This is a genomic window from Pseudomonadales bacterium (genome assembly GCA_024234435.1).
Taxonomy (GTDB): Bacteria; Pseudomonadota; Gammaproteobacteria; order Pseudomonadales; family Porticoccaceae; genus JACKOF01.
Genome location: JACKOF010000002.1, coordinates 288,358 through 519,043 on the forward strand (window position 1 = coordinate 288,358; position 230,686 = coordinate 519,043).

Annotated in this window: 241 protein-coding genes (2 of these 241 running past the window's edge); 140 read left to right on the forward strand and 101 right to left on the reverse strand. The window is 50.6% G+C overall.

Annotated features, from left to right (window positions below):
* Positions 1-258, forward strand: partial view of a 2-polyprenyl-3-methyl-6-methoxy-1,4-benzoquinone monooxygenase gene (gene coq7, locus H7A02_11240; protein MCP5172824.1) — the 3' end only. It extends 387 nt beyond the left edge of the window; only the last 258 of its 645 coding nucleotides appear in the window; the start codon falls outside the window, past its left edge; the stop codon is at positions 256-258.
* A 15-nt stretch (positions 259-273) separates the two neighbouring features.
* Here the strand turns inward: coq7 and H7A02_11245 are convergent, their stop codons facing one another.
* Positions 274-1,224, reverse strand: coding sequence for a LysR family transcriptional regulator (locus H7A02_11245; protein MCP5172825.1), 951 nt, complete (start codon positions 1,222-1,224; stop codon positions 274-276).
* 750 nt (positions 1,225-1,974) lie between these two features.
* Positions 1,975-2,391 (reverse strand): OsmC family protein, encoded by a 417-nt coding sequence (locus tag H7A02_11250; protein ID MCP5172826.1) that lies wholly within the window; start codon positions 2,389-2,391, stop codon positions 1,975-1,977.
* Positions 2,392-2,529: 138 nt separating this feature from the next.
* On the opposite strand from H7A02_11250, the gene crp reads away from it, so the two are divergent.
* Complete coding sequence (crp, locus tag H7A02_11255) at positions 2,530-3,246, forward strand: cAMP-activated global transcriptional regulator CRP (GenBank protein MCP5172827.1); 717 nt, start codon at positions 2,530-2,532, stop codon at positions 3,244-3,246.
* Between the two features lie 89 nt (positions 3,247-3,335).
* Here the strand turns inward: crp and trpC are convergent, their stop codons facing one another.
* The 5 genes from trpC to rpe form a co-directional block, all read right to left on the reverse strand.
* Positions 3,336-4,151 carry an indole-3-glycerol phosphate synthase TrpC gene (trpC, locus tag H7A02_11260; protein MCP5172828.1) on the reverse strand — a complete coding sequence of 272 codons (816 nt, stop codon included), beginning with the start codon at positions 4,149-4,151 and terminating at the stop codon, positions 3,336-3,338.
* Between the two features lies 1 nt (position 4,152).
* Positions 4,153-5,178 carry an anthranilate phosphoribosyltransferase gene (trpD, locus tag H7A02_11265; protein ID MCP5172829.1) on the reverse strand — a complete coding sequence of 342 codons (1,026 nt, stop codon included), beginning with the start codon at positions 5,176-5,178 and terminating at the stop codon, positions 4,153-4,155.
* Positions 5,178-5,771 (reverse strand): aminodeoxychorismate/anthranilate synthase component II, encoded by a 594-nt coding sequence (locus H7A02_11270; GenBank protein MCP5172830.1) that lies wholly within the window; start codon positions 5,769-5,771, stop codon positions 5,178-5,180. Before H7A02_11270 ends, trpD begins: the two co-directional genes overlap by 1 nt.
* A gap of 11 nt (positions 5,772-5,782) precedes the next feature.
* Positions 5,783-7,273, reverse strand: a complete 1,491-nt coding sequence (locus H7A02_11275) for an anthranilate synthase component I (GenBank protein MCP5172831.1) — start codon at positions 7,271-7,273, stop codon at positions 5,783-5,785.
* Positions 7,274-7,545: 272 nt separating this feature from the next.
* A complete protein-coding gene (gene rpe / locus H7A02_11280) occupies positions 7,546-8,223 on the reverse strand; it encodes a ribulose-phosphate 3-epimerase (GenBank protein MCP5172832.1) in 678 nt (225 codons plus the stop codon).
* Between the two features lie 172 nt (positions 8,224-8,395).
* Between rpe and H7A02_11285 the strand changes: the two genes are divergently transcribed.
* On the forward strand, positions 8,396-8,686 hold the full coding sequence (locus tag H7A02_11285; protein MCP5172833.1) for a DUF1244 domain-containing protein: 291 nt from the start codon (positions 8,396-8,398) through the stop codon (positions 8,684-8,686).
* A gap of 29 nt (positions 8,687-8,715) precedes the next feature.
* On the opposite strand, the gene H7A02_11290 is transcribed toward H7A02_11285, so the two are convergent.
* On the reverse strand, positions 8,716-9,111 hold the full coding sequence (locus tag H7A02_11290) for a DUF2784 domain-containing protein (GenBank protein MCP5172834.1): 396 nt from the start codon (positions 9,109-9,111) through the stop codon (positions 8,716-8,718).
* Between the two features lie 95 nt (positions 9,112-9,206).
* Here H7A02_11290 and ubiD point away from each other — a divergent pair, with 95 nt between their 5' ends.
* The 3 genes from ubiD (at position 9,207) to H7A02_11305 (ending at position 11,968) form a co-directional block, all read left to right on the forward strand.
* Positions 9,207-10,673 (forward strand): 4-hydroxy-3-polyprenylbenzoate decarboxylase, encoded by a 1,467-nt coding sequence (gene ubiD, locus H7A02_11295; GenBank protein ID MCP5172835.1) that lies wholly within the window; start codon positions 9,207-9,209, stop codon positions 10,671-10,673.
* Positions 10,674-10,771: 98 nt separating this feature from the next.
* On the forward strand, positions 10,772-11,194 hold the full coding sequence (locus H7A02_11300; GenBank protein ID MCP5172836.1) for a CBS domain-containing protein: 423 nt from the start codon (positions 10,772-10,774) through the stop codon (positions 11,192-11,194).
* Positions 11,195-11,242: 48 nt separating this feature from the next.
* Positions 11,243-11,968 carry an ABC transporter permease gene (locus tag H7A02_11305; GenBank protein MCP5172837.1) on the forward strand — a complete coding sequence of 242 codons (726 nt, stop codon included), beginning with the start codon at positions 11,243-11,245 and terminating at the stop codon, positions 11,966-11,968.
* Here H7A02_11305 and H7A02_11310 read toward each other — a convergent pair.
* A complete protein-coding gene (locus tag H7A02_11310; GenBank protein MCP5172838.1) occupies positions 11,965-15,081 on the reverse strand; it encodes an efflux RND transporter permease subunit in 3,117 nt (1,038 codons plus the stop codon). The two genes, H7A02_11305 and H7A02_11310, sit on opposite strands and share 4 nt — an antisense overlap.
* A complete protein-coding gene (locus tag H7A02_11315; protein MCP5172839.1) occupies positions 15,078-16,256 on the reverse strand; it encodes an efflux RND transporter periplasmic adaptor subunit in 1,179 nt (392 codons plus the stop codon). The genes H7A02_11310 and H7A02_11315 overlap by 4 nt, the downstream gene beginning before the upstream one ends.
* A 208-nt stretch (positions 16,257-16,464) precedes the next feature.
* On the opposite strand from H7A02_11315, the gene H7A02_11320 reads away from it, so the two are divergent.
* The 5 genes from H7A02_11320 to rsd all read left to right on the forward strand — a co-directional run bounded on the left by H7A02_11320 (position 16,465) and on the right by rsd (position 20,033).
* Positions 16,465-16,704 carry a hypothetical protein gene (locus H7A02_11320; GenBank protein MCP5172840.1) on the forward strand — a complete coding sequence of 80 codons (240 nt, stop codon included), beginning with the start codon at positions 16,465-16,467 and terminating at the stop codon, positions 16,702-16,704.
* A 21-nt stretch (positions 16,705-16,725) separates the two neighbouring features.
* A complete protein-coding gene (locus H7A02_11325) occupies positions 16,726-18,315 on the forward strand; it encodes a glutamate--cysteine ligase (GenBank protein ID MCP5172841.1) in 1,590 nt (529 codons plus the stop codon).
* Positions 18,316-18,323: 8 nt separating this feature from the next.
* Positions 18,324-18,941: a DUF479 domain-containing protein gene (locus tag H7A02_11330; protein MCP5172842.1), complete on the forward strand. Its 618-nt coding sequence runs from the start codon at positions 18,324-18,326 to the stop codon at positions 18,939-18,941.
* 21 nt (positions 18,942-18,962) lie between these two features.
* A complete protein-coding gene (locus tag H7A02_11335; GenBank protein MCP5172843.1) occupies positions 18,963-19,457 on the forward strand; it encodes a disulfide bond formation protein B in 495 nt (164 codons plus the stop codon).
* 108 nt (positions 19,458-19,565) lie between these two features.
* A complete protein-coding gene (gene rsd, locus H7A02_11340) occupies positions 19,566-20,033 on the forward strand; it encodes a sigma D regulator (GenBank protein ID MCP5172844.1) in 468 nt (155 codons plus the stop codon).
* A gap of 73 nt (positions 20,034-20,106) precedes the next feature.
* Here rsd and H7A02_11345 read toward each other — a convergent pair whose 3' ends face one another.
* From H7A02_11345 to ftsY, 9 genes are all read right to left on the reverse strand, one after another.
* Positions 20,107-20,841, reverse strand: a complete 735-nt coding sequence (locus tag H7A02_11345; GenBank protein ID MCP5172845.1) for an FKBP-type peptidyl-prolyl cis-trans isomerase — start codon at positions 20,839-20,841, stop codon at positions 20,107-20,109.
* Between the two features lie 53 nt (positions 20,842-20,894).
* A complete protein-coding gene (locus tag H7A02_11350; protein MCP5172846.1) occupies positions 20,895-21,434 on the reverse strand; it encodes a TIGR02444 family protein in 540 nt (179 codons plus the stop codon).
* Positions 21,431-22,087, reverse strand: a complete 657-nt coding sequence (elbB, locus tag H7A02_11355; GenBank protein MCP5172847.1) for an isoprenoid biosynthesis glyoxalase ElbB — start codon at positions 22,085-22,087, stop codon at positions 21,431-21,433. Before elbB ends, H7A02_11350 begins: the two co-directional genes overlap by 4 nt.
* An 82-nt stretch (positions 22,088-22,169) precedes the next feature.
* On the reverse strand, positions 22,170-22,859 hold the full coding sequence (gene trmB / locus H7A02_11360; GenBank protein MCP5172848.1) for a tRNA (guanosine(46)-N7)-methyltransferase TrmB: 690 nt from the start codon (positions 22,857-22,859) through the stop codon (positions 22,170-22,172).
* Between the two features lie 45 nt (positions 22,860-22,904).
* Positions 22,905-23,297 (reverse strand): DUF423 domain-containing protein, encoded by a 393-nt coding sequence (locus H7A02_11365; GenBank protein MCP5172849.1) that lies wholly within the window; start codon positions 23,295-23,297, stop codon positions 22,905-22,907.
* Positions 23,298-23,386: 89 nt separating this feature from the next.
* Positions 23,387-24,241 carry an RNA polymerase sigma factor RpoH gene (gene rpoH / locus H7A02_11370; GenBank protein ID MCP5172850.1) on the reverse strand — a complete coding sequence of 285 codons (855 nt, stop codon included), beginning with the start codon at positions 24,239-24,241 and terminating at the stop codon, positions 23,387-23,389.
* Positions 24,242-24,365: 124 nt separating this feature from the next.
* A complete protein-coding gene (gene ftsX, locus H7A02_11375; GenBank protein MCP5172851.1) occupies positions 24,366-25,370 on the reverse strand; it encodes a cell division protein FtsX in 1,005 nt (334 codons plus the stop codon).
* Entirely contained in the window at positions 25,360-26,037 is a 678-nt protein-coding gene (gene ftsE, locus H7A02_11380; GenBank protein ID MCP5172852.1) for a cell division ATP-binding protein FtsE, read from the reverse strand. Before ftsE ends, ftsX begins: the two co-directional genes overlap by 11 nt.
* Before the next feature lie 6 nt (positions 26,038-26,043).
* Positions 26,044-27,258 (reverse strand): signal recognition particle-docking protein FtsY, encoded by a 1,215-nt coding sequence (ftsY, locus tag H7A02_11385; protein ID MCP5172853.1) that lies wholly within the window; start codon positions 27,256-27,258, stop codon positions 26,044-26,046.
* Between the two features lie 233 nt (positions 27,259-27,491).
* Between ftsY and rsmD the strand changes: the two genes are divergently transcribed.
* Positions 27,492-28,106 (forward strand): 16S rRNA (guanine(966)-N(2))-methyltransferase RsmD, encoded by a 615-nt coding sequence (rsmD, locus tag H7A02_11390; protein MCP5172854.1) that lies wholly within the window; start codon positions 27,492-27,494, stop codon positions 28,104-28,106.
* Positions 28,107-28,187: 81 nt separating this feature from the next.
* Complete coding sequence (coaD, locus tag H7A02_11395; protein MCP5172855.1) at positions 28,188-28,685, forward strand: pantetheine-phosphate adenylyltransferase; 498 nt, start codon at positions 28,188-28,190, stop codon at positions 28,683-28,685.
* Here the strand turns inward: coaD and mutM are convergent.
* Positions 28,676-29,491 carry a bifunctional DNA-formamidopyrimidine glycosylase/DNA-(apurinic or apyrimidinic site) lyase gene (mutM, locus tag H7A02_11400; GenBank protein MCP5172856.1) on the reverse strand — a complete coding sequence of 272 codons (816 nt, stop codon included), beginning with the start codon at positions 29,489-29,491 and terminating at the stop codon, positions 28,676-28,678. The genes coaD and mutM overlap by 10 nt on opposite strands.
* A gap of 128 nt (positions 29,492-29,619) precedes the next feature.
* On the opposite strand from mutM, the gene H7A02_11405 reads away from it, so the two are divergent.
* Positions 29,620-30,033 carry a biopolymer transporter ExbD gene (locus tag H7A02_11405; protein ID MCP5172857.1) on the forward strand — a complete coding sequence of 138 codons (414 nt, stop codon included), beginning with the start codon at positions 29,620-29,622 and terminating at the stop codon, positions 30,031-30,033.
* Between the two features lie 110 nt (positions 30,034-30,143).
* Here H7A02_11405 and rpmG read toward each other — a convergent pair whose 3' ends face one another.
* The 3 genes from rpmG to radC all read right to left on the reverse strand — a co-directional run bounded on the left by rpmG (position 30,144) and on the right by radC (position 31,458).
* Positions 30,144-30,311 carry a 50S ribosomal protein L33 gene (gene rpmG / locus H7A02_11410; protein MCP5172858.1) on the reverse strand — a complete coding sequence of 56 codons (168 nt, stop codon included), beginning with the start codon at positions 30,309-30,311 and terminating at the stop codon, positions 30,144-30,146.
* 13 nt (positions 30,312-30,324) lie between these two features.
* The gene (rpmB, locus tag H7A02_11415; GenBank protein MCP5172859.1) at positions 30,325-30,561 is read right to left on the reverse strand and encodes a 50S ribosomal protein L28; all 237 of its coding nucleotides are present in this window, start codon (positions 30,559-30,561) and stop codon (positions 30,325-30,327) included.
* Positions 30,562-30,780: 219 nt separating this feature from the next.
* Positions 30,781-31,458: a DNA repair protein RadC gene (gene radC, locus H7A02_11420; GenBank protein MCP5172860.1), complete on the reverse strand. Its 678-nt coding sequence runs from the start codon at positions 31,456-31,458 to the stop codon at positions 30,781-30,783.
* A gap of 79 nt (positions 31,459-31,537) precedes the next feature.
* On the opposite strand from radC, the gene coaBC reads away from it, so the two are divergent.
* The 4 genes from coaBC to slmA are packed head-to-tail and all read left to right on the forward strand — an operon-like array spanning position 31,538 to position 36,717.
* Positions 31,538-32,767, forward strand: coding sequence for a bifunctional phosphopantothenoylcysteine decarboxylase/phosphopantothenate--cysteine ligase CoaBC (coaBC, locus tag H7A02_11425; protein ID MCP5172861.1), 1,230 nt, complete (start codon positions 31,538-31,540; stop codon positions 32,765-32,767).
* Positions 32,748-35,174, forward strand: coding sequence for a phosphomannomutase/phosphoglucomutase (locus H7A02_11430; protein MCP5172862.1), 2,427 nt, complete (start codon positions 32,748-32,750; stop codon positions 35,172-35,174). Before coaBC ends, H7A02_11430 begins: the two co-directional genes overlap by 20 nt.
* A gap of 29 nt (positions 35,175-35,203) precedes the next feature.
* The gene (gene argB / locus H7A02_11435; protein ID MCP5172863.1) at positions 35,204-36,118 is read left to right on the forward strand and encodes an acetylglutamate kinase; all 915 of its coding nucleotides are present in this window, start codon (positions 35,204-35,206) and stop codon (positions 36,116-36,118) included.
* Positions 36,115-36,717, forward strand: a complete 603-nt coding sequence (gene slmA, locus H7A02_11440) for a nucleoid occlusion factor SlmA (GenBank protein ID MCP5172864.1) — start codon at positions 36,115-36,117, stop codon at positions 36,715-36,717. Before argB ends, slmA begins: the two co-directional genes overlap by 4 nt.
* Here slmA and H7A02_11445 read toward each other — a convergent pair.
* The 3 genes from H7A02_11445 to rph form a co-directional block, all read right to left on the reverse strand.
* Positions 36,626-37,363 (reverse strand): hypothetical protein, encoded by a 738-nt coding sequence (locus H7A02_11445; protein ID MCP5172865.1) that lies wholly within the window; start codon positions 37,361-37,363, stop codon positions 36,626-36,628. The two genes, slmA and H7A02_11445, sit on opposite strands and share 92 nt — an antisense overlap.
* The gene (pyrE, locus tag H7A02_11450) at positions 37,363-38,004 is read right to left on the reverse strand and encodes an orotate phosphoribosyltransferase (GenBank protein ID MCP5172866.1); all 642 of its coding nucleotides are present in this window, start codon (positions 38,002-38,004) and stop codon (positions 37,363-37,365) included. Before pyrE ends, H7A02_11445 begins: the two co-directional genes overlap by 1 nt.
* 82 nt (positions 38,005-38,086) lie before the next feature.
* Positions 38,087-38,809: a ribonuclease PH gene (gene rph / locus H7A02_11455; GenBank protein ID MCP5172867.1), complete on the reverse strand. Its 723-nt coding sequence runs from the start codon at positions 38,807-38,809 to the stop codon at positions 38,087-38,089.
* Positions 38,810-38,984: 175 nt separating this feature from the next.
* Here rph and H7A02_11460 point away from each other — a divergent pair, with 175 nt between their 5' ends.
* The 5 genes from H7A02_11460 to H7A02_11480 all read left to right on the forward strand — a co-directional run bounded on the left by H7A02_11460 (position 38,985) and on the right by H7A02_11480 (position 43,479).
* Positions 38,985-39,848, forward strand: a complete 864-nt coding sequence (locus H7A02_11460) for a YicC family protein (GenBank protein ID MCP5172868.1) — start codon at positions 38,985-38,987, stop codon at positions 39,846-39,848.
* 25 nt (positions 39,849-39,873) lie between these two features.
* Positions 39,874-40,491, forward strand: coding sequence for a guanylate kinase (gene gmk / locus H7A02_11465; protein ID MCP5172869.1), 618 nt, complete (start codon positions 39,874-39,876; stop codon positions 40,489-40,491).
* Between the two features lie 114 nt (positions 40,492-40,605).
* A complete protein-coding gene (gene rpoZ, locus H7A02_11470; GenBank protein MCP5172870.1) occupies positions 40,606-40,932 on the forward strand; it encodes a DNA-directed RNA polymerase subunit omega in 327 nt (108 codons plus the stop codon).
* A gap of 18 nt (positions 40,933-40,950) precedes the next feature.
* Positions 40,951-43,050: a bifunctional (p)ppGpp synthetase/guanosine-3',5'-bis(diphosphate) 3'-pyrophosphohydrolase gene (locus H7A02_11475; GenBank protein ID MCP5172871.1), complete on the forward strand. Its 2,100-nt coding sequence runs from the start codon at positions 40,951-40,953 to the stop codon at positions 43,048-43,050.
* A gap of 45 nt (positions 43,051-43,095) precedes the next feature.
* The gene (locus H7A02_11480) at positions 43,096-43,479 is read left to right on the forward strand and encodes a RidA family protein (protein MCP5172872.1); all 384 of its coding nucleotides are present in this window, start codon (positions 43,096-43,098) and stop codon (positions 43,477-43,479) included.
* Positions 43,480-43,485: 6 nt separating this feature from the next.
* Here the strand turns inward: H7A02_11480 and H7A02_11485 are convergent, their stop codons facing one another.
* Positions 43,486-44,373, reverse strand: a complete 888-nt coding sequence (locus tag H7A02_11485; protein ID MCP5172873.1) for an NAD-dependent epimerase/dehydratase family protein — start codon at positions 44,371-44,373, stop codon at positions 43,486-43,488.
* 57 nt (positions 44,374-44,430) lie between these two features.
* Here H7A02_11485 and H7A02_11490 point away from each other — a divergent pair, with 57 nt between their 5' ends.
* From H7A02_11490 to H7A02_11505, 4 genes are all read left to right on the forward strand, one after another.
* The gene (locus H7A02_11490; GenBank protein ID MCP5172874.1) at positions 44,431-45,333 is read left to right on the forward strand and encodes a LysR family transcriptional regulator; all 903 of its coding nucleotides are present in this window, start codon (positions 44,431-44,433) and stop codon (positions 45,331-45,333) included.
* 13 nt (positions 45,334-45,346) lie between these two features.
* Positions 45,347-47,425 (forward strand): ATP-dependent DNA helicase RecG, encoded by a 2,079-nt coding sequence (gene recG, locus H7A02_11495; protein ID MCP5172875.1) that lies wholly within the window; start codon positions 45,347-45,349, stop codon positions 47,423-47,425.
* A gap of 84 nt (positions 47,426-47,509) precedes the next feature.
* Positions 47,510-48,190, forward strand: a complete 681-nt coding sequence (locus H7A02_11500) for a TIGR00153 family protein (protein MCP5172876.1) — start codon at positions 47,510-47,512, stop codon at positions 48,188-48,190.
* A 22-nt stretch (positions 48,191-48,212) separates the two neighbouring features.
* Positions 48,213-49,487, forward strand: coding sequence for an inorganic phosphate transporter (locus H7A02_11505; protein MCP5172877.1), 1,275 nt, complete (start codon positions 48,213-48,215; stop codon positions 49,485-49,487).
* Between the two features lie 85 nt (positions 49,488-49,572).
* Here the strand turns inward: H7A02_11505 and H7A02_11510 are convergent, their stop codons facing one another.
* The gene (locus H7A02_11510) at positions 49,573-50,865 is read right to left on the reverse strand and encodes a dicarboxylate/amino acid:cation symporter (protein ID MCP5172878.1); all 1,293 of its coding nucleotides are present in this window, start codon (positions 50,863-50,865) and stop codon (positions 49,573-49,575) included.
* A 230-nt stretch (positions 50,866-51,095) separates the two neighbouring features.
* Between H7A02_11510 and H7A02_11515 the strand changes: the two genes are divergently transcribed.
* Complete coding sequence (locus H7A02_11515) at positions 51,096-52,028, forward strand: lipid A deacylase LpxR family protein (protein ID MCP5172879.1); 933 nt, start codon at positions 51,096-51,098, stop codon at positions 52,026-52,028.
* Between the two features lie 49 nt (positions 52,029-52,077).
* On the opposite strand, the gene H7A02_11520 is transcribed toward H7A02_11515, so the two are convergent.
* The 3 genes from H7A02_11520 to H7A02_11530 form a co-directional block, all read right to left on the reverse strand.
* Positions 52,078-52,467, reverse strand: a complete 390-nt coding sequence (locus H7A02_11520) for a hypothetical protein (GenBank protein ID MCP5172880.1) — start codon at positions 52,465-52,467, stop codon at positions 52,078-52,080.
* A gap of 76 nt (positions 52,468-52,543) precedes the next feature.
* Entirely contained in the window at positions 52,544-52,969 is a 426-nt protein-coding gene (locus tag H7A02_11525) for a nuclear transport factor 2 family protein (GenBank protein ID MCP5172881.1), read from the reverse strand.
* A complete protein-coding gene (locus H7A02_11530; protein MCP5172882.1) occupies positions 52,969-53,661 on the reverse strand; it encodes a class I SAM-dependent methyltransferase in 693 nt (230 codons plus the stop codon). Before H7A02_11530 ends, H7A02_11525 begins: the two co-directional genes overlap by 1 nt.
* A 208-nt stretch (positions 53,662-53,869) precedes the next feature.
* On the opposite strand from H7A02_11530, the gene H7A02_11535 reads away from it, so the two are divergent.
* On the forward strand, positions 53,870-54,718 hold the full coding sequence (locus H7A02_11535) for a UDP-2,3-diacylglucosamine diphosphatase (protein MCP5172883.1): 849 nt from the start codon (positions 53,870-53,872) through the stop codon (positions 54,716-54,718).
* A 28-nt stretch (positions 54,719-54,746) separates the two neighbouring features.
* On the opposite strand, the gene H7A02_11540 is transcribed toward H7A02_11535, so the two are convergent.
* Together H7A02_11540 and H7A02_11545 are read right to left on the reverse strand one after the other, a co-directional pair.
* Positions 54,747-55,826: a glycosyltransferase gene (locus tag H7A02_11540; protein MCP5172884.1), complete on the reverse strand. Its 1,080-nt coding sequence runs from the start codon at positions 55,824-55,826 to the stop codon at positions 54,747-54,749.
* A gap of 97 nt (positions 55,827-55,923) precedes the next feature.
* Complete coding sequence (locus H7A02_11545) at positions 55,924-56,445, reverse strand: phosphatase PAP2 family protein (GenBank protein MCP5172885.1); 522 nt, start codon at positions 56,443-56,445, stop codon at positions 55,924-55,926.
* A 104-nt stretch (positions 56,446-56,549) separates the two neighbouring features.
* On the opposite strand from H7A02_11545, the gene H7A02_11550 reads away from it, so the two are divergent.
* From H7A02_11550 to H7A02_11570, 5 genes are all read left to right on the forward strand, one after another.
* Positions 56,550-57,185: a chorismate lyase gene (locus H7A02_11550; protein ID MCP5172886.1), complete on the forward strand. Its 636-nt coding sequence runs from the start codon at positions 56,550-56,552 to the stop codon at positions 57,183-57,185.
* A gap of 18 nt (positions 57,186-57,203) precedes the next feature.
* The gene (gene ubiA, locus H7A02_11555; GenBank protein MCP5172887.1) at positions 57,204-58,073 is read left to right on the forward strand and encodes a 4-hydroxybenzoate octaprenyltransferase; all 870 of its coding nucleotides are present in this window, start codon (positions 57,204-57,206) and stop codon (positions 58,071-58,073) included.
* A 140-nt stretch (positions 58,074-58,213) separates the two neighbouring features.
* Entirely contained in the window at positions 58,214-58,927 is a 714-nt protein-coding gene (gene phoB, locus H7A02_11560) for a phosphate regulon transcriptional regulator PhoB (GenBank protein ID MCP5172888.1), read from the forward strand.
* Positions 58,928-58,973: 46 nt separating this feature from the next.
* Positions 58,974-60,251, forward strand: coding sequence for a phosphate regulon sensor histidine kinase PhoR (gene phoR / locus H7A02_11565; protein ID MCP5172889.1), 1,278 nt, complete (start codon positions 58,974-58,976; stop codon positions 60,249-60,251).
* Between the two features lie 117 nt (positions 60,252-60,368).
* Complete coding sequence (locus H7A02_11570) at positions 60,369-60,902, forward strand: hypothetical protein (GenBank protein MCP5172890.1); 534 nt, start codon at positions 60,369-60,371, stop codon at positions 60,900-60,902.
* Between the two features lie 4 nt (positions 60,903-60,906).
* Here the strand turns inward: H7A02_11570 and H7A02_11575 are convergent, their stop codons facing one another.
* The 3 genes from H7A02_11575 to yaaA are packed head-to-tail and all read right to left on the reverse strand — an operon-like array spanning position 60,907 to position 62,592.
* On the reverse strand, positions 60,907-61,137 hold the full coding sequence (locus tag H7A02_11575) for a TIGR02647 family protein (protein MCP5172891.1): 231 nt from the start codon (positions 61,135-61,137) through the stop codon (positions 60,907-60,909).
* Between the two features lie 26 nt (positions 61,138-61,163).
* Entirely contained in the window at positions 61,164-61,871 is a 708-nt protein-coding gene (locus H7A02_11580) for a DUF938 domain-containing protein (GenBank protein ID MCP5172892.1), read from the reverse strand.
* Entirely contained in the window at positions 61,804-62,592 is a 789-nt protein-coding gene (gene yaaA / locus H7A02_11585; protein MCP5172893.1) for a peroxide stress protein YaaA, read from the reverse strand. Before yaaA ends, H7A02_11580 begins: the two co-directional genes overlap by 68 nt.
* 90 nt (positions 62,593-62,682) lie before the next feature.
* Here yaaA and H7A02_11590 point away from each other — a divergent pair, with 90 nt between their 5' ends.
* Positions 62,683-64,230 (forward strand): M48 family metalloprotease, encoded by a 1,548-nt coding sequence (locus tag H7A02_11590; GenBank protein MCP5172894.1) that lies wholly within the window; start codon positions 62,683-62,685, stop codon positions 64,228-64,230.
* An 84-nt stretch (positions 64,231-64,314) separates the two neighbouring features.
* Here H7A02_11590 and can read toward each other — a convergent pair whose 3' ends face one another.
* The 6 genes from can to H7A02_11620 form a co-directional block, all read right to left on the reverse strand.
* Complete coding sequence (gene can / locus H7A02_11595; protein MCP5172895.1) at positions 64,315-64,980, reverse strand: carbonate dehydratase; 666 nt, start codon at positions 64,978-64,980, stop codon at positions 64,315-64,317.
* A 94-nt stretch (positions 64,981-65,074) separates the two neighbouring features.
* Positions 65,075-65,764: a phosphate signaling complex protein PhoU gene (gene phoU, locus H7A02_11600; protein MCP5172896.1), complete on the reverse strand. Its 690-nt coding sequence runs from the start codon at positions 65,762-65,764 to the stop codon at positions 65,075-65,077.
* A gap of 35 nt (positions 65,765-65,799) precedes the next feature.
* Entirely contained in the window at positions 65,800-66,663 is an 864-nt protein-coding gene (locus H7A02_11605; protein ID MCP5172897.1) for a phosphate ABC transporter ATP-binding protein, read from the reverse strand.
* A gap of 32 nt (positions 66,664-66,695) precedes the next feature.
* Positions 66,696-67,982 carry a phosphate ABC transporter permease PstA gene (gene pstA, locus H7A02_11610; GenBank protein MCP5172898.1) on the reverse strand — a complete coding sequence of 429 codons (1,287 nt, stop codon included), beginning with the start codon at positions 67,980-67,982 and terminating at the stop codon, positions 66,696-66,698.
* Positions 67,975-69,363, reverse strand: a complete 1,389-nt coding sequence (gene pstC, locus H7A02_11615; GenBank protein MCP5172899.1) for a phosphate ABC transporter permease subunit PstC — start codon at positions 69,361-69,363, stop codon at positions 67,975-67,977. Before pstC ends, pstA begins: the two co-directional genes overlap by 8 nt.
* Before the next feature lie 127 nt (positions 69,364-69,490).
* Positions 69,491-70,594 carry a PstS family phosphate ABC transporter substrate-binding protein gene (locus H7A02_11620; protein MCP5172900.1) on the reverse strand — a complete coding sequence of 368 codons (1,104 nt, stop codon included), beginning with the start codon at positions 70,592-70,594 and terminating at the stop codon, positions 69,491-69,493.
* Positions 70,595-70,963: 369 nt separating this feature from the next.
* Between H7A02_11620 and H7A02_11625 the strand changes: the two genes are divergently transcribed.
* From H7A02_11625 to H7A02_11635, 3 genes are read left to right on the forward strand one after another with little or no spacing between them, the layout of a single operon-like run.
* Positions 70,964-71,512 carry a TRAP transporter small permease subunit gene (locus tag H7A02_11625; protein ID MCP5172901.1) on the forward strand — a complete coding sequence of 183 codons (549 nt, stop codon included), beginning with the start codon at positions 70,964-70,966 and terminating at the stop codon, positions 71,510-71,512.
* A complete protein-coding gene (locus H7A02_11630; GenBank protein ID MCP5172902.1) occupies positions 71,512-72,888 on the forward strand; it encodes a TRAP transporter large permease subunit in 1,377 nt (458 codons plus the stop codon). The genes H7A02_11625 and H7A02_11630 overlap by 1 nt, the downstream gene beginning before the upstream one ends.
* A 13-nt stretch (positions 72,889-72,901) precedes the next feature.
* Positions 72,902-73,297, forward strand: a complete 396-nt coding sequence (locus H7A02_11635) for an acyl-CoA thioesterase (protein MCP5172903.1) — start codon at positions 72,902-72,904, stop codon at positions 73,295-73,297.
* A gap of 6 nt (positions 73,298-73,303) precedes the next feature.
* On the opposite strand, the gene H7A02_11640 is transcribed toward H7A02_11635, so the two are convergent.
* The 4 genes from H7A02_11640 to H7A02_11655 form a co-directional block, all read right to left on the reverse strand.
* A complete protein-coding gene (locus H7A02_11640; protein MCP5172904.1) occupies positions 73,304-73,567 on the reverse strand; it encodes a GrxA family glutaredoxin in 264 nt (87 codons plus the stop codon).
* 129 nt (positions 73,568-73,696) lie between these two features.
* Positions 73,697-74,872 (reverse strand): class I SAM-dependent RNA methyltransferase, encoded by a 1,176-nt coding sequence (locus tag H7A02_11645; protein MCP5172905.1) that lies wholly within the window; start codon positions 74,870-74,872, stop codon positions 73,697-73,699.
* 100 nt (positions 74,873-74,972) lie between these two features.
* Positions 74,973-75,605: a DUF2959 domain-containing protein gene (locus H7A02_11650; GenBank protein MCP5172906.1), complete on the reverse strand. Its 633-nt coding sequence runs from the start codon at positions 75,603-75,605 to the stop codon at positions 74,973-74,975.
* A 32-nt stretch (positions 75,606-75,637) separates the two neighbouring features.
* Positions 75,638-76,510: a lysophospholipid acyltransferase family protein gene (locus H7A02_11655; GenBank protein MCP5172907.1), complete on the reverse strand. Its 873-nt coding sequence runs from the start codon at positions 76,508-76,510 to the stop codon at positions 75,638-75,640.
* 127 nt (positions 76,511-76,637) lie between these two features.
* Between H7A02_11655 and glyQ the strand changes: the two genes are divergently transcribed.
* From glyQ to H7A02_11680, 5 genes are all read left to right on the forward strand, one after another.
* Positions 76,638-77,585, forward strand: a complete 948-nt coding sequence (gene glyQ, locus H7A02_11660) for a glycine--tRNA ligase subunit alpha (protein MCP5172908.1) — start codon at positions 76,638-76,640, stop codon at positions 77,583-77,585.
* A gap of 17 nt (positions 77,586-77,602) precedes the next feature.
* Positions 77,603-79,702, forward strand: a complete 2,100-nt coding sequence (locus H7A02_11665) for a glycine--tRNA ligase subunit beta (protein MCP5172909.1) — start codon at positions 77,603-77,605, stop codon at positions 79,700-79,702.
* Between the two features lie 10 nt (positions 79,703-79,712).
* Entirely contained in the window at positions 79,713-80,276 is a 564-nt protein-coding gene (gene gmhB / locus H7A02_11670; protein ID MCP5172910.1) for a D-glycero-beta-D-manno-heptose 1,7-bisphosphate 7-phosphatase, read from the forward strand.
* A gap of 10 nt (positions 80,277-80,286) precedes the next feature.
* Positions 80,287-81,000 (forward strand): 1-acyl-sn-glycerol-3-phosphate acyltransferase, encoded by a 714-nt coding sequence (locus H7A02_11675; GenBank protein MCP5172911.1) that lies wholly within the window; start codon positions 80,287-80,289, stop codon positions 80,998-81,000.
* Between the two features lie 64 nt (positions 81,001-81,064).
* Positions 81,065-81,235, forward strand: a complete 171-nt coding sequence (locus H7A02_11680) for a hypothetical protein (GenBank protein ID MCP5172912.1) — start codon at positions 81,065-81,067, stop codon at positions 81,233-81,235.
* A gap of 66 nt (positions 81,236-81,301) precedes the next feature.
* Here the strand turns inward: H7A02_11680 and gyrB are convergent, their stop codons facing one another.
* From gyrB to H7A02_11730, 10 genes are all read right to left on the reverse strand, one after another.
* Complete coding sequence (gene gyrB, locus H7A02_11685; GenBank protein MCP5172913.1) at positions 81,302-83,716, reverse strand: DNA topoisomerase (ATP-hydrolyzing) subunit B; 2,415 nt, start codon at positions 83,714-83,716, stop codon at positions 81,302-81,304.
* Between the two features lie 18 nt (positions 83,717-83,734).
* Complete coding sequence (recF, locus tag H7A02_11690; protein MCP5172914.1) at positions 83,735-84,850, reverse strand: DNA replication/repair protein RecF; 1,116 nt, start codon at positions 84,848-84,850, stop codon at positions 83,735-83,737.
* Between the two features lie 32 nt (positions 84,851-84,882).
* Positions 84,883-85,983, reverse strand: coding sequence for a DNA polymerase III subunit beta (gene dnaN, locus H7A02_11695; protein ID MCP5172915.1), 1,101 nt, complete (start codon positions 85,981-85,983; stop codon positions 84,883-84,885).
* Between the two features lie 56 nt (positions 85,984-86,039).
* Positions 86,040-87,458: a chromosomal replication initiator protein DnaA gene (dnaA, locus tag H7A02_11700; protein ID MCP5172916.1), complete on the reverse strand. Its 1,419-nt coding sequence runs from the start codon at positions 87,456-87,458 to the stop codon at positions 86,040-86,042.
* Between the two features lie 482 nt (positions 87,459-87,940).
* Positions 87,941-89,320: a tRNA uridine-5-carboxymethylaminomethyl(34) synthesis GTPase MnmE gene (gene mnmE, locus H7A02_11705; protein MCP5172917.1), complete on the reverse strand. Its 1,380-nt coding sequence runs from the start codon at positions 89,318-89,320 to the stop codon at positions 87,941-87,943.
* Between the two features lie 85 nt (positions 89,321-89,405).
* Complete coding sequence (gene yidC / locus H7A02_11710; protein MCP5172918.1) at positions 89,406-91,097, reverse strand: membrane protein insertase YidC; 1,692 nt, start codon at positions 91,095-91,097, stop codon at positions 89,406-89,408.
* Positions 91,098-91,099: 2 nt separating this feature from the next.
* On the reverse strand, positions 91,100-91,336 hold the full coding sequence (gene yidD / locus H7A02_11715; GenBank protein ID MCP5172919.1) for a membrane protein insertion efficiency factor YidD: 237 nt from the start codon (positions 91,334-91,336) through the stop codon (positions 91,100-91,102).
* Positions 91,333-91,716, reverse strand: coding sequence for a ribonuclease P protein component (gene rnpA / locus H7A02_11720; GenBank protein ID MCP5172920.1), 384 nt, complete (start codon positions 91,714-91,716; stop codon positions 91,333-91,335). The genes yidD and rnpA overlap by 4 nt, the downstream gene beginning before the upstream one ends.
* A gap of 58 nt (positions 91,717-91,774) precedes the next feature.
* Positions 91,775-91,909: a 50S ribosomal protein L34 gene (gene rpmH / locus H7A02_11725; protein MCP5172921.1), complete on the reverse strand. Its 135-nt coding sequence runs from the start codon at positions 91,907-91,909 to the stop codon at positions 91,775-91,777.
* Positions 91,910-92,088: 179 nt separating this feature from the next.
* Positions 92,089-92,268: a DUF2892 domain-containing protein gene (locus tag H7A02_11730; GenBank protein ID MCP5172922.1), complete on the reverse strand. Its 180-nt coding sequence runs from the start codon at positions 92,266-92,268 to the stop codon at positions 92,089-92,091.
* A gap of 619 nt (positions 92,269-92,887) precedes the next feature.
* On the opposite strand from H7A02_11730, the gene mnmG reads away from it, so the two are divergent.
* The 15 genes from mnmG to glmS all read left to right on the forward strand — a co-directional run bounded on the left by mnmG (position 92,888) and on the right by glmS (position 107,830).
* Positions 92,888-94,801, forward strand: coding sequence for a tRNA uridine-5-carboxymethylaminomethyl(34) synthesis enzyme MnmG (gene mnmG / locus H7A02_11735; GenBank protein ID MCP5172923.1), 1,914 nt, complete (start codon positions 92,888-92,890; stop codon positions 94,799-94,801).
* A gap of 3 nt (positions 94,802-94,804) precedes the next feature.
* Positions 94,805-95,440, forward strand: a complete 636-nt coding sequence (gene rsmG, locus H7A02_11740) for a 16S rRNA (guanine(527)-N(7))-methyltransferase RsmG (protein MCP5172924.1) — start codon at positions 94,805-94,807, stop codon at positions 95,438-95,440.
* A gap of 48 nt (positions 95,441-95,488) precedes the next feature.
* Positions 95,489-96,289, forward strand: coding sequence for a ParA family protein (locus H7A02_11745; GenBank protein ID MCP5172925.1), 801 nt, complete (start codon positions 95,489-95,491; stop codon positions 96,287-96,289).
* A gap of 5 nt (positions 96,290-96,294) precedes the next feature.
* Positions 96,295-97,200, forward strand: a complete 906-nt coding sequence (locus H7A02_11750; GenBank protein MCP5172926.1) for a ParB/RepB/Spo0J family partition protein — start codon at positions 96,295-96,297, stop codon at positions 97,198-97,200.
* Positions 97,201-97,341: 141 nt separating this feature from the next.
* Positions 97,342-97,725, forward strand: a complete 384-nt coding sequence (locus H7A02_11755) for an ATP synthase subunit I (GenBank protein MCP5172927.1) — start codon at positions 97,342-97,344, stop codon at positions 97,723-97,725.
* Between the two features lie 27 nt (positions 97,726-97,752).
* Entirely contained in the window at positions 97,753-98,616 is an 864-nt protein-coding gene (gene atpB, locus H7A02_11760) for a F0F1 ATP synthase subunit A (GenBank protein ID MCP5172928.1), read from the forward strand.
* A gap of 45 nt (positions 98,617-98,661) precedes the next feature.
* The gene (gene atpE, locus H7A02_11765) at positions 98,662-98,892 is read left to right on the forward strand and encodes a F0F1 ATP synthase subunit C (protein ID MCP5172929.1); all 231 of its coding nucleotides are present in this window, start codon (positions 98,662-98,664) and stop codon (positions 98,890-98,892) included.
* Positions 98,893-98,939: 47 nt separating this feature from the next.
* Complete coding sequence (locus tag H7A02_11770) at positions 98,940-99,410, forward strand: F0F1 ATP synthase subunit B (GenBank protein ID MCP5172930.1); 471 nt, start codon at positions 98,940-98,942, stop codon at positions 99,408-99,410.
* A gap of 26 nt (positions 99,411-99,436) precedes the next feature.
* Complete coding sequence (locus tag H7A02_11775; GenBank protein ID MCP5172931.1) at positions 99,437-99,973, forward strand: F0F1 ATP synthase subunit delta; 537 nt, start codon at positions 99,437-99,439, stop codon at positions 99,971-99,973.
* 39 nt (positions 99,974-100,012) lie between these two features.
* On the forward strand, positions 100,013-101,557 hold the full coding sequence (locus H7A02_11780) for a F0F1 ATP synthase subunit alpha (protein MCP5172932.1): 1,545 nt from the start codon (positions 100,013-100,015) through the stop codon (positions 101,555-101,557).
* 53 nt (positions 101,558-101,610) lie between these two features.
* Positions 101,611-102,471, forward strand: a complete 861-nt coding sequence (gene atpG, locus H7A02_11785; protein MCP5172933.1) for a F0F1 ATP synthase subunit gamma — start codon at positions 101,611-101,613, stop codon at positions 102,469-102,471.
* Positions 102,472-102,532: 61 nt separating this feature from the next.
* The gene (atpD, locus tag H7A02_11790) at positions 102,533-103,930 is read left to right on the forward strand and encodes a F0F1 ATP synthase subunit beta (protein MCP5172934.1); all 1,398 of its coding nucleotides are present in this window, start codon (positions 102,533-102,535) and stop codon (positions 103,928-103,930) included.
* A 31-nt stretch (positions 103,931-103,961) separates the two neighbouring features.
* Positions 103,962-104,390, forward strand: a complete 429-nt coding sequence (locus H7A02_11795) for a F0F1 ATP synthase subunit epsilon (GenBank protein MCP5172935.1) — start codon at positions 103,962-103,964, stop codon at positions 104,388-104,390.
* 169 nt (positions 104,391-104,559) lie between these two features.
* Positions 104,560-105,927, forward strand: a complete 1,368-nt coding sequence (gene glmU, locus H7A02_11800) for a bifunctional UDP-N-acetylglucosamine diphosphorylase/glucosamine-1-phosphate N-acetyltransferase GlmU (GenBank protein ID MCP5172936.1) — start codon at positions 104,560-104,562, stop codon at positions 105,925-105,927.
* Between the two features lie 73 nt (positions 105,928-106,000).
* On the forward strand, positions 106,001-107,830 hold the full coding sequence (gene glmS / locus H7A02_11805) for a glutamine--fructose-6-phosphate transaminase (isomerizing) (GenBank protein ID MCP5172937.1): 1,830 nt from the start codon (positions 106,001-106,003) through the stop codon (positions 107,828-107,830).
* 84 nt (positions 107,831-107,914) lie between these two features.
* Here the strand turns inward: glmS and H7A02_11810 are convergent, their stop codons facing one another.
* A complete protein-coding gene (locus H7A02_11810; GenBank protein ID MCP5172938.1) occupies positions 107,915-108,817 on the reverse strand; it encodes a helix-turn-helix transcriptional regulator in 903 nt (300 codons plus the stop codon).
* A 181-nt stretch (positions 108,818-108,998) separates the two neighbouring features.
* Between H7A02_11810 and H7A02_11815 the strand changes: the two genes are divergently transcribed.
* The 5 genes from H7A02_11815 to H7A02_11835 all read left to right on the forward strand — a co-directional run bounded on the left by H7A02_11815 (position 108,999) and on the right by H7A02_11835 (position 113,829).
* Positions 108,999-110,174, forward strand: a complete 1,176-nt coding sequence (locus tag H7A02_11815; GenBank protein MCP5172939.1) for a sulfotransferase — start codon at positions 108,999-109,001, stop codon at positions 110,172-110,174.
* 48 nt (positions 110,175-110,222) lie between these two features.
* On the forward strand, positions 110,223-111,410 hold the full coding sequence (locus tag H7A02_11820) for a DUF1214 domain-containing protein (GenBank protein MCP5172940.1): 1,188 nt from the start codon (positions 110,223-110,225) through the stop codon (positions 111,408-111,410).
* Positions 111,411-111,439: 29 nt separating this feature from the next.
* The gene (locus H7A02_11825; GenBank protein ID MCP5172941.1) at positions 111,440-112,216 is read left to right on the forward strand and encodes an SDR family oxidoreductase; all 777 of its coding nucleotides are present in this window, start codon (positions 111,440-111,442) and stop codon (positions 112,214-112,216) included.
* A gap of 104 nt (positions 112,217-112,320) precedes the next feature.
* A complete protein-coding gene (locus H7A02_11830) occupies positions 112,321-112,728 on the forward strand; it encodes a nuclear transport factor 2 family protein (protein ID MCP5172942.1) in 408 nt (135 codons plus the stop codon).
* Positions 112,729-112,827: 99 nt separating this feature from the next.
* Positions 112,828-113,829, forward strand: coding sequence for an NAD(P)-dependent alcohol dehydrogenase (locus H7A02_11835; GenBank protein ID MCP5172943.1), 1,002 nt, complete (start codon positions 112,828-112,830; stop codon positions 113,827-113,829).
* Between the two features lie 252 nt (positions 113,830-114,081).
* Here the strand turns inward: H7A02_11835 and H7A02_11840 are convergent, their stop codons facing one another.
* The 5 genes from H7A02_11840 to H7A02_11860 form a co-directional block, all read right to left on the reverse strand.
* Entirely contained in the window at positions 114,082-114,696 is a 615-nt protein-coding gene (locus tag H7A02_11840; GenBank protein MCP5172944.1) for a DNA-3-methyladenine glycosylase I, read from the reverse strand.
* Between the two features lie 12 nt (positions 114,697-114,708).
* A complete protein-coding gene (locus tag H7A02_11845; protein MCP5172945.1) occupies positions 114,709-114,996 on the reverse strand; it encodes a hypothetical protein in 288 nt (95 codons plus the stop codon).
* Positions 114,996-115,589 carry a TetR/AcrR family transcriptional regulator gene (locus H7A02_11850; GenBank protein MCP5172946.1) on the reverse strand — a complete coding sequence of 198 codons (594 nt, stop codon included), beginning with the start codon at positions 115,587-115,589 and terminating at the stop codon, positions 114,996-114,998. The genes H7A02_11845 and H7A02_11850 overlap by 1 nt, the downstream gene beginning before the upstream one ends.
* Positions 115,590-115,855: 266 nt before the next feature.
* Positions 115,856-116,248 carry a DsrE family protein gene (locus H7A02_11855; protein MCP5172947.1) on the reverse strand — a complete coding sequence of 131 codons (393 nt, stop codon included), beginning with the start codon at positions 116,246-116,248 and terminating at the stop codon, positions 115,856-115,858.
* A gap of 610 nt (positions 116,249-116,858) precedes the next feature.
* A complete protein-coding gene (locus tag H7A02_11860) occupies positions 116,859-117,422 on the reverse strand; it encodes a tetratricopeptide repeat protein (protein ID MCP5172948.1) in 564 nt (187 codons plus the stop codon).
* Positions 117,423-117,587: 165 nt separating this feature from the next.
* On the opposite strand from H7A02_11860, the gene H7A02_11865 reads away from it, so the two are divergent.
* Together H7A02_11865 and H7A02_11870 are read left to right on the forward strand one after the other, a co-directional pair.
* Positions 117,588-117,860 carry a type II toxin-antitoxin system Phd/YefM family antitoxin gene (locus H7A02_11865; GenBank protein MCP5172949.1) on the forward strand — a complete coding sequence of 91 codons (273 nt, stop codon included), beginning with the start codon at positions 117,588-117,590 and terminating at the stop codon, positions 117,858-117,860.
* Entirely contained in the window at positions 117,841-118,113 is a 273-nt protein-coding gene (locus H7A02_11870) for a Txe/YoeB family addiction module toxin (protein MCP5172950.1), read from the forward strand. The genes H7A02_11865 and H7A02_11870 overlap by 20 nt, the downstream gene beginning before the upstream one ends.
* A 513-nt stretch (positions 118,114-118,626) precedes the next feature.
* Here H7A02_11870 and H7A02_11875 read toward each other — a convergent pair.
* On the reverse strand, positions 118,627-118,920 hold the full coding sequence (locus H7A02_11875; GenBank protein MCP5172951.1) for a hypothetical protein: 294 nt from the start codon (positions 118,918-118,920) through the stop codon (positions 118,627-118,629).
* A 472-nt stretch (positions 118,921-119,392) separates the two neighbouring features.
* Between H7A02_11875 and uvrD the strand changes: the two genes are divergently transcribed.
* From uvrD to H7A02_11890, 3 genes are all read left to right on the forward strand, one after another.
* Positions 119,393-121,558: a DNA helicase II gene (gene uvrD / locus H7A02_11880; GenBank protein ID MCP5172952.1), complete on the forward strand. Its 2,166-nt coding sequence runs from the start codon at positions 119,393-119,395 to the stop codon at positions 121,556-121,558.
* 248 nt (positions 121,559-121,806) lie between these two features.
* Positions 121,807-122,907, forward strand: coding sequence for a TRAP transporter substrate-binding protein DctP (gene dctP / locus H7A02_11885; GenBank protein ID MCP5172953.1), 1,101 nt, complete (start codon positions 121,807-121,809; stop codon positions 122,905-122,907).
* Positions 122,908-122,937: 30 nt separating this feature from the next.
* Entirely contained in the window at positions 122,938-123,414 is a 477-nt protein-coding gene (locus H7A02_11890) for an ATP-dependent zinc protease (GenBank protein ID MCP5172954.1), read from the forward strand.
* Between the two features lie 31 nt (positions 123,415-123,445).
* On the opposite strand, the gene H7A02_11895 is transcribed toward H7A02_11890, so the two are convergent.
* From H7A02_11895 to H7A02_11915, 5 genes are read right to left on the reverse strand one after another with little or no spacing between them, the layout of a single operon-like run.
* Positions 123,446-124,894 carry a potassium transporter gene (locus H7A02_11895; GenBank protein MCP5172955.1) on the reverse strand — a complete coding sequence of 483 codons (1,449 nt, stop codon included), beginning with the start codon at positions 124,892-124,894 and terminating at the stop codon, positions 123,446-123,448.
* A 25-nt stretch (positions 124,895-124,919) separates the two neighbouring features.
* On the reverse strand, positions 124,920-126,302 hold the full coding sequence (gene trkA / locus H7A02_11900) for a Trk system potassium transporter TrkA (protein MCP5172956.1): 1,383 nt from the start codon (positions 126,300-126,302) through the stop codon (positions 124,920-124,922).
* 36 nt (positions 126,303-126,338) lie between these two features.
* The gene (gene rsmB, locus H7A02_11905; protein MCP5172957.1) at positions 126,339-127,637 is read right to left on the reverse strand and encodes a 16S rRNA (cytosine(967)-C(5))-methyltransferase RsmB; all 1,299 of its coding nucleotides are present in this window, start codon (positions 127,635-127,637) and stop codon (positions 126,339-126,341) included.
* Positions 127,634-128,659, reverse strand: a complete 1,026-nt coding sequence (gene fmt / locus H7A02_11910) for a methionyl-tRNA formyltransferase (protein ID MCP5172958.1) — start codon at positions 128,657-128,659, stop codon at positions 127,634-127,636. Before fmt ends, rsmB begins: the two co-directional genes overlap by 4 nt.
* Positions 128,660-128,680: 21 nt before the next feature.
* Positions 128,681-129,187, reverse strand: coding sequence for a peptide deformylase (locus H7A02_11915; protein MCP5172959.1), 507 nt, complete (start codon positions 129,185-129,187; stop codon positions 128,681-128,683).
* Between the two features lie 154 nt (positions 129,188-129,341).
* Here H7A02_11915 and H7A02_11920 point away from each other — a divergent pair, with 154 nt between their 5' ends.
* The 8 genes from H7A02_11920 (at position 129,342) to H7A02_11955 (ending at position 136,547) form a co-directional block, all read left to right on the forward strand.
* Positions 129,342-130,373 (forward strand): LysM peptidoglycan-binding domain-containing protein, encoded by a 1,032-nt coding sequence (locus tag H7A02_11920; protein MCP5172960.1) that lies wholly within the window; start codon positions 129,342-129,344, stop codon positions 130,371-130,373.
* 107 nt (positions 130,374-130,480) lie between these two features.
* Positions 130,481-131,581, forward strand: a complete 1,101-nt coding sequence (gene dprA, locus H7A02_11925) for a DNA-protecting protein DprA (protein MCP5172961.1) — start codon at positions 130,481-130,483, stop codon at positions 131,579-131,581.
* 63 nt (positions 131,582-131,644) lie between these two features.
* A complete protein-coding gene (gene purE, locus H7A02_11930) occupies positions 131,645-132,148 on the forward strand; it encodes a 5-(carboxyamino)imidazole ribonucleotide mutase (GenBank protein MCP5172962.1) in 504 nt (167 codons plus the stop codon).
* A 32-nt stretch (positions 132,149-132,180) separates the two neighbouring features.
* Positions 132,181-132,753, forward strand: coding sequence for a Sua5/YciO/YrdC/YwlC family protein (locus H7A02_11935; protein ID MCP5172963.1), 573 nt, complete (start codon positions 132,181-132,183; stop codon positions 132,751-132,753).
* Between the two features lie 12 nt (positions 132,754-132,765).
* Positions 132,766-133,668: an oxygen-dependent coproporphyrinogen oxidase gene (gene hemF / locus H7A02_11940; GenBank protein ID MCP5172964.1), complete on the forward strand. Its 903-nt coding sequence runs from the start codon at positions 132,766-132,768 to the stop codon at positions 133,666-133,668.
* Positions 133,669-133,729: 61 nt separating this feature from the next.
* Entirely contained in the window at positions 133,730-134,560 is an 831-nt protein-coding gene (gene aroE, locus H7A02_11945; GenBank protein ID MCP5172965.1) for a shikimate dehydrogenase, read from the forward strand.
* Between the two features lie 87 nt (positions 134,561-134,647).
* Positions 134,648-136,099, forward strand: a complete 1,452-nt coding sequence (locus tag H7A02_11950) for a YdgA family protein (GenBank protein ID MCP5172966.1) — start codon at positions 134,648-134,650, stop codon at positions 136,097-136,099.
* Between the two features lie 100 nt (positions 136,100-136,199).
* The gene (locus tag H7A02_11955) at positions 136,200-136,547 is read left to right on the forward strand and encodes a rhodanese-like domain-containing protein (protein ID MCP5172967.1); all 348 of its coding nucleotides are present in this window, start codon (positions 136,200-136,202) and stop codon (positions 136,545-136,547) included.
* 25 nt (positions 136,548-136,572) lie between these two features.
* Here H7A02_11955 and H7A02_11960 read toward each other — a convergent pair whose 3' ends face one another.
* Positions 136,573-137,118 (reverse strand): gamma carbonic anhydrase family protein, encoded by a 546-nt coding sequence (locus H7A02_11960; GenBank protein ID MCP5172968.1) that lies wholly within the window; start codon positions 137,116-137,118, stop codon positions 136,573-136,575.
* A gap of 85 nt (positions 137,119-137,203) precedes the next feature.
* Between H7A02_11960 and H7A02_11965 the strand changes: the two genes are divergently transcribed.
* Complete coding sequence (locus H7A02_11965; GenBank protein MCP5172969.1) at positions 137,204-137,440, forward strand: YheV family putative metal-binding protein; 237 nt, start codon at positions 137,204-137,206, stop codon at positions 137,438-137,440.
* Between the two features lie 34 nt (positions 137,441-137,474).
* On the opposite strand, the gene H7A02_11970 is transcribed toward H7A02_11965, so the two are convergent.
* Entirely contained in the window at positions 137,475-138,140 is a 666-nt protein-coding gene (locus H7A02_11970; protein MCP5172970.1) for a hypothetical protein, read from the reverse strand.
* A gap of 217 nt (positions 138,141-138,357) precedes the next feature.
* Between H7A02_11970 and coxB the strand changes: the two genes are divergently transcribed.
* From coxB to H7A02_11990, 4 genes are all read left to right on the forward strand, one after another.
* Positions 138,358-139,506 carry a cytochrome c oxidase subunit II gene (gene coxB, locus H7A02_11975; GenBank protein ID MCP5172971.1) on the forward strand — a complete coding sequence of 383 codons (1,149 nt, stop codon included), beginning with the start codon at positions 138,358-138,360 and terminating at the stop codon, positions 139,504-139,506.
* Positions 139,507-139,520: 14 nt separating this feature from the next.
* Positions 139,521-141,074, forward strand: coding sequence for a cytochrome c oxidase subunit I (gene ctaD / locus H7A02_11980; protein ID MCP5172972.1), 1,554 nt, complete (start codon positions 139,521-139,523; stop codon positions 141,072-141,074).
* 34 nt (positions 141,075-141,108) lie between these two features.
* Positions 141,109-141,663 (forward strand): cytochrome c oxidase assembly protein, encoded by a 555-nt coding sequence (locus H7A02_11985; GenBank protein MCP5172973.1) that lies wholly within the window; start codon positions 141,109-141,111, stop codon positions 141,661-141,663.
* Between the two features lie 71 nt (positions 141,664-141,734).
* A complete protein-coding gene (locus H7A02_11990) occupies positions 141,735-142,631 on the forward strand; it encodes a cytochrome c oxidase subunit 3 (GenBank protein ID MCP5172974.1) in 897 nt (298 codons plus the stop codon).
* A 94-nt stretch (positions 142,632-142,725) separates the two neighbouring features.
* Here H7A02_11990 and H7A02_11995 read toward each other — a convergent pair whose 3' ends face one another.
* Positions 142,726-142,989 carry a DUF2909 domain-containing protein gene (locus H7A02_11995; GenBank protein MCP5172975.1) on the reverse strand — a complete coding sequence of 88 codons (264 nt, stop codon included), beginning with the start codon at positions 142,987-142,989 and terminating at the stop codon, positions 142,726-142,728.
* Between the two features lie 62 nt (positions 142,990-143,051).
* Here H7A02_11995 and H7A02_12000 point away from each other — a divergent pair, with 62 nt between their 5' ends.
* Genes H7A02_12000 through H7A02_12025 form a run of 6 tightly spaced genes read left to right on the forward strand, consistent with a single transcriptional unit; the run spans position 143,052 to position 147,731 of the window.
* Positions 143,052-143,825, forward strand: coding sequence for an SURF1 family protein (locus H7A02_12000; protein MCP5172976.1), 774 nt, complete (start codon positions 143,052-143,054; stop codon positions 143,823-143,825).
* Entirely contained in the window at positions 143,822-144,442 is a 621-nt protein-coding gene (locus tag H7A02_12005) for a hypothetical protein (protein ID MCP5172977.1), read from the forward strand. Before H7A02_12000 ends, H7A02_12005 begins: the two co-directional genes overlap by 4 nt.
* A gap of 47 nt (positions 144,443-144,489) precedes the next feature.
* Positions 144,490-145,560 carry a COX15/CtaA family protein gene (locus tag H7A02_12010; GenBank protein MCP5172978.1) on the forward strand — a complete coding sequence of 357 codons (1,071 nt, stop codon included), beginning with the start codon at positions 144,490-144,492 and terminating at the stop codon, positions 145,558-145,560.
* Positions 145,557-146,462, forward strand: coding sequence for a protoheme IX farnesyltransferase (locus tag H7A02_12015; protein ID MCP5172979.1), 906 nt, complete (start codon positions 145,557-145,559; stop codon positions 146,460-146,462). Before H7A02_12010 ends, H7A02_12015 begins: the two co-directional genes overlap by 4 nt.
* A gap of 24 nt (positions 146,463-146,486) precedes the next feature.
* Positions 146,487-147,170, forward strand: coding sequence for an SCO family protein (locus tag H7A02_12020; protein ID MCP5172980.1), 684 nt, complete (start codon positions 146,487-146,489; stop codon positions 147,168-147,170).
* Positions 147,171-147,227: 57 nt separating this feature from the next.
* Complete coding sequence (locus tag H7A02_12025; protein ID MCP5172981.1) at positions 147,228-147,731, forward strand: DUF2721 domain-containing protein; 504 nt, start codon at positions 147,228-147,230, stop codon at positions 147,729-147,731.
* 30 nt (positions 147,732-147,761) lie between these two features.
* Here the strand turns inward: H7A02_12025 and znuB are convergent, their stop codons facing one another.
* The 3 genes from znuB to H7A02_12040 are packed head-to-tail and all read right to left on the reverse strand — an operon-like array spanning position 147,762 to position 149,840.
* Complete coding sequence (gene znuB / locus H7A02_12030; protein MCP5172982.1) at positions 147,762-148,550, reverse strand: zinc ABC transporter permease subunit ZnuB; 789 nt, start codon at positions 148,548-148,550, stop codon at positions 147,762-147,764.
* Positions 148,550-149,353, reverse strand: a complete 804-nt coding sequence (gene znuC, locus H7A02_12035) for a zinc ABC transporter ATP-binding protein ZnuC (GenBank protein MCP5172983.1) — start codon at positions 149,351-149,353, stop codon at positions 148,550-148,552. Before znuC ends, znuB begins: the two co-directional genes overlap by 1 nt.
* The gene (locus H7A02_12040; GenBank protein ID MCP5172984.1) at positions 149,325-149,840 is read right to left on the reverse strand and encodes a transcriptional repressor; all 516 of its coding nucleotides are present in this window, start codon (positions 149,838-149,840) and stop codon (positions 149,325-149,327) included. The genes znuC and H7A02_12040 overlap by 29 nt, the downstream gene beginning before the upstream one ends.
* A 161-nt stretch (positions 149,841-150,001) precedes the next feature.
* On the opposite strand from H7A02_12040, the gene H7A02_12045 reads away from it, so the two are divergent.
* Together H7A02_12045 and polA are read left to right on the forward strand one after the other, a co-directional pair.
* Positions 150,002-150,916: a zinc ABC transporter substrate-binding protein gene (locus H7A02_12045; protein ID MCP5172985.1), complete on the forward strand. Its 915-nt coding sequence runs from the start codon at positions 150,002-150,004 to the stop codon at positions 150,914-150,916.
* Between the two features lie 89 nt (positions 150,917-151,005).
* On the forward strand, positions 151,006-153,732 hold the full coding sequence (gene polA, locus H7A02_12050) for a DNA polymerase I (protein ID MCP5172986.1): 2,727 nt from the start codon (positions 151,006-151,008) through the stop codon (positions 153,730-153,732).
* A gap of 221 nt (positions 153,733-153,953) precedes the next feature.
* Here polA and H7A02_12055 read toward each other — a convergent pair whose 3' ends face one another.
* Complete coding sequence (locus H7A02_12055; protein ID MCP5172987.1) at positions 153,954-154,622, reverse strand: YihA family ribosome biogenesis GTP-binding protein; 669 nt, start codon at positions 154,620-154,622, stop codon at positions 153,954-153,956.
* 72 nt (positions 154,623-154,694) lie between these two features.
* Between H7A02_12055 and H7A02_12060 the strand changes: the two genes are divergently transcribed.
* The 4 genes from H7A02_12060 (at position 154,695) to H7A02_12075 (ending at position 158,616) form a co-directional block, all read left to right on the forward strand.
* Entirely contained in the window at positions 154,695-155,333 is a 639-nt protein-coding gene (locus tag H7A02_12060) for a cytochrome c4 (protein ID MCP5172988.1), read from the forward strand.
* A 207-nt stretch (positions 155,334-155,540) separates the two neighbouring features.
* Positions 155,541-156,182, forward strand: a complete 642-nt coding sequence (locus H7A02_12065; protein MCP5172989.1) for a thiol:disulfide interchange protein DsbA/DsbL — start codon at positions 155,541-155,543, stop codon at positions 156,180-156,182.
* 148 nt (positions 156,183-156,330) lie between these two features.
* Positions 156,331-157,443 (forward strand): phosphoserine transaminase, encoded by a 1,113-nt coding sequence (locus tag H7A02_12070; GenBank protein ID MCP5172990.1) that lies wholly within the window; start codon positions 156,331-156,333, stop codon positions 157,441-157,443.
* A 3-nt stretch (positions 157,444-157,446) separates the two neighbouring features.
* Positions 157,447-158,616 (forward strand): phosphoglycerate dehydrogenase, encoded by a 1,170-nt coding sequence (locus H7A02_12075; GenBank protein ID MCP5172991.1) that lies wholly within the window; start codon positions 157,447-157,449, stop codon positions 158,614-158,616.
* Positions 158,617-158,700: 84 nt separating this feature from the next.
* Here H7A02_12075 and H7A02_12080 read toward each other — a convergent pair whose 3' ends face one another.
* The 3 genes from H7A02_12080 to H7A02_12090 all read right to left on the reverse strand — a co-directional run bounded on the left by H7A02_12080 (position 158,701) and on the right by H7A02_12090 (position 164,530).
* Positions 158,701-161,355, reverse strand: a complete 2,655-nt coding sequence (locus tag H7A02_12080) for a response regulator (GenBank protein MCP5172992.1) — start codon at positions 161,353-161,355, stop codon at positions 158,701-158,703.
* 16 nt (positions 161,356-161,371) lie between these two features.
* The gene (locus tag H7A02_12085) at positions 161,372-162,361 is read right to left on the reverse strand and encodes a hypothetical protein (protein MCP5172993.1); all 990 of its coding nucleotides are present in this window, start codon (positions 162,359-162,361) and stop codon (positions 161,372-161,374) included.
* Between the two features lie 72 nt (positions 162,362-162,433).
* On the reverse strand, positions 162,434-164,530 hold the full coding sequence (locus H7A02_12090) for a TonB-dependent receptor (protein MCP5172994.1): 2,097 nt from the start codon (positions 164,528-164,530) through the stop codon (positions 162,434-162,436).
* Positions 164,531-164,690: 160 nt separating this feature from the next.
* Between H7A02_12090 and pdxH the strand changes: the two genes are divergently transcribed.
* Entirely contained in the window at positions 164,691-165,326 is a 636-nt protein-coding gene (gene pdxH, locus H7A02_12095) for a pyridoxamine 5'-phosphate oxidase (protein ID MCP5172995.1), read from the forward strand.
* A gap of 119 nt (positions 165,327-165,445) precedes the next feature.
* On the opposite strand, the gene rho is transcribed toward pdxH, so the two are convergent.
* Both rho and trxA read right to left on the reverse strand, forming a co-directional pair.
* Positions 165,446-166,705, reverse strand: coding sequence for a transcription termination factor Rho (gene rho, locus H7A02_12100; protein ID MCP5172996.1), 1,260 nt, complete (start codon positions 166,703-166,705; stop codon positions 165,446-165,448).
* A 244-nt stretch (positions 166,706-166,949) separates the two neighbouring features.
* Positions 166,950-167,276 (reverse strand): thioredoxin TrxA, encoded by a 327-nt coding sequence (gene trxA, locus H7A02_12105; GenBank protein MCP5172997.1) that lies wholly within the window; start codon positions 167,274-167,276, stop codon positions 166,950-166,952.
* 217 nt (positions 167,277-167,493) lie between these two features.
* On the opposite strand from trxA, the gene lpdA reads away from it, so the two are divergent.
* Positions 167,494-169,617, forward strand: a complete 2,124-nt coding sequence (gene lpdA / locus H7A02_12110; GenBank protein ID MCP5172998.1) for a dihydrolipoyl dehydrogenase — start codon at positions 167,494-167,496, stop codon at positions 169,615-169,617.
* Positions 169,618-169,671: 54 nt separating this feature from the next.
* The gene (locus tag H7A02_12115; GenBank protein ID MCP5172999.1) at positions 169,672-170,715 is read left to right on the forward strand and encodes a methyltransferase domain-containing protein; all 1,044 of its coding nucleotides are present in this window, start codon (positions 169,672-169,674) and stop codon (positions 170,713-170,715) included.
* Here H7A02_12115 and H7A02_12120 read toward each other — a convergent pair.
* From H7A02_12120 to flgA, 6 genes are all read right to left on the reverse strand, one after another.
* Complete coding sequence (locus H7A02_12120; protein MCP5173000.1) at positions 170,712-172,040, reverse strand: tRNA 5-hydroxyuridine modification protein YegQ; 1,329 nt, start codon at positions 172,038-172,040, stop codon at positions 170,712-170,714. The two genes, H7A02_12115 and H7A02_12120, sit on opposite strands and share 4 nt — an antisense overlap.
* Positions 172,041-172,204: 164 nt before the next feature.
* Positions 172,205-173,353 carry a radical SAM family heme chaperone HemW gene (hemW, locus tag H7A02_12125; protein MCP5173001.1) on the reverse strand — a complete coding sequence of 383 codons (1,149 nt, stop codon included), beginning with the start codon at positions 173,351-173,353 and terminating at the stop codon, positions 172,205-172,207.
* A 191-nt stretch (positions 173,354-173,544) separates the two neighbouring features.
* Positions 173,545-174,468 (reverse strand): GGDEF domain-containing protein, encoded by a 924-nt coding sequence (locus tag H7A02_12130; protein MCP5173002.1) that lies wholly within the window; start codon positions 174,466-174,468, stop codon positions 173,545-173,547.
* Between the two features lie 258 nt (positions 174,469-174,726).
* Positions 174,727-175,191 (reverse strand): flagellar protein FlgN, encoded by a 465-nt coding sequence (locus H7A02_12135; protein ID MCP5173003.1) that lies wholly within the window; start codon positions 175,189-175,191, stop codon positions 174,727-174,729.
* A gap of 4 nt (positions 175,192-175,195) precedes the next feature.
* The gene (flgM, locus tag H7A02_12140) at positions 175,196-175,495 is read right to left on the reverse strand and encodes a flagellar biosynthesis anti-sigma factor FlgM (GenBank protein MCP5173004.1); all 300 of its coding nucleotides are present in this window, start codon (positions 175,493-175,495) and stop codon (positions 175,196-175,198) included.
* 76 nt (positions 175,496-175,571) lie between these two features.
* A complete protein-coding gene (gene flgA / locus H7A02_12145; protein ID MCP5173005.1) occupies positions 175,572-176,324 on the reverse strand; it encodes a flagellar basal body P-ring formation protein FlgA in 753 nt (250 codons plus the stop codon).
* A gap of 189 nt (positions 176,325-176,513) precedes the next feature.
* On the opposite strand from flgA, the gene flgB reads away from it, so the two are divergent.
* The 39 genes from flgB to H7A02_12340 all read left to right on the forward strand — a co-directional run bounded on the left by flgB (position 176,514) and on the right by H7A02_12340 (position 215,108).
* Positions 176,514-176,897, forward strand: a complete 384-nt coding sequence (gene flgB, locus H7A02_12150; GenBank protein ID MCP5173006.1) for a flagellar basal body rod protein FlgB — start codon at positions 176,514-176,516, stop codon at positions 176,895-176,897.
* A complete protein-coding gene (gene flgC, locus H7A02_12155) occupies positions 176,897-177,310 on the forward strand; it encodes a flagellar basal body rod protein FlgC (GenBank protein MCP5173007.1) in 414 nt (137 codons plus the stop codon). Before flgB ends, flgC begins: the two co-directional genes overlap by 1 nt.
* A gap of 43 nt (positions 177,311-177,353) precedes the next feature.
* Positions 177,354-178,025, forward strand: coding sequence for a flagellar hook assembly protein FlgD (locus H7A02_12160; protein ID MCP5173008.1), 672 nt, complete (start codon positions 177,354-177,356; stop codon positions 178,023-178,025).
* 73 nt (positions 178,026-178,098) lie between these two features.
* Positions 178,099-179,364: a flagellar hook protein FlgE gene (flgE, locus tag H7A02_12165; protein ID MCP5173009.1), complete on the forward strand. Its 1,266-nt coding sequence runs from the start codon at positions 178,099-178,101 to the stop codon at positions 179,362-179,364.
* Positions 179,365-179,403: 39 nt separating this feature from the next.
* Positions 179,404-180,144, forward strand: a complete 741-nt coding sequence (locus tag H7A02_12170; protein MCP5173010.1) for a flagellar basal body rod protein FlgF — start codon at positions 179,404-179,406, stop codon at positions 180,142-180,144.
* A gap of 65 nt (positions 180,145-180,209) precedes the next feature.
* Complete coding sequence (flgG, locus tag H7A02_12175) at positions 180,210-180,995, forward strand: flagellar basal-body rod protein FlgG (protein ID MCP5173011.1); 786 nt, start codon at positions 180,210-180,212, stop codon at positions 180,993-180,995.
* Between the two features lie 32 nt (positions 180,996-181,027).
* Complete coding sequence (flgH, locus tag H7A02_12180; protein MCP5173012.1) at positions 181,028-181,702, forward strand: flagellar basal body L-ring protein FlgH; 675 nt, start codon at positions 181,028-181,030, stop codon at positions 181,700-181,702.
* A 37-nt stretch (positions 181,703-181,739) separates the two neighbouring features.
* Positions 181,740-182,852, forward strand: coding sequence for a flagellar basal body P-ring protein FlgI (locus tag H7A02_12185; protein ID MCP5173013.1), 1,113 nt, complete (start codon positions 181,740-181,742; stop codon positions 182,850-182,852).
* Between the two features lie 12 nt (positions 182,853-182,864).
* Positions 182,865-183,833: a flagellar assembly peptidoglycan hydrolase FlgJ gene (gene flgJ / locus H7A02_12190; GenBank protein ID MCP5173014.1), complete on the forward strand. Its 969-nt coding sequence runs from the start codon at positions 182,865-182,867 to the stop codon at positions 183,831-183,833.
* A gap of 101 nt (positions 183,834-183,934) precedes the next feature.
* Positions 183,935-185,848 (forward strand): flagellar hook-associated protein FlgK, encoded by a 1,914-nt coding sequence (gene flgK, locus H7A02_12195; protein ID MCP5173015.1) that lies wholly within the window; start codon positions 183,935-183,937, stop codon positions 185,846-185,848.
* Between the two features lie 19 nt (positions 185,849-185,867).
* Entirely contained in the window at positions 185,868-187,070 is a 1,203-nt protein-coding gene (flgL, locus tag H7A02_12200; GenBank protein ID MCP5173016.1) for a flagellar hook-associated protein FlgL, read from the forward strand.
* 540 nt (positions 187,071-187,610) lie between these two features.
* On the forward strand, positions 187,611-189,368 hold the full coding sequence (locus tag H7A02_12205) for a hypothetical protein (protein MCP5173017.1): 1,758 nt from the start codon (positions 187,611-187,613) through the stop codon (positions 189,366-189,368).
* 96 nt (positions 189,369-189,464) lie between these two features.
* Entirely contained in the window at positions 189,465-189,839 is a 375-nt protein-coding gene (locus tag H7A02_12210; protein ID MCP5173018.1) for a flagellar protein FlaG, read from the forward strand.
* Between the two features lie 133 nt (positions 189,840-189,972).
* On the forward strand, positions 189,973-192,015 hold the full coding sequence (gene fliD, locus H7A02_12215; GenBank protein ID MCP5173019.1) for a flagellar filament capping protein FliD: 2,043 nt from the start codon (positions 189,973-189,975) through the stop codon (positions 192,013-192,015).
* A gap of 17 nt (positions 192,016-192,032) precedes the next feature.
* Positions 192,033-192,431, forward strand: a complete 399-nt coding sequence (gene fliS / locus H7A02_12220; protein MCP5173020.1) for a flagellar export chaperone FliS — start codon at positions 192,033-192,035, stop codon at positions 192,429-192,431.
* A complete protein-coding gene (locus H7A02_12225) occupies positions 192,428-192,793 on the forward strand; it encodes a flagellar protein FliT (protein ID MCP5173021.1) in 366 nt (121 codons plus the stop codon). Before fliS ends, H7A02_12225 begins: the two co-directional genes overlap by 4 nt.
* Before the next feature lie 330 nt (positions 192,794-193,123).
* Positions 193,124-194,560: a sigma-54-dependent Fis family transcriptional regulator gene (locus H7A02_12230; protein MCP5173022.1), complete on the forward strand. Its 1,437-nt coding sequence runs from the start codon at positions 193,124-193,126 to the stop codon at positions 194,558-194,560.
* 112 nt (positions 194,561-194,672) lie between these two features.
* Positions 194,673-195,899, forward strand: a complete 1,227-nt coding sequence (locus tag H7A02_12235) for a PAS domain-containing protein (GenBank protein MCP5173023.1) — start codon at positions 194,673-194,675, stop codon at positions 195,897-195,899.
* Entirely contained in the window at positions 195,892-197,268 is a 1,377-nt protein-coding gene (locus H7A02_12240) for a sigma-54-dependent Fis family transcriptional regulator (GenBank protein MCP5173024.1), read from the forward strand. Before H7A02_12235 ends, H7A02_12240 begins: the two co-directional genes overlap by 8 nt.
* A 28-nt stretch (positions 197,269-197,296) precedes the next feature.
* Positions 197,297-197,620: a flagellar hook-basal body complex protein FliE gene (gene fliE, locus H7A02_12245; GenBank protein ID MCP5173025.1), complete on the forward strand. Its 324-nt coding sequence runs from the start codon at positions 197,297-197,299 to the stop codon at positions 197,618-197,620.
* 47 nt (positions 197,621-197,667) lie between these two features.
* Positions 197,668-199,335 (forward strand): flagellar M-ring protein FliF, encoded by a 1,668-nt coding sequence (fliF, locus tag H7A02_12250; protein MCP5173026.1) that lies wholly within the window; start codon positions 197,668-197,670, stop codon positions 199,333-199,335.
* Positions 199,328-200,335, forward strand: coding sequence for a flagellar motor switch protein FliG (gene fliG / locus H7A02_12255; protein ID MCP5173027.1), 1,008 nt, complete (start codon positions 199,328-199,330; stop codon positions 200,333-200,335). Before fliF ends, fliG begins: the two co-directional genes overlap by 8 nt.
* Positions 200,328-200,963, forward strand: a complete 636-nt coding sequence (locus H7A02_12260) for a hypothetical protein (GenBank protein ID MCP5173028.1) — start codon at positions 200,328-200,330, stop codon at positions 200,961-200,963. The genes fliG and H7A02_12260 overlap by 8 nt, the downstream gene beginning before the upstream one ends.
* Positions 200,964-200,965: 2 nt before the next feature.
* A complete protein-coding gene (gene fliI / locus H7A02_12265) occupies positions 200,966-202,348 on the forward strand; it encodes a flagellar protein export ATPase FliI (protein ID MCP5173029.1) in 1,383 nt (460 codons plus the stop codon).
* A complete protein-coding gene (gene fliJ, locus H7A02_12270) occupies positions 202,348-202,782 on the forward strand; it encodes a flagellar export protein FliJ (protein ID MCP5173030.1) in 435 nt (144 codons plus the stop codon). The genes fliI and fliJ overlap by 1 nt, the downstream gene beginning before the upstream one ends.
* 115 nt (positions 202,783-202,897) lie before the next feature.
* Positions 202,898-204,187, forward strand: coding sequence for a flagellar hook-length control protein FliK (locus H7A02_12275; protein MCP5173031.1), 1,290 nt, complete (start codon positions 202,898-202,900; stop codon positions 204,185-204,187).
* Positions 204,188-204,508: 321 nt separating this feature from the next.
* Positions 204,509-205,036: a flagellar basal body-associated FliL family protein gene (locus H7A02_12280; GenBank protein ID MCP5173032.1), complete on the forward strand. Its 528-nt coding sequence runs from the start codon at positions 204,509-204,511 to the stop codon at positions 205,034-205,036.
* Positions 205,037-205,056: 20 nt separating this feature from the next.
* On the forward strand, positions 205,057-206,043 hold the full coding sequence (locus H7A02_12285) for a FliM/FliN family flagellar motor switch protein (GenBank protein ID MCP5173033.1): 987 nt from the start codon (positions 205,057-205,059) through the stop codon (positions 206,041-206,043).
* Positions 206,044-206,059: 16 nt separating this feature from the next.
* A complete protein-coding gene (gene fliN, locus H7A02_12290) occupies positions 206,060-206,434 on the forward strand; it encodes a flagellar motor switch protein FliN (GenBank protein MCP5173034.1) in 375 nt (124 codons plus the stop codon).
* Positions 206,431-206,904 carry a flagellar biosynthetic protein FliO gene (fliO, locus tag H7A02_12295; GenBank protein ID MCP5173035.1) on the forward strand — a complete coding sequence of 158 codons (474 nt, stop codon included), beginning with the start codon at positions 206,431-206,433 and terminating at the stop codon, positions 206,902-206,904. The genes fliN and fliO overlap by 4 nt, the downstream gene beginning before the upstream one ends.
* A 41-nt stretch (positions 206,905-206,945) precedes the next feature.
* Positions 206,946-207,647 (forward strand): flagellar type III secretion system pore protein FliP, encoded by a 702-nt coding sequence (gene fliP, locus H7A02_12300; protein ID MCP5173036.1) that lies wholly within the window; start codon positions 206,946-206,948, stop codon positions 207,645-207,647.
* Between the two features lie 60 nt (positions 207,648-207,707).
* Positions 207,708-207,977 (forward strand): flagellar biosynthesis protein FliQ, encoded by a 270-nt coding sequence (fliQ, locus tag H7A02_12305; protein ID MCP5173037.1) that lies wholly within the window; start codon positions 207,708-207,710, stop codon positions 207,975-207,977.
* 7 nt (positions 207,978-207,984) lie between these two features.
* Entirely contained in the window at positions 207,985-208,752 is a 768-nt protein-coding gene (fliR, locus tag H7A02_12310; GenBank protein MCP5173038.1) for a flagellar biosynthetic protein FliR, read from the forward strand.
* Positions 208,753-208,799: 47 nt separating this feature from the next.
* The gene (gene flhB / locus H7A02_12315) at positions 208,800-209,927 is read left to right on the forward strand and encodes a flagellar biosynthesis protein FlhB (GenBank protein MCP5173039.1); all 1,128 of its coding nucleotides are present in this window, start codon (positions 208,800-208,802) and stop codon (positions 209,925-209,927) included.
* 57 nt (positions 209,928-209,984) lie between these two features.
* Positions 209,985-212,084, forward strand: coding sequence for a flagellar biosynthesis protein FlhA (gene flhA, locus H7A02_12320; protein ID MCP5173040.1), 2,100 nt, complete (start codon positions 209,985-209,987; stop codon positions 212,082-212,084).
* A gap of 49 nt (positions 212,085-212,133) precedes the next feature.
* A complete protein-coding gene (flhF, locus tag H7A02_12325; GenBank protein ID MCP5173041.1) occupies positions 212,134-213,288 on the forward strand; it encodes a flagellar biosynthesis protein FlhF in 1,155 nt (384 codons plus the stop codon).
* A 7-nt stretch (positions 213,289-213,295) separates the two neighbouring features.
* Positions 213,296-214,150, forward strand: a complete 855-nt coding sequence (locus tag H7A02_12330) for a MinD/ParA family protein (protein MCP5173042.1) — start codon at positions 213,296-213,298, stop codon at positions 214,148-214,150.
* 10 nt (positions 214,151-214,160) lie between these two features.
* Positions 214,161-214,865: an RNA polymerase sigma factor FliA gene (locus H7A02_12335; protein MCP5173043.1), complete on the forward strand. Its 705-nt coding sequence runs from the start codon at positions 214,161-214,163 to the stop codon at positions 214,863-214,865.
* Between the two features lie 69 nt (positions 214,866-214,934).
* Positions 214,935-215,108 (forward strand): hypothetical protein, encoded by a 174-nt coding sequence (locus H7A02_12340; protein ID MCP5173044.1) that lies wholly within the window; start codon positions 214,935-214,937, stop codon positions 215,106-215,108.
* Positions 215,109-215,130: 22 nt separating this feature from the next.
* Here H7A02_12340 and H7A02_12345 read toward each other — a convergent pair whose 3' ends face one another.
* The 4 genes from H7A02_12345 to H7A02_12360 form a co-directional block, all read right to left on the reverse strand.
* Positions 215,131-215,739 (reverse strand): PilZ domain-containing protein, encoded by a 609-nt coding sequence (locus H7A02_12345; GenBank protein ID MCP5173045.1) that lies wholly within the window; start codon positions 215,737-215,739, stop codon positions 215,131-215,133.
* Positions 215,740-215,742: 3 nt separating this feature from the next.
* A complete protein-coding gene (locus H7A02_12350) occupies positions 215,743-216,735 on the reverse strand; it encodes a flagellar motor protein MotB (GenBank protein MCP5173046.1) in 993 nt (330 codons plus the stop codon).
* Positions 216,735-217,511 (reverse strand): flagellar motor protein PomA, encoded by a 777-nt coding sequence (gene pomA / locus H7A02_12355; protein ID MCP5173047.1) that lies wholly within the window; start codon positions 217,509-217,511, stop codon positions 216,735-216,737. The genes H7A02_12350 and pomA overlap by 1 nt, the downstream gene beginning before the upstream one ends.
* Positions 217,512-217,628: 117 nt before the next feature.
* On the reverse strand, positions 217,629-218,372 hold the full coding sequence (locus tag H7A02_12360) for an SPOR domain-containing protein (protein MCP5173048.1): 744 nt from the start codon (positions 218,370-218,372) through the stop codon (positions 217,629-217,631).
* Between the two features lie 65 nt (positions 218,373-218,437).
* Here H7A02_12360 and H7A02_12365 point away from each other — a divergent pair, with 65 nt between their 5' ends.
* From H7A02_12365 to H7A02_12375, 3 genes are all read left to right on the forward strand, one after another.
* The gene (locus H7A02_12365; protein MCP5173049.1) at positions 218,438-219,556 is read left to right on the forward strand and encodes a flagellar hook-length control protein FliK; all 1,119 of its coding nucleotides are present in this window, start codon (positions 218,438-218,440) and stop codon (positions 219,554-219,556) included.
* Positions 219,553-219,834 (forward strand): EscU/YscU/HrcU family type III secretion system export apparatus switch protein, encoded by a 282-nt coding sequence (locus H7A02_12370; protein MCP5173050.1) that lies wholly within the window; start codon positions 219,553-219,555, stop codon positions 219,832-219,834. The genes H7A02_12365 and H7A02_12370 overlap by 4 nt, the downstream gene beginning before the upstream one ends.
* Before the next feature lie 123 nt (positions 219,835-219,957).
* A complete protein-coding gene (locus H7A02_12375) occupies positions 219,958-221,502 on the forward strand; it encodes a diguanylate cyclase (protein MCP5173051.1) in 1,545 nt (514 codons plus the stop codon).
* On the opposite strand, the gene rdgB is transcribed toward H7A02_12375, so the two are convergent.
* The 8 genes from rdgB to H7A02_12415 form a co-directional block, all read right to left on the reverse strand.
* A complete protein-coding gene (gene rdgB / locus H7A02_12380) occupies positions 221,429-222,043 on the reverse strand; it encodes an RdgB/HAM1 family non-canonical purine NTP pyrophosphatase (GenBank protein MCP5173052.1) in 615 nt (204 codons plus the stop codon). The genes H7A02_12375 and rdgB overlap by 74 nt on opposite strands.
* A gap of 35 nt (positions 222,044-222,078) precedes the next feature.
* Positions 222,079-222,540 carry a DUF4426 domain-containing protein gene (locus H7A02_12385; GenBank protein MCP5173053.1) on the reverse strand — a complete coding sequence of 154 codons (462 nt, stop codon included), beginning with the start codon at positions 222,538-222,540 and terminating at the stop codon, positions 222,079-222,081.
* Between the two features lie 36 nt (positions 222,541-222,576).
* On the reverse strand, positions 222,577-223,167 hold the full coding sequence (gene metW / locus H7A02_12390) for a methionine biosynthesis protein MetW (protein MCP5173054.1): 591 nt from the start codon (positions 223,165-223,167) through the stop codon (positions 222,577-222,579).
* Between the two features lie 2 nt (positions 223,168-223,169).
* Positions 223,170-224,363 carry a homoserine O-acetyltransferase gene (locus H7A02_12395; protein ID MCP5173055.1) on the reverse strand — a complete coding sequence of 398 codons (1,194 nt, stop codon included), beginning with the start codon at positions 224,361-224,363 and terminating at the stop codon, positions 223,170-223,172.
* 115 nt (positions 224,364-224,478) lie between these two features.
* Entirely contained in the window at positions 224,479-224,769 is a 291-nt protein-coding gene (locus tag H7A02_12400; GenBank protein ID MCP5173056.1) for a YggU family protein, read from the reverse strand.
* Positions 224,770-224,798: 29 nt separating this feature from the next.
* A complete protein-coding gene (locus H7A02_12405) occupies positions 224,799-225,386 on the reverse strand; it encodes a YggT family protein (GenBank protein ID MCP5173057.1) in 588 nt (195 codons plus the stop codon).
* A gap of 9 nt (positions 225,387-225,395) precedes the next feature.
* Entirely contained in the window at positions 225,396-226,217 is an 822-nt protein-coding gene (locus tag H7A02_12410) for a pyrroline-5-carboxylate reductase (GenBank protein ID MCP5173058.1), read from the reverse strand.
* 60 nt (positions 226,218-226,277) lie between these two features.
* On the reverse strand, positions 226,278-226,973 hold the full coding sequence (locus H7A02_12415) for a YggS family pyridoxal phosphate-dependent enzyme (protein ID MCP5173059.1): 696 nt from the start codon (positions 226,971-226,973) through the stop codon (positions 226,278-226,280).
* A gap of 112 nt (positions 226,974-227,085) precedes the next feature.
* On the opposite strand from H7A02_12415, the gene H7A02_12420 reads away from it, so the two are divergent.
* Positions 227,086-228,120 carry a type IV pilus twitching motility protein PilT gene (locus H7A02_12420; protein MCP5173060.1) on the forward strand — a complete coding sequence of 345 codons (1,035 nt, stop codon included), beginning with the start codon at positions 227,086-227,088 and terminating at the stop codon, positions 228,118-228,120.
* A gap of 62 nt (positions 228,121-228,182) precedes the next feature.
* Entirely contained in the window at positions 228,183-229,325 is a 1,143-nt protein-coding gene (locus H7A02_12425; GenBank protein MCP5173061.1) for a PilT/PilU family type 4a pilus ATPase, read from the forward strand.
* A gap of 20 nt (positions 229,326-229,345) precedes the next feature.
* On the opposite strand, the gene ruvX is transcribed toward H7A02_12425, so the two are convergent.
* From ruvX to H7A02_12440, 3 genes are all read right to left on the reverse strand, one after another.
* On the reverse strand, positions 229,346-229,786 hold the full coding sequence (gene ruvX, locus H7A02_12430; protein MCP5173062.1) for a Holliday junction resolvase RuvX: 441 nt from the start codon (positions 229,784-229,786) through the stop codon (positions 229,346-229,348).
* A complete protein-coding gene (locus H7A02_12435; GenBank protein MCP5173063.1) occupies positions 229,779-230,357 on the reverse strand; it encodes a YqgE/AlgH family protein in 579 nt (192 codons plus the stop codon). The genes ruvX and H7A02_12435 overlap by 8 nt, the downstream gene beginning before the upstream one ends.
* Positions 230,358-230,426: 69 nt before the next feature.
* Positions 230,427-230,686: the 3' portion of an energy transducer TonB gene (locus H7A02_12440; GenBank protein ID MCP5173064.1), read on the reverse strand. Its footprint extends 610 nt past the window's final position; the window shows 260 of its 870 coding nt (coding positions 611-870); its start codon lies off the right edge, out of view; it ends in the stop codon at positions 230,427-230,429.

Below are 230,686 nucleotides of genomic sequence, written 5' to 3' on the forward strand. Positions count from 1 at the left end.
GGCTTGATCAGCGACCGACTTAGTCTTGGCTTTGTTTCTGCCACCGAAGATCAGGTGTGTCAGCACCTTGAAAGCCACTTGGCAAAGCTACCGCCAGAAGACAAAAAAAGTCGTGCAATAGTGGAACAGATGCTTGAAGACGAAGCCAAACACTCCTGTGCCGCACTGGAAGCAGGCGGCCTTGAATTTCCACCACCCGCCAAAGCATTCATGTCACTCATTTCAAACGCTATGACCAGAACCAGTTATAAAATCTAGCTTTTCCACAATGTTTCAATCGTAAGCCTCAAGGCTTTCGATGATTTTAAATATCTGATCTTTCACCCATTGGTGAACCGGCGAATTAACGGTTCTCACATGCTGAACCAGCTCAATCGATAATGACCGTGAAAAGTCCAGTTCTTCAGGATACGGCTTGCGGATAATGTCGTAATCATTTTTTGCCAGCCTTAAATCTCTCATAGTAGCCATCATCAGGCTATCACTGTCACGCAAAGTCTCCATAGCTGTCATCAGGTGATTGGTCACCAGTGCTTTCCTGCGGCCAAGTCCTCTCTTGCCAAGCTCCCGATCAAATCGGCTATCCGCAGCCGCAGAAACCGGACCGTTCAACAAGTGATAACAGTGTACAAACGGGTATTGGAGAATTTCTTCAAGAGTCAACCTTTCCTTGTCAGCAAGCGGATGTTTATTGTGCATCCAGACAGCAGGCATAAAACTGCCAACCGGCGTACTGTGATATTCGTCACTGTGCGTCTTGGCAATCTCAATAACAAAATCCAACGACCCGTTACTAAGCTCTCTGTCCTCGGACTCGGACTCACTCACTAATGTAAGTGACAGGTTCGGTGCTTCCACAATTAGCGCCTTTACCAAAGCCGGAACCACCTGCAAAGCAATAAATTCTGCCGCCATCAGCCTGATCTCACCATGGTACGTGTGTGGATCGAACTTATTCCCGGCCACCAGTGCGGAAATACCGGCCATAACGAATGGTAATTGCTTTTCCAGCTCTTCTGCTTTTGGTGTTGTTGCCAGCGCCCTGCCACTGCGAATGAACAGGGGATCGCCAAACAACTCTCGTAACCGCTGCAAGGTTTTACTCATTGCTGGCTGGGTGACATACAGACGCTCTGCCGCGCGAGTCACACTGCGCTCTTCCAATAATACCTGTAGCGCCACCAGCAAGTTCAGGTCTGTACGGGCAAGTTGCTTCGTGTACACAATACATTCTTTCCAGTTATGACTTTCATAAAATTAATACATTTTATTTATGTTTAAGCAAGCACTATATTGACACCTGAGCATTGATAACCCAACGACAGAAGGAGAAACCCATGATTGTCAATTACGTAATGATTGTCATAGTCGCACTACTGGGGTCTCTGATCGCCTGGGACGACCTGAGGCCCATCGACAGAAAGCCCCAGGAAAACGATCAATAACCTGTTTATTTACCCCCTCAAAAACCCCTTTAGCAGCCTCCCCCAGGCTGCTTTTTTTTGTCCCGCATATGTGGATAGGTTAAAGGCCGCCGACTTTACTACGGATTTAGTGCAGCTCTTTCCCCAACTGATTTGAAGAGCCAAACAGAAAACATTCTCTCAGGTTATTATTGCCATGAAATTAATACATTTTATTTATGATTATTGAAGCCCTATATTGAACACCAAGACACTGACAACCCAACGATTGAAAGGAACCCCGTAATTATCAATTGCGCCATGATTGCCATAGCTGCGGGACCCCTGATCGCCTGAGGACGATCTGAAACTGGTCGAAAGAAAGTCTCGGGAATAGCTGTCAGTAAACTGTTTATTTACCTCTCAAAAACCCCTTTCAGCAGCCTTCCCCAGGCTGCTTTTTTTTGCCTGTTCTTTTTACTGACCTTTTTCATCTATCCTTTACAGCACGAACTAGAACTAAACAGGACCGACGGGAATAATCCGGACCTCCAGAAGCAATTGAAAATCGTTAAGGCATAATTTCGTAACTGTGGGTTATATCAACTCCTGCCTTCCCAAGCATAATTGACGCAGAACAATACTTTTCTGCAGACAATTTTACGGCACTTTTTACCGCACTCTCTTTCAACTCTTCACCGCTTATTTCGAAGTGAATATGAATTTTTTCAAATACTGCCGGAACAGCATCTACTCGCTCCGCATCGATTTTAGCAAGACATGCAGTAACCTTTTGGCGACTCTTTTTCAGAATATGGACCACATCAAACGCCGAGCACCCCCCCATGCCCATTAACAGCATTTCCATTGGACGAGGCCCCTGATTTTGCCCACCGTGATCCGCGGGACCATCCATGGTCACAGTGTGACCTGTTTCAGATTCCGCCACGAATTTGGCTTCACCCGCCCATTTAACCACTGCTTTCATATGCTCTCCATCACATTAAAAATGTGGCAAGGGTAACATAACCAACCAAAACTTATCGACAACTCACTGAAACAATTGAATTTTCGCCAGAATATTGTAAATCTCGAGGTGCCTTTTAATCACTGAGCAATAAAGATCATGGATAGCAGCTTGGCTAAAAGCCTTTTAGAAAGCATAATCACGGGTGCAAACGATTCCGAAACCTCATTGGAGGGAACTGATTTGGCTCCTGCACCTATATCACCACACATTCCGAATGTTGAAGAATTTCTGGCCCACTGCCATCGCCGCAAGTATCCAGCCAAGAGCACCATCATCTATGCTGGCGATGAAGGCGATACCCTGTCTTACATCATCAAGGGTTCCGTCACGGTTTTAATTGAGGACGATGACGGGCGCGAAATGATTGTCGCCTACCTGAATGAAGGTGACTTTTTTGGCGAAATGGGCGTTTTTGGACACACTGACCGCAGCGCATGGATTCGGGCAAAAACTGAATGTGAAGTTGGCGAAATCAGTTACACCAAGTTCAGCGAGCTATCCAGAGAAAAACCGGAATTCCTCTATGCTATTGGTGAGCAGATTGCCACTCGCCTGCGTAACACAACCCGCAAGGTTGGCGATCTGGCATTTCTGGATGTGACCGGGCGTGTAGCTCGCACACTGCTCGATCTCTGCAAAGAACCTGATGCCATGACTCACCCCGACGGCATGCAGATCAAAATTACCCGTCAGGAAATTGGCCGCATCGTCGGTTGTTCTCGGGAAATGGTTGGCCGCGTACTGAAAACACTTGAAGAGCAAGAGCTTGTTTCAGTAAAAGGCAAAACCATGGTGGTGTTTGGAACCCGTTAATCCGAAGGGTATATCGAAAAACCAACGCATTAAAAAATGCATGTACTGCAGCTGCAGTGCATGCATTTTTTGACAGATCAACACCGTTTTCAGGCAAACAATTCTCTGAGTTTGTCGCCCGGCTCATCCGCCCGCATAAACGCCTCCCCAACAAGAAACACATTTACGCCTCGCTCGCGCATCTCAGCAACATCGCTTTTGGTATGAATACCGCTTTCTGTCACAACAATACTGCCTTCGGGAATGCTCGCCAGCAGTGCATAGGTATTGTTCAGAGAAGTTTCAAAATTATGCAGATTTCGATTGTTAATTCCGATTAACCTTGTTCCCAACTGCAACGCTATCGCCAGCTCTTCCGCATCGTGAACCTCTACCAACACATCCAGACCAATTTTTCTGGCCACATCGTGCAAGAGCTTAAGCTGCTTCGGTGTCAACGCCGCAACAATTAATAAGATACAGTCCGCACCCAAGACCCTGGCTTCGTAAACCTGGTATTCGTCGACAGTAAAATCCTTGCGCAGCACGGGCAGGGAAACCACCTTCCGGGCCTGTTGCAGATACGCGTCTGCGCCCTGAAAAAAGTCTACATCTGTCAGCACCGACAGGCACGCTGCGCCGCCCTGTTCGTAGCTGACAGCAATGGCAGCCGGATCAAAGTCCTCTCGAATAACGCCCTTGCTGGGTGATGCCTTTTTAATTTCAGCAATCACGGCCGACTGGCCCTGGGAAGCTCTGGCTGTTATTGCATCAACAAACCCTCTGGTCGGAGGCTGCGCCATTGCCTTCTCTTTTAATTCATCGAGCGGAACCATCTGCTGCCTTTCCACTACTTCTTCTCGCTTGCGAGCGATAATTTTACGAAGAACTGTCGGCGCATTTTTATCCTGGCCATTTGCATCCATATCATTCACTCCCAAGGCAGGCACTGAAAGTCGCCAGCTCGCCGATTCTGGCCCTGGCCAAACCAGAACCAATTGCGTCCTGAGCCATTGCCACACCATCTTTAATTGTCACGGCTACTCCCGCAGCATAAAGTGCAGCGCCCGCATTTAGCGCCACCATATCGGATGCCGCACCGCCGTCTGGGGAAAGCGCTTTTTTAACCATTGCCAGGCTTTCGTCAGCATTCGTCACTTTCAAGTCTGACAAACTTGATCGCTTAATATCAAAATCTTCTGGAGAAAGTGAGTATTCACTTATGGTGCCGTTTTTCAACTCACACACCCATGTACCGGATGCAACACTGATCTCATCAAGACCATCTTCCGAATGCACCACCAATACATGCTTGGCACCCAGTTGTTGCATAACTTCGGCAACCGGCCGCAACCATTTCCGATCAAAAACCCCCAGCAACAGATTAGGCACACTGGCAGGATTCGTTAACGGGCCAAGCAGATTAAAGATTGTGCGAACACCCAGTTCTTTGCGCGGCCCAATGGCATGCTTCATGGCACTGTGATGATTTACGGCGAACATGAAGCCAACACCCATTTCGTTGATGCAGAGCGCCACCTCATCCGGAGAGAGATCGAGACGCACGCCAGCCGCTTCCAGCAAGTCAGCACTGCCACTCTTGCTGCTCACTGAGCGATTGCCATGCTTGGCGACTCTGGCTCCAGCTGCAGAAGCGACAAAAGCACTGGCCGTAGAAACATTGAAAATACCCGCGCTGTCACCGCCCGTGCCAACAATATCCACCAGATAGTCACCTGACACACTTACTGATGCTGCCAGCTTTCTCATCACGGATGCCGCGCCGACAATTTCGTCCACGGTCTCGCCTTTCATCCGCAAGCCAACCAGAAACCCCCCTATCTGGGCATCTGTAGCTTCTCCGGTCATGATTTGCTGCATCACCGCTTGCATCTCTTCCACACTCAGGTCGTTGCCTTCCAGCACCGCACCGATGGCTTGTTGAATATTCATCAGCGCTCCCGTACGTTTTGTGATAAAAAATTCTGCAGTAAATCGTGGCCGTATTCGGTAAGAATCGATTCGGGGTGAAACTGTACACCCTCTATTGCATATTCACGATGCCGCACACCCATAATTTCATCTACCCGGCCTTGCTCGTCTTCTGTCCAGGCAGTAATTTCCAGACAGTCCGGCAGGCTTTCCCTCTCAATCACCAGCGAGTGATAACGGGTTGCTTCAAAAGGGTTCGACAAGCCCCGAAAAACACCTTTGTCGGCGTGGTGAATAGGCGAAGTCTTACCGTGCATAACTTCTCTGGCTCGCACTATTTTTCCACCAAATGCCTGGCCAATACTCTGATGACCCAGACAGATACCCAGAACAGGCACCTGTCCGGCAAAGTGCTTAATGACGTCAACAGAAATACCGGCTTCATTGGGCGTACAGGGTCCCGGCGAAATAACAATTTTCTCTGGTGTCAGCGCAACCACATCAGCCACGCTTAACTCGTCATTGCGAACTACCCTGACATCCGCTTTCAGCTCCGCCAGATACTGAACAACGTTGTAAGTGAAGGAGTCGTAATTGTCGATCATAAGAATCATCAGCTTGCCCCTTACACGACCATCGCTGCTGCGCGGAAAATGGCGCGAGCCTTGTTCATGGTTTCTTTCCACTCCAGCTCCGGCACAGAATCGGCGACAATACCGCCACCGGCCTGGACATAAAGTTTGTTGTTTTTAATTACCGCTGTGCGGATGGCGATAGCCGTATCCATATTGCCATTCCAGCCAAGATAGCCGACAGCCCCACCATAAACTCCGCGCTTCACCGGCTCCAGTTCATCAATAATTTCCATGGCGCGAATTTTTGGCGCCCCGGACAACGTCCCGGCAGGCAATGTCGCGCGCAAAACATCCATTGCCGAGACGCCCTCGCGCACCGTGCCCTTAACGCTGGAAGTAATATGCATAACGTGCGAGTAGCGTTCAACGACCATTTTTTCGGTAACAACCACCTTGCCGGTTTTAGCAATTCGACCAACATCATTGCGGCCCAGATCAATCAGCATCAAATGCTCGGCAATTTCTTTGGGGTCCTCCAGCATTTCCTTTTCCATTGCCAGATCTTCCTCAGGGGTGCGGCCTCGTCGACGCGTTCCGGCAATAGGCCGAACGGTGACTTCGCCATCTTCCAGCCGCGCCAGAATCTCTGGAGAGGAACCCACAATATGGAAATCATCGAGGTTGAGGAAATACATATAAGGCGACGGGTTCAAACAGCGCAACGCACGATAAAGATTGATGGGTTGGGCAGTGAAGGGAATTGATAACCGCTGTGACGGCACGACCTGCATGACGTCACCCGACAGCGTGTACTCCTTAATCCGCCGGACCGCGTTTTTGTAACCTTCCTCACCCATACTGGAAACAAAATCCGCCTCTCTCAGTGTGCCACCATCAAGATTCATTTTACTCAGCGCGCCACCGAGATCAGGCACAGGTTGCCTCAGCTTTTCTTCCAGGCTGTCAAGCCGCTGCTGTGCTCGCTCCCAGGCTTGATTGTCATGCGCATCTTCGTGTACCACGAAAATGAGTTTGCCCAGCAGATTATCAAAGACCACCACTTCATCGGAGGCCATTAACAGAATATCCGGGTTGCCCAGCTCATCCGGCGGCACAGATTTTTTGAGTCGAGGCTCTACGTAGCGCACGGTATCATAACCAAAATAACCGACCAGACCGCCAGTAAATCTGGGCAAGTCAGGCAGCACCTCAGATAAATCCGGCATACGGTACAGCGCATGAAATTTTTCCACTTCCATCAGCGGGTCATCTGTCCGCCGTTCTTCAACCACCTTGCCATCGCGCTGAATAACGAGTTCGTCACCGGAAACCTTTAAAACCGTACTGCTCGGCAAGCCAATTAATGAATAACGGCCCCACTGCTCGCTACCCTGAACAGATTCAAACAAATAGGAATAAGGCCCATTGGCCAATTTAAGGTAGCTCGAAAGCGGTGTATCAAGGTCGGCCAGAATTTCCCGGATAACCGGAATCCGGTTGTAATTCTGCTTTGCCAATACTGCAAATTGTTCGGGAGTCATGCTCATTGCCCAGTCTCTTCTTAAAGAACCTGTCGCGAGACTTTGCTTGAGCCGTCGTGCGCAGGTTTTTATGGATTCTTTTTCAGGTTCAGGCCGGCAAGCCTGAAGGTGTGCCAACACCTGGCACGGAAGATTATTTGACGCGCCATCGCCAGCCAGCGAGGGCAATATCAAAGAGAGCAGAAAAGAATAATGTGCTGTTAACTGAAAACACGGTTATCTCCACAAAGCGAGTGTGAATTCTAATGCATTCACCGCTGACTGAAAAGCCGTCAGCGACTGCCAACGGCCTGCAGCTGCTCACGCATTTTACCAATAACCTCTGCATAATCAGCAGCACCATAAATAGCAGACCCGGCAACAAAGGTATCGGCACCGGCTTCAGCAATTTCGCGAATGTTAGCCACACCTACCCCGCCATCAATTTCCAACCGTATGTCGAGCCCACTTTGATCAATCAATGTGCGCGCCTCACGCAATTTCTGTAACGTCGAAGGAATGAACTTCTGCCCACCAAAACCCGGATTAACAGACATCAATAAAATCATGTCCAGCTTGTCGAGAACATATTCCATGTCACCCAGGCCTACCGCAGGATTCAGCACCAGTCCCGCCTTACATCCCGCCTGCTTGATCAATTGCAATGAGCGGTCGACATGCTTTGACGCTTCCGGGTGAAAAGTGATCCAGCTCGCCCCTGCATCAGCAAACATACCGATAAGATCGTCTACCGGCTCCACCATCAGGTGCACATCAATCGGCGCTGTAACACCGTAGTCGCGCAGCGCCTTGCACACCATTGGCCCAATCGTCAGGTTAGGCACATAGTGATTATCCATAACATCAAAATGCACTACATCTGCACCCGCTGCCAGCACCGCATCAACTTCTTCTCCAAGGCGGGCAAAGTCAGCAGAAAGGATGGAGGGGGCAATCAGATAATCAGTCATGGCGCACCAGCTTTTGTCAGGGTAATTTGTGTGCTGCAAACTATGCCCAAGAACCGTTCAGTCTGCAATGGCACAGCAATTAAAAGAAAACATGCATTGCTGCAGCAAATATGCGAAAGTTCTCAGCTGCAAAAATTTAACAGCGTAAAACTTGAACGAGTAATCAATCGCCATGGAAAAAAACACCCAGAATGAAATTGAAGCAGCCGTCTTTCAGCGGCTGATCAAACACCTGCAAGATCATACAGATGTACAAAACATCGACCTGATGATTCTCGCCGACTTTTGCCGTAACTGTCTCTCCAAGTGGTATATGGCAGCGGCGGAAGAGCGTGGAGAGAAAATGGATTACGATACAGCCCGCGAGATTGTCTACGGTATGCCCTACGAAGAATGGAAAGACAAATATCAACTACCAGCGACGCCCGAACAACAGGCCGCCTTTGAGAAACGGCACAACTAACCGTCAACAGAACACCATCTTTCTGCCGATTACTTGCTTAAAGCTTCTTTGACCAGATCCCGGTAGGCCTTGAAGTTAAACAGCACGATCAGAAGCACAATCAGCGCCAGAATAAACGGCTCTGTGCCATCCCAGCCAACCGCTGACCAAATATAGTGCTCAATAAACTCTGTCCAGTTGACCTGCTGCCCGGCCATTTTGCGCAACCAGATTTCAAGATCAGTCAGTGGGCAGCGCCAGTTCACTACCATGATCGTGATACCGTATACCGCAACAGGGAAATGCAACCAGACCAGTCTGGGCCAGCGATAACAGAGTAATCCCCCGGCAATCACAAAGGCCACGAAACTGAAGTGAAGGGCGGCAGCAATATTTGCCAGTAACAAGTAGGCTGTGCTCATCATGTTGGCTTTTTGTTGGATCACCGGCAATGTACCCGATTTTCGCCTTGCAATCACCCTTAGTTGCCGTAACACTTGGCGCAACTTTCCGGTAATTGGCACAAGTAACCAGCATTCACATGAACTGTTCTGATCTAAGAGAATTTATTACTTTTCTTGAAAACCGAGGAGAACTCAAACGCATTAGCGTTGAAGTTGACCCGGTTCTGGAAATGACCGAAATCTGCGATCGCACATTGCGTGCTGGCGGACCTGCATTGCTTTTTGAAAAACCCAAAGGCTACGACATTCCCGTTCTGGGGAACTTGTTCGGCACCCCCGAGCGGGTCGCTATGGGCATGGGGCAAAAAAGTGTTAGCGCCTTGCGTGAAGTGGGCGAACTACTGGCTTTTCTCAAAGAACCGGAACCACCCAAGGGTCTGAGGGACTTATGGGAAAAGCGGCACGACTTCAAACAAATACTCAATATGCCTGCCAAGATAATAAAAAAGGCGCCCTCGCAACAAGAGATCATCGAGGGTGATGCCGTAGACCTTGGCAAACTGCCTATCCAGACCTGCTGGCCTGAAGATGTCGCACCGCTGATTACCTGGCCACTCGTCATCACTCGTGGCCCCGAAAAAGAGCGACAAAACCTGGGTATTTATCGCATGCAGGTGATTGGGAAGAATCGACTGATTATGCGCTGGTTAAGTCATCGAGGTGGTGCTCTGGACTTTCGCGACTGGCAAAAAGTTCATCCGGGCGAACCCTTCCCGATCGCTGTTGCACTGGGCGCGGACCCGGCAACCATCCTCGGTGCAGTAACACCTGTACCGGACACTCTCTCCGAATACGCCTTTGCTGGCTTGCTGCGAGGCGGCCGCACAGAAGTTGCCGAAAGTTTGGCAGGAAATCTGCAAGTTCCTGCAAATGCCGAGTTTGTTCTGGAAGGCCATATCCACCCGGATGACATGGCTCCGGAAGGCCCCTATGGCGATCACACCGGTTATTACAACGAAGTAGATAATTTCCCGGTCTTTACTGTAGATCGCATTACCCACCGCCGAGATCCGATTTATCACAGCACCTACACCGGCCGGCCACCTGACGAACCGGCAATTTTGGGCCTGGCCTTGAATGAAGTATTTATCCCGCTTTTGCAAAAGCAGTTCCCGGAAATAGTCGATTTCTACTTGCCTCCTGAAGGCTGTTCTTACCGCTTCGCGGTGGTAACCATGAAAAAGCAATTTCCGGGGCACGCCAAGCGGGTCATGATGGGCGTATGGTCATTCCTGCGCCAGTTTATGTACACCAAATTTGTGGTGGTGACCGATGACGATGTTAATGCGCGCGACTGGAACGATGTCATCTGGGCCATCACAACACGTATGGATCCCCGTCGCGACACAGTCATTATTGACAACACCCCCATCGACTATCTGGATTTTGCCTCTCCTGTCTCTGGACTCGGCTCAAAAATCGGATTCGACGCCACCAACAAATGGCCCGGCGAAACCAGTCGGGAGTGGGGCAAGCCAATTGAAATGGACGCTGCGGTAAAACATCGAATAGATCAAATATGGGGCGATCTGGGCATCGATTAAGACATTGACTAAACCTATACTGTGCATATAAAAAGCAGACGATGTCTGCAGGTATTCAGCTGACAAGCTGAAAACCATAAATTGAGGATGAATGACATATGAAAAATGAATCCACCGTTTACGATTACATGCTGGGCGACCCGCCTATTGTCAAGCCAACCACCCCGCTGGGCGTGGTTATCAACCTGCTGGATAAACATTCGTTATCGGGCTTACCCGTGGTTGACGATCAACATCAGGTGGTCGGCTTTATTTCACAAAAAGACTGTATCAAACAAATGATTCAGAGCAGCTACCACTGCGAGGGCGCACCCAGTGCAAAAGAAGTGATGACAACGGAGCCCACATCTGTCTCACAGGATGCCGGTATTTATCAGGTCGCAGACATGATGGCCAACAGCACACGCAAGGCTTACCCGGTGGTGAACCAAGGCAAGCTGGTCGGGATAATCACCCGAAGTCATATCTTGCGCGCATTGAACGACTACCTGATGACCTGTAGTTTACCGTCAAAGCAATAAAAACTTCCGACAACAGGAATAGCGCCAACATCACCTTTTCGAACAAACATGACTGAAACCGTTCAGGCGATTCCCCTGATGAACCTCGGCATCGCCTTTCTGCCCGTTGCAGTCACTCTGGTGATTCTTTTCCGCTGGTCAGTCGGCGCAGGCCAGGCCCTCTATGCCACCCTCAGAATGCTATTACAGCTGGCACTTATCGGCTACTTCCTGGCGGCCCTGTTTAACGCCGACCACGCAGGTATTGTCATACTGGTACTGACCCTGATGGTTTTTTTCTCAAGCTGGATTGCACTGGGAACCGTGTCACTCCAACGTCGCCAGTTGCTAACCCGAGCATTTGCCGCCATTTCCATTGGTGGCGGCTTTACTCTCGCACTCACCACACAGGGAGTGCTCAAGCTCAACCCCTGGTATGACCCTCGCCTGATGATCCCCCTGGCAGGTATGATTTTTGCCAGCGCCATGAATACTGTCAGCCTCGCAGCTGAACGCATGCAATCTGAAACCCGCCGGGGCGTCGCTTTCACCGAAGCTCGCCATCAGGCACTACACGCCGCCATGATCCCGCTGATTAATACACTGTTGGCTGTTGGACTGGTGTCACTTCCGGGAATGATGACCGGGCAAATTTTGTCCGGCGTTTCTCCGCTGATTGCAGCCCGCTATCAGATCATGGTGATGTGTATTATTTTTGGTGCTTCAGGTATATCCGCGGCCTGCTTCCTGTCCTGGAGCAGAGCTGTGTTCAAACCACCACAGCTCTCAGACTAACCGGGCGTTTCCTTCTGAACACGGCGCCCTAAAGTTGAGAGTTTTTCTTTAACATGCTCACCAGAAAGATAAATAGCTGGCACCAACATTAATGTTACCGTCGTCGCAAACAACACACCAAAAGCCAGTGAAATCACCATAGGAATCAGGAACTGCGCCTGCGTACTGCGTTCCAGAAGAATCGGCATCAACCCGAAAAATGTGGTGATAGAGGTCAGGACAATGGGTCTGAAACGGTCATGAGCTGCCTGAATAATCGCTTTCGACGCCTGCCAGCCTTCTTTTCTCAAATAGTTAATCCGATCAATCAACACCAGATTATCATTCACAACCACCCCTGCTGCCGCCATAACCCCCAGCATGGAAGGCATACTGATATCTTTCCCCATAATCAAATGCCCGATAATGGCACCAGCAATACCAAAGGGGACAGCGCTGAGAATAATGACCGGCTGCCAATAAGAACGGAACTGGATCGCCAATAGCGCATAAATAGCCAGCAAAACCAGCAGCAGAAACTGCAGTAGCGCCACTTCAAACTCCTGCTGTTCTTTCTGATCGCCCTCTATCGTTAAACGCATGCCCGGAAAGTCAGATGCGATTGATGGCCACTGGTCCCTGAATAAAGCACCCACAATATCAGTCGCAGAAGCATAACCCGGCAACAGTTCCGCTTTGATTTCAACCATCCGCTGCCGGTCGTGACGCTTTATCTCGGCATACCCGGGCACGTATTCCGCTGTTGCAACCGCATCAAAGGGCAGCTCCCGCCCGTCTGCCGTGCGCACTCTCAACTCATCCAGCGTATAGACCGTACTACGCTGCTGCTCCGGGTAGCGCACCATGACTTTGACATCTTCTTTTAAACGGGGAATACGCTGCGCTTCTGCACCATAAAAAGCCTGTCGCACTTGCCTGGCGACATCAGACAAGCCAATACCCAGTGTTTCTGCAAACGGGCGCATGATTACCTCTATTTCGGGCTTTGTGTCCTGAGCCGAATCCGTAATATTATGCACACCCGGAAAACGCGCCAGTGCCTGCTGAATCTGCTGTGACGCCTTTTTCATCTCATCAATATCATGCCCCCGAAGCATCAGGTTAATGTCCTTGCTCTTCGGGATCATGGTATAGACAACTTCGAAGTCTTCCGCTTCGGGAACCGGACCAATCAGTACCTTGAGCTGCTCACCCACATAATGGGACGAGGTATTCCTGACCTCATTCCCTACCAGTTCTAACGCAACAATAACGCTGTTATCCTCGCTGCGGGACTGTAAGGCTTTGATCAGGCTATTACCCTGAGCATCCCTCATCTCCGGCTGCTGCCTGAGCGTCTCAATAGCCGCTTCAACACGTTTCATCACTGCCACTGTCTGGGTAAAACCACCGCTCTCGGGCATTTCAACGCGAACAAGCACGAATTCGCCTTCCACCCTCGGGAAAAAGCTTACTTTCAGCCAGCCGCCCGCAAATGTTGAAATCACGATAAGCAATCCACCCAGGAAACAGGCCAGTGTTACCCGGCGATTTTGCAGCGCTTTTTTCAATACTGGCCGGTAATAATAATCCGCAAAGCTCATCAATCCAGCAGATACTTTTTTCCGCGCACCGTGAATCAGCTGAAACAATTTCCAACGCGGCTCCTTTTCCGGCCTCATGTGTCGCAAATGAGCAGGCAGAATAAGAAAGGATTCCAACAGAGAAAACGCCAGCGCCAACAACGCTACCGTACCCATGTCAGCAAAAAACTTAGCTGCGTCACCAGGCAGCAGAATCAGTGGAACAAAGACCATCATGGTTGTCATTACAGCGGTGGTGACGGGCTTGGACACCATACTGGCACCAAGGGCAGCACTGGCATGGCCATCGAGACCGCGCTCGTAATGGCTGTAAACGCTCTCGCCCACAACAATAGCGTCATCAACAATAATGCCCAGTATCATCAGAAACGCAAACAGGGTCACTACATTTACGGTGAGTCCGAAATAGGGCATCAGCCAGAACGTGCCCAGATACGCAACACCCAGCCCTGCTGCAACCCAGAAAGCCAGCGCTGGCCGCAAGAACAACAACAAGATAATAAATACCAGTACCAGCCCACCTAATGCGTTTGAAATCAGCAAGTCCATTCGACTCTGCAGATACCTGGACATATCATTCCAGATCTCCACCTTAACCGACGCAGGCAGCACACTTTTCTTTTCTTCGACATAGGCTCGCAGACTTTTGGAATTGCCAAGCAAATCCGGATCCTGGGTGGTGTAAACATCAACAAATGCCGCCGGTTTGCCATTAAAGTTTGACACCAGATTCCGTTCTGCGAACCCGTCCCGAACAGTCGCGATATCACCCAGCCTGATGACGGTACCATCAAGTGCGTGGAGAACAACAATGTCTTCAAATTGCTTTCGGTTATAGGCCTGACCGCGAGCCTGCAAAGTAATGTCACCCGTTTTTTCACGAATTTGCCCCGCCGACAGATTAATCGAGGAACGGCGAATCGCGGCCACCACTTTTTCAAAACTGAGCTTGTACTGTTGCAACATATGCTCAGACAATTCAATAGCAACTTCATCGTCGCGAATGCCGGAAACCTCGGCAACACTGATACCTGGCAAACTGGCAATATCATCGCGCACCTCTTCCGTAACAGCTTTGAGCTGCTCCTCATCCATACCTCCCGATACCGCAATGCGCAGCACGCGAATACGGGAAAGCACCTCCCTGATCTGCGGGTGCTCGGAGTCCTCGGGGAAGGTGTTGATCGCATCAACTCGTGACTTCACATTATTCAGTAATTGCTGGATGTCATAGCCATCTTCGACTTCGACTTCCACCACCCCCAAATTCTGCCGGGCAAAGCTGCGGACCTCAAAGATGCCATCCAGATCGCTGATTTCCTCCTCTATACGAATACAGATCTGCTCTTCAACCTCTCGGGGCCCCGCACCCGGATAGGGAACGGCTATCTCGACAATGTCTTTGGGGATATTCGGAAACATCTCATTCTGGATGCCCGGCAGACTGGTAAATCCGCCAACCAGAATCATCACCATCAACAAATTGGCAGCGATAGGGTTATCGACAAACCAGGCTATTAGCCGATTCACGGGGTAACCACCTCTTCATGGTCTGAATCAGTCGCTTTTTCAACCAGCGGTTCTATCCGCATACCCTGGACCAGGTATCTTGGCCGCTGAGTAAGCACCACGGCGGCGGCGGGAACATCGCGAACCAGGGCCTCATCCTCGACAACCTGAAGCACCTGCACCGCCCTGATGAATAACTGATTCTGATCGTCCAGCATTAGCACATTATGTCGCTGGTATAACGCATTAACCGGCAATGCGACCACATCATCATATTCCCTGCCTTCAATCTCAACCGTAACAAATTGACCAACCATCAGGGGAAGCTGACTTTCTTGAGGGTGCCTGCCAACCTCAACCACGGCGTATCGGACACGGCTACCGGTATCGAGCGCCGCTTCCATTCTCACAATTTCTGCAGGCCTGCGGGTCACCTGACCGCCATATTCTGAAATGACGGTTGCCGGAATATGTTGCTTGTTAACATCGGTATTGCCGGGCAGCAACCCAACCTGCCCGTTCGTTAAGGGAAGGCGAATTTCCAAAATTTCCGAAGAAAACACTTTTGCCAGAGCCGTACCCGGCCCGACATACTGCCCGAGATTAACGCTGGTACTTCGCACCTGCCCCGGAAAGGGCACAGAAACACGGGTGCGCTCCAGATTTATTTCGGCTTTTTCGTGATCGGCCACAGCTGCTTCCACTGCTGCCTCAGCCGCTGCCAATTGAGGCTTTCTCAGAAACAGCTCATTGGCTTCAGCATTGCCAAGATCACGCCACTCACGCTTGGCCTGACGGGCTTTTCCCCGCTCCTGAGCAAGTAGTTGCTGCGCATCGGCAACCCGGGATGCAGCACGAACCACTTCAATCCGATAATCACGGGGGTCAATCTGTAATAATGTTTCATTCGCAGCAAACGAACCACCGCTAACAAAGTTGTCCGACACCTCTTCAATTCGACCAGCCACTAACGCGGCGAGATCTATTTCCACCTTCGGTGTCACTGTACCCTGGCTAACAATCATGGGCCTGCGTGTTTCCGCTACTGCCAACATCGCCGTTAATTTGGGCGCGTCCGGCTCAATCATGGGCACCTGGGATGGCGCAGGTTTAGATTTCCATATAAAAATAGCGGCTAATATCGCGGCCACAAAGATAGATAACGGGAATAAAATTTTATGCTCTCGAAAAGCCATCAAAATACCCTTATTACGCCTGACCGGTACAGGTGTTGAGAGAAAAATAAAATACTTTTGTTGAAAGCAGTTTACGGAGACGAACCTGACAAGACAATTATTCCATGTCGGCAATACAAAATAAGCTCTAAGGCATTATCTGAAAGTAAACTTTCCGTTACACTAGCGAACAATTTTAAACCCTTATCGAGTTTCAGCGATTTTTTCTATGACCAGTTTTCTCATTAAAAATTGCAATAGGCAGTACCTCGCCAAAGATCTGACATGGGTTCCGGCTTCTACCTGTCATAACTCGCAACCTCTGTTTCACACCCCATTCAGGGATGTCGCCCTCAATCAACTCGTTGAGCTGAATACCAAGGATTTTCAGTTGCGCGCGGAAGTAGTCAATTGTGAACTGGATGAAAAAAACCGTCCTATTATCCCTCAACAGGAGGCAGCGGCCTGACCCGCGCCTATCGAGCCTATTTTGCCATCTTTTCAACAACGTATCGCAAAACTTCAGCAAACTGACGCCAACGGTCTCTTCAAAAATATTTTGCGGGGAGTAGAGAAAGAAAGTCTTCGTGTGACCCATCAAGGCGGGCTGGCTCTCACACCCCATCCTACCGCTCTTGGGTCAACCCTGACTCACCCTCAGATCACGACAGACTACTCGGAAGCACTGCTGGAATTTATTACGCCACCGTCGACATCGGTAGCTGACGTACTGAAAACGCTTGATAACATTCACCGTTATACCTACCAGAATATCGGGGAAGAATTACTGTGGGTAAACAGCATGCCATGTCAGCTGGGCACCGATAATGACATCCCCGTGGGACAATACGGACACTCCAATATTGGCCGCATGAAAACAATCTACCGGGTCGGGCTGGGTCATCGCTACGGCCGTCTGATGCAGACCATTGCCGGTATTCACTACAATTTTTCTCTGCCCGAGATATTCTGGCAATGGCTGCAGCAGCAAGAAGCGCCGGACAGCAACCTGCAGGATTTCACTACCGAGCGTTATTTTGCCCTGATTCGGAATTTTCGCCGCTACTTTCCTCTGCTTCTGTTTTTGTTCGGTGCGGCTCCCGCGGTTTGCCGAAGCTTTGTCAAAGACCGCCAACATTCACTGGAAAGTTTTAATGGCGACCCGCACAGCCTTCACAAGCCCTACGCCACCTCTCTCCGAATGGGTGACCTCGGGTACCAGAGCAAGGCTCAAGAAACCCTCGTCGTCTGTTATAACGAGCTGGACACCTACATCCGGACACTGCGCGGCGCACTCACTGAAAGCTACCCGCCCTACCAGCAGATTGGCCTCAAAGACAGCTTCGGTGATTACCGTCAGCTGAGCACAAATCTGCTGCAAATTGAGAACGAGTTCTACAGCACAATTCGCCCCAAACGCAATGCCAATAGTGGCGAAACACCGCTCAATGCATTGCATGCCAGGGGCGTCGAATACATTGAAGTCCGCTGCCTGGATCTCAACCCGTACTTACCCGTAGGCATCAGCGAGCAACAAATTCACTTTCTGGACAGTTTTCTTGTTTTCTGCCTGCTGGAGGAAAGCCCGGCCACCGATGCCGAGGAAACGGCCAATATTCTGGAAAACCAGCGTCGCACAGTCTACTACGGCCGCGATCCGGAATTAACGCTGTTACATAAGGGCCAGGAAAAACCAATTGCCGCGCTGATAGCAGAGCTTTTCACCCGCATGGAGCCCGTCTCGGCCCTCCTCGACAGTCACCAGCAAACAACGGCGCACGGCGATGCTATCAAGGCCTTCAAGATGTTCATAAGCAAACCGGAGCTAACCGCTTCCGCACAGATACTGAATGAAATGAGAACGAAGGGGCAGACATACTTCGAGGTTGCCATGAACCACGCCAGGCAGCACCGGCAATACTTCCTCGACACACCGCCCGCCCCCGATATTGTGGAACAATACCAACAGATGGCTGTTGAATCCCTTAAACAGCAACGAGCAATTGAAGTCGCCGATGAAATTGATTTCGACACATTTCTTGCCAACTACTATCGTCAGTACGACAACCTGACCCCCTGACTGGAACAGTGAACTATCTGGCCCATATCTACCTTTCCGGAGCAACACCGGAAATGATGGTGGGCGGACTGCTCGGAGATTTTGTCAAGGGACCGTTAACCGGACAACTGCCACAACGGATAGAACAGGGGATTGCCCTGCACCGTAAAATTGACGTTTTCGTTGACCAGCAACCGGAAATACGCGGAGCCCTGTGTCGGTTTCAAACACCCTACCGCCGCTTTGCCGGTATTTATCTGGATATCTGTTTTGACCACTTTCTTGCTAAACACTGGAAAGCTTTTCACCAGCAATCCCTGGAGGATTTTTGCGTGAAGTTTTATGAACATCTGAGAAATTTTGACGAGCTCCTTCCCCCCAGGGCTCTGCACTTCAGCAAGGTTGCCCCTGTTGTGCACTGGTTGGAAAGTTATGCCGAATTTGAAAACCTGGAACTCATGCTACAGCGTATTGGGCAGCGTTTTAAAAAACAGGTGCCTCTTCATCACGGTTTCTTCATTCTGCAAAGAGATTACGCAACACTGGAGAGTGAGTTTTTGTTAACCTTCCCACAGTTTGTCGCCTTTGCCGACTCGCAACGGCAAAACCTTCAGGGCACAATACACTCCGATCAGGAAGCAGGTTAATAACACAAAGGAAAACCAGCCATGCCTTCAACGCGGATTATGAACTTACTGATATTTGTCAGCAGCGCCGCCATTATTGCGACGGCTCTCTATATGCAGCATGTTATGGAGCTGACACCCTGTTATCTCTGCATTACTCAACGGGTATTCTTCATCACTATAGGCGCGCTGGGACTGCTGGCCTTTTTACACAATCCAAAAGCTGCAGGTTCACGCATTTATGCCACACTGACAGCCTTTCTGTCCGTGGCTGGCGGCTATTTTTCCGGCAAGCAACTATGGTTGCAAAGCCTGCCTGAAGACCAGGTGCCCGCTTGCGGCCCACCGGCAGAATACCTGTTTGAAGCCTTCCCGCTGTCAGAGGCCCTGAGCATGTTGCTGCGCGGAGATGGTAACTGCGCCAAAGTACAGTGGACATTTCTGGATATCAGCATTCCCGGCTGGGCACTTGTGGCTTTTGTCGGCTTTCTGGTTGTAGCCATATTGCAAATGCTGCGCAAGGATTTGCCAACCTGATTCTGCGGTAGTAAAACAGGCTGCCATAAACCAGGTCGAATGCGCTTGCCCCGCTTTCTGTTGTTCGTTTATGCTGGATAACTCGCCAAGTGCTGAGGAGTAACAAGCATGCTAGAGGAATGCAAGACAGCCCAGGAACGCTGGGGTGGTGTTAGCAATATTATTGATCGCTGGCTTCAGGAGCGGCGTACCATGTTGGTTCAGTATACCGGTCTGGCCAATCGCAAGGACCTGGATGGCCGAATACCCGCACACTCCCAGAGTGTTCTTGAGTTCTGCCAGATTCTGGTTGACTATATTTCTACCGGTCACTTTGAAGTGTACGAACAGCTCGTCAAGGAAGGTGATGAGTTTAAAGATACAGAGGGCCTGGAAGTAGCTGAAGAGCTGTACAAAGTCATTGATGCCACCACAGAGCAGATTCTCGACTTCAATGACAAATACCAGACACCCGACGATCTGAAAACCATCGCGACCGATCTCTCACAGCTGGGCGAGCAGCTCAGTACCCGGTTCGAAGCTGAAGACTGCATGATCAATGTGTTGCATACCTCTCATGGCACGATAGCAAGCTAGCTGTATTCACAAAAACCCGGCATAAAAAAGGCTCCATTCATGACTGAAGGAGCCTTTGTCATTGGGCGCTGCTTTATTCAGCCGCGGCTTTCAATAACTCCACTTCAAAAATCAGTGTTGAGTTAGGGCCAATCAACTGACCGGCACCACCAGGGCCATAAGCCAGGGTCGGTGGAATATAAAGCTCCCACTTGGCACCTTCTTTCATTAACTGTAGCGCCTCTGTCCAACCCGGAATCACCTGGGTTACACCAAACTGGGCTGGTTGATTGCGTTTATAGGAGCTGTCAAATTCAGTGCCATCAAGCAGTCGGCCGCGGTAATGAACTTCTACACGACTTTCCAGCGTCGGCTTGTCGCCCGAGCCGGCAACAATAATCTTGTATTGCAAACCGCTTTCCGTTGTCACTACGCCTTCTTTAGCGGCGTTTTCCGCTAAAAAAGCATCGCCCGCTTTTTGATTTTCCTCACCCGCAGCAGCCATAGCCGCTTCCATTGCTTCCTGCTCCGCCTGGCTCTTCTCCATCATCTGCTTTTGCAGTTTTTCAAAGGTTTCAGCAGCCTGTTCCTGTGTGATTCGGGTCTCTGCACCCGTCGACACATCCGTAAAGCCCTGAACAAAGGCCGCCATATCAATATCTATTTCATCGATCTTGAATTGGGTGGCAATATTACTGCCCAACACATAGCTGAGTTTCTGCTCATCGGTATCCAGAGCCACCTCTTTATCGGAAGCACCTTCCTTATCGTTACAGCCCGCAAGAAGGGCGGTCAGCATTATGCCGACAAATAGCGGTTTTAAATTCATTACATTTTCCTTAGTGTTTCTGACAACCACCCCTGAGGTAGTGATCACCGTGATTAGAGGGTTTGCATATTAACCGATTTGGCCGCGCGAACAAGAGTATGCTTATTGTCGATTGGCTCTATGCCGATCAAATCCAGATATTCATTCAGATTAGAAAGCAGTCTATTGTCAGCTTCGTCACCGTTCGCACCAACTTCAGCCGATGCTGGGACCACAATCACCGCTTTCAGTTCCAGAATGCGCTGATACAGCTGATTCTGCACCATAAACTCTGCCGACATTTCAGCAGCCAGTAATTGCTGGCGCAAAGTTTGTTCCGTTTCCCCCGGTCTGTTATCAAGCTGCCGCCGCAAATGACGAATCTGACGCACGAAGCGGCGATCCAGCGGCTCTATCAACGCCTGTAGTTGCAGCAGTTCCACACGATTGATATCAACACCCTGGGCAGCAAGCCAACAACAAAGCAACAGCATATTGACGTTTGCTCCCCGGCTATCTTGCCAATCAAGACAGATCTCTTTCACCCGATCCACTGCATACAACGCCAGCGAATACTGCCAAAAGGGGTTTGACCGGGCAGAAAATTTCTTCAAACCATGTCCAGCACTTTGTCCACCAGTTTATTAATACCAGTGACGGCTTCTCCGATACGATTGGCCAGCATGTACGCCGGTGTCGTTACCAGCTTGTTAGCCTCATCCACACAGATATCTTCCACTGCACAATTCCGGTGATGGGCACCGGTTGCATCAATAGCTGCAGCGGTATCGGCATCGTTACCAATAGTGCACTGAACACCCTCACCAAACAGCACGCCAGACATCGCTGGCGCAATACACACCAGTCCTACAGGCTTTCCAGCCCCATGCATCGCTTTCACCAACGTCTGGAAATCTTCGTTCACCTTCAGGCTGGAACCATTCACTGCAAAATCAGAGAGGTTTTTTGCTGCACCAAAACCGCCAGGCACAATCAACGCATCAAAGTCCTCTGCGTTTGCTTCGACAAGACTTTTAATCTCGCCGCGCACAATCCGGGCAGCTTCTACCAGCACATTGCGCCGCTCTCCCTCAGCCACTTCTCCAGTCAGGTGGTTCACCACGTGCATCTGCTCAATATCCGGCGCGAAACACTGCACCTCTGCGCCAGCCTGATCCAGGCGCAACAGGGTAATCACCGATTCATAAATCTCAGCACCATCAAACACTCCGCAACCAGACAGCACCACTGCAACTTTTTTACTCATTGAACTTCACCTCCACATGCAAACCACAACAGCAACAAACTTTACTCGAAATATCAGTGGCAATCAGCCTTTCCCGCTTCGCCTAACCTGTCCGCTCAAACAGCAAATCCCAAACACCATGCCCCAGACGTTCACCACGTTTTTCAAATTTGGTGATGGGCCGATAATCCGGCCTCGGTGAAAACTGCCCGGCTCCGGCACGATTTTCAAAACTTTCGGCGGCGCTCAATACTTCCATCATATACTCAGCGTATGGCTCCCAATCGGTCGCCAGGTGAAATACTCCACCCACTTTCAGTTTTTGACGAATTTTTTCTACAAATACAGGTTGCACAATGCGGCGCTTGTTATGCTTTTTTTTATGCCATGGGTCGGGAAAATACAACTGCACACGATCTAACGACTCATTGACTATACAGTCATCCAGCACATCCACGGCATCCGCCAGATAAACGCGTAAATTGGTTAGTCCGTCTTTACCTGCATCACTGATCAACCGGCCGACACCGGGGGGGTGAACTTCAATACCAATGAAATCTTTATCCGGTTCAGTCGCTAGCATAGCGTGAAGTGAGGCGCCCATACCAAAACCAATCTCCAGCACCACGGGGGCCGATCGCCCAAAAATAACGCTGCTCTCAATAAGCCCGCCATGTAAACTGAGACCATACTGCGGCCAGTATTTTTCAAAGGCCGTCTTTTGTCCATCTGTCATACGACCCGCGCGTACCACATAACTGCGAATGGATTTTTTCTTGTATTCAGGGCGTATATCCAACTATCGTTTCTCCACTATTTTCACTAGGGACCGTTAACACTAAGATGGGGTTCGTTCTGCATCTGTGAATGCGACCAGAGCAAAAACAAACACCAGCCAGCCTAGCAATAAAAGCACGCCGCCTATCGGAGTGATCATGCCCAGCTGTTTTATTCCCGTCAAAACCAGAACATAGAGACTGCCCGAAAAGACAATAATACCCGCCGAAAATAAACTGCCGACCAGATATAACTTATTAGCACGTGGCTGTCGTGCCATCATGATCAATACAGCCAACAGTGCCAGCACATGAAACATTTGATACTGCACCGCAGTTTGCCAAACAGATAACAGCTGCGGCTCAACATGGCCGCGCAGTGCGTGCGCACCAAAGGCACCAAGCGCCACACCCAGAAAACCGCTGATACCAGTGAAAATTGCGAGTAGTTTCATGGCTCAATCTCAAAAAAGATAAATTGTTCATCATAAAAAAAGCCGCGAAATCTGGCATCGCGGCTTTCTTCCGGGCGGTCAGAAGCGTTTCAGGCCTCCATTACACCCCTCACTTTTTTCATGGCATTCACTTCCAGCTGGCGAATACGTTCAGCTGAAACACCGTATTTATCAGCCAGATCATGCAGGGTGGCTTTGGCATCGCTCAACCAGCGGCTCCGTAAAATATCCTGACTGCGCTCATCAAGTGTAGCCATTGCTTCGGCCATCCGGCCATAACTGTCCTGCTCTGTATCTTCCTGCTCCAGCAACAATGCCGGATCACCACTGTGATCTTCAAGGTAGTAAGCCGGAGAAAATGCGGCTCCCTCCTCATCGTCATCTGTCGGCGCATCAAAAGCGGCATCGCGCGCAGACAAGCGCTGCTCCATTTCCCGAACCTGATGTGTTTCCACACCCAGATCTTCTGCAATAGCATTGGCTTCATCGTCAGTCAGCCAAGCCAGTTTTTTCTTGGCGCCACGAAGATTGAAAAACAATTTGCGCTGGGCCTTTGTGGTGGCCACTTTCACAATACGCCAGTTACGCAGCACGTACTCGTGAATCTCCGCCTTGATCCAGTGCACCGCAAATGAAACAAGGCGCACTCCTTTTTCTGGGTTAAAGCGTTTTACGGCTTTCATCAAACCAACATTGCCTTCCTGAATCAGGTCACCCAGCGGCAATCCGTAACCGTTGTAGGAGCGGGCAATGTGTACCACGAAACGGAGGTGAGACAAAACCAGGCGCCTTGCCGCATCGAGGTCTTCACGATAGTAAAGATCCTCAGCCAGAGCCCGCTCTTCTTCAGCAGAGAGAACGGCAACAGAATTAACGCCCTGCATATAGGCAGCGATATTCGCACCTGGGGCCATCCATTCAGTTGTCTGCAGTTCTTTTTTCATGGTCATATCATCAAAATCCGGCGGATTAGTTTACCAATTTCGCATTAGATTACCAACCACCCGGCAAGTTCACTTCAATCAGTTGATTTAAAGCAAATTTCACGTGTTTTCCACGGCAGCAGTATCACTTTGGCTCAATGTCCGCAAGGTGGCGGGCTACCGCCAGCCAAGCACCCAGCAAACCCAAAACACCAGCCAACGCAGGTAGCACCAGCAATCCGCCAACGCCGAGCCCCTGCAAATTGAAACTGCTTTGATAGAGCGCGGCCAGTCTGGAAACCGAGGCATCCAGCCAGCTCAGACTGACCCAGACCAACAACCAGGCCAGCAATCCACCACCGATGCCATACCATAACCCGGTATAGAGGAATGGTCGCCGAACATAGCCATTTGTTCCCCCAACCAGCTTGACGACAACAATTTCATCCCGGCGGTTTTCAATGGCCAACCGAATTGTATTGCCAACAACCAGCAACACACCCAGCGCCAGCAATGCACCAAGCGTTAATGTTAACCGATAAAATATTTCCAGAATTCCCTGCAAGCGCTGTATCCACTTCATGTCGAGCTGGACATCATCTATCAGCGCTAACGCTTTCAACCGTTTAACCAGGGCTTCTGCAGCGGGCAAGTCGGCCTGAAAAACTGCGGCAGGCTCAATCAGCAACACCGGTGGCAACGGGTTTTCATTCAGCATGGACAGCACTTCGCCAAAGCCGGATGCGGCCTTGAACTCGGCCAGCGCCTGCTGCCGGGAAATATAAACAACCCCGGCAACATCGGTATCTTTTTCAAGTTGCTGACGCAGTTTATCGATAGCTTCCGGGCGGGCGTTGCGCTGCAAAAAGACCGTCAGCCGGGCGGTATCGTCAAAACCGTTGCCGATCTGCTGTAAATTAATTACGCCCACATACAATGCCGCAGGCAGGCCAAGCGCAATGGCAATCACCAGCGATGTCATCAACGATTGCACCGGCTCACTTACGAGGCGCTTCAATGTCAGCAGGCACACCTGCTGATGATTGAGAAAATAACCCCTCAGCCGATCTCGAACACGTATCCGTTGACCGGTAGCACCACCTTGTCGTACTTCCCGAGCCTTGCCCGATGCTTTTGATTTAGTTTGCACCTTGTGGCGCCCCTCCGCTAATCAGACGACCACCACTTAGCTGCAACTCGCGACAACCCATGCGGGCAATCAGGTCAATATCGTGAGTGGCGATAAGCACCGTAACACCCACTTCACCAAACTGACGAAATAACGTCATGATCTCTGCCGACAATTCGGGATCAAGGTTCCCGGTAGGCTCATCCGCCAGCAGAATTTTCGGCTTATGCACCACCGCCCGGGCAATACCAACTCGCTGCTGCTCACCACCGGAAAGTGCAATCGGATTTTGTTGTTCCTTGCTCAACAAACCCACTTTATCCAGCGCAGCACGCACTCGGCGACCAACTTCCTGCGGACGATAGCCCGACACCAGCAACGGCAGCGCGACATTGTCATAAACTGTGCGGTCGAATAACAACTGGTGATTTTGAAAAACCACGCCAACATTGCGCCGATAAAAAGGTATCTGGCTTGTATGAAGGCGACCCAGATTTTTGCCGTTGATCATGAGCTGGCCACCACTGGGACGTTCCATCAGCATAATTAACTTGAGCAGGGTACTTTTGCCAGCTCCCGAGTGACCAGTCAGAAAACTCAACTCACCGCCAGACATGTGGAAACTGACACCAGAAAGCGCCTCCTGTCCGGTGGTATAACGTTTGCTAACCCTGTCAAACTGAATCATCGGAAGTTATTTGCCCCCACCATCTGGTATCGATTGGCTGCTAAACAGCGCTTCAACAAATTCTTTGGCGTTAAAAATCTGCAAGTCATCAGCAGACTCGCCAACACCAATAAACCGGACTGGCACTGAAAACTTTTTGCACAAGGGAAAAATTACCCCACCCTTGGCGGTTCCATCCAGCTTGGTCAGCGCTATACCGGTCACCCCTACCGCTGAGTGAAATTCCTGCATTTGTGAAAGGGCATTCTGCCCGGTGCCTGCATCGAGAACCAGCAATACCTCATGGGGCGCGGCTTCATCCAGCTTGCCCATGACACGGGTGATCTTCTTTAATTCCTCCATCAGATTGCTTTTGTTATGCAGACGACCTGCCGTATCAGCAATTAAAACGTCAACACCTTTGGCCTTTGCTGACTGTAATGCATCAAAAATAACCGAGGCACTGTCTGCGCCGGTGTGTTGCGCGATCACCGGCACACCATTTCGCTCCCCCCAGGTTTGCAGTTGCTCCACGGCTGCTGCCCGAAAAGTATCGCCTGCAGCCAACATGACTGATTGACCTTCGGACTGAAACCGTTTGGCCATTTTGCCTATCGTGGTGGTTTTACCAACGCCGTTGACACCAACAACCAGAATCACTCGCGGCTTCCCTTCAGCGGCCAACTGCAAAGGTTGCTCACAGGACTGAACAATTTTTAACAATTGTTCCTGCAGCTTCAATCTCAGAGCCTCGCTGTCATCCAGCTCCTTGCGGCTCACACTTTCAGAAATCGAAGCAATAATATCGCCTGTTGTTTCAATCCCTACATCTGCCATTAACAACAGGGTTTCCAGCTCTTCCAGCAAATCTTCATCAATAGCAGGCTTACCCAGAAACAGGTTGCCAAAACCGCTGCCCGTGCGAGCAACACCACGACGCAAACGCTCCCTGAACCCGGCTTTAGGTGTTGGTGACTGAGGCGACTCGGTTGTCGGAGCAAGACCAACCGCGAGCTCTGCCACCGAGACATCGTCCGATGACGCTATGCTGGCGTTTGCCAAGGGCGCATTATCTGCTTCAGGCTCTTCTTTTGCTGAAGGCTCTTCTTTTACTGAAGGCTCTTGATCCGCCAATGGCTTTATCTCTGCCAAAGGCTCTTTCGCCTTTCGCAACTCGGAAAGATCGCCAGCAGGCGTGGATTGCTGATGCGGTTTCTTTGTCAAGCGGGTAGCCAGCCACATAACCACCGCAAGCAAGATCAGGGTGCCCAAAACCGTTAACCCGATTTGTACTGCACCCACGCTTTCCAGCCCCAGGATCTTCGTCAACCAGTTTTCGAGCCGATCAATCAAACTGTTCTCCACCAACAACTTCCTTCTTTCAATTAATTCTCGACACGACACTCACGCTATTTCTATCCCAGCTTTATGTCAAAGCAGTGTATGCTGTCATCAAGGGTTGAATACCATTGGGAATGTCCATCAAGTTGAAAGCTCATCGACAAAAAAGCCGCAACAGCACCATCAGTACAGGACAAAATCAGCTGCGTATTATCGGCGGCAAGTGGCGCGGGCGCAAACTTGAATTTCCACTGGTCAAAGGTCTGCGACCTACCGGCGACCGTGTTCGCGAAACCCTGTTCAACTGGCTCGCGCCGGATATCATCGACTCCCACTGCCTTGACCTGTTCGCCGGCTCCGGTGCAATGGGCCTGGAAGCACTGTCCCGGGGCGCCCACAGCGTTACCTTTGTCGAAAAAAATGGCATCGCAGCAAACGCCATACAGCGGCATTGCCTGCGCCTGCAAGCCGATAATGCCTGCGTCCTGCACGTCGATGCGCTGCAATGGCTGCGCAGCAGCACGCCAGCGACAGCATTTAATCTGGTCTTTATCGACCCACCTTTTATTGAGCAGCTGCTGCAACCGGCCATCGTCTTGCTCGAAGAAAATGGCTGGCTAGCCAACAGTGCCACAATTTACATAGAAACCGATCGCAACGCGCCGGAGCCTGAAGTACCACCAGGCTGGCAACCGTATCGATCAAAAATAACAGGGCAGGTCGCTTACCGGCTTTTCATTCGCAATTGAGTAAGACGGTCAAATTGTTTAACATCGCCGCACCCCTCGGCGGGCTGCCTGCCAGGCGACATTAATTCAGGAGTACGGTCTGTGAAAACCATTGTCTATCCGGGTACGTTTGATCCAATCACCAACGGCCACGTTGACCTGATTGAGCGAGCCAGCAGACTGTTTGACAAAATTATTGTCGCAATTGCGGTAAACGAAACCAAAGGCCCGCTGTTCAGCGTCGAAGAACGAATAGAACTGGCAAAAACCACCCTCTCACATCTGGGCAATATTGAAGTACAGCGCCTTGATTACCTACTGGTAGATTTTGTCAAAGACTGTGGCGGCGACGGTGTACTGCGCGGTCTGCGAGCCGTCTCAGACTTCGAATACGAATTTCAGCTGGCCAATATGAATCGCGCGCTGTCGCCCAATCTGGAAAGTATTTTCTTAACCCCATCGGAGAAATTCTCCTATATCTCCTCTTCTCTGGTCAGAGAGATAGCATCACTGGGCGGCGATATTTCTGCTTTTGTCCCTGCTGTTGCGGCTCAGGCCCTGAAAAACAAGTTCAGCGGCATCAAAAGAGATCAGCGCTGACAATAACGGCAAAAAACCGTACTGCGCTGCCCCAGCCTGATTTCACGCAATGCTTTTTTACAACTTACGCACGGCTCACCACCACGACCATAAACATTTAGCTGTTGCTTAAAATAACCCGGCTTGCCATCTCCCCCAACAAAATCCTTAAGTGTGGTGCCACCCTGCTCAATAGCTTTGCCAAGCACTCTTATTACATCTGAAGCCAGCTGCTGATAACGCAGCCTGGAAATTTTCCCGGCTGCCCGGTCAGGCCGGATACCACTTAAGAACAGGGCTTCATTGGCATAGATATTACCGACCCCCACCACCACTCGGCTGTCCATCAAAAATGACTTAACTGGCGCCGTCCTGCCACGAGATCGCCGAAAAAGATAATCACCACAAAAGTTACCAGCAAGGGGTTCAGGGCCCAGGTTTTTCAATAACGGGTGCTGATAGGGATCTCCATCCAGCCATAACGCGGATCCAAACCTGCGGGGGTCAGAAAAACGCAGTAAACAACCATCGTCAACACCAATATCGAGGTGATCATGCTTTCCCGGCACTTCTTCTGCGCCAACTATTCTCAAACTGCCAGACATTCCCAGGTGCATCAACAAGTGTCCCGACCGGAATTGGAACAGTAGATATTTTCCCCGGCGGGATAGCTTCAAAATTTTCTGATTCAATAACAAATCTGGTAAATTCCGGGGAATCGGCCAACGTAAACGGAACTCTCGTATCCGCACATCGTGAACCACTTTTCCTGCCAGATAAGGAGAAATTCCTCGTAAAGTGGTCTCTACTTCAGGCAATTCGGGCATTTTTCATCACTTCATGGCTTTCCATTAAATTTTTTTCTGGCATACTGACCGCCTAATCAAATTGGGAACTATTCGCGGGTGGTGACTCTCATAAGAACCATTATCCGTAGTTGTGAGGTAGAAGTATAATGGCACTAGGAAAAAGGCGGGTTGAAGAAGAGTCAGAGATTGACCTGACTCCCATGCTGGACGTCGTTTTTATCATGTTGATTTTTTTCATCGTCACCGCATCCTTTGTTAAAGAGTCCGGGCTCGATGTAAACCGCCCCCCCATTACCAATGAACCTCCACCCCCCTCCGATGAAAAGCTGAAAAATGCGGTTTTTAAGGTCACCGAAACCAACGACATCTGGCTGGAAGGACGCCGCATTGATGTTCGCTCTGTTCGCGCTAATGTGGGCCGTATTCGAGCCGAGAACCCGCAAGCCAAAGTCATTATCCAGGCGCACCCAAAATCAAAAGCCGAAATATTTGTGAAGATTACTGACCAAGCTCGCGAAGCCGGAGTCAGTGATATATCGCTTTCCACCAATAAGCGATAGGGTAGCCGGCCCCTCCGCACATAAAACGGACGGAGGAAAAATAACCACCAACAAAAAACCCGGAGGCCTTTGGCATCCGGGTTTTTTAGTGTCTTTTAAAAATCACATTGTTACTTGATTTTAGCTTCCTTGTACGGCACATGCTTGCGAATAACCGGGTCGTACTTGCTGAACTCCAGTTTTTCCGGCTGTGTGCGCTTATTCTTGGTCGTGGTGTAGTAATGACCTGTACCAGCGCTGGAAACCAGTTTGATGTTGTCGCGATTTGACTTTGCCATGATCTAGTACTCCTTATACCTTGTCGCCGCGGCCGCGGATATCCGCAAGCACGTTTTCAATACCATTTTTATCAATGATACGCATACCCTTGGTTGAAACACGCAGCTTGACAAAACGCTTCTCGGATTCGATCCAGAAGCGGTGTGTGTGCAAATTTGGCTCAAACCGACGGCGGGTTTTGTTTTGCGCGTGAGAAACATTGTTTCCTGTCATCGGGCGTTTACCAGTGACTTGACATACTTTAGACATTACTCTGCCTCTAATCTGAAAATAAGGGCGTTACTGACTAACTTGGCTAGCGAGTAGCAACACGAAAATTTCTACTTTGAGTTCCGTAGCTGGAGCGAATCAATCTGACACCCCGCAAAAGAGCCGCGTTTTATACCAGAACGCCCTTTCCAGTGCAAATAAATTTACTTTCGCATATCCATTCGCTCGCCCCTTATCCCGCTGTCCCGACAGGCCTGATCACAGCAACATACCTCTCTGTGCCAGAGAAACCGTAAAGCCACCTCCAACCACGAGATGATCCAGCACCCGAATATCGAGCAAGCCAAGTGCTTTTTGCAATTGCTGCGTGATCTGCTGATCTGCCTGACTGGGTTCAGCTACACCGGATGGATGATTATGCGCGAATATGACCGCTGCCGCATTGTGGTATAACGCCCTTACCACCACCTCGCGCGGATGAACGCTTGCTGTATCTATTGTGCCAAAAAACAGCTCTTCCCAACAAACCAGACGATGCTGGGAATCGAGAAAAAGCACGCCGAACACCTCCCTTTTACAAGACCCCAGCTTCGCCAGCAAAAATTCAGCTACTGCCTGCGGATGATTAAACACGGTATCCCGCTGCAACCGCTCGCTCATGTGTCGGCGTGCCAGCTCCATAACCGCCTGCAGCTGAGTATATTTGGCAGGCCCCAGACCTGGGGAAGAACAGAACGCTTCTTGATCAGCCGCCAGCAATGAACCAATATTGCCGAACCGGTTGAGCAGCATCCGCGCCAGATCAACGGCGCTCAACCCACAGCTTCCCGTTCGAAGAAATATCGCCAGTAACTCTGCATCCGAAAGTGCAGTGGAACCCTTTTGCAACAACTTTTCTCTGGGCCTTTCACTTGCAGGCCAGTCCCGAATAGCCATAATCACCTCCTGTGCGGCTACGCAAATCCCTGTGTCAGTGGTATCTTACCCTGATTATCATTTTCGTTCAGGAATCATCATGCGTCTTTTGACCAACAAACGTATTCTGCTGGGCATTACCGGCGGCATTGCTGCCTACAAAAGTGCAGAGCTGGTGCGTCGCCTGCAGACTATCGGCGCAGAAGTTCGAGTGGCCATGACACCCGGCGCAACCCAATTCATAACGCCCCTCACCCTGCAGGCCCTGTCAGGCAACCCGGTCCACCTTGACTTGCTCGATACCGCAGCAGAAGCCGCAATGGGGCATATAGAACTATCCCGCTGGGCGGATCTGATTTTGATTGCACCAGCATCCGCTAACTTTATTGCCAAACTTGCCAATGGCGAAAGCGGGGAGCTACTGTCAGCCATATGCTTGGCCAGCAGGTCACCACTTGCGCTGGCACCTGCGATGAACCAGGGCATGTGGCGCAACGCCAGCACACAGAAGAATGTCAAAACACTACGCTCCAGAGGCATCCATTTCTTCGGGCCTGCCGAAGGTGAGCAAGCTTGCGGTGATGTCGGCCCCGGTCGCATGTCGGAACCGGAAGACATCGCCCAACTGACTGCAGACCTGTTCGAAACCGGCAGCCTTACCGGTCGCAAGGTAGTTATAACCGCAGGTCCAACGCGGGAAGCTATCGACCCTGTCCGCTACATCACCAATCATAGTTCCGGAAAAATGGGGTATGCGCTGGCAGAAGCTGCGGTTGAAGCCGGAGCGGAAACCATTCTGGTAAGTGGGCCGGTTAACATACCGCCACCCGACCGAGTGACCATCATTCACGTCACCAGCGCCGAAGAAATGTTTGAGGCAGCCGTCAACGAGGCCAGGAATTGTGACTTGTTCATTGCTTCTGCGGCGGTGGCAGACTACAGACCCGCCACCGTATCCCGTTCAAAAATCAAAAAGTCAGCCGACACCATGACCATTGAACTGATTAGAAACCCGGACATTGTCAGTGCCGTCGCCGCACTTCCGGAACGTCCCTTTACTGTTGGGTTTGCTGCCGAAACCAGCGATGTAGAGAACTATGCTCGCAGCAAACTGGAGCGAAAGAATCTTGACTTGGTTATCGCGAACGATGTGTCTGACAAAACCATTGGTTTCAACAGTGATGACAATGAGGTGCTGGTGATAGAGAATAGTGGCGCTGAAGCAATCCCGAAAATAAACAAAGCCATTCTGGCTCGACAATTAATTGCTCGAATTGCGGAAACGTTACCGGCAAGGAAATCTGCGTCTAATGACAAAACTGGCCTCTGACGATTACAAGCCCAACCTCTTAACAGAACTGATATTGCGGTTGAAAGCCCACCCGGCAATAGCTCTGCTATTGATCGTGTTTCTGGTCGCTTCAGGCATTATCGCGTTAAAGGTTTACAATCACCTGATAACAGACAACCACCAGAAGGCTTTTTTGCAGCGCACAGAGTCCATTGCCGGTATACAGGCGGCGCGGGTTAACAGCTATATTAAGCACCAGCAGCAAAAGCTTTCATCAATTGTCGAGAGCCGACAGGTCATCGATGCCTTTATACAGGACGATACCGCGGCACTTGCCGAGCTGGAAAGTCAGCTCGTGAAACCTCGCAGCGAATCCCAGTCACTCCATCTACTGAAACCCGGTAGTAACAGACTGGATGGAACAGACAATTTTGCCGCACGGGAACTGGTGTCCCGAGCATTCAAAGGTGACACACCAAATCCTGAAGCGGTGCGCCTGCAAAAAGGTTGGCGCCTGCTATTTGTGTTACCGGTAAAGGATAACAGCGGCTCAATTGTCGGTGTCGCGCTCAGAGACATAGCAACCACCGAGCTCATTAAAAATCTGCAACCCGAGTCGGCACACGGGCAGACATTACTGTACCAGCAACTGCCAGGCTTGCAGGGTAATGCTGTTTTATCAACCGGCCTGAAGCTGGATGGCCTGCAACCTGCCAAGAAACTCACTCTGCTACCTTACTGGCAAATTCACTTTACCGGCAACCAACAGCTATTGAACAACAGGGCACCCCTCTCCAACGATGTCCTTGCTATTTTCAGCTGCCTTGTAATTGCTATTTTGCTACTGCTTTACCTGTTTTTGCGAGCGGTGCTGACTCACTACAAAAATGAGCCGTTTGTCGTGCCCCAAAAAATTCAGGCAAAGGAAAGCATGCCTTCTGATCTGGACGAAACCAGCAGTTACCTGCAAGTCATACCCTCCGGCTCCCGTTTGGCAGAACCCTCCGCCGAGGAGACCAATGCAGAAACACCCCCTGAAGCCGAACCGAATCAAACCAAAGACAGCCGGTTAGTACACTACTACCCGGAAGCTATTTTCCGCGATTACGATATTCGCGGCATATACGGTCAACAAATCAATGCAGAGTTTGCCCGTCGTCTCGGCAACTGCCTGGGCACCATGGCTCAGGAGCAGGGAGAAGCGTCTCTGGTTATGGGGTGGGACGGACGGCTCTCAAGCCCGGAGTTGAAAGCCGCTCTGCAGGAGGGAATTCTTGCCACAGGGTGCAACGTACTCAGCATTGGTGCTGTGCCCACCCCGCTATTAACCTTTGCGCTGACTCGAATAGGGGAAACATCCTCCGGCGTAATGGTAACTGCCAGCCATAATCTCGCTGCCGATAACGGTTTTAAAATCTTCTTCAAACAGCACGCACTCTGCGGAGAAGAGATTACTGCTCTTCGCGACATCATGATCGAAGGTGACTTCAAAACCGGCAAGGGTCAGCTGGAAGAACTGAGCCTTACCAGCGAATACACAGCAGCCATCGTCAAGGATATTGTGCCCGCAATGGATCTGACAGTTGTTGTCGATGCAGGCAACGGTATTGCCGGAAAATTTGCAATTGATGTGCTGGAAGGTATTGGCTGCGAAGTAGTACCCCTCTACTGCGATGTCAATGGCAATTTTCCCCACCACCCCCCTGATACAACGGTGGAAGAATATCTGCATGACCTGATTGAAGCCGTTACTGCCACCAGAGCTCAACTGGGCATCTGCCTCGACGGGGACGGTGACAGAATGGTGGCCGTAACTGCCGACGGCAAAATAGTCTGGCCGGATGAGCTAATGATGATTTTTGCCAGGGACGTGCTTTCCCGACATCCTGGCTCGGATATTGTCTACGATATCAAGTGCACCCGACGCCTCAGCCCGCTGATCCGCAGTTACGGCGGCCGCCCGGTCATGTGGAAGACCGGCCACTCACATATGCGGAATAAAATCATGGAATGCAATGCACCGCTTGGTGGGGAGTTCAGCGGGCACCTGTTTTTCCGCGATCGCTGGCACGGCTCTGACGACGGCATCTACGCATCGGCCCGCCTGATAGAAATCATGATGGTGCGCGAGCAATCGCTGGCAGGCATACTCTATGCCTACGAAAAAAGCTTCAGCACCCCTGAGATTAAAATCATTGTCCCGGACGACAAAAAGTTTGAGCTCATTAAAGCACTAGTTGAAAATTCTGATTTTGGCGACGCCCAACTCACCACATTTGACGGCTTACGAGTCGATTTCCCAACTGCCTGGGGGCTGGTACGTGCATCGAACACCAGCCCGGCGCTGACCTTGCGTTTTGAAGCTGAATCCGAAGCATCGCTGGACAAAATCCAGTCGCTTTTCAGGCAACAACTCAGTAGCATAGATAGCTCGTTAACCTTTTGACTTGAATTTTTTATATTTCGGACCTGCCCATGTCACTGTCACTGGACGCCGCTGCCAACATTGCCAATGTCCTAACTGAAGCCCTGCCCTATATCCAGCGCTTCACCGGCAAAACCATCGTCGTCAAGTTCGGCGGCAATGCCATGATCGACGATGCACTGAAAACGAGTTTCGCCAGAGATATCGTGCTGATGAAACTGGTCGGCATCAATCCTGTTGTTGTTCATGGCGGCGGCCCTCAGATTGGCGACCTACTCAACCAGCTTAATATTGAGTCCAGCTTTGTAGATGGTATGCGGGTCACCGACAGCCAGACCATGGACATTGTAGAAATGGTGCTGGGCGGGGCGGTCAATAAGGAAATCGTCAACCTCATAAATAGCGCTGGCGGTAAAGCCGTGGGTGTTACGGGCAAGGACGGCCAGTTAATTCAGGCCCGAAAACTGAAAGTCACCAGACACAGCCCGGAAATGTCGGCACCCGAAATCATCGACATCGGCCATGTAGGCGAAGTGGAAAAAGTTGATTGCGGCGTGATCAACATGCTGACCAACAGCAACTTTATTCCGGTGATCGCCCCTATCGGGGTTGGCTCACAGGGCGAATCCTACAACATCAATGCAGATCTGGTAGCCGGTAAAATAGCAGAAGTGCTCTGTGCAGAAAAACTGATGCTATTGACCAATGTGGCAGGTCTGCAAGACAAGGACGGACAGGTTCTTACCGGCCTTTCCACAGAACAAGTCAATGAATTAATTGCCGATGGCACCATTCACGGCGGCATGCTGCCAAAAATTCGCTGTGCTCTGGACGCTGTTTCAGCGGGTGTAACCAGCGCCCATATCGTTGACGGACGTGTTGATCACGCCGTGCTGCTCGAAATATTTACTGATCAGGGTGTCGGCACACTGATAACCAATCAGCCGGAACCAGACGAACCATGAACAGCCCCAGAGCACAGCAAATACTACAGGCACTGGCTCGTATGCTGGAAACGTCGGCGAATGGAAAAATCACCACCGCCGCACTAGCCGCAGAGGTGGGGGTTTCTGAAGCAGCACTCTATCGCCACTTTCCCAGTAAAACAAAAATGTACGAAGGGCTTATCGACTTTATTGAAGAAACAGTATTCAGCCGGGTAAACGCCATCGTCAACGAAGAAAGTGATGTCAAAACCAGACTGTATCGGGTTCTTTCGCTTCTGCTAACGTTCACCGAACGCAATCCCGGCATCACTCGCTTATTAACTGGCGATGCACTAACCGGCGAAACCAGTCGGCTTCACACACGGATTCAACAGCTTTTTGACCGCCTGGAAACCCAGCTTAAACAGGTCTTGAGGGAAGCCGAAATTCAGGAAGGGGCGAGAACAACACTGGTAGTGAGCGCTGCTGCCAATCTGCTTCTTTCAGCAGCTGAAGGCCGTATATCACAATATGTCCGCAGTGGTTTCAGTCGCCGTCCGACTGAGAACTGGCAGGATCAATGGCAAGTTTTGATGGATGGTTTTTTTCACCCCGAGCACCACGCTGTAAGCCTTTAAGCACCATAAATCGCTCAATATAATGCCGGTATTTTTCGCTGACCTCCCGCCGCTCACTGGCCCGAACAACTGACATTTGCTCTGCATCCTCAATCTGTTCCTCAAGATCAGAGATATTGTCCAGCAACACCCGGGGAACCACCCGGCCACTGCGCTGGTGATTAGCCGCCTGTGCACGGGAGCTCTCCAACTGCTCACGACTTTTCTCAAGGTTACTTTCAACAATGGTAATTTCCCGATCCAACAATTCCAGGCGACGATCACGAGCTTTTTCGAGGTCCGCCAGCGAACTGTAACTGCGCAGCAAAATAGTGTCTTCTTTCTTCTGAGCTTCCGCCTCTTCGCTCGATTGCTGCGCTGAAGCCTGCTCTCCCTCATCAACAACCGTGTGGGGGGGAACCACCTGCAAGACTCTGCCAGTCTTGCTTAACACCTCATAACCATTCGCCACAAATTCCGGCGGTACCTGGTAGTCAATAACAACCTCACCAGATAAATTCCGGTAGCGATAGAGATTTTCAGACGCCAGAGCCCACTGGCTGCTGAACAATACCGTTAATAAAACAGCCATTGCCTGGTTAATTTTCAACACCGCCACCCCACTATTGTCTCTCTGAACCCGTACCGAACATAAACTTTTGACCATCAAACGCCGTACTGTTCCCGATACAAATCAATTTTTTCCAACGCTTCCAGGTCTTTGCCCGTTTCATCAAGATACTGCCGCACATGATCAATATCGACGATACTGATCACAGAAATACCAAATTCTGCCTCTACTTCCTGTATTGCCGAACAACCGGTTGTACCTCGTTCCTTACGATCCAGCCCCACCACGACACCCGCTGCGCCGGCTTCATGGCTGTCCAGAATCTGCATCACCTCGCGAATCGCTGTTCCCGCTGTGATCACATCATCAACTATCAGGGCCTGCCCTTGCAACGGAGCACCCACCAGCAAACCTCCCTCACCGTGATCCTTGGCCTCCTTGCGGTTAAAACAGTAAGGAACGCTGATATCATAATCTCGCGCCAATGATACTGCCGCCGCTGTCGCCAAAGGAATTCCTTTGTAAGCAGGCCCAAATAACAGGTCAAATGGCAGACCGGAATCCACAATGGCTGCTGCATAATGTCGCCCCAGCGCAGCCAGTGCGGCACCACGGTTAAACTCGCCTGCATTAAAAAAATACGGACTTACCCGCCCTGATTTCAGGGTAAATTCGCCAAATCGCAAAGCGCCTTCGGCTATTGCCAACTCAACAAACTCTCGCTGATACGTTTTCATCTATATCAAAACCTCTTTCGTGCAACCTCGACGAACCGAGTCGCAGTTCACACTCAATGTTCACCATATACTCGCAGTAACGCTACTTTTGCGCCAACGCCATCTGCTGAACTTTCACCAGATCGGCAATACCTCGTTTTGCCAGTGCAAGCATCTGCTGAAACTCCTGCTCGGAAAATGGTGCCTCTTCAGCCGTACCCTGAATCTCGATAAATCCGCCTGTACTATTCATAACCACATTCATATCGGTTTCAGCATTAGAATCTTCCGGGTAATCAAGATCGAGTACCGGCACGCCTTTGTAGACACCAACCGAGACCGAAGCCACCAGGTGAGTCAGGGGGTCACCTTTAAGCTGGCCTTTCGATTTCATGTGTTCAATGGCATCTGCCAGCGCCACACAGGCTCCTGTTATGGATGCTGTTCGAGTGCCACCGTCTGCCTGAATAACATCGCAGTCAACCGTCACCGTGTTCTCCCCCAGCCCTTTCAAATCAACAGCCGCTCTTAACGAGCGGCCAATAAGACGCTGAATCTCCTGGGTTCTGCCGCTTTGTTTGCCACGTGCAGCTTCACGCCCCATGCGTGACCCGGTTGAACGGGGCAACATACCGTATTCAGCTGTAACCCAACCCTGCCCCTGTCCGCGCAGGAATCGCGGCACAGAGTTTTCAACACTGGCGGTACAAATCACTTTGGTATTGCCAAATTCCACCAGCACAGAGCCCTCGGCATGACAGGTGTACTGACGGGTAATCTTCACCGGGCGCAACTGCTCGGGGCGGCGTCCACTGGGTCGAGTCATATTGATTTCCTTGAATCAGAATAGCTAAAGGGTATTTTCGCAGGCGCCATTCTAACGAATTAAAGCCTATTAACACTAATTGCAGCGAATGAAATTGTCATCCTGGCAACGCACTTGCTAACATGCCCGATCTCAGCACTCCACGCTTTCCTACCGTTTACCATTGGAGAACATCATGCCCAAAAGTATGACCGCCTTTGCCCGCATCACAGAACAGTGTGACTGGGGCAATGCCAGCTGGGAAATACGCTCGGTCAATCACCGTTATCTGGAAACTCACTTTCGCATGCCCGATACCCTTCGGGAGCTGGAAATGCCGCTCAGGGAGCTAACCCGAAAGCATTTGCAACGGGGTAAAGTTGACATCAGTCTGCAACTGCAAATTTCGTCAGGTAATGATGGCCTGGACCTGAACACGGCTCTGACAGAAAAAGTGATTCAGGCCAGCGAGCAGATCACCGCAAAAATGCACAACCCCGCACCGACATCACCTTTTGAAGTATTGCGCTGGCCAGGCGTTTTACAGGAACCGGAAGTGGATCAGGAAAAACTCAAAGCCGATCTGCTGGACATGTTTGAAAACACCCTTGGACAACTGAATCAGTGTCGCCAACGCGAAGGACAAAAATTACAAACCATTATTGAGCAGCGCCTGAACGCAATTGAAGGCCAGGTCGCCACCGTTCGCCAACTACTACCGGAACTGCTCACCGCCCAGAAACAAAAACTTCAGGACCGGCTGGCTGAAGTCAGCGCTAACCTGGATAACGACCGCCTCGAACAGGAAATGGTGATTCTGGCGCAGAAATCAGACGTCGATGAAGAGCTTGACCGCCTCGACACCCATGTCTGCGAAATTCGCCGCGTACTCTCAAAGGGTGAACCCGCAGGGCGCAGGCTGGATTTTCTGATGCAGGAACTCAATCGCGAAGCCAATACACTGGGCTCCAAATCCATTTCGGGAGCAACCACTCAGTCGGCTATTGAACTGAAAGTTCTCATTGAACAAATTCGCGAACAAATACAGAATATTGAATAACCGAGCAACCAAAGGGCCAGTATCCATGTCTAGCCGCGGCACCCTGTACACAATTTCAGCACCTTCCGGTGCCGGCAAAACCAGCCTTGTTGACGCACTATTGGAGCTCGACAGGCAGGTATGTGTATCAATCTCCCACACCACCCGCCCCATTCGTCCCGGCGAAACCAATGGTGTTAATTACCACTTCATCCGTGAAGACCAATTTATCGGCATGGTCAATAACTGCGCATTTCTGGAGCACGCGCGAGTTTTCAGCAACTATTACGGCACCTCCCGCGAATGGGTTGAACAAACGCTGGCCAGCGGCAAGGACGTTATCCTTGAAATTGACTGGCAAGGCGCCGCCCAGGTAAGACGACTGGTTGATGACTGCAAGGGTATTTTCATATTACCCCCATCAAAAGAAGCGCTTGCAGAGCGACTCAACAGTCGCGGGCAGGATGACCCGGAAGTTATCGCACTTCGTCTTGCTGAAGCACAACAGGAAATGTCCCATTACGTTGAAGCGGACTATCTGGTTATCAACGACGATTTTGAAACCGCCCTCCATGATCTCGGCGCTATTTTTCAGGCACAGCGGCTTTCCCTCAACAGCCAACAGTTTAATCGCGCGGACCTGCTTCGCAACTTGTTGTCCTGATTGCTGATTTTCTGTAAACTGGCGCGTCCTGCGGCATCTGCCGCTCAAGCGTGACGCACTAATGTTACAACGCTTGATACGAAACAACCGAACAAACAAGACTGGAACTCACTCATGGCTCGAATTACTGTAGAAGATTGCCTGGAAAACGTCGACAATCGCTTTGAACTCGTCATGGTCAGCGCCAAGCGCGCTCGCCAGATCAGCACCGGCGGCAAAGAGCCTCTGGTACCCTGGGAAAATGACAAGCCTACTGTAGTCGCATTGCGCGAAATTGAAGAAGGCCTGATTACTGCGGACATTCTCACCGAAGTCGATCAATCTGACGAAGAACTGTTTGCCATGGACATGCTGGAAGCCAGTTTTGATGTCGGCACCGATGGTCAGACAGAAGGCGAAGCAGAGCTGGCTGCAAAAGCGCCCACCGAATCCAAAGAGTAGTTCCGGGAGAGGAAAGTCTTGCAAGCTATTGATGCGTTGAGCCACAAGCTTTCCTCCTACCTCAAACCGCAAGAAATCTCCAAAATTCTCCGCGCTCACAAGTTCGCCGCGAAATGCCACAAGGGCCAGTACCGCCAAAGCGGGGAACCCTACATCACCCACCCGATCGCAGTCGCACACATTCTCGCTGACATGCACCTTGATCACGAGGGCCTGATGGCAGCATTGCTGCACGATGTCATTGAAGATACACAAATTACCAAAAAACAGCTGCAATGGCGTTTTGGCAAGAATGTTGCCGAACTGGTAGATGGCGTCAGCAAACTGACAGAAATAGAGTTTGCCACCAAAAGCGAGCAGCAGGCGGAAAATTTCCAGAAAATGATTCTGGCAATGGCCAAAGACGTCCGGGTAATGCTGGTGAAACTGGCTGACCGGCTTCACAATATGCGCACCCTGTCTGTGCTCAGCCCTGTCAAGCGACGCCGTATTGCCCGAGAAACACTGGAAATTTACGCCCCCATTGCGCAACGTCTTGGCATCAATGATATCCGGCTTGAATTCGAGGACCTCGGCTTTGCCGCCCTTTACCCGCTGCGCTATAACCTGCTGCGCAAAACCATCCGGGCTGCACGTGGCAATCGCACCGAACTGATTGGCGAAATTCGCACCATACTCACTCACCGATTGACCCAGGAAGGGGTACAGGCGGAGGTGATCGGCCGGGAAAAGCACCTGTGGAGCATTTACCAGAAAATGAAGAGCAAGCACCGCTCTTTCAGGGACATCATGGACGTGTTCGCCTTTCGCATCATCACCGACTCGGTCGATGACTGCTATCGAGTGCTGGGTATTGTGCATAACCTGTTCAAGCCGGTGCCGGGCGAATTCAAGGATTACATTGCCATCCCCAAGCTTAACGGCTATCAATCCTTGCATACCGTGCTGGTTGGCATGCATGGCATTCCCATCGAAGTGCAAATTCGCACCGAAGACATGGACAACATGGCCAATGTAGGTATTGCTTCTCACTGGCTCTACAAATCAAAAGATCCCGGTAATCCGAGAACAAACCGCTGGATTCAGAGTTTGCTGGAGCTTCAAAAGCAGGCCGGCAATTCACTGGAGTTTATTGAACACGTAAAAACTGACCTGTTCTCGGACGAAGTTTATATATTCACACCGAAAGGCGAGATTGTTTCACTTCCTAGCGGCGCCACCCCGATTGACTTCGCCTACGCCGTACATACCGACATAGGCAACAGTTGTGTCGCCTCACGAATCAATGGCGAGCTGACACCTCTGTCGGAGCCCCTGCAAAGTGGCTGCAAAGTCGACATCATCACGACAAAAGATGCACAGCCAAATCCATCCTGGCTGAACTTTGTGGTCACGGCAAAAGCACGCAGCGCCATTCGGCATTTTCTAAAAACCCGACACCACGATGAATCTGTCGAACTCGGCAAACGATTGCTCGACAAGGCGCTGGAAAATTTCGGCTATGACTACCACCGCATACGGAAGTCCTGGATTAAACGGCTGCTGAAAAAAACTGGTGCAACCAGCTTTGAGTCCATTCTCGAACAGATTGGCCTCGGCAACCGAATGGCCTTTGCGGTAGCCAACCTGATGCTGCCGACATCAAAACAGCTGGACGAGGAAGAGGAGGAGCGTACCCCGATTATGCTCGACAACTCCGAGGGCCTGATTATCAACTATGCGCGCTGCTGCCACCCCATTCCCGGCGATGCCATTCTTGGCTACCTGAGCCCGGGAAAAGGAATGGTTATTCATCTCGATTCCTGCAAAAATCTCAAGGATGTACGGGGGGATGCGGCGAAGTGCATGCCCGCCAACTGGTCCGGAAAAGTGAAAGGCGAGTTTGCCGCCGAATTTAAGGTCGAGCTGTCGCCTGAACGCGGGATCATCGCTTCACTTGCCTCCCGGATCAGTGAAACCGGGGGCACCATTGAAAAAATCAATGTTGATGATCGCAGTGTACACAATGCGGTCGTAACTCTTTCGGTAGGTGTTCATGACCGTGTCCATCTGGCAGGCATCATGCGCCGTATACGCAATATGGGAGCGGTTCAGCGGGTTTATCGTGTAAAAAGCTGAACGCCATTATTATTCAATTTCCATCTACTTTCTTGAGACAAAAACATGATCAACAAAGCCATTATTCAGACAGACGATGCACCTGCCGCTATTGGCACTTACTCCCAGGCAGTAAAAGTCAACAATACGGTTTACCTGTCTGGCCAGATTGCCCTTGATCCAGAGACAATGCTGCTTGAAACGGGCGGTATCGAAGCGGAAATTCATCAGGTTTTTAAAAACCTGACCGCTGTTGGCGAAGCCGCTGGCGGCACATTGCAGAATATTGTCAAACTCAATATTTATCTGACCGACTTGAGCCATTTCCCAACTGTCAACACAATCATGGCACAGTACTTCAACGAGCCTTACCCTGCGCGCGCTGCCGTTGGCGTGAAAGAGCTGCCAAAAGGTGCCGCTGTAGAAATGGATGCGGTAATGGTCATCTAGGGCCTGTTAATCTGCTGCCTTCATTGCCGCCAATACCGCACCATAACCTTCTTTCCAAGTGGGGTATCTGAACAGATACCCGCTGTCGCAGAGCTTCTGATTACTACAACGGCGACCTTTTATCAGGGTATTCCCCGGTAGATCCGACAGCGCGTCCAATCCTGCCGGGGCCTCACCAGCCATCAATCGGGCCAGTTCCCGCTGCATGACGTGTGCTACTGTCGGCTCGTTGTCGGTAGCCAGGTAGCAATCATCCAGCGTTTCTCCGAGGCGAAACCGTTCCAGCAAATGCACCAGTACACCGGCACAATCCTCACTGTGAATACGATTTGTCCACAACGGCTCCTCTGCTGAAGGCAACTTGCCAGCACGCACATTGTTCATTAGCCTCTCGCGCCCCGGCCCGTAAATACCGGAAAACCGCACAACACAGACGGGTAAACCGCTATCATGCATCACCCGCTCGGCTTCCAGCAGGCGTTGACCACGATAATTCTGCGGTTCGGTAACAGCATCTTCATCTACCCACTCACCATTCTGCTGGCCATAGACACCTGTACTGGAAACCCAGATGACCAGAGGACTCATGGACAGACTGGTCAGAGCGCCACACAAGGATTCAGCACCGGCAACATAGCTGGCCCTGTAACCTTCGTCACTCATGGCCGCAGGTGTTAATGTCACAACCACCGCGTCAGGGCGACTTTCACACAGCACTTTTTTCAGCAAAGCCTTATCACAAAGATCACCGGAAAATGCGCTGGCCACTTCCGGCAGGCACTCGGCACGACGGCGCATTGCCGCAACATTCCAGCAATCGGGATTCATTTGCTGAATGGCCCGCGAGCCGATATCACCACAGGCTAAGAATAAAGTTTTTAATTGATTTGCCATAACTAATTTGTTTTTACTATTATTAGGACCAACACCAAAACACCTGTCGGACAAAACATGACCTTAACCGAATTGCGCTACATCGTCACCCTGGCCCAGCAACAACACTTTGGCCAGGCCGCCGATCAATGCCACGTCAGTCAGCCCACACTGAGCATTGCCGTAAAAAAACTCGAGCAGGAACTGGGGGTGGACCTGTTTGAGCGCTCCAAAAACAGTGTCCGCCCTACCCCTGTGGGAGAACAGGTCATCGCGCAGGCCCAGAAAGTGCTGGAAGAAAGCAACTCAATTTATGATATTGCTTCGGCAGGAAAGGATCAGCTTAACAGCCCACTCCATGTTGGCGCCATCTTTACCATAGGCCCCTACCTGTTTCCCAACTTTATTCCGGCGCTGCGCAAGCTGGCGCCCGACATGCCGCTCGTGGTAGAGGAAGGTTTTACTGCCACCCTCCGACACCGGCTCCGCAAAGGTGAACTGGACGTCATTATTGTTGCTCTGCCTTTCACTGAACCAGACGTCGTCACACAACCTCTCTTTGACGAACCCTTTGTCGCACTGTTGCCAAAAACGCACCCGCTGGCAAGCAACAGCATCATAAAACCGGCTGAACTCAACAATGAAAATGTATTGATGCTGGGAGAGGGTCACTGTTTTGGTGATCAGGTTCGAGAGCTTTTACCCAAGAACCGACACACTGCTGACAATTCCATTCGTACCCACAGTGAAGGCAGCTCACTGGAAACGTTGCGCCATATGGTTGCCTCCGGATTAGGCATCACCATTTTGCCTTTATCAGCCACACTGGGAACCAAATACAATGGTCTGGTGACCCGCCCGCTGCAAGCAAAAAAAGCCGCACGTACAGTCGCTCTGGCATGGCGTGCCAGTTTCCCGAGGCACAAAGCTATTGACGCCTTGCGAGCGGCTATCAAAAAACACAAGCTGCCTCATCTCTGAAGTAAACCCTCTCATGACACCCAACTCTCTGGAGCAAGCTGACGTTACCCAACTCAAAGGCGTCGGCCAGCAAGTGGCGACCAAACTGGCAAAATTGGGGCTTCACAACATTCAGGACGTGCTTTTTCATCTGCCCATCCGTTACATGGATCGCACACGCATTTCGCCAATTGGTGGGCTGCAGCCTGATAGCGATGCGGTAATAGAAGGCGAAATAAAAGCCTGTGATGTTGTCTTTGGCCGCCGCCGCAGTTTGATGTGCCGCGTTCAGGACAACACGGGCACTGTCACCTTGCGATTTTTCCATTTCAGCAGCGCCCAGAAAAACAACCTGTCTGCTGGCACCCGGCTGCGATGTTTTGGCGAAGTGCGGCGGGGAGCATCCGGACTGGAGCTTTACCACCCGGAATACCAGTTCATTGATGACCAAACGACACCATTGAGCACATCGCTCACCCCGGTATATCCAGCCGCCGAAGGCATTACCCAACAGCGGCTGAGAAGCATTGTCCAGCAGGCGCTGGCTTTATTGCGAGAAGGCTCGCTCGCTGAACTGCTGCCAGAGCAATGGCGCAACCAATATCAGGAGATGTCGCTGGTAGAAGCGATTCGATTCATTCATCAGCCCCCCGCAAATGCTGATCTGGCACTGCTTGCCGAGGGGCAACACCCTGCCCAGCAGCGCCTGATATTCGAAGAGCTGCTGGCTCACAATCTGAGCCTGTTACGTTTGCGCCAGGAAGTTCAGCAACGCGCCGCTGCACCGCTGGCAACAGATCACAAGCTGCAGAAGTCCTTTCTCTCCCGCTTGCCCTTCTCTCTGACTGCCGCTCAACAGCGCGTGAGCGAGGAAATACGCCATGACCTCAATCAATCTCACCCGATGCTCAGACTGATTCAGGGTGATGTGGGCTCCGGCAAAACAGTTGTTGCAGCGCTGGCAGCACTGCAGGCTGTCGCAAACGGCAAGCAGGCCGCGATCATGGCCCCCACCGAAATCCTCGCTGAACAGCACCTGCAAAATTTCACCGCCTGGCTAAAACCGCTCGGTATCCACCTTGCCTGGCTCACCGGCAAGGTTAAAGGCAAGGCCCGGGAGCTGCAGTTGCAGAATATCGCCACGGGCCACTCACCGATCATCATCGGCACCCATGCTCTGTTTCAGGAAGAAGTAAAATTTAACGATCTGGCACTGACCATCATCGATGAACAACATCGCTTTGGCGTTCACCAGCGTCTGGCACTGAAAGAAAAAGGCCGGGAAGATATTACACCGCACCAGTTGATCATGACCGCCACCCCCATTCCGCGCACACTGGCAATGAGTGCCTATGCTGATCTGGACTGCTCGACAATCGATGAATTACCACCCGGCAGAACACCCGTTAACACTGTGCTGGTGGATCAGCAGCGGCGCGGTGAAATTATTTCCCGAATTAACGGTGCCTGCGCCAGTGGCCGCCAGGCCTACTGGGTCTGCACACTGATTGAAGAGTCAGATGCGCTCCAGGCACAGGCGGCAGAAACCACCTGTGATGAACTGCAGCTCCAGTTACCGGAACTGACCATTGGCTTGGTTCACGGACGCCTGAAACCCGCTGAAAAAGCGCGGGTAATGGAGAGTTTTAAAAATGGCGAAACCGACTTGCTGGTAGCCACTACGGTGATCGAAGTTGGTGTGGATGTGCCAAATGCCAGCCTGATGATTATTGAAAATCCCGAAAGGCTGGGACTGGCGCAACTTCACCAGCTTCGTGGACGCGTGGGCAGAGGCACGACCGAAAGCCACTGCGTGCTGCTCTACAGTTCACCTCTGTCGCGCCACGGCAGCGAACGTCTGAAAATGATGCGTCAAACCAGTGACGGCTTCAAAATTGCGGAAAAGGATTTGCAACTTCGAGGGCCCGGCGAAGTACTGGGTACCCGACAGACCGGGGAAATGCAGTTTCGCATCGCAGATCTTCAGCGGGATGCTTATTTAATGCCTTTGGTCAACCAGGCTGGTCGGGAACTGACACAAAAATATCCTGCAAAAACAACGGCAATCATTGATCGCTGGCTAGGAAAAAATGAACGCTTTGGTCATGTGTAATATTTATGTAATATGTCGCCTCTAACGCCACTTCTTTGACTACAAAGCAGCTGTATTGCATCAGTAGCCCTTAAGGAGCAGAACATGCCCGTCAGTAACCCGCTATCCAGCCTGTTTGGTAAATCCCCCATTCGCCCCATGCAGAAGCACATGTCTGTTGTTGCTTCATGCACTGAGCAGCTCCGGGATTTTCTGAATGCCGCTATTTCTGAAAACTGGGATGAGGCCGCTGTCGTTTACCAGAATATTCGAAAGGCTGAGAATAAAGCGGATGACCTGAAAAGGAAGCTTCGTCTGCAGCTGCCAAAAAATCTGTTTATGCCTGTAGATCGCAGAGATTTACTGCATTTACTGTCTACCCAGGACCGCATTGCCAATCGCAGCAAGGATATCGCGGGCCTGATGCTTGGTCGAAAAATGGCAATCCCCGCTGAAATTCAACCGCAAATGATTGAATTCGTTGGCTCCGCCATCGCGACAACCCAGCAAGCACTGACCGCCATTAATGAACTGGACGAACTACTGGAAACCGGTTTCAGAGGACAGGAAGTCACCTTTGTAGAAGGGTTAATCGCAAAACTTGATAGTCTGGAAGACAATACCGACCAGCTGGAAATGGAGATCCGCCATAAACTGTTTGAACTCGAAGCCGATCTCCCTCCGATTAATGCCATATTCCTTTACCAAATAATCGACACTATCGGTGAAATCTCTGACCTGGCGGAAAACGTCGGCGATCGCCTGCAGCAATTACTTGCCCGCTAACCGTTAGTAAGGACCCATTATTATGACTCTGTTTGCAGAATACGGTCAGATTCTGATCATACTGGCCTGCGTGTTTGGTGTATTCATGGCCTGGGGTGTCGGCGCCAACGACGTAGCCAATGCCATGGGAACTTCCGTCGGCTCAAAAGCACTCACCGTCAAGCAGGCGATTTTTATCGCTATGATTTTTGAGTTTGCCGGTGCTTACCTGGCTGGTGGAGAGGTCACCTCCACGATACGAAAAGATATTATTGATCCCGCAGTTATCGCCGGAACACCAGAGTATCTGGTGTATGGCATGCTGTCCGCTCTACTGGCAGCAGGCACCTGGCTTTTAATCGCCAGTATCATGGGGTGGCCCGTCTCCACTACCCACTCTATCGTTGGCGCTATCGTCGGTTTCGCGGCAGCAGGTATATCCCCGGAGGCGGTCAACTGGGCCAAGGTCTGGAAGATTGTTGCCAGCTGGGTGGTCTCGCCGGTGCTGGCCGGCACCATATCCTATGCACTTTTTCGCAGCGTACAGCGTTTGATTCTGACTCAGGATGACCCCTTTACCCGCGCCAAGCAATACATCCCTTTTTATATGTTTGCCGTGGGCTTTCTGATCGCCATGGTGACCTTGCTCAAGGGCCTCAAGCACGTATTTAAAGATGTTGGAGTCAATCTCGGCTTTGCCGATAGCTTTTTTATTGCAATCGGTATCGGAATTCTGGTGGCCATTATTGGCACCATCCTGTTGCGCCGCGTGCAAAGAGATGAAGAAGCGGAAAAACTTAACCGCTTCGCCAGTGTTGAAAAAGTATTCGCGATCCTGATGATATTCACAGCCTGCGCAATGGCTTTTGCCCACGGCTCCAACGACGTCGCCAATGCCGTCGGCCCACTTGCAGCGGTTGTCGGCGTAGTGAAAACCGGCGCAGTTGAAGCCAAAACCACCATGCCCAGCTGGATTTTGTTACTCGGGGGAGGCGGCATCGTACTCGGGCTGGCCACTTACGGCTTCAAAGTAATGGGGACTATCGGCAAGAAAATTACCGAACTGACGCCAAGCCGTGGCTTTGCCGCGGAACTGGGTGCCGCAGCAACCGTTGTACTGGCCTCCGGCACGGGCCTGCCAGTCTCCACGACCCACACTCTGGTTGGCGCAGTGCTCGGGGTCGGCCTGGCCAGAGGTATTGCAGCTCTCAACCTTCGGGTAATTGGTACCATCTTTCTATCCTGGGTGATCACCTTACCCGCTGGCGCAGGACTCGCTATTGTGTTTTTCTTCTTCTTCAAAGGTGTCTTTGGGTAAAGCGAACGATCCATACATCGCAATAAAAAAGCCGGGGCACATGCTCCGGCTTTTTTCTATCGACCCACGTACTCCCAGCATCAAACTAGAAAACCGGCGCACTATTACCTGATAGAATGTTCTTCTCACCTTCGGTTTTGGCGATAACCACCGCCGCACAGGAATCACTGAACACATTAACTGCCGTGCGCATCATATCGAGGATTCGGTCAGTCACCAGCAACATACCTATGCCCTCCAGGGGCAGGCCGATCACCCCCAGTATCACAGTGATGGCCACCAGGCTGGCTGCGGGAATACCGGCAACCCCAATGGACGTCAGCAACGCCACCAGAACGATCGTAAACTGGGTAACAAGTCCCAACTCCAGCCCATAGGCCTGAGCAATAAACATGGCCGCCACGCACTCATACAATGCCGTGCCATCCATATTCACAGTCGCTCCCAGAGGCAAGACAAAAGAGCTGGTTCGGTTTGAAACACCCGCATTTTTTTCAACACATTCTATCGTCACCGGCAATGTTCCGGATGACGATGCCGTAGAAAAAGCAGTTAACATGGCTGGCAACATCGCCCGGTAATGACGCAGAGGGTTTTTAACACCTGCCGCTCGCAATATCAGCGCCAGCGTGACAAAAGCATGAAATGCAAGCGCCAGGAACACCGTAAAGAAAAAGACCAGCAGTGGCTGAAAGGCATCAAACCCGGTAGCGGCAACCGTTTTTGCCACCAGACCAAAAACACCAATTGGCGCAAACTTCATGATCAGCATGGTGATGGCCATCATGGTTTCGTAAACACCCTGCCAGAAACTTACCATTGTATCGGCGTGACGCTGGGTGATACGCGTCATCATTACCCCAAATAACAGACTGAAAAATATCAACCCCAGCATTTGCCCCTGCGCAGCAGCATTGACAATATTAACCGGCACCATTCGCAAAAATACGCCGGTGATATCACCAGCACCCCGACCCTCGACCCGCTCCAGCTGGCTGGCCACAACCTCGGGGGAACTGAGATTAAGGCGCGCACCGGCTGGCTCCCCATCAACAATACCCGGCGCAAACAGATTAACCAGTATCAAGCCAACCATAATGGCTGCCAGACTGCTGAACAGGTAAAATCCGATCGTTTTGACTCCCAGCCGCCCCAGCCCGCTGTCACTCCCCAGGCCCGCTACTCCGCAAATAATCGAGGACATCACCAGCGGTACAATGATCATTTTCAGGGCATTGAGGAACAGTGTGCCCACAAAATCGAACAGATCATAAAAAGTGACGCCAAAGACAGCCGCCTCTTTACCCACTAACAGGCCAACACCAATAGCGGCCAAAATGGCTATCAACATTTGCCAGTGAAGCTTTAATCGAGTCATTTGAGTTCCTTTTTATTATGTACCTGCAGGCAAACCTATATTGCCTGCGCTACTGTTCAGGTTCAATGTCCATTCCGCTCTTGCCCTTTTAACATTCGAACGAGGTCGTCATAATCTACCACCGGGCAGCGAACCAGGAAGCGATTCTCGTGAAATACTTTGTTATTGTTTTACTGTTGGCAGGTAACACGGCCTTTGGCCAGTCAGCAGATGATCACTGGACGCTGAATATGTATCTTGAGAACGACCTGTTTGGTGAAACCGACCAGCACTACACTAATGGCATTCGCTTTTCATGGATTTCTCCTGATCTGACCTCGTACGAAGACGACCCTCTTCTCCCCAAATGGGTTCGCGAAGCAAACAGCAAATTACGCTTTTTCCATGGCATGAAAGACGGACTTGAGCGCAACCTGGTCATCAGCCTCGGACAACTGATGTTTACCCCTTCAGATAAGAAAACCCGAACGCTGATTGAAGACGACCGCCCCTACGCAGGCTACCTGTATCTGGGTTTCGCCTACCATACCAGAGACGAAGAACAACTCGACACTATCGAGCTGAATATCGGCATGGTGGGACCCGCCTCACTGGCACAGGAAGCGCAGAATTTCATTCACAAAGAACGTGACATCGAGATCGCCGAGGGCTGGGATAATCAGCTTGAAAACGAACTGGGGTTACAACTGGTTTACGAACACAAGCACCGCTTTATTATCCGCAACCGCTGGCCTCATCAGGACTTCATTGCCCATGCCGGTGTCAGTCTCGGCAATGTCGCCACTTACCTCAATACAGGGGGTGAATACCGCGTTGGCTGGCAATTACCCAACGACTTCGGCACCTCAGCAGTGCGACCTGGTGGTGACAACAGCGCCCCCGGCCCCAGCACGTCAACATGCCAAAGCATCATCTGCGGGCTGCACGCCTTTATCAGCATTGATGGCCGTTTGGTCGCTCAGGATATTTTTCTCGATGGCAACAGCTTTAGGGACAGCCACAGCGTAGATAAACGCAACGCCGTCGCAGACCTGGCTGTGGGCTTCAGCTTTAATCTGGCTCAGTGGAAAGTGTCTTATGCAAAGGTATTCCGTACACGTGAGTTTGAGGGCCAGGAAGATCCTCATGAATATGGTTCTTTAACCTTTTCCTACAGTTGGTAAATTTCGATCCGACAGAAACCTCACCGATACCTATCGATATTTACGCCCTCTAGTCTGAGGGCAATTCGACATTTTCGACGCTTTTCATCGACTGGATTTTAGCCACTGACGGATTATTCGGCAGTATATAACCGTAGGCATCAAAAATCGGAGTCCCGTAACCACGCGCGAAATGGCCTGACCGGGCAAGCTTTTCGTTCAGCTCCTTTTGTCGCTGCCGATCCACATCAATAAAGTGTTCGGTAAACGGAATATTAGCCGCCTCTAACTGTCGACGCTTCTGTTTGCAGTATCCGCAGGTCGTCAGTGAATACATAATAAGTTCATTATGGGCTACAACCGGAGTAGAGAGCGCTTTTTCAACATCTACCCTGCTGGCATACCATTGATAGGCCACTAGCCCCAAGATCAGGGCAAGTAAAATTTTTATACCACGCATTTCAATACCTGTTATTTAATCACTCGGTTTAAGATGGTCTTCCAGGCAATTTTGGTTTGGTAATCACTTGGTCAAATCAGCGATCAGCAACCATACGGACCACCACTTTGACATGCTGAAACTTCCATTGCCCCTCAGCTTTGACATACCGTTCTTCATACTTGGCAGTCATCCACATCTCTTTACCATCTTCGCTGTTCGTCCAGGGACCAATGATGTACCAAGTACCCTCAGCGCGGTTCCCGTCTATCGCAATAATAGGATTTGTTACATTGTGCTGTGAAAAACTAAACATTTTCTGAAAGCTAATAAACTGTTGGCGGATCGCCTGATGACCAACGGCCTTACCAAAATCCGGGCATTCCCAAATAGCATCCTCTGTGAAAATTGACGTGATTCTGTCAGGGTTATGCATATCATCGCTAATCTCACAATAACGTGCTTTTAGCTGTTTAATTGCTTCAATATCTTCCAGCCGGGTTATTCGTTGCTCAAGATCCATTATTCAGCCCTCTTTCGTACCAGCGTTATGCCATCCGCAAAAGGAAGCATCACCTGATCAACACGCTCATCAGCGCTGATTTTTTTGTTCAGGTCCCGCATCGCCTGAATATCTTTTTCTGGAAACCTGGGCTTATCCCCATCGTCCAACACTGAAGAATCAACCACTGAACCAAACAGAAGAACATTGTCTATCGCCATAACCCCCCCAACCCGAAGCAGCGACAGACATTTTTCATAATAATGATCGTAATTGCCCTTGTCGGCATCGATAAACGCAAAATCAAAACTGCTTGCTTCGCCATCGTTGATCATTGCATCCAGCGTCTCAAGCGCTGCCCCCAAACGAAAATCTATCTTCTGTTGAACACCCGCCTCTTGCCAGTATTTTTTTGCGACAGCGGCCCAGTCATCGTTAATGTCGCATGCGACAAGAAGGCCTTCTTCCGGCAATGCCAGAGCCACAGACAAGGCGCTATAGCCTGTAAAAGTGCCTATTTCCAAGGCCTTCTTAATACCCAGCGCGCTGACAAGAAACGACATAAATTGCCCCTGCACAGGAGGTATTTGCATGATGGCATGAGGATTCCGGTTGGTTTCCTCTCGCAACCGCCGCAATACATCCGGCTCCCGAAGGGTTGATACAACATAATCATTCAACTCTCCTGAGAACCGGATTTCAGACTTTTTCATAACACTCTCCAATAATCATCACCTCATGACATGATAGGCGTTTACACACTATCTGAGCGTTTTTTTCTTTTACGCCCAAACCCGACCCGCCAAACCCGCTCAAAAATATCCACCATTATGGTTTGTCATAAAACCTTCTTTTCCTGTTCACATTTTTTTCATTTCATGCCGTTAGTCTGGGTACAACGTTTACTGGTTACATCCCGTTATGAAACAGAATGTTCCTCCCGAAAAGTATAAGGTGAAAACACTCTGGATTTCAGATGTTCATCTCGGCACGAAAGACTGCAAGGCTGAATATCTGCTTGATCTTCTGTCCAGACTGGAATGTGAAACCCTCTTTCTGGTGGGCGATATCATCGACCTCTGGGCCATGCAACGCCGTATATACTGGCCGGTCAGCCACAATCAGGTAATCCGCAAAATACTCAAGCTTTCAAAGAAGGGAACAAAAGTCATTTATATTCCCGGCAACCATGATTACCCGGCCAGAGAACTTGCTGGTGAAATGTTTGGCAAAGTGGAAGTGCACAATCACCACATTTACAAAACCGTCCACGGCAAAAAACTACTGATTCAGCATGGCGATGAGTTTGATGGCGTTATTCGCTTCCCCTACTTTTTGCGTTTGATTGGTGACCAGTTTTACAGCCTGCTGTTATTTCTGAACCGCTGGACAAACCGGCTGAGAACGTATTTCGGCTATTCCTACTATTCATTGGCAAGCCATATCAAAACCCGGGTGGGGAAAGCCGAACAGGCCATACGTTTATTTGAAGATGCCGCCTTTCAGGAGGTAGAGCGGCAAAATGTGGATGGTATTATCTGCGGTCATATTCATCACGCAGCCATGATCCAGCGCGGCAACAAGCTGTACTGCAATGATGGTGACTGGGTGGAAAGTTGTACTGCCCTGGTAGAAACCCGCAGTGGCTCACTGGAGCTTTTACACTGGTCTGATGAAAGGTCCTATCTCTCACAGCTGACCCGTTATTCTGCCAGTGTTGAAATCATCCACATAAATACCACAAAGAAAAAACTGAGAAAAAGCGCCTGATTTTTCCAACTGGTCACCTGAGCCTGCTCTAGGCTGCAACCGGGAACGATTCTGGTGCAGCATCGCGGCCAGTAAAAACCGTTTCACACCAGAGCTGTTCACTCAAATGCTTCACATCACTCTGCCGCCAATTACCACTTAGCACCCACTTCACTATAGCCTGAGCAACATCCGGATAACGGACCTTCTGACCACTGTTCTCGGACATTAACCAACGTTCCATCACTTCAAAGTTGAAGTCATTCATGCTTTCACCGAACCCCAGTTGCTCGAGCGCGACAGCGTTGGACATTTGCTCCATTTGTTTTTGCAGCGGTTTAACCAGAATTTTTTTCCCCAACTGCAAACACTCACTGGGCGTTTCAAAACCCGCGTTGCAAATAACACCATTGGTGGTTAGTAAATCACGGTGAAAACCACTCAATGAAATCATGCGCTGATGGATATTTCCTGTATCGGTACTCATTCCGTGCTCGGGTGAATAAACATAAAACTCATATTGAGGGAAAGACCTCAGCATGCTGGCAATTTTCCCGGGGTGATCAAACGGCAAATAAACCAGAACCTTATTCTTTTCAACTTCGCCGGATGTTAATCCCGTTGGCACAATGGGCGGCAAAATCGGGTATCCGAAGTGGTGCCAATGCAAACCCAGATGTACCGTTGATGGTGCAAAATGCTTTAACAGCAGCTCGGAGGCCAGACTGCTTTCACCTCGAGGAACTGGATAATGAAACGCAGGCTGGTGGCCAATATTGATAACTGGTTTTTTTCTTAATTTGCCAGCCCAGGCGACAACCGGGTCAAAATCACTGATCACGACATCGTAGCTATCAAGGTCTAACTGGCGGACATCTTTCAGGAACCGCAGCGGTTTACCATTAAAAACCGTTTTCAGATGCCGCACCCGACCATTGTCCACAACAAGCGTCAGCCCTTCGTTAACCTGAAAGTCTCCGAAGGCATCCATGTCAAAAAACTTTTCTCGCTGTCTTCCCGAAAAAAAATAATCTACCTGAGCACTTGTCTTGGAGAAATGCCCACACAGAGCCCTTGCCCGAGACAGATGCCCGTTGCCGGTTCCCTGCACACCAAACAGAATCTTCATACTTTGCTCCGGTTATGTTTCGAAGGCATCATGGATCATCATGGCGCTTTTACTTTTCTTCGTATTCGTCATTCATACACCGCTGACCGCACCGGCCCTAAATCAAAAAACCATGAATCTGTATTGCAATAACACTACCAAGGCATGCACCGATCAACACATCAGAGGGAAAGTGAACACCCAAAAAAATACGGGAAAATCCCACCGAGCAAGCCCAGACCAGCAAAGGGGACGCAAAACTGCCAAACCAGAGAACACAAGCCACGGCAAACATAAATGCCGCCGAGGTGTGTCCGGACGGGAAACTGAACTTATCCGAAGCGACAATCAAACTTTCAAAACCCGGAATCGCCTGCGGGGGACGCCGACGACGACAGCTTAGTTTGAGAACATAGTAAACCGGCCTTTCTATTAAGAAGCACAGGCAAAGCAATGAGGTAAATGTCTGATCACCGCCAGCATTGGCAATGTAGTAGCCCAGCGCAACGAGCACATATAAAAGACCATCTGCCGTGCGGGATATTCCCCGACAGTGCCGCGCCAACCATCCGCGATACTGCTGCAAACGGCTGAATAACCTGAGATCAGTTGCCTGAATGTTGTCGAGTATGCCTGCCATGAGCAAAAATCTAGCGCGCTGTTTTGACAATCTGATGTCATTTATCTGTCAGATTGATGACATTGCGCCACCGCTCTCGCTTTAACAATACCCGCAAGGTTAGAATGACCCCCAAATTGTTTCAGGCTGTTACCGTGCCTTCATCCCGATTTTCAAATAAAAAATTTCATCGTGAACCCGGCTGGCGAAGCTATCGCCGCACACCCGCTTGTGCGGCACCTCCGGCACTTCGCAACTGGCTGCTCGACACCGGCTCGCTAACACAACGACTGATTCAGGCAAGCAGCCATCAGTTTCGTGTAGAAGTGCTGAATCAACGTGTTGAACGCCCCTTCCTTTCAGAACTACGTGCGCTGAATATGCCGCTTGGAGCAAAAGCTCTTGTTCGGGAAACACTGCTTTACGGCAAGAATGTGCCATGGGTTTATGCCCGCAGTATCTTGCCTCTATCAACACTCACCGGGCGTCTGCGCCGGTTGCGCAAACTGGACAACAGCCCCTTGGGAGCACTGCTATTTAAAGATCCGTCTATGGTTCGCAGCCCGATAGAGGTTGCCTGTGTCACGGCACTTAACAGCCATCTTCCTGAAGCAGTACAGCATTTTTCAGAGCCGCTCTGGGGGCGTCGTTCGGTGTTTTATCTATCCGCAAAACCCCTGCTGGTCAGCGAGATTTTTTTACCGGGCTTTAAACCTTATGACAGCAAACCGTACAATCACCCTCTGAAAACGATTTATTAGGAAGGCCGTTAAATAACCATGCATGCCCTCAAAAAGCGATTACCGGATTTCCTGCAGCTGATGCGCGCCGACAAACCCATCGGCAGCCTGCTATTACTCTGGCCTGCGCTTTGGGCTCTCTGGCTTGCAGCAAACGGCTTACCCAATATCAAATTATTAATCATTTTCGTATGCGGCGTTTTTCTGATGCGCAGTGCTGGCTGTGTTATCAACGATTATGCTGATCGGGATCTGGATGGCCATGTACAACGCACCGCCCATCGCCCGTTTCCCTCAGGAAGCGTTACCCAGCGAGAAGCCATTGGGCTGTTTATCGGTTTGTGTCTGGTGTCATTTGTGCTGGTGTTATTCACCAACAAACTGACGATTCAGCTATCGTTTGTTGGTGTCGCACTGGCTTTTTGCTACCCCTTTATGAAGCGTTACACACATTTGCCGCAAGTCGTACTGGGAGCAGCATTCACCTGGAGTGTGCCCATGGCTTTTGCGGCACAAACCGGAAGCCTGCCAGTCAAGCTTTGGCCACTCTATGCTTCCGGCGTGCTATGGGCTGTTGTCTACGATACTTTTTATGCCATGGTTGACAGGGAAGATGATTTGAAAATTGGCGTAAAATCTACGGCCATTCTGTTTGGCGATATGGATATCCCCATTACTTCCACACTGCAGGTCATGGTTATTGCCGGAATGATAATGACGGGAGCCAACTTTGATCGAGGCCCGTTTTACTTTTGTGGTGTTGGCATCGCAGCTCTGCTGTTTGTACACCAGCAATACCTGATTCGCCATCGCAACCGGGAACAGTGCTTCAAAGCATTCCTGCAAAATAACCGGGTAGGTGCTGCTTTGTTTATCGGCCTGTTGCTGGACTACCACTGGCCACAATAACCGAACGCTATAAAGCGACCCCTGAATCAGAAACCCGGGCATCAACTCACTCTTTACAGAACATTCACACTTCTGTCATAAATTTGTCATTATTACTGGTGTGTAATACCCTCCTGTTCTCGAAAATTGATGAAAATGCTATGCAAGACAAGACGATACTCATTGTCGATGATGAAACGGCAATCCTCGATATGGTTGGAATCGCCCTTGAACTGGCCGGCTTTCAGTGCCTCAAGGCCGACAATGCGCAGGAAGCCCATGGCCTTATTATTGACGAATCGCCGGATCTGGTTTTACTGGACTGGATGATGCCAGGCACCAGCGGTATTGAACTCCTGCGACGACTCAAACGCGATGAACTAACCGCAAAACTGCCCGTTATCATGCTCACGGCAAAGGCCACCGAAGACAACGTGGTCCAGGGCTTGGATGTTGGCGCCGATGATTATCTGACAAAACCTTTTTCCCCCCGCGAGCTGATCGCCAGAATCAACTCTTTGTTGCGGCGCAACCAGGTTGGCATGAGCGAAGAGCGCCTGCTGGCTGGCCAGTTAACGCTGGACCCCGCAAGTCACCGGGTCAGCATTGGCGATACACCTGTTGATATCGGTCCCACAGAATACCGTCTGCTGGCATTCTTTTTGTCTCATCAGGAGCGCGTGTACAGTCGTGACCAGATTCTCGATCACGTCTGGGGGGGCAATGTCTACATGGATGAGAGAACCGTTGATGTTCATATTCGACGTCTTCGCAAAGCAATTTCCCTTGAAGGTCACGACCGCTTCATTCAGACTGTGCGCGGTGCCGGATACCGCTTTTCAACCAAAGGCGTGGATCTCGACACGGGTGAATAACGACATTTCGTTCACCACTTATCAACTCTGATTTTTGAGGGAAATCGTGCAACGGGGTCTGCGTAGCGAAATCCATCGCATTGGTATCATTGTGGTCACGCTGTCCGTGCTTGGCCTTGCCATTGGTCATTTGACCTTGACACTGTTATTGGGGTTTTCCGCTTATCTGGCCTGGACTTTCTCGCAAATTCTCAAGCTCTACCGCTGGCTGGAAAGCAATCGCGAAGAGGCTCCACCCGATGCCCATGGTGTTTGGGGAGATATTTCCGATCAACTGTATCGCCTGCAACAGGGCAATAAGCGCGCCGCATTGTTGCATCGCTCCATTATCGCCCGCATTAAAAGTATCACCACCGCACTGGATGAAGGATTGGTTCTTCTCAACAATCATCGGGAGCTGGATTGGTGGAATCCGGCAGCAGAGAAAGTATTCAATCTTGAAAGAAGTGACCGCAACCAGCCCATTACCAACCTGGTCAGGGCACCAGCGTTTGTGAATTTCATTCAGCGCGGCAGCTTTAGTAAACCGCTGGAAATCAAGGCACCCAATGACGATCAACGCAAGCTGTTAATCTCGGCTTCAACCTTTGATGAGGGCAACATTGCGCTGGTTATTCAGGATATCACTCGCCTGCGAAATATGGAGCAGATGCGTACCGATTTTGTCGCCAACGTATCTCATGAGCTTCGCACTCCCCTTACTGTCATCTCCGGTTATATTGAAACCCTTCAGAGCAACAATGGCTCGCTGCCAAAAGCCTGGCATACCGCTCTGGAGCAGATGAGGCAGCAAACCCAGCGCATGAATGCCCTGGCAAACGATCTGGTAATGCTTTCACGGCTCGAATCAATGGAAGAAAAGCCATCCAGCAACCCTGTTGAACTGCAACCTTTGCTGGAGCAAATTGTTAGGGATGCTTCCGCGCTCACAAATGAAAATCATCATATATCCCTGGATTGCAAAGAGGGCCTCACTCTGCCCGGAGAAGCAAAAGAACTCTACAGTGCGTTTTCGAATCTGGTCATCAATGCCATTAAACACAACCCCGATGGCGCAGACATTAACATCAGCGCCGAAAAGCAAAAATCTGCCATTCTGGTCCGGGTGTCGGATAACGGTATTGGTATCGACTCAAAGCACATTGGTCGGCTAACCGAGCGCTTCTACCGCACAGACCAGAGTCGCACCTCAAAAACCGGGGGTACCGGGCTGGGACTGGCGATTGTCAAACACGTACTGTTGCGTCATCACGGCACATTAAGTGTGAATAGCAAGCTGAATGCGGGCAGTACTTTCACCTGCCGTTTTGCCAAACACAAGTAACCCGGCCTCCAGAATTGATTGCCGTGACAACCGCCTTGCAACCCTGATGCTTTTCTCTGTTACACTCGCTAAAACCTGCTAACACTAATCCCCCTCATTTACAGGAGCCGGATTCAAATGAAAGTAAAACTGTTTCTCATCAGCTTGCTGATGACCGTCACATGCAGCTTGAATGCCGCCAGCAAAATTGAAATTGACGTCAATGTTGAAGAGACGCTCGAAGCTTTCTACCAGCACACAAAAGCCGGACAAAAGCTGGTCGAACAAGCCAGGGGGGTACTGGTTTTTCCGAAAGTCTACAAGGCTGGCCTGGGTGTTGGCGGTCAGTACGGCGAAGGTGCATTGCTTGTCAGGGGCAACACGGTTGGCTACTACAGCACGGCATCGGCGTCTATCGGCTTTCAGGCAGGCGTACAGCAAAAATCCCAGATTATCCTGTTTATGACCGATGACGCCTTGTCCAAGTTTCGCAACAGCGATGGCTGGGAAGTGGGTGTTGACGGCAGCGTCGCCATTGTCACGCTGGGAGTGGGAGAGAAAATTGACACCAATACTGTTCAACAACCGATTATCGGGTTTATTTTTTCGAATAAAGGCCTGATGTATAACCTGACTCTGGAAGGCTCTAAATTAAGTAAAATAAACCGTTAACGGTTTATTTAAGCAGCCCCAGCAACGCCTGCGCGTGCTTTGCCGCTTCCATCCCCAAGGTGGTGGGATACCCCCCGTCTGCCTGACTTAACAGGCCTTTTTCAAACAGTCTGGCTGTGGCTGCGATGACCGACTCAGAGGCATCCGAGTGAACCTTGATACCCTGCTGGGTGGTGCTCAAATTCAATTGTGAAAGAACATTCAGTTCTTCCAGTAATTCAGATGTATATTGCACAAAAAATCCCCTTTTATTATTTGCCGTTAACCCGTGGAATCTCGCAACCAGATTAACAACTGGTTATTCGCTGGCATCGGGTTATCTTCTTGCAGTTTAAATCCGATTTTTTCAGCCAGCTCATTTATTTTTTCAAAATCCCGAATACCCTGATGTACAGCTCTCTGTTTTAACCAGAGATCGAACGCCCGGTTACTTTCCGTCGTAAAATTACCGTTATATTTAAAAGGCCCATAAATCGCCAAAACCGCACCTTGCTCGGTTTCAGTATGCCGACCAATGCCACTGAACAGATTAACAACGCTTTCCCACGACATAATATGCAGCGTATTGGCAGAAAAAACAGCATCCACTTTTGCTACCGGCCAATGCAGATCATCGGCATTGATTGCCAGCGGACGGCGCAAATTTTGAGCGGGGCTTGCGTCAAGCCAGGCATTAATGCCTGGGTGATTCTCCGGCAAGTCACTGGTTTGCCAAATCAGATGGGGCAGGTTTTCGCTAAAGAAGGCAGCATGCTGCCCCGTGCCACTGCCAATCTCCAGTACATGGCACCGATTGGCAAAAACCCTCTTCAACACATTGATAATGGGTTGTTTGTTGTTTTCACAGGCCTGGGAAAAAGGCTTCAACGGCTTTGCCTCAGGTGATGCCGGTAAATTTCTGTCACTTTTCTTCTGCCGACTTTTCGTCACGACAAAACACCCACTCCCTTGCCGACGACATAGCCTCATTGTACTGATACCCGCCAAGATCAAATTTTTTGATTGCCTCGGCAGTTTCTATACGGTTTTTGATAATGTACTGACACATCAGGCCACGCGCTTTTTTGGCGAAGAAGCTGATCACTTTGTATTTGTCACCTTTCCAGTCCTTAAACACAGGCGTAATCACTTCTGCATTCAGAGACCCTGTTTTTACCGACTTAAAATACTCATTGGAGGCCAGATTGATCAGTGTTTCAGAGTGCTGCTGCTTTAGCTGCGCATTCAGTGCCTGCGTGATCTTTTCGCCCCAGAATTCATAAAGGTTCTTACCCCGGTTGTTGGCAAACCGGATGCCCATTTCCAGGCGATACGGTTGCATCAGGTCGAGCGGCCGCAGCACACCGTAAAGACCTGACAATATCCGCAAGTGCTGTTGCGCCCACTGCAGCTCGACCTCGCTTAACTGGTCAGCCTGTAAACCGGTGTAAACATCGCCCTTAAACGCCAGTACGGCCTGCTTGGCATTGGCCATTGTGAACGGCAACTGCCAGTTGAGGTAGCGTCCAAAATTAAGGTCGCCCAACTTGTCACTGATACCCATCAGCTCCGAGATCTGCGGAGGGGAAAGCGCTCTAAGTTTCAAAATCAGCTCTTCGGAATCCGCCAGAAAATCCGGCGTACTGTGGGCTTGTGTTGTTGGCTGTGTTTCGTAATCCAGCGTTTTCGCCGGGGAAATAACGAGTAACATAGGTTTTCCGTTTGCTGTGACATTTACAGTTGTTCGTTGTCCATTATACTCAAGACCAGAACCCACCGGGAAACTAACGAGGAGCGGGCTGTGTTCAAACCTTTACACCTACTGATTGTTGCGGCACTGGTATCACTGACAACAGCCTGTTCCGTCAACCCTGTCACCGGTAAAAACGAGTTTTCACTGGTCTCGGCACAGGATGAAGTGGCCATTGGCGCCGCTAATTACGCACCGTCCCAGCAATCGCAGGGTGGCCGTTATTATATAGACCCCAATCTTCAGGTTTACGTCGCCGAAATTGGTCGCAAACTGGCTGCCGTCAGTGACCGTCCCGGGCTACCCTACGAATTTGTTGTTCTCAACAACAGTGTTCCCAATGCCTGGGCAATGCCGGGTGGCAAGATAGCCATCAATCGCGGGCTGTTGATACATCTTGAAGACGAAGCCCAACTGGCCGCCGTGCTGGCCCATGAAATAGTTCACGCAGCCGCGCGCCACGGCGCAGCCCAGATGACCAGAGGAACACTTTTAAGTATCGGTGCGACCGCCCTGGGAGCAGTGGGAGAAAATTACGGCCTGGGACAGGCTGGCACCACGGTCGCACAGCTCGGCGCTGCAGTCTGGATGGCGAGCTACGGTCGCGAGGATGAACTGGAGTCTGATGCCTACGGCATGGACTATATGGCCAGGGTCGGCTACGACCCCTACGGCGCTGTGCAATTACAGGAAACTTTTGTCCAGCTAAACAAAAACCGTTCACAGGATTTTATCAGCGGACTGTTTGCCAGCCACCCTCCCTCCCAGGAGAGGGTAGCAGCGAACCTTGAGAAAGCGAAAACACTTCCCCGGGGGAATACCTACAAAGATCGCTATCAGCGCGCCATTCGCCAGTTAAAGCGGGACGAGCCCGCGTATGTGGCCGAAGTCGCGGCCATCAAGGCATTGAATGCCAAAGATCCGAAAACAGCACTGGCGGAACTGGACAAGGCTGTTGCCCTGCAGCCCGGCGAAGGGTACTTCTGGGAACTGCGAGGCCATGCCTGGAAAATGCAAGGCAACCCGGCCAATGCAGAAAAATCGTTTTCCACCGCTATCCAGAAAAACCCGGATTACTTCAGCCACCCCCTTGCTCGCGGCCTGCTTCGCTATAAAGAGGGTGATAAACCGGGGGCGCAGGCTGATCTGCTACGCAGCTATCAAATTTTACCGACGCCTATTGCCAGCTATCACCTCGGGGAACTCGCACTGGCCAATAACGACGAGGCTGTCGCTATCCACTATTTTCAGGGGGCTTCCAACAGCAACGGAGAGCTGGGTGAAAAAGCGCGTCAGAAACTTTCTGTGCTGGAACTGGCCAGCAATCCGGGAAAATACATCCTAAGCAAGGCCTTCATCGACAATACCGGCTATCTGAATGTGGCAGTGAAAAATACCAGCGCTGTTGCCATCAGCAATATTCGTGTACAGGTCACCGAAATGCAAAATGCCTTTCTGGCCGGGCCATCAGAGACATTTGTCTTCAACCAGTCACTGAACCCTGGACAGCAAGCCAGCTTCAAGACCACCATTGGCCCGTTTAAGGAAGCCGGTGCTGCCAGCCAATATCGCACCGCTGTGGTGGCTGTTACTCAATGAAAGTGCGTACAGTAATGAAACCGTCGTCAGAATAAGTAAGCCAAAGCTTCATCATGCACTTTACGTACAGCGAAACCGCTTTGCCTACGCTCTATCGGCATTGATGATCTTGGCTACCGCTTCCCGGTAAACAGGCCGAATCTGGTCCCTGCTGGAAATATTGATACCAAGGTCATGCAAAAGACCATCGCTGATACTGTAAATTAAACCGTGCACCCCCAGTTCCTGACCGCGTTCCCAGGCATCCTGAACAATATTGGTTTTGCAAACATTCACCACCTGCTCAACCACGTTAAGCTCGCAAACCTTATCGAGTACCTCTTTTTCATCTACTCCCTCGGACAGATAGGTCTGATGGATATATTGCACATCCTGAATATTGCGCAGCCAGTTATCAATGAGACCAAGGCGCTGTTTCCTTACTGCCGCATCGACACCACCACACCCGTAATGGCCACAGACAATAATATGCTTCACCTTGAGATACTCCACAGCATACTGCATCACTGACAGACAATTCAGGTCGGTATGCACCACCATATTGGCCACGTTGCGGTGCACAAACAGCTCGCCTGGTAACTTGCCAACAATCTCGTTTGCGGGTACGCGGCTATCTGAACAACCAATCCACAAATATTCCGGGGCCTGCTGCTTTGACAAGCGTTCAAAAAACGTTGAATCACTCTTTTTGACGCCCTCGGCCCAGGCAACATTATTTTTAAACAACTCTTTCAAAATATTCTCCCGTATAACGGCAGCACTTGACGCATCAGTTTAAGCTTATGCGTTTTCAAGGCACAAAAAGCCGGGCTTCAGCCCGGCTTATTTTGATCTAATTACGTTATTAAGCAAGACCTCCATGCCGAATATCACGCCCCTGAACCAGATAGACAATATGCTCGCAGATATTTTTGGAATGATCCCCCACTCGCTCCAGAGCACGCAGGGCCCAGAGCACATTGAGGCAGCGTGAAATACTACGGGGATCTTCCATCATATAAGTGATCATTTCGCGCAGCGCGGTGCGGTAGTCCAGATTCACCTGTTCATCTTCGCGCATGGTTGCTATTGCGGCATCGGCATCAAAGCGGGCAAAAGCCGTCAGGGAATCGTCAAGCATCTTTTGAACCCGGTCACCGATGTGCCGCACCTCTACATAGCCCTTCGGAGCGGCACCTTCTTCTGCCAGCATCACCGCCATTTTGGCTATTTTGTGGGCCTCATCACCAATACGTTCCAGGTCACGCACGGTTTTTGTGACAGCCAGAACCATGCGCAAATCGCTCGCTGCCGGCTGACGACGAGCAATCAGCGTTGTGCAGGCTTCATCGATATCAACTTCCATTTCATCAATCCGGGTTTCCGTATTGATAACCCGTTCGGCAATCCCGCTATCGGCTTCCTCTAAAGCAATAACCGCATCGGCCACCTGTGAAACAACCAGACCACCCATCTCCAGCATGCTGGTTTTTATTTCTTCCAAATCTTCATTAAACTGCCTTGAAATGTGTTGATCAAAGTTCAGCTTGTCCATTTTTCTCTCCAACCCTTTTGCCTGCTATTTCAGGCTTACCCAAACCGACCTGTAATATAGGCTTCTGTCAATTCATGTTCCGGTGCTGTAAACACCTTCTCCGTTTCATTTACTTCCACCAGATAGCCCAAATGAAAGTAAGCCGTCCGGTGGGAAACACGTGCCGCCTGCTGCATTGAGTGCGTGACAATGGCAATCGTATAATTCTCTGCCAATTCCGCTATCAATTCTTCAATTTTAGCCGTTGCGATCGGATCCAATGCCGAACAGGGCTCATCCATCAGGATCACTTCCGGACTGATGGCAATTGCCCGGGCAATACACAAGCGCTGCTGCTGACCACCAGACAAACCGGTACCCGGCTGATCAAGCCGATCCTTTACTTCGCCCCACAGTCCGGCGCGAGTAAGACTGATTTCTACCAGTTCGTCCAGCTCCACCCGGCGAGAAGCAAGCCCATGTAAACGTGGGCCATAGGCCACGTTGTCATAAATGGATTTTGGAAAGGGGTTTGGTTTTTGAAAAACCATACCTACCCGGGCGCGCAGCGCAACAGGATCCATTGCCGGGTCGTAGATATCATCACCATCCAGCATGAGCTGCCCGCTAACCCGGCAACTCTCCACCGTGTCATTCATGCGGTTAATGCTTCGTAAAAACGTCGATTTGCCACAACCGGATGGCCCGATCATGGCGATGACTTCATTTTTACCAATATCCACACTCACGTTAAAAATGGCCTGTTTGTCGCCATAAAAAACATCCACGTTGCGCATCGACATCTTCGGGTTTTCTACCAGAGGCAATCCCGTCGTTTGCTCTGGGTGCACAACTTCCAGGCTCTTTTGTTCTTCAATTCTATCCAAGGGCACATCCATTAATGTATCAGCAGTTACCATGTGATCACCATTATTCCTCTTTGACCGCCTCACTACCAGCGACGCTCCAGCTTCTTGCGCAAAATCACAGCAAGCGTGTTCATCATTATCAGGAAGGCCAGCAACACCATAATGGCCGCTGACGTTTTCTCTACAAATGCACGCTCCGGGCTATCCGCCCAGAGAAAAATCTGCACCGGCAAGACTGTGGCCGGGTCGGTAAAACCTCCCGGGATATCGACAATAAAAGCCACCATACCAATCATCAGTAACGGTGCGGTTTCGCCCAGAGCCTGAGCCATGCCGATGATCGCACCGGTGAGCATGCCCGGCATCGCCAGAGGTAATACATGGTGCAATACCACCTGCATGGGCGAAGCACCAACACCAATGGCAGCCTCACGAATAGATGGCGGCACCGCTTTAATCGCCGCCCTGCTCGAAATAATGATCGTCGGCAGGGTCATCAGCGTCAATACCAGACCACCAACCAGAGGAACAGAGCGGGGAACGTGGAAAAAATTGATAAAAATAGCCAACCCCAACAGGCCAAAAATAATCGAAGGCACCGCCGCCAGGTTGTTGATATTCACTTCAATCAAATCCGTCCACCTGTTGCGGGGAGCAAACTCTTCAAGGTACACCGCGGCAGCCACCCCAATCGGGAACGACAGAGCCAGGGTAATGATCAGAGTGAACAGAGACCCCATCGCCGCTCCCCAGATACCGGCCATTTCCGGCTCACGGGAATCACCACTGGTGAAAAAAATACGGTTAAACCGCAACTCAAGCTCACCGGCATCGGCCAGTCGCTCTACCCACGCCTGTCGCTGTTCACTCATTCGACCAACAAAGGCACCACTGTCATCATCAATCGTTTTGTAATAAGTATCGATATCGTCATCAGCCACCAGCCAGAGTGTTTCCGATTGATTGAGCAGCTCGGGATGTTGTTTCAGGCGGTCACGCAACTGATACCCGGCGCCACTGCTTATGAGCCCATAGAGCTCTCGCTTGGCTCTGCGCCCGGAAACATCTTCAAAGCGGCTGAGAAGCGCTTGTCTGACAAGTCCCTGAAAGTCTGCCAGCGCCAACTGCTGCTGATTTCCAACATCCTCTATTTCGAGGATGCTGGCGTCATAAGTCACTTCGAGTTTGATATAGGTCTGCAAAAAAGCCTTGTGCCCTTTGCTGATAATATCCGTGAACAACAACGCAACACAAAGCAGACCAAAGACAACTGCCGCTACACCGTAGAAGCGAAACCGCCGCTCTGCCCGATAACGTTTTGCCAGACTTTTCTGTATCTGCTCTACCCGAGCCTTTTCAATATCAGTCATATTGTTCTCGATATTTTTTCACTACCCGCAAAGCAATAAAATTCAGTACCAGCGTGACCAGAAATAGCATCAGGCCCAGCGCAAACGCCGCCAGAGTTTTGGGGCTGTCAAATTCCTGATCACCCACCAGCAAAGTGACGATCTGCACCGTTACCGTGGTCACCGCATCCAGTGGATTGGCCGTCATTTTCGCCGCAAGCCCGGCAGCCATCACAACAATCATGGTCTCGCCAATGGCTCGGGAAACAGCCAGTAATACACCGCCCACAATTCCCGGCAGCGCCGCCGGAAAGATAACCCGTTTAATGGTTTCCGAGCGGGTAGCACCCAAACCCAGAGAACCGTCTCGCAAACTCTGAGGCACTGCATTGATCACATCATCCGCCAGTGACGAAACAAAGGGTATGATCATCACCCCCATCACCAACCCCGCAGCAAGGGCACTTTCGGAAGATACCTGCAATCCGATATCAGCTCCTGTATTTCGCAAAAACGGTGCAACTGTCAACGCCGCAAAAAAACCATAAACGACGGTCGGGATACCAGCGAGTACCTCCAGCGCAGGTTTCGCTAACCCCCGTACCCGGGATGTCGCGTATTCAGCAAGATAGATCGCGGACATTAATCCCACTGGCACGGCCACAACCATGGCGATAAATGAAATCAGCATGGTACCCACAAATAACGGTATTGCGCCAAAGCTGCCGGAAGAGCCTACCTGGTCACTGCGAATGGCCATTTGCGGGCTCCATTCCGTACCAAACAGAAACTCGGAAGCCGGAACCATCTGGAAGAAACGCAGTGATTCAAATAGCACGGAAAGCAAAATACCAACGGTGGTAAAAATGGCCACACAGGCGCAGGCTATCAAAACACCTTTGAAAACCCGTTCGACCTCCTGGCGGGCACGCAGCTTGGGTGAAACCTTTACCCACCCCCAGCCGAGGCCAATCACCGACAGAGACAGTACTGCGGCCGTCATCAGATATTGTCCTGTGTCGCGCAAATCGTGAAGCTTTTTGGCCGCGGCAACCAGATTCGGATCGGCATTTTCTGTACGCAGGGCACCACTGGCGATATTTTCAATACTGTTAAGCAACAAATTGTGTTCTGCCGCTGTGTGCGGCTTAAGCTGTTCCGGCAGGGAGCTGATCAGTGCGGCACTGATCAGAGGCTCATCAAACATCGCCCAGATAACCAACAACAGCACTGCTGGCAGCGCGCACCAGATAGCTGCTCGCATACCGTAGAAAAACGGCAAAGAATGCAGATGACGAACACCACCCAGTGGCTGTGCCATAGCAACGGAACGACTTCGAGCTGTATAGTAAGCAATGGCGCCAAGCACCAGTAGCACAATTAACAGGTTAGCTGTTGGCATCTCACTATTACCTTCTGAATAAACACCATCGAACGGAACATTGGCACAAATTTTCCCTAGAGGAAGAAAACAAGCCCGGCTCAAAGCCGGGCTTAAATCATAACAGTATTAAGAGGGGAAAAACCCGCTACTTCAATGCTGCACCATCCATACTGGCTTGTGCTTTGATCTCGGCAGCATACTGTTTGCGTAAATCTTTCGGCATGGAAATCATGCCTTTTTCAGCCAGGTAACCTTCTTCACCCCAGGCTTTTTCACTACTAAATTCCGCCAGATAACCTTCAATACCGGGAACCACACCTATGTGGGCTTTCTTCACATAGAAGTATAACGGACGGGAAATCGGATAGGATTTGTCTGCAATGGTTTCAAATTCCGGCTCGGTGCCTTCAATAATGGAACCCTGCACCTTGTCACTGTTCTGGTCCAGGAAAGAGAACCCGAAGATACCCAGTGCATTGGGGTTCGCTTCCAGCTTCTGAACGATCAAGTTGTCATTTTCACCCGCTTCGATGTAGTGTCCATCTTCGCGAATAGCATGGGCAACTGCCTGAAAAACTTTTTTGCCTTTTTTGTTGAAGACACTGGCTGGAATACCCAGCTCTGCCATCAGGCCTGTAATCTCTGCCTTGTCGTTAGAGCCACGCAGTTGCGCCAGATTTGCAAATTTTTTGGCGCCCCCTTCCATTGCCAGCTCGGCAAACGCATCGCGCGTACCAGAAGTCGGGGGAGGGCCCAAAACCTCAATACGTGTGTTTGGCAACGTCGGATTCACGTCTTTCCAGGTTTTGTAAGGGTTATTCATCAGCTTGCCATCCGGGCCGGGGACTTTGGCAGCCAGTGCCAGAAAAAGATCCTTGCGCGTCAATTGCATTGGCGCTTTGGCTTTGGAGTTGGCAACAACAATGCCATCATAACCAATCAACACTTCGATAATATCCGTGACACCATTTTCCTGACACAGCTTGAATTCCGAGGCTTTCATGCGACGCGAAGCATTTGTGATGTCCGGGTGACTGGTACCAACGCCTGAACAAAACAGCTTCATACCACCACCGGAACCGGTTGATTCAATTTTGGGTGTAGGCGTACCTGTTGAGCGGCCATAACGCTCGGCAACAACGGTGGCAAAAGGATAAACGGTTGAAGAGCCAACGATACTTACATAATCACGGGCAGCAGCCAGAACATTTGTGCTGCCAAGAACCAGCGCGACAGCTGCACCAGCGATTGCTAATTTAGGGGTAGTTTTCACTTTCTTGCCTCCAAGGCTTCTGTTTGTAAACCAGACACAGGCTAGTATTTTCGGGTGACAACTGTATGAAAGATTTATGACATTATTATGACAGCTCGCCAAAGGGGAGGTGGGCGTCGGAGTAAAACGACGACGGGCGCAGCCTGAAGCGCGTTTACGAGCGAAATCACAAATGAGCAGAGGCCTGTTCACAGAGCATAGTAACAGCAAGACAACACACGTCGAGCCGGTGATGGTCTGTCACCACCGCTCTGGACAGAAACGTTCCCCGTGCCAAATCCTTTTAGCCCTACCACAAACCCCGTACAATTCGTTAAACGCACGGACAGGGATTTATATCGCCGAATGATCAACTTCTTTCAACATCTGGCCACCATCATCAACGCTGTTACCGAATGGCTCGGCAGAACAATAGCCTGGCTAACACTGGCAATGGTCGTGGTTACCTGCGCCGTGGTGTTCATGCGGTACTATCTGCAAGCGGGCTCCATTGCCCTGCAGGAATCGGTCACCTACATGCATGCGCTCGTCTTTTTACTCGGCGCAGCCTATACACTCAAACACGGCGGGCATGTGCGCGTGGATATCTTCTACCGGCGGTTTACGCCTCGCAAACAAGCAGTAGTGGATATCATTGGCGGGTTGGTCTTCCTTATGCCAGTTGCGCTATTGCTATTACTGTTCTGCTGGGATTATGTGGCCAGCAGCTGGGCTATTCGGGAAACGTCCGGGGAAAGCAGTGGCCTGCCTTTTGTCTACCTTTTAAAGTCTCTTCTGATTGTCATGCCAATCACCCTGTTATTGCAGGCTATCGCAGAGATCATTCAAAATATGCTGTTCGCCTGTGGTATCGGCGGGAATCACCAGCCTGCATCACTTGAAGGCGCCCTCTGATGGCGGACTATATACCACTCTTAATGTTTCTTGTTGTCTGTCTGGTACTACTCAGTGGCTACCCCGTCGCTTTTGTGTTGGCGGGTACAGCGCTTGTCTTTGCTCTGGTCGGCGTGCAAACCGGCCATTTTGACATGGCCTTTCTGCACGCTCTGCCCAGTCGGGTGTACGGCACTATTGATAACACCACGCTGATTGCTGTTCCGCTATTCATTCTGATGGGCGTAATGCTGGAAAAATCCCGCCTGGCAGAAGACCTGCTCGATAACATGGCACAACTGTTTGGCAAAATACGTGGCGGCCTGGGGATTTCAGTTGTGATGGTTGGCGCTCTGCTGGCCGCCAGCACCGGCATTGTCGGCGCAACAGTTGTCACCATGGGGCTGATGTCTCTGCCCACCATGATGAAGCGGGGTTATTCCCCTGCCCTAGCGACTGGCGCCATTTGCGCCACGGGAACACTGGGACAAATCATTCCACCATCGATTGCCCTGGTTCTGCTCGGGGATATTCTCTCAACAGCATACCAGCAAGCCCAATTGAGCATGGGTGTATTTACCCCGAAAACCGTCTCTGTCGGCGACCTGTTCATTGGCGCATTGATTCCGGGGTTGCTGCTGGTGGCGCTTTACATTTTTTATCTGATCGTTATCTCAAGGCTGAAACCTTCCTCGGCGCCGCCCCCCAACAGCAACGAGCAACTCTCTAACGGCTTCACAAAGCTGCTGGCCAGTTTGTTGCCCCCTGTTGTTCTGATTTTTGCGGTACTCGGCTCCATCCTGACGGGTGCGGCCACCCCCACTGAAGCGGCAGGTGTCGGCGCAATGGGGGCCACTCTACTGGCCCTGGCGAAGAGGCAGCTCGACCTTAAGCGATTACAGGAAGTCGTGCGCTCCACCACGCAAATTACCGCCATGGTCTTTATGATTTTGATTGGCGCAGCTATTTTCTCGCTGGTATTTCGTGGCTTTGGCGGTGAGGAACTCGTAGAGCGTATTTTCTACAATATTCCCGGCGGGGTCGTAGGCGCCACCCTGGTGGTCATGCTGGTAATATTTTTACTCGGCTTTATTCTCGATTTTATTGAAATTACGTTTGTCGTGGTGCCGATTGTCGGCCCTATCCTGTTGGCCATGGGGCTCGACCCCATATGGCTGGGCATCATGATTGCCATTAATCTGCAAACCTCTTTCCTGACCCCACCCTTCGGCTTTGCACTATTTTATTTGCGTGGCGTCGCTCCCGCCTCCATCCGAACGGGGGAAATTTATCGCGGCGTCATTCCTTTTATCGGCATCCAGCTCGCCGTAATGGTCATGCTGGCTCTCTGGCCAGGCCTTGCCACCTGGTTGCCAACTATTGTCTTCGGCCCCTAGGGATTGTTCTGCTATGTCTATTATTAATCAACCCAAAAAACCCCATGGCGAACTGATGCTGCAAACCATTGCCATGCCCAACGAAACCAATATTAATGGTGATATTTTTGGTGGCTGGTTGTTATCGCAGATGGATATCGGCGGCGGCATCCTGGCAGGCAGGCGTTGCAAAGGCCGCAACGCCACCGTAGCCGTCAGTGAAATGGTCTTTATCGAACCTGTGCCGGTAGGAGCCATTGTCAGCTGCTACTGCAAAATTGAAAAAGAAGGTCGAACCTCGGTTTCCATCAGTGTTGAGGTGTGGATCAATATCGACACAACGAACGAACCCCGTAAAGTGACCGAAGGTACCTTTGTCTTTGTCGCCATAGATGAAAATGGTCGACCGCGACCTCTACCTGCCATATAACACCGGTTACCCAATCAGGCCCTCGTTTAATAGCTGCTGTTCTTTCAAGTACCGATCCAGTTCCTGATAACCGCCAATGTAGGTTTCGCCATGAAAGATCTGGGGCACAGTGCGCACGGGCTTGCCAATAGTTTTCTCCAGATCGGCCGGAGAAATTTTTTCAGCGTGGATATCCACATAATTGAACGGCAGTTTTTTTGCTTCCAGCACATTTTTTGCCTGCACACAAAAGCCACAACCCGGACGACCAAATACAGTAAAGTGTTTCATTTGTTGTCTCCTTAATTAATCTGGAGACACTATAGCGCTACACCAATCGATAGATCTAATTAATAATATTTAGCAGGCTAATAGTTTTTTATTTTCGTCAAAGAGAGGCAAGATAATGGTACAAACTCATCAGCCTCTCACCAGGTGTGCCAGTAATTCAATATGGGGGGTGTGGGGAAACTGATCCAACGGCTGGATCTCTGCCAACACAAAACCATGTTGATAACAATATTCAACATCGCGGGAAAACGTTGCCAGATTGCATGAAATATAAAAAATGTCACTGAGTTTTTTATTATCGACGAACAACCCTTCTTTACCTTTCAGGCCATCTCTCGGCGGGTCCATAATCAGGATTTCCGTGTCTCTTTTTGCAAAAATTTTTTCAACGGATTCCGCAAGAAAAAGATTGCTGACCAACGTCTCAACACCCGGATATCTTTTATCCAACAGCGCAGCCATCGACTGTTCCGATCCTTCAACAGCCAGAATATTTCTGAAACCCACATCGGAAATAATTTCAGTAAAGTTTCCAGAACCAGCAAATAATTCCACCACCTGCGCGGTTGATTTTTTTTGTTTAAAAAGAGCCGACAGCCTTTCCCGTAGCCAGACACGCATTCTCTCATTTTGCTCACTGTTGCCCTGCCGGAACGGCTTCCGCTTACCTGGCTCAACGGTGTCAGCTGACGTTTGATCGTCAATATCGAGTGTTTGCCATTGCCTTTTATCTCGGCGTTTTCTGTTCGTCGGCCGAAAATCCTTGCGCGGTAATGTTTTGAGCAGTTGTTGCAGGGTATTGCGATTTTTTTCATTCAGAATCAGGCAATCGTCAATTGCAGCAATGCGGTTTGTCGACAAAGAAACATAACCAATTTTTTCACCATCCGTTTTGAGCTGCGCCCGGTTTCGATAGCCTGAAGTTTTCGGAGATTCCCAGATTTTTTTAATTTTTTCGGACGGTGCTTTTTCCAGTCGGGACAAGCTGTCTTCGACACGTTTTTGCTTGGCTTCAAGCTGCGCCTGATAACTCACAAACTGCCACGGACAACCACCACACTGACCTGCTGAAAACCCGTGATGAATGCATGGCGCTTCTGTTCTTGCCGTTGATGCCTGCGTCAACATCACCAGCTCGGCAAAACCATACCGACCTTTAAAGCCTGTTATCCGAAACTCACCCTGTTCTCCTCGCCAGACACCCGGCACAAAGAAAGTCTTGCCGGAAGGGTGCTCTACCACCCCGTTACCTTCGCTGGAAAGATCACGAACGGTTGCATTGAAAATCTCATTCATTTTATTCATAAAAATTCCACGTAAGCATTCGTCTGCCAACCCAACTAACGGGCCTTTGTCTGGCTAAAAATCACGATAAACTGCCTGCAGGATGGCAGCGGGGGCAATACTATTTCAAGCGGTTGATAAAGTCGTTTGCTTCATCAATCGAGCGCTGCATTTGCGCAACCAGACGGTTGACATCGGCATCAATGGATCGCAGCTCTCCTTTAAGCGAAGCGATGGCCTGCGCATTAAGATTGTGCTTCAGGTACAGCACCTGATCCTTCAAGGTAGTCAGAACCGGATAGACACTTTTTTCGGCACTGCGCATACTGGCTATCAGCTGCCGGTATTTCCGGCGGGTATCGCGAAGTTTTCGATTGCTATCATTGCGCAGACTGGCATTCTGTATTTCACCGATTTCTCGTTGCCACTCGTCAAAGAGGTCTTCCGCCACACGTTCAACCGACTCTATGTGTTTTGCGATGGCTTTCGCCGCTGCTTCACTGTCTTCGTATTCCGCACTCAGCCTGTTATACAGTTTTTCAAGATCACCACCATCAAAATTGACCACTGCGCGATATTGTTCCAGAGCATCTTTAAATTCTTCTTGCGCCTCCTGCTGGGCTTCCTGGGTATTTTCAATTCGATCTACCAGGATATCTCTTTTTTCAACACCCAGTTTTTCCCAGGCACCGTAGTAAGCTGTTTCACAACCCGCCAAGATTATTAAAACAACCCCTGCTATCAAGCGCTTCATGCTCCTGCCCTCTTTTCTTTCTGCTTCCACCGTCAGTAAACCTTTGGTTCACCTTCCGGCCGCTTTTTGAATCGCTTGTACTCCCACTGGTACTGCTCTGGAAACAGACGCACAATCTGCTCCACACAACGATTCAAAGCCGAGGCCGCCACAACCGGATCCTCCGCATAAATCTGCTGATCCGGCTCCATATAGATAATTTCAAAACCGCCAGGTACTCGCTTTGCCGCCGCCACAATTGGTGTTGCGCCAGTGCTTTTGAGAAGATTCTGAAGCAATGTCATGGTCAACGTCGGCACACCAAAGAACGGGGCGAAGACACCCGCTCCCTGCTGAGGAACCTGATCTGGTAAAATACCCGTCAACTCGCCTTCGCGCAGTGCTTTTACCAGTGCGATCACACCGCGCCGATTAGTTGGTGCCAGCTTGGTGCCGCTACGGCTTCGCGCCTTTTTAACCAACGCCTCCAGTTCCTGCTGCCGCGGTGGCTGATAGAGGCATGTCATTTGTATAATTGTGGCAATATGCAGACCAAGCGCCTCCCAGTTTCCCAGGTGCGGTGCAATCATGATAATGCCCTTGTCTCCCGACAGGCATCGGTCCATCAACTGCTGATTGGTGGAGTGGACAATATGACGACGCAACCAGTCCTCGGACCTTTGCCATACCACCGGCGTCTCAAAAAAGGTTTTACCCCATTCACGCATACTGGCGCGTACTAATCGCTGCTGTTGTCCTGCCGATAACTCGGGGAAGCAGAGCCTTATATTCGTAACCGCAACCTGAGCACCTTTGCTGTTCAGTAAGTAATTCAGCTCACCAATGAATGCTCCCAGTGCACGAGCCAGCCCCAGTGGTAATAACCCAATAATCAGAATCAATGTTTTTGCCAACAATACTTTCATGGCTGTCCGCTCTTCTTCGTGGGAGGGAGCTTACAAGAAAAACCCTCTGGACTAAACGGTAAACCCTTACTATCGGCGGGTTCGCACCTTATAATTGCCTGCTTTGTATATCCGCAGGGGATAAAAGGTGCCACAAACCACACCCGATGTTTCAACCTTTCAGGGCCTGATTCTGGCTTTGCAACAATTCTGGGCGCGCAACGGCTGCGTCATTTTGCAACCACTGGATATGGAGGTGGGCGCAGGCACCTTTCATCCGGCGACTTTTCTGCGCGCCATCGGACCGGAAACCTGGAACAGCGCCTATGTACAACCTTGTCGTCGCCCCACAGATGGCCGCTATGGCGAAAACCCCAACCGCCTCCAGCACTACTATCAGTTCCAGGTTGTGTTAAAGCCGTCACCAGCCAACATTCAGGAATTATATCTGGACTCATTGCGGGAGTTGGGTGTCGACCCAATGATTCACGATATCCGCTTTGTTGAAGACAACTGGGAATCGCCAACCCTGGGCGCCTGGGGACTGGGTTGGGAAGTGTGGCTCAACGGTATGGAGGTCACCCAGTTTACCTATTTTCAACAAGTCGGCGGACTGGAATGCTACCCGGTTACCGGGGAAATTACCTATGGCCTTGAGCGAATCGCCATGTACTTACAGGGCGTTGACAGTATTTATGATCTGGTGTGGACTTGTGGCCCCGCCGGCAAGGTAACCTACGGTGATGTTTTCCACCAGAATGAGGTAGAAATGTCAGCCTTCAACTTTGAAGAAGCGGACGTCGACTTCCTCTTTCAAAGCTTTGATACTTATGAGCGGGAAAGCCAGCGACTTATTGACAGAGGTCTGCCCCTGCCGGCTTATGAAATGGTCATGAAGGCCTCCCACGCATTTAACCTGTTGGATGCCCGCCACGCTATCTCTGTTACCGAAAGACAGCGCTTTATTCTGCGAGTACGGACCCTTGCACGCGCAGTAGCGCAAGCCTATTTTGATTCGCGGCTGGCACTTGGCTTCCCGCTGGCTCCACCGGAACTTGCCAACGAAATAAAACAGCAAGTGGAGCAACAGGCATGAACCCGGAAACAAAAACCATGAGTCACACTACCGTGCCAGGCGCAGATTTTCTCGTAGAAATCGGTACTGAAGAATTGCCACCAAAAGCCTTGTTGTCACTGATAGAGGCCTTCAGGGAATCTATCGTAAAACAACTCGCAGATTCAGGCCTGGGGTTTGCCGGGGTACAAACATTTGCAACACCCCGGCGCCTGGCTGTCATGGTTGAATCTCTCGACCAGCAAGCGCCCAGTAAAGAGGTCATCGCCTGGGGGCCGCCAACCAAAGTGGCGTTTGATGAAAGCGGCCAACCATCCCGTGCCGCTGAAGCCTTTGCCAGTAAAAACGGTATCGCTTTGGACGTGTTACTCGAATACGTCGAAAATGACGGCAAACAGGACAAACTCTGTTATCGCGCAACCGAACAGGGCCTGTCGTCGACCGTTTTGCTGCCCGGAATCATAGAGACAGCACTCGCGGCACTACCCATCCCGAAGCGCATGCGCTGGGGAGCACAACGAGAGGAGTTTGTACGCCCGGTTCACTGGGTTGTGATGCTGCTGGGGCCAGACGTTATAACAGCAACCATCATGGGGCTGGCGACAGGCAATACCTCTCAGGGCCATCGATTTCACGGCCCGGGAGAAGTCGCGATCAATTCTCCTGGCAGTTATGTAGATGATTTGCGCGCCGCCTTTGTCATTGCTGATTTTGATGAGCGCCGTGAGCGAATTCGAAACGGTATACAATCCTGTGCGGAAAGTGCTGGAGGAACGGCAGTCATTGATGAAGACCTGCTCAACGAAGTCACAGCGCTTAACGAGTGGCCCGTATCCCTGGCAGGGGAGTTTGATAAACGATTCCTTGAGGTGCCTTCCGAAGCGCTTATTTCCTCAATGAAAGAGCACCAGAAGTACTTTCACTTGGTTGATGATCGTGATCAGTTACTACCTCTTTTTGTTACCGTTGCCAATATAGACAGCAAAGACCCATCACAAGTTATCAGAGGCAATGAACGGGTTATTCGCCCCCGACTCGCTGATGCCGATTTTTTCTACAAAACGGATTTAAAAACCTCCCTGGCAGAGAGACGTGAAAGTCTGAAAAACATTGTATTTCAGTCCAGGCTGGGGTCGGTTTTTGATAAAACCGAGCGTGTAGCGAGGCTATCTATTGCTCTGGCGGCCACTGTTGGCGCTGATCCGGAAAAAGCACAACGTGCTGCCGAGCTCAGTAAATCCGATCTTGTCAGTGATATGGTTGGCGAGTTCGACAAGCTTCAGGGCATTATGGGCCGCTACTACGCAATCAATGACGGAGAGGACCGCGAGGTAGCCGAAGCACTTTACGAGCAATACCTGCCTAAATTTGCCGGGGACAAAATTCCGGCGACGGCCATTGGCGCAACGCTGGCTCTTGCCGACAGGCTTGACACCCTGGCGGGAATCTTTGGTATTGGTCAGAAGCCTTCCGGCTCCCGGGACCCCTTTGCACTCCGCCGTGCCAGCCTGGGTGTGCTGCGTATTGTGGTGGAGAAAGAAATTGATCTCGATTTACGGGAAGCATTGAGCCTGGCGATTAAGCAACACGGTGATCTGGCAGCCACAGAAACACTTTGTGAGGAAGTGCTCACTTACATGCTAGACCGTTTCAAGTCATGGTATGAAGATGAAAAAATCGCCTCCGAAGTATTTCAGTCAGTGGCTGCCAAACAATTGTCAAAACCCCTGGATATTCATCAGCGTGTGCAAGCTGTTCATGCTTTCAGTCAATTGCCGGAAGCAGCAGCGCTTGCTTCAGCAAACAAACGGGTTTCCAATATTTTGAGCAAGCAGAGTGCTATTGATACCTCTTTGTCAATCAACCCGGCACTGCTGGAGGCGGGAGCTGAACAAACATTAGCCGCAGACCTCTCTGTACTGGCAGACAAGGTCGAGCCTCTCCTTCGTGAGCGCCGCTATACTGATGCACTGACCAAACTGGCTCAATTGCAAAAACCGGTTGATCAATTTTTTGATGACGTCATGGTCATGACCGATGACGAAGCGGTGCGCAACAATCGCCTGAATCTCCTCCATAAATTAAGAAGCCTGTTTCTGGAAGTAGCTGATATTTCACTGCTGGCACCCTCAAAATGAAGCAGGCAAAATGAAACTGGTCATTCTCGACCGGGATGGCGTAATCAATCGTGATTCCGACGAGTATATAAAGTGCCTGGCAGAATGGTTGCCGATTGAAGGTAGTATTGAAGCGATCGCGCGTTTGAATCAAGCCGGTTTTACCGTTGCAGTGGCAACGAATCAGTCCGGGCTCGGTAGAGGTTATTTTGATCTGGATGAGCTGGAAGCCATGCACGCTCGACTGAACGAACTTGTTAATGATGCCGGGGGCGAGATTGCCGGCATTTTCTATTGCCCCCACAAACCGGATGACGGCTGCAACTGTCGAAAACCCGCTGCCGGTTTACTCGATACAATCGCCGAAGAACTGAAGGCTGAACTGACAGGTGCCGTTGTTATTGGTGACAGTCTACGTGATCTTGAAGCCGGGATCGCAAGAAACTGCCTGCCTATACTGGTTCGCACTGGAAAGGGAGCAGACACCGAAAAAAAACTGGCCGGGCACCGTGATTCAAGAATCAAACATACTCAGGTTTTTGAAGACCTTGCCACGGCAGCAAAACATCTGATTACGCAACAAAACCATACCTGACGGGAATAAAATGCCACTCATTCGATCAATTCTCTTTTACGCTGGTTACATCCCCATTGTTATCGTTTTCGCCACTTTTGGCTGCACAATCGGCGCAATTATGCCTTATCGAATGCGCCAGAATATCGTTACCTGGGCCAATGCTCTGGTTGTTCGCTGGCTGAACCTGTCCTGTGGTATAAAACTGCGAATCGAAGGCCTGGAAAACCTGCCAAAAACACCCGCTGTCATCATGTCGAAACACCAGTCCAGCTGGGAAACTTACTATCTGCAACGCATTCTGAGGCCAGTCAGTACAATATTAAAGAAAGAACTGTTCAAAATTCCCTTTTTCGGCTGGGGGTTATATTTTATGCACCCGATTGCCATCGATAGGGATAATCCCAGAAAAGCCATGAAGCAGGTGCAAGAGCAAGGCCTTCAGCGCTTGAAACAAGGCAATAATGTGTTGGTTTACCCTGAAGGCACTCGCGTGCCCTTCGGTACTACCGGGAAATACGCCCGCAGCGGCGCTTCTCTGGCAATTGCTGCGCAAGTCCCGGTAATTCCGGTGGCTCACAACGCCGGTTATTGCTGGGAGGTGGGAAAATTTATCAAACGACCTGGCGTCATTCATCTGGTTATTGGGCCCGCCATAAGCAGCGCTAACACCGATAGCCGTACACTGACCCATGAAGTCCAGACATGGATTGAGAGTACACAGCAAACCCTGTCACATTCTTGACCTATCGTTCTGGCGGCTAAAGCACAGCTTACATAAACTGAAGGGAATCAGAGAGGTACTTCGTATGAGTGCTTTTGATAACGGGAAACGCAACGGTCAGGAGCGCAGAAAAAATCAGCGCCGGACAACTTCTGACCGCCGTGTCGATGTTCGCTTCGAACCCGGTAAAGAAGATCGCCGCCAAAAGAAACGCCGCAAGACCGATCGCGACATCTGGAGCCAGCACGACGAATGACACGCGCACCTCACAAAAAAGGCCTGAATATCAATATATTACAGGCCTTTCTATATCGAAGATCCGCTAAATATCAAGGTTGGAAACCGCCAGGGCATTGGTTTCAATAAACTCCCTTCGAGGCTCTACCTGATCACCCATCAACGTGGTAAACATCTGATCAGCGGCTATGGCATCCTCAATCGTGACTTTCAGCATTCTTCGGGTTTCAGGATTCATCGTAGTTTCCCACAATTGTTCCGGATTCATCTCACCCAGTCCTTTGTAACGCTGGATACTGTAACCACGGCGGGATTCATCCATTAACCACTCAAGGGCATCAGCGAAATCCGTAACGGCAGCGCTGCGTTCTCCCCGTTGAATGTATGCCCCCTCTTCAATTAGGCCTTGCAGTTTCTGCCCAAGAGCAACAATGATACGATACTCACCAGATGAGAAAAAATCTTTATTTAACAAATAGTTATCAGCAACACCATGCGCAGTTATCTCAACACACGGCAAAAATATGTGCCGCTCTGCATCTTCTTGTGAAAAAACCTGATAGCGATGACTACCGGACGAATAATCTTCCATACTTACAGCCAGAGCCTGGCACCACTTTTCAACAGCACTCTGATCTGCCAACAAGTCTTTTTCCATCACAGGGAGGTAGATCAATGCTTCCAATACTTCTTGGGGATAAACCCGTGACATCCTTTCAATAATGGACATGGTGTGGCGGTATTCTCCAACCAACCCCTCCAGTGCTGCTTCTGTGATCCCCGGAGCATCAGCATTTACATGTAAACTGCTGCCTTCCAGTGCTGTCTGGGTCAAAAAATCAGTTAATGCCTGATCATCCTTGAGGTATTGCTCCTGTTTTCCTTTACTGATCTTGTAGAGTGGTGGCTGGGCAATATATATGTGTCCCTGTTCAATCAGCTCTCGCATTTGCCGAAAAAAGAATGTCAGTAATAGGGTACGAATATGAGACCCATCCACATCCGCATCCGTCATTATCAGCACGGTGTGATAACGCAGCTTTTCAGGGTTGAATTCTTCTGCGCCTATTCCGCAACCCAGAGCAGTAATCAAAGTACCCACCTCTGCACTGGACAACATTTTGTCAAAACGAGCCTTTTCAACATTAAGGATTTTACCTTTTAACGGCAAAATCGCCTGGGTGCGTCGGTCACGCCCTTGCTTCGCCGACCCCCCCGCAGAGTCACCCTCCACAAGGTAAAGCTCTGATAATGCAGGATCTTTTTCTTGGCAATCCGCCAGTTTCCCCGGTAGTCCGGCAATATCCAACGCCCCTTTTCGGCGAGTCATCTCCCTCGCCTTACGCGCCGCCTCCCTTGCCCTGGCAGCATCGAGCATTTTTGTAACAATATTTTTTGCTTCCTGTGGGTTCTCCATCAAGAAGTCATTAAACTTGTCTCCCATTTCCTGTTCAACAGCACTCTTCACCTCTGAACTTACCAACTTGTCTTTGGTTTGGGAAGAAAACTTGGGGTCAGGAACCTTCACCGAAATAATAGCCGTTAAGCCTTCTCGAGCATCATCACCTGTTGTGTTCACCTTGGCCTTTTTGGCAATACCCTCTTTCTCGATATAGGTATTTAAACCGCGTGTTAGCGCACCTCGAAAACCTGCCAGGTGAGTACCACCATCCCGTTGAGGAATATTATTGGTATAACAAAAAATATTCTCCTGGAAACTGTCATTCCACTGCAAAGCCACCTCAACACCAATGCCATCTTCTCGCTGGGTGCTGAAATGCATGACCTGATTAACCGTTGTTTTGTTTGTGTTCAGGTATTCCACAAAGGCTCTCAAACCACCCTCATACTCAAAAACATCTTCCGCCCCTGAACGCTCATCTTTCAATACAATGCGAACACCTGAATTCAGAAAAGACAGCTCTCTCAACCGTTTTGCAAGGATATCGTAATGGAATTTGATGTTGTTGAAGGTTTCTGGTGACGGGATAAAGTGAACTTCTGTCCCAGTCTCTGTTGTTTCGCCCACAACCGACAGCGGCGCTTCAGGCACACCGTGACGATATACCTGCTCATGAACCTCTCCTTCCCTGCGAATGGTCAGTCGCAGCTCTGCGGATAATGCGTTGACCACTGAAACCCCAACACCGTGCAGACCTCCTGACACTTTATAAGTGTTATCATCAAACTTTCCGCCAGCATGTAGCACAGTCATGATAACTTCAGCCGCGGAAACGCCCTCCTCGTGCTCTTCTGTGGGAATGCCGCGCCCATTGTCAGAGACCGAAACAGACTCATCGGGATGAATGACAACTCGTATTTCCGAGCAATGTCCGGCTAATGCTTCATCAATAGAGTTGTCAACGATTTCAAACACCATGTGATGCAGCCCGGTGCCATCATCCGTATCACCAATGTACATCCCGGGTCGTTTGCGAACCGCATCCAAACCCTTCAACACTTTAATGCTGGATGAGTCGTAATTCCGCTCTTCACTCATTGCTTATGCTCATATTCATTAAATGTAAACTTCAGCAGGCATTACCCGCCCATGTTCCACGTGGAACAACCCTATATCACCAGCCTTAATTTCAGGCCAGATCATTAACAAATCTTCTTTATCAACACCCGTAACAAAAACCTGCGCTTCAAGGTCCATCAACAAACGACCCACAGCTTTACGCCGTTCTTCATCAAGCTCCGCAGGCAAGTCATCCAGCAAATAGATGCACTGCTGGCCTGTTATCTCTTTAAACAACTGCCCCTGTGCGAGCTGCATTGCGCTGACCAGTACTTTTGCCTGCCCCCGGGATAGCAGCTCGGCCGCACCGGCGCGGCCGGATCGAACCCGGAGGTCCGCCCTGTGCGGCCCATGGTGCGTCACCTTGTTTTGCTGATCTCTCGGTCTATTACTCAATAAAACACTTTCCAGAGATTGCGCGGTATCCCAGCCAGGGTAATAACCAAAACTAACCGTGTCAGCCATGGCTTTCCCACCCAGATCGCTCGCAGCCTTCTTAATAAGCGGTATCAACCTTTCCGCATAGCCTTTTCGATAGCTATCAACCTGCTCAGCCAAAGAAACGAATTCTCTGTCCCAGGTAGCCAACAAAGCACCGTCTATTCTATCACGCCGAAGCAGAGAATTCCGTTGTTTCAACGACCTCTGGAAGCGCTTCCAGATATCTCGATAACCTTGTTCCACGTGGAACACACCCCAATCAAGGTAGCGCCTGCGTCCACCTGGCCCACCCTCCAACAAAGAAAAACTGTCCGAGTTGAGCAGTAATAACGGAACGGCATCAGCCAAATGAGATGCAGCATAAACCGGCTCTCCAGCCACTCGCATCACAAACCCGCCATTGCGGAGTCGCTGCACACCAACGGGGGTTGTGGCCCCCGAGCCTTTGGATAAATAACCAACCGAAATAAAGCCGTCCTGATCTTTCGCCATAACGCTTAACGGATTTCGGGTGCGAAAGGATCTCCCCCGACCCAAAAGATAAATCGCTTCCAGCACACTGGTTTTACCACTGCCGTTGTGTCCGTAAAAAAGATTTACACGGGGTGCAAAAGAAAGCTGAACCGCAACAAGGTTTCTAACCCCCTGCAGGTCCAGCTTTTTAAGATACATTTCTGTAAAGAAATACGATTAGAAAAACGACACTAAAGCCTCATAGGCATAACGACATAGGTTGCACCATTGTCTGCGGGGTCTTCCACAAGCGCACTGCTATTCGAGTCGGAAAGGGTAAAGCGGACACTCTCCCCTTTGAGAACCCCGAGCACATCAAGCACATAACTGACATTAAAACCTATCTCCAGCTCATCACCTGAATAATTAACCGTGACTTCTTCCTGCGCTTCTTCCTGTTCAGGGTTGTTCGCAACCAGCTTTAAAAGGCCGTCAGACAACATCAGACGAACACCTCGATATTTTTCATTGGACAAGATAGCTGTGCGACTGAAAGCATGACGCAGCTCATCTTTCCCACCCTCCATCAACTTGCTTCCTCCTTGTGGCAGCACCCGCCGATAATCCGGATAAGCACCATCAACCAACTTGGAAGTAAATCGATATTCAGGCGTGACAATTCTCAAGTGATTATTGCCCAGCATAATGGAGATATTTTGGTCACCGTCAAGCATGCGGGATAATTCAATCACCCCTTTGCGGGGCAAGATAGCTTGCGTTTTTTCTGCTGCGCTGGTGGAAACCGAGCACTCAGCCATCGCGAGACGGTGTCCATCCGTAGCGACGGCCCGCAAAGTATCCCCTTCAACCTCCCACAGCATACCGTTTAAATAATAACGGACATCCTGCTGCGCCATAGCAAAAGCCGTACTGTCAATCAGGTATTTCAGGTCTTGCTGTGGAATCTCGAAATCAAGCTTGCTTGACCCTTCATCCACACTGGGAAACTCATTAGCTGGCAGGGTTGCCAGAGTGAAACGGCTGCGGCCACTACTGATCTGAGCACGACCATCCTGCTCACTGATACTTATTACTGCACCCTCTGGCAAGGAACGGCAAATATCAACCAGCTTGCGAGCCGGAACGGTCACTTCACCATTTTCACCCTCCTGCTCAAGCGCAACCTGGCCAACAATTTCAACCTCCAGATCCGTGCCGGTTAGCTCAAGGCGATTACCCTGAAGACTAATCAACACATTTGAGAGAATTGGTAGTGTCTGTCGGCGTTCCACCACACCCACTACTAACTGTAGTGGCTTTAATAGGGCTTCTCGAGATACTGAGAATTTCATTATTCATCTTCCAAAATGATAGGGTAATTGGTTGTTTTCCAGCTTCAAACTTTATATCAGGTGGTTAGTGTACGCATTAATTTCTTAATGTCATCTCGCATTTCCTGATCAGTTTCCTGCAGCTCTTTTATTTTTCGGCAGGCATGAAGAACAGTGGTGTGATCACGACCACCAAACGCTTCACCAATTTCCGGCAAACTGTGGTTCGTCAGTTCCTTGGCCAACGCCATCGCAACCTGGCGAGGCCGGGCCACAGAACGACTGCGACGCTTGGAAAGCAAATCAGACATCTTTACCTTAAAGTATTCTGTCACCACTCTCTGGATGTTATCTATCGTGACCAGGCGATCTTGCAGAGCCAACAAGTCCTTTAGCGATTCACGAATAAGATCCACCCCTATTGGCTTTCCAGTAAAGTGAGCACTCGCTATCACCCGCTTTAATGCCCCTTCAAGCTCGCGTACATTTGAACGGATTCTCTGGGCGATAAAAAAAGCCGAATCATTGGGTAGGTCAACCCTGGCCTGCTGGGCCTTCTTCATCAGAATAGCGACTCTTGTTTCCAGTTCAGGAGGTTCAACAGCCACCGTTAACCCCCAACCAAAACGAGACTTTAAGCGCTCCTCAAGATCATCTACCTCTTTCGGGTAACGATCACAGGTCAGAATCATTTGCTGCCCGCCTTCGAGCAGCGCATTGAAAGTATGAAAAAACTCCTCCTGAGAGCGACCCTTCCCGGCAAAAAATTGAATATCATCAATCAACAGCGCATCCACAGAACGATAGAAGCGTTTGAAGTCATTAATGGCATTGAGTTGCAGCGCCTTTACCATGTCGGCAACGAAACGCTCTGAATGGAGATAAACAACTTTAGCATTCGGTTTTTGAGCGCGCAGCGCGTTGCCTACCGAGTGCATCAAGTGTGTTTTACCGAGCCCGACACCACCGTAAATAAATAGCGGGTTATACGAGCCACCAGGATTCTCTGCTATTTGTCTCGCCGCAGCCAACGCTAACTGGTTAGACTTGCCTTCAACAAAAGAATCAAACGTGAAGTTTGCATTGAGGTTGCTCTCGTGGCGAATACCACCTAGAACCTCCGGCTCCACCTTCCTCACCTGAACCCTTGTGGTCGGGTTTGGTGTCGGCACCGATAGGACTTTTGGCGTGGCGCCATTAACCGGCTGTTGTGTGCTACTTGTATCGTGTGTCGTAAAGGCCGGAGCCGAAACGGCCCGTGAAGAAATTATCACCTCGCAAGCGTGGCCCTTAAGCTGCGCTGACAGTTCTTGTATGCGATTAAGAAATTTATCAGCCACCCAATCCTGAACAAAACGGTTGGGCGCAACAAGCTGTAGCTTACTCGCATCCTGCCCTGCATCGAGCTGGAGCGGGCGAATCCATGTATTAAATTGCTGCTCAGGTAACTCTTCCTGCAAACGGTCAAGACAGGTTTCCCACAAAACTTCGGCCAACACAAAACCCCTTTTATTCTATTTTTAAGGCTAATACCCATACTACGCACTCAATCAGAAACCGATTTACCACCAGACATACACCCACAAAGGTATCCGGAATTCCGATTACACACCGTAGAATTCAAATAAATCTTCTGAAGAAGGAGCCCAAACTGGGCCCGAACAGTCCAATATAGAAGGCAGCTAGTCTAGCGCCAACACAAAAACTTATCCACACCCAAAGAAAAAATCACTCCACAACAAGAAATTCATTTTGTTATTGTTTTTCAATGTCTTATAAAAAATCAAGCATAAAAAACAATTCACATTTATTTTTTAAAAACTGTCTGTTTTTTAATCACTCTGTGGATAACCTGTGATTATGCAGTGGGCAAGCGGGGGGTTAGCTGTCAACAGACGAGTTCTTCAGGTTCCTCGTCAAAAACCGATCGTCAACACCACCAGCCAACAGTTGTTGGTGACTTTTTGTCGGCTTTCAGTCACTTTCCTATACAAAAACCCGAAAAGATGCGACCCAACAAATCATCACTACTAAAACGACCCGTTATTTCACCCAGTGCCTGTTGGGCCTGACGTAAATCCTCGGCGAGCAGCTCACCCGCTGAAAAACCAAGCAATTGCTCCTGTCCACTCAACAAAAACTGCTTCGCCCGATCCAGGGCATCAATATGGCGGCGCCTGGCTGTAAAAACACCCGCATCAGCACCAGCGTATCCCATACAGTTTTTCAGGTGTGTTGTCAGCAACTCCAACCCCAGGTTTTTTTTAACCGATAATTGAATTACCGTGTAGCCACGATTCTCGCGCAACGAGGCTGTCAACCCAGCAAGATCTATTTTATTCAACACAAAACTAATGCTATTGCTTTCTGGAAAGCGATCAAAGTATTCCGGCCAGTTTTCTCTCGGAACAAGTGAATAAGGCTTGCTGCTATCAATCACAAACAGAACCCGATCAGCCCTCTCTATCTCTTGCCAGGCGCGACGGACCCCCTCTTGCTCTATAGGGTCATCTGTATCACGCAACCCTGCAGTATCAATGATATGAACGGGCATGCCATCAATATGAATATGCTCGCGAAGCACATCTCTTGTTGTTCCCTCTATATCGGTAACAATCGCGGCCTCCCTTCCTGCAAGCGCATTAAGCAAACTTGATTTTCCAGCGTTGGGTCTTCCCGCAATTGCTACGGTCATACCCTCCCGCATCAAACTACCCTGACGAGCCTGTGTGTAGATACTCTCCAGTGAGTTGATTATTGTTTGCAAGTCTTCGGCTACCTTGCCTTCCCCCAGAAAATCAATTTCTTCTTCTGGAAAGTCAATCGCCGCCTCGACATAAATTCTCAGATTGATCAATAACTCAACCAGTTCGTCAATCAGAGATGAGAAATCACCTTGAAGGGAGTGCATCGCGCTGCGAGCAGCCTGAATTGAGCTTGCGTCAATCAGGTCCGCCACCGCTTCAGCCTGGGCAAGATCCATCTTGTCATTGAGAAACGCCCGCTCCGAAAACTCTCCCGGCCTGGCAAGTCGGGCGCCCAAAGCAATGGCTCTTTGTAAAATCAAATCCAGCACGACCGGCCCACCATGGCCCTGCAACTCCAAAACCGACTCACCCGTAAATGAATTCGGGGCAGGAAACAACAGCGCAACCCCCATATCCAGTACTTCGCCACCACCCCCAAAAAAAGGTCCGTAGCTAGCTGTGCGCGGCTGCAGTGTTTTCCCCACAAAAGCGGCGACAAAAGAAGATATATTCTGTCCGGATATTCGCACAATGCCCACACCACCACGGCCTGGCGGCGTTGCTATAGCAACAATCGTATCGTTATCTGACGTGCGGTGACTGTCTGTCATAACCATCTACCGACAACCCGTTTGTAGAAAAAAGCCCCTGTCATAACAGAGGCTTCCAGCTTAACTCCTGACACCAGATATAACATCAGCCTGCGGCTTCTATTTTCCTGGTAATAATCCACTGCTGAATGATTGAAAGCGTGTTGTTAACCGTCCAGTACAACACCAGGCCCGCAGGGAAAAACAGAAAGAAAAAGGTGAATGCAATTGGCATTATCTGCATGACTTTCGCCTGTGTCGGATCAGGTGGGGCCGGATTCAGCTTTTGCTGAATAAACATGCTGGCACCCATTAACAAAGGAAGAATAAACAAGGGATCCTTCACTGACATGTCCTGAATCCAAAAAATCCAGGGCGCATGACGCAACTCTACACTTTCCAGTAAAACCCAGTAAAGCGCCAGAAATACCGGCATTTGAACCAGAATAGGAAGACAGCCACCCATCGGGTTTACTTTTTCCTTTTTATAAAGGTTCATCGTTTCCTGAGACATCTTCTGGCGATCATCACTGTACAACTCCCGGATACGAGCCATTTCCGGTTGCAGCTTGCGCATCTTTGCCATTGATTTATAGCTGGTAGCAGACAACTTGAAGAATGCCGCCTTCACCAGCACCGTCAACAAAATAATTGACCAACCCCAGTTCCCGACAATATTGTGAAGCTGATACATGATCCAGAATAGCGGTTTGGCTATCCACCATAACCAACCATAATCTACGGTCAAATCCAGGTACGGTGATATCTTTTCCAGGCGATACTGATCTTTTGGACCCACATAAAAAGCCGCCCTGATTTCACCCTTGTTACCTGGTTCAACGGATACAGCTGGTGAAGTGAAACCCAGCGTATAAAGATCCGAACCGCCCAGTTTGCGCAAATTAAAGCTGTTGGTTGTCGACTGATCGGGTATCCACGCGCTGATAAAGTAGTGTTGAACCATCGCCACCCAGCCACCACCAACTGTTTCTTTTAACGGCTTTTCCGCAATATCCTCAAAATCCATTTTTTTGTAATTTTCTTCAGATGTCGTCAACGCAGCACCCAAAAAAGGCTGAACCCCCATGCCCGGGGCAGATCCTGCCGCTACATCTTGACTGTCCCGCTTTATCTGACCAAACAAACCAGCACTCCAACCCTCATCACCCCGATTGTCTATGTCATAGACAAGATCGACCAGGTAATCACCGCGCCGAAAGATAAAGTTTTTGGTTATCGTAACGCCACCTCTCTCCAAAACTAGCTGAACCACCAACTCATCTTGCCCATCCTTAAGTTGATAAGTGTCCTTCGCTACAAGAAACAGTGGTCGTCCGCTTTTAGTATCCGTTCCGTCTTTTCCAATAAGACCGCTCTGGGCAACATAGGTTTGTGCCGTTGTACGATTCAATAGGGTAAACGGTTCAGAATCATCATCCAGTGTGGTTCGGTGTTTGAGCAAACCTGCCCGAACAATATCCCCACCTTGTGTATCTATCTGAATATCCAGCACATCTGTTTTCACGCTGACAAGTCTTGAAGTAAACAGGGTTTCAAACATTGAGTCTCCCCGCGTTTTTACCCCATTATTGTCAGACCCTCCCAAGGGAACATCTGTGCCTGTTGATTCTGAAAGTGGCAACTGACTGGCCGATGGTAGCTCCGGGGTCAAAAGTGTCTCGGAAACACCGGCTTGCTGTGCAGGTTGATGCTGCTCCTGAAAAGTGTTCCACTCCAGAAAAAGCAGATACACCACAGCAACCATGGCACCAATGAGGAGAGAGCGTTGCCAATCCATAATTATATCTTCTCGGTTTGAGTTTCCTGTTTGGGCACGGGATCATACCCACCTTCGTGATAGGGGTGGCATTTTACAATGCGACGCAAGGAAAGATACCCCCCTTTAACAAGGCCATACCTTTCAATCGCTTCTCGTGAGTAATCAGAACAGCTCGGATAAAAACGACAATTGTTCCCCAATAACGGACTCAACAGGTATTGATAGCCTTTAATAAGCAGCAGAAAAAAAGTTTTCATAGCTGAACACCTTTTTTTTGTGCCTCGACGAGTCTGCCTGCCAACTTTCGCCAACTCTTTTCCAGCAGCTCTGTTTGTTGCTCACGGGGTAAGTCACCCATACCCTTGCGCGCCAGAAAAATAACATCAACACCACCAAGTTTCTGCTGGCGATGCCTGAAAGTCTCGCGCACAACCCGTTTTACCCTGTTGCGATCTACCGCTCTACGGATGTTTTTTTTGGCAACAACCATCCCCAGACGGGGGTGACCCAAAAAGTTTGGCTTGGCCAGTAAAAGAAGGTTCGGGTTAGCAACCCGATAATCATTGTGATCAAATACAGCCTGAAACTCTTTGCTGTTGAGAAGGCGATTTTCACGACTGAAAGACATCATGGGCACGAAGTAACTGCCCGGCCACAGCAGCAGAGGCATGCTGCTGTGGCGATAGGCGTTAAAACTAGGCAGCCAGGCGTTTACGGCCTTTCGCACGACGGCGCTTGATCACCAGACGACCATTTTTGGTAGCCATACGAGCACGAAAACCGTGGTTGCGCTTGCGTTTCAATACACTGGGTTGGAAAGTTCTTTTCATGGCTCTAATTCCATCAATCTTTTTAAATTCTGTATTCAGCTGTTTCAGTATCAGCTGAAGGGCGGGCGATTCTATAGAAAAAGCAGCCGTAAGGCAACGCATGGACGGTTAATATGGCTGTTATTTGACATCCCAATCAACAACGGCCCGGCAATACATTAACCCCGTACTCGTAATGCCTACTTCCCGGAAGAAAAGCCAAACGGGATATAGAGCGGGCACCAACGGAGCGAAGCCGTGACAAGAGGAACAACACCAATAATGCCAAACCAGGATTTAAAATAAATACCCGCAGCAATAATGGAAAGCCCTGCAACAACCCTGAATATTCTGTCTGCCTTACCCACATTACATTTCATCATCCGCACCTTTTCATTTGTATGGTTTTGGTTATTTTTATACTACCTGCTGTCCAAACGAACCCAACGCAGACATCATAAACCAGTTGCCCGGATTGTTTAAACTAAAGCGTTTTAACTTTATACAGCCATAACATCGGCAATCCACCCCCCTGTTTCCTCACTTCCAGACAAACACTAAAAGGTTTCAAACAGTTTACCCACAAAAAAGAATAAGTTGTGGATAACCCACAGGAAAAACAGGCTTGAAAGCCTTGCATCGTTTTGTGGATAACCTGCCATCTTTTTCCCCTGTGTATAAGTGTGCCACTTATGCACAAAAAAATAACGGCCTGTCAGCAGCTTTAAAACCATCCTTTAACAGGGTTTAAGTTTACCTAACCTAATGAATTTAAAAGATTAATGAAGGTTACCAACAGAAAAGTGCCGCACTATATATAAAAACAATATCTATCTTATAAACAGATCAATATATAAAGTACTTAATATTCTTTTTAATAAAACAAACTTTTCATCTGAATAAAATACAGCGATTATTTTTTATCCACTATGCCGTATAATGGCCGACCTTTTGATTTCAGGGCCTCCGCTTGGCGCCTGTGTAAACTTGGATATGGCTATGGATCACCCCGATCGGTTTGATGTGATAGTGATTGGCGGCGGACATGCAGGCACCGAAGCCTGCCTGGCTGCTGCGCGCATGGGTTGCAAAACATTGCTGCTAACACACAATATTGATACTTTGGGTCAGATGTCCTGCAATCCCGCTATTGGTGGTATCGGCAAAAGCCATTTGGTAAAGGAAGTTGATGCGCTTGGTGGGGCTATGGCTGAAGCTACCGACATGGCCGGGATACAGTTTCGCGTGCTCAATTCCCGCAAAGGCCCTGCGGTAAGGGCAACAAGGGCTCAGGCTGATCGGGCCTTGTATAAAGCTGCAATTCGGGAAACTCTTGAAAACCAACCGAACCTGACAATCTTCCAGCAAGGTGTGGATGATCTGATTGTAGACGAAACAGAGGGCAGTCTTCGTGCTACCGGAGCGGTGACCCAGATGGGGTTGCGTTTTCACAGCAAGGCTGTGGTGCTGACTGCGGGAACCTTTCTGGGAGGTAAAATCCATATAGGGATGGAGAATTACGCAGGAGGACGCGCCGGAGACCCGCCAGCAATAGGTCTTGCCAATCGTTTGCGGGAGCTGCCATTTCGCGTTGACCGACTGAAAACAGGTACACCGCCGCGAATTGATGCACGCAGTGTTAATTTTGAAGGCTTGCAGGAGCAATGGGGGGAAGCCGTCAGGCCTGTCATGTCCTTCCTGGGATCGGTCGACCAGCACCCGGAACAGGTTTGCTGTTATATCACCCACACCAACGAATTAACCCACGATATTATCCGAGGCGGCATGGACCGCTCACCGATGTACGCGGGGGTTATTGAGGGGGTTGGGCCACGCTACTGTCCCTCCATAGAAGACAAAGTGGTTCGCTTTGCAGACAAAAGCAGTCATCAGATTTTTATCGAGCCGGAAGGGTTAAAAACCCACGAACTCTACCCCAATGGTATTTCTACCAGTCTGCCGTTCGATGTGCAGATGAATCTGGTGCGCTCCATCAAGGGGTTTGAAAATGCACATATATCGCGACCGGGTTACGCGATTGAATATGATTTTTTTAACCCGCAGGATCTGAAATACTCTCTGGAAACAAAATTTGTTAACGGATTGTTCTTTGCCGGCCAGATTAATGGTACAACCGGTTACGAGGAGGCGGCGGCGCAAGGGCTACTGGCTGGCGCCAATGCAGCATTGCAGGTTCAGAGCAAAAATCCCTGGAGTCCGCGGCGCGACGAAGCCTATATTGGCGTGTTGGTTGATGACCTGATTACCATGGGTACCGCTGAGCCCTACCGGATGTTTACCAGCCGCGCAGAATATCGTCTGTTGTTGCGTCAAGACAACGCCGACCTAAGATTGACAGAAAAAGGCCGTGAACTCGGACTGGTTGATGATGTTCGTTGGCGGACTTTTTGTGAGAAACGGGAAGCGATTGAGCGTGAACAGCAGCACCTGAAAAGCTTTTGGGTGCAGGCGGGGTCTGTGCAGGCAGATCGGGTTGAGCAAAAAACAGGTTCAAGGCCGACCAGGGAGTACAGTCTGTTTGAGTTGTTGAAGCGGCCCCAGTTGCGTTTTGCGGATATTCAGGAAATTGCGGGATCCAGTGCCAAGGTGCCAAAAGATGTAGCCGAACAGGTAGAGATTGATGCCAAGTACGCAGGTTATGTCGAGCGTCAGCAGGAAGATGTTGATAAACTCCATCGCCAGGAGAACACGATAATTCCGCAAGATTTTGATTACAGTGAAGTGAAAGGTTTGTCCAATGAGGTGAGACAGAAACTCGCTGACGCCCGGCCGCAAACGCTTGCGAGAGCATCCAGGATTCCCGGGATTACGCCAGCAGCGATTTCCCTGCTGTTGATTTATCTGAAAAAAAATCACCTGAAGAAGTCCACAACCAGCCAGAAGACAGCCTGATTGATGTCAGCAATCTACCTGCAAACCGCCTTTCAGGAGGGGCTGGAACAGCTCTCTTTGAATGTCAGTGAGATACAGCAGCAGCAGATGCTTGCCTATATTGAGTTGCTGCAAAAATGGAATAAGGCTTATAACCTGACAGCTATTCGAGATCCTCTTGAAATGTTGTCATTGCATTTGCTCGACAGTTTGAGTATTGCCCGTTTGGTTTGTGGTAAGCGGTTTATTGATGTGGGCACAGGCCCCGGCCTGCCGGGTATACCCCTGGCTATATTGTATCCGGAGCGCCAGTTTGTTTTGCTGGACAGCAACGGGAAAAAAACACGGTTTTTATTCCAGGCCAAAAATGAACTGGGTCTGGAGAATGTTCAGGAGGTACAGAGTCGGGTGGAGATGTATCAGCCGGAAGAAACGTTTGACGGTGTGTTGAGCCGTGCCTTTACTCGCATCGACGAAATGGTGATCCGGTGTCAGCACCTGTTGAGCAGAAATGGACGCTTTTACGCCATGAAAGGACAACTCCCCAAACAGGAGTTGAGCGCGCTACCAAAAAAATATATGGTCGTGGGTTCGCATCGGCTGATAGTGCCAGGGGTTGATGCAGAGCGACATCTGATAGAAATACAACGGGTTCATTGAGGGCCTGCCAAACAGTGTCCGGGCGCTGGTCAAACAAAGGAAATCACCTTGAGCAGAGTATTTGCCATCGTTAATCAGAAAGGGGGGGTTGGTAAAACAACCACCAGCGTCAACCTGTCTGCATCGCTGGCCAGCTATGGTAAAAAGGTTCTGATGGTGGATATGGACCCGCAAGGCAACGCCACCATGGGGTGTGGAATCAATAAATCTACCCTTGAATCCTCTGTGCTGGATGTGTTGATTGATGAGATACCGGCCGAGCAGGCGATTAAGCGCTGCGAGTGCAGCCCCTTTGCTGTGCTTCCGGCAAACGGTGATCTGGTTGCCGCAGAGGTGGAGTTGCTACAGGTGATCGGTCGTGAAATCCGGCTGAAAAATGCGCTGGACCGCATCAAGAACAAGTTCGACTACATCATTATTGACTGCCCACCCTCTCTCAGCATGCTCACCATTAACGCATTGGTTGCTTGTGATGGCGTTATTATTCCCATGCAATGTGAATACTACGCTCTGGAAGGTTTGTCTGCGTTAATGAATACTGTCCAGCAGATCAATAAATACCTGAACCCGGATTTAAACGTGGAGGGTATCCTGCGAACCATGTATGACCCGCGCAGCAGTTTAACCAACGAAGTGACCGCACAGCTGCGCAGCCATTTTGGGAACAAGGTATATCGCATAGCGATTCCCCGCAATGTGCGTCTGGCTGAAGCCCCCAGTTATGGCCAGCCCGCTATGGTTTATGACAAACAATCGAAAGGCTCTTTGGCTTACCTGGGGCTGGCAGCAGAAATTATTCGCCGCGCCAAAACAGCGGCGCGGCAACCCGCCGAAACACCGGAAGGCTGAGAAAGATGGTAAAACGAAAAGGTTTGGGGCGCGGTCTTGATGCGTTGTTAGGTCTTGATACAACCACAGACGATAACAACAGCAATGATCTCCGAAAGCGTGGTGCTGATATAACAACAGACCATCCAGGCAAAGACCTGTTAAAAGAACTGCCGGTTGAGTTTATGCAGCGTGGTAAATACCAGCCGCGCCGTGACATGCACCCCAAAGCGCTTGAAGAGCTGGCTAATTCAATAAAAGCGCAAGGGGTTATGCAACCTATCGTTGTGCGCCCTGTTGGTGTCGATAAGTATGAAATTATTGCCGGAGAGCGTCGCTGGCGTGCAACTCAACAGGCAGGACTGGATACGATTCCGGCAATAATTCGCGATGTGCCCGATGAAGCGGCCATTGCCATGGCGCTAATAGAAAACATTCAACGGGAAGACCTTAACGCAATCGAAGAGGCTCAAGCCCTGATCCGGTTGCAACAGGAGTTTGAACTCACCCAGCAACAGGTGGCAGATGCGGTTGGTAAATCCCGCTCAATGGTAGCAAACCTGATGCGGCTGATGTCCTTGCAGGAGAAGGTGCGCAAGTTGCTGGAGCATGGTGATCTTGAAATGGGTCATGGCCGTGCGCTGTTGTCACTGGAGGGTGTGGAGCAAGTGGATGTTGCCCATCTTGTCGTGAGCAAAGGTCTGACGGTCCGACAAACAGAAGCCCTTGTGCGCCGAACGCAACAAAAATCGGAAACAGGTGCAGCAACAACACAGAAAAAAGATGCTGATACACGGCAGCTGGAAAACCAGCTTTCGGAAGTGGTTGGTGCCCCTGTAAGCATTCAGCAAAGCGCTTCAGGTAAGGGAAAACTGGTTTTCAGCTACAACAGTCTGGACGAACTGGACGGCATACTTGGACACATTAAATAAACGGGTACCAGTGAGTATTGAAAAAAACCTGTCATATCTACCTGTTATCTTGAATATGCTATTGGGAATCCCTATAATTGCCGCCCGCTCGAGGAGCCTCCTGTTAGAAACCTCGGGCGAGAGTGCGGAAAGGTGGTTTTGATGTCCACCATTGGCGTGCCGCCTTTGAAGCAGATAGTGATAGTCCAGTTGCTGTGTTTAATTGTGCTGGTAATATCGATATCGGTTTTCGATTTGACGGCCGCAACCTCTGTGCTAATCGGTGGTGTGGTGCATATAGTTCCGCAAGCCTGGTTTGCCCGAATGGCTTTTCGCTATTCCGGTGCCCGGCAAACCCCCAGAGTTTTGAATGCCATGTACAAGGGGCAGGCGGGAAAGTTGCTGATAACGGCAACCATGTTTGCGCTGGTTTTTGTGTTTATTCAGCCCTTGCATGTACCCGCGGTTTTTTTTGGTTACGTGGCAATGATAATTGTGTATGTCTGTAGTGCCGCCAGGGTATTGCAGGCAAATAGCAACCCATAACCTTTTATAGGTGTTGAGAGAGAAAGAATGGCAGGCGATACCCAGCAGACCGGTGCGGAATATATCCAGCACCACCTGACAAACCTGACTTACGGTAATCATCCAGAGCACGGCTGGAGTTTTGCTCATAATGCTCAGGAAGCGGCCGAAATGGGTTTTATGTCCTTCAATGTCGATAGTCTGGGTTGGTCAATCGGTCTTGGTCTTTTATTTTGCTTTCTTTTTCGTATGGCCGCCAAGCGTGCCAGTTCCGATATTCCGTCCGGTTGGCAGAACTTTGTTGAGCTCATGGTTGAGTTTATTGATGGCACGGTTAAAGACAGTTTTCATGGTCGTAACCCTTGGGTTGCACCGATGGCTCTGACCATTTTTGTCTGGGTTTTTCTGATGAACCTGATGGATTTGATCCCGGTAGATGTGGTGCCCTGGTTGATGTCTTTTGGTGGTGTTCATTTCCAGAAAATTGTGCCGTCGACAGACCCCAATATCACGTTGGGCATGGCGCTGGCTGTGTTTGGTATGATTCTCTATTACAGTGTTAAGGTTAAAGGTATCGGTGGCTTTGTTGGTGAGTTGACCCTGCAGCCGTTCAGCGCCAAAAATGTTGTTGTTCAGGCAATCTTTGTTCCTATCAACCTGGCTCTCGAGCTGGTTGGTCTGTTGGCCAAACCTTTCTCTCTCGGTTTGCGGTTGTTCGGCAATATGTATGCCGGGGAAATGATCTTTATTCTGATTGCCATGATGTACAGTGCTGGCTGGCTGTTGGGCGCCTTTGGTGGTGTTCTGCAGTGGGGTTGGGCGGTATTCCATATTCTGGTGATTACATTGCAGGCATTTATTTTTATGGTTTTGACCGTCGTGTACCTCAGTATGGCGCACGAAGATCATTAATTTTTTTATTAACTTTTATTACTTATAAAAAGGTAGGAGATAAACATGGAACTCATCTTGGTTGCCGCCGCTATTATGGTTGGTTTTGGTGCTCTTGGCGCCGCTGTTGGTATGGGTCTGCTGGGTGGCAAGCTGCTGGAAGGCACTGCTCGTCAGCCTGAATTGGGACCAATGCTACAGGGTAAAATGTTCCTGTTGGCGGGTCTGATCGATGCGATCCCAATGATTGGTGTTGGTATCGGCATGTACCTGATCTTTGCTGTATACGCCGGTTAATTGACCACCCCGATTCTTTTATCTAACTCCAAGAATGAGGTGTTGGTGTGAATATTAACCTGACCCTGATCGGGCAGCTGATTTCCTTCCTGTTCTTTATCTGGTTCTGCAAGAAATTTGTATGGACCGCACTGATTGGTGCGATGGAAGAGCGTCAGAAGAAAATTGCTGACGGTCTTGATGCCGCTGATCGCGCGTCCCGCGATCTTGAACTGGCGCAGGAAAAAGCAACTGATCAGCTGAAAGAAGCTAAACAGGAAGCCGCTGCCATTATTGACCAGGCAAACAAGCGTGCGAACCAGATTATTGATGAAGCTAAAGAGCAGGCTACGGCTGAGGGCGACCGCCTGAAAGCAGCAGCCGAGGCTGAAATCGAGCAGGAAGTAAACCGTGCCAAAGAAGAGCTGCGCTCTAAAGTGGCCACCCTGGTTCTGCTTGGTGCAGAGAAAGTGCTCGAAGCATCTGTTGATGAAAAAGCCAACCGCAGCTTGGTCGACAAGCTGGCGGAACAACTGTAACCCCCACTTGAGGTGAGAGATCTGACATGGCGGAATTGAGCACACTGGCTCGGCCCTATGCCAAAGCAGCGTTTGAGTACGCAGCTGCCAAAGGTGAACTGCAGGGTTGGTCAGACAGCCTTGGGGTTGTTGCTGCCGTAGCACAGCAGAGTGAAGTTGAAAAATTACTGAGCTCGCCAAACTACACGGCTGATCAACAGGCAAAACAGTTGATTGAGATTTGTGGTGATGCTCTTAACGAGCAGGGCCGCAACTTTATCGGCGTCTTGGCTGAAAATCGTCGTTTAAAATTACTGCCGGCTATCCAGCAGCAGTTTGAAGTGTTAAAAGCGAACCGCGAAAAATCCATTGATGTTGATGTGGTATCAGCAGGAGAGATAACGTCGGAACAACAGGAGAAGCTGGCCAGCGCATTGCGAACCAAACTTGACCGTGACGTTAACCTGCAGGTATCCATCGACAAGCGTTTGCTGGGTGGCGCCATTGTGCGTGCCGGCGACACAGTGATTGATGGAAGTATTCGTGGCCGGTTGGCGAAACTTGCCGAAGCATTAAATTCGTAGTGCCTATCCCGTAGGGCTATAGAGCTTGAGGAACAGAACATGCAACAACTGAATCCATCCGAAATCAGTGAAATTATCAAGCAGCGAATTGATACGCTCGATGTTTCATCGGAAGCCCAGAACGAAGGCACGATTGTCTCCGTATCTGATGGTGTAATTCGTATCCACGGTCTTGCCGACGTTATGTATGGTGAGATGATTGAATTTGAAGGCGGTGTTTATGGCATGGCCCTGAACCTTGAGCGCGACTCTGTTGGCGCGGTGGTTCTCGGTGACTACCAATCTCTGGCCGAAGGCCAGAAAGCCAAGTGTACAGGCCGTATTCTTGAAGTACCGGTTGGCCCAGAGCTGGAGGGCCGCGTTGTTGATACACTGGGCAACCCGATTGATGGTAAGGGTCCGATCAACACTAAATTGACAGATGCACTTGAAAAGGTTGCGCCGGGTGTAATTGCCCGTCAATCGGTTGATCAGCCGGTTCAAATCGGCCTTAAAGCGATTGATGCGATGGTGCCAATTGGCAGGGGCCAGCGTGAACTGATTATTGGTGACCGCCAGATTGGTAAATCAGCCATTGCGGTTGATGCGATTATCAACCAGAAAGGTTCCGGTATTAAGTGTATCTACGTTGCAGTAGGCCAGAAGGCTTCCTCTATCGCGGCAGTTGTACGCAAGCTGGAAGAGCATGGTGCAATGGATCACACCATTGTGGTTGCCGCGACAGCATCGGACCCTGCTTCAATGCAATTCCTGGCGCCTTTTGCCGGTTGCACCATGGGTGAATACTACCGTGACCGCGGTCAGGATGCCCTGATTATTTATGATGATTTGACCAAGCAGGCCTGGGCCTACCGTCAAATCTCCCTGCTGTTGCGCCGCCCGCCAGGACGTGAAGCCTACCCGGGTGATGTGTTCTATTTGCATTCCCGCCTGCTGGAGCGCGCCGCACGTGTTAATGCCGACTATGTCGAGAAGTTCACCAATGGTGAAGTGAAGGGCAAAACAGGGTCTTTGACAGCGCTGCCGGTTATTGAAACACAGGCGGGCGACGTATCTGCTTTCGTACCGACTAACGTGATTTCAATTACGGATGGTCAGATTTTCCTTGATTCGGACAGCTTTAACGGCGGTATACGCCCTGCGATGGATGCGGGTATTTCTGTATCTCGTGTGGGTGGTGCAGCTCAGACCAAAATCATGAAAAAACTGTCGGGCGGTATTCGTACGGCACTGGCACAGTATCGTGAACTGGCCGCCTTTTCACAGTTTGCCTCGGATCTTGATGAAGCAACCAAAGCGCAGCTTGATCACGGTGAGCGAGTTACCGAACTGATGAAGCAAAAGCAGTACTCGCCATTGAGTGTTGCCGAGATGGGCCTGGTGGTTTACGCCGCAGAGAACGGCTATCTGAAAAATGTCGAAGTCAACAAGGTCGGTGATTTTGAATCTGCCCTGCTCTCTTATGTAAAAGCCGAGCACGGTGACTTGATTAACAAAGTTAACGATTCCGGCGACTGGAATGCTGATATCGAAGCGGGTTATAAAGCGGCGCTCGATAAATTTGTAGCCACTCAAACCTGGTAACACTGAAGAGGGGGATTCATGTCCCCCATCTGCTAGAGAATCAGAGATAAGTTATGGCAGTCGGAAAAGAAGTCAGAACAAAAATCGCCAGTATTCAGAGCACTCAGAAAATCACCAGTGCAATGGAAATGGTGGCCGCAAGTAAAATGCGCCGTGCGCAGGACCGTATGTCGGTGGGTAAGCCCTATGCGAATCGTATCCGCCAGGTCGTTGGCCATATTGCCAATGCAGTATCTGAATACAAGCACCAGTATATGGAGCAGCGCGAAGTCAAGCGTGTCGGCTACATTATTGTTTCTACCGATCGCGGCCTTTGTGGCGGTTTAAACACCAACCTGTTCAAGGAAGTGATTCGGTCAATGAAAGCCTGGTCTGATCAGGATGTGGAAATTGATCTTTGCACTATTGGCAACAAGGCATCTGCGTTTTTTGCCAGTATGGGTGGCAATGTTGTTGCCGCGGTGAAAGATATTGGTGACGAGCCGGTGGCCAACGATTTGATTGGCGGCGTGAAGGTGATGCTCGATGCTTACGACGACGGCAAAATCGATTTGCTGTACGTGGTCAGCAACGAGTTTGTCAACACCATGACACAATCGCCAAGTGTTGATCAGCTGTTGCCCTTGCAACAGGCAGAAGATGAGAAGCTCTCCCACCACTGGGATTATCTCTATGAGCCTGATGCTCAGGAACTGCTGGACGGTTTGCTGGTGCGCTATGTGGAGTCTCAGGTTTTTCAGGGTGTTGTGGAGAACAAGGCCTGTGAACAGGCTTCACGAATGATCGCAATGAAAAACGCAACAGAAAATGCGGGCGAACTGATCGACGAATTACAGCTGATTTATAACAAGGCCCGCCAGGCGGCAATTACTCAGGAACTGTCTGAGATTGTTGGCGGTGCGGCTGCGGTTTAACAAATTTAATTTAGAAATGGGGTCAGTGTTATAGCTGTCCACACAGAAAGAGGAACTGGAAATGAGTAGCGGACGTATCGTACAAATCATTGGTGCGGTGATTGACGTGGAATTCCCACGCGATCAGGTTCCCAGTGTATATGACGCTTTGATGGTTGATGAGAAAGGTCTGACTCTGGAGGTCCAGCAGCAACTGGGTGATGGTGTGGTTCGCGCCATTGCCATGGGTTCTTCCGAAGGTGTAAGTCGTGGTCTGGCGGTCAGCAACACCAATGGCCCGATCAAGGTGCCTGTGGGTATCGAGACGTTGGGTCGCATCATGGATGTACTGGGTAACCCGATTGATGAAAAAGGTGAAATTGGCGAAAAAGAACGCGCCTCCATTCACCGCAAACCACCAGCCTATGACGAACTGTCGGCTTCTGCGGACCTGCTGGAAACCGGGATCAAGGTAATCGACCTGGTCTGCCCGTTTGCCAAGGGTGGTAAGGTTGGCCTGTTCGGTGGTGCCGGTGTAGGTAAAACCGTTAACATGATGGAATTGATTAACAACATCGCAACCGAGCACTCCGGTCTGTCTGTATTTGCCGGTGTGGGTGAGCGTACTCGTGAAGGGAATGACTTCTACTACGAGATGCAGGAATCCGGAGTTGTGAATGTTGAAACACCAAGCGAATCAAAAGTAGCTATGGTTTACGGTCAGATGAACGAGCCACCAGGAAACAGATTGCGTGTGGCGCTGACCGGATTGACAATGGCTGAAAAGTTTCGTGACGAAGGCAAAGATGTACTGCTGTTTGTTGATAACATCTACCGTTACACACTTGCCGGAACCGAGGTTTCTGCACTATTGGGCCGTATGCCTTCTGCGGTGGGTTACCAGCCGACGCTGGCGGAAGAAATGGGTGTCTTGCAAGAGCGTATTACTTCCACCAAAACGGGTTCTATTACCTCTGTTCAGGCGGTTTATGTACCTGCGGATGATTTGACGGATCCCTCACCTGCAACGACCTTTGCTCACCTCGACTCCACTGTTGTATTGAGCCGTGATATTGCATCCAAGGGTATTTACCCTGCGGTAGACCCTCTGGATTCCACTTCTCGCCAGCTTGATCCGTTAATTATTGGTACCGAGCATTATGAAGTGGCACGTGGCGTTCAAACCGTACTGCAGCGTTATAAAGAGCTGAAAGACATTATTGCGATTCTGGGTATGGACGAACTGTCTGAAGAAGACAAGCAAGTGGTTGCCCGCGCCCGTAAGATCGAACGCTTCTTGTCACAACCTTTCCATGTTGCGGAAGTGTTTACCGGTTCGCCGGGTAAATACGTCTCTCTGAAAGATACCATTGCAGGCTTTAAAGGCATTTTGGCCGGTGATTATGACAACCTGCCAGAGCAGGCTTTCTATATGGTTGGCTCCATTGACGAAGCAGTGGAAAAAGCCAAAAAGCTGTAAGTATTCCAGAGGCTAGAAAGAGCGATACAATATGTCTATGACAGTTCATTGCGACATAGTAAGTGCAGACCAGTCCCTTTACTCAGGGCTGGTTGAAATGGTTGTTGCTACCGGCTCGCAGGGTGAGTTGGGTGTGACGTTTGGCCACGCACCGCTGCTAACCGACCTGAAGCCCGGCCCGGTTCGTATCATCCTGCAAAACGGTGAAGAAGAGCTTTATTACCTGTCGGGCGGTTATCTCGAAGTTCAACCGGACAGGGTTTCCATTCTGGCGGACTCAGCATTGCGTGCCGATGACCTTGATGAAGCGGCCGCCCTGGAAGCAAAATCACAGGCAGAGCACGAAATTTCAAATCAGAGCGGTGAGTTCGATTATTCAAGGGCGATATCGGAGCTTGCAGCTGCGGCCGCACAGTTGCGGACGATTGAACAACTGCGCAGGAAGTTAGGTAAGGGCTGATATTTTCGATAAAAGAATGACGATATTTAAAAGGGTGGCATTTAGCCACCCTTTTTTTGTCAACAAAATAGCTTTTCATCTGAGTCATGCGCCGGTAATCATCCGAATCTACCCTTTAATGGTAGCGCATCGTACAATGCGCGCTGAAAAACAAATGATTCAGAATATGATTATGCCTACAGATATTGTCATCCTTGCTGCCGGCAAGGGCACACGGATGAAGTCGCAACACCCCAAAGTACTACATCACCTGGCGGGCAAACCACTGCTTCAACATGTGGTTGATGCTGCGCGCACAATTGATGATGCCCGCATGATTGTTGTTACCGGCCACGGCTCGGAGCAGGTTCGCTCGGTGGTTGTTGGCAGCGACTTGACTTACGTTGAACAAGCTGAACAGCACGGTACGGCGCATGCTGTTCAGCAGGCAGTACCAGCGCTGCGTAACAACAGCGTCGTACTGATTCTTTATGGCGACGTGCCGTTGATCTCGCCACAAACCATTAAGAATATGTTAAATGCGGTTGATGAAAACAGCATTGCGCTGTTAACAGTTAAGTTGGCGGACCCAACAGGGTATGGCCGTATTATTCGCGACAGCCAGGGGCAGGTAGCAGCCATTGTCGAACAAAAAGACGCTTTACCTGATCAGTTAAAAATAAACGAGGTTAATACCGGGGTTCTTGCTCTGGGTGGCAGCCAGCTAAATGAGTGGCTGCCAAAAATTGGCAATAACAATGCACAGGGCGAGTATTATCTTACCGATATCATCGCCATTGCCCGTGAAGCAGGGTTTTGTGTTGCAACATGCAGTCCGTTGTCAGAACAGGAAGTCGAGGGGGTTAATAATCGCCAGCAACTTGGTGACCTTGAACGATATTACCAAAGAGAGCAGGCCCGACAGCTAATGGCGGAAGGCAACACCCTTGCCGACCCATCCAGAATTGATGTGCGGGGATCGCTGAAAACAGGTACCGACAATTATATCGACGTAAACTGTGTCTTTGTTGGTCAGGTCACCATCGGTAGCAATATTACGATCGGCCCGAACTGTATGATTGTGAACAGCAGTATTGCCGACGGCGCAGAAATAAAAGCCAACTCGGTTGTTGAAGAGACAGAGGTTGGTCCCAAAACATCGGTTGGCCCCTTTGCCCGCTTGCGACCGGGTACGGTTCTGGCCGAAGGTGCCAAGGTGGGTAACTTTGTTGAAACCAAAAAAGCGGTGGTGGGCAAGGGCAGTAAAATCAACCACCTCAGTTATGTCGGCGATGCAGAATTGGGTGAAGGCGTGAACGTTGGTGCCGGAACCATCACCTGTAACTATGATGGTGTAAACAAAAGCCGTACCGAAATTGGCGATAAGGCATTTATTGGTTCCAACACATCACTGGTAGCGCCGGTAAAAATTGGTGCCGGAGCAACCATTGGTGCCGGTTCTACAATCAATCAGGATGTTTCGGGGGAGCAGCTCGCAGTTGCCAGAGCCAAACAGCAGAATATCAGCGGCTGGAGTCGTCCAGAAAAAAAATCCTAGTCTATTCCGGTTCAGGGTTGCGTAGCAGCAAAAGTGCCGGAAGCAGTTATCAGTCAAGAGGTTAGCCGAGTATATGTGTGGAATCGTAGGCGCAGTAGCACAAAGGAATGTCACGGGCATTCTCATCGAGGGTTTGAGGCGGCTCGAGTACCGGGGATATGACTCTGCCGGTGTTGCGGTACTGGATTCCCAAGGTAGCCTGCAGGCGCGGAAAAATCAGGGTAAAGTGGCCGCTCTTGAAGCCACACTAAAACAGTTTCCTGCCCGGGGCCGTCTCGGAATTGCCCATACTCGATGGGCAACCCATGGTGTTCCGAGCGAAGTGAATGCGCACCCTCACCTCTCTGATGAAGTGGCCGTTGTTCACAACGGCATCATTGAAAATCATGATCAATTGCGGAAAGAGTTACAGGCAGAAGGCTACCGGTTTGTTTCTGAAACTGACACGGAAGTAGCGGCTCACCTGATTCACCTCAATCTGAAAACCAGTAGCTGTTTGCGTGAAGCGGTTAAAAAAACCATTGCCCGCCTTGAGGGTGCCTATGCCCTCGGTGTTATTCACGCCAGTGAGCCGGGAGTCCTGGTGGGTGCTCGCAGCGGCAGCCCGTTAGTATTAGGTGTTGGTATTGAAGAAAACTTTATTGCCTCGGACCAGATGGCTCTGCGTCAGGTGACGGATCGATTCGTATTTCTGGAAGAAGGTGATCTGGTCGAGCTAACCCAGACAGGCTACAAAATTTTTGATGCCGCAGGCAATGAGGCGAACAGAGCCATTTCCAAGCTGGCCGAGGCGGATGATGTTGCCGATAAAGGATTTTATCGGCATTACATGATGAAAGAAATTTTCGAGCAGCCAAAGGTCATCCAGAACACCCTGCAAGGGCGAATCAGCGAGCGGCGTGTGTTGCCCGAAGCGTTTGGTGCAGAAGCGAATGCTATCTTTCCCAGGGTGAAACAGGTGCATATTGTCGCCTGTGGCACCAGCTACCATGCAGGTCTGGTTGCGAAATACTGGATTGAAGGTTGGGCGGGGGTCTCTTGCCAGGTCGAAGTTGCCAGCGAATATCGCTATCGCACGGTCGTAGTACCGGAGAATACGCTGTTTATGAGCATTTCCCAGTCCGGGGAAACAGCCGACACGCTGGCGGCGCTCCAGGCGGCTAAAGCTGCCGGGTATCTCGCCAGCCTGACAATTTGTAACGTTGCAAACAGTTCGCTGGTAAGAGAGTCCGATCTTTCGCTGATGACGCATGCGGGGCCGGAAATTGGCGTGGCTTCAACCAAGGCGTTCACTACTCAGCTTGTGGCTTTACAGTTGTTCTGTATTGGTTTGGCGCGTAGCCATGGTATGAGCGAAGAAATTGAAAGTGATCTTGTTGCCGCCCTGCACAAACTTCCCGCACTCTGCGAGCAGACCCTGGCACTGGATGCGGAAATTGAAAAAACGTTCGAATGTTTTGCCGACAAACACCATTCCCTGTTTTTGGGCCGTGGCGAACAATACCCGGTTGCGCTGGAAGGTGCATTGAAACTCAAGGAAATTTCCTATATTCACGCAGAAGCCTATCCTTCCGGGGAGTTGAAACACGGACCTCTGGCGCTGGTGGATGCCGATATGCCGGTAGTTGCCGTAGCGCCCAATAATGAATTACTCGAAAAACTCAAATCCAACCTGCATGAAGTCAAGGCTCGGGGCGGAGAGCTATTTGTGTTTGCCGATAAAGATGCCGGTTTCGAGAATGAGCCGGGTGTGACGGTGCTCAATGTACCTCATGTGCCGGAAAGCCTTGAGCCCATTATTTATACCCTGCCCTTACAGTTGCTTTCCTACCATGTAGCGGTGCTGAAAGGAACAGATGTGGATCAGCCACGCAATTTGGCTAAGTCGGTGACAGTAGAATAAAAAAGAGTCCTTTATTGGAAGACAAGCAAATACGGTTTGGGGCACTGAAATAATAGTTTCAGCGCCCCTTTTGCATGTTCAGGCTTAACCACTGTTGGTGGCATATTCTGTTGGCGCAAAACCGGTTAATGTTTTAAATGTAGCTGAAAAATGGGACTGATTGCTAAAGCCAACTTCGTAGGCGATTTCAGTAACACTGAGCTTAGCCTGCAACAATAAATCCATGGCACGAGCAATCCGGCGCTGCAGAATAAACTGGTGCGGAGATACTCCAAGCTTTGCCGTGAACTCCCGTGCGAACAAGGACCTGCTGACCTTTGTTTGTGTCGCCAACTCCTTCAGTGACAACTTTTCTGCCAGATGAACCTCGATAAAGTTTAACAAGGCATCAAAATCGATGGCCTTGGTGCGGTGTCTTGTCCGGGGGGCGACACGAAGCTGGCGGGATGGCGACTCATCTGCAATGCGAGCGAGCTGAAAAATCAGCGAATCGAACAGCTGTGAGAAATATCGGAATTCATCACTTGGTGGCTCCTCTATAGCTCTAATCAGCGTTTTGACCGTGGCAAAAACATAATCGTCCCGATGTGCAAAAATATGGTCAGGAAGGCCCAGCAGTCGGAACCAGGGGCCAGGCTCTCTTGGGGGGGGTGCATCTGGTGGGAAAACGACCGTAACGAACTCCATAACACTGTGGGTGTGCAAGCGGATGCCCTGCTCGCGGGGGATTAGCGTAATATCTCCGGGTTTTGAAGAATATTTTCGGGAGCTGTTCTTTGTCAGCAAGTGGACATTTCGAGAGCCTGACAAGTGAACGAGCAGGACCAGTTCACGCATTTCAGGTATGTGTACTTCACCAGGATTGCCTGCCGTGTTCCAACCATAGAGAGCCACGCCTTTGCGCAACTTGCTGTTGCGCACAATAGATGGCTCCATCTTGCAAGCCTGCCCGAATGCCTCAACTGCGGGAACACTGGAAACTATCATGGAGGTCTCTCCGGATAACTGTTTGATCACAGATTTGGCTGGCGGCGCAGATAAGTTTAGCCTTATTGTGGACGATTTCGAACGTCAACGGGACAAATTTAATATGAGTGGTTCCCATACGCAACTATGATTTGATCAAACAATAAAAAAGAATTGGGTTTGCCAGTGTTTAGGGGGAAAAATGTCAGAAGTACAAACACCTGAAATTCCAAAAACAGTTGATGGTTTGTTGGCTGCAGCAACTGCGCAAGCAGGCTTGGACGACTTTGGCGATCGCCACTTTATAACAGGGCTGAGCAAGTTTATTGAGTCGGCCAATGACGATGCACAGCTCAACCCTCTTGGTGAGCAAATGGTTTACGGCGGCATACTAAACCTGCTGATCAATCGTTTGCGATATGTTCAGGATATAAAAGATCACCCGGAAATTCTGAGCGAAAAAATAATTAAACCGATCATTATTCTCGGCTTGCCCCGAACGGGAACCAGTAAACTTCAGCGGGTTTTATCTGCAGACCCTGAAGTTCAGCGCATGGATTACTGGCGCACGATTAACCCGGCGCCATTCCCTGATGAAGAACCGGGTCATCCGAAGGGCCGTATCGAGGCGGCGCTGGCTGTGGAAGAAATGCTATCGACACAATTCCCCGGTTGGATGGCCCGTCACCCAACCGAAGCTCTGGAGCCAGACGAAGAGTTACATCTGATGCATGGTTCGTTTGAGTGCATGGTGTCCTGGTTGTTTGCCCGCACACCCTCTTATTACGACTACATCAGCCATTGTGATCAAAGGCCGATGTATCAGCACCTTTACCAGCAAATGCAATACCTGCAATGGCAGGACGGTGGTGCCAGGGGGCGTCCGTGGATCATGAAGTCACCCGTGCATATTCGTTCTCTTGATGTGGTGTTAGAGACGTTTCCCGACGCAGTGTTGGTGCACTGTCACCGGGATTTGCAAAAAGTCATTCCCTCTTTTGCTTCATTGATTGTGGAAGCGCGCAGCATTGCCAGTGATCACGTTGACCCAGTTGTGGTTGGCAGTGAAATGTTCGAATACTGGGCCAGCTCACTGGGTCGCTACCTGATAGAACGGGAAAAGCTGTCAGCAGACCGGATTATGGATGTGCAGTTTGAAGAAATCACCAGCGATATTGTCGGGGTGATAGCTCAAATCTATGAGCGCGCGGGTCGTGAGCTGACCCCCGAAGCCATAGCGGCATTTAAGGATCACGAAGCACGCAGGCCGGAACACCACTGGGGAGCCTACACTTACTCGGCGGCTGACTATGGCTATACACAGGCGATGATTGAGAAACGTTTCACTGCCTATCGACAGCAGTTTCTCAACCCATGACATTCGTTCAGAAGGCAAAAAACAGATTGAACCAACAGGAGTTTAATAATGATTGATACCACAGAAATAAAAAACATGGGGTTCGACGATCCGGCCATCTGGCGCAAAGTGGTTCGGGTGATGGAAGAAATGGAGCAGCTGGTTTGGAACGACCCTCTGATTAAAGACAACCTGACACGGGCGGAAGGTGCGCGTTACCTGACCCGGCTGATCAGCAGCGCTACCGAGATGGCCATTGAATTGTGGACGCCGGACTACCCGCAGTTTCTGACGTTTCTTAACACCCGCATCCACTGGGGGCTACCGGCAACGGATTGCCATTACCAGTGGGCTCCTGTTCATGGTGATAATGTCTACCGCATCAGCGGTGATCGCGGTACCGCGCGCGTGTTCGATATTGAAACGCGCACCGGTCATTTTGCTCACATTGCGGACTGGGCGCTGGTCGATCGACTGACCGATGCGAAAGTCGGGCCGAATAACCACGTCGATATTATTCTGAGTCGCGAACGGCCCGAAGGCGTCGAAAACTGGATTCAACTGGCCGAAGGCCCCGGCAATATTATTTACCGTCAGTACTATTACGACTGGAATACCGAGCAGCCTGCGCGACTGAGCATTGTCAATGAAAATGCCATCTACCCGCCGCCCGCGCTGCAGGAATCGGATATTGCTGACAAACTGGCATTGTTCTGCGACTGGTTGCAGCAAGTGCCGGAGAGATTTTCACAGGTAGTAAACACTTACTACACCGCGCCAGCCAATTCCATGATTTTTGATACCATCGACTTCGGCTGGAAGTCGCTGAAGTATGGTAAAGGTATCTATGAGTGTGGCCCGGACGAAGCTATTATTCTGGAAGTGAAGCTGCCGAAATCCTATTACTGGAGCATCCAGTTGTGCAGTCATTTCTGGGAGGCGCGTGACTACCATTTGAGACAGACTTCCCTCAATGGCCACCAGGCAGAGGTTGATGACGAAGGCGTGTTCCGGGCGGTGATCTCACATCGGGATCCGGGCATAGCAAACTGGCTTGATGCCGGAGGCCACGAACAGGGTTTGCTGGCGATTCGTTACTACGAGCCGGATTCAACACCGATCCCGACCATGCGCCGTGTCAAACTGTCGGAACTCGACGGCCTGTTGCCGGACTCCGCACGACGGGTATCTGCGGAAGAAAGACAAAAAACACTGCGTGATCGAGCTTGGTCGGTAGCCCGTCTTGGTCGTGAATAAACAATTAGCAAAACAAGGGGATTAGCAACATGTCAAATATCGAAAACCTGTTTTCAATGAAAGGCAAAATTGCACTGGTTACCGGTGCCGCTTCCGGCATGGGTGAGCGCTTTGCCCACACGCTGGCAGACGCCGGAGCAACAGTTATTTGCGCTGCGCGCCGTGCCGACCGCATAGACAGTGTCGCCGCCAGCATTAACGAAGCCGGAGGTAAAGCCATTGCCATACCGCTGGATATCGGTAGCGAAGCAAGCGTTAAAGCGGTATTCGACCGTATCGAAAATGAAGTGGGTCGGGTTAACGTGCTGGTGAACGCCGCAGCCCAACTCGACTTTGGCCTGTTCCCTGAAGTGAATAATGAATCCTGGGACAATCTGCTGAACGTCAACCTGTCAGGCACTATGCGTATGTGCCGGGAATTTTCCGAGCGGCTTATCAAAGCGGGGGAAACGGGAAATATCGTTAATATCACCTCCGTAACCGGTATGCAGGTAATGACCGGTGTACCGGTCTACGGCACCATCAAGGCTGCGGTTAACCACCTGACTCGCTCAATGGCCAGAGACATGTTTGATAAAGGCATCCGCTGCAACGCTATTGCACCGGGTTATTTCCAGACCGACATGGTTTCCGGCTATTTTGAAACTGAAGAAGGCAAAGCCGATATCGACCGGCTGCCGCTGAAGCGGCCCGGCCAGGTGCACGAACTCGACGGCGCCATACTGTTGCTGGCCAGTGACGCCGGATCATTTATTAATGGCGCGATACTGCCGGTTGATTCGGGGCAAGTGTTGCAGCTGGTTTAAAACACCAAATAAAAGGTTGGCTCCCCTTCTGGATAACGCGAAAGAGCTGCCAGGAAGGGGCAGAAAGCAAAGAAGATAACTAATACATAAACTGAGGGTTTGTTATGAGTATCGAAGAGAATAAAAAACTGGTTGCAGAATTTTTCGCCTGTTTTGGGCGCAAAGATGTTGATGGCGCAATGAGCATGATGACAGACGATGCCACCTGGTGGATTGGTGGCAAAAAGCGGTTATTCCCAATCGCAGGACTCAAAACCAAAGCGGAAGCGAAGGACATTTTTGATGCCTTTGTGCCGACTAGCAAGGATGGTTTAGAGATTATTCCAACAGGCATGGTAGCCGAAGGAGACAAGGTTGCAGTAGAAGCGAAATCTCACGGAGAGTTTCCGAGCGGTTTTGTGTATGAAAATGAATATCACTTTTTAGTGACACTTCGAGATGGCAAAGTAGCGTCAGTGAAAGAATTTCTCGACACCATGCACACTGCCGAATTTTTGGCTGCCGAGGCCTGATTTTACCGGGCATGCGTACAGGGTATCGAGCTATTCTGTTGGGCAGCCGATACCAATCTCGCCCATTAACCCTTACCGAAATTAGAGAGAGAACACACAATGAGAGCAGCAACCGTAAACTTGCCCGCAAGCCTTGAGTCTCTGGTTATAGATGAGCGGCCAGAGCCAACCATTGAGCCGGGCAAGGTCAAGGTTCGCTGGCATGCCTTATCCCTTAACTTTCATGATTACGCCATTGTGGGCGGCATGTTACCCACGGCAGATGGCCGTATCCCGATCTCGGACGGGGCCGGTGAAATTGTTGAAGTGGGTGAAGGGGTGTCAGAGTGGAAGTGCGGTGACAAGGTTATGAGCCTGTTCTTTCCCGACTGGCATGAAGGCTCGCCCAATCAGCAAAATAACGCCCGGCTGGGCGGTGACTCTACCGATGGTTGTGCAGTAGAGTTCAGCGTTGTAGACCCGACTACCCTTACCCCAATGCCTGAGGGTTATTCCTACGCAGAGGCCGCTACCCTGCCTTGCGCGGCTCTCACCGCCTGGCGTGCTCTGGTCGATGTCGGCCAAATAAAAGCGGGTGACAGCGTACTTGTCGAAGGTACCGGTGGTGTTTCCATCTTTGCTTTGCAGTTTGCCAAAGCGTTTGGCGCAACGGTTTATGCCACATCATCATCACAAGAGAAGATGGAGCGCTTGCAACAAATGGGTGCCGACCATGTCATTAACTATCGGGAAAATCCCACCTGGGGAGAAACCATTTATGAACTGTCCGGTGGCGGTGTTGATCATGTTATCGATGTAGGTGGTGCCGCTACATTGGAACAATCAATCGCAGCTATTCGAATGAACGGCAGTGTGGTGATTATTGGTATTCTCGGAGGCCTAGAAGCGGAGATTAACCTCGCGCAGTGGATGCTGAAGCAACCGCATATTCGGCCAATTGCCGTGGGCAGTCGCGCTATGCAGCTCGACATGGTGAGCTTTATCGAAAAAGATGGCTTCAAGCCGCGGATAGATTCCACCTTCGCGCTTGATCAACTAAAAGAAGCCTTTGAATACCAACTGTCTGGCAAGCACTTTGGCAAAATCGTGATCAGGGTTTAAAAGGGTTTTCTTTGCCAGGTTTAAAAGGGTTTGAACCTCTAAACGTTTTTAGCCAGAAAATCTGCATGGTTTTTTGTTCATCTGTCGAGAAGGTGTGGGCACACCTGAAACCCATGTCGTATGGAGTAGGGGCATTGGGGACATCCTGCGTATTGCCCGAAACAGCCTTGTGCTTTTATACCCGTTCTTACCATTCTGTAAACGATGAATTCAAGCATAGCGCGGGATTTAAAACCGCCCTGGCCCTTTGGGTTAAGCTAACCCTGGCCGCTTAAATTGTTTGCGAGCCTGATCAACCTTTTGTCTGAAGGCACAATCATTAGCATGATCATTAATGAGCCCCATAGCTTGCATGAACGCATAGACCGTAGTGGGGCCGACAAATTTCCAGCCCTGCTTTTTTAACGCGATTGAAAGGGCTGTTGACGCTGCCGAAACAGAAGTGGTTTGAGGCGCCGGTAATTCATGTTCCTGGGGTTCAAAGCGCCAGAAGAAAGCAGCAAGAGATCCTTCCTGGCTGACGAGCTCACAAGCTCTTTCGGCATTGTTGATGACAGCCTCAATCTTTCCACGATGCCGGACAATTCCCGGGTCTAACAGTAATCTTTCTCTGTCGGCCTCACCAAATTTTGCTACTTGATTAAAGTCAAAGTTCAAAAACGCAGCGCGAAAATTATCGCGTTTGGCGAGTATCGTGCGCCAGCTCAAACCGGATTGAAACGTTTCAAGGCATAGTTTTTCAAATAGCCTGACATCATCATCAACGGGGTAACCCCACTCGGTGTCATGGTATTCAAAAAACGCCGGTGCCGCTGAACACCAGCGACACCGCAATTTGCCATCGGGACCACTGACCGAAGAATTCATCATCACCGCCTTTTAAGTTAGAAGAAAACGCAATTGCTCAGTGGCTTTCTTTGCTTCTATTTCAAGTATTTCTGCGGCAACCACACCTTCGATCACAAACGGGTCTTGGCTGACAAAATCTTCAAGGTCTTTCCGCGATATGCCGTGAGCGAAAACCACTCCCCCAAGTCCAGGCTGAAGGCTGCCGACCACTAAGAACACACCGTCCTCAAACCCTTTTTTTATCCACTGGTTGTGCCCTTCCATAAATGAAGCGGCCTCGTTTTTTTTCTCGGAAAATCGCAAAATGACAATAAACATCAAAGCACCCCTGGCTGTGTATCGTTTTTATTTTCAAGAGCGGTTAGCCAGTTGTTCATTCGGCTCACCTCCTTTTTGATAAATTTTTCATCCTGAAAAGCGCTGGCCAAGGTCGCGACCCCCTGGCTGAATGCCAGAGTGTGCATGGCCAGTTCATCTGCATTACTGCTGTGGCCAAGTTGTTCAAACTGTCGCCGTAACCAGCCCCTGAAAAGAGTGAATAGTTTATTAGCGTTGCCTTTGCCCGGATGATCCAGTTTGACGAGTTCGCTACAGAGCGTACCGACAGGGCAACCGTAGCGTTTAATTTTGGCTCGGTTCTGTATCAGAATATTGATAAAACTGCGGATGCGACACAGGGGGGTTTTCCCTGCGATCTCCCAGCTGTCCAGCAAGGCACTTGTGTTTATCATGCGGCGGTTGATCACAGCATCAAGAATTTCATCTTTGGATTTGAAGTGGTAATAGAAGTTTCCTCTTGAAATACCAACAGCTTGAGCAATGTGTGAGAAGGACGTGTGCTCGAAACCCAGCTCGTAAAATAGTTGGTCCGCAGCATTTATTATCTGCTCTCTTGTCTGTCTGTTACTCATCAATATTCTTCCAGATAGAAGTATTGTTACTTTCGATAGGACAATCATCCTAATCCGCATGCATAATAGGACAACCGTCCCAATACATCAAGCGCAGTGACGGAAAAGTGCGATACTTCGGTACTCTGCCAGTAGCAAATTGTGAGAGGTTTAGTCAGCGGTTCGGAGGCTAACCAGGTATAGAGCCGGAAGCCCGGCGATAAGTCATTCATGGATTCGAAAAAATAACAAGAACGCTATCTCCCCCAAATCCCCAGGTTTCATGCTTATATTTTTATATACCAAAAACCCTGTTTCTGAAGTTGGATAATTCTTAAAACACCACCCTGCTTTAACTCCGTTATCCCATCAATCAGCATGCCAGGGCGGAGCTTATTATTGAGCATGGAGGTACTGCAGGCGCCAATAATTACGCCCTGCTCAATCAAGGATTCAATTTGAGCACGTAAACCACTGGCTTTATCCAGCCTTACGATCGCAGGCCCATGGATGACGACTTCAATCTGAGCCTCTGGATCAGACGCAAGTAATTCCTTGATGCTCGAGATCAATATCCGCGTTTTTTCCACCTCATTGAGGTGGTAGACCACTTTTAGCGGTTCTGCCAATGGAGAGCTGGCTATCATCGTCAGAAATAACCCTATTATCATTCTTCTCATACGCTCACCTTTTAACGGCCAGACACAGCCGCTGCGTTATTTCCAGATTGCTCGTGACCGAACTGTGGGTGCTGTCCAAAAACCAGATGAAGAAAATGATCTTCTTTGGTTGGCCAGCGACATTAATTTTTTCTGGAGAGCTGCAACGATATACTCCTGTATTTCATGGAACTATTCTAGGGGTATTTGCCCTGACCCGGAATTACAGTTAGATTCCATTTGTGCGTTTAGATCAATTAAGAGAAGCATTTGAATACCCGCTTTCTGGCAAGCACTTTGGCAAGGTTGTGATCGAAGTTTAAATTTCAGGATGTAAAAAGATGACCAAGGGACTGAATAAGCTCAAATTAAGAGATCAAGAAGTAATGACTTCGCTACAGCGGAAAGTTGCTCCGGTGCTGCCGCTTGTTAATGTGCACTACACATTTACCTCAAAACCAAGATCAACATCGCAAGCTGCTTGACCACCCCTGATACCCCAGTTTTCTGCTGCAATTTCTCGAAGCAGTAGAACCAATGCCCTAATAATGGGCCGGAACGCAGCGGCAAAGCCGCGGAGTGGAGGTCCGAGCCAGCTCGCTGGTGGGCGTTGATTAGTTTGTTAGCGCGTTTACTCAAAATCTTTACCCGAATAGCCGACCTCTACCATTTTTGATTGGTAGAACTTTGCTTTTTCCGGATCGTTGATATTTTTTCCGTAGAAATAGCATAGTGCGGCGATAAACTGTTTTTCTCCTTGGGAGTACTGTGCAGTAAGTGGCAGCACTTTATCTAAAAAAGTAGAACCCACTTCAAATTGATTCATTTCTAAATAGATTGCAGAGAGCTCGGCCATTCTTCGTCCACTTTTTTTGCTATTAGGCCCAGATAGCTTTTCTTCCTCGGCAAGCGACTGCGTAAGCGCCTCTTTCGCATCCGAGTAGCGTCCCGCTTTACGTAAAACACGGCCAAAGTTGTATAGTTTTTCAGACCGCTCTTCTGGACCCAGATTACCCCATTCTGCGTTAGCGTAGGCTCTATAACATGCCTCTGAAGCAACCTGCATATTGTCGGCATTTTCGGCTTCGGCGCATTCTTGGGAATATCGATCAGAGGTAACCTGATTAAGTGGATTGGCACATCCCGCCAAACACAAAATTAAGGTTGTTAAATATATTGCTCTTATAGTTATCATTACTCACTACTTCCTTCTGTAGCGCTAACGCCGCTGACACAGGTAGCCGAAACGTAGTGTAGGCTGCCTAGCCAAATGCGCCCTTTGCATTTGGCGATTGTGCTTGGCTTTGTTAGGGCCTCTGCAGTATAGTCGTACGGAACTTCCGTACATAATGGTGGATATATGGATACCATAAGCGTAAATAAGTTTCGAGACAACCTGAAAAGCGTTGTAGAACAAGTAGTTAGCAGGCATGAACCTTTGAAGGTTACCCGTAGAGCTGGAGAGGCCTTTGTGGTTTTGAGCGCCGAAGATTGGGAACGCGAACAAGAAACGTTGTCCGTTCTGCAAAATCGTGACCTGATGCAGCAAATTGCAGCCTCTCTTGAAACCCACAAACATGGCCAAGGCTATAAGCCGACCAAAGAGCAGATGGATGAGATCACTGGTATTTGAGGGGAACACTTGGGAGGCGTATGAGCAAATGCGGGAAAAAGACAAAAGGCTGCACAAAGCTCTATGCAAACTCCTGAAAGAAATGCTTCGCTCTGACGACCCATCTTCAGGCCTAGGTAAACCAGAGCCTTTAAAGCATAACCTTTCTGGGCTTTGGTCTAAGCGAATATCCCAGAAGGATCGATTGATATATAGATTTGATGATAATTCCATTTATATCTTCGCTATTGGTGGGCACTACGATCAGCCCTAACGCCGTGGTTTGGGGAAATTTAGGGGCGCCAGCGAGTGAATTTTCCGTAGCAGCGCCTTGTAATAGACACTTTTATCACCCACCATGACAGAAAGATGTATTTTCCAAAATGTATTCATACAACCCTTCTTTAGTAATGGCTCGTTGATATTTTTCTTGGATCTCTTGGTCCTCTATGAAGAACGATACACAAATCAGTTCGTCTTCTTCGGATATGAACATTTTAGGCGTATTGTCCCTAGCCCATACGTACTCACTTAAGTGAATATAGAGAAGATTATTAAGGCGCTTATTTGCTTCTGGCGTCGTGTCTGTTAGTAGTATTTCATTAATATTGGAAGTATAGAAATATGCGCTTTGCATTGTTTCCTTACTTTGGATCCAAAGGTTAATGGAAAAGCCAAGCGTTAAAGACAATAATGCTAGTAGAATAGTTTTTAGGTATCTCATTTTACTTTTGTCACATAATGCCCACTTAACCGGCGACCGCAGGGAGCAATGTTAAAGCGATTGTTAGGTTTCGTTCTTTTCGACACCTTTTCTTCTATCCCAACACGCCCAGAACTCAGACATAGCACTCCACTGAATGATGCCCGCTACACCTGCGACTGCGACACCTAGAGCCGTACCATGTGGTACACCCCACGAAACGAAGGATAGAGGCATGCCAGTCAGCGTGAGCCAAAGATGCGCTGATACCCCGTATTCACCATGACTAAAAAACAGCGCGCCATAAACGGCTACGAGAAAAAACGCTGTTGCCCAAACTCCGTAAGCAATAGCAATGTTTCTTGTACGTTTAGTCATTGCTTAACCTAACAGTTTGTATATCGCGCATAACCTAAAGGTCATAAATGCGCAACAATTTGCCAAAGCCGATATTCGACAAGCTCTTTTAAAATTATGATAAATAAGAATATTTTCTGACATTTCCGAATCCTTCCAGAACAAAGCGAGAGGGTCTCGTTATCTAAAATAAGGGATCTACTTATGCCATCCGCTATAAGCACGAACCTTTTGTTTTCCCTGATGATTTGTTTTTCTCCGGAATGAGAACGCGCATGGCCTCAGTATAAAGCGAGCATATAATTTGACAACAAGGCAACAAGCTGTATAAATAACCAGTATATTTTTTAGACTCTAACAAGGCGGCTTTCTTCATCGCGAGTAGTAAGTTTCTGGGCTGTTAACACAGGGATAATTTTAGATGGCTGCAGATTGTCGATTATGCGGATTCCAAAGTGACACCCCTCTCCGCAACCGATAGAATCCCTCCGCTATGGATGTCTCTTCGATTATTGATCAATTAAATTCAGCCCAACGGGAAGCGGTAACCGCAACCGAACCTCATGTATTGGTGCTGGCCGGAGCGGGTAGCGGCAAAACCCGTGTGCTGGTGCATCGCATTACCTGGTTGGTGCAGGTAGAGAATGTGTCGCCCTATAGCCTGATGGCGGTGACCTTTACCAATAAGGCGGCTCGGGAAATGCGTGGTCGTATTGAGGCGATGCTGGGCATGTCGCCTCACGGAATGTGGGTTGGCACTTTCCACGGGCTGGCTCACCGTTTGCTGAAGATGCACTGGAAGGAAGCAAAGCTGCCGGAAAATTTTCAGATTCTGGATTCTGATGACCAGTTGCGCTTTATCAAGCGCGTTTATCAGGCGCTGGGGTTGGACGATGGCCGCTGGCCGCCGAAGCAGGCGCAGGGATTTATCAATGCGCAAAAAGATGAAGGCTTGCGAAGCCACCATTTGCAGCAGGCACATGACCCCTATCATCGCACCATGCAACAGATTTATGCGGCCTATGAACAGGCTTGTGAGCGCAGTGGTGCGGTGGATTTCGGCGAGTTGCTATTGCGTGCTCATGAACTATGGCTCAACAATCCGGCCTTGCTGAAGCATTATCAAAACCGTTTCAGCCACATTCTGGTGGATGAGTTTCAGGATACTAATGCTATTCAGTATGCCTGGTTGCGGATACTTGCGGGCAAGAGCTGCAATGTAACGGCAGTGGGTGACGATGATCAGTCGATTTACGGCTGGCGTGGTGCCCGAATAGAAAATATTCTTAATTTCAATAAAGACTTTCCCAACGCCAAGACGGTTCGGCTGGAGCAGAATTACCGCTCCAGTAAAAATATTCTGGAGGCGGCCAATGCGGTGATTGCCCGGAATACAGACCGACTGGGGAAAAACCTTTGGACAGAAGATGCCGAAGGTGAGGCGATATCGCTGTACGCGGCTTTTAATGAGCAGGATGAAGCGCGGTTTGTCGCAGAGCGATTAAAGGCTTGGACGAATCTGGGCAACAGCCGCAGTGATGCCGCCATACTCTATCGTTCGAATGCTCAGTCCCGGGTGCTGGAAGATGCGTTGTTGCGGGCGCAGATACCCTATCGCATATACGGTGGCCATCGGTTCTATGAACGGTTGGAGATTCGCAACGCCCTCGCCTATTTGCGACTGATGGTGAATCGCGATGATGACGCCGCTTTCGAGCGAGTGATTAATACACCAACGCGTGGCATTGGTGAAAAAACCGTGCAGATATTGCGGGAGAAGGCTCGAGACGAAGGCTCTTCATTGTGGCGGGCAGCTGAAAAAATTGTAACCGAAAAGAATCTGCCTGCCAGAGCTTCCGGGGCAGTTGCGGGATTTCGCGAGTTGATTGATCGCCTGGAGCAGGAAACGCAGACGCTGCCTTTCCATGAACGGGTGGACCATGTACTCGCCCAAAGTGGTTTGGTTGAGTTCCACGGTAAGGAAAAAGGTGAGAGAGGTCAGGCGCGCATTGAAAACCTCGAAGAATTGGTGAGTGCCTGCCGGGCTTTTGAACCGGAAGACAGTGAGTTGCCAACCTTGCCGCAGTTTCTGGATCAGGCGGCGCTGGATGCAGGTGACCGTCAGGCGGATGAAGGCGAAGATGCTGTTCAGCTGATGACATTGCACTCGGCAAAAGGGCTGGAGTTTCCGCTGGTGTTTCTGGTGGGTATGGAGGAAAGCCTGTTCCCTCACCGGATTTCCATGGATGATGCCGGTGGCCTGGAGGAAGAGCGACGGCTAGCTTACGTGGGTATCACTCGCGCTATGCAGAAACTGTATCTTTGCTTTGCTGAAAGTCGCCGTATGCACGGCAGTGAAAAATTTAATACGGTATCCCGTTTTGTGCGTGATATTCCAGGCCATCTGGTTGAAGAGGTGCGGTTGCAAAGTCAGGTTCAGCGCCCGACCAGTTATGCGAACAGAACCACGCCCACCCTCAGTGATCAGGGCTCGGATACCGGGTTCAGCCTGGGGCAACGAGTAATACACTCCCACTTTGGTGAAGGTGTGATTCTTAATTTTGAGGGTAACGGTGCCCATGCGCGCGTGCAGGTAAATTTTGATAGTGAAGGCAGCAAGTGGCTGGTGCTGTCTTATGCGAAATTATCGCCTTGTTAGAGAGTCTCTGATTAGAATGGCGCTTGTTTAAGCGAAACCCAGCTATGTTGAATTGCGTTATCACTCGTCACGATAGTAAACGCACGGTCATTGCGAGGAGGTACGACGAAGTAATCCAAAATCCGCTTCTCTAGCCCATTGGATTGCGTAGCGTTGCTCACAATGGCACTTATTTATAATTATAAAACGTATTACTTGAGCCTTTTTTGGAAAGGCTGTTTGGAAACATCGTTCATAAAGGAATCGCCGTGAAAAAGTATTTGACTGCTCTATTGATTACCAGCGTGGCATTGATTGGCTGTAGTGAGAAACAACGCGCTTCTACGGCAGGTGTTGTAGCAGCAGAGCCGCAACAGACTTTCCAGTGGAAGCTGGTCTCCACCTATCCGAAAAACTTTCCGGGGTTGGGGGTAGCCGCGGAAAACCTGGCCAGGCTGATTGATGAAGCCAGCAATGGTCGCTTGAAAATCAAGGTTTACGGGGCTGGTCAATTGGTGCCCGCTTTTGAAGTGTTCGATACGGTTTCTCAGGGAACCGCGGAAATGGGTCAGGGCGCAGCCTATTACTGGAAAGGCAAGGCGTTGTCAGCGCCGTTGTTCACCGCTATTCCCTTTGGCCTTAATGCGCAGGAAATGAACGCCTGGTTGCATTATGGCGGCGGCCTTGAGTTGTGGCGGGAGTTGTATGAGCCGTTTAATCTGATTCCGTTTCCCGGAGGCAATACGGGTATTCAAATGGCCGGGTGGTTTAATCGCGAAATTAACAGTCTGGAAGATTTGAAAGGGTTAAAAATGCGGATTCCCGGCTTGGGTGCCGAAGTGATATCCCGACTCGGTGTTGAGGCGGTGAATATTCCCGGTGGTGATATTTATACATCATTGCAAACGGGTGTGATTGACGCGACTGAATGGGTGGGGCCGTACAATGATCTGGCGTTTGGTTTCCACCAGATTGCCAGGTATTACTACTATCCCGGTTGGCAGGAACCCGGCCCGACGATCGAATTTACGGTTAATAAACAAGCCTTTGAATCACTGCCTGAGGATCTGCAAAAAATTGTCGAGGCGGCTACCAGAGCCATCAATCAGGATATGCTGGATGATTACACAGCGCACAATAATGCGGCCCTTGAAACACTGGTTAACGAACATGGTGTGGACTTGCGCCCGTTGCCCGAGGATGTGCTGGCTGCGCTGAAACAGGCAACGGACGAGGTGATGGCTGAAAATGCCAAGGCTGATCCAATGTTTAAAAAGGTGTACCAGTCAATCAAGGTTTTTCAGACGCAGTCGGAGCACTACCAGAAGATTTCCGAACAGGCTTACTACAACATCCGGAACGGGGGTTAATATCGCGTGGATGCTTTTGATAATCAAAAAATGATTATTGGCAGTGTGGAGTGGTGCGGTCTTGCCGATCTGAATATCCCGGCTATCAAGGCACGGGTGGATTCAGGTGCTAAAACGTCGGCGATCCACGCTTTTAACATAGAGGAGTTTAAACGTGGTGAAGCGTTTTGGGTGCGCTTTGAATTGCACCCGTTACAGAAAAACATTACCACAACGGTAGAGTGTGAGGCGGAGGTTATTGATCGTCGTCTGGTGAAGAATTCAGGCGGGGTAGCGGAGGAACGCTATGTGATAAAGACCCCTGTTTCGCTCGGTGGTAAAACCTGGGATATCGAACTGACGCTGACGAATCGGGATTCGATGGGATATCGCATGTTGCTGGGCCGGGAGGCAATGGGGGGGCGGGTGTTGGTTGATCCCGGCGAGAGTCTGATGCTGGGTAAGCGGTCCGGTGCAGAGATTCGCAAGAGCTATAACATCGTGCGCCCCGAAAAGGCTGCTCGATAACCCCAGGATTTTAATTAACGCTGGGGGTTGGTTAGCGCCGCCAGAACATGGGTGTAAACAGGACCAGTACGGTGAAGATTTCCAGTCGACCCAGGACCATGGCCGCTGACAGCACCCATTTTGAAAAGTCATTCATGTCGCCGAAATGGCTGAAGACTTCACCCAGGCCCGGGCCCATATTATTGAGGGTGGCCGCAGTAGCGGACCAGGCTGTTACATAGTCTGCACCTGCGGCCAGCAATAGCAACACAATACCGTAGTAGACCGCCAGATAAACACCAAAGAATGCCCATACGGCATCGGTCACTCTGGTTGGCACAGCCCATTTTCCCATCTTCATTGAAAATGTGCCTTTGGGGTGAATCAGCCGGGACGTTTCCCGCTCCACCTGTTTTGCCATAATCACCATGCGCCCTATTTTTACTCCACCTGTGGTTGACCCCACACAGCCGCCAAAAAAGGATGTTACCAACATCAAAAAAGGCAGGAAGGTTGGCCAGGCACTGTAATTATCGGTGAGAAACCCCGTGGTTGTCATAATTGAAACGAGCTGAAAGGTGCCGTGAACAATGCTGTCTTTTGCGGGATGGTGTTCGAGAAAGTACAGGTGGCCACTGACGACCATTGACGATGCAATCAGTAGCAGGAAGAACGTTTTGGCTTCCGGATTGCGCCAATAATGGAATACGCTTCCTTTCACCCACGCGTAATAATGCAGGCCGAAACTCAGTGATGAAACCACCATAAAAAAGATGCAGATGGCGTTAATCAGGGTGCTGTTATAAAAGCCGATACTGGCATCGTAATTGGCAAAACCGCCCGTGGCGATGGTCGAAAAGCTATGGGTCAGGGCGTCGAAAAAAGGCATGCCAGCCAGCCAGTAGGCAGTGGTGCAGATAATATTGAGTGCGATGTAGATAATGAACAGTGCCTTTGCGGTCTCCGCAATGCGCGGCGTCATCTTACTTTCTTTGGATGGCCCGACATTTTCTGCTCGGTAAAGCTGCATGCCGCCTACACCCAGCAGTGGCATGATGGCAACAGCAATCACCACAATGCCAATTCCGCCTAAAAAGTGCAGTTGCTGGCGGTAATAAAGTATCGATTTGGGCATCACGTCCAGCCCGGTTAACACGGTGGCGCCGGTTGTGGTGATCCCTGATATGGATTCAAAAAGGGCATCAGAAAAGGTCAGGTGAACTTCGTCTACCAGCATTAATGGCAGGGTTCCGGTCAGCCCGAGTACGAGCCAGAAAAGGGTGGTGATGATAAACCCGTCTCTGGTACGAAGATCACTGGAGACACGGCTGAATGGCAGCCACATGAGCATGCCGATGGAAAAGGTCAGCGCAAAAGCCAGCAGGAAAGCCTGCCCGGTGTCTTCTCCGTAGATAACAGCCACGACAATCGGTAACAGCAAGGTAATGCTGAAAATCATCAGGAAAAGCCCGAGAACTTTTGAAACCATGGGTCCGTGCATGCGGTGATTAATTCCGTATCAAGGGTTAAAAAAAGGTGAAACCAACCTGAAACAGGCGTTCTACGTCGCGAACCTTTTTCTTGTCTACAACAAAGACGATGGCATGGTCACCGCTTTGCACAACCGTATCGTGGTGGCAAATAATCACTTTTTCATCCCGCACAATTGCTGCGAGAGTAACCCCGGAAGGTGACTTGATATCTTCAATGGCCCGACCCACCACCTTTGAGCTTTTTTGATCGCCGTGGACAACAATTTCCATTGCTTCCGCCGCGCCGCGCCGCAGAGAGTGTACGTTGACGGTGTCTCCCCGACGCACATGAGCAAGTAGCAACCCGGTGGTTGCCTGCTGGGGCGAAATGGCAATGTCAATCTCCCCTCCCTGAACAAGATTGGCGTAAACAGGGTTAGCGATTAGCGTCATGACCTTTTTGACACCCAGTCGTTTCGCCAGGAACGAAGCCATAATATTAACTTCGTCGTCATTGGTCAGCGCCAGGAAAACATCGGTATCTTCGATGTTTTCATCGAGCAGCAGCTCTCGGTCCGTCGCCGAACCGTTAAGTACCACGGTGTGATTCAGTTGTTCTGATAGTACATCACATCGTTCTTGTGAAAATTCTATTATTTTCAGGTTGTAGTTTTTCTCTAGAGCGGTAGCCAGCCGCAAACCAATATTGCCACCTCCGGCGATCATAATCCGGCGATAGGGGTTTTCCAGTCGTCGCAGTTCACCCATTACGGTGCGGATATTTTCCCGTGCCGCGATAAAAAACACCTCATCACCTTCCTCAATAATGGTGTTGCCTTCCGGGAAGATAGGTCGGTCCTGTCGGAATATAGCCGCTACCCGGGCATCGGCTTTTGGCAGGTGTTCGCGGATATGCCTTAGCTCCTGGCCTATCAGGGGACCACTTTTTACGGCTCGGACCGCAACCAGTTGTGCAGCACCGTTCGCAAAATCCATTACCTGCAGCGCTCCGGGAACCTTGATCAGCCGGTAGATATATTCAGTAACTACTTGCTCCGGTGTGATCAGGACATCAACCGGTACACTCTTGTCGTTAAAAAGTTTGTCTTTGTAGGCTTTGGAGGTATAGCTGCCCGCGCGGATTCTGGCTATTTTTGTCGGTGTTCGGAACAGAGAATAGGCTACCTGACAGGCCATCATGTTGATTTCATCGCTGTTAGTGACGGCCACCAGCATGTCGGCGTCTTCGATGCCTGCACGGACCAGCACCGTCGGGTGGCAGGCCATACCGGTAATAGTGCGAATATCCAGTCTTTCCTGGAGGGCCTGGAGCCGGGCACTACTATTGTCAATAACGGTGATATCGTTGGCTTCGCTGGCTAAATGTTCAGCAATGGTGCCACCGACTTCGCCGGCACCCACAATCACAATTTTCATTACCTTGCTCCACCTGCTTTGCAGTTGATGCTATATCTACAGTTGTTTTTGCAGTTTTGCATAATAGAAACCATCGTGACCATCAGTTTGTGGCAGTAACTGCCTGCCAAATGGTGTTTTAAAACCTGCTTCGATATCGATGCCTGAACAGATTGCGTCTTCAGTGGTGTTCAGGAACCCTTCAATGGTTGCGTCATTTTCCTCTGGCAGTGTTGAGCAAGTCGCGTACAGCAGGATGCCGCCCGGTTTTAGCAAGGTCCACAGCGAATTCAGTAGCGTCTTTTGCAGTGTTGCTAGCTTAACAATATCTGCTGGTGTGCGCAGCAGTTTGATGTCCGGGTGACGCCGAATAACGCCAGTTGCCGAGCAGGGGGCGTCGAGCAGTATACGGTCGAAGGCTTCGCCGTCCCACCATTCTTGTGTGTTTGCCGCATCGCAGGCGATAACCTGAGCTTGTAACTGGAGGCGTTCTAGGTTCTCTTCAACACGAATTAACCGTTCGGCGTCGATATCAACGGCGAGCACTGTGCCATCGTTATGCAGACATTCAAGAATATGGCAGGTTTTACCTCCCGGTGCGCAACAGGCATCCAGCACCCGCTGTCCGGCAGACAGGGATAAAAGCTGGGCAGCGAGCTGGGCAGCCTCGTCCTGTACGCTGACCATCCCTTCATCAAAACCCGGAAGTAAATGGACGTCAGTGGGTTGCTGCAACTGGATACCGTCTTCGCTGAACGGGCAGGCAGCAGCTTCGATCCGGTGATCGTTGAGTTGTTCCAGGTAACGATTGCGACTGCTTTTCAGGCGATTGACCCGCAGGGTCATCGGCGGCCGACTGTTGCTGGCTGCAATGAGAGCGTCCAGCTGCTCTGGCCAGCTGTTCTGCCAGGCGTCAAAAAGCCAGGCAGGATGTGCGGTATCAAATTCAGGCTGGCCGACCAGTTTTGAATCAAGCGCCTCCCGTTCTCTCTGAAAGCGGCGAAGGACGGCGTTGACCAGCCCTTTGGCCCACACTTTTTTCAGGCCTTTGGTGGCAGCGACGGTTTCGCTGACGGCGGCGTGAGGCGGAATTCTCAGGTAAATCAGTTGATAAAGGCCACAGGTCAGGAGGGCTTCCAGGTCACCGTCTTTATGTTTGAAGGGTTTATCAAGCAGCTGATTCAGGTAGCAGAGTAATTTGGGTTGCCAGCGCAGGGTTCCGTAGCAGAGCTCCTGAAGCAAGCCGCGGTCCTTCTCTGGTGCTGCTGCCAGGTAGCCGGGCAGGATGCTGTTCAGTGATTCGCCATCATGCAGCACAGAACGGATAACTTTGGCGGCGGCAATCCGGACATTCATGCTGAACAGGAGTCTTCTGAAGAGGTCACGTGAATGAAGCGGTTCCCTTGCCTGAATAACGCGGCCCGTGATTTCAGAATTTCATTGACTGGCAGGCGGTTTTTGCCGGATAACTGCATTTCGGTAATCCGATAGCTGTAATCGGCACAGGCTACCTCTATGCCGTTGTCGTCAGTGTTGATAATGGTTCCCGCAGGTAGCGAGCTGTCATTTTGAGTGGGCTCGCCGGACCAAATCCGGATTCTCTCTTTATGGCCGGTCTGGTCCTGCCCCTCTGTTGTTGAAGCAATTTCCGTATATGCCACCGGAACTGGATTAAAGGCGCGAACTTTTCGGTCAATCTGCCCGGCACTTTGTTGCCAGTTGATCAGGGCTTCCTGTTTGCTGATCTTGGGAGCGTAATTGCTGAGGGAGTCTTCCTGCTTTTCGGCTACCGCTCGCCCTTCTGCGAGTTCTTTCAATGCGATATGGAGTGCATCTGGCCCGATGGCGGCCAGTCGATCATGTAATGAAGCACTTGTTTCTTTTGGATGTATAGTGACGTGAGCGCTCACCAACATATCGCCGGTGTCCAGTCCCTCATCCATTTGCATAATGGTGATCCCGGTTTCCGGGTCGCCGGCTTCAATTGCTCTTTGAATTGGTGCGGCTCCCCGCCAACGCGGCAATAAAGACCCGTGTACGTTGATGCAGCCAAGCCTTGGTGTGTCGAGAATGGTTTTGGGAAGCAGTAATCCATAGGCGACCACCACCATGATATCGGCGTTGAACTCGGCTAATTGTTGTTGTGCTTCGCTGGATTTCAAACTGGCGGGTTGCAGTACCGGTAAGTCGTGTTGCTGGGCAAGCAGTTTGACCGGGGAGGGCGTGAGTTTTTTGCCCCTGCCTGCAGGCCTGTCTGGCTGGGTATAGACGGCTACCACCTTGTGGCCGGTTTGTTCGAGAATGCCGCGCAAATGGATGGCGGCAAACTCCGGCGTGCCGGCAAAGACAATGCGAAGCCTGTCAGAAGAGATTGTCATGTTATTGTCCGGTTGCGGCTGTTATGCTTGGCGACGATGGAGTTTTTCGAGCTTCTTACGAATCCGGTCCCGCTTGATGCTGGAGAGATAATCCACGAACAGTTTGCCGTTCAGGTGATCCAGTTCGTGCTGAATGCAGACGGCCATTAGCCCGTCTGGTTCCAGGGTAAATGGCTCACCATGTTCATTGAGGGCCGTGACACGGATATGGTCAGGTCGGTCAACAGCGTCATAGAAACCGGGCACGGACAGACAACCTTCTTCATGACTGCGCTTCCCCTCTCCCAAAACTTCCACTTCAGGGTTGATCAGCACCAGGGGGGCGCTTTGGTTGTCAGACAAATCCATTACGACAACCCGCTCATGCACATCTACTTGGGTTGCGGCGAGACCAATGCCCGGTGCCGCATACATGGTCTCCAGCATGTCATTGACCAGCATTTTGATGCGTTCATCTACCGCTAATACCGGGCTGGCAACGGTTCTCAGGCGTTGATCGGGAAATTCAAGTATGTTCAATATGGCCATAATGTTTGTGACGAGCTTCTAGCAATAAGCGGCAAACCGCTGTTAACATTAGATTTATCTGGGAGTTTTAGGCAATAATGCACGTCGGGGTGTAATTAATGCTCTATGGGGTGGAAGTATACACCATCGGAAATCAGCACACAGGACGGCCAAAATGAAAAAAGTACTGCTGGCGCTACTCGGAATCTGGGTTGGCATATGGGGTTTTGCCGCAGCGGTTACCGCTGCAGATGAGCACTTTAATGACAATATTCCCGACAAGTACACCGTGAAACGCGGTGATACACTCTGGGATATTTCCGATTTCTTTTTAAAGACGCCCTGGTTGTGGCCGGAAATCTGGTACGTTAACCCGCAAATTCGCAACCCCCACTTGATTTATCCCGGTGATATTATCAGTCTGGTCTATATTGACGGTAAGCCCCGCCTGATGTTGCAGCGCGGTGATCGGGTAGTGAAGCTGAATCCGCAGATTCGTGAACTTCCCCATGCCGAAGCGATTGACGCCATTCCGTTGAGCACCGTTAATAACTTCCTGTCACGTAATCGTGTGGTGGAGAAGGGTGAGCTGGAAGCGGCACCCTATGTTGTTGCCGGCAATGAAAAACGCTTGATTAGCGGCAAAGGCGATCAGTTTTATGCCCGCGGTGAATTCGATAGAACCCCGAGTTATGGCATCTATCGCAAGGGGAATCCTTATATTGACCCCGAGTCTGGCGAATTACTGGGTATCCGGGCGCAGGATATCGGCTCGGCAAAGCTGCAAACAGTTGATGGTGATATAGCCACCTTGCAGGCCACCCGCACAGTAGAAGAAATACGCGTGGGTGAGCGCCTGCTGCCTCATGAAGAGCGCCGTATCGACTCAACCTTTTACCCCAGCTCGCCAGAAGAGACACTTGAAGGCGTTATTATGACGGTTGAGGGCGGGATATCGCAGGTAGGCCATCTCGACGTGGTTGCCATTAACAAGGGTGAGCGTGATGGTTTGGTTGTTGGCAACATGTTGGCCATTTATAAACGTGGTGAGACGGTTGTCGATCGTGTGGCGAAAGAAAAGGTCGTACTGCCAGCAGAGCGCGCAGGTTTGGTGATGGTTTTTCGTACATTTGAAAAAATGAGTTTCGGTTTGGTGTTGCGTGCCAAGCGGCCACTGGCGGTGAACGATATTGTTCGCAATCCGTAACAGGTTCTAGCATTGCATAAAAAACGCCGACGTTACGTCGGCGTTTTTTATTTCGGGTCGCCAGGCAAGAAAACTTTTTAGCAGAAATCTGTTCAAGGAGGAGCAGAATGAACAGGGAGAGTTCAAGCGTTATGGTGATGCAGTCAATAAAAGCACTGTCACCTACTGATCTGTTGTCGTTATACCGAAAGTTTGGATCATTTTCGGCGGCGCTGTCGGCTGACCGGCAGGCATTAGCTGACATCTTGTGTGGTAAGGCGCTGGAGTCTGTTTTGCGCTATCAGGAATACCCCGGAGGGCACCTCGCGGAGGCTGACAAAATCCATGATTGGTGTTGCAACAACACGATCAATTTGGTGCCACTGGGTTGTGATCACTATCCACCCCTTCTCAAGGAGATTTCCCGTCCGCCCCCGCTGTTGTTTGTTAAGGGCGATCCGGCTGTTCTGGCGTTACCCCAAATAGCGTTGGTAGGTAGCCGAAATGCAAGCGCTACCGGCATCAATAATGCTGAACAGTTTTCGCAAATGCTGGCTGCGAATGGCTTTGTGGTTACCAGTGGTATGGCGTTAGGCATTGACGGCGCAGCACATCGGGGTGCCATGGAACAGGGCAAAACGGTTGCCGTTGTCGGTACAGGGTTGGATATTTGTTACCCGCGCCGGCACAGTGAACTCCAGGAAAAAATTGTTGAAAACGGGGGTGCAGTAATCAGCGAATTTTATCCGGGCACCCCGCCGGTTGCGCGAAACTTTCCCCGTCGGAACCGAATCATCAGCGGTATGAGTGTCGGCGTGCTGGTCGTTGAAGCCGCCTTGAAAAGCGGGTCTCTAATTACGGCACGCTTGGCAATGGAGGAAAACCGTGAAGTTTTTGCCATTCCCAGCACGCTTCACAACCCGCTTGGGAAGGGTTGTCATCAGCTGATTAAGCAGGGTGCTACACTAGTGGAGACGGCTGCCGATATTGTTGAGCATCTGGGAAGTATACTCAGCTATCTGACGCCCAGTGATGATAGCGGGTGTCCCTCGCCACTGGCAGCCGATCAGCAGTTGCTGCTCGACGCAATGGGGTTTGATACGGTTGATAGCGACTGGCTGGTGAATAAAACCGGTTTATCGGTGACTGTGTTGAATCAGCAATTGCTTGCCCTGGAATTGGCGGGTGTTATCGAAAAACGCGGAGGGTACTTTATCCGGGTTCGGTAACTATTGCGAAACGGTTTTTGATAAGGTAGCCTGCGCGGTTTTCCAGATTTAAGGTGTGAAAATATGAGTAAGCCTTTTGTTGCCATTCTGATGGGTTCCGATTCAGACTTGCCTGTTATGGAAGCCTGTTTTGATATTCTCAACAAGCTTGGGGTTCCTTTCGAGGCAAAGATCTCTTCTGCCCACCGGACCCCGGAAGCCACTCACCACTATGTGAAAGATGCCGACAGCCGTGGTTGTGCAGCGTTTATTTGCGCGGCAGGCATGGCCGCCCATTTGGCTGGAGCAGTGTCAGCCAATACACTGAAGCCGGTGATCGGCGTGCCAATCAACTCATCGCTGGATGGCCTCGATGCACTGCTTTCCACGGTACAAATGCCAGGCGGCATTCCAGTTGCTACTGTGGCGATTGGCAAGGCCGGTGCAAAAAATGCGGCATATCTGGCGGCGCAGATTATCGGTGTTGCCGATGCAGAGCTGCATGCCCGGTTGGTTGAAGAGCGTGTGGCCAATGCAGCGGCAGTTGTTGCTAAAGATGCCGCGCTACAAGAACAGCTAGGAAACTAGCTATCAGCTTGAAACCTCTGGCGGAGAACGCCTTGAATTTCTGGGAGCATCACCACCGCGTTCAACTTGCTGCGCAGGCTTTACGCGCGGGTGCGGTGGTGGGCTATCCAACAGAAGCGGTTTGGGGGTTGGGTTGTGACCCCTTCTGTTTGTCCGCGGTGGCGCGCATTCTGGCAATGAAACGCCGCGATGCCAGTATGGGGCTGATATTAATCGCCGCTTCGGTTTCTCAGCTGGAACCTTTTCTGAAAGGTTTGACAGAGAGTCAGCGACTTCAGTTGGCAGCAAGCTGGCCTGGTCCCAATACCTGGCTGATTCCGGATAACGGCACTGCTCCTGGCTGGATTACCGGTGGCCGCTCTACTTTGGCGGTACGTGTGACAGATCACCCTCTGGCTGCAGCTCTTTGCAAGGCATTTGGTGGGCCGCTGGTTTCTACATCGGCAAACCCTCATGGTTTGCCCCCGGCCAAATCCGCACTCAAGCTCAAAAGTTATTTTCGTGGTAGTGTTGATGACCTTTTGCCGGGACAAGTGGGGTCTGCGGCAAAACCGACCCGTATCCGAGATCTTATAACCGGTGACACAATTCGCCCCGGTGCTTGAAAAGGCAAAATCATGGTTGATAAGCAGGCAGTGAAAACCTATTTGACAGGTTTGCAGGATCGTATTTGCGAAGACCTCCAGGCGCTGGAGCCGCACGCGAGTTTTCAGCAAGACAGCTGGCAGCGAGAAGAAGGTGGTGGCGGTCGTAGCAGAGTCATTGCCGATGGCAAAGTATTTGAGAAAGGCGGTGTTAATTTCTCTCATGTCCACGGTAAGCAGTTGCCACCTTCTGCAACGGCAGCCAGACCTGAATTGGCGGGTCGCTCCTTTGAGGCCATGGGGGTGTCGCTGGTGATTCATCCTCAAAACCCCTATGTGCCAACCTCCCACGCCAATGTCCGGTTTTTTATCGCGGAAAAAGAGGGCGGAGATCCCGTGTGGTGGTTTGGGGGGGGGTATGACCTGACGCCTTATTACGGCAATGAAGAAGATTGTCGTGCCTGGCACCAGACAGCCAAATCAGCCTGTGAGCCTTTTGGTGAAGAGGTTTACCCCCGTTTCAAGACATGGTGTGATGAATATTTTTACCTCAAGCATCGCGACGAACCCCGTGGCGTCGGTGGCCTTTTTTTCGATGATTTCAATGAGCCGGGTTTTGAGCAAAGCTTTGCTCTGATGCGTTCTGTGGGAGACAGCTACAGTAAAGCCTATGTGCCCATTGTTGAGCGCAGGGCCGATTGTGCTTATGGTGAACGGGAACGCCAGTTTCAGCTTTATCGACGAGGGCGCTATGTCGAATTTAATCTGGTTTATGATCGGGGGACGCTGTTTGGTCTGCAAACGGGCGGGCGTACGGAGTCCATACTGATGTCACTGCCGCCACTGGTGAGCTGGAAATACGACTGGCAACCGCAGCCGGGTTCCCCGGAGTCTGCCTTATACACCGATTTTTTGACCAGTCGTGATTGGGCGTAATGTTGCCACTTGACTGTACGCTGCTTAATACCGACATGAAGGACAAAACCAGGCGATACTTATGACTGATCAATATGCCGTGTTTGGCAATCCTGTAGCACAAAGTAAATCGCCAACAATTCACAAGATGTTCGCCGGTCAAACCGGTGAAGATCTGCATTACAGCAAACAACAGGTGGTGCCAGGCAGATTTGAAGAAGCTGCCGATGTGTTTTTTGCTGCGGGCGGTAAGGGTCTGAACATTACGGTGCCGTTCAAACAGGATGCTTATCGCTATGCAGCCAGGCTGACAGCGCGGGCTCGCCGTGCGGGGGCGGTTAACACGCTGACAATGCGTGAAGGAGTAGTACAGGGGGATACAACGGATGGTGTCGGCATGATTCGGGATATCACCAAGAATTTGTGCTGGCCCATTACTGGCCAGCGGGTGCTGATTCTGGGAGCAGGCGGTGCTGTGCGAGGTGTACTGGAGCCTCTGCTGGAAGAAGCTCCCCAGCATGTGGTGATCGCCAACCGTACCCTCGAAAAAGCGATGCAACTGTCAAAAGCGTTTGCCGAAATGGGTTATCTGCTGGGTTGTGATCTGGATATGCTGTCTGGTCAGCAGTTTGACCTGATTATTAATGGGACCAGCGCCAGCCTGCAGGGTGAACTGCCACCCCTTCCGGATGACTTGTTAGCCGCCGGGGGGCGTGTGTACGACATGATGTACGCTGCCGAGCCGACAGTTTTTATGCGGTGGGCACAGCAGCGGGGTGCTGCGGAAGTTGCCGATGGGTTGGGCATGCTGGTCGAGCAGGCGGCTGAATCTTTTTCCATCTGGCGTGGGGTGCAGCCGGAGACCCGGCCTGTCATTGCCGCTATTCGGCAAGAGTTGGTCACAGGCGGTTAGCGTTTGCGGAATAGGTTGGCGGGTTGTTTCTGACACCTGATCCGTTACAGTGTCGCCTGTATTTCCCACTTTTCAAGGACTGAATGTATGAAAAAAATCGTTTTAGGCATTTTCTGCCTGCTTCTTCTTGTTCTGTTTGTTGGTTCGTTTGTGACTGGCCCGGTGGCGCATTCGGCTATTGAACAGCAGATTGCCAAAATTAACCGGATGCCCGGGTACCAAGCCGAACTGGTGGAATACAGCGAAAATTGGCGTACAGCGCAAGGCAAGGTACGAGTGGGTTTCGATTGGGGTCTGTATGCCAATATGTCAGCGGATGATCCTCAATTGCAGAAGAAAATACAACAGATGCCTTCGAGCCTGTTGCTGGATGTCCAGGTAAATCATGGGCCGGTTCTGCCTCAGGATGGTTTTGGTATCGGTGTGGCTTATATTGAGATGCGCCCGGATGTATCGAATTACCCGCAGCTACAGGCTTTTCAACAAAAGGTCGACATTGATGCGCTGTTTACCTATCAGGCCACTGTCGGGTTGCTGGGCCGTTCTCCGTTTGCTTTTACCTCTCCGGCGTTTGATTGGATCAATGAGGAAAACGGCGGCACGCTTAGTTATGGTGGGGCCCGGTTCTCGGGCAGTTATGATGCCCGCTCGCATAACCTGATCATGAATGGTGCACTTGCTCCGCTCTCGTTTGCCGGTGAAAAAGGCGCCGTGCAGGTGTCTGCCATTGAACTGAGTGGTGATCTGGAACTGGTGAATGATATGGTATCGCTCGGCGAGATGACCATGACACTGGCGAATATCACTGTTAACGAACGGCAATCTGTCGGAAATGACAGTCTGGCATCCGTGAATGATTTGGTGGTTCGGTACAGTGGTTCGCGGGATGGTGACAATACCGTCAAAATGGCTGTGCAGTATGGTATTGGCGAACTGCTTGCCGGTGATGAGCAGTTGGCCGACATGAATGTCCAAATTGTTTTTGAGCGTCTGGGAGTAGATGCGTTGCAAAAATACTACGATCAGCTTATAGGCCTGTATCAAAATGCTGAAGGTGTGTCAGATTTACAGCAACGGCAGTTGGCTATGATGTCGGAGCTGGGTCTTGAGTTTCTGAAATATTCTCCCGCGATGCATATTCCGGATATCAGCTTTACCATGAATGACGGCAGGTTTTCGGCAAATGCCCGGGTTGATTTTGATGGTCAGGGCGCAGAGATAGTTGCTGCTGATTTGGCAAACCCGCTAATGCTGATGGCCCGTTTGAAGATTGTTGCGGCACTCAGTTTTGATCAGCAGTTGCTGGAGACCCTTGGTGTGAAAATACTTGCCGATCAGATTAGCGCTCAACTGGTGTCACAGAACCAGCAGATGTCGGAAGATGAGGTTAATGAGCTGGCAAAAAGCCAATTGCAGATGGCGCTAACCCAGCAGGTTGATCAGGGTATTATCGTCAGTACCTCTGAGGGTTACCGCGCAGCCTTTTCTCTGGAGAAAGGGGCGATGCAGTTAAATGGTAAACCGTTCTCGCCTTTCTGAATGGACAGGGCAGCGTTTGGTTACTGATTGCAGATATCTGCATTCTGTTATAAAAAGGAAGCAGGTGTTGTTATTCGTGGCAGTATGCAAGGGGGTTGAGATGAAACAACTGTTGGTAGTGTTGATTGCAGTCCTGTTGCCACTGACAGGTTTTGCAACTGGAGCGGAATCAGGAGGAGAAGAAATTTTGTGGATTGATGTTCGTACAGCAGAGGAATATAGCGCCGGTCACTTGCCCGGGGCCATTAATATAAATTATACCGAAATAACCGTTTTCATCGGAGATCATGCAGAGTCGAAGGAGCGGCCTATCAAGCTGTATTGTGGCACCGGTCGACGTGCAGGCATCGCCAAGCAGGCTTTAGAAGAAGCCGGTTACCGCAATGTTTCCAACGAGGGCGGGCTGGGTGATGTGATGGCCAAACAGGAACAGCAGCAGCAACAATAAGCGTGTTGTTGGTTCCGGGTGCGGGTTATTCGGCCTGCTCGGAAAGGTACTGGTCTTTCAGTTTTACGTAGTTGGCGGGTGAATAGCTGAAAAACTGCTTTTCTTTCTCGGTAAGTGCCCGCACCTGCTTGGCAGGAGCGCCCACGTAAAGATAGCCGCTTTCCAGGACCTTGCCGGGGGGTACTACGCAGCCTGATCCGATGATAACTTCTTTTTCAACCACTGCGCCGTCATTCACGATGGCGCCATTGCCTACCAGAATTCGGTTGTTCAGTGTGCAGCCATGCAATATGGCGCCGTGACCGATAATCACATCATCCCCAATCGTTAAGGGAAAGCCACCGGGGTTGAATGGCCCATCGTGGGTTATGTGCAGTACAGCATTATCCTGAACGTTGGAGCGATCGCCGATGCGGATGCTGTGCATATCGCCGCGGATTACGGCGCCAGGCCATACTGAAACATCGTTCCCCAGTACCACATCCCCTATTACAGTAGCTGCGGGGTCTACGTATACTCTTTCTCCCAAGCTGGGATGGATGCCTTTATAAGGTCGGATATTATTTATCATGAGATTGCCTGATTCTACTGCGGATTATCGAAAGCGGTATAATAGCGATCTTGTCTATTGATCAACAGTCCGGAATTGGTTTTCTATGTTTAAAGCTCAAAAACGATTTGTTGCCGGTGCCGTATGCCCCCGTTGTGGGGAGCAGGACAAGCTGGTGATGTTCAGTGATGAGGGGGAAACCTTTCGCGAGTGCGTGGCTTGTGATTTCAGCGAGAAGATGAGGTTTCAGAAATCGGTTCGTGAGCTGGATACCCGGGTAAATCGGAGTGCAGCAGATCAGTCTGAGGCCAGGCCGGTAAAATTGATTGACCCCGGAGCCTGATGGCCGCTGGTAAAGACTGGCCGGGTTAATCGTTTTAGTGAAAAACCATGCGTGGATTAGCGTTTCGCAGCGTAAGCTGAATGGCCATTGAATCCATCAGGCAAGGCCATTTCTTCAGTTCTTTTGCCCAGTTGGTTCGGGTTTTTGACAGATGTTGTACCAGCGCATCGCTGGAAAAAAGATCTTCGGTGTACGCCAGATGGTTAACAATCAGGTGCACAGCCTGATCCAGCTGGTTGGCGAATGGTTCACTGATCAGGTGGTGAATAATCAGGTTGGAGCGGGTCATGTCCATAGGAACCAGCGGCAGTCCCGAGCTGGCCATAAAGCGATCATTGACCTCCTCTATCAATCGGTGAGCCAGATAGGCTTCATCCATCAGGGCAGTGAGTCCGCTATGCCCGTTCAGTAATTCGGGTGGCTGGGCAAAAAAATCCGCAGCAACCGCCATGACGGGTTCGGTGTACACGTCAAGCCCTGCATCGGTTGCTATGGCATCTACTGCATCAACAAACTCCGGCACATGATCAATGTAGTGCGTGATAAAGTTCAGTAAAACAGGCACCACATGCTCTTCAGGCAACTGGATGGCGTGGTGAAGACCGCCGGTGCGGGCCTCAAGCAGGCGAGCCAGCTGCCCGGTATTTTTTTCGTGCTGTTTGGCAGAGTTGATGGCGTGACGAATGGTTACTGTGTCCATGATTAAAACCTAGTAGAGGTTTTCAGAATTGCAAAGAATATCTTGGCAGATGCGTATTTTTGTCACTGAATGATTATTTTTCGGTAAATTTGGCCATTAATACACCTTATTGGGTTGGAGCAAGTGGTCAAACTTCTGTTATACTTCCGCCGCTTTACGACTACCACTTAAGTGGCAGTTACAATAATTAAATAAATCAATAAACGGAGATAGGGCGATGTTAAGAAGAGCCAGCCAGCTTTTCGCGTTGCTGCTTGCCCCTGTATTGTCATTATCCCTACCGGGTAATGCCCTTGCAGAAAGCGGTCAGCGTTGGGCGGTGAATATGCCCCAGGGTGTGACACCTGTTAGTCAGGAGATATACGACATCCACATGATCATTTTCTGGATCTGTGTGGTGATTGGCGTAATAGTCTTCGCGATAATGTTCTACAGCATGTTTGCTCACCGCAAATCTCGCGGCGCAGTCGCGGCCAACTTCCACGAAAATACCACTGCGGAAATAGTCTGGACAATTATCCCGGCGTTGATTCTGGTGGTCATGGCCATTCCGGCGACCAAGGTAATAGTCAATGCTTACGATACGACTGAAGCGGAACTGGATATCAAGGTGACCGGTTATCAGTGGAAGTGGCAGTATGAATACCTGGGTGAAGATGTTGCTTTTATGAGCGAGCTGACGACTCCCGAATCCGAAATCTACAATACGGCTCCCAAAGGCGAGTTTTATCTGCAGGAAGTTTCCCAGCCACTGGTGATTCCGGCGCGCACCAAGGTTCGTTTTCTGATTACCGCCAAGGATGTGATTCACTCCTGGTGGGTCGTTGATCTGGGTGTCAAGAAAGATGCGATTCCCGGTTTTATCAATGAAACTTGGGCTTATGTAGAAGAGCCGGGTATTTATCGCGGTGAATGTGCGGAGCTCTGTGGTAAAGGTCATGCCTTTATGCCGATTGTGGTAAATGTCGTTGAGCCTGAAGAATACCAGACCTGGATTTCGGAAAAGAAAGTCGCCGCTGCTGCCGAACGCGAACTGGCCAACAAGACGTTCACCATGGATGAGTTGATGGCTCGTGGTGAAGAGGCTTATAACCGCTCCTGTGCTGCCTGTCATATGGCTAATGGTGAAGGAATTCCGGGTGTATTCCCGGCTCTTAAAAATAGCCCCATTGCTCTGGGTCCTGTCGAGGGGCATCTGGACGTTGTGGTTAACGGTGTTGCTGGCACTGCGATGCAGGCGTTTGGTGGACAACTGTCAGAGGTTGATCTGGCCGCCATTATTACCTATGAGCGAAATGCCTGGGGTAATAATGTGGGTGATCAGGTTCAGCCGATCAACGTTCTTAAATTCAAGCAAGGCCAATAAGGGAGGATTAAGTCATGGCACACGGTCCCGCTAAAGGTATTGGCCGCTGGCTCTTTACCACAAATCACAAAGACATCGGTACGCTGTATCTCTGGTTCAGCTTCGCCATGTTTATTCTGGGTGGCTTCTTTGCAATGGTTATCCGCGCCGAGCTGTTTGCGCCCGGTATGCAAATTGTCAAACCTGAGTTCTTTAACCAGATGACCACCATGCATGGCCTGGTGATGGTGTTTGGCGCCATTATGCCCGCATTTGTCGGGTTGGCTAACTGGTTGATTCCAATGATGATTGGTGCGCCTGATATGGCGCTGCCGCGCATGAACAATCTGAGCTTCTGGATATTGCCATTTGCGTTTGCCCTGTTGACAGCAACATTGTTCATGGATGGTGGTGCACCCAACTTCGGTTGGACATTTTATGCACCGCTGTCCACAACGTACGCGCCGTCAACGGTGAACTACTTTATCTTTGGTGTTCATATCATGGGTGCGTCGTCCATTATGGGTTCCATCAACATCATCGCTACTGTGCTGAATATGCGTGCACCGGGCATGACGTTGATGAAAATGCCGATGTTTGTCTGGACCTGGCTGATTACGGCATTCCTGCTGATTGCTGTAATGCCGGTGTTGGCAGGTGCGGTGACCATGATGCTGATGGATATCAACTTTGGCACCAGCTTCTTTGATGCCGCAGGTGGTGGTGATCCGGTACTGTTCCAGCACGTGTTCTGGTTCTTTGGTCACCCGGAGGTCTACATCATTATTCTGCCTGCGTTTGGGGTGATTTCTCATATTATTCCGACCTTCAGCCGCAAGCCGTTGTTTGGTTACAGTTCCATGGTGTATGCAACGGCTTCGATCGCGTTCCTGTCGTTTATTGTCTGGGCGCACCACATGTTTATGGTGGGTATGCCCATTTCCGGTGAGTTGTACTTCATGTACGCCACAATGCTGATTGCAGTACCCACGGCAGCCAAGGTGTTTAACTGGATCACGACCATGTTCCGCGGATCGCTGACCTTTGAAACTCCGATGCTGTTTGCTATTGCTTTCGTGATTCTGTTCACCATCGGTGGTTTTACCGGCCTGATGCTGTCAATTGCGCCTGCGGATATTCAGTATCACGACAGCTATTTTGTGGTGGCGCACTTTCACTATGTAATGGTGGCCGGTGCCGTGTTCTCGGGTACGGCAGCTACTTATTACTGGTTGCCCAAGTGGTGCGGACGGATGTACAACGAAGCACTGGGTAAAACGCAGTTCTGGGTTGCATTTATTGGCTTCAATGTCACGTTCTTTCCTCAGCACTTTCTGGGGTTAGCGGGCATGCCTCGCCGTTACGCTGATTATGCGTTGCAGTTCTCTGACTGGAATATGATCTCCAGTATCGGTGCGTTTATTTACGGTGCGGCACAGCTTTTATTCCTGTTTAACGTGATTCACACGATCAAGGCAGGCAAGCCGGTTGAAAAAAACAGCCCTTGGGAAGGTGCGGAAGGTCTGGAGTGGGAAGTTCCCTGCCCTGCTCCGTACCACACGTTTTCTACACCGCCTGAAGTGAAATAAGAAGCTAGTGCAAGCGAAGTAAGGACGAGCAGACATGTCGGCCAACCCGGTTCAAAAGACCTTGGTTAAACTACTCTTCGGAGTGGTCGGCATGTTTGTTTTTGCTGTTTTTGTGATGCCCCCGCTTTACGATGTGTTCTGTGAAGTAACGGGCATTGGTGGTAAAACGGGAGGCCCCTACCAGGTTGTTGAAGCAGGTATTGATGAATCCCGTACCGTCAAAGTGCAGTTTGTCGCGACGAATAACGGGGCTATGCCCTGGGATTTCAGCCCGGTCATTCATGAGCTAAAAGTTCATCCGGGGGAGCCTGTAGAAACGCGGTTTTTTGCCAAAAACAGAACAGGCAAAGATATGGTTGCCCAGGCGATTCCCAGTGTGACGCCTTTCAGTGCCTCGGCGTTTTTCCACAAAACAGAATGTTTCTGCTTTAATCAGCAACCACTGGCTGCCGGTGCAGAAGCGGATTTGCCATTGGTGTTTATTGTCGACAGGGATTTACCAAAAGCGATCAATACCATTACTTTGTCTTATACACTTTTTGATATAACTGACCGTGCTCAGAGTGCGGCAGTGGCGAAATTGAATTAACGATAAAAATTGCCGAACTGCTCAGTGACCAGGTCATGCAAGAGCAGGTGCGGACACAACGGAGAATGATAATGTCAACAGATAGCAACTATTACGTTCCGGATCAGAGCAAATTGCCTCTGATGGCGGCGTTGGGTTTGGGCCTGATTGCGCTGGGTGCTGGCAGCTGGGTGCAGGGCGAAAGCGCAACAATATTTCTCGCCGGTCTGGGAATTCTGGTTTTCACGCTTTATGTCTGGTTTAGCACCGTCATTAAAGAGAACCAGGCTGGTATGGCCAACGCCCAACTAAAACGATCCTACGTTTGGGGGATGAGCTGGTTCATATTTTCGGAAGTCATGTTTTTTGCGGCTTTCTTTGGTGCGCTATTTTATATTCGCGTGTTGGTGTTACCTTGGCTGAGCGAAGGTGAAACCAAAGATCTATTGTGGAACGGGTTTGAATCCAGCTGGCCGTTGATGACAACACCGGACCAGATGCTCAATGGCGAAGCTGCACAGATGGCAGGTCCTGCTGAAAACATGAGTTTTCCTGGCTGGGGCGGTTTGCTTGGCTGGTTGCCGTTGTGGAATACCATTGTACTGTTGACCTCCAGTGTCACGGTTCATGCCGCGCATACAGCGCTTAAAAATGATAACCGCAAAGGTTTTAATATCTGGCTTGGGCTTACCGTACTTTTGGGCGCCATCTTCCTGGTACTTCAGGTTGAAGAATATGTGCATGCCTATTCTCATATGGGGTTGACACTGGAGTCCGGTATTTATGGCACTACCTTCTTTATGTTGACCGGCTTTCACGGGGCTCACGTTACCATGGGAACCATTATGCTGTTGATACAGTGGCTGCGTGGTTTGAAAGGCCACTTCAGTCACGACGATGCGTTTGGCTTTGAGGCGGCATCCTGGTATTGGCACTTTGTGGATGTGGTCTGGGTTGGCCTGTTTATATTTGTCTATGTGCTTGCCTGAAACATGTTGAGATGTAAAAAACGGCCAGAGCGTTAAGTTCTGGCCGTTTTCTTCTTTAGGTGTTCTGGATAAGACGGTTGCTTTCTGCTTGAAATCAAGGCTGCCGTGGCGCTGTTATCGGGTTAACCCGCTCCGGGTGTAATTGCCGATCCCAAGGAGCCTTGCTGGTAAATTGCCCGGTATAGATGCCGTATGCGACCGTCAGTACCAGCGCCGCAGCCAGAGTAACACGAACACCAAGAGCATACAGAAGCCGCTTGCGTGGGTTGACTACGTCTTTCATTAAGAAAACCAGACCGCTACTGAGACTGATTAATACTCCGATAAACAAGACAACAATCAAAACTTTTAGCCACATGCCAGACAACCCGTATGTTAGTTGAAAGTGTTAATTTAACCACAGATGGTATCTGAAACCGAATGCAAAGCTCCCCGGAAACAGCCCGGTTTGAATGGCACTGGAACTGGAAAGTGCTGTTGTTCACGCTTGCCTTCCTGCCGCTGACATTACAGCTGGGGGTCTGGCAGCTTTCCCGGGCTGAGGAAAAACAGCACATGCTGAATGTTCACCAGCAGCGGGCTGAGGCGCCGCTGGTTGATTTGCGACAGGTAGCCCCCGAGGGTGATCGTCAGTATTTGCGGGTTAAAGTAGAAGGCCATTACGACAACCGTACGACCCTGCTACTGGATAACAGTGTTCGCCGGGGGGTGCCCGGATACGAAGTCATTTCTGTTTTCCGTGCAGAGGGTTTGCCCGCCTTGCTTGTGAATCGAGGCTGGATTGCCGCAAATCCAGACAGGAATATTCTTCCCAGGGTTCCTGTCCGGGAGCAGGCGCTGACGATCAGCGGTTACCTGTATCAGTCACCTGGGCAGCAGTTAATGCTGGGCAGCGATCCCTGGCGTGCAGACAAAGCGTTGCAAATCGTTCAGAATGCGGCCCCTGAAATTGCCGCTAACCGGCTTGGTGAGCCTTTGTATGACTACACATTAAGGCTTCATGAAACAGCTCCCGGTGCATTACAAACAGGCTGGCACGTGGTTAACGTGCAACCCGGCAAGCATCGTGGCTACGCTGTGCAATGGTTTGTGATGGCGGCTGTGTTAGTGCTGCTAACGGTGAAGGCAAATTCCAATATTGGTGAACTGTGGCGAAAGTGGCGTCACCCCGAGAAACACGGAGACAATCAATGACCGAACAATCCAGAGGCTTTAATTTTCATGTTGTGTTGATGATCGGCATTCTGTCTGCGGTTATTATTGCGGGCTTCATGATTTTTCCGAAAACCCAGGAAGATAGGGATGCACTGCTTGCCAGGCTGGGCACCACCAATCATGGCAGCTTTATTCAGCCTACGTTGGATCTTCGCGATTTGCCGCTCCGGGATGTAGATGGCAACATCTGGCGTTTCAGCGAGCAGCCGGTAAAGTGGCGTTACTTGATTGCTGATGATGGTCGATGCCAGCAATCGTGTCGGGATATGTTGTATCTAACCCGGCAGGTTCATATTCGGGTTGGTAAAAACAGTAAACGGCTTCAAAGGATGTATCTGTTGCTTGGCGATAAAATGTCGCTCGAAACAGAACAGTACATTGCCCGTGAGCACCCCTATCTGAAAGTGATTAAATCCACAGAGGCTGATTACTCTGTCTGGCTTGGGAAAGCCAATACCGGCTGGCAGCCGGGCATAATGCGAACCCTTGTGGTCGACCAGGATGGCCGGACGATGATGTATTACGGCCCGCAGCATGATGGCAATGGCATTCTTGAGGATATCAATCATCTGCTGAAATATTCGCCTGCACCTTGATAGTGCTTTTCACTGACCTTTTTTCATGAGTATGGTTTTAGCAAAATATGTCTTTTAAAACTGATTCTCCGCGACGCTTGCCGGGGTACAAACTGGCTCTTTTTGCCACTGCTTTTGCTGTGGCTGTGGTTGTGTTGGGTGCATTTACCCGATTGGTGGATGCCGGACTAGGTTGTCCTGACTGGCCTGGTTGCTACGGCCATCTGGCGTGGCCGAATGATTCCTCTGAGATTGCCCGAGCCGAGCAGTTGTTTCCCGATGCTCCGGTCGAGACGCATAAAACCTGGCCCGAAATGGTACACAGATATTTTGCCGGAACCCTGGGTCTATTAATTGTTGGGTTGACATTTCTGGCCTGGAAGAACCGGGAGGAGGAAGGCTATCCTTTCCGGTTGCCGATTCTCCTGTTGTTCCTTGTTGTCTGGCAGGCTTTGTTTGGCATGTGGACGGTAACACTAAAATTGTGGCCACAGATCGTCACCTTGCATCTATTAGGCGGGTTTACCACTTTTGCCCTACTTTGGTTGCTTGCTGTGCGGCTGGATAACCACCGCTGGCGTGTATCAGCCAGTGCATTGATGAAAATACAAAGCATAAAACCCTGGGTAATTGGCGGTATCGTGGTTCTGGTATTGCAAATTCTGCTGGGGGGGTGGACAACCTCAAACTACGCCGCATTTGCCTGTCCTGATTTGCCTGCCTGTCAGGGGCAGTGGTTGCCGGAAATGGATTTTGCGGAAGGCTTCAATGTGTTTCAGACCATCGGGCCCAACTACCTGGGTGGTCTGATGGAGAGCGAGGCGCGAGTTGCCATTCATTTCACGCACAGAGTGGGTGCTATTGTGACGACAATATACATACTGGGGCTGTGCAGTGCCCTGTTGAGGATTGACGCACCTTCAATAAAAAAGGTGGTGTTTCTGGTTGCGGGGTTGCTGGCGCTGCAAATTTGTCTTGGTATCAGTAATATCCTGTTGATGGTGCCGCTGGTGATAGCGGTGGCTCACAATGCTGTTGGTGCCTTTTTGTTACTATCCTTGGTGCTGCTGGCCACTCGGTTGTGGATGGCTCAGCCAGAATCCGGAACAACGCCAGCCGATGAGGAGGTCGCTGCATGAGTGAAACCGATATGGCGCTGAAGGCAACATGGGGGGACTATCTTGAGCTGACCAAGCCAAGTGTTGTTGCGCTGATGATCCTGACTTCTGTTATAGGTATGTTGTTGGCTGTTCCCGGTTTGGTGCCACTTGATGTATTGCTATTTGGAAATCTGGGAATAGCCCTTTGCGCCGGGGGTGCGGCAGCGGTTAATCATCTGGTTGATCGGCAGATAGATCTTAAAATGGCCCGGACGTTTAATCGCCCCGTGGCAAAAGGTCGTGTTGCTCCCGGTAATGCCTTGGCGTTTGCCCTGTTTCTAGGCGTCACTGGTATGGTTGTTCTGCTGGTGTTTATCAATGCACTGACGGCTTGGTTAACCCTCGCTTCATTGTTGGGGTATGCCGTGGTTTACACGTTGTTTCTGAAGCGTGCGACACCGCAGAATATTGTTATTGGTGGCCTTGCCGGAGCAGCGCCACCCTTGTTGGGCTGGACGGCTGTTACTGGGGAGATACATGGACACGCCCTGCTGCTGGTGCTGATTATCTTTGCCTGGACCCCGCCACATTTCTGGGCGCTTGCGGTCCATCGTCGTGATGAATATGCCAAGGCAAATGTGCCCATGTTGCCGGTAACACATGGAATCAAGTACACCAAACTGCACATTCTCCTCTATACCCTTATTTTACTGGCCATCAGTCTGCTGCCCTTTGTCGTTGGTATGAGCGGCTGGTTATATTTGCTGGGCGCAGCCGTACTGGATGCCGGTTTTCTTTACTGGGCGGTGGTGTTAATGATCGGGAAAAACCCGAATGCCGGTATGGCTACCTTTAAGTACTCGATTACCTATTTAATGGTGTTGTTTGTGGTGATGCTGCTGGATCATTATCTGGTAACACCGACAGCCTTTGTGTTCTAGTTAATCTGCCAGATCGGTCATTTTATGTCGAATATAGAATCATCAAAAAACCCGGCGGCTGCAGGGGTGCGCTATACCGTTATCGCTATTCTGGTGGTGGTGCTGGTTATTCTGCTGGGATTTATGAACAAGTTATCCAAACCCAGGGTATTAAATGAACACGAGTTGCGTGCATACGGCGCTTACCTGCTGTCCACCCCCAGAAAGGTTAGCCCTTTCAAATTAACTGATCACCGAGGGCATCCGTTTACGGATGAACAGTTGCAGGGGAAATGGACAATGATCTTCTTCGGATTTACCCATTGTCCGGATATCTGCCCCACAACGTTGGCAGTACTCTCCAAAATGTATCAGGAGCTGGACAGCGACGAAATGGCCGATTTGCAGGTTGTGATGGTTTCTCTTGATCCAGAGCGGGATTCCCTGGAGAAGCTGGCTCAGTATGTGCCCTACTTCCATCAAGATTTTCTGGGTGTCGCCGCTGATAAATATGTGCTTCTCAAATTGGCAACCGAGCTCAATGTTGCCTATACCAAAGCACCCTTGACTGGCGCGTCAGTACAGGCAGATGACTATACCATCGATCATAGCGGGAATATTATTCTGATGAACCCCAAAGGCCATTTCCATGGCTATTTGCGACCACCTTTTGAGCATGGCAGTATGCGTGTGGCTTGGCGCTCTATAAGGGAAACCTTTCCGGATTAGTGTTAACCGGCGCTGGTATCGACTGTTATTTTTTATAGGCAATGGTAAGCGGCAAAGATGAACACAACGATTACAGCGGCAGACCTGGCAATTATCATTCAACTGGCCGTTGCGCCGGTTTTCCTGCTGGCCGGAATTGCCGGATTTCTGGGTGTGCTTTCAGGACGACTGGGGCGAATTATTGATCGTGCCCGGGTGCTGGAGCGGGATCTATTGACTATCTCGGCCAGTGATGAAGCTACCTGGTTAAAGAAAGAGTTACGGGTGATATGGCGACGGGTCAAAATTATTCATTGGTCGATAGCGCTCTGTACAACTTCCGCCCTGCTCGTCTGTGTGCTGATTGTCTGCCTGTTTGCTGGCCGGTTCATGGCGATCAACCTCGCGCCTGTGGTGGTCGCACTGTTTGTGTTGGGGTTGTCGTTACTGATAGTTGCCCTGTTGCTGTTTTTGAATGAAGTTCGCCTGTCTACAAGAACCCTGAGGCTGGGGGGTGAGTTTATTTCCGGAGCTGGTGAAGCCGGTGTGAGCAGAGTAAATACAGCGCCGCGAACTGATTGACAAAGGATGGTGCGTTGGAGAGTCCGGGCGTTAGATCTGGTCGGCCTTTTTTGCCAGCGAGGTTAAAAACATCAGACCGGCACAAAGCACGATGGATGGACCGGTTGGCGTATCCAGAAACCAGGAGACGGATAGCCCCAGGCAGACCGCAAGGCAACCCGTCAGGCTGGCAATGAGTGCCATCTGTTCGGGGGTTTGTGCGAAGCGTCGTGCGGTCGCGGCTGGTATAACCAGTAGTGCCGTGATTAGCAAAACCCCTACCACCTTCATGGCGATGGCTATCACCAGCGCCACAATCAGCATCAGCGCTGTGCGTACAGCGTCGACCGGAACACCTTCGACCCGGGCCAGCTCTTCGTGGACAGTGATCGAGAGCAACGGGCGCCAAAGCTTTATCAATAGGCCTATGGCAATCGCGCCAGCCACATAGATAGCAATGATATCGGAAACAGTAACACTCAACAGGTCACCAAATAAAAGGCTGATCAAATCCACCTGTATGTTCGGCATAAAGGCGATGGTGACAAGTCCCAGCGCCAGTGATGTGTGAGAGAGAATGCCGAGCAAGGTGTCTGAGGCCAGTGTTTGTTGTCTCTGGAGGTAGACGAGGACCAGTGCCAGCAACAGGCAGGCGACGATGACCACCAGTGTGGGGTCGATGGAAAGCAATAAAGCCAAAGCAATGCCAAGCAGTGATGAGTGGGCCAGCGTGTCGCCAAAATAAGCCATGCGGCGCCACACAACAAAGGCGCCGAGAGGCCCGGCAACGACGGCGACGCCGAGTCCGGCCAGCAATGCCGAGACAACAACTTCAATCATCAGTTTTGCTCTCCGTGCGGGTCGTTATCATCGCCCCTGCCCTTTTCATTGTGTTGGCAGACAACATTGCCGCGTAAATCATGTTTGTGGTCGTGATCATGCTGATAAAATGCAGTTTTTGCGCCGAAAATCTCCAAAAATGCCGGGCTTGTGGTCACCTGCTCCGGGCTGCCGTGACAGCAGATATGCTGGTTGAGACAGACAACCTCGTCGGTAGCTGACATGACCAGATGAAGATCATGTGAAACCATTAATACCGCGCAGCCAAGGCTATCTCTGAGCTTGGCAATCAGGTGATAAAGTGCCTCCTGTCCAATGACATCGACACCCTGCACAGGTTCATCCAGTACCAGAAGGTCGGGCTTGCAAAGAATGGCTCGAGCTAACAATGCCCGTTGCATTTCCCCTCCCGATACGGATTGCAGTGGCGAATTTGAAAGATGCTCAATGCCAACCTGTTGTAGTGCGTGAGCACATCGGATTTTGTCTGGCTCTGCCAATTGAAGAAAGCGCAGAACGGTGAGAGGAAGTGTAAGATCAATATGCAGCTTTTGTGGCATATAGCCGATTTTAAGCGCATTTTTTCTAAAAATTACCCCGGAAGATGGTTTTTCAAGCCCAAGAACAATGCGGGCCAGCGTGGTTTTACCGGCTCCATTGGGGCCTATCAGGGTAATGATCTGGCCCGTATATATCGACAGGCTAACCGAGTCGATAGCCACTTTGCTGCGGTATTGCTTGCCAACATTGTCCAGTTTGATCAATAGTTCGCCGTTACTCAATGCCGGGGTCTCCGTCAGCATCAGGTGTTGATTGACATTGCGGGCACAAGCCGACGATTTCAAGGGATTGTGATTCCAGCTGAAAGTTGGCTTTTTTCGCGGTTGCCGCTATGACATTATTGACGCCTTCGGCACTGCATTCTGCGGCTCCTCCACAGCGGCGGCAGATTAGAAACAGGTCGCTGTGATCGCTGCCGGGGAAAGGGCAGCCAATATAGGCATTGAGAGAAGCTATGCGGTGGATCAGCCTCAAATCGCTGAGGAATTCCAGCGCGCGGTAGATCGTTGGTGCGAGCACGCGTCGCTGATCAGTTGCGTTGAGTTGTTCCTGTATCGTGTAGGCCCCGAGGGGTTGATGGCTTTGCCATATCACTCTGAGTACATCTTTGCGTATAGGTGTCAGGCGAGCCTCTTTTGCATGACAAAGCGCCTCGGCTTTATGGATGGCGGCATCGATACAGCGCTGGTGGTCGTGTGAATGATAGGCAACGCGGGAGTTGGTAATCATTGGTTGCTCCAGAAGTATAATGTTATCTTATAGCATTTGTGGTCAATGAACAATTAGCCCTCCTTGTCTTTGGGCTTTCCGAGTTCGACGATCATGTGATTTTTTAGAAAAGATATAATATATCATCGCTTTAAAAGTAATATATGATATAACATACCAATATGAAGCTTCCTTTATTTAACAGTCGATTTGCTGCGACGCTACTCACGCTTTTCCTTAGTCTGCCTGCGATGGGTGGCGATGAGAAAGTGGTGGTGTTGGCCTCTATTCACCCGCTGGCAATGATCGTGGATGCGGTGGCAGGCGATATGGTCGAGGTTCAAACGTTGCTGCCAGCCAACATATCCCCGCACACCTATCGCATGAATTTTTCAGATCGTCAGAAAATTGCGGATGCCGATCTTGTGTTGTGGGTTGGCCCCGAAATGGAGGCAGTGCTTCGCAAATCTCTTTTAGCTCGTGATCAATCTGCTGTCATCCAATCGGGTGAGATTGATGGCATTCATTGGCCGGGTACTGATATAAAGCCTGCGGACGAGCATGGGCATGGGCATGAGCGGGATCCACATTTGTGGTTGAATCCGGATAATGCGCTGTTGATAGCCCAACAGGTGGAGCGGTGGCTGGTGAAGCGCTTTCCGGACAAAGAAAAGCCGCTGGCAGACAATTTGCGTCGTTTTAACGCCGAAGTGGAAAAATTTATTCAGCACAGCCGCCAGCAGACTCACGAAATTCAAGGCATCGGGTTTATTGTGCTGCACGATGCCTATCAGCAACTGGTTGAGTTTTACCAGCTTAAACAACGGGGCGTCATCCGCTTGAGTAGCGGGGCAGAAAAAGGGCTGAAGCATCGAGCAGAGTTACTGCGCGACAAAGGTCAGATTCGTTGCGTGTTTTCTGAGCCGCAGTTTCCCGACAGCCAGGTGAATCAGCTGGCTCAGTCACTGAATGCACAGGTTGCTGAATTAGACCCGATGGGGCGACAGTTTGCAGTGCGTATCGAGTCGGGAGAGTACAGTTACTTGCTGTTTATGCAGGCTATAATTGACAGCTTGACGGGCTGCCTTAAAGATTAGTGCGGCTAAATCAGGTAGCTGGAACGTTCAGTCAAACAGTAAACAAAATCAGGTGAAATCTGGCCTGGTGAGATATGGAAGGTAACCAAATGACATCTCAAGCGCCACTGGTTTTAGTGGATGGATCATCCTATTTGTACCGTGCCTTCCATGCCATGTATAAGGCGGACCTGCGCAATTCGGCGGGAGAGCCAACTGGCGCAATCCGGGGCGTTACCAGCATGTTGCGTCGCCTGATAACGGATTACCCCGAAAGCACAATTGCTGTTGTTTTTGATGCGAAAGGCAAGACCTTCCGCGATGAGATCTATGCTGAATACAAGGCGCATCGGCCACCCATGCCTGATGATTTGAGAAGTCAGGTAGCGCCGGTCCACGACATTATTCGCGCCATGGGAATGCCGCTGCTTATTGAAGAGGGGGTGGAGGCTGATGATGTCATCGGCACACTGGCAAAAGAAGCAGAGGGAAAGGGTTGTCCTGTTGTCATATCTACCGGCGACAAGGATATGGCGCAGTTAGTAAGTGATCACATCACACTGGTTAACACGATGACCGAAACGGTGCTGGACCCATCGGGGGTTGAGATGAAATTCGGGGTTCCTCCAGCGTTGATAATTGACTATCTGGCGTTAATTGGTGACAAGTCGGACAATATTCCCGGTGTGCCAGGCGTGGGGGAAAAAAGTGCGCTGGCCATGTTGCAAGGGCTGGGTGGCTTGAATGAGATATTTGGCAATCTGGAAAAAGTTCGGGCGCTGGATTTTCGGGGCGCCAAGAAGATGCCGGAAAAGATTGCTGAACACAAGGATCAGGCATATCTGTCATATGAGCTGGCCACAATTAAGCTCGATGTGCCTCTTAACGAATCCATCGAAGATTTGAAAAACGCAGAGGCTAATAAACCCGCGTTGCTGGAACTGTTCAGGCGCTATGAATTTAAAAGCTGGACAGAAGAGCTGCAGGCAGAAATGGCGGGAGGAGAGCAGCCAAAGATCGTTAAAAGAGACAGTCGTTATCAGATAGTTCTCGGTAAAGAGGAGCTAAAAAACTGGCTGATAAAGCTTAAGCAGGCGCCGGTCTTTGCTTTTGATACAGAAACAACAAGCCTGGATTATATGCAGGCGCAGCTGGTCGGTGTTTCTTTTGCTGTTGAGGCGCATGAAGCTGCGTATGTTCCTTTCGGGCACGATTATCTGGGTGCTCCGGAGCAGCTCAATAAAGACTGGGTGCTGGAACAGCTGAAGCCGCTGCTTGAAGCCCCTGATATTGCCAAGCTGGGGCAGAATCTTAAATATGACATGAGTGTGCTGGCGCGCCACGGAATAGATTTGCGGGGTGCAGCGTTTGATACCATGCTGGAGTCCTATGTGGTGAATGCGGTTGGCGGTCGACATGATATGGATAGTCTGGCCACGCGATTTCTGGGCGAAGAAACGATCCATTTTGAAGACATTGCAGGCAAGGGCGCCGGACAGCTGACTTTTAATCAGATAGCGCTCGATGAGGCCGGGCCCTATGCTGCTGAGGATGCTGATATTACGCTGCGTCTGCATCAGCATCTGTGGCCGAAAGTACAGAAGGAAGCAGGGCTCCAGTCTGTCTTTGAGACAATTGAAATGCCGTTGATGCCGGTGCTTTCCCGGGTTGAGCGCAACGGCGCAATGGTGGATGCCAGTTTGCTGGGGCAGCAAAGTCAGGAGCTGGGGGCCAGGATCAACGAACTTGAGCGCGAGGCTTATGATCTGGCGGGAGAAGAATTCAATTTGTCCTCCCCCAAGCAGCTTGGGCATATTATGTTCGAGAAGCTCGGTATTCCGGTGTTAAAAAAGACGGCAAAAGGGGCAGCCTCTACCAAGGAAGAAGTGCTGCAGGAGCTGGCGCTTGATTACCCGCTGCCAAAGGTGCTGCTTGAGCACCGCAGTCTGGCAAAATTGAAGTCCACCTATACAGATAAGTTGCCGACGATGATTAATCCGGCAACAGGAAGGATTCATACCTCTTATCACCAGGCCGTTACCGCTACGGGGCGGTTGTCATCGTCTGATCCAAATCTGCAGAATATTCCGGTGCGAACAGAGGAAGGTCGGCGTATCCGTCAGGCATTTGTAGCGCCGCAGGGCAGTAAAATAGTGGCCGCTGATTATTCCCAGATTGAACTGCGGATCATGGCTCACCTCTCGCAAGATAAGGGTTTACTGGATGCTTTTGCCAGGGGGCTTGATGTCCACAAAGCTACCGCTGCAGAGGTATTTGATGTAGCGCTTGATGCTGTCACAACGGAGCAGCGCCGCAGCGCCAAGGCTATCAATTTTGGTTTGATCTACGGTATGTCGGCTTTTGGATTGGGCAGGCAGCTTCATATTGGTCGCAATCAGGCACAGCAATACATTGACTTATATTTTGATCGATATCCCGGGGTAAAAGCTTATATGGATAACACTCGGTCAGAAGCTGCTGAAAATGGTTATGTGGAAACCCTGTTTGGACGGAGGCTCTATCTGCCGGAAATCAATGCCAGTAATGGCATGCGTCGACAGGCCGCCGAGCGCACAGCGATTAATGCGCCCATGCAGGGTACCGCGGCAGACATTATCAAGCGGGCAATGATCGCTGTTGATGGCTGGTTGGCGAAAGAAGGGTTGAAATCAATAATTATTATGCAGGTCCATGACGAACTTGTGCTTGAGGTGCCTGAATCAGAGCTGGAAATTGTCACGGAGGGGCTTTCGCAGCGGATGTCAAAAGCAGCCTGTCTGGATGTGGAGTTGGTGGTTGACGTTGGTGTGGGCGCCAATTGGGATCAGGCGCATTGATAGATGCCCGGCAGTGTGCTTGATAAATAAAAATAGATATATAAAACAATGAATTAAGAAGAGAGATTTTTTTTACACTTTTGGTGAACTTTTGCTGAAAGCAAATGACTAATATCGTGTAACAAACATTGTTTCTTTCTCCCCTAGCTTGAATATTCAAGCAACAGCAAAGTAACCCTGGCAACCTCTCCCGTTGGCCAGGGTTTTTTTTGTCTGCAGTCTCAGCGTTCGGGTCCCTGCAGCCAGAGATTTAGCACATTCTCAAGTTCGGGCAAGCCCGTTTTTTTCAGTGACGAAAATGTCTGTAGAGAGATATGAAGATCCATTCCTGCAGATTTCAATTCTTTTTGAACCTTGAAAAGGATGTTTTTTGCTGCACCCTGTTTCATTTTATCGGCTTTGGTGAGCAGGATATGGACTGGCATTCCGGCCTGGGTGCACCAGTTAAGCATCTGACGATCATAGTCCTGAAGCGGATGGCGAATATCCATCAGTAATACCAGCCCGGCCAGTGATTGCCTGCCCTGCAAGTAGCCAGCCAGATTTTTATCCCATTTCTGTTTCATGGCTTTGGGCACTTTTGCAAAGCCGTAGCCGGGCAGATCAACCAGACGACAGCTTTCGGTCAGTGTGAAGAAATTTATCAGTTGGGTGCGCCCTGGTGTTTTACTGGTGCGAGCGGTTTTTTTGTTGTTAGTCAGTGCATTGATAGCACTGGATTTGCCCGCATTGGAGCGCCCGGCAAATGCGACTTCCCGGCCTGAGTCTTCAGGGCATTCCGTAAGAGACGGGGCGCTGCAGAGGTATTGTGCTTTGCTAAACAGGAGGTTGTTCAAATTATTCTTCCGAGTATTTGGTGGGCTCTTAAGATCCCCACAGGAATGATATATAATGCGCCGCTTGAACAGCGGCTGCCCGTACCAGAGTAGCCATTTTAACGGACAGAGAGAGTGGAATCACCCATGAAAAAAATGGTTCAGACAATTGTGGTCATGTTGGGCTTTGTTTTAGCTTCTTCAGCGGCTATTGCTGCTGGTGATGCCAGTGCGGGGCAAGCCAAATCAGCAATGTGTGCCGGGTGCCACGGGGCAGACGGTAATAGTCTGGTGCCAAATTTTCCCAAGCTTGCCGGTCAGGGCGAAAAATACCTGATCAAGCAAATGCAGGACATTCAGTCGGGTGCCCGGAGTGTACCGGAGATGACCGGTATGCTAACGGCCTCTTCTGATCAGGATATTGCTGATCTGGCGGCGTATTTTGCCAGCAAGCCAGCGCAACTGGCGGGTGCGAAGGAAGCCAGGCTTGAGCAGGGCGAACGGGTATATCGAGGCGGAAATCTGAGCACAGGCGTTCCGGCTTGTACCGGCTGTCACTCACCCTCCGGTGAAGGTAATGCTCCTGCCGGTTTTCCTGCGCTGAGTGGTCAATTTGCGGCCTATACTGCCAAGCAGTTGAGAGCCTTTCGAACAGCTGCTCACGATGCTGAAGACCCTGCAGGGCGTTCTAACGATGGCGATGCGCGTATTATGCGTGATGTGGCGGCCAATATGAGCGATGTGGAAATCGATGCCGTAGCAAACTACATTGCGGGGCTTCATTGATTTTTGCGCGGTGAAAAATAAAGGGCGGCTTAAGCCGCCTTTTTTGTCCCGTAGTTTCCGGAAGAGAATTTTTGGAGACCATAATTGATTGAAGAACCCGGAAAAGCATCTGTTGTCGTACTATGGCGTTAATGTGCCGATCAGGTTCAGGTGAAGTACCGGTTGGTTTTGAATGTGAAACGGAAAGAGATAACCCAGGAGAGTAAAATGCAACGCTTGATAAACCTGTTTTTCTTTATGGTACTGTTGCTGCCGGTTGCTGCCTGCCAAGCAGAGCCGGAAGTGGCGTATAAGGCGGGAGAGCATTACGAAGTGTTGCCACAGCCGGTGGCGACAATTGACCCCGGCAAAATAGAAGTGGCGGAGGTGTTCTGGTATGGCTGCAGCCACTGTTTTCATTTTGAGTCCATAGTGGAACCCTGGAAGAAAAGCCTGCCTGAAGATGTCAACTTTGTCGGTGTGCCTGCAGTGTGGGCGCCAGTTATGGAGCTGCATGCAAAAGCCTATTACACGGCCAGGGCCTTGAAAGTGCTCGATAAAATGCACATCCCTATTTTTGAAGCCATGAATTTGAAAAAGAAAAAGCTGCAAAGTGAAGATGAAATTGCTGCACTGTTTGTCGATCAAGGCGTGTCGTCTGACAAATTCACCAAGGTGTTCAATTCATGGGGTATCAGTCAACAGGTTAAAATTGCACAGTCGAAGCAGCGTGGTTACCGCACACAGGGAACACCGGAATTGGTTGTGAATGGCAAATACCGTATTTCTACCAGAGCTGGTGGCCAGCAGGAGATGCTGAAGATTGCTGAATTTCTTATTGAGCATGAGCGTCAGCAAGGCAGAAACTGATTTTGAGATAAACCAATTTATCCGGGGCAGAAGTGATCCGGTTCTGTAGCGAAATAAAGTGCAGAAACACCTTTGCCCCTGACGCCAAACACCTTTAAAATTGCGCCTCTTTTCAATTCCCCGTTTGTAAAATAAGCAAAGGTACGCTATGAAGCCGTCTTCCAAGCCGGTCAATCCGAATTTTTCTTCCGGACCCTGCAGTAAACGACCCGGATATAACGTTAATAACCTGAAGCTCGATGTATTGGGCCGCTCTCATCGATCTGCGCCAGGTAAGGCTACGCTGCTGCGAGTCTGTGAAGAGACCGCCAGTGTGCTGGGCTTGCCAGAAGGGTACAAGGTTGGTGTTGTACCAGCATCTGATACGGGCGCTGTGGAAATGGCACTCTGGTCTTTGCTGGGGGCACGCCCGGTGGATGTGTTTTCCTGGGAGTCATTTGGTCAGGGCTGGCTGAGTGATATTACCAAGCAGCTGAAGCTTGAGAAAGTGAATGGTTATAACGCTGACTACGGGCAACTGCCAGACTTGACCAAGGCAAATCCCGAGCATGACATTGTGTTTACCTGGAATGGCACGACTTCAGGCGTGAAAGTGCCTGACGGCGACTGGATCAGTGATCAGCGCACCGGTTTGACCATTTGCGATGCGACCTCAGCAGTATTTGCGATGGCTATGCCCTGGGAAAAACTCGATGTTGTGACATTCAGCTGGCAGAAAGTGCTTGGTGGTGAAGGTGCTCACGGCATGCTTATTTTGAGTCCCCGAGCCGTTGAGCGGCTGGAAAGTTATACCCCGCCCTGGCCATTGCCGAAAATTTTCCGCTTGACCAAAGGAGGAAAGCTGATTGACGGTGTTTTCCGGGGAGAGACGATTAATACACCTTCAATGCTGTGTGTTGCCGATTATCTGGATGCACTTGATTGGGTAAAACAGATGGGTGGAGTAGATGGCACCATCGCTCGCGCGGAGTCCAATTTACAGGTGATCGAGAATTTTGTTGCCGAACGAGACTGGATTCAGTTTTTGGCAAGCGATAAAGCGACTCGCTCCAATACCAGTGTTTGCCTGAGCATGAATTTGAATGCAGATCAGGTGAAGCAGGTTGTGAAGCTGCTTGATTCGGAGGCCGTTGCTTACGATATAGGTGCTTACCGTGACGCCCCGGCCGGATTGAGAATCTGGTGTGGTGCAACTGTTGAAAAAACAGATCTGGAATTACTGATGCCCTGGATTGAGTGGGCCTACCTCGAGGTGAAATAAACGATGTTTAAAGTACGAACCTACAATCAGATATCAAACAAAGGGCTGGACCGTTTTCCACCTGAAAAGTATGAGGTTGCCAGTGAGATTCCGCAGCCGGATGCTTTCATGCTGCGTAGCCAGAAATTGCATGATGAGCCGGTGCCGGAGACGGTTGTGGCTGTTGGTCGGGCAGGTGCCGGTGTTAACAATATCCCGGTGGCGGCATACAGTGAGAAAGGTATTGTGGTATTCAATGCTCCGGGCGCGAATGCCAACGCGGTAAAAGAGTTGGTGGCAGCGGCATTACTACTGTCGTCCCGTGACATTTTTGGCGGTATGAATTACGTCCAGAGTCTGAAGGAAATGGATGATGCGGGCGAAATGTCGAAATTGCTGGAAAAACAGAAAAAACAGTTTGCTGGCGGCGAAATCAGCGGGAAAACCCTGGGTGTTGTTGGTCTTGGTGCTATAGGGTCAATGGTGGCTAATATGGCTCTCGAACTGGGCATGAACGTTGCCGGTTATGATCCGGCAATCTCTGTTGAGGCTGCTTGGCGATTATCCAGCCGCGTGCAGAAAATGGAAAATCTGCAAAGCCTGCTGGCAGTCTCTGATTTTGTGACTGTTCATGTGCCTGCCATTCCGCAAACACAGGGGCTGATTAATACGGAAACGCTTAGACATTTTAAACCAACGGCGAAGTTGTTGAATTTTGCTCGGGAAGAGATTGTTGATACTAAGGCAATAGTTACGGCCCTGGACAGCAAAGCAATCGCCGGTTATATCTCGGATTTCCCTACACCGGAGCTGCTGGGCCGAGAAGATGTGCTGCTGATGCCACATATCGGCGCGAGTACAGAAGAGGCCGAGGAAAACTGTGCCATCATGGTGGCTGATCAGCTGATGGACTATCTTGAAAACGGTAATATCCGCAATTCGGTTAATTTTCCGCCAACCAGAATGGCTCGCAACGGTGGTTTCCGAATTACTTTTTGCAATCAGAATGTGCCGAAAGTTCTGGGTAACGTGTTAACGCTGTTAGCGGACCGCAATATCAATGTTATTGATATGGTTAACAAGAGTCGCGATGATGTTGCGTATAACATTATTGATATTGCCAGTGAGCCGACGGAAAGCCTGCTGGCTGAAATTGCCGATGTTGATGGCGTTGTGAGGGTTCGCGCAGTATAGCAACCTGGTGGTCTGGTAATATGAGGGCGGCTTCAGCCGCCCTTTTCTGGTTGTGGGGTGGATAATCCGGGGCCGGGTGGTTTGTCAGGCTGTCTGCCGGGACAGAACTCTGGTCTCCGCCTCAACGATACCTAATAGCCGTTGGATTTCATCACTGCTTCCTCCCTTGATGGCGGAGTGCAGTGCCCTTGCTTTTTCGTCGAGTGATTCCAGCTTGAATACGCCGGCAACACCGGCTAACTGATGAGCAATCTCTTTCATTTGATCGTGGTCTTCACTATCAAATGCCAGCCTTATTTCAGTCAGCAGCCGGGTAATCTCGCTATAGAACATTTCGGCAGAAATATCATCCGCTGTCAGTTCGATGTGTGTTCTCATGCCCGTGCTGATGCCCGCACATTTTCGAATGCGCTCAAGCAGGAAATTTTCATTCAAAGGCTTAAAGAGCAAGTCATTGGCTCCGGCATTACGGAGCTCTTCTTCTTCCTGCTGCACAATATCGGCAGTGAGTGCAATGATGGGCGTTGCTGCATTGATACCGCGCCCTTGGCGAATTTGGCGTGTGCACTCGACACCGCTGAGTTCGGGCATATGAACGTCAAATAGCATGACATCAAACTTTTCCTGCTGGCTTGCCTTAACAGCCTCTATACCGTTAGTGGCGAGGGTACATTGACCACCGGATTTACTGATCAGCGTTTCAAGTAACAGCCCGGTAAAGCCATTGTCTTCGGCAACCAGAATATTCAAGCCCTCCAATGGAGGCTCAAACATCTGTTGCGAATGGTAAACAGGAGCTGTGGATTTACGCAGTAGCGCGTTGTACAGGCTTGATAGCGGTGCCGGGTGAGCGATGAACGCGGCAGGTTGCAGTGAAGCGATTTCTTCATCAGTAAATAACTGAGAGAGAGAGATGACAGGTGTTAAAAATATCAGTGGCAGGCGACTTTTCCGGCGAAAATTCAGAACCTGTCCGGGGAAATCAGGGTTTTCAAAACTCACCGATGACAGGTGCAATACAATGGCGTCGAAACCTGTATCAGGAATAGTATGGGGGCTATGAAAATCCTCGCATTCACAGCTAAACCGGCGCAGGGAATGGCAGATGGCTTTCGCCTGGGGTAATAATGAGGCGTAGACGGCGACTTTCTTGTTCAGGGGTTTCCAGTTTTTTTGAACGTTCTGTTTTTTGATTGGCAGGGTGATTCTGAACAATGTTCCGCTGCCGCGCCGACTGTCAACGTCAACACTGCCACCCATCAGGTCGACCAGGTTTTTGACGATTGTGAGCCCAAGTCCGGTGCCGCCGTAGCGTCTTGAAATAGAAGTGTCTGCCTGGGTAAATGCCCGGAAAACTTGCTCGAGCTTATCGCTTTCAATACCAATGCCGGTATCGCGTACGCGGATTTCTATGGTTTCAGGCGAACTGGTATGGTTGGCAAGCTCAATGGCAACAGAACCTTCGCTGGTAAATTTAATAGCGTTGGAAACCAGGTTGTTAATCACCTGGCCTAGGCGGTAGCTATCACCAATGCGGCCAAATTCAACTTCCGGGTCAAAATCGACCAGTAAATCCAGTCCCTTGTTCTGTGCTTCTGTCGCAAAAAGTGCAGCAACACTTTCGATGCATTCGCATAAATCGAAGGAGTGGTTTTCAAGCACAACGGTATTGGATTGTAGTTTGCTGAAAACAAGAATGTCATCAATGAGCACCAACAGCTGGCGTGCGGCCTGGTCGATGATTTTACAATAATGGCGATCAGATTCGTTGGCGGCGGTTTCGTTCAACAACCGAATAAAGCCCTGGATTGCGGTGATGGGGGTGCGTAATTCGTGGCTCATGCGAGCGAGGAATTCGCTTTTTGCCTGGTTTGCAAGCTCGGCATGCTCGCGAGCTGCATCAAGCTCGTGATTCTTGCCCCGTAAATCTTCCAGGGTTGCTTCCAGTTCGGCAGTGGCCTCCTTTATTTGTTGTTGCAGGTTGCGTCGGTTATCGGCGACAGTTTCTGCCAAGCGGTTGATACCTTTTGACAATATTGCCAGTTCGTCCTGGGTCTCAACGCTGGCCCGGACGGCAAAGTTGCCTTTTTCCATTTTGCGCACGGTATCAGTCAATGACCATATGGGGTGAGTAATCGTGCGGCCCAGATAGTAGGAAAGTAGTATGGCAGTGAAAAATCCGACGATGGACAGACTCATTGAGGTTAGCAAAATCTGCTGGTTTCTTGCTTGAACAGGTTTCTGGTCCAGAGTCACCAGCACCCAGCCTATCGGTTTATCAATCGAGTCATCTACAGTATTGCTGTCACCATAATCGAGATAGGTTACACCACTGAGTACTACCGGTCGTTTAACGTAGAGCAGTTGCTCGTTATAAATATCGTTTTCCGGTAATTCATGAAGAGCAACAGAGGGTGTTACAAACGTGCCTGCGGTCACCAGTGGTTTGTGATCTATATCGAGTACTATTGCGCTGGAAACGTAACGCAGTTTACTAATGGAGGTGGCAAGCTCGGTCAGAGCTTCCATGTTGCCAGAGTAAAGCGGGAACTCGGCGGTTTCGGCGAAGTAATCGGTGGTTTCGTTGCCCGTATTGAGTAGTTCGTTGGTGGCGTCCTGTTGGCGGGATTTGATTGTATGGTAGGTCAGCAAAACCGTCACCAGCAGCAACGGAATCAACGTGACCAGTAGAAACCGGCGTTGAATCGATGTCGTGCCTCGGGAGAACGAGAGTCTCATTTTAGCGGTGTCCCATTTATTTGTGCTCCATTGCTTCAAACAGAGAGGTCAGCTCCTGTTCTCCTGGAAGGTGAATTCCCAGGGAGCGGGCAACAGCGGGATTGGCTTTGACGGTGCAGTATTTCGGGTACTGGGGTGCCCAGATAAGCTCGTCGCCATTGTTGATCCAGCGACTGATCAGCTCACCGGTTTGTCTGCCAATGTCTCTGGGTGAAGAAAAGACTGAAGCCAGAGCGCCTGCATCAGTATAGGCTTTGGAAAAACCGATTACCGGAATTTTTTCACTATAACTGAGATAGAGGATCCATTTGGCCACTGACCGATTCAAAATTGCTTGGTCAGGAATTGCTATAAAGAGGTCGCTTGTCGCTACAACGGGTTTAAGGGCGGCGACAGGGTTGTCTTGATTCCCCAGGGTTCTGGTATGAAGATTAAACCCTTGTTGCTGTGCAATTCGGATCAGTTCGTCCAGGTACGATTTTGAGATAGGCCCCAATACTGTACCGATATCCTCGGCTTCTGGTTTGAGTAACCGGCCCAGATTAACGATACGCTGAAGAGGCTGATCCAGATAAACCGCTGAAAAGCGGTTGAGGCGGTCGCTGGGTAAATTCCTGGTAATTTTTTCAAAACTGCTTTTAGGTAAGAAGGTGGTGAGTATGGGGGTATGATTCAAGTTGCTGGCGGCGAATTGGGCCGCGGTTGAGCCAACAGTCACTATTAGTCTGTAGTTTTTGCTTTCCAGCTCTTTTGGTTTTGTATCGCTGATCTGGACAACGTCCAGCTGCGGTGGGTGCTGCAAATTTTCATGAAGTGTTGTCTGCAGCTGTTCGGATGCATCAATGTAGTAGGGTGTTTTCCCCGATAGCAGCACGGCGATGTGTGTATCAGTGGCAGCCAGGCTAAAACAAGCGCCGCACAGCAGCGCTAGGCTACATAGCCATTGAAGCGCAAACATCCGGAGTCTATTTAAGGTAAAGCTATCCATAGCTCTCGCTGTATCCATTTATCCTGCACTCAATTATATCCCATGCTACAGAATTTGCGTTGTAAAGAACCATTATTTTGTCTGAGCTGTTTAAGGCAGCTCAAGTTCAAACCTCAGGTAAACACGGGTTTCAAAGACATTGTTCTGACCGTGTTCGGAGTAGTCTTCGCCGAGATTCTGACCAATAAGTGACAGGCTGCCGTGACTGCGATTGACATTAAAACGGTATTTCAGTTGGGCATCGATACGCGTGAGCTCGTCAATGGAGTTACCGTCGCGCCAGTCAGCCTCACTCATATGGTACGTATTTACACTTGCGGTCAGTTGCTCAGTCAGCTGCTGGCTGACAACCAGGCTGGCTGTGTGGCGGGGGGCACGGTTATTGTGGTCTGATGTTACAACGTTGGTTCCGGTGTTTCTGCTGATGTAAAAGCTGTCCACATCGCGATAACTGTACTGCGCTGCTATCAGCGTTCCCTTTGCCGGGCGGTAGCGTACTTGCCATTCGAAACCGGAGATGTCTGCTTCAAGCCCGTTGGTTCTGGTCGCAAAAAAGTCATCAGGGTCGAGAATATTGATCCCCGGGGGAGCCGGGGCGTGGTGGACTTCCAGTCCATCACGAATCTCTTCCCGGAAAAGGCGTATATCGGTGGTCAGGTCGCCATCCATGAAATAGCCTATATAACCCAGCTCATAACTGGTGAGCTTTTCTTCCTTGATGTCGTCAACACTGCGTCGAATAGCCTGTATCAGCAGGTCTTCAAGAAAATCGGCGTTGAATTCATCCGCCTCTACTAATGAAGGGGAGCGCCGACCGCGAGCAATGCCGATGCGAAACGTATGCTGGGGAGAGAGGTGGTAGTTGAGTGCCGTTCTTGAAGAAAAAATAGTGTCCACCAGATTGTTATCTTCGATCATCACTCCGGTGTTGAATGTCCATTCTGGAGCGATGAGCCATTCGCCATGCCCGAATAAGCGGCGGCTGTTGAGCGTATGTGCATCATTGTCACCAAATAAGCCCGCTGCCTTAACCTCCTCATGCCGGAAGGCGCTGCCCCAGGTTGCACGGAGACTTTCGTTGAGCTGCAGATGATGCTCCAGCTCAATATCGTAGCGTTCGGTTTTGATTTTTTTAAAGCCGAAAACCACCGGTTGGTCGGCAACACCAATGAGCATTGGGACCATTTCTGGTGTAACAGTAAAGCCCAGTCGTTCACTTAACAGGCCGGATGCCAGGCCGAGGTTTTCATAATTTTCCCCCTCAAGCCTATCGTGGTAGACGTGCAGTTGTAATTCGTTGCCTGAAGGGAGCGTATGGTTCCACTTTAATGATTGGTGGCTGGTATCAAACACTGTAGAGGTATATTCGGTCGGGTGGTCCACATCGCCCCAGCCTGGTCTGCTATGGGTGAAACCCAGCTGCAGATCCAGAACATCCTGCAGGTTGGGAGTGTAGATGCCGCGCAGGTTGAGGCTGGTTTGTTCAGTGCCATCTTGCAGTGGGCCATTTTCGCCATCCGGATCATTGGTAACGGTTGGGAAACCGTCATTTCTGCGATAGTGGAGTGCGGTTCGAAAGGCCAGATCTCCCAGTTGATTGTTGTGAATAATACTGCCTTCCCGGGTGTCCTGATCGCCAATAGTGGCGATTAACCTGGTTCCCTTATCCTGAACAGGTGTGCGGGTAATAATATTCACTGCACCCAGAAAGGCATTGGAGCCGTGTGCCGGTACGCTGGAGCCGCGGACAATTTCAATATGATCGACGTCGTTAATGCTCAGTCCCAGAGCTGGCCAGCCAGTGCTGGAGAAAGCCGGGCTATAAATCGAGCGGCCATCCACCATGACTTCGAGGTGATTCGGAAACTCTCGCCCGAATCCATGGTAGGCAATTCCATAGCGGTTGCCGTTTACGGCATAGGCCTGAAAGCCGGGTACCAGGCGAAAGATATCCAACCAGGTCTGAGCGCCGGAGGCTTCGATTAATGCGCGGTCAATAACGGTAGTGCTGGCGGGAGTCTTATCCAGTGATTGGGACATCCGCGAAGCTACAGAAACGATGGGAATATCACCGAATACATCCTGTTCGGTAATAAATTTGCTGTTGTCACCGTTTGCCACTGAAATCATTATCGTGGTGACTAGTATCGGAGTAATCGAGTTTTTTAATGTCAGTGTCTGCAGCATGATTCAGTTGCCTTGGGCGGAAATGATCTCTCATCTACCATTCTATTTATCTCTAGCAGGATTACCAAGTTTAAAGAGGCGTAAACAGTTGAGAAGAAAGGATTTGTAACGATTTTGCTAACAGGTCAGTGGTAATATAGTGATACAGGAGAGGATAGTCATGTCGCTAGAAGATCATCGTCGCGAATATCAATATGGCAAGTTGAGCCGGTCGTTGTTAAATGACGACCCTTTTAAGCAGTTTCAGTTATGGATGGATCAGGCGGTAGCGTCTGATGTTTTGGACCCGACTGCCATGATATTGGCAACAGTCGCACCGGATGGCAAACCCTGGCAACGGACCGTTCTGTTAAAGGGGTTTAGCGAACAGGGTTTTGTGTTTTACACCAATTACGGCAGTAGAAAAGCGCTTGATATTGCTGGCAATGCGCAGGTCAGCTTGTTGTTTCCCTGGTTGTCGCTGGACAGGCAGGTGACCATTGGCGGTCGTGCTGAGAAACTTTCCGTTAGTCAGTCACTGGGTTATTTCGTCAAGCGACCCCGAGACAGTCAGCTGGCGGTATGGACCTCCAGGCAGAGCCAGCAACTGTCGTCGCGGCAAATGCTGGAATCGCAATTTGCAAAAATGAAGGAGAAATTTGCCAAAGGTGATATCCCGCTACCGGATTTTTGGGGGGGCTACCGTATCGTGCCGGAGGAGATACAATTTTGGCAAGGTGGTGAAAACCGGTTGCACGACAGGTTTCAGTATTTGCGTGGGGAGCAGGGCTGGCAAATTTCCCGCTTGGCTCCGTAGGGTAGGAGCTGCTTTTGTCTGGTATTGCCTGCTCCGGAACCAACATTAACAGGTTAGCGGCCAAAGAACGCAAACCCCGGCTTTTTAGCCGGGGTTTTTTATGTGGGCATGTTGCCGGATTATTTCCGTTTCATGGATTGGAAAAACTCATCATTGGCCTTGGTGACCTTGAGTTTGTCAATCAGGAACTCAATGGCGTCACTGTCGTCCATGCCGTGGAGCAGTTTGCGCAGAATCCACACTCGTTGCAGTTCGTCTTCAGCCATCAGTAGATCCTCACGGCGAGTACCTGAACGGCGCACATTGATAGCAGGGTACACGCGTTTTTCGGCAACCTTGCGGTCCAGGTGCAGTTCCATATTACCGGTGCCTTTAAACTCCTCGTAAATGACCTCGTCCATTTTTGATCCGGTTTCCACCAATGCAGTGGCAATAATGGTGAGGCTGCCCCCTTGCTCAATGTTTCTGGCGGCGCCAAAGAATCGTTTTGGGCGCTCCAGCGCGTGAGCATCCACACCACCGGTCAATACTTTCCCGGATGATGGTTGCACAGTATTGTAAGCGCGTGCCAGCCGGGTAATGGAATCCAGCAGGATCACGACATCTTTTTTGTGCTCAACGAGCCGCTTGGCTTTTTCAATCACCATTTCGGCCACTTGAACGTGGCGCGAGGGGGGCTCATCAAAGGTTGATGCAACCACTTCTCCGCGCACCGAACGCTGCATTTCAGTTACTTCTTCCGGGCGCTCGTCAATCAGCAGCACAATGATGTGGCAGTCCGGATTGTTGCGCACAATGGATTGGGCAATGTGCTGCATCATAATGGTCTTGCCGGCTTTTGGTGGCGCTACGATAAGGCCGCGCTGACCTTTGCCGATGGGTGCCAGAAGATCAATGATGCGGCCTGTCAGGTCTTCGGTGGAGCCATTCCCTGCTTCCAGAATCATTCGTTCATCGGGGAACAGTGGTGTGAGGTTTTCAAAGAGAATTTTGTTGCGAGCATTTTCAGGTTTATCGTAGTTGATTTCGTCAACTTTGAGCATCGCAAAATAGCGCTCACCGTCTTTGGGTGGTCGGATTTTCCCCGAAATGCTGTCGCCAGTGCGCAGATTAAAACGTCGAATCTGGCTGGGGGAGACATAAATGTCGTCAGGACCCGCCAGGTAGGAGCTGTCTGCAGAGCGAAGAAAACCAAAACCGTCTGGAAGAATTTCCAGTACACCGTCGCCATAAATATCCTCACCACTTTTGGCGTGACGCTTAAGAATGGAGAAGATAATGTCTTGTTTGCGGGAGCGGGCCAGATTGTCGAGGCCTATTTCTTCGGCGATTTTGAGCAGCTCGCCAATAGGTTTGGTTTTCAGATCAGTTAGGTTCATAAAAATGGACATATTGTTTTTGTGAATGGGAGGAAATCAGATTGATTGTTGCTCTCGGCTCGCCTGGTCAGGTCGGCAGGGATTGAATACGTGCGCAGGGCGTCTTTGCAAAAAAAATGGTTAATTGGTTTTAAATTATTGGAAAGAAGTCTTGCGGATGGCTTGCAGTATAGCTCGAGTTTTAAAAATGACAACTACATCTGTGCAGTATCAGGCGACGGTTGCCCGTCGCCGTTTCATATACTTATAAAGAACTGTCAATAAATTCGATCAGTTGGGTTTTTGACAGCGCACCAACTTTGGTTGAATCCACGGCGCCGTCTTTAAATGTAATCAGCGTCGGGATGCCGCGAACATTGTATTTGGCGGCAACTTCCCGGTTGTTGTCTACGTCAATCTTGCAGATTTTAACCTTGCCTGCGTACTCTTCAGCCAGCTCGTCCAGCAGCGGTGCAATCATTTTACAGGGGCCGCACCAGGTTGCCCAGAAATCAACCAATACGGGAATATCGGAAGCCAGTACGTCGGTATCAAAACTCGAATCAGTGACGTGAACGATGTTGTCGCTCATAGAAATTCTCCAGCTTGGGGGTAGCAGTTTGCTATCAGTTTCAGTACGAAAGGTTTTGTATCGTGTAAGTGTGGCATCATAACATTCGTTTTTGTGTGCAACAAATCGAATCGCTGGATTATATGGAGGCGTTATCAGTTATGGATACTGAACCGAATAGTCTAAAACGGTTCTAAGCGAGAATAAAAGGGAATGACATTGCTTGTCCGGAGAAACAATGGCTACAAAAAAAATAATACTGCTCGTCCTTGTGATAGCGCTACTATTCGGTTTTTTTCTGCTTGATGCTAGGCAATATTTAACACCACAGTTTTTTCGTGAGCTTTATCAGCAAGAACCCGTCTTGACGGCACTGCTTTTCTTTTTTATCTATATTGCCGTTACGGGCTTGTCTTTGCCGGGAGCGGCATTGCTGACCTTGGTTGGTGGCGCTATATTTGGTCTCTGGACAGGTTTTTTGCTGGTGTCATTTGCCAGCACTATCGGCGCGACACTGGCGTTCTTGATGGCCAGATTTTTCTTGCGTGACTGGGTGCAAAAAAAGTTCGCAAGGCATCTGGGGGCCGTTAACCGGGGTATTGAAAAAGATGGCGCATTTTACCTGTTCTCCCTGCGCCTGATTCCCGTGATTCCATTTTTTGCAATCAATCTGGTGATGGGATTAACGCCGATAAGAGTGGTGACTTTCTATCTGGTTAGCCAGTTGGGTATGGTGGCAGGCACGTTGGTTTACGTGAATGCCGGAGCAGAACTGGGGGCGGTGGAGGTGTTCTCCGCTGCGGGTATTTTGACACCGGGCCTGTTGTTCTCTTTTGTCTTGTTGGCCGCTTTCCCTTTTATTGCCCGAACGTTGCTTGAGGCATTTCAGCGGCGGCGCGTTTATCAAGGTCACAATAGGCCTGCCAAATTTGATACCAATATGGTGGTGATCGGGGCCGGTAGTGCCGGGCTGGTGTCGGCTTACATCGCAGCGGCAGTGAAGGCCAAAGTAACGCTGATTGAAAAACACAAAATGGGCGGCGACTGCCTGAATACCGGTTGTGTTCCGAGTAAAGCGTTGATTCGGGCAGCGAAGTCTGTCAAAGAAATCAGAATGGCAAACCAGTTCGGTATCAACGTTGGTGAGCCAGAGGTGGACTTTGCCAGGGTGATGGCGCGTGTTCACGAGGTCATAGCGAAGATCGAGCCTCACGATTCGGTTGAACGTTATACGGCTCTTGGTGTGGATTGCCTTGCCGGAGAAGCAAGGATTTCCTCTCCCTGGCGGGTGGAGGTAGATGGTAAAAGTATCAATACCCGCAATATTGTTGTGGCTACCGGCGCCAGACCTTTTGTGCCGCCAATACCTGGATTACAGGATATGGATTATTTAACCTCTGATAATCTGTGGAGCTTGAAAGAGTTGCCGAATCGACTGCTGGTGATGGGGGGTGGCCCCATTGGTTGTGAATTGGCGCAGGCGTTTAATCGACTGGGTTCAGCGGTAACCTTGGTCGATATGATGCCGCGGCTATTGCCGCGGGAAGACGAGGATGTTTCCGGGTTTATCCAACAGCAGTTTGTTGAAGAAGGTATTGACGTGCTGGTAAACCACGTCTCTGTGGGCTTTGAATATCAGGCTGGCGACAGTGTGGCGATACTGGAAAGTGCTACTGGCGATGCTCGGCGTATTGTTTTTGACAAGGTGCTGGTGGCAGTGGGCAGGCGTGCCAATACGGAAGGTCTGGGGTTGGAGGCAATCGGTGTGGAGTTAAATCCGAATGGTACGGTGGTAGTGGACGACTATCTGCGAACCCAATACCCCAATATTGTTGCCTGCGGTGATGTGGCAGGGCCTTATCAGTTTACCCATACGGCTGCACATCAGGCCTGGTATGCAGCAGTCAATACCTTGTTCAGTGGCTTGAAAAAATTCCGTGTCGATTATTCGGTGATTCCCTGGGTAACCTTTACGGATCCCGAAGTTGCGCGAGTTGGGTTAAACGAAACAGAAGCCCGGGAACGGGGCCTGGAATATGAGGTAACCCGCTACGAGATAAGCGATCTCGACAGGGCTATTGCCGACAATACGGCGAAAGGGTTTGTCAAAGTGATGACGGTAAAGGGTAAAGACAAAGTGCTGGGTGCCACCATTGTGGGTGATCGAGCAGGCGATATGATGACGGAGTTTGTCACCGCCATGAAACAAAACCTGGGGCTGAACAAAATTCTGGGTACTATTCACGCTTATCCTTCTATCAGCGAGGCAAATAAATTTGTTGCCGGAGAGTGGAAGCGCCACCATGCACCGGAGAAGCTGCTCAGTTGGGTGGCAAAATACCATCGCTGGAAACGGGGCTAGTCGCGCAAGGCCATCACTTTATTAGCGCAATAAACAAACAGGATGAATGTAACAATGAAGCATGAAATAGTTCAGGATTATTACGGCAAGGCATTACAGGGTTCGGAGGATTTAAAAACCGATGCCTGCTGCACGGTTGATAGCATTCCCGAGTACATCAAGCCGATTATGGCCAAAATTCACCCGGAAGTGAGTGGCAAGTATTACGGTTGTGGTCTGGTTGCTCCGCCGTTGCTTGATGGTACGCGTATTCTCGATCTGGGTAGTGGTTCGGGTCAGGACTGTTATGTGCTGTCAGCGATGGCGGGCGAGAACGGTGCGGTGGTTGGTGTTGATATGACGGATGAGCAGTTAGAGGTTGCTAACCGCCATCTTGAATATCATCGCGATGCATTTGGCTATGAAAGAAACAATGTCCGATTCCTGAAAGGTTATATCGAAAAGCTGGATGAGCTTGATCTCGCCGATGAAAGCTTCGACATTATTGTTTCCAACTGTGTAATTAATTTGTCACCGGACAAACAGGCTGTTCTTGAGCAGGCCTATCGACTGTTAAAGCCGGGCGGTGAAATGTACTTTTCGGACGTCTATGCCGACCGACGTGTTCCTGCTGAGCTGGTTGATGACCCGTTGCTCTATGGAGAGTGTTTAAGCGGTGCCCTTTACTGGCACGATTTTATGGCGCTTGCCCAGAAAGCGGGATTTGCTGACCCCAGGTTGGTGGAAGATCGTCCGCTGGGCATTGAAAACCCGGAAGTGGAAGCGAGGATTGGCCATATCGGGTTTTATTCCGCGACTTACCGGCTGTTTAAAACGCCTGATCTGGAGGCTGGAAGTGAGGATTACGGTTTGTCTGTGGTGTATCTGGGCTCTGTTCCGAATCACGGCTGTACACTGGCATTCGACAAACAATACCGCTTCCCAAAAGGTCAGCCAGTAGCGGTGTGTGGTAATACCTGGCGTATGTTAAAAGCCAGCCGGTTTGCACCCCACTTCGAGTTTTTGGGTGATTTTACCGAGCATAAAGGCGTATTCGAGTGCTGCGGCAATGGTTTGCCGTTTGATCGTCATGCTGCAATGTCCGCAGGTTGTTGTTAGCCGTTTTTGGCTGCCGGTCCGGGTGGTGCAAGATCACGAACAATCAGCCCGTGCTGCAAGGCCTGGGGGGATATGTTGTGTTTCTGCAGGTCGGTTACATTGATGGTCACCTGATGACCCGATCCGGGTGCTGTGTTCATCGGCAGGTCGCGGTCAGATGTTAACTCTTCAAGCGTGAAGGCTATGTTCCCCTCCGGGGTTAACAGGGTGAGCTGATCGCCAACGGAGAACCGGTTTTTCACGTCTACGCTCAGACAGTTGTCGGCCGGGTGCTGATTGAGCACTTCGGCAACAAAAATCTGAGTGCTGGCCGAAGAGTTACCGGTTTCGTAGTTTTGATACTCGCTGGGAACATGGCGGCGATAGAACCCTTCGGTAAAACCACGGTTTGCCATACCCTCTAAATCGTCCATTAAGGTCATGTCGAAAGGTTTGTGATTAAGCGCGTCATCAATGGCGCGTCGATAAACCTGCGCTGTGCGAGCGGCGTAATAATGGGATTTGGTGCGACCTTCAATCTTGAGTGAATCGACGCCGATGTCGATAAGTCGTTGCACATGCTGAACGGCCCGCAGATCTTTCGAATTCATGATATAGGTGCCGTGCTCATCTTCGTAAGCGGGCATCAGTTCGTTGGGTCTGCCTTTTTCCTGCAACAAAAATAAAGCATCCTGCTCGACTTTAACGGGTTCTGGTGTGAAAGATTCCGCGTGAACGGCAGGCACAATTTCGCCGGAATCGGTTTGGCTTGCGGCATGGGTCTGATACTTCCAGCGACAGGAATTGGTACAGGCTCCCTGGTTGGAATCGCGGTGGGTCATATAACCTGACAGCAGACAGCGGCCCGAGTAGGCAATGCACAGCGCGCCGTGAACAAAAACTTCCAATTCCATATCCGGGCAGCGCTGTTTAATTTCTTCGATTTCGTCGAGTGATAATTCACGGGAAAGAATAACCCGGGTCAGGCCCTGTTGTTGCCAGAATTTCACTGTCGCCCAGTTAACAGCGTTAGCCTGAACAGAAAGGTGGATGGGCAACTCTGGCCAGGTTTCTCTCACCAGCATAATCAAGCCTGGGTCCGCCATAATTAAGGCGTCGGGCTTCATTGCAACGACCTCTGCCATATCTGCCAGATAGCTTTTTACTTTGTTGTTATGGGGGCTGATATTGCTGGCGATGTAGAACTGTTTTCCCATTTGATGGGCGCGATCAATACCGATTTTTAGGTTCTCAAGATGATTAAACTCATTTTCTCTGACTCGCAAACTGTAGCGGGGCTGGCCCGCATAAACAGCGTCCGCACCATAGGCAAAGGCATATGCCATGTTTTTGAGTGTCCCTGCGGGAGAGAGTAATTCAGGTTTAAGCTGGTGAGTGTTCAAGGTTCTATTCTGGCCGGGCAGGAAGTTAGGCTGCGCATTATGTTACAGGGTAATCAAAGGGCGTTGATTCTGATCAATAGTTGATCGGGATGTACGCCGGAGGCGTATTAGAATCGCTCAAGAACCGAGTTTAAAAACAATAAGCCTCTGGGGGTGGTAGCGAGTTTTTCCGAGAGGTTTTCTACCAGCGCGAGATCGTGTAGTTCCTGCCATGCTGCCGAAATTGATTCAATGCTCAACCCGGTTCGCTCCTGAAAGAAGACCGTTGGCACACCAGCATTTAAACGCAGGGCATTCATCATAAACTCTAACGGTAGTTCGTCTTGCAGAATGGCTTTCTGTGAGGCGAGGAAAGAGTCTTTTCTTGCCAGATAATCCGCAGGTAAACGGGTTTTGGCGGTGCGAATAATTTGCTGTTTCTCCGGTAGCGTGATTTTCCCATGTGCACCTGCGCCGATGCCCAGATAATCGCCAAACTGCCAGTAGTTAAGATTGTGCCGAGATTGTTTCCCTGTTGTAGAAAAGGCAGAAACTTCGTATTGCTTATAACCCTTGTCGGCTAGTAGATGGTGACTCTGCTGCTGGATGCTATCAAGTATATTTTCCTGTGGTAACTCGGGTGGTGAGCTGAAGAAGGCCGTGTTTGGCTCAATTGTCAGCTGATACCAGGATATATGAGAGGGCTCCAGGGCAATAGCCTGTTTGAGGTCGGAAATAGCCTGTTGCGTGGTTTGTTCTGGAAGGCCATGCATAAGGTCGAGGTTAAAATTATCGAAGCCTGCACGTCTGGCTGACTTTACGGCCTGGAGAGCATCGGCTGCAGAATGTATTCGTCCCAGTTTTTGTAAGTGGCGGTCGGTAAAACTCTGGATGCCAATGGATAAACGGTTCACCCCCGCTTGGCGAAAACCTTGAAATTTGTGCTGCTCAAAAGTGCCGGGATTTGCTTCCAGTGTGATTTCAATATCGCCGGAAAAGGGGATCAGTTTTTCAGTTTCCTGCAGGATTCTTGAAATGCCTGACGAGGAAAAAAGGCTTGGTGTGCCGCCGCCAAAAAAGATTGACTGCAATGGGCGGTCTTGTGTCAGGTACAGATCTTTACCCAAGTCTCTGAGCAGTGCATCGACATATTCTTTTTCAGGCAGGTTGGTCCTTGCTGCGTGAGAATTAAAGTCGCAGTAAGGACATTTTTTTACACACCAGGGAATGTGTATGTAAAGCGATAAAGGAGGCAGCTCAAGAGGCGTTTGCGACATGGCCGGGAGTGTAGCACTGGCACCTTATTTTGTGGTGATTCATATGCCGCCCCGAAGATTTATATTCCGATTGCAGGGTTTAGTTTACGCAGCGTTCTAGGGCTTGCTGACACGAATTGTGGTGCCACATGCGTGAGGAGCAACGACTTTTTTGGTTGCAACAGTGGCAATCCAATGAGTGTGAACAGGCTCTAGCAGATACAGTTGCGGCCATTCGCTTTTGCGTTATAAAGAGCATTGTCCGCGCGACGCAAAAAATCTTCCTGGCTCTCGCCTCTCCGAAGAGCAGCTACTCCGATACTCAGTTGTGGTTTGATGGCGTGTTCGAAAGACCCTGCTCCTTCGCTTCCCAGTGATGCAAGAATACTAGCGGCGGCTGTGTGCGCGCCTTTCAGATTTGTGTTTGGCAATAAAACGATGAATTCGTCGCCGCCAAAGCGAAAGGTTAAATCGGAACTGCGCAGGGACTGCGTGATAATGCTGGCGACACGGCACAAGATTTTGTCACCCCCCAGGTGGCCAATACTGTCATTGATCAATTTAAAATGGTCCACATCAATGATCATGATGGATAGGTCGCAGTGATAGCGCTGTGCTCTATGGGTTTCCATCGGCAGAAGGTTGTCCAGAGAAGCCCGGTTCATAACGCCTGTGAGAGAGTCGTGAAGAGCGGTTCGCTCTATGGTCCGAAAGCTTATTGCGACCTTCAGGTAGTGAACGAGAACGGCCATACTCTGTTCATGATCGAAAAGATCCTGATCGGTGAAGCGTTTTTGGCTGCTGATAATGATAGTGCCCAGATAGTTTTCTTCGAGCCGCAATGTGTAATGGGCTTTATGTTGCTTCTGATCGCCAACAGACAGTGAAAGATTGTCGTCCCGGTGGGTGTATTCAACACTGTCAGCACGCTGAATGCTATTGAGCCAGCTGTGGTACTGGGTGACAAGAATGGTTACATCCAGTTTGCCCTGCAGTAACTGGTGCAGTTGCAGCAGACTGCTTTCGTTGAGTTTCTGGAGAACTCTTTCCTGGCTGTGGGGCTGGCGAGCAGTCGCCGTTTTCGACGTCAGGCTGGCTGTTTTGAGCGATGCAACTTTTTCACTGTTCATAGTCATTGATCTTCTTGTCTTGTTTGCAGCGGTTATGTGATAGACATTGCAATCAGCATGCCAACAAGTTGTCGTGTGGATTTCTCGTTATTTGGCTGCATTTTAGGTGCAATTTCGACGAAATTTACCGTATGTCAAAATAATGACTTTTTTGATGTGAGGGTAAGAAGGGTGTCGCGGGCGGAAGCGTTAAAAAAATGACGCTCCTGGTTGGTGTTGGCCGTTCGTGCTTCAGGCCGGTTGGCTGGAGGTGGCGGACCTTTTTTAGGCCTTGCCGAGAGTGCGCCCCTGCTGGCGATTTGGTGTACTGCCGTGACCGGAATAGGTGGCAGGATTCGAGTCGGTTTGGCGAAGAATGCTCAGTGCACCCTGGGCTTGCTGTTGTTTTTGGTTGATAAGGCGGCCGTTGGCTCGGTTTTTCTCCTGGCACTGCTGGGCGAGAGAGGTGGTTTCGTCAACTATCTGTTGTAGTGCCTGAGGCTTAGTGCTGCTGTCGACCAGCTGCTGGAGTTGCTGCTGTGGGTCGCCATTGGCATTTTGCTGTGTGAAGTGCAGGCGGGCCTGGGTGGCTCTGGACTGGTTTGCCAGTGATTGCTGTTTTTCCGCCGCAATCAGCTCAATGGCGCTGGCATCAGATGTCAGCAGTGCTTGGTGTTCACGGTGGAGTGTATCCAGTAATTGCCGGAGGCAGAGGATTTCCTGTGTGAGCAGGTCTGCAAGCTGTTGCATGATATTAGAGAAGGTCTCGTTCAATATTCAGCAGGCTATTAACGATTTTTTCCGCTTCTACCTGATAACTGCCGTCGGCAATTGAGGCTTTGATCTCGGCAACGCGACTGTCATCAATATCAGGGATGTTAGCCAGCTTTTCTTCCAGTTTGAGAATGTCTGCTGCCGCGTCGGTCAGGGTGACCGTGTCGGTATCGCTGGCAGGCTTTTCAGCCGCCTTCGAGGAATTGACCGCTGAACCGGAAATCCTTTCGGTCTGCGGCGAGCTTTGATGAACGTCGGTTCTCGGCGTTTTAATATTCATGTTGCTGTCTACTGGTTCCATAAGATTGTGATCTCTGTTTGTATAGTCGACCAATAGCCGGAAAACTTTAGGCCAATTATTGCACAATCACCGAGCCATCAGGAAGTGCGATTCCCCGCACCTTTTTGCCTGAGTTGAGGTTGGTGACAGTCACGGCTTCTCCTGCGGCAGCGTCGTTTAGCGCTTTTCCCTGACTGCGGACCTCCAGGCTGCTGAGGTTCATCTTCACTGTTACCTGCTGCCCGCGTTTGATGATCTTTGGTGCCCGCAAGTGAACAGGGCGCAGTTCCGAACCGGCTGGCAGCGACCTGGTCAGCTCCTGACCGATAATTTCATCCGTGTCAACAAGGGTGTTTTTTTTCGAAGACTGCAATGGCCGGGTTATCAGCTTCAGGTCGTCCTTGCTGATAATTGAGTGTCGGGACAATGGTCGGGCAAGAACCGGTATGGATTCCAGCGCACTAACTTCGGTTCGAACGTAGATGGTCCAAGGTTTTAAGCCTGCGCAACGAACGCCAACACTGATGGCCCCCAGGGCGCTACCTGAGCCGGGCAGACTGGTTGTGAGTGGTTCGCTGCACAGTGGCAGTTGAAGGCGGTTATCAAGCGGGCGAGTTTCAACGGCAACATTCTTGTAGCCCATCTGTTGCGCATGCGTTTTCGTTGCATGGATGGCGACATCAACGATTGCAATCAAGGAGTGCTGTGGGTCGTCATCAGCAAAGCCTGGTCCAGAAGCCAGGGTTGCAAACAGCAGCGATAGTTTTGATAGACGCCAAAAATATGTCATTTTTTTGCCAGTAAAGTCATTGCTTGATGATTTAAGCATCTTTCATGCCATCGCCAGCTTGGAAAGAAAAACACGGCGGCAATGTTTGCCGTTACGGTCAAGGATTGCCGTAAATATCCAGCGTCAGCCGAATATTATCCTCTTAAGTATTTGTATTTTATTGAAAAATAATATTGGCATGCATTGTGTATGGATGAAGGCAACAGGTTGGTTTACAGGAAAAGTTCGATGAGCATGATTGATCAAATACTAGGTGTTTCCCCTCAGGTGCTATCCATTCGCTCCAGAAAGTCGGAATTGATCGCCGCAAATTTGGCGAACGCCGATACCCCGGGATACAAATCCAGAGATATTGATTTCGGTCAGGCTATGGTTCGGGCAAAGAGTGCGCAAAGCGGTTTGACAAAAACACACAGCATGCATATGGAAACTGCAGCCATGGCAAACAGTGTGGGTTACCGGGTTCCGGTTCAACCTTCTCTGGATGGCAATACCGTTGAAACAGACAGGGAGCATGCCGAGTTTATGGACAACGCTATTCGTTACCAGGCGAGCCTGAATTTCATGGAAGGGCGCATCAAGTCGGTATTGCTGGCACTGCGAGGTGAATGATGAGTTTGTTTAATGTTTTCAATATCTCCGGTTCGGCGCTTTCTGCGCAAAGTGTCAGGCTGAATACGATCTCAAGTAACCTGGCGAATGCCGATATGGTCAGTGGCAATCCGGATGATGTCTACAGGGCCCGCTATCCGGTTTTTTCCAGCGCGATGGAAATGGCAGCCATGGGGCAGGATGCAACAGGGGTCAGGGTCAGCGACATTGTCGAGAGTACGCTCGAGGCCCGCAAAGAATATGCGCCGGGCAATCCGATGGCTGACGAGGACGGCTATATATACCGGCCCAATATCGATTCCGTTCAGGAAATGGCCAACATGATTTCTGCTTCTCGTTCTTACCAGAGCAGTGTCGAGGCAATGAATACCACCAAGCAGCTTATTCTCCGCACCATCAATCTGGGGCGCTAGGCAAACAGTGGTTAGCTACGAGTAAACAGAAAGGAACAGAACAATGGAAGCAACAGCAAGTCTCTCTGAACTATTTCCATCTACCGCTCAGGTGAAGACAACCAATAATAATGCTGACCAATTAGGTCATGAGGATTTCATGACGCTAATGGTGGCACAGCTGGAAAATCAGGATCCCACCAAACCGATGGATAACATGCAGTTCCTGGCCCAGATAGCCCAGTTTGGAACAGTCTCTGGTATTCAGGAATTGCAAAACAGTTTTGGCAGCCTGTCTTCGGCGCTGTATGCGAATCAGGCAGTGCAGGCGGCCAGCCTGGTCGGTCGGCAGGTAGTGACAGATTCCAATGTGGGCACCCTGACAGCTGATGGTGCTATTGAAGCCACCGTGGATCTGCCACAGAGCGCGTCCAATGTAACGCTCTATGTTCAGAATGCAGCGGGTCAGCTCGTCTACAGCAGTGAATTGGGCGCAGCTGCCGGGGGAGACTTCAAAGTGGTGTGGGACGGAACAGATAACAACGGTAACCCGTTATCGCCGGGACAATATCGCATCAGCGCGGAAGCCATCATGGGTGGGCAGAATCAGGCGGCTTCGGTTTACACCCACAATCAGGTGGAGTCGGTGACCATTGACCATGCAACGGGTGGGGTGGTGCTGAATTTAACGGGCGGCTCTCAAGTGGGAACTTCCGGCGTGAAGAGTTTCCTGTAGGGGCATGATGGTTTAGTGGTGTGATGCAAAATTCTGAATGTAAGTTTTAGCTCAAACGGTTAGGAGAAAGATTATGGCTTTTGATACGGCGGTTTCAGGAATCAAGGCGGCAACGGCTGATCTCGGTGTGATCGGCAACAATATTGCCAACAGTTCAACGACAGGTTTCAAAACTTCCCGGGCGGAGTTTGCTGATGTTTACGCTACCAGCTTGCTGGGCGCGGGCGGCAACGCTATTGGTAAAGGGGTAAGTCTGGCGGGTGTAACCCAGGAGTTCACTCAGGGGAACATCAGTTTTACTAACAACGCACTTGATCTGGCAATCAGTGGCAATGGCTTTTTCCTGCTCAGTGATGACGGTGCATCCCTGTATACGCGCGCGGGCAATTTCCAGGTGGATCGCGATGGTTTTATTGTCACCAGCGAGGGTCATCGCTTGCAAGCCTTCCAGGTTAATAATGTGGGTGATATTACCGGCCAGTTAGGTGATTTGCAGCTGGATACGTCGCTGATTGATCCGAACCCGACAGGGTCGATTGATTTGACCATGAACCTGGATTCCAGAGAAACACCACCATTAGTGCCTTTTGGCGGTCCTTTCGATGCATTTGCGGCTCCACCGACGGCGCCTGATCCCGATTCATTTAATGCGACAACCTCATCGACCATTTACGACGGACTGGGAAATCCTCATGTGATGAGCAGCTATTTTGTCAAAACAGCAAACCCGAATGAGTGGGAGGTTCATACCTTGGTGGACGGAGTGACAACTTCCGGTCCTGACACTCTGACCTTTCAGTCCAACGGTCAATTTGATCCTCTGACACTTCCGGTTGAAGTCAATATTGCCGGGTGGAATCCGTTAAATGCTTCCGGTCTTCCCACCGGGGCAGCGGCGCAGAGCTTTACAATTTCACTGTCGCGCGCCACGCAGTTTGGTTCAGAGTTTGCTGTCAGCTCCGTTACCCAGGACGGTTTTACCACCGGTCAGCTGCGCGGCCTCGAAATTGATGACACCGGGGTGGCATTTGCCCGCTACACCAACGGTCAGGCGCGAGCCCTCGGACAAGTGGCGGTTGCCGGCTTCTCTAACCCGAACGGGCTGCAACCACTGGGTGACACCAATTGGTCGGAAACATTTTCTTCCGGCCCCGCTACGCTGGGTGAGCCGGGCACTTCCGGTCTGGGTGTTATCCAGTCGGGAGCGCTGGAAGATTCCAACGTGGAAATTACCGAGCAGCTGGTCAATATGATTGTTGCCCAACGTAACTTCCAGGCCAATGCGCAGGTAATTCAGACCGAAGACGCCGTCACTCAGACGGTCATTAATCTTCGCTAACAGTTCGGGTTGAGCTGAATGAGTATTGAGGTGTAACGAATGGACCACTTTCTTTACATTGCGGCATCAGGGGCTAGGGAGACCATGCTGGCACAGGGCGTTAACAGCCATAATCTGGCTAACGCTTCAACGCCGGGTTTTCGGGCGGATCTATTGCTTGCCCAAAGCGCTCTGGTTGATGGCGAGGGACACAAAAGCCGCATTTATTCTACCGGCAATGAAATGGACGTTGATCTCGACCCGGGTGTGGTCAGCATTACCGGTCGGGATCTGGATGTGGCGATTAATGGCCCCGGCTGGATAGCCGTGCAAACCCCGGAAGGAAAAGAAGTTTACAGCCGACGGGGTGACCTCAGGGTCGATGAATTTGGCCAATTAAGTGACGGCGCAGGACTGCAGCTGATCGGCAATAGTGGCCCGATTGCGCTACCGCCTTTTTCGGACATTACGATTGGTACAGACGGAACGATCTCTATCGTTCCTCTCGGTGAAGCACCCAACACGCTGGCGGTGATTGACCGCATCAAGTTGGTTAACCCCGAGCGATCGGATTTGAGGAAAACGCTCAATGGGTTGATTGAACTGAAAAAGGGAGATGCTGTTGAGGCAGATGCCGGGGTTAGCCTTATCGCCGGATCACTTGAGTCCAGCAACGTGAATGCCGTTTCTGCCATGGTGACAATGATTGAGCTATCCCGCGAATTTGAAGCCCATGCACGCATGATGAAAACCGCCGAGCAACTTGACAGTGCTTCGGCCCAATTGATGAGTATGAGTTAAGTCGGCCTGCCGCTTGCCAGGTTATTTCTGGATAGTGCAGAGCGTCGGAAGACAGGAGTGAGAATATGACACAGGCATTATGGATCGCTAAAACAGGACTGGATGCACAGCAAACCAAAATGGCCAATATTGCCAACAATCTGGCCAATGCGGGTACTACAGGTTTCAAGCGCAGTCGCGCCATTTTTGCAGACTTGCTGTATCAGAATGTGCGTCAGGTGGGCGGGCAGTCTTCACAGGATACCCAGCTGCCTTCGGGTTTGATGATGGGCACAGGCGTACGGACAGTTGCAACCGAAAAACTGTTTACCCAGGGCAACTTGTCACAAACTGAAAACCTGCTGGATATGGCCATTCAGGGCCGCGGGTTTTTTCAGGTATTGCTGCCGGATGGTTCGCAGGCCTATACGCGCGATGGCTCGTTTCAGGTAGACAGTCAGGGGCAGATGGTGACTTCCAATGGCTATGTGTTGCAACCGGCAATCAGTATTCCCGAAAATGCCCAGTCAGTGAATATCGGCAATGACGGAACCGTTTCGGTGAGTATTCCCGGCTCTTCATCCGTTACCCAGATTGGCACGGTTCAGCTGGCGGATTTTGTCAATCCGGCAGGTTTGCAATCCATGGGTGATAACCTCTATCTGGAGTCCAGCGCCAGTGGCTCACCCCAGCCGGGCAACCCAGGTCTTAACGGACTGGGCACAGTGGTGCAGGGCTACGTGGAAAGTTCGAATGTAAACGTGGTGGAAGAACTGGTGAACATGATCGAGACCCAGCGCGCGTATGAAATGAATTCCCGTGCGATTTCCACAACGGATCAAATGATGCAATACGTGGCAAATAACCTCTAATTTGAGGGGTGCAGGTAATGAAAAACAAATTGATGATCAGGTTCACAGCGGCGTTGGCAGTATTGCTGATGGTGGGGTGTGCGGGCATGCCCAGCGAGAGCTCACCCGAGTATGCGCCGACTGAACCTATGGAGTTTCCCGACCAGCAGGCCACAGCGCCAAGCGGCGGTATTTATCAACCTGCCCGCACGCTTTCTTTGTTTGAAGATGTCACCGCCCGTCAGGTGGGTGACATCGTGACCGTTATTCTGGCTGAAACTACCGATGCCGCCAAAAGCAGTGATACAGATCTGGACAAGAGCAATTCCAACTCCATCACGGATCCAATACTCGGTGGTCAGACACGAACCCTCGGCAGTGACTTTAATCTGGGATTTGATCTCTCTTCAGATAGTCAGTTCAGCGGTGGCAGCGCGAGTACGCAAAGTAATAGTTTGCAAGGAAGCATTGCCGTCACGGTTGCCAAGGTGCTTCCTGGTGGCAATCTGTATATTCAGGGTGAAAAGTGGATCCACCTGAATCAGGGCAATGAGTATATTCGCCTCCGTGGCATTATCCGTCCGATGGACATCTCTTCCAGTAACACAGTTCTTTCAACCAAAGTAGCGGATGCGCGTATTTCCTACGGTGGCACCGGCCCTACTGCAGAGGTCAATGTCGTGGGCTGGTTGTCGCGTTTCTTCATGAGCCCACTGTGGCCGTTTTAAGCGTGACATTTTAATGAACATCCACGGGATAAAAATTATGAACCTGAAAACAATTTATACGATCTTGCTGCTATTGGTGCTTTCTGCCGCAGACGTCGTGCAGGCTGAGCGTATCAAGGATATTGCCACCATCAAGGGCGTGCGCAGTAATCAGCTGATAGGTTATGGGCTGGTCGTTGGGCTGGATGGTTCCGGTGACCAGACCACACAAACCCCGTTCACTGTACAGAGTCTGAAAAGCATGCTGGCAAAGCTGGGTGTGGTGATTCCGGCCAATGTTAACCCGCAGTTGAAAAACGTTGCTGCCGTGATGGTGCATGCAGATCTTCCCGCTTTTGCAAAAGCGGGCAAAACCATTGATGTTACCGTTTCATCGTTGGGTAATGCGAAAAGTCTGCGTGGTGGCTCCCTTTTGATGACACCCCTCAAAGGCGTTGATGGACAAACCTATGCATTGGCGCAGGGCAACCTGATTGTCAGCGGTTTTGGCGCCGACGGAGCAGATGGCTCCAGTGTTACCGTTAATGTGCCCAGCGCCGGGCGAATTCCCAATGGGGCAATAGTTGAGCGTGAGGTTGCCAACCCTTTTAACCGTGATCCTTCGCTGGTCATGCACCTCAATTCACCTGACTTTACCACGGCGCTGCAAGTGGCGAATCGAATTAACGATACCCTGGGGCAGGGTGTTGCCCGACCACTCGACAGCGCTTCTGTCGAGGTGAAAGCGCCGTTGGAGCCTGAGGATAAAGTGGCTTTTGTCTCGGTGGTAGAAAACCTTCAGGTTACGCCTGGTGCAGCTCCCGCCAGAGTCATTATTAACTCTCGCACCGGCACGGTGGTTATTGGCAGCGAAGTCAGGGTTTCCCCGGCGGCGGTTGCTCACGGAAGCCTCACTGTCACCATTGCAGAGAACTATGAAGCCAGCCAGCCCGCCCCTTTTGCCCGGCAGGGTGAAACGGTTGTGGTGCCGGGCTCCGAGGTTGATATTGAAGAAGAAGGCAGTCGCATGTTTCTGTTTGATCCCGGTGTAACGCTCAATGATCTGGTAACCGCAGTCAATAATGTGGGTGCAGCCCCCGGTGACCTGGTGGCTATTCTTGAAGCATTGCAGCAGGTGGGTGCACTGCGTGCCCAGTTAATTGTGATCTAACGGGGTGAACGAGTGAGCATCGCAACGCAAAATACAGCACCAGCAGCGCTTTACAGCGACTTCCAGCATCTGGCATCGCTGCGATCCGATGCGCTCAGTGCACCAACGGAAGCCGTTGAGGAAGTTGCAACTCACTTTGAATCCTTATTCATGCAAATGATGCTCAAGTCCATGCGCGACGCCACTATCGAGGGAGATCTTTTTAATAGCGATCAAATGGAAATGTACCAGAGCATGTTTGATCAGCAAATCTCCCTGGATATGTCCAGACAGGGGAAACTGGGGTTGAAAGATATTCTGGTGGAGCAGCTGGGGGGTGAAAAACCGCTGCTTGACGAGCCGCAAAAGCCAGAGCCAATCGTATCGCTTCACGAGGTGTCTTCCAGTATGCGTCGACAGGTTCTGGGTATGGTTCCTGCTGCTGGAGGCGAAGTCAGGCCGATCTATGAGGTTGCTGACAGGGCGCCCGCCTGGTTGCCGGAGTCGCCGGAACAGTTTATTCGTGATGTATGGGATCACGCCGTAAATGCCGCTAGTGAGCTGGGGGTCGATCCTCAAGTGCTGGTTGCACAATCGGCGCTGGAAACCGGCTGGGGCAAGAAGGTGATTCGTGCTGCGGATGGCAGCAGCAGTTTTAACTTGTTCGGTATCAAGGCGAACGGTGACTGGAAAGGGGGCTCGGCAGTTGTGAATACCGTTGAGTATCGCGATGGGCTGGCATCCATAGAGAAAGCGGCGTTCCGGGTTTACGATTCACTGGCGAGCAGCTTTGACGATTATGTCAGTTTTTTGAAGGCTAATCCCCGCTATCAACAGGCGCTTGAGAAAGTCTCTGACAGCAGTGAATTTGTGAGCGAATTGCAAAGCGCCGGTTACGCTACTGACCCGCAATATGCTGAAAAAATTATGAATATTGTGAACCGCGACACACTGGATAACGTGGTTGGCGAGCTAAAGAGTTTTACTGCGGTGTCGATATAAAGGTGACAGGTCAAGCTTAACACCGAGGGTGTTAAGTTGAAAATGCTGGTTTCCGCCGACATGAGCAGCAGATAACAGGCAACAGACGACAGGTAATTATTTTGGCAGACATTCTAAACATTGGAGCATCGGCACTGCTTTCTCTGCAGCAGGCGATCAATACTACCGGCCATAATATCGCCAATGTGAATACAGATGGCTATAGCCGTCAGCGCGTGCATTTTGACACATTGCCGCCGCAACTGTCGGGAAATGGCTATATTGGTTCGGGTGTCGAAGTCGATTCCATACAGCGTTTTTACGATCAGTTTCTGGTGTCGGATATTCGCTCCCGAACCTCCTCGCAAAGCGGTTTCCAGACGTTTCATGAGCTTTCCACAAGGCTCGATCAGATGCTGGCTGATCCCAATGTTGGATTGGGGCCGGTTATCGATAATTTTTTTGGTGCTCTTCAGGATGTTTCCAATAACCCTGGCTCAATGCCTGAGCGCGAGGTATTACTGGGCGAAGCCCAAGCGCTTGCTGATCGGTTTCATTACCTCGACAGTAACTTCCGCAATATCAGCAGCGAAGTGAATGCCCGCCTCGAGCTGTCAGTCAGCGAGATCAATTCACTGGCGGCTAACATTGCTGAACTCAATCAACAGATTTCCTCTGCATCTGCCCAGGCTGGCGGGAAGCCAAATGATTTGCTTGATCAGCGTGACCAGCTACTGGTAGAGCTTTCCGCCAAAGTCAATGTCACCACGGTTGAGCAGTCAGATGGTTCGGTTAACGTGATGATCGGCAAGGGGCAGGCGCTGGTGGTAGGCTTTACGGCCGAGCAACTGCAAACCTTTGCTGATCCGTTTGACGGTACCCAGACGCTGGTTGGTGTTGCCGGGGTTGGTGGCGGTAGCAATGACCTGAGCCGGTTTCTGAATGGCGGTGAACTTGGTGCTGTGCTGGATTTTCGAGCCCGGGTGCTGAATCCGGCCAGAAACGAATTAGGCTTGCTTGCCGCGGGCATTTCGGCAACCTTCAATGAACAGCACCGCCTTGGCCAGGATCTCGATGGCCAGTTGGGAGGCGACTTCTTTTTGCCGCTTGATGCGACAACGGCATCTCATCCGGATAACTCGGGTCTGTCTTCGGTAGCGGCCACTATTGCCGATGCCACACAGCTAACCGGCGATGATTACAGTTTGCGCTTTGAAGCCGGTCAGTGGACGCTGACAAATCTGACCACAAAAGTCAGTCAGACCGGAGCAGGGCCGTTTTCAGTTGACGGATTGACCATTACTCCGGCGGGCGCCCCGGTGAGTGGCGACAGTTTTCTGGTTCAGCCAACACTGCAAAGTGCCAGTCAGTTCAGTGTGGCATTGACTCAGGCCGAAGACTTTGCGGCGGCTTCGCCACTGCGTAGCTACGAAGAGTTGAGCAATACTGGTTCAGCGGCCCTTGCTGATCTAGTGGTAACGGATATCGCGGCCTTGCCTTTGGCTGGGCCGGTAACCCTTACCTTTAATCCGGATGCCCTGGGTGCAGGCGTACCCGGTTTTGATGTCAGTGGTATTGCCGGTGGTCCGCTGGCCTATAACCCGGCTACCGAAAACAATGGCAAAACTTTTACTCTGGGCGGTTTCGATTTCACCGTTAACGGTGTCCCTCAGTCGGGAGACGAACTGGTTATCGAGAATAATGTCAACGGAGTTGGCGATAACCGCAACGCTTTGCTGCTGGCGGGCCTCCAGTCTGAGAAAAACCTGCTGGGAGGCAAAGCCAGTTATCAGGGCGTTTACGGGGGGCTGGTTGCTGATATTGGTGTAAAAACACGGCAGGCAGAGACCAGTGCGAATACAGAATCCATTTTGCTGGAACAGGCACAGTCGGCAAGGGACAGCGTTTCAGGGGTCAACCTCGATGAAGAGGCTGCGAATCTGATTCGATTCCAGCAGGCTTACCAGGCAGCGGCACAGGTGATTGCCGTAGCTGATCAGTTGTTTCAGACACTGTTGAACGCCACGCAGCGGTAGTCAAAAGGAGACTTGAGATATGCGTCTTTCCAGTGTACAGATTTTTCAGCAGGGTATTTCCGGCATCCTTGAGCAGCAGGCCAAGTTGCAGCACACAGAACAGCAGCTGGCAACGGGGCGCCGTGTGCTGACTCCTTCCGATGACCCGGTGGCGGCGGCCCAAATCCTCGATATTACAGAAGATCTCGAGTTGATGGATCAGTATCAGCGCAACGGCAATCTGGCAGAGACGCACTTACGACAGGAAGAGGCCGTTCTTGACGATGTTGGCAACCTTTTGCAGCGAGTCAGAGAGCTGGTTGTGCAAGCGAACAATGCAAGCCAGTCGCCGGAGACGAGGCAGGCTATCGCGGTGGAAATTGAGGCGCAGCTGGACGGATTGCAGGCTCTGGCCAACAGCCAGAATGCTGATGGTGACTACATTTTTGCGGGATTCCAGAATACCAGCGAGCCTTTTACCAAACAGGGCAACACTTATTCCTACAATGGTGATGACGGCCAACGGTTGTTGCAGGTTGGCAGAAGCTCTCAGGTGGCGATTCAGGATTCCGGACTCGATGTGTTTGTCGCTGTGCCTTCTGGCAATGGTCGTTATGAAATTGCTGCGAACCCTGCAAACAGCGGTACAGCTGTGGCCGGTACGAATACGGTCCAGGGTAATTTTGTTGCTGACAATTACACCATTACTTTCAGTCAGGCGACACCGGCTGACCCAATCACCTATCAGGTGACGGATGGCGCAGCAGCTGTTATCGCCAGTGGTAACTATGTTTCTGGCGAAAATATTACTTTTGGTGGTGCCAGTATCGGCTTTGACGGTGTCCCTGCTGACGGTGACAGCTTCCAGGTGACGCCATCCACCAAGCAGGATATGTTCAGCACCCTGCAAGACATTGTCAGTGTTCTTCAGGGCAGCGGTTCCGCGCCTGCAGAAATCGCCCTGTTGAATACCGCAATGGGGCAAGCGCTTGAAAATCTTGATCAGGGCATTGGTCAGGTGCTGGATGTGCGTGCCGCTGTGGGTGTCAGGTTGAACCAGGTTGAAAACCAGCTCAATATCAATGACAGCTTCAAGCTGCAAATGGAAGAAACCCTTTCCGACATTCAGGACCTCGATTACGCCGAAGCCATCAGCAGGCTCAATCTTCAGCTGACAGCGCTTCAGGCTGCCCAGCAGGCCTACGTCAAGGTGCAGGGGCTGTCTCTGTTTAATTATTTATAGAGTGTCTTAAAACTTCAGGTTCGTATTGCGTGAAGGCATCGTCGACGAAGTAGTCTATCAGCTGGTTCAATCGCACAGCGGCGTCGTCATCCAAAACCTCAACTCAATAATTATCTATTGAATCGCTTCAGCCTGCGGATTCGCGATAACGGGATGCTATTTTTATATTGCGTTATCAAGGTCTATGGCGGGCATGATTCGTTAGTTTTTACGGCCATGCCATTATTGCGAGAAGGCGCAGCCGACGAAGCAATCCACGAACAGCAAATAGCCCCCGTTGTTATCGTTTTGTTTGGTGCATGACAGGATTGGTCAAAAGACGCACAGATTCGGTCAGCAATGTGCCAATTGGTTCACATTTTTTCTTCTAAATTATCCAGTTGCAAAAATTCTTTCAATAAATCCTAAAGTTGTAAAAACAGTTGACGATATATGGAGTATCGGCAGTGGAGACGCACAGTCGATCATGTGACTCCAGAACAACTTTGAAACCGCGAATGTCGGCCACTGCCGATCAGCGGAAACCAAGAGGAAAGAATTATGGCACAGACAATCAATACCAATATTGCTTCGCTCAATGCCCAGCGTAACCTGAACAGTTCGCAAGGCGCGTTGAATACTTCATTGCAGCGTCTTTCAACAGGTTTGCGCATTAATAGCGCAAAAGACGATGCTGCCGGACTGGCCATCTCTGAGCGCTTTACTACCCAGATTCGCGGTTTAAACCAGGCCGCTCGTAATGCCAACGATGGTATTTCTCTAGCCCAGACTGCTGAAGGTGACTTGGCGCAGATTACCAATAACCTGCAACGTATTCGTGAATTGGCGGTACAGTCAGCTAACGCTACTAACTCCTCGAGTGATAGAACTGCTCTGCAGTCGGAAGTTGCTGAGTTGGTTGCAGAAATTGACCGCGTATCCTCTACCAGTGCGTTTAACGGCGTTAAATTGCTGGATGGTTCTTTCGCTTCACAAACCTTCCAGGTTGGTGCAAACGCGGGTGAAACAGTCAGTATTGCCAATATCAGCAGTGCCCGTACTGCCGTATTGGGTCAAACTACAGGTGCTTCACTGGCTGCTCCCGGCACGGCAATTCAAGCCGGTTTTGCGGCAGGTGATCTGACGGTTAATGGTAACGCGATTACTGCTACAGCGGATGCTGCTGCTATCGCCGCTGCCATTACCGCTGCCGATGTTAACCTTTCCGCTACTGCTACCAATGCCCAAACCGGTATTGCTTTTGCTGATGTAGTGGGTACGGCTGGTGCGGCTGCTTCTCCTACTGAGAATACGGTAACAGCTATTGCCGGTACCGCCGATGCCAATGGCCAGCAGTTTATTCTGACTATTGATGGTGTTGAAGCTGCTAATGTTACCCTGGCGAATACTGAAACTGTCGCTACTGTAGCGATTGCTGCTGAGATCGATTCGGATTTTGCAACGTTTATTTCTAACAGTGGTGGTGCCTACAGTATTACTTCCGGAACCCTGTCTGGTGGTGATCTGGTGCTTTCAAAGGCGGACGGCACAGCAATTACATTCGATACAAGCACTAGTACGTTGGGTGGTGTAGCTGCGAGTGTGACTGAATCTGAAACGACAGCGGGTACGCCAGCGGTAACAGCTGTTGCGCCTGACTATACCCTTTCTGTCAATGGTACAGCCCTTGATTTAACCGCAGCGGGTGCTGATGGCACTATCACGGCTACTGAAGTTGCTGCCTTGATCAACAGTTTAAGCGGGTTTACTGCATCTGCTCCAACAGCAACAACGCTGGATATTTCTACCGATGATGGCAGCAATATTGCGCTGGTTGAAGGCGGAACAGAAACGGCTGGTGAAGGTCTGGCTGCTACAGGCACAACCTATCGCGGCGTGATCAGTGCTATTACTTCTGCGGCTGATGATTTGGTAATTGGTGGTGCAACACCAGGTAATGCTGGTCTTTCTGCAGGGACTACAACGGCAGATACCCTGATCGGTACTACCGTTGCGAATACGGATATTTCCACGGTTTCTGGTGCGAATGCTGCGCTACTCTCTGTTGATGCTGCGTTGACTACGATTAACAGTAGTCGTGCGTCACTGGGTGCGATTCAAAACCGCTTTGAATCAGTGATTGCCAGTATTCAAACGACTTCAGAAAACCTGAGTGCTTCTCGTAGCCGTATTCTTGACGCCGACTTTGCGGCAGAAACAGCCAACCTGACACGTGCCCAGATTCTGCAGCAGGCTGGTACCGCGATGTTGGCTCAGGCCAATGCGTTGCCACAGAATGTTCTGGCGCTACTCCAGTAGTTGATGAGGTCGATTAGCCAGACGGTAAACGGGAGGGGGTAGTGACTACCTCTCCCGTTCAGGTGTCGACGCTAAGAGTAGAATGAGGCAATTACAATGTCTGAAACAGCAATTACAGCGTTAACGTCACTGTCCAAGCAGGCCAGTACTGAAGCGCCAGCTGCCATGACTTCCCGGCAAGAAGTGCCGTCGAGCGGCAATGTCTTACCGCCGGAACCAACAGCGGAAGTCACTCGAGAGGACGTGGTAGAGGCGGTGAGTAATATTACAAGTTTTGTGCAGAATATTACTCGGGATCTTCAGTTCCAGGTTGATGATGTAACAGGAGGCACTGTTGTCACAGTGCTAGACAGCGAAACTTCCGAGATTGTGAGGCAAATTCCCTCTGAAGAAGTGCTGGCGATATCCCGTTATATCACAGAATATGCGCCGGATCCGGTCAAAGGACTGTTAATGAACAGCGAAAGTTAGTCGAAGTTCGACGGGAAGAAAAGGTTGGCACTGTGCTTGCATTTCCCTTGTGGCTGGTGCCGCCTTGACTGAGGGTGGACAGGCGCTTGAACAGGTACTTTCTCAATAAGGTTTGTTGTACAAGGGATGCTTTATGCTGACAGCGACAGGAATAGGTTCAGGACTTGATATCGAGAGTCTGGTTACCCAGCTGGTAGCGGCTGAAAGGAGTCCCGTTGAAAGTCGCCTGCTAAACAAGGAAGCCACTCTTACAGCAGAGTTGTCAGCGTTCGGATCTTTTAAGGGTGTATTGGCCGGATTTCAATCGGCGTTGGCCAGCATTAATTCTCTGTCAACCTTTGGTCGGCGAACAGCGGAGTCCAGTGATTTATCCATCGCGACTGTCAGCGCGTCAAGTGCGGCGGCTGAAGGCAGCTACAGTCTTGCTGTCTCGCAGCTGGCGATGTCCCACTCTCTGGCCAGTGGCAGTTATTTATCGTCTGCCAGTGAGGTGGGCACTGGTACGTTGACTTTCCGGTTCGGTACCACAGACTATGTTTCCCCTGATCCTGGTCCCGAGAGCTATAACAGCTTTTCGGTTAATCCAGAGCGCGGTGTGGCGACCATTACTATCGATAGCAGCAACAACTCGCTGGAAGGGGTTCGCGATGCTATCAATGATGCGGATATCGGTGTAAACGCCGTTATCGTAAACGATGGCTCCGGTTATCGATTGCTGCTTAATTCCGAGCAGAGCGGAGCTGATAACAGCCTTGAAATCACGGTGGATGACACCGGTGATAACGATGATCTGGATGCCTCTGGTCTTTCCGCGCTGGCTTTCAACAGCAGCGCCACCAACATAGAACAGACAGTGGCGGCGCAGGACGCCATTCTGAGTATTAATGGTCTGAATATCACCAGCAGCACCAATAGCGCGAACGATGTCATTGATGGGGTTAATATTGAACTCAAAGGGCTGACCGGGGCTTCACCCATTACGCTGTCTGTCAGCGAAGATCGGGCCAGCGTAAAAAAAGCGGTGACAGATTTTATCAATGGTTATAACAATTTTATTCAAACCGCCAACACGCTGACGGCTTATGACCCAGATTCCGGTAACGCGGGGGCATTGCAGGGAGACTTTTCTGCGCGCTCCATTGTCGCCCAGCTTCGCCAGGTCATGACCAGCGCGGTTGAGGGGTTTAACGGCCCTTTCAGCAGTCTGTCGGAAATGGGTATCACAACACAGGCTGACGGCACGCTGAAAGTTGACAGTGCCAGCCTGGACGATGCGCTGGAAAATAACTTTGACGTCATTGTCGGCATGTTTGCTGCGGTAGGGCTTCCTTCTGATAGTGGCGTTGAGTTTATCAGCTCAACAGCTGAAACAGTGGTCGGCAGTTACGCTGTCAATATCAGCCAGATGGCTACCCGTGGTCAACTGGTGGCGGCAACGGCTGCATTTCCGCTAACCATTAATGATGATAATGATAATTTCACCCTTGCCATAGATGGCGTCAGTACGGCCAGTATTGTCCTGACCCAGGGCAGTTATACTTCCGGGGCGGAACTGGCCGCAGAAATTCAGGCCCGAATTAATGGTGACAGCGCTCTTGTGGCGGCAGGTGTCGCTGTCAGTGTTGAATATGATGTGGACCATTTTACGATCACGTCGGAGCGCTATGGTTCTGCGTCAAAAGTCGAGATAACGGCAGTAGACACCAACTCTGCGGCGGAGCTGGGTTTTTCTGTGGCTGCAGGAACGGATGGTCTGGATATCGCGGGGACTATCAATGGACAGGCCGCTACGGGTTCTGGGCAACAGCTTACGGGTGTCGCAGGCAGCTCGGTTGAAGGGCTTGTTTTACGGATAGCCAGTGGCGCATCGGGTGACCGGGGCATCGTCGATTTTTCCCGTGGTTTGGCATACCAGATAAATGCGATGATCAGCAGTTTTCTCGAAACGGATGGTGTGTTGGATTCAAGAACCGACAGTATTCAGGGCCGGATTGATGATATCGGTGATCAGCGAGAGGTTCTGGACCGCAGAATTGAAGCGCTGGAGGCGCGCTACCGGGCGCAGTTTAATGCGCTTGACGGCTTGCTGGCGCAGTTGCAAACCACCAGTGATTTTTTAACGCAGCAATTGGCGTCTCTGCCGGAAGCAGGTACGTTGCTGAGAAGTAACAGATAGCAAAAACGAGGTAAATAATGAATCAGGCAGCATTAAGTCAGTACCAGAGCATTAGTGTTCAAAGTGGCATTACAGATGCTACGCCGCATCAAATGGTTGCCATGCTTTTTGATGGCGCGCTGGACAGGGTGTCATCTGCCAAGGGTTCTATAGCCCGTAATGAGGCGGGGAGAAAAGGGGAGTTGCTGGGCAGTGCCATTGCCATTGTTGACGGCATTCGGGCCAGTCTTGATTATGAGAAAGGTGGCGAAATTGCGGCCAACCTGGGTTCCCTTTACGATTACATTGAGCGCCGCCTTCTGGAAGCGAATGTGAAGTCGGATGTTGCCATACTGGATGAGGTCAGCTCCTTGTTGAAAGAGCTTAAAGCGGGCTGGGAATCTATTCCCCATGACATCCGGAAGGCGTCCCTATGAGTGTTGCGGTGGCACAAAGACAGGATACGGCGGGCCATGTCGACCATTGTCGGCGGCTGGCAAACGTGCTGTCGCTGACCAAGACGATGCTCAATCATGCTGACGCGGGTGAGTGGGATGTCGTCGCCCGCCTGGAAGTTGAACGTCGGGATGATTTGGCGATCTGCTTCAGCCAGGCTTTACAGGCAATTGATTCGGTGCTGGTTGCGGAAGCTATTGCAGCACTACTTCACCTCAACGAAGAGTTAATGTCCAAACTGAAAGTTGCCCGTGATTCGGTGCTGGATCAGGGGCGGACACTTTCCCGCCAGCAGCTTGCAGCCAGCAGTTATCAGGATATCGGTAACCAACGTTACAAATAACCTGTTCTGTGTACCGGGTGGCAGGTTTGCCCGGGCAGGCGCCGCAGCGCAATCGAAAGCAGAAAGGTTTTTCTGCTCCCTTCAAAGAAATACGATAAAATCCCGAGCCTGTTCAAAAAAGTGGCGCTGCAGCGGTGTTTTGGTTTTCTGGAATGCTGAAGTGTCAGAATCTTGACATATTCAGAACCTGTGCCGACAATCAGAGTACACTGCCGGGGCATCACTGGGGTTAGCCCCGAATTAGTCGCATTCACCACATAACCGACCTCTGAAAAATCGGGGCTGTCGTGTGATGAGAAGTAGCCATTATAAAAAAAGGAAAAGTCCGCAATGCCAGACGCTGTAAATCCGGTTGTCATTATAGATGTTGTCAATGAGCGAGCGGAGCAACTGGTTTCATTGGTTGAGTTTCTTGAATTCAAGCCGCGGGTGGTATCAGACAAAGATGCGTTGATATCCGCACTAACCGCTGAATTGCGCCCGCTAGTGGTGTTGGCCTGTTCGGAATCTTCCCTTTCTCTGCTCAATATCGCCGTTGAGACGCTTGCCGAGCAGGATATCAGTTGCGCCTGTTATTTCCTGAAAAAAGAGGGGGAAACAATACCGACAAGTCTCAATCAGGAAGTGCAGGATGTTCTGACGGTGCCCATGACTTATAAAACCCTGTTGGGAACCATGCATGAAGCGCAGCTTATTTCACAGTCAAAACGACGACCCAAGAATAAGTTGGTCGCAAAGCTGGCTCATCGGCTGGTTGGAACCAGCCGGGATATCCGCTATGTCGGCGAGCTGGTTAATCAGGTGGCAGGTACGGAGGCCTCGGTACTGATCACCGGTGAATCGGGCACGGGCAAGGAGTTGGTTGCCAGCAATGTGCACTATTTGTCCCACCGCAAGGACAAACCCTTTGTGCCGGTAAACTGTGGAGCGATTCCGGCAGAACTGCTCGAGTCCGAATTGTTTGGCCATGAAAAAGGCTCTTTCACGGGAGCGATCACTTCCCGCCAGGGGCGGTTTGAAATCGCCGAAGGCGGAACACTGTTTCTTGATGAGATAGGTGATATGCCAATGAATATGCAGGTTAAACTGCTGCGTGTTCTTCAGGAAAAAAGCTTTGAGCGGGTGGGCAGTAACAAGTCCATTCAGGCCGATGTGCGTATTGTTGCCGCTACGCATCAAAATCTGGAGCAACTGGTAGCGGAGGGCCGCTTCCGTGCGGATTTATATTACCGCCTGAATGTGTTTCCGATAGAAGTGCCGGCGTTGAGAGAGCGTCTCGAAGATATACCCTTACTGGTGAAGTCTCTGGTCAATCGCATGGAGCTGGAAAAGCGTGGCACGCTGCGGTTGAGTGAGGCAGCGATGGCGGGTCTCTGTCAGTATTACTGGCCTGGTAATGTCCGTGAGCTTTTCAATCTGATCGAGCGGCTTGTCATTCTGTTTCCGGATAAAGAAGTTGGCTGGAATGATTTGCCAGAAAAGCTGCGTCCGAATAAAGACTGGGTTGCGGAGCAGGCAGAGCTTCCGTTTACGCAGTCAGGCGATAGCGATTTTTCGCAACAGGTGCCAAGTATGCTTCCCCTCGCGGGACTTGATCTTAAAACACACCTTGCGGGCATTGAGCGCAGTCTGATGGAGCAGGCGCTGGAACAGTCTGACTGGGTAGTTGCGCGGGCCGCAAAACTTCTCAATCTACAGCGAACAACGTTGGTAGAAAAAATGCGAAAATTTGAAATTTCCCGCCCGGAGGGAATGCCGGAATTTTGACTTTGCATTTCACTGTTTTTTTATCCGACTGATTTTAAAGCGTTTTATTTTAGGCATGCTTATTGCTTCGAGATGATTGTTGATCGATAAGAGCAATTATCCGGAGAGAGTAATGAGTCAGGCACAACCCTTGTCGGCGAATCAGCTTGAGCAGGCGTTTGAGGTATTTACTCGGGTATCACACGAGCTGGACACATCGTACCGAGAGCTTGAAGGCAAGGTTGAAGGCCTGACTCGCGAGTTGGTTCAGGCGCGCACCGGTCGTCTTAAGGAGCTGGCTGAAAAAGAGCGTCTTGCCCATCGTCTATCTTCATTAATTGCAGTTTTGCCCGGTGGTGTGTTGATAGTCGATGCCCGGCAAAATATTCGCGATGTAAACCCTGAGGCGCTGGAGCTGCTGGGTGGCCCTCTGATAGGTGAGCACTGGAGTCAGGTGATCGATCGCGTCGCCAGTGGTCGTGCCTTGAAAGATAAAGAATTAAGGCTGAATAGCGGCAAGTGTATTTCTGTGGTGAGTCGTCAGCTGGACAACTCCGGTGATCACGTTGTATTGGTTACTGATGTCTCCGAGATTCATCAGCTGCAGGAGCAGTTGGGTCGTAAAAAACGCTTGACTGCGCTGGGCGAGATGGCTGCCCGGCTGGCACACCAGATTCGCACACCACTGAGTTCAGCAACTCTGTATCTCTCCCAGCTAAGTCGTCACGATTTGCCTGCCGAAAGGCGCGAGGAGATTGCCGTTAAAGTTGGCGATCGTCTGGGGCATATGGGCAGCTTGATCGATAGCATGCTGAGCTTCGTTCGGGGCGAAACTCCAACCACAGAGACGATATACCTGAATCAGGTGCTGCAAAGTTTTGAGCTCACTGTGAGGCCTCAGGTCGAGGCTGCCGGTTCACAGATTCTGGTTCCCGCTGTTGATAACACCCTGATGATTTCTGGCGATCAGGACGAGCTTGTGGGAGCGCTGAGTAATCTGGCAATGAATGCTCTGGAGGCTGCAGAGGGTGGTATTTTTCTGGAGCTGTGGGTGGGAGCTTTGAACGATGATTGGTTGCAGATCCAGGTTCGGGATAATGGTCCCGGAATCAGCGAGGATATTCTGGATCGGGTATTCGATCCGTTTTTTACCACCCGGGCGCAGGGTAATGGTCTGGGGCTGGCAGTTGTTGCCAGAACCATCAGCCATCATGGCGGAGAAATATCGGTGCAGAACCGTCCGGCAGGCGGAGCAGAATTTCTGATTAATTTACCAATAGCAAAATCGGTTTCTGTCGAGGTAGAAGGTCTGCCTGAATTGGGCGCCGAATGTAATCTGGAGGTCGGACACGATGACTGAGGCAGCCAAGGTGTTGGTGGTAGAGGATGATCAAACATTGCGTGAAGCACTGTGTGACACGATTCAATATGGTGGTTATCAGGTGGTATCTGCCTGCAATGGGGTGGAGGCGCTAAAAAGCCTTGAGCGTGAATCTGTGGATATGGTGATTAGCGATGTGCAGATGGATGTCATGGATGGTCATACGCTGCTGCGGGAAGTGAAGTCGAGACGCCCTGAAATGCCTTTTGTCATGGTGACGGCCCACGGCAGCATTGAAAAGGCGGTAGAGGCTATGAGAGAGGGCGCAACCGATTACCTGCTAAAGCCATTTCAGGCGGAGGTGTTGCTGGAAATGGTCAGTCGCCTGGATGCCGCCAGTAGTTCTGGCTGCTCTGGCGCTGCGGGCATGCTGGCAGAAGACCCCAGCATGTTGAGTGTTTGTGAATTGGCTCGCCGTGTAGCAAATACCAGTGCGTCGGTATTAATCAGTGGTGAATCAGGAACAGGTAAGGAGGTGATTGCCCGTTATATTCACCAGCATTCGGATCGCGCAGAACGGCCTTTTCTGGCCATCAATTGTGCGGCCATTCCCGAATCCATGCTTGAATCCATGCTATTTGGTTATGAAAAGGGCGCCTATACCGGCGCCCATCAGTCTCGCGCTGGCAAGTTTGAACAGGCGAACGGTGGCACCCTGCTGCTCGATGAGATTTCGGAAATGGACCTCGGTCTTCAGGCCAAGCTGCTTCGGGTACTGCAGGAGAAAGAGGTTGAAAGGCTGGGTGGTAACGTGCTGATTCCTTTGGATGTCCGGGTGCTGGCCACCACTAACCGCAATTTGGCAGAAGAGGTGGCGGCGGGTCGCTTCCGTGAAGACCTGTATTACAGGTTGAATGTCTTTCCCATCCACTTGCCTGCGCTTCGGCAGCGGCCAAAGGATATTCTGCCGTTGGCGCGCTCCTTTTTGCAGCGGCATGCGGAGGGGCAGGTGCCTGTGTTCTCCAGGCAGGCGGAAGAAAAATTACTGGCTCATCAGTGGAAAGGGAATGTCAGAGAGCTGGATAACTGCATGCAGCGGGCGACTATTCTGGCTGGTGGTAACCAGATTGGCGAGTCTGATATTTTCTTTGAAGACTCGCTGTCAGGTGGCATGAATGCTGATTCGAGTGCGGTGTCAATGGGTGTGACCGATACCAAAATTCAGAGTGGTGCGATGCTGGATGGGGATTTAAAGGCGCGCGAAAGGCAGATAATAGTCGATGCACTAAAGGCAGTTGATGGCTGCCGTAAGGATGCCGCAGACCGGCTTGGTATCAGTCCGCGTACGTTGCGCTATAAATTGGCTAGACTGAAAGAGCAGGGTGTCACAATTCCGGCGGCCAGCTAATGGCCATATCCAAAATAAGGTGGAAATCATGAGCAGTATGGATATTAATCAGGTGTTGGCGCAGATGCGAGTTATGGCTGCGGCGGCGAGTAACACGGGCCCGGCTGGTGAAGTGGCCGGCAGTGAAAAAACCGATTTCGCAGCGCTGATGAAAGAGTCGATAGACAAAGTTAATGACGCTCAACATCAGGCCAAGGATATGGCAACAGCATTTGAGTCCGGTGATGCCAGTGTTGAGCTGCCGGAAGTGATGGTGGCACTTCAAAAAGCCAGCATTTCCTTTCAGGCTATGACGCAGGTCCGCAACAAACTGCTCAGTGCCTATCAGGAAGTAATGAATATGCAGGTATAGGGGGCATCCACAAGGGCGCTTAACCGAATCGCTGAAAGAAGATAATTATGGCCGAGAACTCTCAAAATCTGCTTAACCGTTTCAATAGCCTCAGTCGGCAGCCGGCAACCCGTCAGCTCGGCTTGCTGCTTGGTCTCGCTGCCAGTATTGCGTTGGCTATGGGGCTTGTGCAATGGGCCATTGAGCCAGACTACTCTCCGTTGTATGGGGATTTGTCGCCAGCGGCTTCCGCTGAAATCATTAATGCTCTTGAGCGATCCGGTGTGCAATACAAGGTGGACAGCCGCTCGGGATTAGTGAGCGTTCCCGCTGATCGCGTCCACGAGGTCAGGTTGAAACTGGCCAGTGAAGGCTTGCCTGAAAATGATGGTTCCGGCTTTGACATGCTTTATAAAGAACAGGAAATGGGTGTTAGTAGCTTCATGGAAAAGGCGCGTTTTGATCGCGCTCTCGAGCGGGAACTGTCCAACTCAATCGCCTCCATTGAGAGTGTTCGCTCTGCGCGCGTTCACCTGGCATTGCCGAAGCAATCCGCGTTCGTGCGCAAAAAGAACCAGCCTGCCGCATCCGTGCTATTGAATCTGGTTGCGGGGCGGGAGCTGACCGAGCGGCAACTGGCTGGCGTGATACACCTTGTGGCATTCAGTGTGCCGGGACTGGAGGCAGAGCAGGTTTCCGTGCTCGATAACCGGGGTCGCCTGCTCTCGTCACAGGGCGGTGATGATGAATTTGCCTATACCAAAGAACAATTCCGTTTCGCCCGTCAGCTTGAGCAGAGTTATGCAGACAGAATCACTGAAATTCTGACACCTATTGTTGGTGTTGGTGCAGTGAATGCGCAGGTGGCAGCAGAGATGGACTTTCGCCGGGTTGAGAGAACCAGTGAGATCTTTGAGCCTGATACTCGTGTTCGCAGTGAGGAGCTGATGGAAGAAACCTCGGCCACGAGACGAGCAGAGGGCATTCCGGGAACGTTGAGCAATCAGCCGCCGGAAGATGCCGTACTGACAACTGATCTGGCGGATACTGATAAAGCAGCTCAACAGCCCAGCCGTTCCAGCAAACGCGAAGTTCGCAATTATGAGATGGATAAAACTATCAGTCATATCAAGGAAATGCCGGGTACGTTAAGTCGGTTGTCAGTTGCCGTTGTTGTAGATTATCGTGCGGGGGTTGACGATCAGGGCGATGCCGTTCGGCAACCCTTGTCAGAGACACAGATGGCGGAAATTACTTCTCTGGTCAAGGAAGCCGTGGGTTTTGATGAGGAGCGAGGTGATCGTGTGAATGTGGTTAACGCTTCCTTTGTGGCTGCACCTGAACTGGAGCCAATGCCAGAGCCTTCGTTACTGGAACAGGAATGGGTGTGGAGGGCTGCCAAAATTCTGCTGTCAGGTATTGCCGTGATTTTAGTGATCTTTACGGTACTGAAGCCGTTGATGCAGGCTTCCTCTGCGCCGCCGCCCGCCGCTCGTAACCTGGCGCCTCCCGCTGCTCAACCAGGTATGGCGGGCTATGCACCCCCGCAGGCGATGGCTGGTGCGTCCATGGAGGGTGATCAGGTGACACTTAGTGGTCAGCAGGCTCCGGGGTTGCCGGGAGGAGGTGGTGCACAAGGTTACCAGCAACAGTTGTCGATGGCCCGTTCAATGGTTAGCGGGGAGCCGGAGAGAGTGGCGCACGTAGTGAAGAGTTGGGTGGCAAGTGATGGTTGATGCAGTTTCTGATTTATCTGGTTCTCAGCGGGCCGCAATTTTCCTTCTGGGTGTGGGGGAGGAGGGCGCTGCGTCCATTATGCGCCATATGGCGCCGAAGGAAGTACAGCGTGTTGGTGAGGCGATGGCCAAGCTCTCGGACATTTCCGATGAGCAGATCAGTGCCGTGGTTCGTGAATTTTCCGAGAAGGTCAGCCAGGTTAACCCTATTGGTATTGGCGCCAGTGATTTTACCAAGCGGGTCATGGTGCAGGCGTTGGGTGAAAACCGGGCTAGAACCATGCTCAACAAAGTGATGCAAGGCAGCAGTGGAAATGGGCTCGACGCACTTAAATGGATGGATGCTCGGGCGGTGGCGAACCTTATCAAGAATGAACACCCACAAATTATTGCTATTGTTCTGACGTCTCTTGATGATGATCATGCAGCACAGGTGCTGTCCATGTTGCCTGAAAGTTTGCGGACCAACGTGGTTTTGAGAATTGCCAAGCTGGACATGATTGATCCGGCCGCACTCCACGAGCTGGATCAGGTACTGGAAAAGCAGTTGGGTATGACGCAGGATGTGCCGCCAGCGCGGGTGGATGGTATGAGTTCGGCAGCTGCGATACTCAACCATCTTGACTCTGAGCAGGAGGCGGACTTGCTGGAGGCGATGAAGTTGGCTGACAGCGAGCTGGGTGAAAAAATTCAGGAACTGATGTTTGTCTTTGATAACCTCAACGCGTTGGACGACAGAGGTTTTCAGCGACTTATTCGTGAAATTGCTGTCGATAGTCTGGTGATTGCACTGAAAGGCGTCGACCCGCAGCTGCAGAACAAGTTTTTCAAAAATATGTCCTCCCGTGCTGCTGAGATGCTGAAGGAAGACCTGGAGTCGAAAGGCCCGGTAAAACTTTCTGAAGTGGAGGCCGCACAAAAAGAGATTTTGACAATTGCAGCCAGGCTGTCGGATGAAGGCGAAATTTTCCTCGGTAAAGGAGGCGGTGATTTTGTCTGAGCACAGCGTTTCCGGGGCTACACCTGCTGACGAAACTGCTGTGCAGGAGGGGCCGGTTGTGGAGCGCTGGCAAGCGCCTTTCTTTGACCCGCAGGCAAGTGAGGCCAGGCCCGACCCTGAAGAGCTGGAGAAACTGGCTCATGCCCGTGGTTTCCAACTGGGTAAATGGGAAGGGCTGGAGGCAGGGCGTTTGGAGGCGGAAAAACTGGTCAAACGCATGACCCGGATAATAGAAGAGATGGCACAGCCGTTTCGGGGGATTGATCAGCAGGTTGCCAGTGAGCTGGTGCAGGTTGCTACGTTGATCGCCGGTCAGGTTGTGCGTAGAGAGCTGAGTATTGACTCGGGAACCGTTACCGCTGTTGTGGATGAGGCGCTGAAAACGCTTTCTGATTTGAGCGGAGATATCCAGATTTACCTGAACCCGGCGGATGTTGCTATGGTTCGCGAGTTACTGGTGGAATCTCTGGAAGGTAAATCCTGGAAACTGGTAGAAGATGTCGAGATGCTTCCCGGTGGGTGTCGGGTGAAAACACCACTGTCCTATATCGATGCTTCAGTCGAAAAACAGATGGAGGTGGTGTTCAGTACTTTATTGGAGGCCAGCGAAGAACAGCTGGATTATTAAAGATGAGTGTCCTTCAAGATACGCAGGCTCAGCGCTCTTCCTTTCTGGCGCAACATCTTGCCAGTGTATCGAAAGAAATCAGGCCGCCGCTTTTGCAGGAAGAAGGCTCCTTGGTGCGCATGGTGGGGATTAAACTCGAAGCAGCCGGTTGTCAGGCACCGATTGGCAGTCGTTGCAGAGTGATAGCCGATGCCGGTCACGCCATTGAGGCTGAAGTGGTGGGCTTTGCCGGTGGCAGCCTGTTTCTGATGCCTGAAGGCAATCTAAGTGGTGTCAGAATTGGTGCCAGAGTTGTGCCCATTACCACCGGGGGTGCGGTCGCCGTTGACGAGCAATTGCTCGGCCGGGTTGTGGATGGTGCGGGCAACCCTATTGATGGTGGCAAGGTGCTGAAATGCATGCATCATGTTCCTCTTAAAGGCGAGCCAATCAATCCATTGCATCGCAGCCCTATTTCCGAACCGCTGGATGTTGGCGTGCGCGCTATTAATAGTCTGCTGACGATGGGCAAGGGCCAGCGAATGGGCCTGTTTGCCGGCAGCGGTGTCGGTAAAAGTACCTTGCTGGGGATGATGACCCGGCATACCTCAGCAGATGTTATTGTGGTGGGGTTGATAGGTGAGCGTGGGCGAGAAGTCCGCGACTTTGTTGATCAGACTCTGGGTGCTGATGGGTTGGCCAGAGCTATTGTTGTGGCAACGCCAGCGGATGATTCGCCTTTGATGCGTGTCCATGGTGCCTGGCGCGCGACCGCGATTGCCGAGTATTTCCGCAATCGCGGGAAAGATGTTCTGTTACTAATGGATTCCCTCACCCGGGTTGCACAGGCGCAGCGGGAAATTGGCCTGGCCGTGGGTGAGCCACCCGTGTCAAAAGGTTATCCGCCGTCGGCGTTTTCAATGTTGCCAGCTCTGGTTGAGCGGGCCGGAAACGGCCATGGCCAGCAGGGTTCGATAACGGCAGTCTATACCGTGCTGGTGGAAGGCGATGACCACAACGACCCTGTTGCGGATGCCTCCAGAGCCATTCTCGATGGCCATATTGTGTTATCACGACAGGTGGCAGATTCAGGCTTGTTTCCCGCTATTGATATTGACGCTTCTGTCAGCCGCTCAATGACAAATATTGTCAGCGATGATCAGCTTGGTGCGGCTCGTCAGGTTAAACACCTTTATTCGGCGTACCAGCAGAACCGGGATTTGATTAATATTGGCGCCTACCAGCAGGGAACGGATGAGACAATTGATCGTGCAATAAAGGCAGCGCCGCGTATCCGCAGCTTCCTCGGCCAGCACGAATCCGCCAAAGTGGATATGCAAAGCAGTCTGCAAGCCTTGTTTTCCATGAAAAATCTTTCCGAAATGAAATCAGGGAGGGCTGACTAGTGGATGGCGGGAAAATTGGCAAGGCGGCGACTTACGCCAAAACGGTTGAACAAAAATCTGCTCGCGAGCTGCAACTCAATCAGCAGGGGCATCTTCAGAAGCAGCAGCAGCTTGATCAGTTGTTGCAGTTCAAGCAGGAGTATGAGGATCGGCTGGGTTCGATGGGACAACACGGGATTGCTGCCCGGCAATTGCAAGATTATCGGCTGTTTCTCAGCAAGCTCAATCAGGCGATTAGTCAACAATTGCAGGATGTCCAGAAAGCAGAAGAAAATCTTGAAGAAGCCCGAGAGCAATGGAAAGAAGAAGCTAAACGGACGTCAGCATTTGATCACCTTGTTGAGCAACACCGCCGTCTGCAAATCGAGGCACAAAATAAAGCCGAGCAGAAAACGGCAGATGAAGAGACTCTGGCCCGGCAGCTTCATTCCTGATCGGCCCCCTGGTTTTATTTCCCTCAGTGACACCTTAAACGTCCTTTTGGCATATATATTGCTATTTTCTTCAGGTGAGACAGAAGTCTAACGTAACCCTGGAGGGTATAGTTTGATGTTAACGGTTAGCAGCACCTCAATAGAATCTTCGGGTGTCCGTTTAAGGAGTTCCCCAAGCTCGGAAAGCTCTGCAGAATCGGGTGTTTCGGCTTCCGGTGAGAAATTCGGGGATGTTCTGAACCAGCAATCGACAGCCACAAACACGGGCGATGCCCGGCAGCAAACAGTTGCCGAAACTCCGGATGACGGCAATGTTTTGCAGTCGGCCGGTAATAACTTGCCAGGTGATGAGTCCGCCGAGCCTGAATCAACGACACGATCTCCTGACGGGGTGGAGCAGTTGGTGGCGGAGCAGTTGACGGCTCAGGAAACCACACCCGAGCAGATGGGTTTGGCTGAACAGACGGTATTTGCTTTGCCCGAATCTGTTGCAGTGCCTGCTGTGGCGGGGGCCGGTGTTGCGCCTGACTTGGCAGCAGACGGGGAGGAGTCTCTCCGTGAAGATTTTCTTCGGGCAAAAGGCTTTGTGGTTAGTGAAACTGCACGGCAGACGGAGCCTGTGGCAACGGCAGCTGCCATGACAACCACGACCTCAGCAGTCTCAACGTTAACCGGGCAGGTGCGCTTGTCGGCTAACGGCAGCGTGCAGTCACTGCGCGATGGTGCTAAGACGGTTTTAGCAGAAGCTGAGGCAGCGTTGCCTCAGCCAGAAATCGGGGAGCAATTACGTAATTTTCAACAGGCGCTGGCGTTGAATAAGGCGGTCTCCAGCGATCAGCAATTGATGGTTGAGGCAGGTGGTGCACAGTCGAAGCCAGTTTCTGGTCAAGCGGTACAGTCTGCCAGTGTTGTTTCGGGTGCGTTGCCATTGCAAATGACGGTTGACCCTGCGGCTGGAGGTAAAATACCGATAACGGGTGCGCTGCCCACGCCAGTTGCTCATCATAGCTGGGGTAATGAGTTTTCAGGCCAGGTTACTTTCTTTGTCAGGCAAGGCGTTCAGGAAGCAAGCCTGCAATTAACGCCGCCGGATCTTGGTCGTCTGGATATCAAGATAACAACAGACGGAGATCAAACAAAGATGCTGTTTACGGTGCAGAATGCTACAGCCAGAGAGGCTATTGAGCAGGCCATGCCGAGGCTCAGGGAGATGCTTGATCAGGCCGGACTTCAGCTGGCCCACAGCGAGGTTGCGGATCATTCACAGTCCCGGCACAAAAACAACGGTGCCAATGACGCTTTTACAACCCGGAATACGCTGGCCGAGCTTGAAGAGTCCGGTGAATCCAAATCGGTTGGTCTGTCTTTGCGTGTGTCAGACAGCCTCGTTGATTATTATATCTAGCGGTTTTGTATCGGATACCTTGAACAGGCGCCCGCTAATTTTTCAGCTGGCGTCGAGTGGTATCGACCACTAACCGCTGCTTTCGGACCCCTGCTGTTATCGTCTTCTCGCGCCTGGTTTACAGGCTTTTCTCTGCTGCTGGCTGAAAATGACGATGGTTATTGAAGTGCCCGCTGTCTTGCTGGTGTCAAAACTCTGACTCACTGTTTTTTATGTCTTCCAACTAATTGATAAATAAAGACTTATTTCTTGGTATGGCTTTTGCTTTAGCCAAAGTGAATAATCCCTGCTGTCATTAAACAGTCGTTACTAGGAGGGACTATGGCAGCAGATGAATTGAACTTGGGGAAAGACATGCCAGAAAACGGTGAAGAAGAAGTAGCTCCAGAGGCCAAGGGTGGAAAGAAAAAAATCATTATCCTGGTTGTGGCCGCTTTGTTAATAGGCGCTGGAGCCGCATTTTTCCTGATGAGTGGTGGTGATGATGCCGAGCCAGAAGAGGTTGTTGAGAAGGTGGTGGTCGAGCAAGACCTTGACCCAATCTACTTTCCTCTGGCGCCCGCTTTTGTCGTTAACTACGAATATGACGGTAAAGTCCGCTATGTACAGATGGAGCTGCAAATCATGTCTTACCATCAGGATGTGATCGATAAAGTGGAGGCGAATATGCCTGCTGTGAGGAACAGCCTGATTATGTTGTTTGGCTCGCAGGATTTTGATGAGCTGCGCACAGTGGAAGGCAAGGAAAAGCTCCGGGCGCAAGTTAAAAACAATATTCAGAAAGTGGTTAGATTAAAGGGTGATGCCAAGGTGGATGATGTTTTCTTTACCGCCTTCGTGATGCAGTAACAAGTGGGTGACTACAGATAATGGCGACTAAAGATGTGTTATCAGAGGGAGAGTTGGATGCGCTGATGGATAGCGTATCCGGTGGCGATGTGCCTCTGGAGGATATTGGTGATGGTCGCTCCTGTCAGCCGTTTGATTTCAGTACTCGTGAGCAGGCACTGTTGGCGCAGATGCCTGCTCTGAGAACCATTAATGAAAAGCACTCGCAAGCTCTCGAGGGTGGTTTGTATTCCCTGTTCAAAATGACCTCCGAGGTGGCTGTTGCCGATATTAAATTGCGGAAGATTTCCGAAGTGCTTGCCGCTATTCCTGAGCCGTCAGCCATCAACGTTGTGAAAATCAAACCGTTTAATGGTAGTACGCTGGTTGTTCTGCCCGGCGAGTTGCTGTCATTTTTTGTTGATCAGTACTTCGGCGGTGCGCCTGGCTCAAATACGGCTATGGCGGCCAGAGAAAATCTGACGCCGACGGAAAAACGTATCAGTGATGTTTTGCTGGACAAATTCATGTCAACGCTGGTTGAGGCATGGAAGGAAAAGATAGTCTTGTCCTGTGAGCTGGAGGCCTTTGAGGTCAATCCGGAGTTTTTACCGCCTTTGCCGCTGGGTGAGATGGCGATGCAATTCCAGTTTGAGATTCGTGTGCTTGAGTGGAAGGGTGCTATTGACTGGGTGGTGCCTTATTCCGCACTTGAGCCCCTGCGCGGCAAGCTGGGTGATCCGGCCAAAAAACCATCGCCGAGGCAGAGTGATAAAAGCTGGGAAAATTATTTTCGGAACGAATTGCTCGGCGTTGATATTGAAGTGAGCGGTTTGTTTGCCTCAAGGCAGGCAAGCCTGGGTGATGTGCTCGCTTTTCAAATGGGTTCTATCGTGCCACTAAAACCGCCATCAGATGTTGCTGTGTGCATTGATGGGCAGCCTTTTTCAAGTGGTGAGTATGGTGTTGCGAATGGGCATAAAGCTATCCGGATAAAAGAAGTTTTCAGTTCTGATAGCCAGCCATAAGTTTACGGAGACGGGAATGAGTGAAGATTTGGAAGGTGTAGTTGAGTCTGGTGACGAGTCCGTCAAGCAGCCTGAACCGTTGCCGGAGTTTGAGCAGCAACCGAATACGCCAAAGGCAGGTACTTCGGGGGAGATTAACCTGGAGGCTCTGATGGATGTGCCGGTGACGCTTTCGGTGGAGATTGGTCGCAGCAAGCTGCCAATAAAACAGTTGATCAGCCTGAACCAGGGCTCTGTGGTGGAGCTTGACCGGGAGGTTAGCGAGCCTCTGGATCTGATGGTGAACGGTACTCTTATTGCCCGCGGAGAGGTGGTAGTGGTTGACGGACAGTTTGGTTTGAGGTTGATCGATATTGTCAGCCCCTCTGAGCGATTGAAGAAGCTGAAGTGATGAGAAACAGGGCGGCAATGAACCGTGTGGCAGCAATATTCTTATTGTTGCCTGCTCTGCTGCTCGTTTTCCCCAGTGTGTATGGTGCAGAAGCAGTTGCTTCAAAAGACTTGTTGAGTGCAGGCTATTTCTTTCAGGTTTTTGGCTCTCTGCTGCTGGTCCTGGGGCTGGTGTTCGGGCTGCTGTTTTTGTTGAGAAAAATTAACGGGCTGCCGTCCGGCTCGAAAGCAACGATCCGCGTGCTTGGCTCGGTCCGTCTTGGTTCGCGCGAAAAAATGATATTGGTACAGGCGGGTGAGCAGCAACTTTTAATTGGTGTGGCGCCGGGCGGAATCAGTACGCTGCACACTTTTGAAAAGCCCATTGAGGGGGTGGCAGACCCTGCTGCCTTACCGGGCGGAGTTAAATCCGGGATTGATTTTGCTTCGCTACTGGGTAAGTCAAAGAAAGCAGATGGTGATCCTCAGTGAAGTTTCTTGGTTGCGGTTTTTGGCTGGCAATACTATTGCTGATGCCTGAGTTTGCACTTGCCGATGCAAGTATCCCCCTTCTGACCGTGCAGCCGGATGGCAATGGTGGCAGCAGTTATTCGGCCAGTATTCAGATTCTGTTGCTGATGACACTCTTGAGCCTGCTGCCCGCAGCGCTCATTACCATGACGTCATTCACCAGAGTATTGGTGGTGCTGGCTATTTTGCGACAGGCACTGGGCACCGCCCAAACGCCTTCGAATCAGATTCTTTTGGGGTTGGCGCTATTCCTCAGTCTCTTCATTATGGCGCCGGTACTGGAGAAGGCCTACGACTCGGGATTAAAGCCTTACATGGATGAAACCATGGAGTTTAACGAGGCGTTTGAGCACGCCAAGTTGCCGTTCAGGGAGTTTATGCTTGGACAAACCCGTGAAGCAGACCTGATGATGTTCGCCGAGCTCGGTGGTTACGACGGCTTTCAGAGTGAAGATGATGTGCCGATGAAGGTGTTGTTACCTTCATTCCTGACCAGTGAGCTAAAAACCGCTTTTCAGATTGGCTTTCTGGTGTTTATCCCCTTTCTGGTGATCGATTTGGTGGTAGCCAGTGTGCTGATGTCGATGGGTATGATGATGCTGTCTCCCATGTTGATCTCGCTACCGTTCAAAATCATGCTGTTTGTGCTGATCGATGGCTGGTCATTAATTGTTGGCACTCTTGCGGCGAGTTTCGTCACCTGACGTTACCCGCTCAATTGGGGCCTTTCAGTTAACAGAGTTGCCGTTGCCGGAGGTAAATAAATGACACCTGAAGCTGTATTGGATATTGGTCGAGAAGCGCTCTATCTGACAGCGTTGCTGGCCGCGCCGCTGTTACTGTCTGCGCTTGCTGTCGGCTTGCTGGTTGGTGTATTTCAGGCGGCTACGCAAATTCAGGAAATGACGCTGAGTTTTATTCCGAAGTTGATTATTCTGGTGTTTGCGCTGTTGATTGCGGGCCCCTGGATGCTGCGCATGCTCACCGAGTTTACGTTGCAATTGTTCAATGATATTCCGGGAATTCTGAGGTAGCTGACAGATGTTTACTGCGCAGCAACTGGTTGGCTGGATTGAAGGCTATTACTGGCCGTTTTTGAGGTTGTCGGCAATGCTTCTGGCATCGCCGGTGTTCAGCGCTTCTTCTTTCCCTGTACGGGGTCGTATTTTACTGGCGGTGCTGGTCACAGCTCTGGTTGCGCCGTCATTGCCAGCATTTCCTGACATTGACCCCTTTGGTCCGGAAGGAATACTCATATCCGGGCAACAAATTGTTATTGGTCTGGCGATGGGGTTTGTTGTGCAAATGATTTTCGGTGCTGTGGTGATCGCCGGGCAGTCGTTGGCCATGACCATGGGGCTGGGTTTTGCCATGTCGGTTGATCCGCAAAATGGTGTTCAGGTACCGGTTTTGAGTCAGTTTTATGTGATTCTGGCGACATTGATTTTTCTGGCGCTGGACGCTCACCTGATTCTTATAGAGTTGCTGGTGCAGAGCTTTACCTTGTTGCCAGTAGGTTTTGCCGGTTGGGATAACGGTTTTGCATGGAATGTAGTGATCTGGGGAAGCCAGATGTTCATGAATGCCCTGTTACTGGCAATCCCGGCATTGACGGCGGTGCTGCTGATCAATGTCGCGTTTGGGGTGATTACACGTGCTGCTCCCCAGTTGAATATTTTTGCAGTGGGTTTTCCGGTCACCATTATGGCCGGGTTTTTGTTCATTTTGTTGTCCTTGCCAACCACGCTTGATTTGCTAACCGAGATGTTTGATGCGGGATTGTTGCAGGCTCTGGATATGTTTCGGTGAAAACCGTTTCCGGACATGAAAAATTTAACAGGCCCTAGAGAACTGTTATGGCAGAAAATCAGAGTTCATTAGAACGCACCGAACAGCCTACCGAACGGCGGAAAAAGGAATCCCGCAAGAAGGGCCAGGTTCCCCGGTCACGCGAGCTAAACACCATGCTGTCACTGGTTATTGGCGCTTTAGGGCTGGTGATTATGGGCGGCTCGATGGCCGCTGAATTCGGTGAGCTGTTTCAGTCGGTGTTGAGCTTTGAGCGCCCTCTGGCCTACGACAAAGAGATAGTTGCGGTACGCCTTGTCAGCGTATTGCTGTCATCCCTGCTGATTCTGTTGCCATTTTTTGGGGTCATGATCGTCGCTGCGTTTGCCGGCCCTCTGGCAATGGGTGGTTGGTCATTCAGCCCTTCAGCAATGGCGTTCAAACTGGAGAAACTAAGCCCTCTGAAAGGCATCAAACGGGTTTTTTCTGCCAAGGGGCTGCTGGAGCTGTTTAAGGCGTTGTTCAAGTTTCTGCTGCTGAGTACAGCTGCCGCAATACTGTTCAGTCTTTCCAGTGAAAAAATTCTTCAGCTGGGTGGCTTGCCTGCATTGCAGGCTTTTACGGAAGCCAGCCGGTTTTTGGTTTGGAGTCTGTTGGTCATCAGTGCGGCCATGATTTTTATTGTGATATTTGATGTGCCGTTTGAAATCTGGAATCACAACCGGCAACTGAAAATGACCAAGCAGGAAGTCAAGGACGAGATGAAAGAAACAGAGGGGCGGCCAGAGGTGAAGGGTCGTATTCGCACATTGCAGCGGGAAATGTCTCAGCGTCGGATGATGGATGCGGTGCCTACGGCCGATGTGGTGATTACCAACCCGACGCACTTTTCGGTGGCGCTCAAATATGATGATGTGCCGGGAGCTGCCCCGAAGGTGGTGGCCAAAGGGCGAGATTTGGTGGCATTGAAAATCCGCACCTTGGCAAACGAGCATGATGTGGCAATTTTTTCTGCACCGCCGCTGGCCCGAGCACTTTATGCCACCACCGAGATTGGTGATGAAATTCCGCAGAATCTTTATGTCGCCGTCGCCAAGGTGCTGGCGTACGTGTACCAGTTGCGTACGGCTAGCAGTTCTACCTATACGCAGAGACCAAATGACATAGAAGTACCAGAAGAGTATCGGGATCTTTAGGGATGAAAGACCGACGAGGATCGAGAGTAAGTGAACATGTTGTGGAGTGTGAAATAGATGGCTAACAATCCAGCTGCGGACAGTACGACAGCTCCGGGAGGGTTTAATTTTTCCGTTCTCTCGGGAATGGGCACCCCTGTGCTGATGTTCCTGATGTTGATCATGATGGTGCTGCCGCTGCCGCCTTTTGCACTGGATTTAATGTTCACCTTCAATATCGCTCTGGCAATGATCGTGTTATTGGCGTCAGTGTATTCAGATCGCCCTCTGGATTTTGCAATGTTTCCAACGGTGTTGCTGATTGCAACATTGCTCCGCCTGGCGCTGAACGTGGCCAGTACCCGGGTAGTTCTGCTTGAGGGTCATGGGGGTACGGGTGCGGCAGGGCGAGTGATTCAGGCGTTCGGTGAATTTGTGGTTGGCGGCAGTTACACCGTTGGAATCGTGGTATTTGCGATTCTGGTGATTATCAATTTTGTGGTGGTGACCAAGGGTGCTGGCCGTATTTCGGAAGTAACTGCACGTTTTACTCTGGATGCCATGCCCGGCAAGCAGATGGCCATTGATGCGGATCTTAATGCGGGCCTGATTACTCAGGAAGAAGCGTTGCGGCGTCGCGATGATGTTTCCAGAGAGTCTGATTTTTATGGCGCGATGGATGGTGCCAGTAAGTTCGTGCGCGGTGATGCCGTCGCCGGGATCCTGATTCTGTTCATTAATATCATTGGCGGTTTTTCGGTTGGGGTGTTGCAGCACAACCTGAGTGCAGGCGAGGCAGCTCACAACTATGTGTTGTTGACGATAGGTGATGGCCTGGTGGCGCAGATTCCATCGCTGCTGCTGTCAACGGCGGCTGCGATTATTGTGACACGAGTATCAGGCTCCCAGAATATGGGAGATGCTGTGATCACACAGCTGTTTAGCAATCCCAGGGTGTTGTTTATTGCGGGAGGATTGATTGGCATTATGGGATTGGTGCCTGGAATGCCGAATTTGGTGTTTCTTACCCTGGCGGCGGCAATGTGTGCTCTGGGGTATCTTCAGCACCAGAAACAACAGGTTGAGTTATTGCCGGTTGAGCCGGAGCCGACAGAACGGCCTGCGGAACCAAAAGATTTGAGCTGGGATGATGTCACTCCGGTTGATGAGATTGGACTGGAAGTCGGTTACCGGTTGATATCGCTGGTGGACAAGAAACAGGGTGGTGAATTGCTGGGCCGGATCAAGGGGGTCCGCAAAAAGCTGTCTCAGGAATTGGGTTTTCTGATTCATTCCGTTCACATCCGGGATAACCTCGATCTGTCGCCGAATGAATACCGCATCAGCTTTCATGATGTTGCGGTTGGTCAGGGAGAAGTTTTTCCCGGCAAGGAGCTGGCCATTAATCCTGGACAAGTTCATGGTCAGCTGGATGGCGTGGCAACCAAGGATCCGACATTTGGTCTTGATGCCGTCTGGGTCGATACTTCTCAGCGTGACGATGCTCAGGCTATGGGCTACACCGTGGTGGATTGCGGTACGGTGGTCGCCACCCATCTCAGTCAGCTCATTAAAAACTATGCCCACGAGCTGATTGGTCAGGACGCTGTGCAGCAGTTGCTGGACAAACTTGCCCAGTCGTCACCCAAGCTGGTGGAGAATCTGGTGCCCAAGCTGCTGGGTCTGGGTGAGGTAACCAAGGTTATGCAAAATCTTCTGGAGGAAGGTATTCCCATCCGCGATGTCCGAACAATAGCCGAAGCTTTGGCGGAGCATGGTGCGAAGAGTCAGGATACTGACACTTTGACCAGTCAGGTGAGGATCGCGCTTGGGCGGGTAATCTTCCAGACAGTCAATGGTGTCGGGGGTGAGATGTCTGTTATGACGCTAGACTCACAATTGGAACAGATCTTGCAAAGTGCTATACAGGGAGTGCCTGGCGGCTTGGAGCCATCCCTGATTGAGAGTGTGATCAATCAGATTGTGCAGGCCTCGGCAAAGATAGAGGCTGAGGCTAAAGCGCCGGTGTTACTGGTGGCGAGTGGTATTCGCCGGTTCCTGTCGAGGCTGTTGGGAGGCAGGATGGAGAGTCTCTATATTCTTGCTTATGAAGAGATCCCGGCAGACAAGAATATTAAGGTGGTGGCAACCATCGGGAGTGGCCAGCCGCAGTTATGAGGCGGGCTTTGAAGGGTAACAGAATTTGGAATAGTGGGAAGGTTGGGTAATGAAAATTAAACGTTTCCTGAGCAAGGACAGTCGCAGCGCAATGGCGCAAGTGCGGGCAGAAATGGGGCCGGATGCGGTGATACTGTCCAATAAAAAAATTGACGGGCAGATTGAGCTGGTCGCAGCGATGGACTTTGATGAGCACGCACTGCGGGAGAAAGCGGCAGCAGAAGCAGCTGTGCCCCTGAGTGTGGATGAGTCACGAAAGTCCGACGAGAGTCCAACACTCAATGAATTACAGCGTGAACTGGGCAAGCTGAGAAGTATGCTGGAAGGCGAGTTATCCCAGCTGGCCTGGCGAGAAATGGCGGGGCAGCCGTCGGTGAAAGCAGCGCTCTATAACCGGCTGATCAAACTGGGTCTTTCCCGCTCGCTTTGTGGTGCAATCGTGGACAAATTACCTGCCAAGGGCGACCTGGAACAAATCTGGAAAAAGGCGCTGGCCATACTTGCCCGGCAAGTATCGGTGATTTCCGGGGATAGTCTGTTGAATGAAGGTGGTATTTTGGCTCTGGTAGGTTCTACCGGGGTTGGCAAGACAACGACGATCGCCAAGCTGGCTGCACGCTTTGTCCTGCGGCATGGCAATAAACAGGTCGCGCTTATTACCACGGACCGCTACCGCATTGGTGGTCAGGAGCAGCTGCAAACCTTTGCGAATTACCTCAGCATCCCGATGATCGTGGCAACCGACACGGCCCAACTGAAAGCTGCGCTTGATGAGCTGTCTTCAAGAAAGCTGGTGTTGATTGATACGGCAGGTATGAGTCAGCGGGATGTTCGGCTCTATGAGCAATTCAGAACGCTCAATTCAGTGGGTTACGATATTGATACTTATGTTGTGTTGTCTGCTACAGCACAAAACGGCGCTATTAACGAGGTGATCAAGGTCTTTGGCAAGGATGCTTTGGCCGGAGCCATGATCTCCAAGATCGATGAGTCAGTTGAGCTGGGTGGGGTGCTGGATGCGGTTATTAAAAACCGCCTTAAGCTGGGGTATTTCAGTATTGGCCAGCGAGTGCCGGAAGATCTGTTGCCGGCCAGGGTGGAGTACCTGATTGCCAAAGCGCTGGAGGTGTCTGAAATTAAAGCTTCAATTGGCGAAAAAAACAGTCACAATAGGTTGTCAGAAAATCATTCATTAGCGGTATAAAATATCAATGATTAACCAGGCTCAGGGGCTTCAACAACTATCGACACCATCCCCCATCAACGTTATTGCTGTGACAAGTGGCAAGGGTGGGGTTGGCAAGACTAATGTTTCGGTAAACCTGGCAGTCAGTCTTGCTGCTCAGGGACAGTCGGTTATTTTATTTGATGCCGATTTGGGGTTGGCCAATGTGGATATTGCTTTGGGCTTAAAGCCTGAATATGACATTCGCCATGTTTTGTCTGGTGAGCGAACGCTGGAAGAGATTCTGCTGGAAGGGCCGAATGGGGTCAAAATAGTACCTGCGTCATCAGGTGTATCTGAAATGGCTAATTTGGCACCCGAGCAGCAGGCCGGTCTGGTTCGTGCCTTCAGTGAGCTGACGCTGCCTGTGGATACTCTGATTGTAGATACTGGTGCGGGTATAGAGCCAGCCGTGCTGACTTTTGCCAGTGCCTGCCAGGAAATTATTGTGGTGATTTGTGATGAGCCAACTTCGATCACCGATGCCTACGCCTTGATCAAGGTGCTCAACAGGGATTGTGGCGTGCAGCGCTTTCAGGTGCTTGCCAACATGGTGGACGATGAAGCGCAGGGGCGCCAGTTATTTGAAAAAATAAGCCGGGTTGCGGATCGCTTTCTCGATATTCATTTGGGTTATGTGGGGGCGATTCCCCGTGACGACTTCCTGCGAAAGGCTGTACAGCAGCAAAACCCGGTTGTGCAGTCCTACCCGCGCAGTCGGTCAGCAAAGGCTCTGGTGGCACTTGCCAAAACGGTAGAAAAGCAATTCTCTCCTCAGCAGAGTACGGGCGGGCTGGGATTCTTTGTTGAACGATTGATTGAAAACGGGCGTATTGGATAGGGATCCGGCCATGAGTGGAGTGGCGGCTTATACCGAAAGCCAGCGAAAAGATTTGAATTCGGTTGTCGATGATTACCTTCCTTTGGTCAAGAAAATTGCCCTGCATCTGATCGCCAGATTACCCGCTCATGTTGAACTGGATGATTTACTGCAAGTAGGTTTGCTGGGCTTATTGCAGGCCAAAGACAGTTACGATGCTTCCCAGGGGGCCAGTTTTGGGACTTATGCGAGCTTTCGTATTAAGGGGGCAATGCTGGATGAGGTGCGCCGCAATGACTGGGCTCCCCGCTCTGTTCAGAGAAAGATGAAGGACGTGTCTCAGGCCATCAGGCAACTGGAAGGGCGTCTGGGTCGGTCGGTTACCGATGCTGAAATTGCCGCTGAACTGAATCTGTCGCTTGACGAATATTATCAAGTATCCCGCGATTTGGCCTGCAGTCGCCTGGTCTCTCTTGATGAGCTTGACGACCCCGCGCTGGAGGGGGGTGACGACCCTTTCTCGAGGATAGAGGGTGAGGGCTTCAGAAGTGCATTGATGGAAAGCATTCAATTATTGCCAGAAAAAGAAATGCTGATGATGTCACTGTACTACACTGATGGCTTGAACCTGAAAGAAGTTGGCGAGGTGCTTGGTGTATCCGAATCCCGGGTGTCACAGATTCATGGTCAGGCGCTGGCGCGTATTCGAACCAGGCTCAGTGAGTGGGTAGCGTAGCAGGGGGTTGATGCAATACACTGAAAAGGTGTGGACTTCCGTTTAAGGCTGCTTAGATTGGAGGGTGTAATGGTAGACTCAATTCGGCCAGGCAGTATCAGTGCTGTGACCAAAACCAGACCTGTAACGCCAGGCAAAACAGAAAAGACAAAAGATCAGTCCCGGCAGAAAAAAGGTAAAAGGGAAAACAAAAAAAGTACTGAGTCTCCGCGGCCCGGCATGCATATTGACGAGCACTGTTAGTGAATGCAGGGCAGTAAAATGTTCAATCAGATTTGTCTGTAGGCGTTGCTTTTTTCGGGTGGGGTAACGCTTCTGAGCGGTGCAGCTGGGCATACTCTTTTTGTACAATATGCTGAATTAACTGCTCCTGAGTAGCGCCATTATTTTCTTCAAATGCTACTCTCAGCCAGAAAGGTTTTTTCTGGTCGGTCTTATTCTCTTCACAGCCAACGATCTGTCCGGTTAATTCCAGTTTTATATTGGATGGCTTCAGGGTCAAGGTAAGCAGCAGGCGTGTGCCGGTGGGCACACGCTCGCCGCATTTAAACGCGATGCCACTGCCGCTGATATTCACCATCAACAGATCATCATCAGCAAGCGTCTGTTGATCACCATTGATGGCATGCCCGGCTACAATGGCCAGTTTTCGGTTCAACAGACCCATTGAGCGGGCTGCTGTCGGGTTTTCCTGCCAGAGAATGTTGGTAAGCTGATTAAATTCACGATCAATTTCTGCCAGCAAGGTCACAACCGAGTTGCCAAGATCATTGGGGTTGGTTATTCCGGGGTCATCTTCGGAGATCACTTTGTAGGATAAGCCAACCAGATCGTTGATCCGGTAGTAGCTTCTTTTTTCTGTTTTGAATTCCATGAGTCAAGGTGCCTGTTGTTGGTCGGGCTCTATCTCTGTAACAGTATCTTCGGCAGTGTTTTTAATATCGGGTTCAACCGTAGTATCCGGAGACGGTTCAATTATCAGGGGCTCGTTTGTCGGGGCTTCACCGTTTTCTTCCAGAGACTGCCGGATAACGATTTCTACTCGGCGGTTCTGTGCCCGGTTTTCTGGCGTGTCGTTTGGTTTGAATGGTTTTGTGTCCGCGTAGCCTGTAACAACAAACCGGTGATCATCAATCATATTACCCTTGAATAGTTCGTGTGCGACGGACAGCGCCCTGGATGAAGATAAATCCCAGTTGGATTTCAGTTTGCTGCTGACAACCGGCACGTTATCGGTGTGGCCTTCAACAGCAATCTGTCCTCGTATTTCTAATAATGATGCTCTTAGTTTGTCAATAACCGGAGCAAAATCCGGGTTCAGGATTGCCCGTCCAGAGGGGAACGAAGCTTTTTCACGAATGCGAATGGTGATGGTCTGGCCCTCGGATTCAATATCAATATTGCCGTTGCCGATTTCTTCATCCAGCGCCTCGCGTAGTTTTTCGGCATCTTTTGCAGTATCCGCAAACAGGGCTCTCAGCCGTTCGGCTAGCAACTTACTGTCTTTGAGTGCTTTGAGATCCTTGTCGTCGAGTTCGGGTGCTTCCGGGTTGCCCACGGCCAACGAGGGTTTGGTGATTTCGGTGGTGAACTGGTTGATAGTCTTGATCTGGGTGGGCTGCGGTTTGCCGGGGCTGAATTCCCTGGCGATAACACTGGTGCCTTTAGGTATATCTTTTACGTTCAGTTTGTTTTGAACACCAAAGGCATTTCTCATTGAGCCAGAGAGCTGTTTGTACTTCAGCACATCCATCTCGGAAAAAGACAGAAGTAACACGAAGAAGCACATTAGCAGTGACATCAGGTCTGCAAATGTGGCCATCCATGCTGGAGCCCCTGCTGGCCCGTCGTCTTCTTCTATTTCGATCATCAGGCAGCCTCTGCAGCGCCATCACTATCATCTTTGCGCTTTTTCGGTTCCAGATAAGCTTTCAGCATGGATTCAATAATTCGCGGGTTTTGTCCCTGCTGAATGGCTAATATGCCATCAATGCACATTGACTTGATGCGACCTTCTTCCGCTTTTCGAAGGTTAAGTTTGTCTGCGATTGGCAGTGCCACCATGTTGGCGAGCATGGCGCCGTAAAGGGTGGTCAGCAGGGCTACGGCCATTGCCGGGCCAATAGCTTTCGGGTCATCCATGGCTGAGAGCATTTGCACGAGGCCAATCAATGTGCCTATCATACCCATCGCCGGAGCGACATCGCCTGTGGCGGAAAACACCTTGGCCCCCCAGTTGTGGCGGTCTATGGTCTGTTGCATTTCCTTTGTCATGACCGCATTTATCACTTCGCGGTCACTGCCATCAACCAGCATTTGCACGCCATCGTTGAGGAATGCGTTACCGATTTCCTCATTCTCCAGTGCCAGCATGCCCTCCTTGCGGGCTATGTTGGCGAGGTTGACGATTTGCTCAATGAGGTCTTCCGGGCTTTCCAGTTTGAAGATAAAGGCTCTCACTGCGACGCCAAAGGCACCCAAAAACTGGCCGATGGTGAACTTGATCATCACCACCATCATGGTACCGCCGAGCACGATAAGAATGGATGGAACATTAACGAAAACCAGCGCAGAGCCGCCAAAAAGAATGGCCGCCAAAACGATGCCTATTGCGCCGACCATGCCCAGTAATGTTGCCAGATCCATAGGTGTTCCTTTGTTCTAATTTCTATCAGTGAAAAATATAAAGTCTGCTAGCAGCGTAGCGGCCCATTTTGGGCTCCAGCCAGGACTCTGTAAACCCCGGAAAAGAAGAAATGGGTGCTATTCTTCTTTCCAGGCCCAAAGTCCGTTAAGGTTAGTCTTCTTCATAATTTCACCGGCAGTATTTTCAGCGGCATCCCGATCTGTAAATCCCGGAATCTGAACGCGGTAAACCGTATTGCCATCTAACAGGAGACTGGTGATAACGGCAGTGTATCCTAGTGACTTAATCTGCTGTTGCAGGTTTTGTGCTGCCTTCTTGCTGGAGAAGGTGCCAAGGTTAACAAACCAGCGTTTTGCAGGGGTGGGTGCAGCAGGTGTCAGTGCGGTAGTGAGTGCTTTGCCCTGGGTTGGTTGGGCGTTGGCAAGTTTTTCGGTCACTTCGTGGTGACTGGCCACAAGCAGCGATGTGGTTTCGGCAAGCTGGGTGCGGACCTGGTCGAGTTGTTGTTGCAGGCTAACCAGTTGCGCGGATATTTCTTTCAGTTCCGGAAGGTCGGGTTTTAATATTTCTGGTTTGACGGTATTGGCTGCCGCTATGGTGTTGGCTGTCGCTATAAGGGCTTCGGATACATCGTTTTGCGCAGAGAGTTTAAAGCCAACCCAGAAAAGGGCCCCTATAATAATCAGCATAAGCGTGACAGAAACAAGGGGAATTGTTTTTAATGACGAAACCATCCGGGGTGCACTGTCTACAATCGGGTCAGGCTGCATGTCTGATTCGGATCGTTGGTGAGTGAACGCGGTGGTTGGCGTTTGTATCAGGTTACTATCCAGTGAGAGGTTGAGGTCTTTGTCTACCATGCCGATTTCCTGATATTACAAAATACAGGTTAAAGTAATGCACAAAACATGCCGATAGAAATCTTATGGAAGAACTTCAGTTAGCTTTGACGGCAACCCGGGTTGAGCAAAAAAATTTCGGCCTGTGGTTAAAGTCCTGGCAAGTAGGGCAGGTGTTGCAGGCGCTGGTGACAGACAAATCACCGGCGGGCAATCTGGTGCTGCGAATAGGAGGACACCAGATAACGGCTACAGCCGATATACCTGTGCAGAAAGGCGCCGTGTTGATGCTGGAAGTGCAGGGGCTAAAGCCGGTGCCAACCCTGAAAGTAACCGGCAGTTTTGTTGATAGCCATGTCGCGCAGAATGTGACGGCTAAAAACAGCATCGTTGACGGGCAGTTGCAGCTGCTGGTGCCGCGTCAGGGGAGCGTCGCTGTCCCACTGACATCTTTGCTGGATCCTGTTCAAGGTGCCAAAATATTGGCGCAGCTGGGCCTGAGAAGCGATGCTCTTGAACAGCTCAAGCGGAGCCTGAATCGTTTTGAAGGACTTTCGAATCCCGGTGCGCTGCAAAAAGCGCTGCAGCAATCAGGTTTTTTTCTTGAATCCCAGTTGAGGCAGCTGGTCTTATCGGGTGGTTATCTTCCTGAAGGTGATATCAAGGCCGAGCTGCTCAGGATACTTGATAGGGTTAACCGAAAGATTGGTGCGAAATCCGGGGATACAGAGGAGGAGCTGGATGCGCTGTTTTTACTGAAAGAACGCTTGGAGAGTGGCCTTGCCGGTATCACGCTGCAGCAGGTGGCATCGTTCAAGCGCAATGAAGGTGGTCATCAGGGCTGGTTTTTTGAAATTCCTTACAGAACCGATGACGGGGTAGAGACATTAACAATTTTGATTGAACGCGACAATGCAAGCCTTGACGAGCACGAGGATCGACAGGACTGGAAGGTATTGCTGAGTCTGGAGCTAAAGCCATTGGGCGAGATGCAGGCCGAGCTGTTTTTGCGAGGCAAAAGAATTTCTGTGGTCATTTATTCAGAGCAGGAAAAGACTGCGCAGCTTGTCAATTCTCAACTGGACGCCCTTAAGCTTGGATTGGAGAGCAGAGGGCTTGAAGTTTCCGTGCTGCGCTGCCAGTCAGGTATTCGGGATGTAAAAAAAGAAGAAAGTATTTATCGATGTCTGGATGAAACGGCATGAACAACAAGTCGGTAACAAAAAAACAGCGAGCAGCGGCACTTCGTTATTCTGGTGTGGGTGCTCCGCGAGTCATTGCCAAGGGGGAGGGTGCAACAGCTGAAAAAATAAGCGAGATTGCCGAACGTTATGAGATTCCCCTTATTCAGGATGCCAGTCTGACCAGTCTGCTAAGTACAGTCCCGTTAGGCGATGAAATTCCTGAAAACCTTTATCTGGCTGTGGCAGAAGTTCTTGCCCACGTATACCGAATTAGCGGTATGATTGATTCCTACGAGTGAATACCTATAATTGCACAAATTACAGACAAACTATAACAAACCCGGCAGATAGGCGGGCATAAGTACCGTATTGATCGATAATTTGACAATAAGGAATATTGTCATTTCAGGCAGAGGTAAAACATGAGCCGTGAAGATGCTCTTCGTAAACTGGCGATTCGCCTAAGTCATCTGGCAGAAGGTTCCGATCCGGGATTGCCGCCATTACTCGATAAGCTGAGACTTGCCGTTCGTCAGGGTGCCGACGAAGTGGTGTTGAATCGTTTCGGTGAAGTGCTGGCAAAGAAAATGGCCGCACTTGAAACAGCGCCACCTGCTACTGAGGTGGTCGAGACAACCTCGTTGGGAACCATGGCGGCAGAGTTTTCAGAGAGCATAAAATCGCTCAATGTTGACCAGGAATACCACCCTGAATTGATGAATCTGGCAGACAGTCTGGTGGTGAATAATGATCTGAATCAGCAGCTTGTCTCCTTAAAGGAAATTTTTAAAGTGCTGCGGCTTGCCACAGACAACAGCCGCAAGCCGGTTACTGGTGGTGAAGCGGTGGCCGGGCCTGCCGAGCTTGAGCCGTTTCTGGATAAAACGGCAACACTGCTCGGCAATGTGTTGGAACACATTAATTTACTTAAGGGCGACACGACTGAAACCAGCAGGTTGGTTGAACAGCTGGCGTCATCGGCATCTCTTGACTCAGTAGAGGGCGTGCTGGATGAAGTGTTGAATCTGCTCGTCAGTCTTGGTGAACTGATTAGTGAAGAACGCACCACAGCGCAAACTTTTCTGGGTGGATTGCGAGAGCAGCTGCACAGTGTTGAAGAGGTTATTTTTTCAGTTCTGTCTGATGGCGACGGTTCTCTGGAAAGAGCCGCCAGTCTCGAACGTCAGGTTAGCAATGATGTGGAAGAGATGGGGAAGGCTGTTGAAGAAACCGATCTCGATGCGCTTAAGCGGACGGTAGAAAAGGGATTGGAAAACCTGTCGTCCAAGGTTGCGGACTATCTTGCCGAGGAGAAGGAGCACCATCTTCGCAATAAAACCAAGGTCAAGAATCTGACGCGTAAAGTACGGGAAATGGAGGCTGAGGCCGCCAACCTGAGGGGTGAGATAAAAACCAAGCAGGATCTGGCTGTCAAAGATCCTTTGACCGGCGTCTATAACAGGGCCGGTTATGAGGAGCGAGTGGCGGAGGAGTTCTCCCGCCGGGCCCGTGTTGAAATGCCGTTGTCGATGGTGTTTATTGACTGCAACAAGTTTAAGGAAATCAACGATACTTTCGGCCATAACGCCGGAGATGTTGTACTGATGAAAGTTGCAGAGACACTGAAGAAAAGAGCCAGGTCCTCAGATGTAGTCTGTCGTTACGGTGGTGATGAGTTTGTTGTGTTGTTGCCTGATACACCCCTTGAGGGTGCCAAGGTTTTTGCAGAAGCCTGTTGTGAAAGAATTCTGGAAGCAGGCTTTAACAATAATGGTCAGCCTCTGGATGTGTCCATTTCGTGCGGGGTGACAGAGATTACGGATTCCGATAATTCTGAAACCGCATTGAAGCGCGCAGATGAAGCGATGTATAAAGCGAAAAAATTAACCGGGGTTAAGGTTGCTGTACTTGTTGATCAGTCGAAAGTGAATTTAACAACAGCTGAATTGCTTTTCCCCGATGACTGATAGCGTTTTTCTCGTCTTTCATGAGTTCGGCCGAGCGACAGTTTTTTTCTGCCACCACGAATAAAGGGTCGTACCCGAAACCATTTTTTCCTTGGGTGTCAAAAGCGATTCGGCCTTCCCATGTGCCCTGACAGATCAGTGGGGTTGGGTCTTTTGCATGACGCAAATAAACCAGCAGGCATTGAAACCGCGCGCTTCGGTTGCTTTCAGGAACATCCTTTAACAGCGCCAGCAGTTTGCGGTTATTATCGTCATCGCTGGCATCGGCACCTGCAAACCGCGCCGAGTAAATGCCGGGGGCGCCTGCCAGCGCGTCCACTTCCAGTCCCGAGTCATCTGCAATTGCCGGAAGCCCGGTTAACCCGGAAGCGTGGCGTGCCTTGATGATGGCGTTCTCGACGAAACTCAGCCCTGTTTCGGCAGCATCCTCAATATCAAAAGCTGATTGGGGTACCACCTCCAGTCCCTTGTTCGAAAGCAGCTGCTGAAACTCTTTGAGTTTGCCGGGATTGCCGCTGGCGAGAACGACTTTATTGCTCATTAGATTGCTGCTGTGCAGTCAGTCGACTGCTGATCTTATTCTTCATGATAAAAAGTGCGCTGAAACGAAATGAATTCTGTCGTCGTGCCGGATGCCGGGCGGACTTCGATTTTAAAGGTCAAGGGGTCTTCGTTTTCAAACTCGAAAGGCGCCAGGTAATAAACAGCATTTTGTTCGCGCACCTCGAGAAATTCCAGAAATTGCTGCTGTGCAAAGATATTGGAGACATAACCGCTGACTTGTGCCGTTTTACCGCTTGTTTCGCCATCTGGAACTACCGCAATGTTGACTATGCCCTTGTCTTTGCCCCGAACAATTTTATAGATACTGGCAATTTCCGGCTGGATAAAGCTGCTGTTGAATGCGCTGTAAAAAATTTTGTAGCCGTTAACCTGTTTGTAGGCGGTGTCGTTAGCTTGTGTGGTAACCGCCAGCAGGGAAAGCAGCGACAGTAGTAGTATGTGTCGGTGTAAACGGAGCAGGCAAAAAATGTTCATTGATATGACCTCCGGTCATGAAGATATTGGTTCGGCCTACATTGTTAGATGATAAATGGCTGTTTCACTGAACAGGTTAGGCCACAATCTCTTGATTTTCCTGCTGAGTGTTCGCTCAGAAACAAACTGCCGGTTAAGAATGTGAATATTCTTGTCCGAGCAAAGCTTCTCAAAGTCGCGTACCGTGCAAAAGTGAATATTGGGCGTGTCATACCATTGGTAAGCTAATTGCCGGGTGACCGGCATTCTGCCTCGCAATGTCAGATACAGGCGAGTGTGCCAGTTGCCAAAATTAGGGAATGTGACAATACACTCCTTGCCAATGCGCAGCATCTCGTCCAGTACGATGTGCGGTTGTCTCATCACTTGCAGAGCCTGCGTCATCACAACGGTATCGAAGCTCTTATCGGCAAAGCGGGAGAGCCCTTCATCGATATCGGTTTCGATGACATTTACCCCTCGTGACACACAGGTGGTTATCTGGTGCGGGTCAATTTCGAGTCCGTAGCCTTCTACTTGCAAATCTTTCTGCAGACTCTCAAGAAGAGTGCCATCGCCGCAGCCAAGGTCCAGTACCCGGCTGCCGGGCTTGATCCAGCCGCGGATGATTTCCAGGTCATTGCGGATGCTCATAGGGATGCCTCCAGCGCTATGGAAGTGTGACGATCTTCCGGTGCGATTTCTTTTGTTATTCTGTCAAGGTATGCAGACAGCAGTGCTTCATAGCGCTGGTTGGGGAGCAAAAAGGCATCGTGACCCATGTTGGACTCTATGGCGCCATAACAGACGTCTTTGTTGGCGGCAATCAATGCGTCGACAATTTCCTGTGATCGACTGGGGGAAAAGCGCCAGTCGCTGGAAAAGGAAACCACCAGAAATTTGCAGGTGGCTCTGGCGAAAGCGGCGGCAGCGTTGTCATCGTATTCCCTGGCCAGGTCGAAATAATCCAGAGCCTTGGTCATGAGCAGGTACGTGTTGGCGTCGAAATTGCCGGAAAATGCTTCGCCTTGGTGTTTCAGATACCCTTCGACCTTGAACTCGACGGGTGTTGTAATACCTTGCTGAAAGCTGCCCGACTCTAGTTCACGACCGAACTTGCTGCCCATGGCTTCATCAGAAAGGTAAGTGATATGACCGATCATTCTTGCCAGCGCCAAACCGTTTCGGGGCGATACATTTTCACGCAAGTATTGCCCTTCCCGAAAGTCGGGATCGGAGGTGATGGCCTGGCGTGCCAATTGATTGAAGGCGATATTTTGCGCGGTCAGTTTCATTGCCGCAGCAATGACAATGCAATGGCGCAACCGGTTTGGGTATTCCAGAGACCAGCGCATGGCCTGCATGCCTCCCAGACTGCCGCCAATCACCGCAGCCCAGCAATCGATACCCAGATGGTCGGCGAGCATGGCCTGACTGTTAACCCAGTCGCGGGCGCGCAGTGGTGGAAAATCCGGACCCCAGGGCTCGCCGGTTTCAGGGTTGATCGAGCGCGGCCCGGTACTGCCATGACAGCCGCCAATGTTGTTGAGTGAGACAACAAAAAAACGGCTGGTATCAATGGGTTTGCCAGGGCCAATGTAGAAGTCCCACCAGCCGGGCTTTCGATCATCTTCGCTGTGATAGCCTGCTGCATGGTGATGGCCACTGAGCGCATGACAAATCAGAATGGCATTGCTGCGGTCTTCATTGAGCTGGCCATAAGTCTCGACCATTAATTCGAAACCGGGCAGTGTGCGCCCGCAGGTCAGCGGCAATGGCTGATCAAAAGTGATTAACTCTGGCGTCACAATGCCGACGGAGTCGGCTGGAATGGTTTTTGGCATTCGGGTGGTTAGCTCGCCTTGCGTTTTAAAGTTTGATTGTGAAGAAGATCCGGGAAGTCTAAAGATGGCCAGTGATGAGTGCAACAGCTGTTACCAGAGGTTTCTTTGTCTTTCTCTACAGAGACAGCGATATTAGGGCCTGTTCCGGAAGGCAAGCCGGGTTTTCAATCAGCAGTGTTTTTCGGCGACCGGTCTCTCCATGGGTAATCGTGATGTTCTGTCTGCTGACACCAAACCATTTGCTGCATAACTTAATGAGTTGCTGGTTGGCTTTGCCATCGACAGGCGCAGAGGTAATAGCGATTTTTAAATACTGATGATGAACCCCGATGATTTCATTACGCGAGGCACGAGGCTGTATCTGGCATCGCAAGATCAGGTTTTCGTCGCGCCACTGATAGTGCATGATTTGTTGTTGCTGGCAATCGCTCTTCGTTAGATCCCCGGAACAACCGCCGCTGGCAGCAACATAGAGTGTGCCAGAGCATTAACAAACCGTTGCAGCATACCAATCACCAGAAACATGAAAATGGGTGACAGGTCGAGCCCTCCCAGAGGGGGAATCAGTCGGCGGAAGGGAGCGGTAACCGGTTCTATTATCTGGTAAAGCAGGGCAATTGCCGGGTGGTTGTTATAGGGCGCTACCCAGCTGAGGATAATAACGGCCAGCAGTCCGTAAAAATAAATATTCAGAACCAGAGAGATAATGCCCAGTACAGACCAGCTGATGGCATGCCCCGGGTGGATAATGGATGCCCCGTTGATTGTGGCAGTAAGCTGGATTACCAGCCACTGAACCAGAATCGCGAGTACCAGTGTGGCACCATCAAAAGTGCGGTAGGTGGGTAATAATTTGCGAATGGGACGGCTGGGGATATGCGTAGCCTTGATGACAAACTGTGAAATGGGGTTCTGGAAATCCGCCCGCAAAAGTTGTAACAGAAAGCGCAGCATAACTATAAGCAGGTAAACGCTGCCTAAAGTTTGCACGAGATAAGTGCCTGCTTGAGCAAAAGCATTCATAATTCAGTCCTATCGGGTCATTTCTTTGGCCATTTCCTCTGCGCGGGCAACGCAGTCTTTCATGGCCTGGCGGAAAATATCTTCTAATTTACTGTTCTGCAAGCTCTGTATGGCTCGCTCTGTGGTGCCTGCGGGTGATGTGACTCTGCGTCGCAATTCGGCGGTATCAACATCGCTGTCCAGCGCCATACGGGCTGCGCCAAGTGCTGTTTGTAACGTCAGCTGGCGAGCTGTTTCGGCCTCAAGTCCCAGCTCAACACCCACTTTTTCCATAATTTCCATCACCAGAAAATAGTAGGCAGGACCGCTGCCCGAAACCGCTGTCACAGCATCAATAGCGGCTTCTTTGTCGACCCATTGTGCCAAGCCAACGGCTCTGAGAATATCTTCAGCGACCTGTTTTTGTTTCTCATCAACCAGGTCGTTGGCGAACAAACCTGTGGCGCCTTGCCGCAGCAATGCGGGTGTGTTGGGCATGCAGCGAACAATGGGAATTTTGTCGCCAAGCCATTCCTGCAGCGCGCTGACAGGGATGCCGGCAGCAATAGAAATGACCAGAGGGTGGTGGATCAATGCTGGTGCCAACTCAAGGGCGACCTGCTTTAGTATCTGTGGTTTCACCGCAAGAATAACCACGGAAGCATCGGTAATGGCCTGATGGTTATCTGTGGTTGTATTGACACCGTATTTACTGGCCAGCCGCTGCCGGTTTTCAGCCAATGGGTCGCTGATGGTGATGGCGCTAGGTGCAAAGCCTGTCTGGATGAGTCCGCCGGTCAGGCTGGTGGCCATATTGCCGCCGCCGATAAAAGCCAGATTGGTGTTGCTCAAAATAAATCCCCTGTTGATGGTTGGTTCGGTTTGCTTCTGTCCCGCTGGTTTTTCTGCACGTTATTGACGCAGCCCAAAAATATCAGTACCTATCCGGACCAGTGTTGAGCCCTCTTCAACTGCCACTTCCAGATCGGCAGACATGCCCATCGATAGTGTATCCAATGTTGCCAGTTCGGGGCAGAGAGATTGTAACTGCTTTAGCAGCTGGTTGAGCTTTGCAAAAGCCGCGTGTTGCTGCTCAGGCCCGTTCGCTGCGCTGGGAATCGTCATCAGGCCGCGCAATTTTATTGCAGGCAGCCGGGTTACGGCGACAGCCAGCTCGGCCGTTTCTTTTTCATCCACACCGGCTTTGTTGGGTTCATGATCGATATTGACTTGCAGGCAGACATTCAACGGTGGCAAGCCGATAGGTCGCTGCCGACTGATTCTCTCGGCAATGCTGATTCTGTCGATAGTGTGAAGCCAGTCAAAGTTTTCGGCAATTTTGCGGGTTTTATTGCTCTGCACGGGCCCGATAAAATGCCACTCTATGTCCGGGATGTCGGCGAGTTCATCCTGTTTTTGCAGGGCCTCTTGAAGGTAGTTCTCGCCGAAGTGGCGCTGGCCGTGATGATAAGCTTGCCTGATGGCCGCAGAGCTTTGTTTTTTACTCACGGCCAGAAGTGTAATATCTGCCGGATTACGGTCGGATTTTTTTGCTGCAGATTGGATTCGTTCGGAAATTGAGTTGATATTTCTGGCGATATTCGACATATACTTAGCAACAGGTTTTAATAATCTGATGAAGAGTGGCAATTAAACTCGTTATTCCGAATCAATAGTACCGCTAAACGATAAAAATCAAAGTCAGGAATGGGATAAGTTCATGGATATTACCGAACTGCTTGCCTTCAGTGTTAAACAGGGATCTTCGGATTTGCATCTTTCAGCAGGTCTGCCTCCAATGATCCGTATTGATGGCGATGTCCGCCGTGTCAACTTGCCGGCAATGGAGCACAAGCAGGTACACAGTCTGATCTACGAGATCATGAATGACAAGCAGCGTAGGGATTTTGAGGAATTTCTGGAGACGGATTTTTCCTTTGAGGTTCCCGGAGTTGCCCGTTTTCGGGTTAATGCGTTTAATCAAGATCGTGGTGCTGCCGCCGTCTTTCGGACGATCCCTTCAAGAGTCTTGACGCTCGAAGATCTGGGTTTCGGGCAGATATTCAAGGATCTCTCCATGTTGCCTCGCGGCTTGGTGCTGGTAACCGGGCCTACCGGTTCGGGCAAGTCAACGACACTGGCGGCAATGGTTGATTATGTCAATGAGAACCGCTATCAGCATATTTTAACCATTGAAGATCCTATCGAGTTTGTTCATGAAAGCAAAAAGTGCCTGATGAACCAGCGCGAGGTGCACCGGGATACTCACGGTTTTGCCGAGGCACTGCGCTCGGCGCTGCGGGAGGACCCGGACGTGATTCTGGTGGGCGAGCTGCGGGATCTGGAAACTATCCGATTGGCGCTGACGGCGTCGGAAACGGGCCACCTGGTTTTTGGTACCCTGCATACATCTTCTGCTGCGAAAACAATTGACCGGGTGGTGGATGTGTTCCCCGCAGCAGAAAAAGCGATGGTGCGATCCATGTTGTCCGAATCACTACAGGCTGTTATTGCCCAGACGCTGATGAAAAAGATTGGCGGAGGTCGTATAGCTGCTCATGAGATCATGGTGGGAACCCCTGCTATCCGCAATCTGATCAGGGAAGACAAAGTAGCGCAAATGTATTCAGCGATACAGACCGGTGCCCAGCAGGGGATGCAGACCATGGATCAGTGTTTGCACCGTTTGTTACAGCAGAAAGTGATCACTCGCGAGCAAGCCCGTGAGAAGGCCAAGATTCCAGAGGATTTTTGATGTCTCGGTGATAGTCGTTGTCAGAAGATTTTGTGTGCTGAAGTAGTTAGCAGGAGAGGATAATGGATTTCGACAAATTACTTAATTTGATGGTAGAGAAAAAAGCCTCTGACCTTTTTGTGACGGTTGGCGTGCCTCCCAGCATCAAGGTGAATGGGCAGATTCTGCCGGTAGGTAAAACAGCTCTTGAGCACTCACAGGCCCGCGCAATTGTTGAAAGCGTGATGGATGAAGATCAAAAGAATGATTTTCGTCGCACAAAAGAGCTTAACTTTGCTATCAGTCGAAAAGGGGTAGGCCGGTTTCGGGTGAGTGCGTTCTATCAGCGCAACGAGGTTGGCATGGTCTTGCGCCGTATCGAGACGATCATCCCAACGGTTGAGGATTTACTGTTGCCGCCGATTCTGAACGAGCTGGTGATGACCAAACGCGGCATCATTATCTTTGTCGGTGCGACCGGGACGGGTAAATCGACATCGCTGGCTGCGATGATTGGTCACCGCAACCGGAATAGCAAAGGGCATATTATCTCCATTGAAGACCCGATTGAGTTCGTGCATCGTCACGAGGGGTGTATTGTCACTCAACGGGAAGTGGGGGTGGATACCGAATCATTTGACGTGGCTCTGCGCAATACTCTCCGGCAGGCCCCGGATGTCATTCTGATTGGCGAGATCAGGACGCCGGAAACCATGGAGCATGCCATTACGTTTGCTGAAACGGGGCATCTGGTGCTGGCAACACTGCATGCCAATAATGCCAACCAGGCGCTTGATCGCATTCAGCACTTTTTCCCGTCAGAAAGACAAGGCCAGTTATGGATGGATTTGTCGTTAAACCTGAAAGCAATGATTGCACAGCAACTGGTGCCGGTTGCAGATGGCACTGGTCGCCGTGCGGCGATTGAGATTTTGGTAAACACTCCGCTGGTTCAGGATATGATTCGCAAGGGTGAAGTACACAAGTTGAAAGAGTTGATGACCCGGTCAACCGAGCACGGCATGCAAACATTCGACCAGGCGCTCTTCAAACTTTACGATGAAGGGCTGATTACATACGAAGACGCTATTTTGCATGCGGACTCGAAAAACGACTTACGTTTGTTGATCAAACTGAAATCCGAAACGGATTCCAGCTATCTCGCGCATGCTGCAGACGAGCTGTCCGTCGAAGAGGACAGGGGTGATGCGATAAGTCGTTTCTAGGACTGCGGCTGTTTTTGCGCTCAGACCGGTTTGCCGGCCGTTGGATCTTGCAGCCAGCTTTCAAGAATCAGGCTGGCAGCGGTATCATCAATAGGGTTGTTCAGGAAATCATGGTGCTGCCCTGTTTGCTGTTTTGCTTCAAAGCTTGAAAGCCTCTCATCCATCATTTCGACTGCGATTCCGAACCTGCCGTGCAGTCGGCGGGCAAACTTTCGAGCTCGGGCGCAAAAAGGACTCTCGCTGCCATCCATGTTCAGCGGCAGGCCGACGAGTACTTTTTGAGGTTGCCACTCATCCAGCAATTGCGATATCTGGTTCCAGTCCGGTATGCCATTTTGTGCTTTCAAAACGTTCAGCGGGCGGGCGCTGTTGGTGAGTGTCTGGCCAATGGCAACACCTATCTGGCCAGTGCCGAAATCAAACGCCAGCAGTGTCAGCGGTTTGGCGTGCAATTCAGGCATGCCCGGCAGTACTGCCAAACTGATGGAGGTTGACGCCTATGGTTGCGGCTGCGGCGTGGGCTCGGTCCTCAATAGCTGTGTCGAACAATATTTCGGCTTTGGCGGGCACTGCCAGCCAGGCATTTGTGCCGAGCTCGGCTTCCAGTTGACCCGCTTCCCAGCCTGCGTAACCCAGAGTAATGAGTGAATCCTCGGGACCCTTGTCGTTGGCGATGTCTTCAATGATATCTCTGGATGAGGTCAGGTGGATATCGGGTGAAATTTTCTGGGTGGCTTCCCAGTCTTTTTGCTGGGGCCGATGAAGGACGAAGCCGCGATTGACTTGCACTGGGCCACCCGAGAGCAAGGGTAGCTTGCCTGCGGGCTCGCTGTAGTTCAGTTCAAACTGTTCAAATATCTGGTTCAGAGAGATATCAAGAGGCTGGTTGACAACCAGCCCCATTGCTCCGTAACGGGTGTGTTCACACAAGTAGATAACGGTGTTTGCGAAGACCGGGTCGTGCAAACCGGGTGTGGCAATCAGGAAGTGCCCCTGCAAACTGATGGTTGTATCGCGAGTTTTGTCGTTCATACTCGAAGTATTGGGTCTGTGGTTCCATAACTCAAGAGGGGGCGAGCCGTTATCCTGATGTTGTGATACTCAGTTTTCGGTGTGCAGGGTGTGACCCTGCTCAAACCGCCAGGTGCGGATGATTTCAAGTTTGTCCCAATCGCGCATTTCTGCGGGAAGTGGTGAAAATGGCGATGCCATTCGTACAATGCGAATAGCGGCCTGGTCCAGAACGCGCTGGCCTGAGCTGAGAAGTATTTCGACATTTTCCACGGTGCCGTCAGGCAGCAGGGTGACCGCAAGGCGCAGGTCGCCGTAGAGTTTTTTGCGGCGGGCCTCCTGGGGGTAGT

Coding starts and splice junctions, on each gene's coding strand:
- rph (MCP5172867.1), bottom strand. CDS start 38,809: ATGACTCGACCCAGTGGACGCCGCCCCGAGCAGTTGCGCCCGGTGAAG.
- H7A02_11550 (MCP5172886.1), top strand. CDS start 56,550: ATGACCCCCAAATTGTTTCAGGCTGTTACCGTGCCTTCATCCCGATTT.
- H7A02_11650 (MCP5172906.1), bottom strand. CDS start 75,605: ATGAAGCGCTTGATAGCAGGGGTTGTTTTAATAATCTTGGCGGGTTGT.
- phoB (MCP5172888.1), top strand. CDS start 58,214: ATGCAAGACAAGACGATACTCATTGTCGATGATGAAACGGCAATCCTC.
- H7A02_11490 (MCP5172874.1), top strand. CDS start 44,431: ATGACCTTAACCGAATTGCGCTACATCGTCACCCTGGCCCAGCAACAA.
- yidD (MCP5172919.1), bottom strand. CDS start 91,336: ATGAAAACTTTTTTTCTGCTGCTTATTAAAGGCTATCAATACCTGTTG.
- H7A02_11970 (MCP5172970.1), bottom strand. CDS start 138,140: ATGGACACAGTAACCATTCGTCACGCCATCAACTCTGCCAAACAGCAC.
- H7A02_12065 (MCP5172989.1), top strand. CDS start 155,541: ATGCAACGCTTGATAAACCTGTTTTTCTTTATGGTACTGTTGCTGCCG.
- mnmE (MCP5172917.1), bottom strand. CDS start 89,320: ATGACAGACAGTCACCGCACGTCAGATAACGATACGATTGTTGCTATA.
- flgA (MCP5173005.1), bottom strand. CDS start 176,324: ATGCTTAAATCATCAAGCAATGACTTTACTGGCAAAAAAATGACATAT.
- rpmG (MCP5172858.1), bottom strand. CDS start 30,311: ATGGCAAAGTCAAATCGCGACAACATCAAACTGGTTTCCAGCGCTGGT.
- fmt (MCP5172958.1), bottom strand. CDS start 128,659: ATGACAATCTCTTCTGACAGGCTTCGCATTGTCTTTGCCGGCACGCCG.
- H7A02_11285 (MCP5172833.1), top strand. CDS start 8,396: ATGGAAAAAAACACCCAGAATGAAATTGAAGCAGCCGTCTTTCAGCGG.
- yaaA (MCP5172893.1), bottom strand. CDS start 62,592: ATGTTACTCGTTATTTCCCCGGCGAAAACGCTGGATTACGAAACACAG.
- H7A02_12075 (MCP5172991.1), top strand. CDS start 157,447: ATGTTTAAAGTACGAACCTACAATCAGATATCAAACAAAGGGCTGGAC.
- H7A02_12005 (MCP5172977.1), top strand. CDS start 143,822: ATGACCGAACAATCCAGAGGCTTTAATTTTCATGTTGTGTTGATGATC.
- pomA (MCP5173047.1), bottom strand. CDS start 217,511: ATGGATCTGGCAACATTACTGGGCATGGTCGGCGCAATAGGCATCGTT.
- H7A02_11870 (MCP5172950.1), top strand. CDS start 117,841: ATGAGATCACTGGTATTTGAGGGGAACACTTGGGAGGCGTATGAGCAA.
- H7A02_12235 (MCP5173023.1), top strand. CDS start 194,673: ATGAGTCAGGCACAACCCTTGTCGGCGAATCAGCTTGAGCAGGCGTTT.
- recG (MCP5172875.1), top strand. CDS start 45,347: ATGACACCCAACTCTCTGGAGCAAGCTGACGTTACCCAACTCAAAGGC.
- crp (MCP5172827.1), top strand. CDS start 2,530: ATGGATAGCAGCTTGGCTAAAAGCCTTTTAGAAAGCATAATCACGGGT.
- H7A02_11960 (MCP5172968.1), bottom strand. CDS start 137,118: ATGATAAATAATATCCGACCTTATAAAGGCATCCATCCCAGCTTGGGA.
- fliR (MCP5173038.1), top strand. CDS start 207,985: ATGTTTACTGCGCAGCAACTGGTTGGCTGGATTGAAGGCTATTACTGG.
- H7A02_12135 (MCP5173003.1), bottom strand. CDS start 175,191: ATGCAACAGCTTGCAGACCTGCTCACACAGGAAATCCTCTGCCTCCGG.
- H7A02_11640 (MCP5172904.1), bottom strand. CDS start 73,567: ATGAAACACTTTACTGTATTTGGTCGTCCGGGTTGTGGCTTTTGTGTG.
- H7A02_11955 (MCP5172967.1), top strand. CDS start 136,200: ATGAAACAACTGTTGGTAGTGTTGATTGCAGTCCTGTTGCCACTGACA.
- flgH (MCP5173012.1), top strand. CDS start 181,028: ATGATCAGGTTCACAGCGGCGTTGGCAGTATTGCTGATGGTGGGGTGT.
- mnmG (MCP5172923.1), top strand. CDS start 92,888: ATGGATCACCCCGATCGGTTTGATGTGATAGTGATTGGCGGCGGACAT.
- H7A02_11505 (MCP5172877.1), top strand. CDS start 48,213: ATGACTCTGTTTGCAGAATACGGTCAGATTCTGATCATACTGGCCTGC.
- recF (MCP5172914.1), bottom strand. CDS start 84,850: ATGTATCTTAAAAAGCTGGACCTGCAGGGGGTTAGAAACCTTGTTGCG.
- H7A02_12010 (MCP5172978.1), top strand. CDS start 144,490: ATGTCTTTTAAAACTGATTCTCCGCGACGCTTGCCGGGGTACAAACTG.
- trpD (MCP5172829.1), bottom strand. CDS start 5,178: ATGAATATTCAACAAGCCATCGGTGCGGTGCTGGAAGGCAACGACCTG.
- glmS (MCP5172937.1), top strand. CDS start 106,001: ATGTGTGGAATCGTAGGCGCAGTAGCACAAAGGAATGTCACGGGCATT.
- H7A02_11985 (MCP5172973.1), top strand. CDS start 141,109: ATGTCGGCCAACCCGGTTCAAAAGACCTTGGTTAAACTACTCTTCGGA.
- elbB (MCP5172847.1), bottom strand. CDS start 22,087: ATGAGTAAAAAAGTTGCAGTGGTGCTGTCTGGTTGCGGAGTGTTTGAT.
- znuC (MCP5172983.1), bottom strand. CDS start 149,353: ATGCTGACGGAGACCCCGGCATTGAGTAACGGCGAACTATTGATCAAA.
- mutM (MCP5172856.1), bottom strand. CDS start 29,491: ATGCCCGAATTGCCTGAAGTAGAGACCACTTTACGAGGAATTTCTCCT.
- H7A02_11540 (MCP5172884.1), bottom strand. CDS start 55,826: ATGAAGATTCTGTTTGGTGTGCAGGGAACCGGCAACGGGCATCTGTCT.
- gmhB (MCP5172910.1), top strand. CDS start 79,713: ATGAAACTGGTCATTCTCGACCGGGATGGCGTAATCAATCGTGATTCC.
- H7A02_12115 (MCP5172999.1), top strand. CDS start 169,672: ATGAAGCATGAAATAGTTCAGGATTATTACGGCAAGGCATTACAGGGT.
- H7A02_12230 (MCP5173022.1), top strand. CDS start 193,124: ATGCCAGACGCTGTAAATCCGGTTGTCATTATAGATGTTGTCAATGAG.
- ubiA (MCP5172887.1), top strand. CDS start 57,204: ATGCATGCCCTCAAAAAGCGATTACCGGATTTCCTGCAGCTGATGCGC.
- flgM (MCP5173004.1), bottom strand. CDS start 175,495: ATGAATATTAAAACGCCGAGAACCGACGTTCATCAAAGCTCGCCGCAG.
- H7A02_11530 (MCP5172882.1), bottom strand. CDS start 53,661: ATGAAAAAGTCTGAAATCCGGTTCTCAGGAGAGTTGAATGATTATGTT.
- trkA (MCP5172956.1), bottom strand. CDS start 126,302: ATGAAAATTGTGATTGTGGGTGCCGGCGAAGTCGGTGGCACCATTGCT.
- fliS (MCP5173020.1), top strand. CDS start 192,033: ATGAATCAGGCAGCATTAAGTCAGTACCAGAGCATTAGTGTTCAAAGT.
- rpoZ (MCP5172870.1), top strand. CDS start 40,606: ATGGCTCGAATTACTGTAGAAGATTGCCTGGAAAACGTCGACAATCGC.
- H7A02_11645 (MCP5172905.1), bottom strand. CDS start 74,872: ATGAATAAAATGAATGAGATTTTCAATGCAACCGTTCGTGATCTTTCC.
- lpdA (MCP5172998.1), top strand. CDS start 167,494: ATGGCTACAAAAAAAATAATACTGCTCGTCCTTGTGATAGCGCTACTA.
- H7A02_11965 (MCP5172969.1), top strand. CDS start 137,204: ATGTTTAAAGCTCAAAAACGATTTGTTGCCGGTGCCGTATGCCCCCGT.
- H7A02_11345 (MCP5172845.1), bottom strand. CDS start 20,841: ATGAATTTAAAACCGCTATTTGTCGGCATAATGCTGACCGCCCTTCTT.
- H7A02_12330 (MCP5173042.1), top strand. CDS start 213,296: ATGATTAACCAGGCTCAGGGGCTTCAACAACTATCGACACCATCCCCC.
- gyrB (MCP5172913.1), bottom strand. CDS start 83,716: ATGAGTGAAGAGCGGAATTACGACTCATCCAGCATTAAAGTGTTGAAG.
- rpoH (MCP5172850.1), bottom strand. CDS start 24,241: ATGAAAAAAGAACTGCAGACAACTGAATGGATGGCCCCAGGTGCGAAT.
- H7A02_11515 (MCP5172879.1), top strand. CDS start 51,096: ATGTATCTTGAGAACGACCTGTTTGGTGAAACCGACCAGCACTACACT.
- H7A02_12275 (MCP5173031.1), top strand. CDS start 202,898: ATGTTAACGGTTAGCAGCACCTCAATAGAATCTTCGGGTGTCCGTTTA.
- pstA (MCP5172898.1), bottom strand. CDS start 67,982: ATGACTGATATTGAAAAGGCTCGGGTAGAGCAGATACAGAAAAGTCTG.
- fliE (MCP5173025.1), top strand. CDS start 197,297: ATGAGCAGTATGGATATTAATCAGGTGTTGGCGCAGATGCGAGTTATG.
- H7A02_11675 (MCP5172911.1), top strand. CDS start 80,287: ATGCCACTCATTCGATCAATTCTCTTTTACGCTGGTTACATCCCCATT.
- H7A02_11995 (MCP5172975.1), bottom strand. CDS start 142,989: ATGTGGCTAAAAGTTTTGATTGTTGTCTTGTTTATCGGAGTATTAATC.
- H7A02_11890 (MCP5172954.1), top strand. CDS start 122,938: ATGATTATTGGCAGTGTGGAGTGGTGCGGTCTTGCCGATCTGAATATC.
- atpD (MCP5172934.1), top strand. CDS start 102,533: ATGAGTAGCGGACGTATCGTACAAATCATTGGTGCGGTGATTGACGTG.
- ftsY (MCP5172853.1), bottom strand. CDS start 27,258: ATGTGGCTGGCTACCCGCTTGACAAAGAAACCGCATCAGCAATCCACG.
- rdgB (MCP5173052.1), bottom strand. CDS start 222,043: ATGAGCAATAAAGTCGTTCTCGCCAGCGGCAATCCCGGCAAACTCAAA.
- flhA (MCP5173040.1), top strand. CDS start 209,985: ATGGCTAACAATCCAGCTGCGGACAGTACGACAGCTCCGGGAGGGTTT.
- H7A02_12435 (MCP5173063.1), bottom strand. CDS start 230,357: ATGAACGACAAAACTCGCGATACAACCATCAGTTTGCAGGGGCACTTC.
- H7A02_12425 (MCP5173061.1), top strand. CDS start 228,183: ATGGATTTCGACAAATTACTTAATTTGATGGTAGAGAAAAAAGCCTCT.
- znuB (MCP5172982.1), bottom strand. CDS start 148,550: ATGATTGAAGTTGTTGTCTCGGCATTGCTGGCCGGACTCGGCGTCGCC.
- H7A02_11680 (MCP5172912.1), top strand. CDS start 81,065: ATGAGTGCTTTTGATAACGGGAAACGCAACGGTCAGGAGCGCAGAAAA.
- H7A02_11795 (MCP5172935.1), top strand. CDS start 103,962: ATGTCTATGACAGTTCATTGCGACATAGTAAGTGCAGACCAGTCCCTT.
- H7A02_12375 (MCP5173051.1), top strand. CDS start 219,958: ATGAGCCGTGAAGATGCTCTTCGTAAACTGGCGATTCGCCTAAGTCAT.
- H7A02_11950 (MCP5172966.1), top strand. CDS start 134,648: ATGAAAAAAATCGTTTTAGGCATTTTCTGCCTGCTTCTTCTTGTTCTG.
- phoU (MCP5172896.1), bottom strand. CDS start 65,764: ATGGACAAGCTGAACTTTGATCAACACATTTCAAGGCAGTTTAATGAA.
- H7A02_12285 (MCP5173033.1), top strand. CDS start 205,057: ATGGCGACTAAAGATGTGTTATCAGAGGGAGAGTTGGATGCGCTGATG.
- H7A02_12120 (MCP5173000.1), bottom strand. CDS start 172,040: ATGGCATATGCCTTTGCCTATGGTGCGGACGCTGTTTATGCGGGCCAG.
- H7A02_11500 (MCP5172876.1), top strand. CDS start 47,510: ATGCCCGTCAGTAACCCGCTATCCAGCCTGTTTGGTAAATCCCCCATT.
- H7A02_11545 (MCP5172885.1), bottom strand. CDS start 56,445: ATGGCAGGCATACTCGACAACATTCAGGCAACTGATCTCAGGTTATTC.
- H7A02_12360 (MCP5173048.1), bottom strand. CDS start 218,372: ATGGTAGACAAAGACCTCAACCTCTCACTGGATAGTAACCTGATACAA.
- atpE (MCP5172929.1), top strand. CDS start 98,662: ATGGAACTCATCTTGGTTGCCGCCGCTATTATGGTTGGTTTTGGTGCT.
- aroE (MCP5172965.1), top strand. CDS start 133,730: ATGACTGATCAATATGCCGTGTTTGGCAATCCTGTAGCACAAAGTAAA.
- H7A02_11780 (MCP5172932.1), top strand. CDS start 100,013: ATGCAACAACTGAATCCATCCGAAATCAGTGAAATTATCAAGCAGCGA.
- rsmD (MCP5172854.1), top strand. CDS start 27,492: ATGTCCATCAAGTTGAAAGCTCATCGACAAAAAAGCCGCAACAGCACC.
- H7A02_12015 (MCP5172979.1), top strand. CDS start 145,557: ATGAGTGAAACCGATATGGCGCTGAAGGCAACATGGGGGGACTATCTT.
- pstC (MCP5172899.1), bottom strand. CDS start 69,363: ATGCCAACAGCTAACCTGTTAATTGTGCTACTGGTGCTTGGCGCCATT.
- H7A02_11835 (MCP5172943.1), top strand. CDS start 112,828: ATGAGAGCAGCAACCGTAAACTTGCCCGCAAGCCTTGAGTCTCTGGTT.
- rpmB (MCP5172859.1), bottom strand. CDS start 30,561: ATGTCTAAAGTATGTCAAGTCACTGGTAAACGCCCGATGACAGGAAAC.
- H7A02_12225 (MCP5173021.1), top strand. CDS start 192,428: ATGAGTGTTGCGGTGGCACAAAGACAGGATACGGCGGGCCATGTCGAC.
- ftsE (MCP5172852.1), bottom strand. CDS start 26,037: ATGATTCAGTTTGACAGGGTTAGCAAACGTTATACCACCGGACAGGAG.
- H7A02_12040 (MCP5172984.1), bottom strand. CDS start 149,840: ATGATTACCAACTCCCGCGTTGCCTATCATTCACACGACCACCAGCGC.
- H7A02_11815 (MCP5172939.1), top strand. CDS start 108,999: ATGTCAGAAGTACAAACACCTGAAATTCCAAAAACAGTTGATGGTTTG.
- rsd (MCP5172844.1), top strand. CDS start 19,566: ATGCTAGAGGAATGCAAGACAGCCCAGGAACGCTGGGGTGGTGTTAGC.
- H7A02_12160 (MCP5173008.1), top strand. CDS start 177,354: ATGGAAGCAACAGCAAGTCTCTCTGAACTATTTCCATCTACCGCTCAG.
- H7A02_11810 (MCP5172938.1), bottom strand. CDS start 108,817: ATGATAGTTTCCAGTGTTCCCGCAGTTGAGGCATTCGGGCAGGCTTGC.
- ubiD (MCP5172835.1), top strand. CDS start 9,207: ATGAACTGTTCTGATCTAAGAGAATTTATTACTTTTCTTGAAAACCGA.
- rpe (MCP5172832.1), bottom strand. CDS start 8,223: ATGACTGATTATCTGATTGCCCCCTCCATCCTTTCTGCTGACTTTGCC.
- flhF (MCP5173041.1), top strand. CDS start 212,134: ATGAAAATTAAACGTTTCCTGAGCAAGGACAGTCGCAGCGCAATGGCG.
- H7A02_12350 (MCP5173046.1), bottom strand. CDS start 216,735: ATGATCGAAATAGAAGAAGACGACGGGCCAGCAGGGGCTCCAGCATGG.
- H7A02_11850 (MCP5172946.1), bottom strand. CDS start 115,589: ATGAGTAACAGACAGACAAGAGAGCAGATAATAAATGCTGCGGACCAA.
- H7A02_11665 (MCP5172909.1), top strand. CDS start 77,603: ATGAGTCACACTACCGTGCCAGGCGCAGATTTTCTCGTAGAAATCGGT.
- atpG (MCP5172933.1), top strand. CDS start 101,611: ATGGCAGTCGGAAAAGAAGTCAGAACAAAAATCGCCAGTATTCAGAGC.
- pdxH (MCP5172995.1), top strand. CDS start 164,691: ATGTCGCTAGAAGATCATCGTCGCGAATATCAATATGGCAAGTTGAGC.
- H7A02_11485 (MCP5172873.1), bottom strand. CDS start 44,373: ATGGCAAATCAATTAAAAACTTTATTCTTAGCCTGTGGTGATATCGGC.
- H7A02_11365 (MCP5172849.1), bottom strand. CDS start 23,297: ATGAAACTACTCGCAATTTTCACTGGTATCAGCGGTTTTCTGGGTGTG.
- H7A02_12000 (MCP5172976.1), top strand. CDS start 143,052: ATGCAAAGCTCCCCGGAAACAGCCCGGTTTGAATGGCACTGGAACTGG.
- H7A02_12385 (MCP5173053.1), bottom strand. CDS start 222,540: ATGAACATTTTTTGCCTGCTCCGTTTACACCGACACATACTACTACTG.
- H7A02_11520 (MCP5172880.1), bottom strand. CDS start 52,467: ATGCGTGGTATAAAAATTTTACTTGCCCTGATCTTGGGGCTAGTGGCC.
- H7A02_11275 (MCP5172831.1), bottom strand. CDS start 7,273: ATGACTCCCGAACAATTTGCAGTATTGGCAAAGCAGAATTACAACCGG.
- slmA (MCP5172864.1), top strand. CDS start 36,115: ATGAACAGCCCCAGAGCACAGCAAATACTACAGGCACTGGCTCGTATG.
- H7A02_12345 (MCP5173045.1), bottom strand. CDS start 215,739: ATGGAATTCAAAACAGAAAAAAGAAGCTACTACCGGATCAACGATCTG.
- H7A02_11305 (MCP5172837.1), top strand. CDS start 11,243: ATGACTGAAACCGTTCAGGCGATTCCCCTGATGAACCTCGGCATCGCC.
- ctaD (MCP5172972.1), top strand. CDS start 139,521: ATGGCACACGGTCCCGCTAAAGGTATTGGCCGCTGGCTCTTTACCACA.
- H7A02_12240 (MCP5173024.1), top strand. CDS start 195,892: ATGACTGAGGCAGCCAAGGTGTTGGTGGTAGAGGATGATCAAACATTG.
- H7A02_11460 (MCP5172868.1), top strand. CDS start 38,985: ATGCCCAAAAGTATGACCGCCTTTGCCCGCATCACAGAACAGTGTGAC.
- flgG (MCP5173011.1), top strand. CDS start 180,210: ATGACACAGGCATTATGGATCGCTAAAACAGGACTGGATGCACAGCAA.
- trpC (MCP5172828.1), bottom strand. CDS start 4,151: ATGGATGCAAATGGCCAGGATAAAAATGCGCCGACAGTTCTTCGTAAA.
- H7A02_12080 (MCP5172992.1), bottom strand. CDS start 161,355: ATGAGACTCTCGTTCTCCCGAGGCACGACATCGATTCAACGCCGGTTT.
- flhB (MCP5173039.1), top strand. CDS start 208,800: ATGGCAGAAAATCAGAGTTCATTAGAACGCACCGAACAGCCTACCGAA.
- H7A02_12340 (MCP5173044.1), top strand. CDS start 214,935: ATGGTAGACTCAATTCGGCCAGGCAGTATCAGTGCTGTGACCAAAACC.
- fliF (MCP5173026.1), top strand. CDS start 197,668: ATGGCCGAGAACTCTCAAAATCTGCTTAACCGTTTCAATAGCCTCAGT.
- H7A02_12070 (MCP5172990.1), top strand. CDS start 156,331: ATGAAGCCGTCTTCCAAGCCGGTCAATCCGAATTTTTCTTCCGGACCC.
- H7A02_11860 (MCP5172948.1), bottom strand. CDS start 117,422: ATGATAACTATAAGAGCAATATATTTAACAACCTTAATTTTGTGTTTG.
- H7A02_12210 (MCP5173018.1), top strand. CDS start 189,465: ATGTCTGAAACAGCAATTACAGCGTTAACGTCACTGTCCAAGCAGGCC.
- H7A02_11570 (MCP5172890.1), top strand. CDS start 60,369: ATGAAAGTAAAACTGTTTCTCATCAGCTTGCTGATGACCGTCACATGC.
- H7A02_11750 (MCP5172926.1), top strand. CDS start 96,295: ATGGTAAAACGAAAAGGTTTGGGGCGCGGTCTTGATGCGTTGTTAGGT.
- yidC (MCP5172918.1), bottom strand. CDS start 91,097: ATGGATTGGCAACGCTCTCTCCTCATTGGTGCCATGGTTGCTGTGGTG.
- rsmG (MCP5172924.1), top strand. CDS start 94,805: ATGTCAGCAATCTACCTGCAAACCGCCTTTCAGGAGGGGCTGGAACAG.
- H7A02_11405 (MCP5172857.1), top strand. CDS start 29,620: ATGGCACTAGGAAAAAGGCGGGTTGAAGAAGAGTCAGAGATTGACCTG.
- pyrE (MCP5172866.1), bottom strand. CDS start 38,004: ATGAAAACGTATCAGCGAGAGTTTGTTGAGTTGGCAATAGCCGAAGGC.
- H7A02_12335 (MCP5173043.1), top strand. CDS start 214,161: ATGAGTGGAGTGGCGGCTTATACCGAAAGCCAGCGAAAAGATTTGAAT.
- H7A02_11480 (MCP5172872.1), top strand. CDS start 43,096: ATGATCAACAAAGCCATTATTCAGACAGACGATGCACCTGCCGCTATT.
- fliI (MCP5173029.1), top strand. CDS start 200,966: ATGAGTGTCCTTCAAGATACGCAGGCTCAGCGCTCTTCCTTTCTGGCG.
- H7A02_11300 (MCP5172836.1), top strand. CDS start 10,772: ATGAAAAATGAATCCACCGTTTACGATTACATGCTGGGCGACCCGCCT.
- H7A02_12045 (MCP5172985.1), top strand. CDS start 150,002: ATGAAGCTTCCTTTATTTAACAGTCGATTTGCTGCGACGCTACTCACG.
- H7A02_12365 (MCP5173049.1), top strand. CDS start 218,438: ATGGAAGAACTTCAGTTAGCTTTGACGGCAACCCGGGTTGAGCAAAAA.
- H7A02_12185 (MCP5173013.1), top strand. CDS start 181,740: ATGAACCTGAAAACAATTTATACGATCTTGCTGCTATTGGTGCTTTCT.
- fliD (MCP5173019.1), top strand. CDS start 189,973: ATGCTGACAGCGACAGGAATAGGTTCAGGACTTGATATCGAGAGTCTG.
- radC (MCP5172860.1), bottom strand. CDS start 31,458: ATGGCTATTCGGGACTGGCCTGCAAGTGAAAGGCCCAGAGAAAAGTTG.
- H7A02_11270 (MCP5172830.1), bottom strand. CDS start 5,771: ATGATTCTTATGATCGACAATTACGACTCCTTCACTTACAACGTTGTT.
- H7A02_11625 (MCP5172901.1), top strand. CDS start 70,964: ATGATCAACTTCTTTCAACATCTGGCCACCATCATCAACGCTGTTACC.
- H7A02_12415 (MCP5173059.1), bottom strand. CDS start 226,973: ATGTCGAATATCGCCAGAAATATCAACTCAATTTCCGAACGAATCCAA.
- uvrD (MCP5172952.1), top strand. CDS start 119,393: ATGGATGTCTCTTCGATTATTGATCAATTAAATTCAGCCCAACGGGAA.
- dnaN (MCP5172915.1), bottom strand. CDS start 85,983: ATGAAATTCTCAGTATCTCGAGAAGCCCTATTAAAGCCACTACAGTTA.
- H7A02_11830 (MCP5172942.1), top strand. CDS start 112,321: ATGAGTATCGAAGAGAATAAAAAACTGGTTGCAGAATTTTTCGCCTGT.
- H7A02_12170 (MCP5173010.1), top strand. CDS start 179,404: ATGGACCACTTTCTTTACATTGCGGCATCAGGGGCTAGGGAGACCATG.
- coxB (MCP5172971.1), top strand. CDS start 138,358: ATGTTAAGAAGAGCCAGCCAGCTTTTCGCGTTGCTGCTTGCCCCTGTA.
- H7A02_12085 (MCP5172993.1), bottom strand. CDS start 162,361: ATGGATACAGCGAGAGCTATGGATAGCTTTACCTTAAATAGACTCCGG.
- ruvX (MCP5173062.1), bottom strand. CDS start 229,786: ATGCCTGAATTGCACGCCAAACCGCTGACACTGCTGGCGTTTGATTTC.
- H7A02_11320 (MCP5172840.1), top strand. CDS start 16,465: ATGACCAGTTTTCTCATTAAAAATTGCAATAGGCAGTACCTCGCCAAA.
- H7A02_11990 (MCP5172974.1), top strand. CDS start 141,735: ATGTCAACAGATAGCAACTATTACGTTCCGGATCAGAGCAAATTGCCT.
- H7A02_11825 (MCP5172941.1), top strand. CDS start 111,440: ATGTCAAATATCGAAAACCTGTTTTCAATGAAAGGCAAAATTGCACTG.
- H7A02_12370 (MCP5173050.1), top strand. CDS start 219,553: ATGAACAACAAGTCGGTAACAAAAAAACAGCGAGCAGCGGCACTTCGT.
- H7A02_11580 (MCP5172892.1), bottom strand. CDS start 61,871: ATGAGGCTATGTCGTCGGCAAGGGAGTGGGTGTTTTGTCGTGACGAAA.
- H7A02_11445 (MCP5172865.1), bottom strand. CDS start 37,363: ATGGTCAAAAGTTTATGTTCGGTACGGGTTCAGAGAGACAATAGTGGG.
- H7A02_11865 (MCP5172949.1), top strand. CDS start 117,588: ATGGATACCATAAGCGTAAATAAGTTTCGAGACAACCTGAAAAGCGTT.
- purE (MCP5172962.1), top strand. CDS start 131,645: ATGAGTAAGCCTTTTGTTGCCATTCTGATGGGTTCCGATTCAGACTTG.
- polA (MCP5172986.1), top strand. CDS start 151,006: ATGACATCTCAAGCGCCACTGGTTTTAGTGGATGGATCATCCTATTTG.
- H7A02_12205 (MCP5173017.1), top strand. CDS start 187,611: ATGGCACAGACAATCAATACCAATATTGCTTCGCTCAATGCCCAGCGT.
- H7A02_11635 (MCP5172903.1), top strand. CDS start 72,902: ATGTCTATTATTAATCAACCCAAAAAACCCCATGGCGAACTGATGCTG.
- fliN (MCP5173034.1), top strand. CDS start 206,060: ATGAGTGAAGATTTGGAAGGTGTAGTTGAGTCTGGTGACGAGTCCGTC.
- H7A02_11820 (MCP5172940.1), top strand. CDS start 110,223: ATGATTGATACCACAGAAATAAAAAACATGGGGTTCGACGATCCGGCC.
- flgL (MCP5173016.1), top strand. CDS start 185,868: ATGCGTCTTTCCAGTGTACAGATTTTTCAGCAGGGTATTTCCGGCATC.
- argB (MCP5172863.1), top strand. CDS start 35,204: ATGTCACTGTCACTGGACGCCGCTGCCAACATTGCCAATGTCCTAACT.
- H7A02_11605 (MCP5172897.1), bottom strand. CDS start 66,663: ATGGTAACTGCTGATACATTAATGGATGTGCCCTTGGATAGAATTGAA.
- hemF (MCP5172964.1), top strand. CDS start 132,766: ATGGTTGATAAGCAGGCAGTGAAAACCTATTTGACAGGTTTGCAGGAT.
- H7A02_11775 (MCP5172931.1), top strand. CDS start 99,437: ATGGCGGAATTGAGCACACTGGCTCGGCCCTATGCCAAAGCAGCGTTT.
- flgB (MCP5173006.1), top strand. CDS start 176,514: ATGAGCATGATTGATCAAATACTAGGTGTTTCCCCTCAGGTGCTATCC.
- H7A02_12400 (MCP5173056.1), bottom strand. CDS start 224,769: ATGCACTATCAGTGGCGCGACGAAAACCTGATCTTGCGATGCCAGATA.
- H7A02_12020 (MCP5172980.1), top strand. CDS start 146,487: ATGTCGAATATAGAATCATCAAAAAACCCGGCGGCTGCAGGGGTGCGC.
- H7A02_12090 (MCP5172994.1), bottom strand. CDS start 164,530: ATGCTGCAGACACTGACATTAAAAAACTCGATTACTCCGATACTAGTC.
- H7A02_11840 (MCP5172944.1), bottom strand. CDS start 114,696: ATGAATTCTTCGGTCAGTGGTCCCGATGGCAAATTGCGGTGTCGCTGG.
- dprA (MCP5172961.1), top strand. CDS start 130,481: ATGAACAGGGAGAGTTCAAGCGTTATGGTGATGCAGTCAATAAAAGCA.
- H7A02_11525 (MCP5172881.1), bottom strand. CDS start 52,969: ATGGATCTTGAGCAACGAATAACCCGGCTGGAAGATATTGAAGCAATT.
- H7A02_12130 (MCP5173002.1), bottom strand. CDS start 174,468: ATGACTATGAACAGTGAAAAAGTTGCATCGCTCAAAACAGCCAGCCTG.
- H7A02_11535 (MCP5172883.1), top strand. CDS start 53,870: ATGAAACAGAATGTTCCTCCCGAAAAGTATAAGGTGAAAACACTCTGG.
- fliQ (MCP5173037.1), top strand. CDS start 207,708: ATGACACCTGAAGCTGTATTGGATATTGGTCGAGAAGCGCTCTATCTG.
- flgE (MCP5173009.1), top strand. CDS start 178,099: ATGGCTTTTGATACGGCGGTTTCAGGAATCAAGGCGGCAACGGCTGAT.
- gmk (MCP5172869.1), top strand. CDS start 39,874: ATGTCTAGCCGCGGCACCCTGTACACAATTTCAGCACCTTCCGGTGCC.
- H7A02_11755 (MCP5172927.1), top strand. CDS start 97,342: ATGTCCACCATTGGCGTGCCGCCTTTGAAGCAGATAGTGATAGTCCAG.
- rsmB (MCP5172957.1), bottom strand. CDS start 127,637: ATGAATGTCCGGATTGCCGCCGCCAAAGTTATCCGTTCTGTGCTGCAT.
- H7A02_11250 (MCP5172826.1), bottom strand. CDS start 2,391: ATGAAAGCAGTGGTTAAATGGGCGGGTGAAGCCAAATTCGTGGCGGAA.
- H7A02_11920 (MCP5172960.1), top strand. CDS start 129,342: ATGAAAAAAGTACTGCTGGCGCTACTCGGAATCTGGGTTGGCATATGG.
- H7A02_11630 (MCP5172902.1), top strand. CDS start 71,512: ATGGCGGACTATATACCACTCTTAATGTTTCTTGTTGTCTGTCTGGTA.
- flgC (MCP5173007.1), top strand. CDS start 176,897: ATGAGTTTGTTTAATGTTTTCAATATCTCCGGTTCGGCGCTTTCTGCG.
- H7A02_11315 (MCP5172839.1), bottom strand. CDS start 16,256: ATGGCTTTTCGAGAGCATAAAATTTTATTCCCGTTATCTATCTTTGTG.
- H7A02_11915 (MCP5172959.1), bottom strand. CDS start 129,187: ATGGCCATATTGAACATACTTGAATTTCCCGATCAACGCCTGAGAACC.
- H7A02_11895 (MCP5172955.1), bottom strand. CDS start 124,894: ATGCACGGACCCATGGTTTCAAAAGTTCTCGGGCTTTTCCTGATGATT.
- H7A02_12395 (MCP5173055.1), bottom strand. CDS start 224,363: ATGCCAAAAACCATTCCAGCCGACTCCGTCGGCATTGTGACGCCAGAG.
- fliG (MCP5173027.1), top strand. CDS start 199,328: ATGGTTGATGCAGTTTCTGATTTATCTGGTTCTCAGCGGGCCGCAATT.
- H7A02_12025 (MCP5172981.1), top strand. CDS start 147,228: ATGAACACAACGATTACAGCGGCAGACCTGGCAATTATCATTCAACTG.
- H7A02_12405 (MCP5173057.1), bottom strand. CDS start 225,386: ATGAATGCTTTTGCTCAAGCAGGCACTTATCTCGTGCAAACTTTAGGC.
- H7A02_12420 (MCP5173060.1), top strand. CDS start 227,086: ATGGATATTACCGAACTGCTTGCCTTCAGTGTTAAACAGGGATCTTCG.
- trxA (MCP5172997.1), bottom strand. CDS start 167,276: ATGAGCGACAACATCGTTCACGTCACTGATTCGAGTTTTGATACCGAC.
- H7A02_11510 (MCP5172878.1), bottom strand. CDS start 50,865: ATGACTCGATTAAAGCTTCACTGGCAAATGTTGATAGCCATTTTGGCC.
- H7A02_11855 (MCP5172947.1), bottom strand. CDS start 116,248: ATGAGAAGAATGATAATAGGGTTATTTCTGACGATGATAGCCAGCTCT.
- H7A02_11655 (MCP5172907.1), bottom strand. CDS start 76,510: ATGAAAGTATTGTTGGCAAAAACATTGATTCTGATTATTGGGTTATTA.
- H7A02_11730 (MCP5172922.1), bottom strand. CDS start 92,268: ATGAAATGTAATGTGGGTAAGGCAGACAGAATATTCAGGGTTGTTGCA.
- fliP (MCP5173036.1), top strand. CDS start 206,946: ATGCCTGAGTTTGCACTTGCCGATGCAAGTATCCCCCTTCTGACCGTG.
- H7A02_12280 (MCP5173032.1), top strand. CDS start 204,509: ATGGCAGCAGATGAATTGAACTTGGGGAAAGACATGCCAGAAAACGGT.
- H7A02_11430 (MCP5172862.1), top strand. CDS start 32,748: ATGACAAAACTGGCCTCTGACGATTACAAGCCCAACCTCTTAACAGAA.
- coaBC (MCP5172861.1), top strand. CDS start 31,538: ATGCGTCTTTTGACCAACAAACGTATTCTGCTGGGCATTACCGGCGGC.
- rho (MCP5172996.1), bottom strand. CDS start 166,705: ATGAACCTAACTGATCTGAAAACCAAACCTATTGGCGAGCTGCTCAAA.
- hemW (MCP5173001.1), bottom strand. CDS start 173,353: ATGTCGCAAACGCCTCTTGAGCTGCCTCCTTTATCGCTTTACATACAC.
- H7A02_11875 (MCP5172951.1), bottom strand. CDS start 118,920: ATGACTAAACGTACAAGAAACATTGCTATTGCTTACGGAGTTTGGGCA.
- atpB (MCP5172928.1), top strand. CDS start 97,753: ATGGCAGGCGATACCCAGCAGACCGGTGCGGAATATATCCAGCACCAC.
- H7A02_11845 (MCP5172945.1), bottom strand. CDS start 114,996: ATGTTTATTGTCATTTTGCGATTTTCCGAGAAAAAAAACGAGGCCGCT.
- H7A02_12060 (MCP5172988.1), top strand. CDS start 154,695: ATGAAAAAAATGGTTCAGACAATTGTGGTCATGTTGGGCTTTGTTTTA.
- rpmH (MCP5172921.1), bottom strand. CDS start 91,909: ATGAAAAGAACTTTCCAACCCAGTGTATTGAAACGCAAGCGCAACCAC.
- H7A02_11335 (MCP5172843.1), top strand. CDS start 18,963: ATGCCTTCAACGCGGATTATGAACTTACTGATATTTGTCAGCAGCGCC.